The 230,686-nt window shown below is 63.3% G+C and carries 206 protein-coding genes, 1 tRNA gene and 3 pseudogenes (2 of these 210 only partly in view); 112 read left to right on the top strand and 98 right to left on the bottom strand.

Annotated features, from left to right (window positions below; genetic code table 11):
• Window positions 1–293: the final stretch of a HesA/MoeB/ThiF family protein gene (locus FA94_RS18135; protein ID WP_035553694.1), read on the top strand. 466 nt of this gene lie to the left of the window's left edge; 293 of the gene's 759 nt are visible here — the last part of the coding sequence; the start codon falls outside the window, past its left edge; the stop codon is at window positions 291–293.
• Between the two features lie 77 nt (window positions 294–370).
• Here FA94_RS18135 and ptsP read toward each other — a convergent pair whose 3' ends face one another.
• From ptsP to FA94_RS18170, 7 genes are all read right to left on the bottom strand, one after another.
• Complete coding sequence (gene ptsP / locus FA94_RS18140) at window positions 371–2,119, bottom strand: phosphoenolpyruvate--protein phosphotransferase (protein ID WP_035553697.1); 1,749 nt, start codon at window positions 2,117–2,119, stop codon at window positions 371–373.
• A 333-nt stretch (window positions 2,120–2,452) separates the two neighbouring features.
• Complete coding sequence (locus FA94_RS18145) at window positions 2,453–2,722, bottom strand: HPr family phosphocarrier protein (protein ID WP_012431596.1); 270 nt, start codon at window positions 2,720–2,722, stop codon at window positions 2,453–2,455.
• Window positions 2,723–2,818: 96 nt separating this feature from the next.
• Window positions 2,819–3,346, bottom strand: coding sequence for a PTS sugar transporter subunit IIA (locus FA94_RS18150; RefSeq protein WP_035553699.1), 528 nt, complete (start codon window positions 3,344–3,346; stop codon window positions 2,819–2,821).
• A 323-nt stretch (window positions 3,347–3,669) separates the two neighbouring features.
• Window positions 3,670–4,626 (bottom strand): glutathione synthase, encoded by a 957-nt coding sequence (gshB, locus tag FA94_RS18155; RefSeq protein ID WP_035553702.1) that lies wholly within the window; start codon window positions 4,624–4,626, stop codon window positions 3,670–3,672.
• A gap of 100 nt (window positions 4,627–4,726) precedes the next feature.
• Window positions 4,727–6,016 (bottom strand): glutamate--cysteine ligase, encoded by a 1,290-nt coding sequence (gene gshA, locus FA94_RS18160; protein WP_035553704.1) that lies wholly within the window; start codon window positions 6,014–6,016, stop codon window positions 4,727–4,729.
• A gap of 236 nt (window positions 6,017–6,252) precedes the next feature.
• Window positions 6,253–7,761: an ammonium transporter gene (locus tag FA94_RS18165; RefSeq protein WP_035553706.1), complete on the bottom strand. Its 1,509-nt coding sequence runs from the start codon at window positions 7,759–7,761 to the stop codon at window positions 6,253–6,255.
• Window positions 7,762–7,805: 44 nt separating this feature from the next.
• Window positions 7,806–8,144 (bottom strand): P-II family nitrogen regulator, encoded by a 339-nt coding sequence (locus FA94_RS18170; protein ID WP_006048089.1) that lies wholly within the window; start codon window positions 8,142–8,144, stop codon window positions 7,806–7,808.
• A gap of 397 nt (window positions 8,145–8,541) precedes the next feature.
• Here FA94_RS18170 and FA94_RS18175 point away from each other — a divergent pair, with 397 nt between their 5' ends.
• Together FA94_RS18175 and FA94_RS18180 are read left to right on the top strand one after the other, a co-directional pair.
• Entirely contained in the window at window positions 8,542–8,799 is a 258-nt protein-coding gene (locus FA94_RS18175) for an accessory factor UbiK family protein (protein WP_035553708.1), read from the top strand.
• 124 nt (window positions 8,800–8,923) lie between these two features.
• The gene (locus FA94_RS18180; protein WP_035553710.1) at window positions 8,924–10,525 is read left to right on the top strand and encodes a YifB family Mg chelatase-like AAA ATPase; all 1,602 of its coding nucleotides are present in this window, start codon (window positions 8,924–8,926) and stop codon (window positions 10,523–10,525) included.
• A 332-nt stretch (window positions 10,526–10,857) separates the two neighbouring features.
• On the opposite strand, the gene FA94_RS18185 is transcribed toward FA94_RS18180, so the two are convergent.
• Entirely contained in the window at window positions 10,858–11,547 is a 690-nt protein-coding gene (locus FA94_RS18185; RefSeq protein ID WP_035553713.1) for a hypothetical protein, read from the bottom strand.
• A gap of 173 nt (window positions 11,548–11,720) precedes the next feature.
• Between FA94_RS18185 and FA94_RS18190 the strand changes: the two genes are divergently transcribed.
• Complete coding sequence (locus FA94_RS18190) at window positions 11,721–12,251, top strand: TlpA disulfide reductase family protein (RefSeq protein ID WP_035553716.1); 531 nt, start codon at window positions 11,721–11,723, stop codon at window positions 12,249–12,251.
• Window positions 12,252–12,325: 74 nt separating this feature from the next.
• On the opposite strand, the gene FA94_RS18195 is transcribed toward FA94_RS18190, so the two are convergent.
• The 9 genes from FA94_RS18195 to FA94_RS38700 form a co-directional block, all read right to left on the bottom strand.
• Entirely contained in the window at window positions 12,326–13,678 is a 1,353-nt protein-coding gene (locus tag FA94_RS18195) for a sigma-54-dependent transcriptional regulator (protein ID WP_179707085.1), read from the bottom strand.
• 17 nt (window positions 13,679–13,695) lie between these two features.
• Entirely contained in the window at window positions 13,696–15,702 is a 2,007-nt protein-coding gene (locus FA94_RS18200; protein ID WP_035562464.1) for a sensor histidine kinase, read from the bottom strand.
• Between the two features lie 73 nt (window positions 15,703–15,775).
• Window positions 15,776–17,056 carry a dicarboxylate/amino acid:cation symporter gene (locus FA94_RS18205; RefSeq protein WP_035562467.1) on the bottom strand — a complete coding sequence of 427 codons (1,281 nt, stop codon included), beginning with the start codon at window positions 17,054–17,056 and terminating at the stop codon, window positions 15,776–15,778.
• Between the two features lie 416 nt (window positions 17,057–17,472).
• Window positions 17,473–18,543: an ABC transporter ATP-binding protein gene (locus FA94_RS18210; protein WP_035553718.1), complete on the bottom strand. Its 1,071-nt coding sequence runs from the start codon at window positions 18,541–18,543 to the stop codon at window positions 17,473–17,475.
• A 56-nt stretch (window positions 18,544–18,599) separates the two neighbouring features.
• Entirely contained in the window at window positions 18,600–19,391 is a 792-nt protein-coding gene (locus tag FA94_RS18215; protein ID WP_035553722.1) for an ABC transporter permease, read from the bottom strand.
• Window positions 19,388–20,335 carry an ABC transporter permease gene (locus tag FA94_RS18220; RefSeq protein WP_035553723.1) on the bottom strand — a complete coding sequence of 316 codons (948 nt, stop codon included), beginning with the start codon at window positions 20,333–20,335 and terminating at the stop codon, window positions 19,388–19,390. The genes FA94_RS18215 and FA94_RS18220 overlap by 4 nt, the downstream gene beginning before the upstream one ends.
• A 136-nt stretch (window positions 20,336–20,471) precedes the next feature.
• Window positions 20,472–21,584 (bottom strand): ABC transporter substrate-binding protein, encoded by a 1,113-nt coding sequence (locus FA94_RS18225; RefSeq protein WP_035553726.1) that lies wholly within the window; start codon window positions 21,582–21,584, stop codon window positions 20,472–20,474.
• Between the two features lie 103 nt (window positions 21,585–21,687).
• Window positions 21,688–22,479, bottom strand: a complete 792-nt coding sequence (gene ugpQ, locus FA94_RS18230; protein ID WP_035553728.1) for a glycerophosphodiester phosphodiesterase — start codon at window positions 22,477–22,479, stop codon at window positions 21,688–21,690.
• 211 nt (window positions 22,480–22,690) lie between these two features.
• Window positions 22,691–22,828 (bottom strand): hypothetical protein, encoded by a 138-nt coding sequence (locus FA94_RS38700; RefSeq protein ID WP_156126668.1) that lies wholly within the window; start codon window positions 22,826–22,828, stop codon window positions 22,691–22,693.
• Between the two features lie 217 nt (window positions 22,829–23,045).
• On the opposite strand from FA94_RS38700, the gene FA94_RS18235 reads away from it, so the two are divergent.
• Window positions 23,046–23,816, top strand: coding sequence for a DeoR/GlpR family DNA-binding transcription regulator (locus FA94_RS18235; protein WP_035553731.1), 771 nt, complete (start codon window positions 23,046–23,048; stop codon window positions 23,814–23,816).
• A 31-nt stretch (window positions 23,817–23,847) separates the two neighbouring features.
• Here the strand turns inward: FA94_RS18235 and FA94_RS18240 are convergent, their stop codons facing one another.
• Window positions 23,848–25,515, bottom strand: coding sequence for a Na/Pi cotransporter family protein (locus tag FA94_RS18240; protein ID WP_035553733.1), 1,668 nt, complete (start codon window positions 25,513–25,515; stop codon window positions 23,848–23,850).
• 214 nt (window positions 25,516–25,729) lie between these two features.
• On the opposite strand from FA94_RS18240, the gene FA94_RS18245 reads away from it, so the two are divergent.
• A complete protein-coding gene (locus tag FA94_RS18245; protein WP_035553736.1) occupies window positions 25,730–26,413 on the top strand; it encodes a histidinol-phosphatase in 684 nt (227 codons plus the stop codon).
• A 130-nt stretch (window positions 26,414–26,543) separates the two neighbouring features.
• Here FA94_RS18245 and FA94_RS18250 read toward each other — a convergent pair whose 3' ends face one another.
• The 4 genes from FA94_RS18250 to FA94_RS38705 all read right to left on the bottom strand — a co-directional run bounded on the left by FA94_RS18250 (window position 26,544) and on the right by FA94_RS38705 (window position 29,815).
• Window positions 26,544–27,377 carry an ABC transporter permease subunit gene (locus tag FA94_RS18250; protein ID WP_231584984.1) on the bottom strand — a complete coding sequence of 278 codons (834 nt, stop codon included), beginning with the start codon at window positions 27,375–27,377 and terminating at the stop codon, window positions 26,544–26,546.
• A gap of 32 nt (window positions 27,378–27,409) precedes the next feature.
• Entirely contained in the window at window positions 27,410–28,207 is a 798-nt protein-coding gene (locus FA94_RS18255) for a taurine ABC transporter ATP-binding protein (RefSeq protein WP_035553741.1), read from the bottom strand.
• 41 nt (window positions 28,208–28,248) lie between these two features.
• Window positions 28,249–29,271, bottom strand: a complete 1,023-nt coding sequence (gene tauA, locus FA94_RS18260; RefSeq protein ID WP_035553743.1) for a taurine ABC transporter substrate-binding protein — start codon at window positions 29,269–29,271, stop codon at window positions 28,249–28,251.
• 295 nt (window positions 29,272–29,566) lie between these two features.
• Window positions 29,567–29,815 (bottom strand): hypothetical protein, encoded by a 249-nt coding sequence (locus tag FA94_RS38705; protein ID WP_156126669.1) that lies wholly within the window; start codon window positions 29,813–29,815, stop codon window positions 29,567–29,569.
• A gap of 107 nt (window positions 29,816–29,922) precedes the next feature.
• Here FA94_RS38705 and FA94_RS39770 point away from each other — a divergent pair, with 107 nt between their 5' ends.
• On the top strand, window positions 29,923–30,057 hold the full coding sequence (locus FA94_RS39770; RefSeq protein ID WP_286166020.1) for a hypothetical protein: 135 nt from the start codon (window positions 29,923–29,925) through the stop codon (window positions 30,055–30,057).
• Between the two features lie 91 nt (window positions 30,058–30,148).
• Here FA94_RS39770 and lipA read toward each other — a convergent pair whose 3' ends face one another.
• From lipA to FA94_RS18280, 3 genes are all read right to left on the bottom strand, one after another.
• Window positions 30,149–31,156, bottom strand: a complete 1,008-nt coding sequence (gene lipA / locus FA94_RS18270; RefSeq protein WP_035553745.1) for a lipoyl synthase — start codon at window positions 31,154–31,156, stop codon at window positions 30,149–30,151.
• 13 nt (window positions 31,157–31,169) lie between these two features.
• Window positions 31,170–31,907: a lipoyl(octanoyl) transferase LipB gene (lipB, locus tag FA94_RS18275; RefSeq protein WP_035553749.1), complete on the bottom strand. Its 738-nt coding sequence runs from the start codon at window positions 31,905–31,907 to the stop codon at window positions 31,170–31,172.
• A 92-nt stretch (window positions 31,908–31,999) separates the two neighbouring features.
• Window positions 32,000–32,326, bottom strand: a complete 327-nt coding sequence (locus FA94_RS18280; RefSeq protein ID WP_035553752.1) for a DUF2917 domain-containing protein — start codon at window positions 32,324–32,326, stop codon at window positions 32,000–32,002.
• 98 nt (window positions 32,327–32,424) lie between these two features.
• Between FA94_RS18280 and FA94_RS18285 the strand changes: the two genes are divergently transcribed.
• Window positions 32,425–33,399: a transcriptional regulator GcvA gene (locus tag FA94_RS18285; RefSeq protein WP_035553754.1), complete on the top strand. Its 975-nt coding sequence runs from the start codon at window positions 32,425–32,427 to the stop codon at window positions 33,397–33,399.
• Window positions 33,400–33,453: 54 nt separating this feature from the next.
• On the opposite strand, the gene FA94_RS18290 is transcribed toward FA94_RS18285, so the two are convergent.
• The 10 genes from FA94_RS18290 to FA94_RS18335 all read right to left on the bottom strand — a co-directional run bounded on the left by FA94_RS18290 (window position 33,454) and on the right by FA94_RS18335 (window position 42,322).
• A complete protein-coding gene (locus tag FA94_RS18290) occupies window positions 33,454–33,723 on the bottom strand; it encodes a DUF493 family protein (RefSeq protein ID WP_035553756.1) in 270 nt (89 codons plus the stop codon).
• On the bottom strand, window positions 33,695–34,672 hold the full coding sequence (locus FA94_RS18295) for a D-amino acid aminotransferase (protein WP_035553759.1): 978 nt from the start codon (window positions 34,670–34,672) through the stop codon (window positions 33,695–33,697). The genes FA94_RS18290 and FA94_RS18295 overlap by 29 nt, the downstream gene beginning before the upstream one ends.
• A 13-nt stretch (window positions 34,673–34,685) precedes the next feature.
• The gene (locus tag FA94_RS18300) at window positions 34,686–35,915 is read right to left on the bottom strand and encodes a D-alanyl-D-alanine carboxypeptidase family protein (protein WP_035553761.1); all 1,230 of its coding nucleotides are present in this window, start codon (window positions 35,913–35,915) and stop codon (window positions 34,686–34,688) included.
• 346 nt (window positions 35,916–36,261) lie between these two features.
• Window positions 36,262–36,906 (bottom strand): alpha/beta hydrolase, encoded by a 645-nt coding sequence (locus tag FA94_RS18305; RefSeq protein ID WP_035553763.1) that lies wholly within the window; start codon window positions 36,904–36,906, stop codon window positions 36,262–36,264.
• Window positions 36,907–36,914: 8 nt separating this feature from the next.
• The gene (locus tag FA94_RS18310; RefSeq protein WP_035553765.1) at window positions 36,915–37,238 is read right to left on the bottom strand and encodes a (2Fe-2S) ferredoxin domain-containing protein; all 324 of its coding nucleotides are present in this window, start codon (window positions 37,236–37,238) and stop codon (window positions 36,915–36,917) included.
• A 215-nt stretch (window positions 37,239–37,453) separates the two neighbouring features.
• Window positions 37,454–38,611 carry a VanZ family protein gene (locus tag FA94_RS18315; protein WP_035553767.1) on the bottom strand — a complete coding sequence of 386 codons (1,158 nt, stop codon included), beginning with the start codon at window positions 38,609–38,611 and terminating at the stop codon, window positions 37,454–37,456.
• A gap of 31 nt (window positions 38,612–38,642) precedes the next feature.
• Complete coding sequence (locus FA94_RS18320) at window positions 38,643–39,269, bottom strand: ABC-type transport auxiliary lipoprotein family protein (RefSeq protein ID WP_035553770.1); 627 nt, start codon at window positions 39,267–39,269, stop codon at window positions 38,643–38,645.
• Window positions 39,270–39,307: 38 nt separating this feature from the next.
• Window positions 39,308–40,294 (bottom strand): MlaD family protein, encoded by a 987-nt coding sequence (locus tag FA94_RS18325; protein ID WP_035553774.1) that lies wholly within the window; start codon window positions 40,292–40,294, stop codon window positions 39,308–39,310.
• A 19-nt stretch (window positions 40,295–40,313) separates the two neighbouring features.
• Window positions 40,314–41,192, bottom strand: coding sequence for an ABC transporter ATP-binding protein (locus tag FA94_RS18330; RefSeq protein ID WP_035553776.1), 879 nt, complete (start codon window positions 41,190–41,192; stop codon window positions 40,314–40,316).
• Window positions 41,189–42,322 (bottom strand): MlaE family ABC transporter permease, encoded by a 1,134-nt coding sequence (locus FA94_RS18335; protein ID WP_035553779.1) that lies wholly within the window; start codon window positions 42,320–42,322, stop codon window positions 41,189–41,191. The genes FA94_RS18330 and FA94_RS18335 overlap by 4 nt, the downstream gene beginning before the upstream one ends.
• A 106-nt stretch (window positions 42,323–42,428) precedes the next feature.
• On the opposite strand from FA94_RS18335, the gene FA94_RS18340 reads away from it, so the two are divergent.
• From FA94_RS18340 to FA94_RS18350, 3 genes are all read left to right on the top strand, one after another.
• Window positions 42,429–43,331 carry a biotin--[acetyl-CoA-carboxylase] ligase gene (locus tag FA94_RS18340; RefSeq protein WP_035553782.1) on the top strand — a complete coding sequence of 301 codons (903 nt, stop codon included), beginning with the start codon at window positions 42,429–42,431 and terminating at the stop codon, window positions 43,329–43,331.
• Window positions 43,328–44,143 (top strand): type III pantothenate kinase, encoded by an 816-nt coding sequence (locus FA94_RS18345; protein ID WP_035553784.1) that lies wholly within the window; start codon window positions 43,328–43,330, stop codon window positions 44,141–44,143. The genes FA94_RS18340 and FA94_RS18345 overlap by 4 nt, the downstream gene beginning before the upstream one ends.
• A gap of 61 nt (window positions 44,144–44,204) precedes the next feature.
• Entirely contained in the window at window positions 44,205–44,444 is a 240-nt protein-coding gene (locus tag FA94_RS18350) for a hypothetical protein (protein ID WP_035553786.1), read from the top strand.
• Between the two features lie 3 nt (window positions 44,445–44,447).
• Here the strand turns inward: FA94_RS18350 and rfaE2 are convergent, their stop codons facing one another.
• From rfaE2 to FA94_RS18380, 6 genes are all read right to left on the bottom strand, one after another.
• Window positions 44,448–44,930, bottom strand: a complete 483-nt coding sequence (gene rfaE2, locus FA94_RS18355) for a D-glycero-beta-D-manno-heptose 1-phosphate adenylyltransferase (protein ID WP_035553788.1) — start codon at window positions 44,928–44,930, stop codon at window positions 44,448–44,450.
• 178 nt (window positions 44,931–45,108) lie between these two features.
• Window positions 45,109–45,981 (bottom strand): ferritin family protein, encoded by an 873-nt coding sequence (locus FA94_RS18360; protein WP_035553789.1) that lies wholly within the window; start codon window positions 45,979–45,981, stop codon window positions 45,109–45,111.
• Between the two features lie 577 nt (window positions 45,982–46,558).
• Window positions 46,559–47,341, bottom strand: a complete 783-nt coding sequence (locus FA94_RS18365) for a PhaM family polyhydroxyalkanoate granule multifunctional regulatory protein (protein ID WP_035553792.1) — start codon at window positions 47,339–47,341, stop codon at window positions 46,559–46,561.
• Between the two features lie 136 nt (window positions 47,342–47,477).
• Window positions 47,478–48,335 carry an enoyl-CoA hydratase/isomerase family protein gene (locus tag FA94_RS18370; RefSeq protein ID WP_035553794.1) on the bottom strand — a complete coding sequence of 286 codons (858 nt, stop codon included), beginning with the start codon at window positions 48,333–48,335 and terminating at the stop codon, window positions 47,478–47,480.
• Between the two features lie 146 nt (window positions 48,336–48,481).
• The gene (locus tag FA94_RS18375) at window positions 48,482–49,729 is read right to left on the bottom strand and encodes an ABC transporter substrate-binding protein (RefSeq protein ID WP_035553796.1); all 1,248 of its coding nucleotides are present in this window, start codon (window positions 49,727–49,729) and stop codon (window positions 48,482–48,484) included.
• 298 nt (window positions 49,730–50,027) lie between these two features.
• Window positions 50,028–51,011: a fumarylacetoacetate hydrolase family protein gene (locus FA94_RS18380; protein ID WP_035553800.1), complete on the bottom strand. Its 984-nt coding sequence runs from the start codon at window positions 51,009–51,011 to the stop codon at window positions 50,028–50,030.
• Between the two features lie 126 nt (window positions 51,012–51,137).
• Between FA94_RS18380 and FA94_RS18385 the strand changes: the two genes are divergently transcribed.
• The 7 genes from FA94_RS18385 (at window position 51,138) to FA94_RS18415 (ending at window position 59,365) form a co-directional block, all read left to right on the top strand.
• The gene (locus FA94_RS18385) at window positions 51,138–52,067 is read left to right on the top strand and encodes an IclR family transcriptional regulator (protein WP_035553802.1); all 930 of its coding nucleotides are present in this window, start codon (window positions 51,138–51,140) and stop codon (window positions 52,065–52,067) included.
• Window positions 52,068–52,181: 114 nt separating this feature from the next.
• Window positions 52,182–53,489, top strand: a complete 1,308-nt coding sequence (locus FA94_RS18390; RefSeq protein WP_035553803.1) for a DUF3108 domain-containing protein — start codon at window positions 52,182–52,184, stop codon at window positions 53,487–53,489.
• A 187-nt stretch (window positions 53,490–53,676) separates the two neighbouring features.
• Entirely contained in the window at window positions 53,677–54,465 is a 789-nt protein-coding gene (locus FA94_RS18395) for an alpha/beta fold hydrolase (protein WP_035553805.1), read from the top strand.
• 118 nt (window positions 54,466–54,583) lie between these two features.
• Window positions 54,584–54,841, top strand: a complete 258-nt coding sequence (locus FA94_RS18400; RefSeq protein WP_007179533.1) for a BTH_I0359 family protein — start codon at window positions 54,584–54,586, stop codon at window positions 54,839–54,841.
• A gap of 250 nt (window positions 54,842–55,091) precedes the next feature.
• Window positions 55,092–56,162, top strand: coding sequence for a homocysteine S-methyltransferase family protein (locus tag FA94_RS18405; RefSeq protein WP_035553807.1), 1,071 nt, complete (start codon window positions 55,092–55,094; stop codon window positions 56,160–56,162).
• Window positions 56,163–58,991 (top strand): methionine synthase, encoded by a 2,829-nt coding sequence (metH, locus tag FA94_RS18410; RefSeq protein WP_286166022.1) that lies wholly within the window; start codon window positions 56,163–56,165, stop codon window positions 58,989–58,991. It begins immediately after the preceding gene.
• A gap of 164 nt (window positions 58,992–59,155) precedes the next feature.
• Window positions 59,156–59,365: a hypothetical protein gene (locus FA94_RS18415; protein ID WP_035553812.1), complete on the top strand. Its 210-nt coding sequence runs from the start codon at window positions 59,156–59,158 to the stop codon at window positions 59,363–59,365.
• A gap of 191 nt (window positions 59,366–59,556) precedes the next feature.
• On the opposite strand, the gene FA94_RS18420 is transcribed toward FA94_RS18415, so the two are convergent.
• A complete protein-coding gene (locus FA94_RS18420) occupies window positions 59,557–59,883 on the bottom strand; it encodes a DUF1840 domain-containing protein (protein WP_035553813.1) in 327 nt (108 codons plus the stop codon).
• 454 nt (window positions 59,884–60,337) lie between these two features.
• Between FA94_RS18420 and argS the strand changes: the two genes are divergently transcribed.
• The 5 genes from argS to FA94_RS18445 all read left to right on the top strand — a co-directional run bounded on the left by argS (window position 60,338) and on the right by FA94_RS18445 (window position 66,523).
• On the top strand, window positions 60,338–62,128 hold the full coding sequence (gene argS, locus FA94_RS18425) for an arginine--tRNA ligase (protein WP_035553814.1): 1,791 nt from the start codon (window positions 60,338–60,340) through the stop codon (window positions 62,126–62,128).
• A 61-nt stretch (window positions 62,129–62,189) separates the two neighbouring features.
• A complete protein-coding gene (locus FA94_RS18430) occupies window positions 62,190–62,981 on the top strand; it encodes an SPOR domain-containing protein (RefSeq protein WP_035553815.1) in 792 nt (263 codons plus the stop codon).
• A gap of 175 nt (window positions 62,982–63,156) precedes the next feature.
• On the top strand, window positions 63,157–63,795 hold the full coding sequence (locus FA94_RS18435) for a thiol:disulfide interchange protein DsbA/DsbL (protein ID WP_035553817.1): 639 nt from the start codon (window positions 63,157–63,159) through the stop codon (window positions 63,793–63,795).
• 15 nt (window positions 63,796–63,810) lie between these two features.
• Complete coding sequence (locus FA94_RS18440) at window positions 63,811–64,584, top strand: SDR family oxidoreductase (protein WP_035553818.1); 774 nt, start codon at window positions 63,811–63,813, stop codon at window positions 64,582–64,584.
• Between the two features lie 352 nt (window positions 64,585–64,936).
• Entirely contained in the window at window positions 64,937–66,523 is a 1,587-nt protein-coding gene (locus FA94_RS18445) for an ABC transporter substrate-binding protein (protein WP_035553820.1), read from the top strand.
• A gap of 87 nt (window positions 66,524–66,610) precedes the next feature.
• On the opposite strand, the gene FA94_RS18450 is transcribed toward FA94_RS18445, so the two are convergent.
• Window positions 66,611–67,684, bottom strand: a complete 1,074-nt coding sequence (locus FA94_RS18450; protein WP_035553823.1) for an MBL fold metallo-hydrolase — start codon at window positions 67,682–67,684, stop codon at window positions 66,611–66,613.
• A gap of 231 nt (window positions 67,685–67,915) precedes the next feature.
• Between FA94_RS18450 and FA94_RS18455 the strand changes: the two genes are divergently transcribed.
• The 12 genes from FA94_RS18455 (at window position 67,916) to bioB (ending at window position 81,989) form a co-directional block, all read left to right on the top strand.
• Entirely contained in the window at window positions 67,916–68,320 is a 405-nt protein-coding gene (locus FA94_RS18455) for a MerR family transcriptional regulator (RefSeq protein ID WP_035553825.1), read from the top strand.
• 79 nt (window positions 68,321–68,399) lie between these two features.
• Window positions 68,400–70,238: a bifunctional isocitrate dehydrogenase kinase/phosphatase gene (gene aceK / locus FA94_RS18460; protein WP_035553827.1), complete on the top strand. Its 1,839-nt coding sequence runs from the start codon at window positions 68,400–68,402 to the stop codon at window positions 70,236–70,238.
• 106 nt (window positions 70,239–70,344) lie between these two features.
• Window positions 70,345–71,106, top strand: coding sequence for a carbonate dehydratase (can, locus tag FA94_RS18465; RefSeq protein ID WP_035562470.1), 762 nt, complete (start codon window positions 70,345–70,347; stop codon window positions 71,104–71,106).
• A gap of 7 nt (window positions 71,107–71,113) precedes the next feature.
• Entirely contained in the window at window positions 71,114–72,322 is a 1,209-nt protein-coding gene (locus FA94_RS18470; RefSeq protein WP_035562473.1) for an acetyl-CoA C-acetyltransferase, read from the top strand.
• A gap of 86 nt (window positions 72,323–72,408) precedes the next feature.
• The gene (locus tag FA94_RS18475) at window positions 72,409–73,086 is read left to right on the top strand and encodes an SDR family oxidoreductase (RefSeq protein WP_035553829.1); all 678 of its coding nucleotides are present in this window, start codon (window positions 72,409–72,411) and stop codon (window positions 73,084–73,086) included.
• A gap of 12 nt (window positions 73,087–73,098) precedes the next feature.
• Window positions 73,099–74,229 (top strand): acyl-CoA dehydrogenase family protein, encoded by a 1,131-nt coding sequence (locus tag FA94_RS18480; RefSeq protein WP_035553832.1) that lies wholly within the window; start codon window positions 73,099–73,101, stop codon window positions 74,227–74,229.
• Between the two features lie 7 nt (window positions 74,230–74,236).
• Window positions 74,237–74,695, top strand: a complete 459-nt coding sequence (locus FA94_RS18485; protein WP_035553835.1) for a YchJ family protein — start codon at window positions 74,237–74,239, stop codon at window positions 74,693–74,695.
• Between the two features lie 574 nt (window positions 74,696–75,269).
• On the top strand, window positions 75,270–76,556 hold the full coding sequence (locus tag FA94_RS18490; protein WP_035553836.1) for a dienelactone hydrolase family protein: 1,287 nt from the start codon (window positions 75,270–75,272) through the stop codon (window positions 76,554–76,556).
• A gap of 1,042 nt (window positions 76,557–77,598) precedes the next feature.
• On the top strand, window positions 77,599–78,963 hold the full coding sequence (gene bioA / locus FA94_RS18495) for an adenosylmethionine--8-amino-7-oxononanoate transaminase (protein ID WP_035553838.1): 1,365 nt from the start codon (window positions 77,599–77,601) through the stop codon (window positions 78,961–78,963).
• Complete coding sequence (gene bioF / locus FA94_RS18500; protein ID WP_035553841.1) at window positions 78,963–80,147, top strand: 8-amino-7-oxononanoate synthase; 1,185 nt, start codon at window positions 78,963–78,965, stop codon at window positions 80,145–80,147. The genes bioA and bioF overlap by 1 nt, the downstream gene beginning before the upstream one ends.
• The gene (gene bioD, locus FA94_RS18505; RefSeq protein WP_035553845.1) at window positions 80,144–80,875 is read left to right on the top strand and encodes a dethiobiotin synthase; all 732 of its coding nucleotides are present in this window, start codon (window positions 80,144–80,146) and stop codon (window positions 80,873–80,875) included. The genes bioF and bioD overlap by 4 nt, the downstream gene beginning before the upstream one ends.
• A gap of 34 nt (window positions 80,876–80,909) precedes the next feature.
• The gene (bioB, locus tag FA94_RS18510; RefSeq protein WP_035553847.1) at window positions 80,910–81,989 is read left to right on the top strand and encodes a biotin synthase BioB; all 1,080 of its coding nucleotides are present in this window, start codon (window positions 80,910–80,912) and stop codon (window positions 81,987–81,989) included.
• Window positions 81,990–82,097: 108 nt separating this feature from the next.
• On the opposite strand, the gene FA94_RS18515 is transcribed toward bioB, so the two are convergent.
• Both FA94_RS18515 and FA94_RS18520 read right to left on the bottom strand, forming a co-directional pair.
• Window positions 82,098–83,123, bottom strand: a complete 1,026-nt coding sequence (locus FA94_RS18515; RefSeq protein WP_035553851.1) for a sulfate ABC transporter substrate-binding protein — start codon at window positions 83,121–83,123, stop codon at window positions 82,098–82,100.
• 138 nt (window positions 83,124–83,261) lie between these two features.
• Entirely contained in the window at window positions 83,262–83,864 is a 603-nt protein-coding gene (locus tag FA94_RS18520) for an RBBP9/YdeN family alpha/beta hydrolase (protein WP_035553853.1), read from the bottom strand.
• A 315-nt stretch (window positions 83,865–84,179) separates the two neighbouring features.
• Here FA94_RS18520 and FA94_RS18525 point away from each other — a divergent pair, with 315 nt between their 5' ends.
• The 6 genes from FA94_RS18525 to FA94_RS18550 all read left to right on the top strand — a co-directional run bounded on the left by FA94_RS18525 (window position 84,180) and on the right by FA94_RS18550 (window position 88,385).
• Entirely contained in the window at window positions 84,180–85,121 is a 942-nt protein-coding gene (locus tag FA94_RS18525) for a 2-hydroxyacid dehydrogenase (protein WP_035553855.1), read from the top strand.
• A gap of 114 nt (window positions 85,122–85,235) precedes the next feature.
• Window positions 85,236–86,162, top strand: coding sequence for a hydroxymethylglutaryl-CoA lyase (locus FA94_RS18530; RefSeq protein WP_035553857.1), 927 nt, complete (start codon window positions 85,236–85,238; stop codon window positions 86,160–86,162).
• A gap of 55 nt (window positions 86,163–86,217) precedes the next feature.
• Window positions 86,218–86,739, top strand: a complete 522-nt coding sequence (locus tag FA94_RS18535; RefSeq protein ID WP_035553860.1) for a YbaK/EbsC family protein — start codon at window positions 86,218–86,220, stop codon at window positions 86,737–86,739.
• Between the two features lie 4 nt (window positions 86,740–86,743).
• Window positions 86,744–86,971: a DUF1289 domain-containing protein gene (locus FA94_RS18540; RefSeq protein ID WP_035553863.1), complete on the top strand. Its 228-nt coding sequence runs from the start codon at window positions 86,744–86,746 to the stop codon at window positions 86,969–86,971.
• Window positions 86,968–87,435, top strand: coding sequence for a MaoC family dehydratase (locus FA94_RS18545; RefSeq protein ID WP_035553865.1), 468 nt, complete (start codon window positions 86,968–86,970; stop codon window positions 87,433–87,435). The genes FA94_RS18540 and FA94_RS18545 overlap by 4 nt, the downstream gene beginning before the upstream one ends.
• The gene (locus FA94_RS18550) at window positions 87,432–88,385 is read left to right on the top strand and encodes an MBL fold metallo-hydrolase (protein WP_035553867.1); all 954 of its coding nucleotides are present in this window, start codon (window positions 87,432–87,434) and stop codon (window positions 88,383–88,385) included. The genes FA94_RS18545 and FA94_RS18550 overlap by 4 nt, the downstream gene beginning before the upstream one ends.
• 960 nt (window positions 88,386–89,345) lie before the next feature.
• On the opposite strand, the gene FA94_RS18555 is transcribed toward FA94_RS18550, so the two are convergent.
• On the bottom strand, window positions 89,346–90,236 hold the full coding sequence (locus FA94_RS18555; RefSeq protein ID WP_035553870.1) for an alpha/beta hydrolase: 891 nt from the start codon (window positions 90,234–90,236) through the stop codon (window positions 89,346–89,348).
• Between the two features lie 327 nt (window positions 90,237–90,563).
• Between FA94_RS18555 and FA94_RS18560 the strand changes: the two genes are divergently transcribed.
• The gene (locus FA94_RS18560; protein ID WP_035553873.1) at window positions 90,564–91,523 is read left to right on the top strand and encodes an NAD(P)H-dependent flavin oxidoreductase; all 960 of its coding nucleotides are present in this window, start codon (window positions 90,564–90,566) and stop codon (window positions 91,521–91,523) included.
• A gap of 32 nt (window positions 91,524–91,555) precedes the next feature.
• Here the strand turns inward: FA94_RS18560 and FA94_RS18565 are convergent, their stop codons facing one another.
• The 4 genes from FA94_RS18565 to FA94_RS39775 form a co-directional block, all read right to left on the bottom strand.
• Window positions 91,556–92,494, bottom strand: a complete 939-nt coding sequence (locus FA94_RS18565) for a LysR family transcriptional regulator (protein WP_035553875.1) — start codon at window positions 92,492–92,494, stop codon at window positions 91,556–91,558.
• A 213-nt stretch (window positions 92,495–92,707) separates the two neighbouring features.
• The gene (locus FA94_RS18570; RefSeq protein WP_035553877.1) at window positions 92,708–93,793 is read right to left on the bottom strand and encodes a porin; all 1,086 of its coding nucleotides are present in this window, start codon (window positions 93,791–93,793) and stop codon (window positions 92,708–92,710) included.
• A 582-nt stretch (window positions 93,794–94,375) separates the two neighbouring features.
• The gene (locus FA94_RS18575) at window positions 94,376–94,969 is read right to left on the bottom strand and encodes a hypothetical protein (protein WP_231584985.1); all 594 of its coding nucleotides are present in this window, start codon (window positions 94,967–94,969) and stop codon (window positions 94,376–94,378) included.
• 396 nt (window positions 94,970–95,365) lie between these two features.
• Complete coding sequence (locus tag FA94_RS39775; protein WP_286166023.1) at window positions 95,366–95,500, bottom strand: hypothetical protein; 135 nt, start codon at window positions 95,498–95,500, stop codon at window positions 95,366–95,368.
• Here FA94_RS39775 and FA94_RS18580 point away from each other — a divergent pair.
• The 8 genes from FA94_RS18580 to FA94_RS18615 all read left to right on the top strand — a co-directional run bounded on the left by FA94_RS18580 (window position 95,499) and on the right by FA94_RS18615 (window position 103,825).
• Window positions 95,499–96,524: a bile acid:sodium symporter family protein gene (locus FA94_RS18580; protein WP_035553881.1), complete on the top strand. Its 1,026-nt coding sequence runs from the start codon at window positions 95,499–95,501 to the stop codon at window positions 96,522–96,524. The two genes, FA94_RS39775 and FA94_RS18580, sit on opposite strands and share 2 nt — an antisense overlap.
• 275 nt (window positions 96,525–96,799) lie before the next feature.
• Window positions 96,800–98,650 carry an EAL domain-containing protein gene (locus tag FA94_RS18585; RefSeq protein ID WP_035553883.1) on the top strand — a complete coding sequence of 617 codons (1,851 nt, stop codon included), beginning with the start codon at window positions 96,800–96,802 and terminating at the stop codon, window positions 98,648–98,650.
• A gap of 220 nt (window positions 98,651–98,870) precedes the next feature.
• Complete coding sequence (locus FA94_RS18590) at window positions 98,871–99,857, top strand: LacI family DNA-binding transcriptional regulator (RefSeq protein ID WP_035553886.1); 987 nt, start codon at window positions 98,871–98,873, stop codon at window positions 99,855–99,857.
• The gene (locus tag FA94_RS18595; protein ID WP_035553889.1) at window positions 99,854–101,137 is read left to right on the top strand and encodes an AGE family epimerase/isomerase; all 1,284 of its coding nucleotides are present in this window, start codon (window positions 99,854–99,856) and stop codon (window positions 101,135–101,137) included. The genes FA94_RS18590 and FA94_RS18595 overlap by 4 nt, the downstream gene beginning before the upstream one ends.
• Window positions 101,134–102,051, top strand: a complete 918-nt coding sequence (locus FA94_RS18600) for a carbohydrate kinase family protein (protein WP_035553890.1) — start codon at window positions 101,134–101,136, stop codon at window positions 102,049–102,051. Before FA94_RS18595 ends, FA94_RS18600 begins: the two co-directional genes overlap by 4 nt.
• A 120-nt stretch (window positions 102,052–102,171) precedes the next feature.
• Complete coding sequence (locus FA94_RS18605; protein WP_035553892.1) at window positions 102,172–102,402, top strand: hypothetical protein; 231 nt, start codon at window positions 102,172–102,174, stop codon at window positions 102,400–102,402.
• Window positions 102,403–102,467: 65 nt separating this feature from the next.
• Window positions 102,468–102,713, top strand: coding sequence for a hypothetical protein (locus tag FA94_RS18610; protein WP_035553895.1), 246 nt, complete (start codon window positions 102,468–102,470; stop codon window positions 102,711–102,713).
• A 131-nt stretch (window positions 102,714–102,844) separates the two neighbouring features.
• Window positions 102,845–103,825 (top strand): ion channel, encoded by a 981-nt coding sequence (locus tag FA94_RS18615; RefSeq protein WP_035553898.1) that lies wholly within the window; start codon window positions 102,845–102,847, stop codon window positions 103,823–103,825.
• Between the two features lie 72 nt (window positions 103,826–103,897).
• Here FA94_RS18615 and FA94_RS18620 read toward each other — a convergent pair whose 3' ends face one another.
• Window positions 103,898–105,004, bottom strand: a complete 1,107-nt coding sequence (locus FA94_RS18620; protein ID WP_035553900.1) for a porin — start codon at window positions 105,002–105,004, stop codon at window positions 103,898–103,900.
• Window positions 105,005–105,404: 400 nt separating this feature from the next.
• On the opposite strand from FA94_RS18620, the gene FA94_RS18625 reads away from it, so the two are divergent.
• From FA94_RS18625 to FA94_RS18640, 4 genes are all read left to right on the top strand, one after another.
• The gene (locus tag FA94_RS18625; RefSeq protein ID WP_502690839.1) at window positions 105,405–106,313 is read left to right on the top strand and encodes an N-formylglutamate amidohydrolase; all 909 of its coding nucleotides are present in this window, start codon (window positions 105,405–105,407) and stop codon (window positions 106,311–106,313) included.
• Between the two features lie 10 nt (window positions 106,314–106,323).
• Entirely contained in the window at window positions 106,324–107,094 is a 771-nt protein-coding gene (locus FA94_RS18630; RefSeq protein ID WP_035562481.1) for an IclR family transcriptional regulator, read from the top strand.
• 17 nt (window positions 107,095–107,111) lie between these two features.
• On the top strand, window positions 107,112–108,599 hold the full coding sequence (locus tag FA94_RS18635; protein WP_035553904.1) for a YfcC family protein: 1,488 nt from the start codon (window positions 107,112–107,114) through the stop codon (window positions 108,597–108,599).
• Window positions 108,600–108,822: 223 nt separating this feature from the next.
• The gene (locus tag FA94_RS18640) at window positions 108,823–112,410 is read left to right on the top strand and encodes an indolepyruvate ferredoxin oxidoreductase family protein (RefSeq protein WP_035553906.1); all 3,588 of its coding nucleotides are present in this window, start codon (window positions 108,823–108,825) and stop codon (window positions 112,408–112,410) included.
• Between the two features lie 114 nt (window positions 112,411–112,524).
• On the opposite strand, the gene FA94_RS18645 is transcribed toward FA94_RS18640, so the two are convergent.
• Window positions 112,525–113,223: a copper homeostasis protein CutC gene (locus tag FA94_RS18645; protein ID WP_035553908.1), complete on the bottom strand. Its 699-nt coding sequence runs from the start codon at window positions 113,221–113,223 to the stop codon at window positions 112,525–112,527.
• Between the two features lie 57 nt (window positions 113,224–113,280).
• Window positions 113,281–114,549: a sensor domain-containing phosphodiesterase gene (locus tag FA94_RS18650; RefSeq protein WP_035553910.1), complete on the bottom strand. Its 1,269-nt coding sequence runs from the start codon at window positions 114,547–114,549 to the stop codon at window positions 113,281–113,283.
• Window positions 114,550–114,946: 397 nt separating this feature from the next.
• Here FA94_RS18650 and FA94_RS18655 point away from each other — a divergent pair, with 397 nt between their 5' ends.
• Window positions 114,947–116,602 carry a Na+/H+ antiporter gene (locus FA94_RS18655; RefSeq protein WP_035553913.1) on the top strand — a complete coding sequence of 552 codons (1,656 nt, stop codon included), beginning with the start codon at window positions 114,947–114,949 and terminating at the stop codon, window positions 116,600–116,602.
• A 94-nt stretch (window positions 116,603–116,696) separates the two neighbouring features.
• Here the strand turns inward: FA94_RS18655 and FA94_RS18660 are convergent, their stop codons facing one another.
• The 8 genes from FA94_RS18660 to FA94_RS18695 all read right to left on the bottom strand — a co-directional run bounded on the left by FA94_RS18660 (window position 116,697) and on the right by FA94_RS18695 (window position 125,958).
• On the bottom strand, window positions 116,697–118,004 hold the full coding sequence (locus FA94_RS18660) for a solute carrier family 23 protein (protein ID WP_035553915.1): 1,308 nt from the start codon (window positions 118,002–118,004) through the stop codon (window positions 116,697–116,699).
• 205 nt (window positions 118,005–118,209) lie between these two features.
• A complete protein-coding gene (locus FA94_RS18665; protein WP_035553919.1) occupies window positions 118,210–119,775 on the bottom strand; it encodes a methyl-accepting chemotaxis protein in 1,566 nt (521 codons plus the stop codon).
• A gap of 374 nt (window positions 119,776–120,149) precedes the next feature.
• On the bottom strand, window positions 120,150–120,803 hold the full coding sequence (locus FA94_RS18670) for a DUF2239 family protein (RefSeq protein WP_035553920.1): 654 nt from the start codon (window positions 120,801–120,803) through the stop codon (window positions 120,150–120,152).
• Window positions 120,804–120,955: 152 nt separating this feature from the next.
• A complete protein-coding gene (locus FA94_RS18675) occupies window positions 120,956–122,467 on the bottom strand; it encodes a sensor domain-containing diguanylate cyclase (protein ID WP_035553923.1) in 1,512 nt (503 codons plus the stop codon).
• Window positions 122,468–122,623: 156 nt separating this feature from the next.
• Window positions 122,624–123,325 carry an NAD(P)H-binding protein gene (locus FA94_RS18680; protein ID WP_035553925.1) on the bottom strand — a complete coding sequence of 234 codons (702 nt, stop codon included), beginning with the start codon at window positions 123,323–123,325 and terminating at the stop codon, window positions 122,624–122,626.
• Window positions 123,322–124,272 carry an SDR family oxidoreductase gene (locus FA94_RS18685; protein ID WP_035553928.1) on the bottom strand — a complete coding sequence of 317 codons (951 nt, stop codon included), beginning with the start codon at window positions 124,270–124,272 and terminating at the stop codon, window positions 123,322–123,324. The genes FA94_RS18680 and FA94_RS18685 overlap by 4 nt, the downstream gene beginning before the upstream one ends.
• 181 nt (window positions 124,273–124,453) lie before the next feature.
• Complete coding sequence (locus FA94_RS18690) at window positions 124,454–125,329, bottom strand: SDR family NAD(P)-dependent oxidoreductase (protein ID WP_035553930.1); 876 nt, start codon at window positions 125,327–125,329, stop codon at window positions 124,454–124,456.
• Between the two features lie 56 nt (window positions 125,330–125,385).
• The gene (locus FA94_RS18695; protein ID WP_035553933.1) at window positions 125,386–125,958 is read right to left on the bottom strand and encodes a TetR/AcrR family transcriptional regulator; all 573 of its coding nucleotides are present in this window, start codon (window positions 125,956–125,958) and stop codon (window positions 125,386–125,388) included.
• Between the two features lie 470 nt (window positions 125,959–126,428).
• Between FA94_RS18695 and FA94_RS18700 the strand changes: the two genes are divergently transcribed.
• The 3 genes and pseudogenes from FA94_RS18700 to FA94_RS18710 form a co-directional block, all read left to right on the top strand.
• Complete coding sequence (locus tag FA94_RS18700; protein WP_502690848.1) at window positions 126,429–128,099, top strand: methyl-accepting chemotaxis protein; 1,671 nt, start codon at window positions 126,429–126,431, stop codon at window positions 128,097–128,099.
• Between the two features lie 157 nt (window positions 128,100–128,256).
• Entirely contained in the window at window positions 128,257–128,913 is a 657-nt protein-coding gene (locus FA94_RS18705) for a TetR/AcrR family transcriptional regulator (protein ID WP_063771789.1), read from the top strand.
• Window positions 128,910–129,551, top strand: a pseudogene (locus tag FA94_RS18710) (glycosyltransferase family protein); the annotation flags it as partial. The gene FA94_RS18705 and the pseudogene FA94_RS18710, both read left to right, overlap by 4 nt.
• 47 nt (window positions 129,552–129,598) lie before the next feature.
• On the opposite strand, the gene istB reads toward FA94_RS18710, so the two are convergent.
• The 4 genes from istB to FA94_RS18730 all read right to left on the bottom strand — a co-directional run bounded on the left by istB (window position 129,599) and on the right by FA94_RS18730 (window position 137,727).
• Complete coding sequence (gene istB / locus FA94_RS18715; RefSeq protein WP_035546074.1) at window positions 129,599–130,375, bottom strand: IS21-like element helper ATPase IstB; 777 nt, start codon at window positions 130,373–130,375, stop codon at window positions 129,599–129,601.
• Window positions 130,365–131,882, bottom strand: coding sequence for an IS21 family transposase (gene istA / locus FA94_RS18720; RefSeq protein WP_156126484.1), 1,518 nt, complete (start codon window positions 131,880–131,882; stop codon window positions 130,365–130,367). The genes istB and istA overlap by 11 nt, the downstream gene beginning before the upstream one ends.
• Window positions 131,883–131,989: 107 nt before the next feature.
• On the bottom strand, window positions 131,990–132,679 hold the full coding sequence (locus tag FA94_RS18725) for a hypothetical protein (RefSeq protein WP_035553938.1): 690 nt from the start codon (window positions 132,677–132,679) through the stop codon (window positions 131,990–131,992).
• A gap of 23 nt (window positions 132,680–132,702) precedes the next feature.
• Window positions 132,703–137,727 carry a DEAD/DEAH box helicase gene (locus FA94_RS18730; protein ID WP_231584986.1) on the bottom strand — a complete coding sequence of 1,675 codons (5,025 nt, stop codon included), beginning with the start codon at window positions 137,725–137,727 and terminating at the stop codon, window positions 132,703–132,705.
• A gap of 345 nt (window positions 137,728–138,072) precedes the next feature.
• Between FA94_RS18730 and FA94_RS38070 the strand changes: the two genes are divergently transcribed.
• Entirely contained in the window at window positions 138,073–138,534 is a 462-nt protein-coding gene (locus FA94_RS38070; RefSeq protein ID WP_197070224.1) for a DUF4145 domain-containing protein, read from the top strand.
• Between the two features lie 194 nt (window positions 138,535–138,728).
• Here FA94_RS38070 and FA94_RS18740 read toward each other — a convergent pair.
• The 5 genes from FA94_RS18740 to FA94_RS18760 form a co-directional block, all read right to left on the bottom strand.
• A tRNA-Ala gene (locus FA94_RS18740) sits at window positions 138,729–138,804 on the bottom strand.
• Between the two features lie 64 nt (window positions 138,805–138,868).
• A complete protein-coding gene (locus FA94_RS18745) occupies window positions 138,869–139,216 on the bottom strand; it encodes a c-type cytochrome (RefSeq protein WP_035553943.1) in 348 nt (115 codons plus the stop codon).
• Window positions 139,213–140,010 carry a BON domain-containing protein gene (locus FA94_RS18750; protein ID WP_035553945.1) on the bottom strand — a complete coding sequence of 266 codons (798 nt, stop codon included), beginning with the start codon at window positions 140,008–140,010 and terminating at the stop codon, window positions 139,213–139,215. Before FA94_RS18750 ends, FA94_RS18745 begins: the two co-directional genes overlap by 4 nt.
• Before the next feature lie 26 nt (window positions 140,011–140,036).
• The gene (locus tag FA94_RS18755; RefSeq protein ID WP_035553948.1) at window positions 140,037–140,624 is read right to left on the bottom strand and encodes a phosphoheptose isomerase; all 588 of its coding nucleotides are present in this window, start codon (window positions 140,622–140,624) and stop codon (window positions 140,037–140,039) included.
• Between the two features lie 216 nt (window positions 140,625–140,840).
• A complete protein-coding gene (locus FA94_RS18760; RefSeq protein WP_502690840.1) occupies window positions 140,841–141,302 on the bottom strand; it encodes a YraN family protein in 462 nt (153 codons plus the stop codon).
• Window positions 141,303–141,339: 37 nt separating this feature from the next.
• Here FA94_RS18760 and rsmI point away from each other — a divergent pair, with 37 nt between their 5' ends.
• A complete protein-coding gene (rsmI, locus tag FA94_RS18765; RefSeq protein ID WP_035553952.1) occupies window positions 141,340–142,242 on the top strand; it encodes a 16S rRNA (cytidine(1402)-2'-O)-methyltransferase in 903 nt (300 codons plus the stop codon).
• A gap of 127 nt (window positions 142,243–142,369) precedes the next feature.
• Here the strand turns inward: rsmI and FA94_RS18770 are convergent, their stop codons facing one another.
• Window positions 142,370–142,972 carry a septal ring lytic transglycosylase RlpA family protein gene (locus tag FA94_RS18770; RefSeq protein WP_502690841.1) on the bottom strand — a complete coding sequence of 201 codons (603 nt, stop codon included), beginning with the start codon at window positions 142,970–142,972 and terminating at the stop codon, window positions 142,370–142,372.
• Window positions 142,973–143,608: 636 nt separating this feature from the next.
• Between FA94_RS18770 and FA94_RS18775 the strand changes: the two genes are divergently transcribed.
• From FA94_RS18775 to FA94_RS18785, 3 genes are all read left to right on the top strand, one after another.
• Window positions 143,609–144,253 carry an MBL fold metallo-hydrolase gene (locus FA94_RS18775; protein WP_035553957.1) on the top strand — a complete coding sequence of 215 codons (645 nt, stop codon included), beginning with the start codon at window positions 143,609–143,611 and terminating at the stop codon, window positions 144,251–144,253.
• Window positions 144,250–144,876 (top strand): 3'-5' exonuclease family protein, encoded by a 627-nt coding sequence (locus FA94_RS18780; RefSeq protein ID WP_035553959.1) that lies wholly within the window; start codon window positions 144,250–144,252, stop codon window positions 144,874–144,876. Before FA94_RS18775 ends, FA94_RS18780 begins: the two co-directional genes overlap by 4 nt.
• Before the next feature lie 89 nt (window positions 144,877–144,965).
• Complete coding sequence (locus FA94_RS18785) at window positions 144,966–145,424, top strand: Lrp/AsnC family transcriptional regulator (RefSeq protein WP_012431468.1); 459 nt, start codon at window positions 144,966–144,968, stop codon at window positions 145,422–145,424.
• 44 nt (window positions 145,425–145,468) lie between these two features.
• On the opposite strand, the gene FA94_RS18790 is transcribed toward FA94_RS18785, so the two are convergent.
• From FA94_RS18790 to FA94_RS18800, 3 genes are all read right to left on the bottom strand, one after another.
• Complete coding sequence (locus FA94_RS18790; RefSeq protein ID WP_035553960.1) at window positions 145,469–146,686, bottom strand: cation diffusion facilitator family transporter; 1,218 nt, start codon at window positions 146,684–146,686, stop codon at window positions 145,469–145,471.
• A 300-nt stretch (window positions 146,687–146,986) separates the two neighbouring features.
• Window positions 146,987–147,289, bottom strand: coding sequence for an H-NS histone family protein (locus tag FA94_RS18795; RefSeq protein ID WP_035553963.1), 303 nt, complete (start codon window positions 147,287–147,289; stop codon window positions 146,987–146,989).
• A gap of 394 nt (window positions 147,290–147,683) precedes the next feature.
• Window positions 147,684–148,346, bottom strand: coding sequence for a HugZ family pyridoxamine 5'-phosphate oxidase (locus tag FA94_RS18800; RefSeq protein WP_035553966.1), 663 nt, complete (start codon window positions 148,344–148,346; stop codon window positions 147,684–147,686).
• Between the two features lie 267 nt (window positions 148,347–148,613).
• On the opposite strand from FA94_RS18800, the gene FA94_RS18805 reads away from it, so the two are divergent.
• The 3 genes and pseudogenes from FA94_RS18805 to FA94_RS18810 form a co-directional block, all read left to right on the top strand.
• Window positions 148,614–149,831, top strand: a complete 1,218-nt coding sequence (locus FA94_RS18805) for an MFS transporter (RefSeq protein WP_081936000.1) — start codon at window positions 148,614–148,616, stop codon at window positions 149,829–149,831.
• Between the two features lie 237 nt (window positions 149,832–150,068).
• Window positions 150,069–150,250 (top strand): annotated as a pseudogene (locus FA94_RS39990) (hypothetical protein); the annotation flags it as partial.
• A 180-nt stretch (window positions 150,251–150,430) separates the two neighbouring features.
• A pseudogene (locus FA94_RS18810) lies at window positions 150,431–151,825 on the top strand (collagen-like triple helix repeat-containing protein); the annotation flags it as partial.
• Window positions 151,826–151,998: 173 nt separating this feature from the next.
• Here FA94_RS18810 and FA94_RS18815 read toward each other — a convergent pair.
• The 3 genes from FA94_RS18815 to FA94_RS18825 form a co-directional block, all read right to left on the bottom strand.
• Entirely contained in the window at window positions 151,999–153,015 is a 1,017-nt protein-coding gene (locus tag FA94_RS18815) for a cupin-like domain-containing protein (protein ID WP_035562500.1), read from the bottom strand.
• 102 nt (window positions 153,016–153,117) lie between these two features.
• On the bottom strand, window positions 153,118–154,263 hold the full coding sequence (locus tag FA94_RS18820) for a branched-chain amino acid ABC transporter substrate-binding protein (protein WP_035553968.1): 1,146 nt from the start codon (window positions 154,261–154,263) through the stop codon (window positions 153,118–153,120).
• Between the two features lie 434 nt (window positions 154,264–154,697).
• Window positions 154,698–155,801 carry an NAD(P)H-dependent flavin oxidoreductase gene (locus FA94_RS18825; RefSeq protein ID WP_035553970.1) on the bottom strand — a complete coding sequence of 368 codons (1,104 nt, stop codon included), beginning with the start codon at window positions 155,799–155,801 and terminating at the stop codon, window positions 154,698–154,700.
• A gap of 284 nt (window positions 155,802–156,085) precedes the next feature.
• Here FA94_RS18825 and FA94_RS18830 point away from each other — a divergent pair, with 284 nt between their 5' ends.
• Together FA94_RS18830 and FA94_RS18835 are read left to right on the top strand one after the other, a co-directional pair.
• Window positions 156,086–156,784 (top strand): dienelactone hydrolase family protein, encoded by a 699-nt coding sequence (locus FA94_RS18830; RefSeq protein WP_035553973.1) that lies wholly within the window; start codon window positions 156,086–156,088, stop codon window positions 156,782–156,784.
• Window positions 156,785–157,000: 216 nt separating this feature from the next.
• Window positions 157,001–158,518 carry an amidase gene (locus FA94_RS18835; RefSeq protein WP_035553975.1) on the top strand — a complete coding sequence of 506 codons (1,518 nt, stop codon included), beginning with the start codon at window positions 157,001–157,003 and terminating at the stop codon, window positions 158,516–158,518.
• A gap of 70 nt (window positions 158,519–158,588) precedes the next feature.
• Here the strand turns inward: FA94_RS18835 and FA94_RS18840 are convergent, their stop codons facing one another.
• From FA94_RS18840 to FA94_RS18860, 5 genes are all read right to left on the bottom strand, one after another.
• On the bottom strand, window positions 158,589–159,881 hold the full coding sequence (locus tag FA94_RS18840) for an MFS transporter (protein WP_035553978.1): 1,293 nt from the start codon (window positions 159,879–159,881) through the stop codon (window positions 158,589–158,591).
• Between the two features lie 288 nt (window positions 159,882–160,169).
• Entirely contained in the window at window positions 160,170–160,481 is a 312-nt protein-coding gene (locus FA94_RS18845; RefSeq protein WP_035553981.1) for a high-potential iron-sulfur protein, read from the bottom strand.
• Between the two features lie 254 nt (window positions 160,482–160,735).
• Window positions 160,736–161,842, bottom strand: a complete 1,107-nt coding sequence (locus tag FA94_RS18850) for an NAD(P)/FAD-dependent oxidoreductase (protein WP_035553983.1) — start codon at window positions 161,840–161,842, stop codon at window positions 160,736–160,738.
• A gap of 361 nt (window positions 161,843–162,203) precedes the next feature.
• A complete protein-coding gene (locus tag FA94_RS39995; RefSeq protein ID WP_051980640.1) occupies window positions 162,204–162,629 on the bottom strand; it encodes a DUF4148 domain-containing protein in 426 nt (141 codons plus the stop codon).
• Between the two features lie 256 nt (window positions 162,630–162,885).
• Window positions 162,886–163,863: an AAA family ATPase gene (locus FA94_RS18860; protein ID WP_035553985.1), complete on the bottom strand. Its 978-nt coding sequence runs from the start codon at window positions 163,861–163,863 to the stop codon at window positions 162,886–162,888.
• Between the two features lie 268 nt (window positions 163,864–164,131).
• Between FA94_RS18860 and FA94_RS18865 the strand changes: the two genes are divergently transcribed.
• On the top strand, window positions 164,132–164,635 hold the full coding sequence (locus FA94_RS18865) for a hypothetical protein (protein ID WP_035553987.1): 504 nt from the start codon (window positions 164,132–164,134) through the stop codon (window positions 164,633–164,635).
• A 136-nt stretch (window positions 164,636–164,771) separates the two neighbouring features.
• Complete coding sequence (locus FA94_RS18870; protein WP_035553991.1) at window positions 164,772–165,569, top strand: endonuclease/exonuclease/phosphatase family protein; 798 nt, start codon at window positions 164,772–164,774, stop codon at window positions 165,567–165,569.
• Window positions 165,570–165,702: 133 nt separating this feature from the next.
• Here the strand turns inward: FA94_RS18870 and FA94_RS18875 are convergent, their stop codons facing one another.
• Window positions 165,703–166,698, bottom strand: a complete 996-nt coding sequence (locus FA94_RS18875; protein ID WP_051980641.1) for an aldose 1-epimerase — start codon at window positions 166,696–166,698, stop codon at window positions 165,703–165,705.
• Window positions 166,699–167,036: 338 nt separating this feature from the next.
• On the opposite strand from FA94_RS18875, the gene FA94_RS18880 reads away from it, so the two are divergent.
• From FA94_RS18880 to FA94_RS18960, 17 genes are all read left to right on the top strand, one after another.
• On the top strand, window positions 167,037–168,089 hold the full coding sequence (locus FA94_RS18880) for a LacI family DNA-binding transcriptional regulator (protein ID WP_035553994.1): 1,053 nt from the start codon (window positions 167,037–167,039) through the stop codon (window positions 168,087–168,089).
• A gap of 117 nt (window positions 168,090–168,206) precedes the next feature.
• A complete protein-coding gene (locus FA94_RS18885) occupies window positions 168,207–169,226 on the top strand; it encodes an ABC transporter substrate-binding protein (protein WP_035553996.1) in 1,020 nt (339 codons plus the stop codon).
• 354 nt (window positions 169,227–169,580) lie between these two features.
• A complete protein-coding gene (locus tag FA94_RS18890; protein WP_156126810.1) occupies window positions 169,581–171,155 on the top strand; it encodes a sugar ABC transporter ATP-binding protein in 1,575 nt (524 codons plus the stop codon).
• Window positions 171,156–171,270: 115 nt separating this feature from the next.
• On the top strand, window positions 171,271–172,182 hold the full coding sequence (locus FA94_RS18895) for an ABC transporter permease (protein ID WP_373565327.1): 912 nt from the start codon (window positions 171,271–171,273) through the stop codon (window positions 172,180–172,182).
• 39 nt (window positions 172,183–172,221) lie between these two features.
• Window positions 172,222–173,181 (top strand): ABC transporter permease, encoded by a 960-nt coding sequence (locus FA94_RS18900; protein WP_035554001.1) that lies wholly within the window; start codon window positions 172,222–172,224, stop codon window positions 173,179–173,181.
• A gap of 573 nt (window positions 173,182–173,754) precedes the next feature.
• Window positions 173,755–174,525 carry a ferredoxin--NADP reductase gene (locus tag FA94_RS18905; RefSeq protein ID WP_035554005.1) on the top strand — a complete coding sequence of 257 codons (771 nt, stop codon included), beginning with the start codon at window positions 173,755–173,757 and terminating at the stop codon, window positions 174,523–174,525.
• A 454-nt stretch (window positions 174,526–174,979) separates the two neighbouring features.
• Window positions 174,980–175,864: a sensor histidine kinase gene (locus FA94_RS18910; RefSeq protein ID WP_035554007.1), complete on the top strand. Its 885-nt coding sequence runs from the start codon at window positions 174,980–174,982 to the stop codon at window positions 175,862–175,864.
• 10 nt (window positions 175,865–175,874) lie between these two features.
• Window positions 175,875–176,531 (top strand): response regulator transcription factor RqpR, encoded by a 657-nt coding sequence (gene rqpR / locus FA94_RS18915; protein WP_035554009.1) that lies wholly within the window; start codon window positions 175,875–175,877, stop codon window positions 176,529–176,531.
• A 298-nt stretch (window positions 176,532–176,829) separates the two neighbouring features.
• Entirely contained in the window at window positions 176,830–178,221 is a 1,392-nt protein-coding gene (gene bcaP / locus FA94_RS18920; protein WP_035554012.1) for a branched-chain amino acid transporter BcaP, read from the top strand.
• Window positions 178,222–178,655: 434 nt separating this feature from the next.
• Entirely contained in the window at window positions 178,656–179,213 is a 558-nt protein-coding gene (locus FA94_RS38710) for a hypothetical protein (protein WP_156126670.1), read from the top strand.
• A gap of 280 nt (window positions 179,214–179,493) precedes the next feature.
• Window positions 179,494–180,045, top strand: coding sequence for a (2Fe-2S)-binding protein (locus tag FA94_RS18930; protein ID WP_035554018.1), 552 nt, complete (start codon window positions 179,494–179,496; stop codon window positions 180,043–180,045).
• Window positions 180,046–180,055: 10 nt separating this feature from the next.
• On the top strand, window positions 180,056–182,434 hold the full coding sequence (locus FA94_RS18935; RefSeq protein WP_035554020.1) for a xanthine dehydrogenase family protein molybdopterin-binding subunit: 2,379 nt from the start codon (window positions 180,056–180,058) through the stop codon (window positions 182,432–182,434).
• A 34-nt stretch (window positions 182,435–182,468) separates the two neighbouring features.
• The gene (locus FA94_RS18940; protein WP_035554022.1) at window positions 182,469–183,266 is read left to right on the top strand and encodes an FAD binding domain-containing protein; all 798 of its coding nucleotides are present in this window, start codon (window positions 182,469–182,471) and stop codon (window positions 183,264–183,266) included.
• An 87-nt stretch (window positions 183,267–183,353) separates the two neighbouring features.
• A complete protein-coding gene (locus tag FA94_RS18945; RefSeq protein WP_035554025.1) occupies window positions 183,354–184,241 on the top strand; it encodes an AAA family ATPase in 888 nt (295 codons plus the stop codon).
• Window positions 184,242–184,246: 5 nt separating this feature from the next.
• The gene (locus FA94_RS18950; protein WP_035554028.1) at window positions 184,247–185,479 is read left to right on the top strand and encodes a vWA domain-containing protein; all 1,233 of its coding nucleotides are present in this window, start codon (window positions 184,247–184,249) and stop codon (window positions 185,477–185,479) included.
• Complete coding sequence (locus FA94_RS18955; RefSeq protein ID WP_035554030.1) at window positions 185,470–186,084, top strand: SRPBCC family protein; 615 nt, start codon at window positions 185,470–185,472, stop codon at window positions 186,082–186,084. Before FA94_RS18950 ends, FA94_RS18955 begins: the two co-directional genes overlap by 10 nt.
• Complete coding sequence (locus FA94_RS18960; RefSeq protein WP_035554033.1) at window positions 186,057–187,079, top strand: XdhC family protein; 1,023 nt, start codon at window positions 186,057–186,059, stop codon at window positions 187,077–187,079. The genes FA94_RS18955 and FA94_RS18960 overlap by 28 nt, the downstream gene beginning before the upstream one ends.
• A 136-nt stretch (window positions 187,080–187,215) precedes the next feature.
• Here FA94_RS18960 and FA94_RS18965 read toward each other — a convergent pair whose 3' ends face one another.
• Window positions 187,216–187,956 (bottom strand): PepSY-associated TM helix domain-containing protein, encoded by a 741-nt coding sequence (locus tag FA94_RS18965; RefSeq protein WP_035554035.1) that lies wholly within the window; start codon window positions 187,954–187,956, stop codon window positions 187,216–187,218.
• 339 nt (window positions 187,957–188,295) lie between these two features.
• Here FA94_RS18965 and FA94_RS18970 point away from each other — a divergent pair, with 339 nt between their 5' ends.
• Window positions 188,296–190,203, top strand: coding sequence for a DUF3857 domain-containing transglutaminase family protein (locus FA94_RS18970; RefSeq protein WP_035554038.1), 1,908 nt, complete (start codon window positions 188,296–188,298; stop codon window positions 190,201–190,203).
• Between the two features lie 33 nt (window positions 190,204–190,236).
• On the opposite strand, the gene FA94_RS18975 is transcribed toward FA94_RS18970, so the two are convergent.
• Window positions 190,237–191,265, bottom strand: coding sequence for a serine/threonine protein kinase (locus tag FA94_RS18975; protein ID WP_035554040.1), 1,029 nt, complete (start codon window positions 191,263–191,265; stop codon window positions 190,237–190,239).
• A 160-nt stretch (window positions 191,266–191,425) separates the two neighbouring features.
• On the bottom strand, window positions 191,426–191,638 hold the full coding sequence (locus tag FA94_RS18980; RefSeq protein ID WP_035554043.1) for a hypothetical protein: 213 nt from the start codon (window positions 191,636–191,638) through the stop codon (window positions 191,426–191,428).
• Window positions 191,639–192,077: 439 nt separating this feature from the next.
• Here FA94_RS18980 and FA94_RS18985 point away from each other — a divergent pair, with 439 nt between their 5' ends.
• From FA94_RS18985 to FA94_RS19000, 4 genes are all read left to right on the top strand, one after another.
• Window positions 192,078–195,260 carry an efflux RND transporter permease subunit gene (locus FA94_RS18985; protein ID WP_035554045.1) on the top strand — a complete coding sequence of 1,061 codons (3,183 nt, stop codon included), beginning with the start codon at window positions 192,078–192,080 and terminating at the stop codon, window positions 195,258–195,260.
• A gap of 82 nt (window positions 195,261–195,342) precedes the next feature.
• The gene (locus tag FA94_RS18990) at window positions 195,343–196,677 is read left to right on the top strand and encodes an efflux RND transporter periplasmic adaptor subunit (protein ID WP_051980643.1); all 1,335 of its coding nucleotides are present in this window, start codon (window positions 195,343–195,345) and stop codon (window positions 196,675–196,677) included.
• Window positions 196,674–198,218, top strand: coding sequence for an efflux transporter outer membrane subunit (locus FA94_RS18995; protein WP_156126671.1), 1,545 nt, complete (start codon window positions 196,674–196,676; stop codon window positions 198,216–198,218). Before FA94_RS18990 ends, FA94_RS18995 begins: the two co-directional genes overlap by 4 nt.
• A 175-nt stretch (window positions 198,219–198,393) precedes the next feature.
• A complete protein-coding gene (locus tag FA94_RS19000; RefSeq protein ID WP_231584988.1) occupies window positions 198,394–199,632 on the top strand; it encodes an MFS transporter in 1,239 nt (412 codons plus the stop codon).
• Here FA94_RS19000 and FA94_RS19005 read toward each other — a convergent pair.
• Entirely contained in the window at window positions 199,597–199,815 is a 219-nt protein-coding gene (locus FA94_RS19005) for a hypothetical protein (protein ID WP_035554048.1), read from the bottom strand. The genes FA94_RS19000 and FA94_RS19005 overlap by 36 nt on opposite strands.
• A gap of 90 nt (window positions 199,816–199,905) precedes the next feature.
• Between FA94_RS19005 and FA94_RS19010 the strand changes: the two genes are divergently transcribed.
• Window positions 199,906–200,091, top strand: coding sequence for a hypothetical protein (locus FA94_RS19010; RefSeq protein ID WP_035554051.1), 186 nt, complete (start codon window positions 199,906–199,908; stop codon window positions 200,089–200,091).
• 87 nt (window positions 200,092–200,178) lie between these two features.
• On the opposite strand, the gene mgrA is transcribed toward FA94_RS19010, so the two are convergent.
• On the bottom strand, window positions 200,179–201,222 hold the full coding sequence (gene mgrA, locus FA94_RS19015; RefSeq protein ID WP_035554053.1) for an L-glyceraldehyde 3-phosphate reductase: 1,044 nt from the start codon (window positions 201,220–201,222) through the stop codon (window positions 200,179–200,181).
• A gap of 235 nt (window positions 201,223–201,457) precedes the next feature.
• Here mgrA and FA94_RS19020 point away from each other — a divergent pair, with 235 nt between their 5' ends.
• Complete coding sequence (locus FA94_RS19020; RefSeq protein ID WP_035554055.1) at window positions 201,458–201,664, top strand: DUF3185 family protein; 207 nt, start codon at window positions 201,458–201,460, stop codon at window positions 201,662–201,664.
• A gap of 104 nt (window positions 201,665–201,768) precedes the next feature.
• Here FA94_RS19020 and FA94_RS19025 read toward each other — a convergent pair whose 3' ends face one another.
• Complete coding sequence (locus FA94_RS19025) at window positions 201,769–202,530, bottom strand: phytanoyl-CoA dioxygenase family protein (RefSeq protein ID WP_035554057.1); 762 nt, start codon at window positions 202,528–202,530, stop codon at window positions 201,769–201,771.
• Window positions 202,531–203,161: 631 nt separating this feature from the next.
• Between FA94_RS19025 and FA94_RS19030 the strand changes: the two genes are divergently transcribed.
• Window positions 203,162–203,530 carry a hypothetical protein gene (locus tag FA94_RS19030; protein WP_035554059.1) on the top strand — a complete coding sequence of 123 codons (369 nt, stop codon included), beginning with the start codon at window positions 203,162–203,164 and terminating at the stop codon, window positions 203,528–203,530.
• Between the two features lie 100 nt (window positions 203,531–203,630).
• On the opposite strand, the gene metK is transcribed toward FA94_RS19030, so the two are convergent.
• On the bottom strand, window positions 203,631–204,821 hold the full coding sequence (gene metK / locus FA94_RS19035; protein WP_035554061.1) for a methionine adenosyltransferase: 1,191 nt from the start codon (window positions 204,819–204,821) through the stop codon (window positions 203,631–203,633).
• A gap of 277 nt (window positions 204,822–205,098) precedes the next feature.
• On the opposite strand from metK, the gene FA94_RS19040 reads away from it, so the two are divergent.
• The 6 genes from FA94_RS19040 (at window position 205,099) to FA94_RS19070 (ending at window position 211,266) form a co-directional block, all read left to right on the top strand.
• Window positions 205,099–205,983 carry a lipid A biosynthesis lauroyl acyltransferase gene (locus FA94_RS19040; protein WP_035554064.1) on the top strand — a complete coding sequence of 295 codons (885 nt, stop codon included), beginning with the start codon at window positions 205,099–205,101 and terminating at the stop codon, window positions 205,981–205,983.
• Between the two features lie 34 nt (window positions 205,984–206,017).
• Window positions 206,018–206,881, top strand: a complete 864-nt coding sequence (gene dapF / locus FA94_RS19045; protein WP_035554066.1) for a diaminopimelate epimerase — start codon at window positions 206,018–206,020, stop codon at window positions 206,879–206,881.
• Window positions 206,882–206,950: 69 nt separating this feature from the next.
• Window positions 206,951–207,682: a DUF484 family protein gene (locus tag FA94_RS19050; protein ID WP_035554069.1), complete on the top strand. Its 732-nt coding sequence runs from the start codon at window positions 206,951–206,953 to the stop codon at window positions 207,680–207,682.
• Window positions 207,683–207,736: 54 nt separating this feature from the next.
• The gene (gene xerC / locus FA94_RS19055; protein WP_035554071.1) at window positions 207,737–208,660 is read left to right on the top strand and encodes a tyrosine recombinase XerC; all 924 of its coding nucleotides are present in this window, start codon (window positions 207,737–207,739) and stop codon (window positions 208,658–208,660) included.
• Window positions 208,661–208,751: 91 nt separating this feature from the next.
• Window positions 208,752–209,954 carry a class I SAM-dependent rRNA methyltransferase gene (locus FA94_RS19060; protein ID WP_035554074.1) on the top strand — a complete coding sequence of 401 codons (1,203 nt, stop codon included), beginning with the start codon at window positions 208,752–208,754 and terminating at the stop codon, window positions 209,952–209,954.
• A 211-nt stretch (window positions 209,955–210,165) separates the two neighbouring features.
• Entirely contained in the window at window positions 210,166–211,266 is a 1,101-nt protein-coding gene (locus tag FA94_RS19070) for a CobW family GTP-binding protein (RefSeq protein WP_035554079.1), read from the top strand.
• A gap of 253 nt (window positions 211,267–211,519) precedes the next feature.
• Here FA94_RS19070 and FA94_RS38715 read toward each other — a convergent pair whose 3' ends face one another.
• Window positions 211,520–211,882, bottom strand: coding sequence for a hypothetical protein (locus tag FA94_RS38715; protein ID WP_156126672.1), 363 nt, complete (start codon window positions 211,880–211,882; stop codon window positions 211,520–211,522).
• 73 nt (window positions 211,883–211,955) lie between these two features.
• On the opposite strand from FA94_RS38715, the gene dksA reads away from it, so the two are divergent.
• The 3 genes from dksA to hslU all read left to right on the top strand — a co-directional run bounded on the left by dksA (window position 211,956) and on the right by hslU (window position 214,591).
• The gene (gene dksA / locus FA94_RS19075) at window positions 211,956–212,375 is read left to right on the top strand and encodes an RNA polymerase-binding protein DksA (protein WP_035554081.1); all 420 of its coding nucleotides are present in this window, start codon (window positions 211,956–211,958) and stop codon (window positions 212,373–212,375) included.
• A 323-nt stretch (window positions 212,376–212,698) separates the two neighbouring features.
• Window positions 212,699–213,235, top strand: coding sequence for an ATP-dependent protease subunit HslV (gene hslV, locus FA94_RS19080; protein ID WP_035554083.1), 537 nt, complete (start codon window positions 212,699–212,701; stop codon window positions 213,233–213,235).
• A 9-nt stretch (window positions 213,236–213,244) separates the two neighbouring features.
• Complete coding sequence (hslU, locus tag FA94_RS19085) at window positions 213,245–214,591, top strand: ATP-dependent protease ATPase subunit HslU (protein ID WP_035554085.1); 1,347 nt, start codon at window positions 213,245–213,247, stop codon at window positions 214,589–214,591.
• Between the two features lie 141 nt (window positions 214,592–214,732).
• Here hslU and FA94_RS19090 read toward each other — a convergent pair whose 3' ends face one another.
• Together FA94_RS19090 and FA94_RS19095 are read right to left on the bottom strand one after the other, a co-directional pair.
• Complete coding sequence (locus FA94_RS19090) at window positions 214,733–215,275, bottom strand: response regulator transcription factor (protein ID WP_035554088.1); 543 nt, start codon at window positions 215,273–215,275, stop codon at window positions 214,733–214,735.
• Window positions 215,272–216,582 (bottom strand): ATP-binding protein, encoded by a 1,311-nt coding sequence (locus FA94_RS19095; RefSeq protein WP_035554089.1) that lies wholly within the window; start codon window positions 216,580–216,582, stop codon window positions 215,272–215,274. The genes FA94_RS19090 and FA94_RS19095 overlap by 4 nt, the downstream gene beginning before the upstream one ends.
• A 128-nt stretch (window positions 216,583–216,710) precedes the next feature.
• Here FA94_RS19095 and FA94_RS19100 point away from each other — a divergent pair, with 128 nt between their 5' ends.
• Window positions 216,711–218,348 carry a tetratricopeptide repeat protein gene (locus FA94_RS19100; protein WP_035554092.1) on the top strand — a complete coding sequence of 546 codons (1,638 nt, stop codon included), beginning with the start codon at window positions 216,711–216,713 and terminating at the stop codon, window positions 218,346–218,348.
• A 111-nt stretch (window positions 218,349–218,459) separates the two neighbouring features.
• On the opposite strand, the gene FA94_RS19105 is transcribed toward FA94_RS19100, so the two are convergent.
• Window positions 218,460–218,687 (bottom strand): cysteine-rich CWC family protein, encoded by a 228-nt coding sequence (locus FA94_RS19105; protein ID WP_035554094.1) that lies wholly within the window; start codon window positions 218,685–218,687, stop codon window positions 218,460–218,462.
• A gap of 271 nt (window positions 218,688–218,958) precedes the next feature.
• On the opposite strand from FA94_RS19105, the gene argB reads away from it, so the two are divergent.
• From argB to FA94_RS19145, 7 genes are all read left to right on the top strand, one after another.
• The gene (gene argB / locus FA94_RS19110; RefSeq protein WP_035554096.1) at window positions 218,959–219,858 is read left to right on the top strand and encodes an acetylglutamate kinase; all 900 of its coding nucleotides are present in this window, start codon (window positions 218,959–218,961) and stop codon (window positions 219,856–219,858) included.
• 268 nt (window positions 219,859–220,126) lie between these two features.
• Complete coding sequence (locus tag FA94_RS19115; protein WP_035554099.1) at window positions 220,127–220,930, top strand: pyrimidine 5'-nucleotidase; 804 nt, start codon at window positions 220,127–220,129, stop codon at window positions 220,928–220,930.
• On the top strand, window positions 220,897–221,634 hold the full coding sequence (gene slmA, locus FA94_RS19120) for a nucleoid occlusion factor SlmA (RefSeq protein WP_035554100.1): 738 nt from the start codon (window positions 220,897–220,899) through the stop codon (window positions 221,632–221,634). The genes FA94_RS19115 and slmA overlap by 34 nt, the downstream gene beginning before the upstream one ends.
• A gap of 332 nt (window positions 221,635–221,966) precedes the next feature.
• On the top strand, window positions 221,967–223,112 hold the full coding sequence (gene metX, locus FA94_RS19125; RefSeq protein WP_035554101.1) for a homoserine O-succinyltransferase MetX: 1,146 nt from the start codon (window positions 221,967–221,969) through the stop codon (window positions 223,110–223,112).
• A complete protein-coding gene (metW, locus tag FA94_RS19130; protein ID WP_035554102.1) occupies window positions 223,109–223,717 on the top strand; it encodes a methionine biosynthesis protein MetW in 609 nt (202 codons plus the stop codon). Before metX ends, metW begins: the two co-directional genes overlap by 4 nt.
• Window positions 223,718–223,732: 15 nt before the next feature.
• A complete protein-coding gene (locus FA94_RS19135) occupies window positions 223,733–225,127 on the top strand; it encodes an AmpG family muropeptide MFS transporter (RefSeq protein ID WP_035554103.1) in 1,395 nt (464 codons plus the stop codon).
• Window positions 225,128–225,147: 20 nt separating this feature from the next.
• Window positions 225,148–226,473, top strand: a complete 1,326-nt coding sequence (locus tag FA94_RS19145; RefSeq protein WP_502690849.1) for a M48 family metallopeptidase — start codon at window positions 225,148–225,150, stop codon at window positions 226,471–226,473.
• Between the two features lie 9 nt (window positions 226,474–226,482).
• Here the strand turns inward: FA94_RS19145 and FA94_RS19150 are convergent, their stop codons facing one another.
• From FA94_RS19150 to gatA, 4 genes are all read right to left on the bottom strand, one after another.
• Window positions 226,483–227,262: an exodeoxyribonuclease III gene (locus FA94_RS19150; RefSeq protein WP_035554106.1), complete on the bottom strand. Its 780-nt coding sequence runs from the start codon at window positions 227,260–227,262 to the stop codon at window positions 226,483–226,485.
• Window positions 227,263–227,323: 61 nt separating this feature from the next.
• A complete protein-coding gene (locus tag FA94_RS19155; protein ID WP_035554107.1) occupies window positions 227,324–228,163 on the bottom strand; it encodes a PPK2 family polyphosphate kinase in 840 nt (279 codons plus the stop codon).
• Between the two features lie 149 nt (window positions 228,164–228,312).
• The gene (gene gatB / locus FA94_RS19160) at window positions 228,313–229,788 is read right to left on the bottom strand and encodes an Asp-tRNA(Asn)/Glu-tRNA(Gln) amidotransferase subunit GatB (RefSeq protein ID WP_035554110.1); all 1,476 of its coding nucleotides are present in this window, start codon (window positions 229,786–229,788) and stop codon (window positions 228,313–228,315) included.
• A gap of 5 nt (window positions 229,789–229,793) precedes the next feature.
• Window positions 229,794–230,686: the 3' portion of an Asp-tRNA(Asn)/Glu-tRNA(Gln) amidotransferase subunit GatA gene (gatA, locus tag FA94_RS19165; protein ID WP_035554111.1), read on the bottom strand. It continues 595 nt past the right edge of the window; 893 of the gene's 1,488 nt are visible here — the last part of the coding sequence; its start codon lies beyond the right edge, outside the window — the gene reads right to left on this strand; its stop codon occupies window positions 229,794–229,796.

Below are 230,686 nucleotides of genomic sequence, written 5' to 3' on the forward strand. Positions count from 1 at the left end.
GCCAGATCAGCACGTTCGATTTCCGCGACGAAGCCTCGCCCTGCTATGCGTGCGTGTTCCCGGAAGACCAGCCGTTCGAGGAAGTCGCGTGTTCGACGATGGGCGTGTTCGCGCCAACCGTCGGCATTATCGGTTCGATGCAGGCCGCTGAAGCGCTGCGGGTCATCGGCGACATCGGCACACCGCTGGTAGGCCGTTTGATGATGCTCGATTCGTTGCGAATGGAATGGACCACGATGCGCATTGCACGGCAGCCCGATTGCCCGGTATGTGGACACGCGCATCCTGCCTGACGCGGCTGTGCTGCCGGGCCAAATAAAAAACGCCGCAACTTTTCAGTGCGGCGTTTTTCTTTAGCAGCGTCGAAACATCAAACCAGCGTCACCCGCTTGAGCGCCGCCTGCACTTCTTCCGGTTCGAACGAGGCCAGCACGTCGGCCACCGGCTTCTCCAGCGTCTTCAGATGCGAGCGCAGCACTTCCTGCTTCACCACCAGAATCTGACTCGGGTGCATCGAAAACTCGGTGAGGCCCATGCCGAGCAACAAGCGCGTCAACGCCGGATCGCCCGCCATTTCCCCGCACACCGACACCGGCACACCCGCCCGTTTCGCTTCGCGCAGCGTGAAGGCGATCAGATGCAGCACCGCCGGATGCAGCGGGTCGTACAGATGCGCGACCGAGTTGTCCGCCCGATCAATCGCCAGCGTGTACTGGATCAGATCGTTGGTGCCGATTGACAGGAAGTCGAGCCGCTTCAGGAACAACGGCAACGCAATCGCGGCGGCCGGAATTTCGATCATGGCGCCGACCTGCACGTTCGGATCGTAGGCAATGCCCGCGTCGTCCAACTGACGCTTGGCTTCGCGAATCAGGTCGAGCGTCTGGTCGATTTCCTGCGCGTGCGCGAGCATCGGAATCAGAATCTTCACCGTGCCGAACGCCGATGCACGCAGAATTGCACGCAACTGCGTGAGGAACATCTGCGGCTCGGACAGGCTCCAGCGAATCGCTCTGAGCCCCAGCGCGGGGTTCGCGGCGGTTTCGTAGCTGTCGGCACCGCTCATCGAGTCGAGCGGCTTGTCGGCGCCCACGTCGATTGTGCGAATCGTGACCGGCAGGCCGTTCATCAACTCGACCGCGCGACGGTATGCGCCGAACTGTTCTTCCTCTTCCGGCAGCCGGTCCTTGTGATTCATGAACAGGAACTCCGTGCGGAACAGCCCCACACCGGTCGCGCCCGAATCGACCGCCGCCTTCGCGTCGTCTGGCAACTCGATATTCGCGCACAGCTCGATCCGCGTGCCGCACAGCGTTTGCGTCGGCGAAAACTTCAGCCGCTGCAGCTTGCGCTGCTCGAGCGCTTTTTCGCTCTGACGGTACGAGTATTCCTCGAGCACGATCGGCGCCGGATCGACGATCACGATGCCATGATCGCCGTCGACAATGATCAGGTCGTCCTGGCGGATCAACGCGCTTGCGTGCTGCACCCCCACCGCGGCCGGAATGCCCAGACTACGCGCGACGATCGCCGTATGCGAGGTGCGGCCGCCGAGGTCCGTGACGAAGCCTTGAAACGTTTGCGTTTTGAATTGCATCATGTCGGCCGGCGCGATGTCATGCGCGACCACGATCATTTCGTCGCACGCGCCATGCACGCCATCCACCAGCGCCACCGACGCCCCCGCCAACGCTTTCAGCACCCGCTCCACCACCTGCTGGATATCGGCTTTGCGTTCGCGCAAATATTCGTCTTCGATATCGTCGAAGTGGCGCGACAGACGTTCGAGCTGTTCGGTCAGCGCCCATTCCACGTTGTAGCGGCGCGTGCGGATCAGATCGATGGTTTCCTGCACGAGCATCGCATCGTTCAGGATCATTGAATGAACGTTGATGAACGCGCCCATTTCGCTCGGCGCGTCTGCCGCGAGATCGGCGCGCAACGCGTCGAGCTCATGGTGCACCTGTTGCTGCGCCGCGCGAAAGCGCTCGACCTCGCCCTCGATCTGGGCGGGTTCGATCAGATAGTGGTCTACGTCAAGTGCGGCCGGGGCGATCAGATAAGCCCGCCCGATGGCGATACCGCGTGACACGGGAATTCCATGCAGCGTGAAGGACACGCGCACCTCCTCTAGTTGTGTGATGCCGCGGCAAACCGCTGCAATGCTCTCAGACTCTCGTCGTCATTATAAATTCCGCGCTCTTTGCACGTAGGCCAGGCCTGTGTGCAGCGCAGCACGAAAAATCGTAAGCGGCGCGACAATCCGCCTTCACCCAGCTTGCGTTCGGACTACGCAAACCTGAACCGAACCTGCCTGTCTCTTCGTTTCGCTTTCACCGGTCTCGCAAGCGCGCCTCTCATGCGCGCGTCTTCATCCAATCATTGTCGCGCGCTAAAAAAAACGCCGCGGATAGCCGCGGCGTTTTTGCCTATCGCAACCTGCACGCGCTACTTACTGACCTTCGCCGAATTTATCGGCAATCAGTTTCAACAATGCGTCCATGGCTTCTTTTTCGTCCGAGCCTTCGGTTTCGATCAGCACTGTGCTGCCGATGCCCGCGGCCAGCATCATGACGCCCATGATGCTCTTGGCATTGATACGGCGGCCGTTACGGCTCATCCAGATTTCCGCCTGGTAGTTGCCCGCGAGTTGCGTCAACTTGGCCGACGCACGCGCGTGCAGCCCCAGCTTGTTCACAATAGTCGTTTCCTGTTGCAGCATGTGATGGTCCGAAGCGCGGGTAAGTGTGGTGGTGAAGTGTGAAACTGCAAACCGCTTGCAATGCGTTTAAAGCGTGAGCCAAACCGACCGGTCTACCTAGATGCCGGCCGAATCGGTTTTCTGGGTCAGGTCGGCGCCGACCGGCAATGCGGGCAGACAATCGCCTGGCGCCGCGTCCGGCGGCAAGGCCGGCAGACAATCGCCCGAGGCCGCGCATGGCGCGACGGGCGCCGGCGTGGCGGGTCCGATCGCGTGCACGCCCTTGGTCGCACCGGAGAGTGCCTTGTCGACCAGCGTGTCGAGCGGCGTGGCGCGATAACAGACCGCGCGCACCAGCATCGGCAAATTGACGCCGCACAGCACGCGCACGTCCGGCAGCGAAGCGAGCCGCCCGGCGATATTCGCGGGCGTGGCGCCGAACATGTCGGTGAGCACGAGCGCGCCGTTTTCTTCCCGGAGACGCTCGATCTCGGCGTTCGCGAAAGCGACCCGTTCAACCGGATCGCAATCCGGCGACACGTCGATCACGCCGATACGCGCCGGCAAGCCACCATAGATGTGCGAAATACAGTCGCGCAACGCGGTGGCAAACGGAGCGTGCGCAATGATCAGAATGCCTGCCATATCAGCCTTACTGCAAAAGAACGGCCCCGAACCGTGGACCGGGACGAAGCCCTGGCCCCAAGCGCCCTCGACCGGCCGTGGGCCATGAGGACCGGAACGCATCATCTGACGAGCCCGGCGCCGCGCCGGACAGGACGCCGGCAGCGCTGAAAAACGGCTCGATCACAGTCCGCAACCTATGCCCCGGGCATCGCTCGGATGCCGTCGATTCGGCTTGGCGCGGGAGAGCGGGCATTGTAGCAGGCCCATTTTCGCGCCAAAGCCGGTGTTCTGCCTGATGCGGATTTACTACACAGTTTGGGGGCTGTGGCGGGCATTCAACGCTAGGCCGCCGCGCGCTCCAACGCGTCGATAAACATGGCGGCGACGTCGAAACCGGTCTGATCCATGATCTCGCGGAAACAGGTCGGGCTCGTGACGTTGACCTCGGTCAGCCAGTCGCCGATCGCATCCAGCCCGGCCAGCAGCAAACCGCGCGCAGCCAGCACCGGCGCGAGCGTGTCGGCGATCTTGCGGTCATGCTCGGTTAGCGGACGCGCCACGCCGAGGCCACCCGCCGCCAGATTGCCGCGCACTTCATTGCCCTGAGGAATCCGCGCGAGCGAATACGGCACCGCTTCGCCGCCGATCAGCAGAATGCGCTTGTCGCCGTCCTTGATTTCGGGGATGAACTTCTGCGCCATCACCGAACGCGCGCCGTCGTGGCTCAGCATTTCGATGATCGAACCCAGGTTCATGCCGTCCGCCTTCACGCGGAACACGCCCATGCCGCCCATGCCGTCGAGCGGTTTCAGGATCACGTCGCCATGCTGTTCGTGGAACGCGCGCAGACGGGCTGCGTCGCGCGTGACCAGCGTGGGCGTGACGAACTGCGCGAATTCGCCGATCGCGAGCTTTTCCGAATGGTCGCGAATCGCCTGCGGCTTGTTGAAGATGCGCGCGCCGCCGCGTTCGGCCATTTCGAGCAGCCACGTTGACGTAACGTATTCCATGTCAAACGGCGGGTCCTTGCGCATCACCACGGCGCTAAAGCTCTTGAGCGAGCGCGCGGCGGGCGCGTCGGCGGCGTACCACGTGTCGCGATGCAGATCGGTCACGTCGCCGACAATCGCGAAGCGCTGCACGTTCGCCTCGACGTCGCCGCCGGTCCATGCCAGATGCTTCGGTTCGCAGGCATACACCGTGTGACCACGGCGTGCCGCTTCGGCCATCATCGCGTAGGTCGAGTCTTTGTAGATCTTGAACTGCGTGAGCGGATCGGCGATGAAAAGAATGTCCATGAAGGTCCCGGTGCGCCCTGATGGGCTTGGCATTGAGCGTCAATCTACGCGTTAAAAATGACAATGGCGGCACGCGCCGCCATCGACCACCCTGGGTGGCTTAAACCTGAATGGCTTCCGGATCGGTCTTTTCCAGCTCGACCGAAGCGGCCAGCAATCCGAGCCGCGCCACCACGCCATACATATAGAAGCGGTTCGGCGGCGCCGCGCCGGGCTTGGCGTGTGCATCCGGCAGCGCCGTGTGTTCGAAGCCGAGCGGCACGAAGTGCATGCCGGGCGCATTCAGATTCTGATCGCGCTCGCGGCTGCCGTGCACGCGGTAAAAGCCGCCCACGACGTAACGGTCGATCATGTACACGACCGGTTCCGCGACTTCGTCGCCGAGCCGTTCGAAGGTGTACACGCCTTCCTGCACGATCACGTCGTGCACTTCGAGGCCGTCTTTGGTCGCCGCCATCTTGGCGCGTTCGCGCTTGGTGAGCGCGGCGACTTCAGAAGCGTCGTGCACCGTCATCACGCCCATGCCGTAAGTGCCGGCGTCCGACTTGATCACGACATACGGTTTCTCGGCGATGCCGTACTCGCGATACTTCTTGGCGATCTTCTTCAGCACGCCGTCGATCGCATCCGCCAGCGCTTCTTCGCCGGTGCGCTCCTGGAAGTCGACGCCTTCCACATGCGCGAAGTACGGATTGATCATCCACGGATCGATCTCGACCATCTTCGCGAACTTCTTCGCGACGTCGTCATAGCAGGAGAAATGCGTCGATTTACGACGCACGGCCCAGCCGGCATGCAACGGCGGCAGCAGATACTGCTCGTGCAGATTTTCCAGAATCGGCGGAATCCCGCCCGACAGATCATTGTTCAGCAGAATCGAACACGGATCGAAATTTTTCAGCCCCAGGCGCCGCGGCGTGCGTTCGAGCGGTTCGAGCACGAGCTTCTGGCCGTCGGACAGCGCGATCGTGACCGGCCCGTTGATGCTTTCGTCGAGCGTGCCGAAGCGCACGTTCAAACCGGCCTGACGCATGATCGCCGCCAGCCGGGCGACGTTCTCGAGATAAAACGCGTTGCGGGTATGGCGCTCGGGAATCACCAGCAGGTTCTTCGCGTCCGGGCAGATCTTTTCGATCGACGCCATCGCGGCCTGCACGGCGAGCGGCAACACTTCCTGCGGCAGATTGTTGAATGCGCCGGGGAACAGATTGGTGTCGACCGGCGCGAGCTTGAAGCCCGCGTTACGCAGGTCGACCGAACAGTAGAACGGCGGTGTGTGCTCCTGCCATTCGAGCCGGAACCAGCGTTCGATGGCGGGCGTGGCGTCGAGGATCTTCCGCTCGAGGTCGAGCAGCGGGCCGTTTAACGCCGTAACTAGGTGCGGAACCATTGATCACTCGCAGACTGGAGAAAAAAGATTGTATTGCAAATGCTTTGTCCATTTGGGGACGGTTTCTCCATTCGCAAGCGGACGCGAATGCATTCTCGCTATCGTGATGATAGGCGGGGAAAACTACTGTTTACAAGATAAGCGCCAAGAAAAAAGCCCGCCGTGAAAGGCGGGCCAAAATCGCTGCGCTTGTTGCTTTCGGGTCAGCGCCGCCGGGCGGCGCTGACTGCCGGAGTTTATTCGACGTGTTCGCCGTGCAGGCTCACGTCCAGACCTTCGCGTTCCTGTTCTTCCGTCACGCGGATGCCCATCACCATATCGATCACCTTCAGCAGGATGTAGCTCACCACGCCGCTGTAGACCAGCGTCGTCAGCACGCCCTTGGCTTGCAGAACAACGCTGCCGTCCGCGCCGCCGATGTCCTTGACCGCGAACACACCGGTCAGCAGCGCACCCACGATACCGCCGATGCAGTGCACGCCGAACGCGTCGAGCGAGTCGTCGTAACCGAGCTTGTGCTTGAGCCACGTGGCTGACCAGAAGCAGATCACGCCTGCCGCAATGCCGATCACCAGCGAGCCCGTCATACCGACGAAGCCCGAAGCCGGCGTAATGGCCACCAGACCTGCCACGGCGCCCGACACGATACCGAGTACCGACGGCTTACCCTTGGTCGCCCATTCGGCGAACATCCATGCGAGTGCTGCTGCAGCCGTTGCCACTTGCGTTGCGAACATCGCGAAACCGGCACGGCCGTCAGCCGCCACTGCCGAACCCGCGTTGAAGCCGAACCAGCCCACCCACAGCATCGCGCCACCAATCAGCGTGAGCGTCAGGTTGTGCGGCGCCATCGCTTCCTTGCCGTAACCGACACGCTTGCCGAGCACCAGCGCGCAGACCAGCGCCGCGATACCGGCGTTGATGTGCACCACCGTGCCGCCCGCGAAGTCGAGGATGCCGGCGCTAGCCAGCCAGCCGGTCGGTTCCCAGACCATGTGCGCGATCGGCGAGTAGACGATGATCGACCACAGCGTCATGAACACGAGCATCGCCGAGAACTTCATACGGTCGGCAAACGCGCCCGTGATCAGTGCCGGGGTGATGATCGCGAACGTCATCTGATAGACGACGTAGACCGTTTCGGGAATCGTCGGGGCCAGGTGGCTGACGGTCAGCGTCGTGGCCTTGTCGCCCTTGATGTAGTTCATACCCGCCATGAAGAAGCGCGAGAAACCGCCGATGAACGAGTTGCCCGGCGTGAAGGCGAGGCTGTAGCCCACCACCACCCAGATGATCGACACGAGGCAGGTGATCGCGAAGCTTTGCATCAGGATCGCGAGCACGCTTTTCTTGCGGACCATGCCGCCGTAGAACAGCGCCAGACCCGGGATCGTCATGAACAGCACGAGCGCGGTGGAGGTCAGCATCCAGGCGGTGTCGCCCGAATTGATCTTCGACGAGTCGACCGAGAACGGCGCGGTCGGGGCAGCCGGCGCAGCGTCCGATGCTGCTGGTGCGGCGGCAGCGGCGCTGGCAGCCGGCGCGGCGGACGCGTCAGCGGCCGGTGCCGAAGCCGCGGCGGCGGCAGGCGCCGCCGAAGCGTCCGGCGCCGGCGCACTCGCCGTCGTATCGGAAGCAGCGGCCGAAGCGGCTGCGGGGGCGGAAGCGTCGTCCGCGAGGGCGGCGCCGATACCGCCCGCGAGCAGCGAACCGGCCATCAGCAAGGACATCAATAGTTTGCGCATCTTCGTTTCCTCTTGTCGCTTATCTGTGTCGCTATCTTTTGTTGTTACAGAGCGTCCGCGCCGGTCTCCCCGGTGCGAATCCGGATGACCTGTTCGATCGGCGTGACGAAGATCTTGCCGTCGCCGATTTTGCCGGTGCGCGCAGCACGTTCGAGCGCCTCGATCGCCTGGTCGACGATGTCGTCCGAGACAGCGGCCTCGATCTTCACCTTCGGCAGGAAATCGACCACGTATTCGGCGCCGCGATACAGCTCCGTGTGGCCCTTCTGGCGGCCGAAGCCTTTGACTTCCGTCACCGTGATGCCCGAGACGCCGATGGCCGACAAGGCTTCGCGCGCCTCATCGAGCTTGAACGGCTTGATGATTGCGGTAATGAGTTTCATGAAATCCCTCGCTAAGTTGCGTAACCCGTTGCGTAACCCGTTTGCGTACTCGTAACCCGTTCGCGTGGTCTCGTTTCGCTGCCGGTAAAAAGCTCCCGACAGTGCGCGCGGGGCAGTAACAGCAACTCGCATGCCATGTTGTGTCAGACTGCGCAGCGGGCACGCCGGCAAAGGGGCGCAGGCGGCCCTGGCCGGATGGCCAACGTTGGCCGGGCGCGCTGGCGCGGCGTTTGGATCGTTGCTAGAGTGTTCGAAGGTTCTGAACGCACGGGCGCGCACCAAAGGGGCTCATGCGGCAACGGCACGCAACGGGCAATGCACCAAGACCGCCCATTCGCCGTAACAAAGCACAGACGTAACGAAACATGCACATTTTTTGTGCACCAAGGGGAACACGATGAAACAACCGAACGACGTTTTTAACGACTTCCAGGCGCGCATGAGCGAGCTGTTCAAGAACTCGCCGGCCAAAGATGTCGAACGCAATGTCAAAGCCATGCTGTCGCAGGGTTTTTCGAAGCTCGACCTGGTCACGCGTGAAGAATTCGATACGCAGACACAGGTCCTGGTGCGCACCCGCGCGCGCCTTGAAGAACTGGAGCGCCGCGTCGCCGAGCTCGAACAGAAGCTGCCGGTCGCGACCCAGACGCCGTAACGCCCTACTGCGCAGCGTCAACGCTGCCGCAGTGCTGCCCACTTCACAGGCAAGCGAGCCGTGACGTCATCAGCGTTTTAGGGGACTTGCGCGCGCCCCGGCGCGCCGTCCGACGGGAGAAAACATGTCGCTTGCCGTGGTGCGCAGTCGCGCGCCGGCCTCTGGCCGCGCGCCTGAAGTAACCGTCGAGGTCCACCTCGCGAACGGATTACCCTCTTTTTCGATCGTCGGCCTGCCTGATCTCGAAGTACGCGAAAGCCGCGAGCGCGTGCGCGCGGCGCTGCAGAACTGCAACTTCGATTTTCCTGTGCGACGTATCACCGTCAATCTGGCGCCCGCCGATTTGCCGAAGGAATCCGGCCGTTTCGATCTGCCGATCGCGCTGGGCATTCTCGCGGCGAGCGGGCAGATTCCCCCCGAATCGTTGTTGCATCGCGAGTTTGCCGGCGAGTTGTCGCTGACCGGTGCGCTGCGGCCCATGCGCGGCGCGTTTGCGATGGCGTGCGGGACAGCCCGTGGTGCAGGTGCTTTGCATGGCGGCGTGGCGACGACTGTCGACTCCACGGTCTCGGCCGCGCTAGCCGCGGGCGCGACCCATCCCACGCCGCAGCTCTACCTGCCCGCCGCGAGCGCAGCGGAAGCGGCGCTCGTACCCGGCGTCGATGTCTACGGCGCCGCCGACCTGCCCTCGCTCTGCGCCCACCTCGCGGGCGAACCGGACTCGCGGCTCGAGCCGGTTGCGGCTCTCAACCTCACCGATATCGCACCTGCCGCACTACCTCTAGACATGGCGGACATCATCGGCCAGCGCGGCGCGCGTCGTGCACTCGAAGTCGCCGCGGCCGGCGGACACCACGTGTTGCTGATCGGACCGCCCGGCGCGGGCAAGTCCATGCTCGCCGCGCGCTTGCCGAGCCTGCTGCCGCCCATGACCGACGACGAAGCGCTCAGCTCAGCCGCCCTGCTGTCCGCCAGCCGCACGGGCTTCGTGCCGTCGCAGTGGCGGCAGCGGCCGTTTCGCGCGCCGCATCATTCGTCGAGCGCGGCGGCGCTGGTCGGCGGACGCAATCCGCCGCAACCCGGCGAGATCACCTTGGCGCACCTCGGCGTGCTGTTCCTCGACGAACTGCCTGAATTCGACCGCCATGTCCTTGAGACGCTGCGCGAGCCGCTCGAAGCCGGCCGCATCACTATTTCGCGCGCCGCCTTGCAGGCGGATTTTCCGGCGGCCTGCCAGTTGATCGCCGCGATGAACCCGTGTCCGTGCGGCTGGCGCGGCGACCCGGGCGGACGTTGCCGCTGCACGCCGGAGATCGCGGCGCGCTATCTGCGCAAGCTGTCCGGGCCGCTGCTCGACAGAATCGATATCCAGATCGAGATTCCGGCGCTCACGTCGGCGGAACTGTCGGGTCGTTCGAGCGCAATCGGGGAAGCCAGCGCAGGCATCGCCCAGCGGGTGGCGGCGGCTCGCGAACGGCAGTTGCAACGGCAAGGCAAAACCAACCGCGAACTCTCAGGACGGGAAGTGGACGAAGTCTGTCGCCCGGACGCGGCGGGCGAAGCCCTGCTGCGCGAAGCCGGCGAGCGCTTCGGCTGGTCGGCGCGCGCTTATTACCGGGTTTTGAAGGTCGCGCGAACCATTGCGGACCTCGCCGGCGCGGCCATGCCGAGCGTCGCGCAAGTCGGCGAGGCGATTCAGTACCGCCGCGCTTTCGGATCGCTATGAGGCGAAAAATATGCTGTCAAGACTTGACTTATGCACATACGGGCGTTCCAAACAGATTTGGATACAACTGAAAGGTCCACCGACGCGCGCACGAGAAAAGCATTGATTTTATTGAGTTTTTTTAATCATGAAGCACGAGCCGAATCTGACAGAGTGCCCACCAGATGGGCATCCGCGACAATTTTCGCTGAGTTCTCAACAGAGTTATCCACAGGACCTGCGGGTAATGGAAAAACTTCAACGTAAACCGGGAATTAGCGCGCGATGCTACGAATGAACTTTCACTGTGTCCAACGATCTGGCGTGCGCCGAATCGGCCAAAAATACCTCTTTTAATACAGCTGGAACGACGAAAAAAATTGGTCGACCTGTTCCTGCTGCAGCGGTTTGGACGCGATGATGGCCGCCTGGTAGACGTGGCGACCGTGCGCCACCAACCGCGCGTAGACGGTGCGCGTTTCGTGCTGCGAGCCCGCTTCCCCGCTCAGCTTCATTTCCAGACCCAGCACCTGGCCGCCCGCGGCGAGCGGAATCTGGACCGCCCGCGCGTCCGGCGCGGCGCCCACGTTACGGGCGAGCCCCGTGCGCAGAAAGTCCAGCGCGGCGCGCTGGGTCGCTTCGTTGTCGTTCGGCAGCATAACCGTGCCGACGGCGAACACCGCGTCGCCGGCTTCGGCGGTTTGCATCGCCATCTGCATCGAGACGCCGCCGATCTGCACCGCCCGCTGATCGTTGCCCGGCTTGGCCGGCAGATCGACGGTGTAGCCGTTGTCGTTATTCATGATGGTGCGCCAGTCGAAAGTCGGCGAGCAGGCGCTCAGCGCGGCGCCCAGCGCCAGCAAGCACGCGGCGGTGCCGAAGAGCGTCCACGCGCGCGGCGCACGCCGGGCAGCGGCCGCGCCGGCAGTTGGGAGACTGCCGCGCGAACCCGCCGCGAACCGGCTGAAAAAGGAAGGACGACGCGGAATTCGAGCGAAGAAGAAACCGGCGCGATGCAAAACGTCAAAAGCAGTTCGGAACATGGGGACGGAAGATCGGACTGACGAGAACGTAAAACCCTATTATCCGCTGCCGGCCGGCGTCCTGCCCCGCCACCCGAATGGCGCTACAATAGCGGCACTAAACAGTCCCGGGCCCCAAGGCCCAAACCGGCGCACTGTCCCGCGCGTTCTGCGCGACTCTCGAGGTTCCGTTCATGAGCTCCACTCCGTCTACCGCCGCCAAGCGCGCGAATCCGCTTCGCTACGTGATCATTGCCGTTGTCGCGGTGGCGATCGCCGTCGCGGGTTATTTCGCGTTTGCCGGTCAGCAGCGCGTGCCGGATGCCACCTTCACGCTGTTGTCGGGCCAGAAAGTATCGACCGCCGACCTGAAGGGCAAGGTCTACCTGGTCAACTTCTGGGCAACCAGCTGCGACACCTGCATGAAGGAAATGCCGCAGATGGTCCAGACCTATAACCGCTTCAAGGGCAAGGGTCTCGAATTCGTCGCCGTCGCCATGAACTACGACGCGCCGATGTACGTAGCCAACTACTCGCAAACCCGCCAGTTGCCGTTCAAGGTCGCCATGGACGACGGTTCGGTCGCCAAGCAGTTCGGCAACGTGCAACTCACGCCGACCACGTTCCTCGTCGACAAAGACGGCAAGATTCTGAAGCGCTACGTCGGCGAGCCGCAGTTCGCGGAACTCGACAAGCTGCTGGAAAAGGCGCTGAACGCGGCTTAAGTTTTACCCCGCCCCGCAGAGCGAACCCGATTCAAACACGCCGGCCTCGTACTTCGAGGCCGGCGTTTTCATTTCTAGCGTTCCCCTTCGCCTTTGGCCGCCAGGCCATATCGCTTGATCTTCTCGTATAGCGTTGCCTTGCCTAGCTGCAGTCTGTCGGCCGCAACCGCCACGACGCCACCGGTCTGCTCCAGCGCTTCAGCAATCACCGCCCGCTCGAATTGCTCGACGCGTTCCTTCAACGGTTGCGCGGCCGCACTGTCGTCGGTGAACGACATCACCGGATCGTCGGCGACACCGAGCACGAAGCGGTCGGCGGCATTGCGCAGTTCCCGCACGTTGCCCGGCCAGTCGCGCTGCATCAGGCTGGCGCGCTGCCGGTCGGTGAGGATCGGCGCGGGCCGCTGATAACGCACTGCCGCGTCCAGCAGAAAATGCTCGAACAACGGCACGATGTCCTCGCGCCGCTCGCCCAACGGCGGCAGCGCGATCGTCACCACGTTCAACCGGTACAGCAGATCGCGCCGGAACGAACCGTCCGCGACATGTTCGGCCATGTCGCCCTTAGCGGCGGCGACGACCCGGCAATTCACGCGGATCGGCTGATTCGAGCCGAGCCGTTCCAGCACGCCGTCCTGCAACACGCGCAGCAGCTTGACCTGCAACGCGAGCGGCATGCTTTCGATTTCGTCGAGAAACAGCGTGCCGCCCGACGCGTGTTCGAGCTTGCCGATCCGGCGTTTCGCCGCGCCGGTGAAAGCGCCCGGCTCGTAGCCGAACATTTCCGACTCGAACATCGGCTCCGGCAACGCGCCGCAGTTCACCGCGATAAACGGCCGGTCACGTCGCGGCGACAACTCGTGCAGACTGCGCGCGATCAACTCCTTGCCCGCGCCGGTGTCGCCGTTGATCAGCACGGACGCATCGGTCGGCGCGACATTGGCGATCAGCCGACGCACCTGTTCGATTGCCGGACTGCGGCCGATGATTCGCGGTGCCACCGAATTCTGTTCCGCCAACTCACGACGCAGCGCGATATTCTCAAGCACCAGCTTGCGGCGCTCCAACGCGCGCCGTACGGTTTCGATCAGGCGCTCCGACGCGAACGGTTTTTCGATGAAGTCGTAGGCGCCGTCTCGCATGGCCTGCACGGCCATCGAGATATCGCCGTGCCCGGTGACCAGAATCACCGGCACGTCGGGCGCGCGCTCGTGCCATTGCGCGAGCAGATCGAGACCGCTCGCGCCGGGCAAGCGGATGTCGCTGACCACCACGCCGGAGAAATCCGCGCGGATCATCTTCGCTGCGGATTCCGCCGACGCATGGCCGATCACCTCGAAGCCCGCCAGTTGCAAACTCTGCACGCTTGCGCGCCGCACCAGTTCGTCGTCTTCGATATACAGCACTTGCAGGCCGTGGTTCAGCATGGCGTTTTCCGTCTGATTCATGAACCCGTGGTCAACGGGTCCGGGGTGTGGCTCGTCTGCACGCGCGCGCGGCGCAGCGTCAGGACGAAGAGTGCGCCGCCGTCGGCCGCGTTGCGTGCCACCAGCGTGCCGCCGCAATCGCGGGCAATCGACGACGAGATCGCCAGTCCGAGGCCCAGTCCCTGGCCCATTTCCTTGGTCGTGAAGAACGGCTCGAACAGACGCGGCAGGACGTCGTCGGGAACGCCGGGGCCGTTGTCGCTGACCGCGAACGAGAGGTTGCTAGCCGACACGTCGATCTCGATCGTGATGCGCGGCGGCTTCAGGCCGGCGGTGGCGTCGAGCGCGTTGCCGAGCAGGTTGATCAACACCTGTTCGAGCCGCAGGTCGTCGCAATGCGCGATCAGGTCGGGATGGTCATCGGCGAGACTGAGCGGCGTACGCGTGGCGCTGCCGGCGTCCGCGTCGACTAGCACGTACTCGACTTCCACGCCTTGCAAGCGCTTTTGCAGCAGCGCGACGACGTTGCGCAACGCCCGCACGATCGGCGCGCGTGCACTGCGTGGCCGCGCGCGTCCTACGAACAGCTTCAACTGATTGGTGATCTTGCCCATGCGCTCGGTGAGCGCGGCGATCGCTTCGAGGTTCTCGCGCGCCGACGCCTGGTCGCCGCGCTCAAGCAGCACGAGCGTGTTGTCCGAGAAACCGCGCAACGCAGCGAGCGGCTGATTCAATTCATGCGTGATACCCGCCGCCATCTGACCGAGCGCGGCGAGCTTGCTCGCCTGGATCAGCTCGTCGTGCGCGGCGCGCAATTCCTGTTCGGCGCGCGTGCGTTCGGCCACTTCCTTGTGCAATTGCTCGTTCGCTTCGGAGAGGTCGGCCGTGCGTTCGGCCACGCGCCGGTTCAATTCCGCGTACGCCTTTTGCAGCATCGCGCGGCTGCGCATCACCTCGCGCACGCGAGCGCGGCGCATGCGCCAGTAGAACGCGAACAACACGAGCGACACGTAGCCGAAAGCCGTGACGATGGTTGCATTGCGCGCGTCCGCATCGACCGGATCGACGGGCGACATCGTGATCAGATGCCAGTCCGGTTCGCCCATGCCGCGCCGCGACGCAAGGTAGCGCGGCGCATAGCGGCCGCCGCCAATGCGCACGATCTGCGCATTGCCCTCCAGCGTGCGCTCGATCGTGACGGGCAGCGGCGCGATGGGCTGTTGCGCGTATTGACGCGCCTGGTAGATCGAATCGGCGACCTGGCCGGACAGCGGCCGGATCGTGTGATATTTCCACGCGGGCATCGACGAGAGAAAGATCACGCCGTGGTCGTCGGCAACGACGAGCGGCTCGGACGCATCCGCACCCTGGAACCATTCGAGATCGAGTTTAACGACCGCCACACCGACGATCTTCCCGTCGCGTCGCACCGGCTGCGAGATGTAATAGCCGGGCGCCTGCGAGATCGTGCCGATGCCGAAGAAGCGACCCACGCCGCCCTTCACCGCGTCGAGGAAATACGGCCGGAATTGATAACCCGCGCCGATAAAGCTTTGCGGTCCGTGCCAGTTGCTCGCGGCCACGCAATAGCCGTCGAGCGGAATGATGTAGGTGACCGTAGCGCGCGCGTGGCGGTTGAGGTCTTCCAGATAGAGATTGGCGCGCTGCACGTTGGCCGGCGTCGGATCGACCAGCACGTCCTGCACGATGGGATGTTCAGCCAGCAGATAAGGCAACGATTCGTAGCGCTCGAGCGTGCTCTTCAGCGCGTTGGCGGTGCGATCCACGCGCACCGCAGCGTTGCGCCGCAAATTGTCGATGCCGCGTTGCCACGCAATGCTGTACGTGAGCCCGCACGCCGCCACGAGCCCGACGACGAGCGCGAAGAGGATCAGCAGGCGGCGCGTCACGTTGGCAATATCCGATCGGTGGGGATCGTTTATTGTGGCATAAGGCGAAGCGCCGCCGGCGCGAGTTTCGTCGGCCGGCGGCGCGGGGGTTGGGCGCACGGCCACCCGTTTCATATGCGGGCGGCCGTGGAGGTCGAGGTTGAAGTAAAAACCGCGCTGAACGTCGAAACCGGAGCCGAAGCCCGGCTTAAACGCCGGCCGGCTCTTTGACCGCCACTTCGCCGCGCAACGCGGCATTCAGCTTGTCGCGGTCCAGTTCCTTTTCCCATGCCGACACCACCACCGTCGCCACACCATTGCCGACGATGTTGGTCAGCGCACGGCACTCGCTCATGAAGCGGTCGATGCCGAGAATCAGCACCATGCCTGACAGCGGAATGGTCGGCACCACGGCCAGCGTCGCAGCCAGCGTGATGAAGCCCGCGCCCGTCACGCCGCTGGCGCCCTTCGAGGTCAGCATCGTCACCGCCAGCAGCGTGAGCTGCTGCGTCCACGTGAGGTCGATGTTGGTCGCCTGGGCGATGAACAGCACGGCCATCGTCATGTAGATGTTGGTGCCGTCGAGATTGAACGAGTAACCGGTCGGCACCACGAGGCCCACCACCGAGCGTGAGCAGCCGAGCTTTTCGAGCTTCAGCATCAGTTGCGGCAGCGCGGCTTCCGACGAGCTCGTGCCCAGCACGATCAGCATCTCTTCCTTGATGTACGCGACGAAGCGCAGGATATTGAAGCCCACCGCGCGCGCGATGATGCCGAGCACGACCACCACGAACACGATCGACGTCAGATAGAACGTGCCGATCAGCTTGAGCATGGGCAGCAGCGAGCCGATGCCGTACTTGCCGATCGTGAAGGCCATCGCGCCGAACGCGCCGATCGGCGCCAGCTTCGTGATGATGCGCACTACGCCGAACAGCACATGCGAAAGACCGTCGATGAAATTCGTCACGACCTTGCCCTTCTCGCCGGCCGTCGCGAGCACCGCGCCGAACAGCAGCGCGATCAGCAGGATCTGCAGGATTTCGCCTTGCGCGAAAGCCGACGTGAGCGTGTCCGGAATGATGTGCATCAGGAAGTCCACGGTCGTCTGGCCGTGTGCCTTCGCGGCGTACGACGCGACGGCTTTGCCGTCGAGCGTGGCCGGGTCGATGTTGAAGCCGACGCCCGGCTTGAGCACGTGCGTCGCGATCAGGCCGAGCACGAGCGCGAAGCTCGAGACGATTTCAAAGTACAGCAGCGCCTTGCCGCCCACGCGCCCGACCTTCTTCATATCTTCCATGCCGGCGATACCCGTCACCACCGTACAGAAGATGATCGGCCCGATCACCATCTTGATCAGCTTGATGAAACCGTCGCCGAGCGGCTTCATGTCGACGGCGAGATTCGGGTAGTAATGTCCGAGCGCGATGCCGATGATGATCGCCACGATCACCTGGACGTACAGCACTTTATGGATAGGTTTTTTCACGATGTTTCCTGCGATATGGATGAGCTCATGGCCTGCCACGCCGCGCATCATGCGAACGAATGCGAAAACTCGTCACGCTTGAGCACGGCATTAGGCCGCGACAAGACGACGAATTCAGAAATACCGGGAAGGGAAATCAGACATCGTTGTCTCCTTGCTTTAGTTGTCGGACCGTTGCGGCCGCGTGTTCTAAATTGCAAGGTCGATGCCAGCTTGATGCCGGACTCGGCGCGTTGATTTTTATGGTTTTTTTGAGACGCGACGCGATATGCCGTCCGGGATTCCGGAAATCCGGACGAAGGGTGTCGGGGAATCCAGAATGCATCGAGACGCGGGCCTCGGGAAAACCCCGAGGCTTTTTGGCGGCGCGCTTTTGCCTTACTCAGCGGAAGACGCGCCGCCTGAACCAGCGACGTTTAAACCGCGCCTTCTTCCAGCACAAGCAGATTCTCGTGCGAGAAACCCAGCGACACCGGCTGGCCCCGCTCAGGCAGACCGCGATTCGGGTCGTTGAACACATCGAGCGAAATCACTGCGTCTTTCACGCGCGTTCTGATACGCACCACGGCGCCGAGGAAATTCACTTCTTCGACGGTCGCGTTCAGCGTGTTGCGGCCCGGCGCGGCCGGCTCCAGCACGATCGCTTCAGGCCGCAGCGCGAGCAGGCGTTGCTTGCCGGCGTCGTCCGACGGCAGTGCCTGGGTGGTCGTCAACTCCTGACCATCCACCGCCATCCGGCCGGTAGCCGGATCGACCACGTGCCCCGCCAGAATATTCAGCGTGCCCACGAACGACGCCACGAAGCGCGTACGCGGATAGTTGTAGATCTCGGACGGCGTGCCGATCTGCTCCACACGCCCTTCGTTCATCACGACGATGCGGTCGGAAATGGACAGCGCCTCTTCCTGATCGTGCGTGACGAAAATCGACGTGATGCCCAGCTCGCGCTGCAACGCGCGAATGTCCTGGCGCAGCGAAATACGGATCTTCGCGTCGAGCGCGGAGAGCGGCTCGTCGAGCAACAGCACTTGCGGCTTGCCGGCCAACGCCCGCGCCAACGCGACACGCTGCTGCTGACCGCCCGACAGTTGCCACGGATAACGCTCGCCGAGATGCGGCAGCTTGATCAGTTGCAGCATCTCGTCGACGCGCTGCTTGATCTCCGCCTGCGGCCGATGATTAATCTTCAGCCCAAAGCCGATGTTGTCCGCCACCGTCATGTTCGGAAACAGCGCGTACGACTGGAACACCATGCCGACCTTGCGTTGCCGCGTGCGCAGATGCGTGACGTCTTTGTTGTCGAGCCGGATGATGCCGCGCGTCGGCGTTTCGAAGCCGGCGATCATGCGCAGCACGGTCGTTTTGCCGCAACCCGATGGCCCGAGGAAAGTAATGAACTCGCCGCGCTCGATCTTCATGTCGAAGTGATGCAACGCCGTGTTCGCCCCGAAGGACTTGTGCAGATTTTCGATCTCAAGGAATGCCATGATTCGCTGCCTCAGTGCGTCAAACTTATTAACGTCAACCTAACGTCAAACCGACGTCAAACTTTCTGGCCGCTCAACGCGCGGGCCGAACCGAATACCTGAATCAATCCCATCGACGCCCACGTGATCACGAATGCAATGATCGCGAGCGCCGAGGGCTCGTACGCGCGATTCGCGCCGATCAGTTGCAGATACGGACCGAATGCGGGCCGGTCGAGCAGGCTCGCGAAGGTGAACTCGCCGATCACCACGGCAAAGGTGAGAAACGCGCCGGACAGAATGCCCGAGCGGATATTCGGAAAGATCACCTTGAACAGAATGGTGGGCCAGCTCGCGCCGAGGCACTCAGCCGCTTCAGTAAGCGAGCGCACGTCGACGGCGCGCAGACCGGCGTCGACCGAGCGGTACATGTACGGCAGCGACAGCGTCACGTAGCCGCACACCAGCAGCAGATCCGTCGCGCGCTCGTTGCCGGTGAGCGGCAGAATCGAACTGCTGTTGTAGATGCGCAGATAGCCGAACACGATCACGATGGCCGGCACCACCAGCGGCAACAGCGTGATGAACTCGACGAGCGGACGCAGCTTCGGCAGCCGCAATTGCACCCAGTAAGCGGTTGGCACCACCAGCAGCACGCCGACGACGATCGTCAGTAACGCCATCAAAATCGAATAGCCGAACGAGGCCTGAAAGCGCGGATCGCTCAGCACGACGTGATACGCCTCGAAGCTGTACACGCCGCGCTTCATCCGCATGCTGAACTCGAAGGTCGCGATCAGCGGAATCAGAAAATACAGCGAGCCGACGATCATCGCCGTCCACGCCCCTACGCGCGATTGGCTTTTCATCGACGTCCCCTTTCAGCGCGCGAGCGCAGCCAGATGTAGCCGCCGTTCGACAGCCCGGTCACGAGCACCATGCCGAGCGCGAGCGCGTAGCCGAGGTTCTGGTTGTGCATCACGTCGCCGCGAATCTGCGCATACAGCAGGATCGTGACGATGTTCAGCGAGCTGCCCGTCAATGCATAAGCCGTGGCGACCGCGCCGAACGAATTGGCGAACAGCAGCAGCGCCGCGCCGAGCACGCTCGGCCACAGCACCGGCAGCGCGACGTAGCGCCAGTATTGATACGAGGTGCCGCCCAGGCAGTCGCAGGCTTCGCGCCATTCGCGCTTCAGGCCGTCGAGCGCGGGCGTGACGATCAGCACCATCAAGGGAATCTGGAAATACAGATAGGTCAGCGTCAGGCCGGAAAAGCTCAGAATGCTGAAGCCCGTGGAGTAAAGGTTGAAGCCGAGATACTTTTTCAGCAGCACGGTGACGAGGCCGACGCGCCCCAATGTGCAGATGAAAGCAAACGCGAGCGGCACGCCGGCAAAGTTCGACGCCACGCCGGAAAACGTCATCAGCGTAGGGCGAATCCAGCCGGGGAGTTTGCCCTGCACCGCGGCCCACGCGAGCAGTGAGCCGATCACGGCGCCGCCGAGCGACGACGCGGCGCTCACCTTGAAGCTGATCCAGTACGCGTCCAGCACGGTGGGCTGCAGCAGATCGCGGAAATTGCCGAGCGTGAAATGACCTTGCGCGTCCTGGAATGCGCCGATCATCAGAAAGCCGGTCGGCAAGATCAGGAACAACAGCGCGAAGGTAAAGAACGGCACCACGCCGATCCAGGCAAGAAACTGCGACGCGCGGCCCGGACCGTCGACGCGAGGCGTTGGCGTGGGCACAGGCGGAACCAGCGGAACCAGCAATTCCGGCTGCACCGCTCCAGCATCCGATGAAGCGCTCATAGCTCACCCTTGAGACTGTCTGGCAAAACGCCAGGCGTGCCGCTCAACTCGAGCAGCACGCCGACGGCAATACTTCGGATTACGGTTCGCCGCCACGGCGCGGAGCGTGCCCCGCCGCCGCGGCGACCCGCGTCGCTTACTTGACGTTCGCGCCGACCGCCTGGTCCCACTGCTTCGTGATGGTGTCTTTATAGGCGTCCTGTTGGGACAGCGTCGGGAACACCACGTTCTTATACGACGACGGCGGCGGCAGCTTGTCGAGCAGCGCTTGCGGCACCTTCTTGCCGGCCACCAGTTCGTTGTAGCGCATCGGGTGGCAGTAGCCCGTCAGCCAGCCGATCTGGCCTTCGTCCGAGTACAGGTATTCCATCCACAGCTTGGCGGCGTTCGGATGCGGCGCGTAAGCGCTGATCGCCTGAACGTACACACCGGCGACGACGCCCGTCTTCGGAATCACCACCTGGACCTTCGGGTTGCCCTTCAGCGTGTCGCGGTCGGCCAGCGCGTTGTAGTCCCAACGCACGACGATCGGCGTGGTGCCTTGCGCGAGCGAAGCGGCCTTGCCGATCACCGGCACGAAGTTGCCGTTCTTGTTCAGATCGGCGAAGTACTTCAGACCTGCTGCGCCGGCCTTGCTCGCGTCGCCTTTGCTTTGCGACAGACCGGCCGCGAACACGGCCTGGATAGCCTGGTTGGCGGTACGCGGATCGCCTGCGAGCGACACGGCGTTCTTGTAATCGGGCTTGAGCAGATCGCTCCAGTCGGTCGGCGCCTTGTCGATCATGTCGGCGTTCACTTCGAACGACAGCACGCCGTAATAGTCGCCGTACCAGTAGCCGTCAGCGTCTTTCGAGTCTTTCGGAATCGAGTTCCACGTCGCGACCTTGTACGGTTGCAGCAGGCCTTCGGCCTTCGCGGTCGGACCGAACGACAGACCCACGTCGATCACGTCCGGCGCTTGCGGGCCCTTGTTGCCCTTGTTCGCCTTGATCGCTTCGACTTCGTCGCCCGAACCCGCATCCGGATTCAGTTCGTTGATCTTGATGCCGTACTTCTTCTGAAAGCCGGCCACCAGCTGGCCGTAGTTGCACCAGTCGTGCGGCAACGCGATCACGGTGAGCTGGCCTTCCTGCCTGGCAGCGGCGATCAGTGTGTCGAGCGGCGCGGCGTAAGCCATGCTGCTGGCGCCGGCGGCGACGCCCGCCGCTGCCGACATGGAAAGTAAACGGACTAACGCGGTGCGGTTCATGGTCTTCCTCATCCTCTGCCGAAATTGCTACGTTTGGAAAATTTCTAGTTCGAGCTTCAGGGTGTGCGCCGATGTGCAGCAACGCGCGCGCCCTCCGACCTGTTCAGGCCGGCGTGGAGAACATGTCGTGATGCAGTGTATCGATGCGATCTGTACAAATCATGTCGACGCCCCATTGCGCGAGCAGTTGCGCACGCACCGGGTCGTTCACCGTGTAGGCCAGTACGCGCAGCCCGGCCGCGCGAATCTCGGCGACCAGCGGCTCGCTCAGATAGCGGTGGCTCGCATGCAGCGACACGCAGTCGAGCTCACGCACGATCCGCAACCAGTCCGCCGGCACTTCTTCGAACAGCATGCCGCGCTGTAGCGCAGGCGCCGCGTCGCGCGCCGCCGCCAACGCCTCGAACGAAAACGACGACAGCAACGGCGGCGTTTGGCCTTGCCACAAAGTCGATGCGCCGCTTGCCACCAGCGCGCCGGTGATTGCGTCGCGCCCCGGACACGGTTTGATCTCGATGTTCGCGGCGATGCCCTCACGCGCGCAGCGCTCGGCCGCCTCGGCGAGCGTGGGCAGATGGTTGCCTGCGAATTGCGCGCTGTCGCCGAACCAGGCGCCAGCATCCAGCGTGCTCAGTTGCGCCCACGTGTGATCGGCGGCGGCGCCGTGACCGTTCGTGGTGCGCTCGAGCGTGTCGTCGTGCAGTAGAAAGAGCTGATTGTCGGCGGAAAGCTTGGCGTCGAATTCGACCATGCGGTAGCCGTAACGCACGCAGGCGTCGAACCCGGCCAAGGTGTTTTCCGGCGCCAACGTGCCGCCGCAGCGATGCGCGACCAGCCGCGGATACGGCCAGTCTGCGCTCAAGGTGCGGCTCATCTCATGAATCCCGTTTGCCACGTCTCGTTACCTTCCCGATAGAGCGGGTTAAATATGCTCTCGACGCGTTACCGGCCGTGACGGCCACGACGGCATAGGCATGCTTCCGGCTGTCTTCACACGCGAGCTCCGCGCGTAGTATCGCGCCAAGCCAGGCGGCGCGATAGCTGGCCGAACGGCCTATGCAAGATCCCCGCGAATCGTATGAAGCGTTGCCGTATCATTGTCAGGATCACGAATCGTGCTGCATCCAGCCACGCCAGACACCGCCGGCAATTCGCTCAGCCAGCCGACCCCAAGCTTCATTATGGCGACGGCTTGGGTCAATCAGATTGCCAAAAAACGCCGCAAAATGCTCGAAATCGGACATTTCAATTCCTTTTCGAACATTTGATGTTCGAAACAGCCGTAACGCTTCGATTTGCGAAGGCTAAGGTGAAATACACAAACTTGCAAGCTGCCAAAAAAATACAACACAATCCGACTAAAGTACTACGCTTGACATAGTTTGGACACACATTCGTGTCCACGATATCGTTCTTAAAACCAGGCTGCGTGAACGCGCGTGGGCATTCAAGGAAAAATGCATGTGGCAGGAAGACCGTCATCAGAGAATTCGCGCGCTGCTGTCCACGCTGCAGCGCGTGTCGACCGAACGGATCATGGCGGACCTGGGTGTATCGCGCGAAACAGTGCGGCGCGATCTGCTCGACCTCGAAGCACTCGGTGAACTGCGGCGCGTGCATGGCGGCGCGATCAAACCCGCTGACGAAGCACCCATCGCCGAGCGCGCGCACATGCGCGTCAAATCCAAAACAGCCATCGCGAAAGCCGCAACCGGTTTGATCGCGAGCGGCCAGACGCTCTTCATCGACGCCGGCACCACGACTGCGGCGCTCGCCGAAGAACTGGCAAAGCTGGCGAACCTGACCATCGTCACCAACTCGATCGACGTCGCGCTGAAAATGCGTGGCGGCGTCGAGCAAACCGACGCCGCTAACGAAGTGATTCTGCTCGGCGGCTCGATCAGTGACCGGGCAATGGCAACCACCGGCGCCACCACCGTGCTCGATATTCAACGCTATCGCGCGGACCTGGCGCTGCTCTCGCCGGTCGGCGTCGATCACCGGCACGGCGCGACCAATTACGATCACGCCGAAACCGAAGTGGCGCGCGCGATGGTCGCCAACGCGGACCGCGTGGTGATCCTCGCCGACTACAGCAAGATCGGTCAGCGCAGCCGCATTTCATACTGCCCAGTGGAGCGGATCGATGTGCTCGTCACCAATAAAAAGGCGGCCGAAGCCGCCGATTTTGCCGCGCTGAAAAAGAAGCTGGAAGAGATTGTTCTGGCTTAGGTTTCGCGCTTCACCTCGTCAAAGGTGGGCGCTATTCCTTCACATGCATCGTATCGAGCGCGCGCTTGCGCAAGCGCGTGTCGTGCAGCGCGCCGGCCGCGTCGAGTACCGGATAGGCAGTCGAACAGAACAGCGAGTTGAGCCGCTTCATGTCGCTGATCAGATCCAGATGCAGCGCGCTGGTTTCGATGCTGCGCAGCGTTTGCCCGGCCAGCCGGTCCAGATGCTTGTACGAATACGCGCGCTCCAGATCGCGAAAGCGCTCTTTCTCCGCGAGCAGACGCTCGGCGCATCGCAGGTCGTTATTCAGAAACACCGACAAACCCAGTTGCAGGTTGCTGACGAGCCGCGCCTGCAGGTCGTCCAGCTCACCGAGTCCCTCTTCCGAAAACGACAGACGGTGCGCGATCTTCTTTTCCTCGATATCCCTGACGATTCGCTCGATGATGTCGCCCGCATGCTCCAGATTGATCGTCAATGAAATGATGTCGGTCCAGCGGCGGCTGTCCGCTTCGTCGAGCTGCTCGCGTGAGATCAGCGTCAGATACGTTTTGACCGCTGCGTAGAGTTCGTCGACGTCGTCGTCCATGCGGACCGTTTCGCGAGCTTTATCCAGACTGTTGTGATGAATCAGGTCCGCGACGTTGTCGAGCATGGTGCGCACGATGTCGCCGATCCGCAGCACCTCGCGCGCGGCATGGGCGAGCGCGAGCGTGGGGGTGGACAGCGCCGTGGCGTCCAGATGCAACGGCCGCAACTCGCCGTTCGGCAGCGGCCGGTCCGGCAGCACGCGCACGCAGATACCCGCGACCGGATCGATCAGCGACAGACACGCGCAACACCGCAGCGTGTTGTAGATCAGATGAAAACCCACTGTCGCTTCGCGCGGATTCGCGATCAAGACCGGCAAGCCGCGCGCCAGCAACGGCGCGAACGGCAGGATCAGCAGCGCGCCGGCCAGCTTGAACGCGAAGCTGCCCAACGCGAGCCGCCGCGCCGCCGCGTTCTGGGCGACGGTGCCGAGCAGCGCCAGCAAGCCGCTGCCGAGGTTCGCGCCGATCACCAGGCACAGCGCGACCTTCAGCGAAATCACCCCGGACGACGCTAGCGTCGCGGTCAACAACACCGCCGCGAGACTTGAGTACGACAGCATCGCGAATGCGGCGCCGACCAGCGCGTCGAGCATGGTGTCGCCGGTCAAGGCGCCGAACATTACGCGCACGCCGGCGCCTTGCATCATCGGCTGGGCGGCTTCGACGATCAGGTGCAGCGCGAGCAGGATCAGCCCGAGCCCGATCAGCGTGCGGCCGGCCTGGCCGATTCGGTTCTGCTTGCGCGACAGGAATAGCGGCACGCCGAGCAGAATCAGAATCGGCGAGAGCCACGACAGATCCAGCGTGAGGATTCGCGCCATCAATGCGGTGCCGACGTCGGCGCCGAGCATGATCGCGAGACCGCTGGTGAGCGGCAACAGTCCCTGCGCCGCGAACGACGTGACGATCACCGCGGTGGCATTGCTGCTTTGCACGAGACTCGTGACGCCGACGCCCGCGAGGAACGCCCGCCAGCGGCTGGCGGTGCTGCGGCCGAGCACGCTGCGCAGATCGGCGCCGAGGACCCGCAGGATGCCGGTACGAACAATGTGCGAGCCCCACACGAGGAGCGCCACGCCGGCCAGAAGGTTAAGGAGAATCAACATAAGGTGCTGCCCGTTTCTGCTGCCATGACCCGAACCGCATGCCGCGCTGACGCGTTATGCGAAGCGTATGTGACAGTAGTGTTGCACATTTTTGCCTTATTGTAATTTTGTGCTTTTGACTATAGGCTCGTGGCAAACTGTGGATTGCTGTGTGCCGGCTGATGCGCCTCAGCCACACGGCTGATTCGACCCATTAAATAGAAAAGGACTCTGGATGAGCCGCAATCTTGCGCTGTTCGACCTGGACCACACGCTGCTGCCGCTCGATAGCGATCAGGCGTGGGCCCACTTCATTGCTGGCTTGGGAATAGAAGGCGCGGCGCGGCACGCCGAAGAAATCGATGGTTACTACCGGCAGTACGTGGCCGGCACGCTCGATATGGCGGCCTACCTGAACTACACGCTGGCGCCGCTGGCTCGTCACTCGCGCGAGCAGCTCGATGCATGGCATGCGCAGTTCATGCGCGACGTGATCACGCCGGCCATCTTGCCGGCCGCACGCGAACTCGTGCAGCGTCATATCGAGGCGGGCGACCTGTGCTGCATCGTCACCGCCACCAACGTGTTCATCACGACACCGATCGGCAAGGCGCTCGGCTTCGATCATCTGCTGGGAATCGATCTGGGCACTGAGGGCGACGATCCCGCGGCGCGCTTCACCGGTAAGGCGGTCGGCGTGCCGACCTTCCGTGACGGCAAGATCACGCGTACCGAGCATTGGCTGGCGTCGCTCGGGCACCGTCTGCAGGACTTTCCGCAAAGCTGGTTCTATAGCGATTCGATCAACGACGTGCCGCTGCTGGAGCGCGTCACCGATCCCGTCGCGACGAACCCCGATCCGCGTTTGCGCAGTATCGCTAATGATCGTGGCTGGCGGGTGATCGAGTTATTTGCTTGAGAGGTGTCGGCGCTGGGTGGTTTGTGGTGGTGTGACTAGTTGCTGCATGAGTTTGCAGCGGCATCACTAGCCGCTGTGTCGGTTTGCAGCGGCGTGGTTTGCGTCGCTGCACGAGACCCGCAGCGACCTCTTACACCCGTCCTTTCCACGGCACCAGCCGCCGTTCCAGCGCGCGCATGCCGAGATCGAACAGCCACGCGATCAGGCCGATCAGCACGATGCCCATCACCACCACGTCGGTGCGCAGAAAGCTCGACGCATTGAGCACCATCTGGCCCAGCCCCGCACTGGCCGCGACCATTTCAGCGGCGACCAGCGTGGTCCAGCCGAAGCCGATCGCGATCCGCAACCCAGTCAAAATCTCCGGCAACGCAGCAGGCAGCACCACGTGCCGCACGACCTGCGAAAAACGGCCGCCCAGCGAATACGCCGCATGAATCTGCTCGACAGTCGCGCTGCGCGCGCCGGCGCGTGCCGCCATTGCGATCGGCGCAAAGCACGCGAGGTAGATCACGACGATCTTCGCGGTTTCGTCGATACCGAACCAGATCACCACGAGCGGCAAATAAGCGAGCGGCGGTAACGGTCGATAGAACTCGAGCGGCGGATCGAGCAGGCCGCGCGCGACCCGGCTCACGCCCATCAGAATGCCCACCGGCACCGCCGTGAGCGCCGCCAGCGCGAACGCGCCGAATACCCGCAGCGCGCTCCAGGCGAGATGCTCGGAAAGTGGCAAACCGCCCTGGATACGTCCATGCCACGCATCGAGGAAAGCTGCCCAGACGGCTTCCGGCGTCGGCAGAAATAACGGCGGCAGCCAATGCAAATGGGTGGCGAACCACCAGAGCGCTGCGAGCGTGGTGACCGAGACCGCGCTCAATGTCGCAGTCGGGCCTTCGCCCGGCAAACGCCAGCCTTTGGTGGGCCGCGTTTTGCCTGCGGCGGGTTCGTTTTTCCGGCTCACAGGCACCGTGCTCAATGATTCGCGTGAAGCCGTCACGACACCACCTCTTCCTGATTGCGCTCATGCAGGCGACGCACCAGGCGCTCCCGCCATTCGATGAAATCCGGCGACGACTTCACCGCGCGTGCGTCGCGCGTCTCGAGAAAACGCCGTGCGAACGGCAGATCGTAGCTCTCGGCGATGCGTCCCGGACCCGGCGTCATCACGACAAGACGCGTTGCGAGAAACAGCGCTTCTTCAACGCTATGCGTGATGAAAAACACCGTCTTGCGCGTGCGGCCCCACACGTCGAGCACGAGTTCCTGCATCGACTCGCGCGTCATCGAATCGAGCGCGCCCATCGGTTCGTCCATCAGTAGCACCTGCGGGTCGCTCGCCAGCGCGCGTGCAATACCCACGCGCTGCTGCATACCGCCCGAGAGCGCATAGACCCGCGAACGCGCATGCTTTTCGAGTCCCACCAGCGCCAGCATCTCGCGCGCGATGCGCTCGCGCTCCACCTTCGGCACGCGCTGAAACCGCAAGCCGAGCGCGACGTTGTCGAGCACGTCGAGCCACGGCATCAGCGCGTACTTCTGAAACACCACGCCGCGATCCGCGCCAGGGCCGCGCACGAGTTCGCCGTTCAGGCGCACTTCCCCCTCGGTCGGCGTGATGAAACCGGCAATGCAGTTGAGCAAGGTGGTCTTGCCGCAGCCCGACGCGCCCAACGCGACGACGAACTCGCCGGCGCCGATATGCAGATCGACATCCGCGAGCGCGACGTGAGGCGCCGCGCCGCGTGCGCCTTCATAGGCGACGTGCAATCGTCGAATTTCAAGACCGCTCATTGCTCGACCTCATACTGCGGATGTGAAACAACCTGCGTCGATCAATGCGCCGCGCGCTGCACGAACTGCGGATCGACGCCGCTCGAATAATCGGCGAGCACGTTCTGGATCGTGCCTTGCGTCTTCAGGAAAGTAGCGGTCGCAGCCAGCGATTTCGCCGCGCCCGATTGCGCGCCGCCACCCAGCCATGCATTCGACGCCTGCTGCGCGGGCGTCGGGAAGGCGTATAGCGCGAGGCTCGCCGGCACGTCTTGCGCGTTGGCGCCGGACTCCTTCGCGACGGCTTCCACCTGCGGCGACGCCGCGGTCCACGCGGACGTGTGATCGCGATAACTCGCGTCGGTCGCAGCCAGCACCTTCACGAAGCGCGCGACAAACTCGGCGTTCTGACTCGCGAACTTACGATCGACGACGAAGCCGTCGAAGGTCGCCTTGCCGGTTTGCTGCGCGACCTGACCCGACGTGATCAGCACCTTGCCGTTCTTTTTGACCTTGGCCAGCACCGGGTCCCAGATGTAAGTCGCGTCGATGTCGCCGCGCGCCCAGGCCGCTGCGACTTCAGGCGGCCGCAGGTTGACGATCTTCACGTCGGCCGGATTCACGCCCGCGCTCTGCAACGCGACCAGCGTATGAAAGTGCGAAGTCGACACGAACGGCACGCCGATCTTCTTGCCTTTCAATCCGGCTACGCTCGTCACGTTGGAGCCGTCGCGCGCGACCAGCGCTTCGGCGTCGTTGATATTGTCCAGAATCCAGAACAGCGAGATATCCACACCTTGCGACAACCCCGCCGCGATCGGGCTCGACCCGGCTTCGCCGAGCTGCACCGAACCGGAGGCGAGCGCGCGGATCACGTCGGCGCCGCTGCCGAGCTTGCGATACGTCACCTTGTAGCCGGTGGCTTTCTCGACTTCGCCGGTGACCTGCGCGTAACGCCACGGCACCACCATGTCCTGATACGCGATCACGACTTCTTTGGTGTCGGCGTGTGCCGCGGAAACAAACGTCGCGGACAGTGCGAGCAGCGTGGCGAACGCGGCCAGCGGACGGAGAAAGCGCTTCATTGGGAAACCTCGTGCGTGGATGGTGTCTGGGAGGCTTCCGACTATAGGGAGTTTGTTCACTGACGGTTCTATTTAATCCGCAATTGCTAATGATGCTGTTCAAGCATTGCTTTTCACGTTCGGTTGGTTACGAGCCGCTGCTGCGGCGAGCAGTGAGCCGGTTCCAGCGAATGATGAGGCCTGCCATGCTCGCACGCAAGCTGGCCGTTCGGCATATTGACCATGATCCGGCGACGGCGGGATCATCACCGGATCGTTTTCACCGTACGTTCCTATGTTCGATTTTCTTAACCGTCTAACCTGGCTGTTTTTCAATGTCGGCGTGCCGATACTCGCGCCGCTCGCGCTGCTGCCTTTGCTCGGCTTCTCGCGCTTCTACCGGCGGGCGTGCCTTGATGTTTGCCGGCTTGCTCTGGCATGGCATGTTCATCGTCACTTCGTCCATCATTGTGTCTTTTGGCACGGCCGATTCGATGCCGCGCCCCGCCGACGAAAATAGTGAGAAGGTGCCCGGGCGGTTGCTGATGTGGGCATCGCTGATCATCACAACACTCGTCGCGGCCTCCTATTCGACATCCCATTATTCGTCAACCTAATTAATTTAAGGTCGCTGAGTTACACTTTCGTGATCTCTACAAACAGGGAGGTCACATGCCCAATCTGATCGACTACGTCATCGAAAATCAAGCAATGCGCCACCGCTTTATTGCTGCCACGATTCCCTTCGCGATCGTAGGCACCACGATTTCATCGGTCTGCATGGTGCTTGCGCGCTACTATCGCTAGCGCTTGTGAATCGGCCTCGAAGGCCGACCCACCAAAAACAAAGCCCGCATCAAGTGCGGGCTTTTTTAATACGGACAGCGATCTAAAACGCTTAGACCACGCCGGCTCCATGCGCCTGCAAATCGGCGTGATAACTCGACCGAACCATGGCACCCACCGCAGCATGCGTGAAGCCCATCTTGTACGCTTCTTCCTCGTACATTTTGAACGTGTCCGGGTGCACGTACGAGCGCACCGGCAGGTGGTGTTCCGACGGTTGCAGATACTGGCCGATCGTCAGCATGTCCACGTTGTGTTCACGCAAGTCGCGCATCACCTGCAGAATTTCTTCTTCGGTTTCACCGAGGCCGACCATCAGGCCCGACTTGGTGGCAACCTCAGGATGCAACGCTTTGAAGTCTTTCAGCAGCTTCAGCGAATGCGCGTAATCCGAACCCGGGCGCGCTTCCTTGTACAAACGCGGCACCGTTTCGAGGTTGTGGTTCATCACGTCGGGCGGAGCCGCGTTCAGAATGCCGATCGCGCGATCCAGACGGCCGCGGAAGTCCGGCGTCAGAATTTCGATGCGCGTTTCCGGCGAGAGCTCGCGCGTCTGGCGAATACATTCCACGAAGTGAGCCGCGCCACCGTCGCGCAGGTCGTCGCGGTCCACGCTGGTGATCACCACGTACTTCAGCTTCAAAGCCGCGATGGTGCGCGCCAGATTGCCGGGTTCGTCGACATCGAGCGGATCCGGGCGGCCGTGGCCGACGTCGCAGAACGGGCAGCGGCGCGTGCACTTGTCGCCCATGATCATGAACGTGGCGGTGCCCTTGCCGAAGCATTCGCCGATATTCGGACAACTCGCTTCTTCGCACACCGTGTGCAGATTGTGCTCGCGCAGAATCTGCTTGATTTCGTAAAAGCGTGAATTGCCCGTTGCCGCTTTGACGCGGATCCAGTCAGGCTTCTTCAGCTTTTCGATCGGGATGATCTTGATCGGAATACGGGCGGTTTTGGCTTGCGCCTTCTGCTTCGCGGTCGCGTCGTAAGCAGCGGCGGAAGCCGGCACGGCGTCGGAAGCGGGAGGCGTTGCGAGGTTCGCGGTAACGTCAGTCATTCGTTCGGTCCAGTCAGGCGGTGAGCGCACCGGCCTGCGGTTGGGCGACGGCCGCGGGACTGCCGTCGAGGTTTGCGGTGAGGCGTTCTGCAAAGGTACGGGCTACGTGGTTCCAGTCGGCCGTGACGCCCAGCGTTGCCATGTCGACTGTTTCGAGCCCCGCGTAGCCGCACGGATTGATGGCCAGAAACGGCCGCAAGTCCATGTTCACATTCAGGCTCACGCCGTGATAGCTGCAGCCGTTGCGGATTTTCAGACCCAGTGCGGCGATCTTCGCGCCAGTGTGCAGCCTAGCGTCCGGTCCCGCATCTGACCCGGCGCCCACATAGATACCGGGGGCGCCCGCCTTGCGTTCTCCGGCGAGATTATACGCCGCAAGGGTGTCGATCACGGCCTGCTCGATTCTCGTGACCATCTCGCGCACCATCAGCTTGCGGCGCCGCAGGTCGAGCAGCAGGTAGGCCACCACCTGGCCGGGGCCGTGGTACGTGATCTGACCGCCGCGATCAACCTTGACCAGCGGAATGCCGCTGTCGGCGGCCAGCAGATGCGCCGGGTCGCCGGCCTGGCCGAGCGTGAAAACGGGAGGGTGTTCGACTAGCCAGATTTCGTCGGGAGTGTCGGCCGTGCGGGCGTCGGTGAACACACGCATGGCTTCGAAACTGGCTTCGTAGGGTTCGCTGCCCAGCCAGCGCAGCGTGAGCGGCGCCGTGGCGGGCAAGGGAGACGGGGAAACCGGGGTGGCGCACATAATCCCGCCAGTTTACCGAAATCTGGGAATCCCCGTTGAATAAGGAAACATGAACCGTGCCGGGCGCGACCGCGTGGCCGCTCCCAAATCGATCAAACGGTGCGCCAGCCGCCGCGCATACGGGCCGCGAGCCGTTCGCCGATCCGCGCGAACCAGTTCAGCGCGCGCTGATCGCAGCGCGTCGGCACGGAAAACGTCACCTTTGCCTGCACGCCGCCCTCGGCGCTCAGCCACAGCCGCTCGCCACAGCGCAGACGGAGCGTATGGCCGGGCTGCAGCCAGTAGTCTTCCGTATCGTCGCTACGTGTGACCCACACCGCGCCGCCGTGCACGACCAGCCGGGTGCTGCGTGCTACCTTCATGGGAATGGTTTCGCCGCTACGGATTTCAAACGCGATACTAGAGGAAATTTCTCGCATGATTCCCTCGCCAAAAATCGTTTCATGGCTACAATCGTAGCCGTAGCAAGGGTTTACGCAAAACGATCAATTTTCACCTCTATGTGAGAAATATTGCGATGGACCTCCGGCAACTCCCCGCACTGAACGCGATCAAGGCGTTCGAAGCCGCCGCCCGCCACGAGAGCTTCTCGCGCGCCGCCGACGAACTTTTCGTCACGCACGGCGCCGTCAGCCATCAGATCCGCGCGCTGGAGGCCGAGTTAGGCGTTTCGCTGTTCGCCCGCGACGGCAAACGCGTGCGGCTCACCGACACCGGACGGCGCTATGCCACGCACGTGCGCGGCGCGCTCATGGCGCTCGCCGACGCCACTCGCGAAATCCGCGCCGGCGACCGCGAGCGGCGGCTGGTCGTGTCGATGCTGTCGTCGTTCGCGGCGCGCTGGGTGACGCCGCGCATCGGCAGCTTTATCGAGGCGCATCCACAATGGGACCTCGAACTGCTGTCCACCAACGCCCTCACGGATTTCGCGCGCGACGATGTCGACGTGGCGATCCGTTTCGGCTTCGGCAAATATTCGGGGTTGCACGCGGAGCTGTTGCTGGAGGAGATTTTCTTTCCGGCCTGCTCGCCGGGCTTCAACGGCGGCAAGCTGCCGCAGACGCCGGCCGATCTCGCCAAAGTCCCGCTGCTGCGCTCGGACGACGAATTGTGGCGCCCGTGGTTCGACGCTGCCGGCCTCACCGACTGGCCGGAGCCGAAGCGCGGGGTGCTGTATCAGGATTCGTCGAATCTGCTGCAGGCGGCGATCGACGGTCAGGGCGTCGCGCTCACACGCCGCTCGCTCGCCATGCACGAAATCGCGGCTGGGCGCCTTGTGCGGCTATTCGATGTGGATGGGCCGAGCCCGTGGCAGTACTACTTCATCTGCCCGCCGCAGATGCTCGAGACCGCGCGGGTCAAGGCGTTTCGCGACTGGGTCTTCGCGGAGGTGGGACGCTTCAGGCAGCTTTTTGAGCAGGCTTGCGAAGTGGGGCCAGGCGGCGATAGCGACGCTGCTCAGCCGGCGGACGCGTTGCGCGTCACGCCGTAGTCAGGTCAAACGTACCGGGTGCGATAACGCAAGCAATACGAGCGGTGCAAAACCTCAAAGCACCACTTTGACCATCGGATGCCCGGTCAGCGCCCGATAGATATCGTCGAGCTGTTCCTGGCTGGTAGCGCGCACCGTGACCGTCAGGCCGGTGTAGTTGCCGCCGCTCGACGGCCGCGTTTCGAGGCGCGACGTGTCGACGTCGTTATCAAACTTCCGGACCACCTCGACGATCGTGTCGGTGAACTCCGGGTGCGTTTTTCCCATGATCTTGATCGGGAAATCGCAGGGAAACTCAAGCAGTGATGTTTTCTCGGGATTCATTCTCTACTCCTTGCTGCGCTTCTTGCGCGTGTTGCGCGTGTTGCGCTTCCTTGGCTTTGGCTCGCTGATAGCCCGCGTACAGTGCCGCAAAGACCGCACCCGGCCGGCCCTCGCCGATCGGCTGACCGTCGAGTTGCGTGACGGGCAGCACTTCCTTGGTGGCCGAGCTGACGATGATCTCGTCGGCGGCACGCAATTCGGCCTCGCTAATCTCACGTGCCTCGAAGCGAATACCGCATTCCTGCGCGAGCGTTTCGATCAGGCCGTAGCGAATCCCTTCGAGAATCTTGTGACTGCGCGGCGGCGCAGCCAGCACGCCGTCCTTCACCACCCACACATTCGACGACGACCCTTCGGTCAGCACGCCGTCACGAAACTGGATCGTCTCGAACGCGTCGTTCTCGGCGGCGTATTGCGCCATCAGCACGTTGCCGAGCAGCGATACCGACTTGATATCGCAATTCAACCACCGGCGATCTTCCGCCGTCACGCAACGCACACCTTGCGCACGCTGCGTTTCAGACGGCAGATTCAGCGCCGTGACCATCACGAACACGGTCGGCTGAATGCCGGCCGGAAATGCGTGACCGCGCTTCGCGACGCCGCGTGTCACCTGAATATAGGCAATCGCGTCCTGATCGGCGCGCAAACCGGCATGCGCCTCGTTGGCCGCGACCACGCGCGAAATCAGCGCGCGCCAGCCGGCGTCGTCGAACGGATTGGCGATACCGATCTTGCCCACCGAGCGGGCAAGCCGCGCCAGATGCTGCTCGAAACGAAACGGCATGCGACGGCCCGAATTGCCGGCGTAAAGCGGCGCGACTTCGTAAATGCCGTCGCCGAAAATAAAGCCGCGGTCGAGCACCGGCACGCGCGCTTCGGACAACGGCACCAACTCGCCGTTCAGATAAACGATCGGGTCGTGCGAGACATCGTCAACAACGGTCATTGCGTACAGGCTCTTACTTCTTCTTGTTGAACATCAGCATCAGCGAATCCCACACACGGCCGACCACGCCGGCTTGCGGCACAGCCTGCAACGCGACGATCGGGAATTGCGCCAACACCTTGCCGTCGGCGACCAGCTTGGCCGTGCCGACCTGCTGACCGTTCGCGATCGGCGCGATCAGCGGATCGATCTGCTCGATCTGCGGCTTCACCTTGTCGCCCATGCCCTTCGGCACGGTGATGTACTGATCGCCCTTCACGCCGATCTGCACCGTGTCCTGCGCACCCTTGTAGACGCGCGGCGTGCCGACCACCTGGTTCGCCTTGTACAGACGCACCGTGTCGTACGCGGTGTAGCCGTAGCTCAGCATCTTCAGGCTGTCCTGCACCCGGTCGTGCTCTTTGGTCTCGCCCATCATGACCGTGACGAGACGGCGCGAGCCGTCGGTCGTGCCCGGCAGCGGACGCTTCGCGCTCGCGATCAGGCAGTAGCCGGCCGCTTGCGTGTGGCCGGTCTTCAGACCGTCGACGGTCGGGTCGATCCACAGCAGACGGTTGCGGTTGGGCTGCTTGATCTTGTTGTACGTGAATTCCTTGACCGAGAAGATGTTGTAGTAGTCGGGGAAATCGCGAATCAGACGCGCCGACAGCACCGCGAGGTCGCCCGCCGTGGTGTAGTGCTGCGGATCGGGCATGCCGTTCACGTCGGCGAAATGCGTGTGCTTCATGCCGAGCTTTGCCGCTTCGTTGTTCATCATGTTGACGAACTGCGACTCGCTGCCGCCGACCAGTTCCGCCAGCGCGATCGCCGCGTCGTTACCCGACTGGATGATCATGCCGTACACCAGATCGTGCACGGTCACCGGCTTGTTCGCCTCGATGAACATGCGCGATTCGTCGGTTTTCACCCGGCGCACCGCTTCGCTCGGCATCACCGTCTGGTCCATCGTGATCTTTTTCGCCTGCAGTGCCTCGAACACGAGGTACGCGGTCATCAGCTTGGTCAGCGAGGCCGGTTCCACGCGCTCGTCGGCATTGCCCGACGCGAGCACCTGGTTGCTGGTGGCGTCGACCAGTACCCACGAACGCGCGTTCACCGCGGGCGGCGGCACTTGCGCGAACGCGGTGCTGGCCACAAGCGTGGCCGGCAGCACGACGCCGAGCGTCACGGCACGACTAAGCGAAGAAGGAACGAAGGAAGCAACTGACGGGAAGGACGTGCGGCCGGAAGTGGAGAAACGCATAGGGTCGATTCGTGCGGAAAAATACATCGCGCGCAGGGCGCACAGTTTGGAAGAGCCGGTCGGCGAGCGTCTGGCCGCAAAAACGGCGCGGCGCCCATTGGACTTCCGGCTACGCGATCGGTTCGCGCAGCACGCCCTGCATCCGGCACCGCTGCGCGCGCAACAACCAGGAAACCAACAAGAAACAACCAGGTTACGCGTCGCGCGAACTGCCGGATGGGCGGCGCTGCGCCCAAAAAAGAGCGCTCATTATACGCGCGCTAACCTGGTAACTTTGCGCAAACGGGGACGATTAATTTGCGTTTGTGCGTACCTGTACCCCGGAAAACGCGGCGCGACGCACTGCTTAACGCCACGCGTCGACAATGATCCGCTTGAGCACATGCAGCTTGCGATGCAGAAAGTGTTCCGCCCCCGGAATCACCACGACCGGTAATTCCTGCGGCCGCGCCCAGTCGTAAACCGATTGAATGGGCACCGTGTCGTCGGTCTCGCCGTGAATCACCAGCGTGTTCTCCGGCACGGGCGCCACCTCCCAACGGCTCGCCGCAGTACCGACAAAAACCATCCGCTCGATCGCCTGTTCTTCTTCGCGCAGCTTCGCGGCCACGTGCGAAAGCACGAACGTGCCGAACGAAAATCCCGCGAGCACGAGGGGCAGATCGGCCTGCCCTGCCTCGGCGCGCATGTGATCCAGCACGGCGCGCAGATCGTCGCGCTCGCCGATGCCCGCGTCGTGTTCACCTTGCGTCTCGCCGACGCCACGGAAATTCGAGCGGTACGTCACGTAGTTCAACTGCACGAGCGTGCGGGCGAGCGTCTGCGCGACCTTGTTGTCCATCGTGCCGCCGAACAGCGGATGCGGATGCGCGACCAGCGCAACGCCGCGCGGCGCGGCGCCGTTCTCGCGCATCTCGTCGGGCAGATCCAGCGCGACCTCGATCTTGCCGACCGGGCCGTCGATCAGATATTTTTTCGTGTGTACGTTCATGCCGATGCTTATTGATCGATTTTCAGACGCTCGACAACCTTGCCGTTCACCAGGTGCGAATCGACGATTTCGTCGATATCGCTCTCATCCACGTACGTGTACCAGATGCCTTCCGGATACACGACGAGCGCCGGTCCGAGTTCGCAACGCTCAAGGCAACCGGCCTTGTTGATACGCACCTGGCCGGGGCCCGCGAGACCGAGTTGCTTCACGCGTTTTTTTGCATGCTCCTGCATGGCTTGCGCATTGCAGTTCGCGCAGCTCGGACGCTCGGCGCCGGGATCGCGTTGATTGAGACAGAAGAAGACGTGGTACTTGTAGAAGGAGTCCATGATGTCCGGGGACGAAACTGTAAGAGTGGGGAATGGCGTTGTAAGCGCGGTAGCGCGCCGGTTTATGCGGACGATTATAGCGAGCGAGGCCGGTGGTCGCAGACGCTGACGGCGCGACGGCGGCGCCTCATTCGCGGCATGCGCGCGTGTCATCCCTAGCCTGCGCGTACTTCGTGCGTCGCTCATGCATGCGCCACGTGTACCTTACCGGTGCCTCAAACCCGCTTCACCCGCCGCTTGAGCCACGCCTGCTCGACGACAAACGCGATCCACACCAGCGCCGCATACGGCCAGCTCCACGCCAGCCAATGCGCCAGACCGTTGAAGTGCAGATAACGCCCTTGCCGCCAGTCCGCGAGCACGACGTCGAAATACGGATTCACCGGCAGCAGGTTGACGAGCACCAGCGAAACAACCAGCGCGCCAGCCGCGAGCGCCGCACGCGATCGGCGTCGCAGACGCAACGCCAGCAGGGCCAGCACCGCGCCACCCACGAGCCCCACGAGCGCCCCAGGCGTCGCCCAGTTGAACGCAAGCCCCGACTGCGATTGCAGAAACGTCGCGCCGACCTTCACGCACAACGTCGCGACGACAAACACCAGCAGCAGACGCACCAGCGGCGCATGCCGCCGCACCGGCAGCGATGCCAGCGCGAGCGCGGCAAACAGGTTGAGCGCGGCGATCAGCGCTTCCCAGGTATCGTCGGGCAACTTCGCCGCGAGCAACGCGGGCCATGCGCCGACGTGCCAGGCGGAAGGTGCCCACGCGAGCAACGCATCCTGCGTGGTCGAATCGAAACGCAGCCACAGCGTACGCGGCCAGTTGCCGAGACCGAACAGCCGCGGCGCGGGGTACATGGTCGCAAACGGCCACGTCGCGACAAGACAGACGAGCGCTGCGCTATCGCGCTCGAACCACAGCAGCCGCAAGCGCCTCAACAAGCCGCGATCGAGCAGCGCGCCGGTAGCCGGCGACATGATCGCCGCGCCGAGCAGCGCGCCGAGCGCATTGGCGGCCAAATCGAGATTGGACGCGACGCGCGTCGGCAGATAGGTCTGCACGGCTTCCATCGTGCCCGACAGCAAGCCGCCCAGCACGAAGGCCAACGCTACGGCCAGCGTGCCGCGCCAGCGCGGATAGACCGCCAGCACCACCAGCGCGCCGAACGGCATATAGCCGAGCACGTTCGTGACGACGTCGAACGCCGTCAGGTACTGCGGCATGGGATCGAACAGATAGGCAAACGGAGCGAGGCCGAGCGAACGCCAGCCGGAAAACGGATACCACGAACCGTACACGATCAGCGCGGCGTACAGCACCAACGCCTGCCGGGCGAGCGCCGACGGACGGCGCTGCCACGGTTTTACGCTCATGCAGCGCTCCGTTGCGCGCGCTGCATGCGGGTCACTGCGCGGCGACCAGCGCCTGCACGCCGAGCCACGCGCCGATCTGCGAGACCAGGTCGTCGCTGGCGACGGCAAGCGCTTGCGCGCCGCCGGCGGCGTCCGCCGAACTGGACGGCGCGCGGGCGATAAACGTGCGCTGGCCGATCACCTTGCCGCTTTGCGTCAACGTGACGCGCGCGGTCACGGCCGCGTGACTCTCGGATTGGCTGTCGAAGACCTGCTCGAACTCGCTCAGATCGACCTTCAGCACCGGCGCCGCCACGCCGTCGGCTCCCGTCAGCACGGTGCCGCGCGAACTGAGCGCGCCGCGCAGACGTTGCGTCAGCAATTGCGCGGGCGTCATGGTCCAGTGGCTGTTCGCGTAGGACGCGGTCTGCTGCGCGTCGGCGTAACTGAGGCGGTAGATCAGCTTGTTGGACTCGAGCATGTCGGGCGCGCTCACTTCGAGCACCTTCACGGCCGGCGACGTGCCAGCCGACGCCGCCGGATTCGGCGGCCCGAAGTCGTAGCGAATGTCGGCGAGCACGGCCGGATTTCCGGCGCAGCCCGCAGCTAGCACGCCGAACGCGAGCAACACCGCCAACGCGGCGCTCGAGGACAACAATCGGTGGGTCAAGCGTGACATGACAATCTTCCTTTCTTCAAACCTGCAAATTCGTTAATTCATTTCGCGGCCGCATTGGCGGGCGCAGCGGCATGCCCGGCGGGCCACGTGAAACCGGCCTCGCCCGGACCCGGCGCCGCACGCGGCGAGCCGCCGAACAGCAAACCGCTCGGATTGGTGCTGAACGTGTCGGCCGCGCGGTCCACCGAGCGGGCCGCGGAGCGCACGTCTTCGGCGAGCGAATTGACGCGCGGCAAGGTGTCGTAACCGACCCGCGACGACAGCTCCTGCAACGAGCCGTTCATCTGCGTCAGCGCGTCGCCGGCCTGCTGGGCCGCCGTGCCGACCTTGTTCAGATTGGTCTCGAACGGGCCGTCCACGCGGTTCAGGCTGGTGATCAACTGATTGGTCGACGCCAGCGTGCGATCCAACTGGTCGATCGTGCCGGGCAGCTTGCCGGCTGCCGGCGCGAATTGCTGGGTCAGCGTGGCGACGCCGTCGGCGGCTTTCTGGATGCTGGCCGCGGTGCCGTGCAACTGCGCGACCATCTCCGGCGACAGCAAATTGTCGACGTCGTCCGTGACTTTTTCGAGTTTGCGCAATAGCACGTCGCCGCGTTGCTGCAGTTGATCGAGCAGGCCCGGACGCATCGGCAACTGCGCAACCTCTTTCACCGACGACGGCAGCGGCGACGGATCGCGCCCGTTGTCATCGAGCTGGATGAAGGCGATGCCGGTCACGCCCTGAAAACCCAAACTGCCGAAGGTCGAGCGGGTAATCGGCGCGTGCGTGTCGACCAGGATGCGGATCAGGATTTGCCCCGGATGGTCGCGGTCGAATTTGATCGACTGCACCTTGCCGACGTCGAGCCCGCGATACCGCACCGCCGCGTCGGTATAGAGCCCCGTCACGTTGGTGCGCGCGATCAGATCGTACGGCACCCGCACCGAGCGGTCGACGTTGAACAAAAAAGCCGCGACGGCAACGGCCGCCAGCAAGGCTACCGTGAAGAGCCCCGCCCAGAAGGCATGTGATTTGTTTTCCATTCTCAGGTTCCCTGGTTCTTCACAGCGGCAATTCGGACGACGCCGGCTCGAGCGCCGCGCGCGGCAACTTCGCGCGCCGCTCGGGCGGCAGCGCCTGCAACGCGCGACGTCCGCGCAGGCCGAGGAAATATTCGCGGATGAACGGATGATCGACGCCCGCCGCCTCTTCGACCGGCGCGGCGACCAGCACCGTGCGGTCCGCCAGCACGGCGACGCGGGTGGACAGCGCGATCATCGTGTCGAGATCGTGCGTGACCATCACCACCGTCAGCCCCAGCGCGCGATGCAGCGCGGAAATTAGTTCGACGAATTCATCGGACGCCTGCGGATCGAGCCCGGCGGTCGGTTCGTCGAGAAACAGCAATTCGGGTTCGAGCGCGATCGCGCGGGCAATGCCGACCCGCTTGATCATGCCGCCCGACAACGCCGACGGCATTTTCGACGCATGCTTGCACGGCAGCCCGACCATCTCGAGCTTGAGCATCACGATGTCGCGCAGCAGGTCTTCCGGCACCTTGCCGAGTTCGCGCACCGGCTGCGCGATGTTGTCGAACACCGACAGCGACGAGAACAGCGCGCCGCGCTGGAACAGCATGCCGGAACGGCTGCGCATCAGCAGCGCGGTTTCCGGCGAGATCGTCGCGAGGTCCTCGCCGAACAGCTTGATGGTGCCGGACGAGGGCTTCTCCAACCCGAGAATCTGCCGCACCAGCGTGGTCTTGCCCGAACCCGAACCGCCGACGATCGACATGATCTCGCCGCGCTTCACATCCAGATTCAGATGCTGATGGACGATGTTGCGGCCATAGCGCTTGGTGATGTCGATCACCTCGATCACCGGTTCGGCGATCGACGGCGCAGGCTGGCCGCGCACGGCCTGGGAGAGTGGCGCGATCATCCGAGCCCCACGTTCTGGAAGAGGATCGCGAACACCGCGTCCGCGAGAATCACGATGGTGATCGAAGTCACCACCGAGGTCGTCGTACCTTCGCCGAGACTCTGCGAATTCGCCTTGATCCGGAAGCCGAAATGACAGCCGACGATCGCGATCAGCATGCCGAACGCGACGCCCTTACCGAGCCCGATCCACAGATTGGCGACCGGCACCACGCCCGGCAACGCGCGCGCGAAGTAACTCATGTCGATGCCGAGCACGATCTTGGCGGCCAGCGCGCCGCCGGTCAGCGCGATGATATTGGTCCACATGACGAGCAGCGGCATCGCCAGGCCGAGCGCGATCACCCTTGGCAGGATCAGCCGCAGCCCGTGCGGAATGCCCATCACGCGCATGGCGTCGAGTTCCTCGGTCACGCGCATCACGCCGATCTGCGCGGTAATCGCCGACCCCGAACGCCCCGCCACCAGAATCGCCGACAACACCGGCCCCAATTCGCGAATCACCGACAAGCCGAGAATGTTGACGATGTACTGGTTCGCGCCGAACAGCCGCAGTTGCTGCGCGGACAGATAGCTCAGCACGATGCCGATCAGGAACGCCACCAGCGCGGTGATCGGCAACGCCCTGGCGCCGGCGTTATAGACGTTCGCGGAAATTTCGGTCCACGGCGCGAGCTTCGGCTTGCGCAGGATCGCCAACAGATCGAGCACGACCCGCCCGAGCATGCCGACGCCGCCGTACAGATGTTCGAAGAACGAGAAAATCGACAGGCCCAGCCGCGTGAACGGATCGAGTTTGACCACCGGCTCGGCCGTGTCGCGCACCGTGTCGAGCAACGCAATGCGTTCGAAGATGTCGCGCTGCGTGTCGGTGAGCGTGGTGTCGGGCGGCATTTTGTGGCCCCACACGCGCCACAGTGCCTGGCCGCCGACGTGGTCCATCCGGTCAATGCGCGATAGATCCCACTCGCGGATGCCCTCGGCACCGAGCAGCGAGCGCAGAAGCGGAATCACATGGCCGGTAGCCCGGTCGCGGGCAAGCGCGAGCGCCGTCCACTGGCCCGAGAGCCGGACGATCTTGCCCTGGCTGCCGGCCGCGACTTCGAGGCCGGGCGGAGTGTCGTAGTTCAAGGATCGCGAGAATCTGGTTATCGGATTAGGGGCCATTGTAACGAAGGCGCGGCCGATGGGCCTTGCCGGCGGCCCCATTGGGTGCGCTATCGCTACAATATGAGACATGAACGCTTCCAAAACTCCACCCCAAGCCGCCGCGACCGATTGGCGCATCGACCGCGAACGCGCCGTCGCGCTGTTCGGGCCGCAGGCGCATGACTGGCCGATCGAAATCGTCGAGGAAACCGGCTCGACCAACGCCGACCTGATGACCCGCGTCAAAGCGCTGCCGCATAGAAGCAATGCGCTGCCGCGGCCGCTCGTGCGGGTCGCGTATCTGCAGACCGCCGGGCGCGGCCGGCGCGGCCGTCCGTGGTATGCGGAGCCGGGCAATGCGCTGCTGTTTTCGGTGGCGTGCGTGCTGCCGCGTCCGCTGGAAGAGCTGGCGGGCTTGAGCCTCGCGGTCGGCGTCGCGCTGGTCGACGGGCTGCGCTCGTTGCCGGTCGCCGGTCCCGGTCAGATCGCGCTGAAATGGCCGAACGATGTGCTGCTGGAAGGCGACAAGCTGGCCGGCATCCTGATCGAGACGGCGTGGAGCACCGACTACGCCAGCGCGGTGGTGATCGGTATCGGCACCAATGTGAAGGGCGCGGACGAACTCGCCGCCAAGGTCGGCGCGCTCAACGCCGACGTGCCGCCGCAGGCGCGCGGCACCGTGCCGACCGCGCTGCAGCGCGCGTTGCCCAACGCCAATCTCACCGACACACTGGCCGCTGAACTGAACGCGCTCGAACCTGCTTTGCAGCGCTTCGGCGCGGAAGGCTTCGCGCCGTTCCAGGCGCGCTGGAACGCGGTGCATGCGTACGCGGGACGCGAAGTCGTGCTGCTGGAACAAGGCCAGGAAATCACGCGCGGCGTGGCGGCGGGCGTCGACGAACGCGGCCAGTTGCTGCTCGACACGCCGACCGGCCGTCAAACGATTTCAACCGGCGACGTCTCGCTGCGTCTGGCCGACGGTGCGGCATGACGAGCGGTGCGCCTTCTCTGCTGATCGACGCGGGCAATAGCCGCATCAAGTGGACGCTGGTGGGACCGGACGGCGCGCCGATCGCAACTGGCGCATTGGCGCATGACGGCGTGGATCAGCCGTGCTGGTCGACTCTGCCGACGCCTGGCGGCGCATGGCTGTCGAATGTCGCGGGCGAAGCGGTGGCAGCGCGGCTCACCGCGTTGCTCGACGCCCATTGGCCGGGTCTGCCGCTCACGACGATCCGCGCCTGCGCCACGCAATGCGGCGTGACCAATAGCTACACCACGCCGCACGCGCTCGGCAGCGACCGCTGGGCCGGCATGATCGGCGCGCACGCGGCGTTTCCCGGCGAACATCTGCTGATCGCGACGTTCGGCACGGCGACCACGCTCGAAGCGTTGCGCGCGGACGGTCACTTTGTCGGCGGTCTGATCGCGCCGGGCTGGACACTGATGATGCGCTCGCTCGGCGAGCACACCGCGCAGTTACCGACGCTCGACGCCAACGCCGCACGCGGCCTGCTCGACGCCGCCGATAGCGCCGCAGCATCCCGCCGTGGCCCGTTCTTCGCGACGGACACGCCGCGCTCGCTGTCCGCCGGTTGCACGCTGGCGCAGGCCGGCCTGATCGAGCGGATGTGGCGTGATCTGCAGGATGAATGGCAGGTGCCGGTGCGCCTCGTGGTCAGCGGCGGCGCCGTGGACGAAGTGGCGAGCGCGCTCAAAGTGCCGCATACTCGCCACGATTCGCTCGTGCTGTCCGGCCTTGCGCTGATAGCCGCCGAGCGCGAAATGGCACGCGGCGTCTGACTGGCGGCCATCGGATCGGAATCACGACGGTTCAACACCTTCTGGACGGGGAAAACCAATAATGCTGCGCTGGCTGATCGCCATCTTGTTTCTTGCCAACCTGCTGGCATTCGTCGCGGTGCGCGGCGTATTCGGCCCGACGCCCACGGCCGGCGGGCGCGAACCTAATCATCTGAATCGCCAGATTCATCAGGAATGGTTGAGGGTGCAACCGGTGACGGCCGCCGAGGCCGCCGATCAGGCGGTGGTGGGCGGCCCGGCGCCGGTGGCGCCGATCGCGGCGTCGGCGTTGCCGCAGTAGCCGTCAGCCCTGCGCGCGGACCTTTTTCAACAGCGCCGTGGTCGAGCGGTCGTGTTCGAACGGAATCGCCAGCGCTTTCCCGCCCCACCCTCGTACGATGGCCGACTCCGGCAACGCGTCCATGTCGTAGTCACCGCCCTTGACGAGCACGTCCGGCCGCAGCGCCGAAATCAGCTCGACCGGCGTCTTCTCGCCGAAGCACACCACGTAATCGACACTCTCCAGCGCGGCCAGCAACGCCATGCGGTCCGACTCGTTGTTGATCGGCCGGTCGTCGCCCTTGCCGAGCATGCGGACCGACGCGTCGCTATTCACGCCGACGATCAGGCACGCGCCGAGCGCCTTCGCATCGGCCAGATAAGTCACATGCCCGCGATGCAGGATATCGAACACGCCGTTGGTAAACACCACCGGCGCGTTGAGCGTGGCGCGCAGCGTCACGAGAGCCTCGCGCGTCATCATCTTGCGTTCAAAAGTAGCAGCCATGACGGAATCGGAAAGAGAATAAAGAAGTGCCGTCACGATACACGCTGGACGGCATGAAACAAAACGGCCCGGCAAGCTCTCGCTTGTCGGGCCGTTCCTGAAACCGTAAAACCAGTTTGTGACGCAGGCTGTTAACCCGGCGTGAACCCGCTGACGCGGATCACACGCCTAAGCGCCATCAAGCCGGCTGTTCCGACGACTTCTGCTCTGCCTGCAGCCGCAGGACCACTTCCTTGCGGTAGCGGTTCAGTTCCTGCGCGGTGTTGAACGTGCGTTCGAACAGAATGGACAGGTTGTGCAGAATCCGCTCCACGACCTTCTTTTCCCAGCCGTCGTCGAAACGGATCTGTTCGTCGAGCCAGCGCTCAAGCCATTCCGGATCCGGCAGACGCGACTGAATCGTGTCGCGCGGGAACAGCGCCTGATTCACGTGCAGGTTGGTGGGATGCAGCGGCTTTTCGGTGCGACGCGCCGACGCCATCAGCACACCGATCTTGGCGAACGCAGCACGCGCGATGTCGCCCGTTTGCATCATCGCTTTCTTCATGTAGCGCAGATACGCGCCGCCATGGCGCGCTTCGTCGCGCGAAATGGTTTCGTAGATCTGCTTGATCACCGGCTCGGTGTGCCATTCGGCCGCACGGCGATACCAGTGGTTCAGGCGGATTTCGCCGCAGAAGTGCAGCATCAGCGTTTCGAGCGGCGGCGCCGGATCGAATTCGAAGCGCACCGCGTGCAGTTCTTCTTCGGTCGGGCACAGCTCCGGCTTGAAGCGGCGCAGATATTCCATCAGCACCAGCGAATGCTTCTGTTCTTCGAAGAACCACACGCTCATGAAGGCGGAGAAATCGCTGTCGTGATGGTTGTCACGCAGGAACATTTCCGTGGCGGGCAAGGCCGACCATTCGGTGATCGCGTTCATCTTGATCGTCGCGGCCTGCTCGTCGGTCAATAGCGATGCATCGAACTTGTCCCAGGGAATGTCTTTCTCCATGTCCCATCGAACGGATTCGAGCGATTTATAAAGTTCCGGATAAAGCATGGTGTTCATAGTCCCACCCCTGTTCTGCGCATACTGTGTGTGTCTGCTGCTACGTGTAGCACTCTCGCTGACGACGAACGGATCACGCCGTGCGTCGGCCAACATTCAATTTTACGCGGTAATCAGCCGCCTAGATGCACCGGGCAGCAAAGAAGTCGGACGTTTGCGCGGGCACGCCCCATCTAAGCTACGCGCTGCGCGGCCAACCGTGGGTGAGGGATACCCTATGCCTGAGGTCGAGCCAGTCTGCGGTGAAACCGCACCGTCCAGCCCTGCGCCGGTCTTACCGGCGGCAAATGAAGCAAGGGCGGCACGATTGGTTGTTTTTGCGCACGCCCAAAAATCAACTAAAAACCAACTAAAGCTTACACAATGATAGCACGCTGACTTTACGGAATTCCCACGTTAGCAGACGCCGCGCCGCCGTCCGCTTGACCTCTCTCAACAAAGCGCGCGATCCGCGGAGTGTGGCCGAGGATCGAGGTCAAAACCATGACAGACGGCGAACCGGCCTAGATCGCCGGCGCGCCGCGTGGTCTTTTTGCCGATGACGGGCGGGTCCGCTTCGTCATCCGTCATTCCCGTCTCAGGTCGACTTTTTCGCCGCGCGCGGCGTGGCGCTCGCGCTAGCCGTGCGTTTCGCGGCGGACGGCGCCCGTTTCGCAGCCGGTCGTTTGGCTGCGGGGTCCGCGTCTTGAGGCGACGTTTGCGACGCCTCGGCCGTGGCTTCCGCTGCGGCTCCGCCACCGGTTTCCGCCGATGCGGCTTGAGTAGAATCGCCCGTCGCGGCCGCCGGCTGCGTCATCGCGAACTGGGCGATCTGATTGAACTGCGACTGCAGCAGGTTCCACCATGCGGACGCGTCGAACGGAGGCGTCGACGGCGTTTCCTCGTCGTCGGTACCAGACGGTTCGGCGGCGGCGGACGCAGCCGCGCCACTGGCCGACGCCGTCTGCTGCGGATGCGGCCAGCCCGTCGCCGACGCGGGGCTCGGCGCTGCGGATGCCGCCGGCTGCGCCATCGACGATTGCGCGAACGCGCCGAACGCACGCAACGTCGCAAGCGTGGCGCGCTGCACTTCGAGCGCCTGAATCGCGGATTGCAGCATGCTCAGATTCAGCTTGAGCCATTGCTCGACGGCGCGCATGTCGGTGATGCGTTTGTCGAGTTCTTCCACGTTGGTGAGCGGCGCCATCATGTCGGACATCATCGACAGCGACGGTGCCATGCCCGCGCCCGGCTGCGCGCCGGAGAACGCCGAGCCGAACGGCGACAGCCGCATCATGCCCCACATGCGTTCGAGCATTTCAGCGGGCGGAAAGCCGGGGAAGCCGGGAAACGGCGGCGTGGAATCGGGTGTATCGGTCATGCTTGTCGCCTCGCTGCATAAGTGTAGGAGTGCGCGCCGGCCCGCACGCGTCGGAGTCGATCATACCGTGCGGGGGCGACGCGTCAGGAGCGTTTGGGGACGCGGGCTTGGGTCACCGCACCCCACATCCCCCGCCTTATTTCGCTTCACCGCGCCACGGATCCGCGCCGCCGAAATCCGGCGCGCGCCGCTCACGCAGCGAATTCACGCCTTCGCGCACGTCCGGCCCGGCAAAGCCCATGAATTCCAGCGCCAGCGAGGTATCGAACGCCGGTCCCGCCGACCGCAGCCAGTTGTTCAACGCATACTTGGTCCAGCGAATCGCAGTCTGCGATCCGCTGGCGAGTTTGCGCGCCACCTCGAATGCTTTGGGCAGCAGATCGGCTTCGTCGACGGCGAGCGAGACGAGGCCGATACGCTCCGCCTCTTCGCCGCTCACCGGCTCGCACAGCAGCAGGTAGTACTTGGCCTTCGCCATGCCGCACAGCAGCGGCCAGACGATCGCCGCGTGATCGCCCGCCGCGACGCCCAGCCGCGTATGACCGTCGATAATCCGCGCCGTCTTCGCCGCGATCGAGATATCCGCGAGCAGGCCCGCCACCAGGCCCGCACCGACCGCCGGACCATGCATCGCCGAGACGATCGGCTTGCTGCAATTGATCACGTTGTAGACGAGGTCGCGCGCCTCGCGCCACACCCGCGCGCGCACGTCGAAATCGGTTGCCATGTCTTCGACCAGTTGCAGATCGCCGCCGGCCGAAAAGCCCTTGCCCTCGCCGCGAATGATCACCACGCGCGTCTGCGGATCGCGGTCGATATCGCGCCAGATTTCGGCGAGTTCGTAATGCATCCGCGCGTTGGCGGTGGCGAGGCCGCTTTTGTTGGCGCCCTCGCCGCTCATCACGACTTCGAGCACGCCGTCGGGATGACGCGTCAACTGAAGCGACTGGTAGTGCGCGTAAAACGCGTCGTTGGTGTGTGAGGTCTGAGACATGGTGAGCAATCCGTGACTTGCGTGAGATGCATTCAAAACGTGTTCAACACTGTGTACAACGATTCGCGACGATCGGTTCGGCGCGCGTCCGGCAAGCAGCCGACGCGCGGCCTCTTCTCCTCAACGCGACCGATCAACGCGGCCGATCAACGCGGCTGATAAACCCACTTCCCATTCATGATCTCGACCATCACGCGAGCCCGCTGATCGAGCCCGAGGTGATCCGTCGCGCTCATGTTGACGACGCCATTGGTATCCGCCAGACCGCGTGTCGCTTCGAGCGCATCGCGCAGCGCGCGCCGGAATTCCGGCGTGCCGGGCGCGCCCGCTTTCAACGCGATCGGCACGGCGTGGTTGAGCAACATGCCGGCGTCCCAGGTGTACGAGCCGAACGCCGACACGCTACCGGGTCCGCGCAGCGCTTCGAAGCGCGCGATGTAATCCAGCGCGAGACGTTTGGCCGGATGATCCGCCGGCAATTGCGCAGCCACCAGCACCGGACTCGCCGGCAGGAACGTACCGTTGCAATCGGCGCCGCACACGCGCAGGAAGTCGTTATTGCCGACTCCATGATTGTGATAGATCAGCCCTTTGTAGCCGCGTTCCCTGAGCGTTTTCGGCGGCAGCGCGGCAGGTGTGCCGGCCGCGCCGACCACCACCGCATCGGGATGCGTCGCGAGGATTTTGAGGACCTGGCCGGTCACGCTCGGATCGGTGCGATTGAAGCGCTCGCTCGCCACCATGTCCATGTGATGCAGTTGCGCGAACTTCGCGACTTCGGCGTAGAAGGTCTCGCCGAGCGCGTCGGCCTGGCCAATGAACGCAATGGTTTTGACGCCGTGCGCGCTGGCGTGCTCCGTGATGGCCGACGCCATCATCGCATCGGTCTGCGGTGTCTTGAAGACCCAGTGGCGTTTCGCATCCACGGGTTCGATGATTTTCGCCGACGACGCCAGCGAGATCATTGGCGTTTCCCCTTCGGCGACCACGTCGATCATGGCGAGCGAATTCGGCGTGATCGACGAACCGATGATCGCGTCGACGTGATTCTCGGAGATCAGCTTCTTGGTGTCCTGCACGGCCTGGGTGGTGTCGGACGCGTCGTCGAGCACGATGTACTCGACCGACTGACCGCCGATCTGTTTCGGCAGCAACGTGGCCGTGTCGCGTGCGGGAATGCCGAGCGACGCGGCCGGTCCGGTCAGCGACAGCACGAGGCCGATCTTGACCTGCGCGAACGCTGCGCCGGGCAGCGCGCCCACGCAGGCAAGCGCGGCGCACAACGCGGTGGCGCGAACAACACGGCCGCCGCGCGACAGATTCACGCGCGCACCCGACGTTTCAATCGTTTCGCTACGCCGGCTTCCAAGTTTGATGGATGCGAATCGCGGCATGCTGTCTCCTCACGTTGGTTTTCGTTTTTGATGTGCTGCCGATGAACGACCGACTAACTGTCTGTTGACCGCTTACGGCTGCATCGCACGCGGCTGGATGGCCGCGAGGCGTCGCTGCGCGGCACCGGCAGCCCGCCACCCCGGGCGCGCCGCCGCGCCAGTCAGTGTAGCCGCGCGCCGGGGCGGCGGCATCGGGCGAAACCCTTTCGAAACCGCTTTGAAATCGGCCCGTGTCGCGCTGTCGCGGCACGCACACTGTGCACTCCACGCGCGCTACGCTACGCACAAACCCCGCGCATCAATCCAACGGCGCGATGCCCTGATCGATCGAACCGAAAATCGACTTGCCCGCTTCGTCGAACATTTCGATCTTCACGGTGTCGCCGTACTTCATGAACTCGGTTTGCGGCGCGCCGTGCTCGATCGTTTCCAGGCAGCGCTTTTCGGCGATACAGCAATAGCCGCGCTTCGCGTCCTTGTTCGACACCGTGCCCGAACCCACGATTGCGCCTGCGCGCAGGTTGCGGGTTTTCGCCGCGTGCGCGATCAACTGGCCGAAGTGAAACACCATGTCGGTGCCGGCGTCCGGCTGACCGACTTTCTTGCCGTTCCAATGGACGATCATCGGCCGATGCACGCGACCCTCGCGCCAATGTTCGCCGAGTTCGTCGGGCGTGACCGCGACCGGCGCGAACGAGGTGGCCGGCTTGCTCTGGAAAAAGCCGAAGCCCTTCGCGAGTTCGGCGGGAATCAGGTTGCGCAGCGAGACGTCGTTGACGAGCGTGATCAGGCGCACGCTTCTGAGCGCCTGATCGGGCGTGGCGCCCATCGGCACGTCGGTGGTAATCACGGCGACTTCCGCTTCGAAGTCGATGCCGAACGCTTCCGACGCGCACAGCACGTCGTCTTTCGGGCCAATGAAGTCGTCGCTGCCGCCTTGATACATCAACGGATCGGTCCAGAACTCCGGCGGCATCTCCGCGCCGCGCGCGCGCCTCACCAGCTCGACATGGTTCACATACGACGAACCGTCGGCCCACTGGAACGCGCGTGGCAGCGGCGCCATGCAGTCTTTGGCGTCGAACGCAAAGCTGTTGCGCGCGCGGCCCTGATTGAGCGCGTCGTACAGATCCTGCAGTTGCGGCGCGTAGAAGGTCCAGTCGTCGAGCACGCGCTGCATGGTGGGCGCGATCGCGTCGGCAATAGCCGCCGTGTGCAGGTCGCGGGACACGACGATCAGTTGACCGTCGCGCGTGCCGTCCTTCAGCGTGGCAAGTTTCATAGGGGAGTGAGCCGTATTAGTGACGATAGAAGGAATCTATTCTACGATGGTGAATCGGCGCGGCCCAAGTGGCCGCGACTTTCCTCCTTCTGAACCTCTTCTGAACGCGCTCGTGGCGCCCCGCTCATGCCTCCAACTGCCCGCTCCGGCGCGATCCGTACCGATCACGGCACTGCTGAACCGCTCGATGCCGCCTCCGACGCCACCGATACCGACGACGAAAGCGTCGAGAGTGGCGACAGCGGCGACAGCGGCGAAGAGAAACTGCGCTCGGGCATCCAGTCGATCGAAGTCGGCTTTCGCCTGCTCGACGTGCTGACCCACGAACCCCGCGCGATGATGCTGCGGGACCTCGCGCAGCGCGCCGGCATGAGTCCTGCGAAGGCGCACCGTTATCTGGTGAGTTTTCTGCGCCTGGGCGTCGTGTCGCAAGACCCGCTGTCGGGCCGCTACGAGTTGGGCGGCTTCGCGTTGCAACTCGGGCTCGCACGGCTTGCGCGGGTCGATGGCGTGAAGCTTGCGCGCATAGCGCTCGCCGAACTGCGCGACCGGCTCGATCTGACGGTCGGCATCGCCGTCTGGGGCAATCAGGGGCCGACCATGGTCCACTGGATGGAATCGAGCCATCCGGCGAAGGCGTCGCTGAAACTCGGCGATGTGATGCCACTACTCAGTTCGGCCACCGGCCTGCTGTTCGCCGCGTATCTGCCGGTTAGCAAGACCGCCGCGATGCTCGATCGCGAATTGGCCGACGCGCGCCGCGCCGCGCATCTCGGCGGACCGCGCACCCGCGATGAAGTCGAGCAGACGCTCGCGCAGGTGCGGCAACATCAGGCGGCGCGCGTGGAAGGCATGTTGTTGCCCACCATTCACGCGTTCTGCATGCCGGTGTTCGATTCGACGGGCGACCTCGCGCTTGGTCTGATCGCGTTGGGACATGAAGGCGTGTTCGATATCCGCTGGGGCGGCGAGATCGATCTGGCGCTGCGCGACTGCGCGCAAAAGCTGTCGTATGAGCTGGGTTATAGTGCGACGCCGCGCGACGCGCAGGATTGATGTGACGTGTGTCGCGGCGGCCTGAGCGCTTGCGTGGGCTCGCTTCGTACGCACTTTGAACGCGCTCATGCGCGTGAACTCAAACATTCCCTCATCGCACATCTTTAACCGCCGATGGCTTCATCCTCCGTCACACACCGTTCCGATCGCACCCCGCCTGGCGGACCGCGCGTCGCGTTGCGCGTGGGGCGATGGATCGCGGTGCTGCTGGTCGTGGCGGTGCTGCACTGGATCGCCGCGCAGTGGGTCGAGCGCAACCGCGCGACGCTGAATCCGGCGGACAGCGAGCGTGTCCCCGTGCAGGTCGCGTTGCTGACCCCTGAGCGTATCGAGCGCAATCCGGCCGCCGCCGCGCCGCATGCGCCGGCACCGGCGCCCGCGCAACGGGCCGCTGCGAGCAAGCCGCGCGAACATGTGCTGACCGCGTTGCAACCGGCGAAGCAGGCGCCATCGCCTGCGGCTGCATCGGAGACAGTCGCGAGCGCAACCGCCGCCGCAAGCGCTTCCACTGCAACTAGCGCGAACGCCACCGCTGGAAACCCCACCGGCACAGCCAGCGCCCCCACTGCCGCAAGCGCTCCGCAAGCGGCGCCAGGCGTGAAGTTTTCCGTCCCGCCTTCCGGCGAGTTGCAATACGACACGTTCTACAACGGCGTGCGCAACCAGCCCGGCACGATCCACTGGACCAGCAACGCGCAAAGCTACGAAATGGTGGTGTCGGTGCCGTTGCCTTTCGTCGGCACATTCGTGTATTCGAGCCACGGACGTATCGACGCATTCGGCCTCGCGCCGGATCAATACATCGAAAAGCGCGGCCGCCGCGCGGAAGACATCGCGATCTTCAATCGCAGCGACAAGAAAATCGCCTTCACCCGCACGCCGGCCAGCTTACCGCTGCCTGACGGCGCGCAGGACCGCTTCAGCATGGTGATGCAGCTCGCCAGCCTCGTGCGCGGCGACCCCACCGCTTATAAGCCCGGCGTGACGCGGCAGTTCTTCGTGGTTGACAACGACAGCGGCGAGAACTGGCCCATCGAGACGATCGGCGACGAGACCATCCGCACGGCGCAAGGCTTCATCGACGCGCGTCATTTCAAACGCCTGCCGCGCCACGACGGTGACCTGCGTCGGATCGACGTATGGCTCGCGCCGTCGCTCGGCTGGCTGCCGGCGCGGATCGTTCAGACGGAACCGAACGGCACGCAATTCGAGCTGGTGTGGCGCGGCAAGCTCAACCTCGACAATGCAGATGAAACCTCAAACGCTTCGCCCGGCAACATCGCCGATGGCAGCGTCGCTACGCCTGACAATTCAGCCAACCTGCAGCCTGCTGGCCCTTCGGCAGCAACGCCCGAAGCCGCGCCGTCCCAATCGTTAAATCCTACCGATCCCGGCAGTCCGCCCGGCATCATCAAACCCTGAAAACCCGGTCTCGAGTAAGGTCTCCAGGAATCGGCGAAACTTCTACGGCATCCCTGACTCGCAACACACTGCTGCAACCATTCGCGCGGATGCTGCGTATATTGTTGAGCCATCAGGTCGAAGCTCCTCGAGGCTGTGCAGCGCGCGTCAATGGATCCTTCCACTGCGATCCCTTCAAGGAGCCCGCATGCAAGTGAACATCAACGGAATCGAGACGCGCTATGTGCTGAGTAATGAGGGCGGCGGCCCCTGGCTGACGTTCATTCATCAGCTCGGTGGCGACCTCTCGGTGTGGGACCAGCTCGCCGGCTATTTCCGCGACGATTACACCGTGCTGCGCTACGACCTGCGCGGCCACGGCAAGACGGCGTTGTCACGTAAGGCTTTCAGCATGGCCGATCTGTCACACGATCTCGCCACTTTGCTCGATGCGCTCGGCGCGCCCACTACGCATGTGGTCGGCATGTCGATGGGCGGCATGATCGCGCAGCAATTCGCGCTCGACCACCCGTCGCGCGTCGATACGCTCACGCTCGCCAATACGTTCGGCGGCACACGTCCCGAAAGCCGCGCACTGTGGGAGCAACGCGCCGCGAGCGTCCGCGAAGGCGGCATGGCGTCGCTCGTACCGTCGACCATGGACCGCTGGCTGACACCTGACTTTCAACGTGAGCACCCCGAAGCTGTCGAACCGATTCGCGAGGTGTTCAGCCATACGTTGTCAGAAGGCTACGCTATGGCGTGCGAGGCGGTGCGCGATTTCGACGTACGCAGTAAGCTGGGAACCATCCGTTGCCCAACATTGACCGTGGCGGGCCGCCACGACACGGGCACGCCGCCTGCTGATACGCAGGCAATTGCAGACGCCATCGAAGGCGCACGTTTCGAACTGCTCGATGCCGCTCATCTCGCACCCATCGAACAATCTCACCGTTTTGCTGCACTGCTTGAAACGTTTCTTGAAAGGCCGGTCTAACCGGTAGGTTCGGAACTTTTACAAGCGTCAATCCGGACCCACCCCTTGAATTCCACCCTCACGCTCCAACCTATGGCGCAGGAATGGCCAGGAGCCAACGGAAATAAGGAGTGTCGCCATGCAAATGATCTACAACAGCCCCAACTATTGCGTCGTTGAGTTTCCGCCGCAGGAAGGTCCGCTGGCCATGAAGTCGGGTGGCTACGAGATCGTGGACAAAAACATGCAGCGGGAGATCTACATTGATGGCGCAATGGCGGCGCGGTTTCGCGAGCACGTGCAGAAGCTGATCGAAGAGGAACCGTCGCTGGACGAGGTCGACGAATTCCTCGGGCAGTTCGACAGTCTGATGCATCAACCGGTGATTCTTCACTAAGCGCAAGCTTCGATTCAACGTTTTTGGCGACCTATCTTCGACCGCGCCGTCCGGCTTAGCAGTCGGCCCACCCGGCGGCCCTTTCAAGGCGGTCAGCAGTTCATGAAGCGGTCCAGCAGGCTTTTGGCTTGTTGGGCCGTTTTCTTTTCCAATGGCGAGATCGCCTGTCCGGCCCGCGCCCGGCGTGTGCGCCCGGCAGCGGCTACAATGACAGGTTTCCCGCCAAACCCGGCGCAAGCCCTTGTCCGCCATGAACCAGCCTGCTCAAACCGCCACGCCAGTCCGCTCCGAAGCCGCCTATACACGCGGTGCGGCGCTGCCCGAGCTGCTCAAGTCGCGCATCCTGATCCTGGACGGCGCAATGGGCACGATGATCCAGCGCTCCAAGCTCGACGAAGCCCGTTATCGCGGCGAGCGCTTCAAGGACTACGGTCGCGACATCAAAGGCAACAACGAACTGTTGTCGATCACGCAGCCACAGATCATCGGCGAGATTCACGAGCAATACCTCGCGGCGGGCGCGGACATCATCGAGACCAACACGTTCGGTGCGACCACGGTGGCCCAGGCTGACTACGGCATGGAAGCGCTGGCCATCGAAATGAATCTCGAATCGGCCAGGCTGGCGCGCGCCGCCTGCAACAAGTATTCGACGCCTGACAAGCCGCGCTTCGTCGCCGGCGCGATCGGACCGACGCCGAAGACCGCGAGCATTTCGCCCGACGTGAACGATCCAGGTGCGCGCAACGTGACCTTCGACGAACTGCGCACGGCCTATTACGAGCAGGCCAAGGCGTTGCTCGACGGCGGCTGCGATCTTTTCCTCGTCGAGACGATCTTCGACACGCTCAACGCGAAGGCCGCGCTGTTCGCGCTGGACGAACTGTTCGAGGACACCGGCGAACGTCTGCCGATCATGATCTCGGGCACGGTCACCGACGCGTCGGGCCGCATTCTGTCGGGCCAAACCGTCGAGGCGTTCTGGAACTCGCTGCGTCACGCGAAGCCGCTCACCTTTGGTTTGAACTGCGCGCTGGGCGCGGCGCTGATGCGCCCGTACATCGCCGAACTGGCGAAGCTGTGCGACACCTATGTGTCGTGCTATCCGAACGCCGGCTTGCCGAATCCGATGAGCGATACGGGCTTCGACGAATTGCCGGCGGATACGTCGGGTTTGTTGAAGGAGTTCGCGCAGGCGGGGTTGGTGAATATCGCGGGCGGGTGCTGTGGGACGACGCCGGAGCATATTGCGGCGATCGCTCAGGCGCTGGCTGAAATCAAGCCGCGCAAATGGCCGACCCAATACCGCGACGCCGCCTGAGTGCGGCGGCCTGAGCTTCGGCCGCCGCTCTTCGCTATCGCAGTAGACGCACCTCGCACACACACCTCGCAGACGCATCTCAACCGCACGCAATCGACTCGCACACACGCCATGACCGATCACACCATGCGCCTTTCCGGCCTCGAGCCGTTCAACGTCACGTCCGGCACTCTCTTCATCAACGTCGGCGAGCGCACCAACGTGACCGGCTCGAAAGCCTTCGCGCGAATGATCCTGAACGATCAGTTCGACGACGCCGTCGCGGTCGCGCGCCAGCAGGTCGAAAACGGCGCGCAGGTCATTGACGTCAACATGGACGAAGCGATGCTCGATTCGAAAGCGGCCATGGTGCGCTTCATGAATCTGATCGCGTCGGAGCCGGACATTGCGCGCGTGCCGATCATGATCGACTCGTCGAAGTGGGAAGTGATCGAGGCGGGCCTGAAGTGCGTGCAAGGCAAAGCGATCGTCAACTCGATCTCGCTGAAGGAAGGCGAAGAGGCCTTCCGCCACCACGCGAACCTGATTCGCCGCTACGGTGCGGCCGCCGTCGTGATGGCCTTCGACGAACAGGGCCAGGCCGACACCTACGAGCGCAAGACGCAAATCTGCAAGCGCTCGTACGACTTCCTGGTGAACGAAGTCGGCTTCCCGCCGGAAGACATCGTCTTCGATCCGAACATCTTCGCGATCGCCACCGGTATCGAGGAGCACAACAACTACGCGGTCGACTTCATCAACGCGACGCGCTGGATCAAGGAAAACCTGCCGTACGCGAAGGTGAGCGGCGGCGTGTCGAACGTGTCGTTCTCGTTCCGCGGCAACGACCCGGTGCGCGAAGCGATCCACACCGTGTTCCTCTATCACGCGATTCAGGCCGGTATGGATATGGGCATCGTCAACGCGGGTCAGCTCGGCGTGTATGCCGACCTCGATCCGGAGTTGCGCGAACGCGTCGAAGACGTGGTGCTGAACCGCCGTGAAGACGGCACCGACCGGCTGCTCGAAATCGCCGACAAGTTCAAGACCGGCGCCGCGAAGAAAGAAGAGAACCTCGAATGGCGTAACCAGCCGGTCGAGAAGCGCCTCGCGCATGCGCTGGTACTCGGCATCAACAACTTCATCGTCGAAGACACCGAAGAAGTGCGCGCGAAGATCGCCGCCGCCGGCGGCCGCCCGATCAACGTGATCGAAGGTCCGCTGATGGACGGCATGAACATCGTCGGCGACCTGTTCGGCCAGGGCAAGATGTTCCTGCCGCAAGTCGTCAAGTCGGCGCGCGTGATGAAGCAGGCGGTCGCGCATCTGATCCCGTTCATCGAAGAAGAAAAGCGCCTGCTCGCGGAAGCCGGCGGCGACGTGCGCGCGAAAGGCAAGATCGTCATCGCCACGGTGAAGGGCGACGTGCACGACATCGGCAAGAACATCGTGTCCGTGGTGCTTCAGTGCAATAACTTCGAAGTGGTCAACATGGGCGTGATGGTCTCGTGCAACGACATTCTCGCCAAGGCGAAGGTCGAAGGCGCGGACATCATCGGGCTGTCGGGGCTGATCACGCCGAGCCTCGAAGAAATGGCTTATGTCGCGTCGGAAATGCAGCGCGACGACTACTTCCGCATCAAGAAAATTCCGCTGCTGATCGGCGGCGCGACCACCTCGCGCGTGCACACCGCGGTGAAGATCGCGCCGCATTACGAAGGGCCGGTGGTGTACGTGCCGGACGCGTCGCGCTCGGTGTCGGTGGCGTCGAGCCTGCTGTCCGACGAAGGCGCGGCCAAGTACCTCGAAGACCTGAAGACCGACTACGACCGCATCCGCGTGCAACACGCCAACCGCAAAGCCACGCCGATGGTCACGCTCGCCGAAGCCCGCGCGAACAAGACCAAGGTGGACTGGGCGAGCTACCAACCGGTCAAGCCGAAGTTCATCGGCCGCCGTGTGTTCAAGAACTTCGATCTGAGCGAACTCGCGAAGTACATCGACTGGGGTCCGTTCTTCCAGACCTGGGACCTGGCCGGCCCGTATCCCGCGATCCTGAACGACGAGATCGTCGGCGAATCGGCGCGGCGCGTGTTCTCGGACGGCAAGTCGATGCTCTCGCGTCTGATCCAGGGCCGCTGGCTGCAGGCCAACGGCGTGATCGCGCTGCTGCCCGCCAATACGGTGAACGACGACGACATCGAAATCTACACGGACGATTCGCGCTCGGAAGTCGCACTCACCTGGCGTAACCTGCGTCAGCAGAGCGTGCGCCCGGTGGTAGACGGCGTGATGCGGCCGAACCGTTCGCTCGCCGACTTCATCGCGCCGAAGGACTCGGGCGTGGCCGACTACATCGGCATGTTCGCGGTCACGGCGGGTCTGGGCGTCGACGTGAAGGAAAAGCAGTTCGAAAAGGATCACGACGACTACAGCGCGATCATGCTGAAGGCGCTCGCGGATCGTTTCGCCGAAGCCTTCGCCGAAGCAATGCATGCGCGCGTGCGGCGCGATCTGTGGGGCTATGCGAACACTGAAACGCTGTCTAACGACGACCTGATCGCCGAGAAGTATCACGGCATCCGTCCGGCGCCCGGCTATCCGGCCTGCCCGGACCATCTGGTCAAGCGCGACATGTTCGACGTGCTGCAAGCCACCGAAATCGGCATGAGCGTGACCGAATCGCTCGCCATGCTGCCGGCGGCGAGCGTCTCCGGTTTCTATCTCGCGCATCCCGACAGCACCTATTTCTCGGTCGGCAAGATCGGTCAGGACCAGCTGGAGGATTACGCAATTCGCATGGCGTTGTCGAAAACGGATGCGGAGCGCGCTCTGGCGCCTTTGCTGTAAGCCTTTTGCATAGCGTGGCGGGAAACCCACTATATCGGGTCTGAAAGGCTGAATATTTGCGGCAGTGTAATTTTCGGCTTTGTAGACTGAATTGGGTTTACCCAGCCAGACGCGGCCAAAACGCGTCGGCTTATCTAATTGCAATCGTCGACGGAGAGAATCGTATGAAGAAGCTGACGCTGTTGTTGACTGCTGTTTCACTCGCTGTGGGCGCCTCGGCGGCGCTGGCACAGCCCGCCGCTCCGGCGGGTTCGAGCGCGGTGAGCTCGTATTCGCCGCCCACCGTGAAGCACGTCAAGAAACCGAAGAAGAAGAAAATGAAGAAGGGTGCGTCGGCTCCCGCGGCCGCCCCGGCGGACGCTGCCAGCCAGTAAGCGCTACACGTCAAAGCCGGTTGACTCCGGCCTTGAATGACAAAGAGCCCGCTTCGAGCGGGCTCTTTTCATTGGTGCGTCGCAAGGATTCGCGCCGCCAACTGCGGCGCGGGATACGCGCCATGACTTCTGCAACGGCTGCGGCGCACATTTGGCCCACGGAGGAGCCGACCACGCCGCCGCGTGGAACTTCACAGACCCCAGACGATATCCGCGTTTTCCTTCTGCGCCGCGCGCAGCATGTCTAGGAACGGATACGCGCGTTGCGCGAGTCCCGGCGGAATCTCGTGATGCTCGTGACCGTCTTCGCCTTCGTGGAAATGGCCGTCGTGTTCGGCGCGTTCCTGCTTGTCGACGTTGATGGCGGCTTCGAGTTTGCCGATAGCCACACCGAGTTCGTCGTGCGTAATGACGCCGCGTTCACCCAGGCGTTTGCCGACGATACCGACCAGATACTGGGCAAGATTCTCCAGCATCATGACGTCTGGCGCGGCGCGGCATTTGAAAGTAATCAGCATGACTGTTCCCTTTTTTGGTTATGTTGGATTGGCGTGCCGACGGCTCGAAAGCGGCGGCGGCGCGCGTTACGTTGACTCGCCAATCCGGCGCGGCGGCCACGGCCCTTGCTGGGCATCTCATTGAACATATTAGCACCTGCTAAAATCCCTCTGAACGGAAAAGCGCGCCGCCTCTGGCCGCGCACGGCCGGGCACTGTGAATTGGCTCGATTGGTCACCAGGCAGCCGCGCGTTGCCGCTGCCAGCCGCGCCGGTCAACCGCCGCGAGCCGCTGCGCATCATGTCTGACTGCGTTGCAGGCAACGTGCCTGACCGCGCAGTCGTTGCGACCGAATTGCCGCAACGGGCGCCGCGCCGCTTTCCACGCTTCTGACGGACCGGCTGCGCCTGCTGCACGGGCACGGCCAACGCCGCTTCCGCATCACCGGATTGCCTCACTGGACTCGCAACAAGCATGCTGCCTGCACACAAACAGACCCTCGAAACCCTGCTCGCCGACACGGTAAAGCAGGTCGCTGAAGCCTCGCAAGGCGCGACCGAAGCCGCTTTCGTGTCGCCCACCATCACGCTGGAACGCCCCAAGGTCGCCGCGCACGGCGACGTCGCGTGCAACGTGGCCATGCAGCTCGCCAAGCCGCTGCGCGCGAATCCGCGCCAGCTCGCACAACAGATCGTCGACGCGCTGCTCGCGCAGCCGCTCGCCCAAGGTCTCGTCGAAGCCGCTGAAGTGGCCGGCCCCGGCTTCATCAACCTGCGTCTGGCCGCCGCCGCGAAGCAGGCGGTGATCGCCGCCGTGTTCGCCGAGCAGGCCGCGTTCGGCCAATCGCAGCGCGACGCCGGCAAGCACGTACTGATCGAATTCGTGTCGGCCAACCCGACCGGCCCGCTGCACGTCGGCCACGGCCGTCAGGCCGCGCTCGGCGACGCGCTCTCGAACGTGCTGGCCTCGCAAGGCTGGGACGTGCACCGCGAGTTCTACTACAACGACGCCGGCATGCAGATCCAGACGCTCGCGCTGTCCACCCAGGCACGCGCGCGCGGCATCGCCCCCGGCGACGCGGGCTGGCCGGCTTCGGCCTACAACGGCGAGTACATCGCCGAAATCGCCAAAGACTATCTGGCCGGCGCTACGGTGGCCGCGAGCGACGGCGAGCCGGTGACCGGCGCGCGCGACGTCGAAGATTTCGAAGCGATCCGCCGTTTCGCGGTGGCGTATCTGCGCCGCGAACAGGACATGGATTTGCTGGCGTTCGGCGTGAAGTTCGACCAGTACTATCTGGAGTCGTCGCTGTACACGGAAGGCCGGGTCGAAAAGACGGTCGAAGCGCTGGTCGCCGCCGGCAAGACCTACGAACAGGAAGGCGCGCTGTGGCTGCGCACCACCGACGACGGCGACGACAAAGACCGCGTGATGCGCAAGACCGACGGCACCTACACGTACTTCGTGCCGGACGTCGCCTATCACGTCGCCAAGTGGGAGCGCGGCTTCACCAAGGTCATCAACGTCCAGGGTTCGGACCACCACGGCACGATCGCGCGGGTGCGCGCCGGCTTGCAAGGGTTGGGCATCGGCATTCCGAAGGGCTATCCCGACTACATCCTGCACAAGATGGTCACGGTCATGCGCAACGGCGAAGAGGTGAAGATCTCCAAGCGCGCCGGGAGCTACGTGACGGTGCGCGACCTGATCGAATGGTCGGGCGGCGCGACGCCGGGCTCGGAAACCGCCGTCGACCTGATCGACGAGGAAACGATTCGCCGCGGCCGCGACGCCGTGCGCTTCTTCCTGATCTCGCGCAAGGCGGATACGGAATTCGTGTTCGACATCGACCTCGCGCTGAAGCAGAACGACGAAAACCCCGTGCATTACGTGCAGTACGCGCACGCGCGCATCTGCTCGGTGCTCGCCGAATGCAAGTCGCGCTACAACACGGACGAAACCACGCTCGCGTCGGTGGACGTTTCCCCGCTCACCAGCGAACGCGCCATGGCGCTGCTGAACAAGCTCGCCGAATTCCCGGACATGCTGCAGCACGCCGCCGACGAACTCGCACCGCACGCGGTCGCGTTCTATCTGCGCGACCTCGCCGGGGAATTCCACTCGTTCTACAATGACCGGGCCGAGCGCGTGCTGGTTGACGATGCGGCCGAGCGCAATGCCCGCGTCGCGCTGCTCGCGGCCACGCGTCAAGTGCTGGCCAACGGTCTCGCGACGATCGGCGTCTCCGCTCCCGTCAAGATGTAAGTCCTCCGCCGTAACATGCATGCGGCCGTCGTTATAATCGGCGGCCGTTCCAGGATTCTTTTTGCAGGTGATTCATACGATGGCAAAACCACGCCGCACAACAAAGCAATCGAAACAAACCGGGGGCACTTTTCTCGGCATCGTGCTGGGCCTGATCGTCGGCCTTGCGATCGCGGTCGTGGTGGCGCTGTATATCACCCGTGCGCCTACACCGTTCGTCTCGAAGGTGGCGCCGCCCGCGGCGTCCGACTCCAGCGCGAGCCAGGCGCAATACGATCCGAACCGTCCACTGCAAGGCAAGACGCCGGGCCAGCCGGTGCCGCAAGCCGCGCAGCCGGCGCCGCCGAATACCGCCCCGGGCCAGACCAATTCGCAGACGCAGTCGGGCATGCTGGAAGAGCCGCAGATCGTCGAAGTGCCACCCGCTAACGGCACGAACGCCAACCCGAACGGCACGGCAGTCGCACCGAAGCCCGCGCAGGACAACGGCAACGTCGCGCCCACCGCACCGGCCAAGAAGCCGCAGGCATCCAGCGCACCGGCGCCCAGCACGGCAACCGCCAACGCCAAGCCGGGTTCCGGCGCGACGTCGGCACCGACTCCGGGTGATGCGAACACCGGCTACTTCCTGCAAGTGGGCGCGTACAAAACCTCGGCCGACGCCGAACAGCAACGCGCGCGTCTCGCGTTCCAGGGCTTCGAATCGAAGGTCACGCAGCGCGATGCGGGCGGTGTGACGTACTATCGCGTGCGGATCGGACCGTTCTCGAAGTTCGAGGACATGAATTCGAGCCGTCAGCGTCTGTCCGACGCAGGCGTCGACACCGCGGTGATCCGTTTCACGAAGCAGTAAGCCAACCATAAACACACGGTGATTTACCGGAACGCGCCGCCGCCGAACCATCGGCGTGCGGCGCGTGTCACAAACACGACGGACGTTTGAAAACGTCCCAACGCCGACAATGAAAAGCGGTGGCGGGCATTTGCGTGGCGCCGCCGCTTTACCGCCTACTCTGGGTCAACACGACATGAAAAAACTGCTGAGCATTCTGTTCCTCTCGCTGGGCCTCGTTGCCGCCACAGCTCAAGCGGCGCCGGCCGCACCGGTGTCCGGCAAGGACTACACCGTGCTGGCCACGCCGCAACCGACCGACGAACCGGCCGGCAAGATCGAAGTCACCGAGTTCTTCTGGTACGGCTGCCCGCACTGCAACGAATTCAACCCGTACCTCGAAGCGTGGGTGAAGAAGCAAGGTCCGGACGTCGTGTTCAAGCGCGTGCCGGTCGCCTTCCGCGACGACTTCGTGCCGCATTCGAAGATGTATCACGCGCTCGACGCACTCGGCCTCGCGCAATCGCTCACGCCGAAGGTCTTCAACGAAATCCACGTCAACAAAGACTATCTGCTGACGCCGGAAGATCAGGCCAAATTCCTTGCGAAGAACGGCGTCGATCCGAAGAAGTACATGGAAGCGTACAACTCGTTCTCGACGCAAAGCGCGTTGCAGAAAGACACGAAGCTGATGAACGACTACAAGATCGACGGCGTGCCGACCTTGGCCATTCAAGGCAAGTATGAAACCGGCCCGGCTCAGACCAACAGCCTGCCGGGCACGATCCAGGTGCTGGATTACCTGGTCGCGCAAATCCGCGCCAAGAAGATGTAAAGACGAGGCGCCGGAATGAGTTCACCGCTGAAGGTTTTCATTACCGGCGCCTCGAGTGGCATCGGCCTCGCCCTCGCTGCCGAATATGCGCAGCGCGGCGCGATTCTCGGCCTGGTCGCCCGTCGCGGCGACGCTCTCGCCGCGTTCCAGCAGTCCCATCCGCAGAATTCGATCGCCGTCTATTCCGTCGACGTGCGCGACGCCGAAGCGCTCGCCGAAGCGGCCGCGCAATTCATCGCGCAATACGGCCTGCCGGATGTCGTCATCGCCAATGCCGGCATCAGCCGCGGTGCGGTCACCGGACACGGCGATCTGCGCACCTTCCGCGAAGTGATGGACATCAATTACTTCGGCATGGTCGCCACGTTCGAGCCGTTCGCCGCCGCCATGGTCGCCGCGAAGAAAGGCACCCTCGTCGGGATTGCCAGCGTCGCCAGCGTGCGGGGTTTGCCGGGCTCCGGCGCATATAGCGCGTCGAAGTCGGCGGCGCTCAAGTATCTGGAGGCGTTGCGCGTCGAGATGCGCCCGCAGGGCGTCGGCGTGGTCACCATCGCGCCCGGCTACATCCGCACGCCGATGACCGAGCACAATCCGTACACCATGCCGTTCCTGATGGACGCCGACCGTTTCGCGGTGAAGGTAGCGGACGCGGTTGAACGTCAAACGGCGTTTGCAGTGTTCCCGTGGCAAATGCGTATCGTCGCGATGCTGCTGCATGTCATGCCGCGCTGGCTCTACGACCGCGCGTTCGAACGCGCGCCGCGCAAGCCGCGCGCTGCCACCGAGTAAAACCGATCACCCCGTGCGGCCGATGCATCCGGCGCTGCACGCTTCCACTATCTTCGATAGCGCTTAAGGGCTTCAGCTCATAGGCGTCGTTCGTATCACGCTCTTCCGCACCACAAGCCGTAGCGCAGCGCCCGCCCCATATGGATATGCGGATTAAGTTGTTGTCGCCGCAACCACCCTTCGATAAGCTTTCGCGCAGGCTCACCCGCGCATGGGCGGCATTATCGGCGTCATGCGCCAGCGCCGGAAACGTATCACAATAAAGACGGCGGCCACGCCGGCCACCCTCGTCAACGGAACATAACCACACAACCAGACGCACTGCCTGACTGCGCTTGTTATGGGAGATCCTATGCGCTTCAAACTGCTCGCAGCCGCCGTATTGTTCACGGCGCCCGCGCTCGTGCTCGCCAAACCGCTGACCGTCTGTACCGAGTCGAGCCCTGACGGTTTCGACGTCGTGCAGTTCAATTCGCTCGTCACGACCAATGCGTCGGCCGACGTGATCTTCAACTCGCTGGTCACGTACGACGAGGCCGCGAAGAAAGTGGAGCCGTCGCTAGCCGACAAGTGGGACGTGAGCGCCGACGGCCTCACCTATACGTTCCATCTGCGCCCGAACGTGCAGTTCCAGACCACCGACTACTTCAAGCCTACCCGTGCGCTGAATGCCGACGACGTCGTCTTCACGTTCGACCGCATGCTCAACGACAGCAATCCGTGGCACAAGGTGACGGGCGCGAGCGGCTTCCCGCATGCGCAGTCGATGGGCCTGCCGAAGCTGATCAAGTCGGTCAGCAAGGTCGACGACAACACCGTCAAATTCGAGCTGAACGCGCCGGACGCGACCTTCGTGTCCATCCTGACAATGGGTTTCGCGTCGATCTATTCGGCTGAATACGCCGACCAGTTGCTCAAGGCAGGCAAGCAGGTCGACCTGAACGCAAAGCCGATCGGCACCGGTCCGTTCGAACTGAAGAGCTACACGAAAGACGCCGTGATCCGTTACGACGTGAACCCGACCTACTGGGGCCCGAAACCGAAGATCGACCGCCTGATCTACGCGATCACGCCGGACGCCACGGTGCGGGCGCAGAAGGTGAAAGCGGGCGAATGCCAGATCGCGCTGTCGCCGAAGCCGCAGGATCTCGCCGACGCGAAGACCGACAAGTCGCTCGCCATCGTGCAAACGCCCGCGTTCATGACGGCGTTCGTCGCATTGAACACGCAGAAGAAGCCGCTCGACAACCAGAAGGTGCGCGCCGCGCTGAACATGGCGTTCGACCGCACCACGTATCTGAAGACCGTGTTCGACAACACCGCGACGCCGGCCGTGAATCCGTATCCGCCGAACACGTGGAGCTACGACAAGGCGGTGAAACCGTGGCCGTACGACCCGGTGAAGGCGAAGAAGCTGCTCGCCGACGCGGGCTATCCGAACGGCTTCGAAACGACGATCTGGGTGCGTCCGAACGGCAGCGTGCTGAACCCGAATCCGAAGGCCGGCGCCGAACTGCTGCAGGCGGACTTCGCGAAGATCGGCGTGAAGGCGGAGGTGAAGGTGATCGAATGGGGCGAGCTGATCAAGCAGGCCAAACAAGGCCAGCACGATTCGCTGTTCATGGGCTGGGCCGGCGACAACGGCGACCCGGACAACTACCTGTCGCCGCTCTTTAGCTGCAATGCGGTGAAGTCGGGGATCAACTTCGCGCGCTTCTGCGATCAGGATCTGGACAAGCTGATCGCCGACGGCAAGTCGACGCCGGATCAGGCCAAGCGAGCGAAAGCGTATGAACAGGCGCAGCAGATCATTCACGATCAGGCGCTGTGGATTCCGCTCGGGTATCCGACCGCGTCGGCGATTACGCGCACGACTGTGAGCGGCTATCACGTGAGTCCGTTTGGACGGCAGAACTTTGGGACGGTGGCGGTGCAGTAAGGCTGCTGGTTTTCAGAGGCGAATAAAAGCAAAGCCCGGTTGCGTACGAAACGCACCGGGCTTTTTTTATCGACCCACTAACGCTCTTTAGACCGGCGAAAAACGGATCACCCCATCCTCACTCTGCTCACGCTTCAACTCTCCCGCAAGCCACAGCAGATGCAAATGCGCGAGCGCCTCGCCCATCGCAAACGTCATCTGATGGATATCGAGCTGGCGCTTGAACATGAGCGGCACGATATCCGCGGCGCTCTGCGGTTTCTCCGCGCAAGCCTCGCGCACTTCGGCCAGGCGCGCATCGTGATGCTCGCGCAGCTGCCGGATACGCGTGCGCACGCCGCGAAACGGTTTGCCATGCGACGGCAACACCAGCGTGTCTTCCGGCATCGTCTCGTAACGGCCGAGCGATTCCAGATACAACGCGAGCGGCGTGCCCTCCGGCTCCATATCGAACACCGACACATTGGTCGAAATTCGCGGCAACACCATGTCGCCGGAAATCAGCACGCCGGTCTCTTCGCAATACAGGGCGCAGTGTTCCGGCGAATGACCGAAACCCGTCACCACATGCCACGTCTTGCCGCCGATCTTCACGCCATCCGCTTCACGCAGACGCCGGTACTGCCCCGGAATCGCCGGCACCAGACTCGCGTAATAGCTCTTGCGATTGCGCAGTTTGTCGAGCGACTCTTCATCCGTCACGCCGTGCCGCGCGAAGTGTCGCGCCGCGCCCTCGCCGCCCGCGTTCGAGCCGTCGCCGGCCGCCATTACGCGTGCCTGCATGTATTCGCCAAGGGTCATCCACAGCCGCACGTCCCAGCGCTGTTTGTCGCCGCCCGTGCAAATCCAGTGCGCGAGACCAATGTGGTCCGGATGGCAATGCGTGACGATCACGCGCAACACCGGCAGACCGTCGAGCACCGTGTCGAACACTGTCTCCCAGTTCTCCTTGATCGTGTCCGACGTAATGCCGCAGTCCACCACCGTCCAGCCCTGCTGACCGTCGAACTCGTCGCGCAACAGCCAGAGGTTGATGTGGTCCAGCGCGAACGGCAGCGGCATGCGTAGCCAGAACACGCCGGGCGCGACTTCCAGCGCGTGGCCTGCGTCCGGCAACGTGTCGTTGAACGGGTAGTCGAGTTGATGTTCGAGTGCATTCATTGTGGGTGTCTTCCTCCGTCGGCCGTCCGGCATGGCGAGGTGTGCGATGCCGGGCGGCGTGGTTGCGGCACGCTCGTGCCGTAGTGCGCCGTGTCTGCTGCCGGTTACTGCCGGTTACTGCCGGGTTTCTACCAGGTTCCTGCGGGTGTTGCGTTCAGCTCAAGTTGACGATAACGTAAACGTCGATTCTATCGTCCAATCCGATTTTCTGCCCGGCCACGAGATGCCCCGATGAACACGCAATTCACGATCACCGAGCTCGCACGGGAATTCGACGTCACGCCGCGCGCGATCCGTTTCTACGAAGACCAGGGTTTACTCTCGCCGAGCCGCGAAGGATCGAGCGGTTTGCGGCGTGTCTACTCGGCCCGCGACCGCACGCGCCTGAAGCTCACGCTACGCGGCAAACGGCTCGGCTTCACGCTGTCGGAGATACGCGACCTGCTGGACGTGTACGAATCGCCGACCGACACCGTGCCGCAATTGCACGCGTTCCTCGCCACGGTGGCGCGGCATCGCGATGTGCTCGAACGTCAACTGGAAGATCTGAACGCGACGCTCGAAGACCTCGCGCAATATGAAGCTCAGGCGCGCGTGCTGCTGGAGAACGGCACACGCGAAACCAGGCACGCATAAGCGGCGCGATGCGTCGCGGGCCCACCCGGACGATACAATCGTGGGTGTCTTCACGACATGAGGCGAATGCACGGTCGACATGAATCACTTCCCTAAACTGCTGTCGTCGCAAATCGGCTTTGACGTCGCGCAGACCATGCTCGAAGGATTCGACCGGCACTATCGGATCTTTCGCGACGCCGCGATCCACGCCAAGACGCTGTTCGAGAAAGCCGACTGGCATGGCCTGCAAAAGCTCGCGCGCGAGCGCATTACCTCGTACGACGAGCGCGTCGAGGAATGCGTCGAACTGCTCGAAGACGAATACGACGCCGAGAATATCGACGACGAAGTGTGGCAGCAGATCAAGCTGCACTACATCGGCCTGCTGACCACGCACCGCCAGCCCGAGTGCGCGGAAACGTTCTTCAATTCCGTGTGCTGCAAGATCCTGCACCGCTCGTACTTCAACAACGACTTCATCTTCGTGCGCCCGGCGATTTCGACCGAGTACATCGAGAACGACGAACCGGCCGCGAAGCCGACATATCGCGCGTATTACCCCGGCAAGGACGGGCTGGCCGCCACGCTCGAACGCGTCGTCACGAATTTCCAGCTCGAGCCGCCGTTCGAGGATCTGACGCGCGACGTGAGTTGCGTCATGCAGACCATCCACGACGCGTTCGGCGCGTTCGACGAAGCGCCCAATTTCCAGATTCACGTGCTGTCGTCGCTGTTCTACCGGAACAAGTCGGCGTATATCGTCGGGCGGATCATCAACGGTGATCTGCTGCTGCCGTTCGCGGTGCCCTTGCGCCATGTGAAACCCGGCGTGCTCGCGCTCGACACGGTGCTGCTCAAGCGCGACCAGTTGCTGATCATCTTCGGCTTTTCGCATTCGTATTTTCTGGTCGATATGGAAGTGCCGTCCGCGTACGTGGAGTTTCTCGGCACGATCATGCCGGGCAAGCCGAAGGCGGAAATCTATACGTCGGTGGGTCTGCAAAAGCAGGGCAAGAATCTCTTCTATCGCGACCTGCTGCATCATCTGTCGCATTCGAGCGATCAGTTCATCATCGCGCCCGGTATCAAAGGGCTCGTGATGCTGGTGTTCACGCTGCCGTCGTTTCCGTATGTGTTCAAGCTGATCAAAGACCACTTCCCGCCGCCGAAGGAAACCACGCGCGCGCAGATCAAGGAGAAGTATCAGCTCGTCAAACGGCACGACCGTTTGGGCCGCATGGCCGACACGCTCGAATATTCGAGCGTCGCGCTGCCGCGTTCGCGGCTCGACGAAGCGCTCGTGCGCGAACTCGAAAAGGAAGTGCCGTCGCTGATCGAATACGACGGCGACAATCTGGTGATTCGCCACATGTATATCGAGCGCCGCATGGTGCCGCTCAACCTGTTCCTGCAGAACGGCACGGACCAGGACGTCGAACACGGCATCAAGGAATACGGCAATGCGATCAAGGAACTGATGCAGGCCAACATTTTCCCCGGCGACATGCTGTACAAGAACTTCGGCGTGACGCGTCACGGCCGGGTGGTGTTTTACGACTACGACGAAATCGAATATCTGACTGACTGCAACGTGCGCGCGGTGCCGGCGCCACGTAACGAAGAAGACGAAATGTCGGGCGAGCCGTGGTACTCAGTCGGCCCGCACGACATTTTCCCGGAGACGTACGGCACGTTCCTGCTCGGCGACCCACGCGTGCGCCGTTCCTTCATGCAGCATCACGCGGATTTCTTCGGTCCCGCGCTGTGGCAACGGCACAAGGATCATCTACTGAAAGGCGAACTGCCCGACTTTTTCCCGTACGACGACAGCGTGCGCTTCTGCGTCCGCTATCCGGAACGCTTCGCCGATGCGGCTTCGTCCGCGCCGGCCGCACCGGATGCTTCAGCCGACGAATCCAACGTGCGAGCCGCGTGAAACGCGCGCGCTGAGTGCTGCACGGAAAGCCGCGCTGAACGCCTCGTCCGAACTTTATGCAACGACACCGGCCGGTCCATCGGTCGAGCAAACGCCCAGACACGCCATGAACACGAAAGTCAATCCGTCCCCCCACCCGCTCGCGCATCTGTTCGACAACAACGACGCGTGGGTCACCCGCAAGCTGTCCGAAGACCCCGAGTATTTCTCGCGTCTCGCGCATCAGCAAACGCCTGAATACCTGTGGATCGGCTGCTCCGATTCACGTGTGCCGGCGAACCAGATCATCGGCCTGCCGCCGGGTGAAGTGTTCGTGCACAGAAACATCGCCAACGTGGTGGTGCATACCGATCTGAACTGTCTGTCGGTGATTCAGTTCGCCGTCGATCTGCTGAAGGTCAAGCACATCATGGTGGTCGGCCACTATGGCTGCTCGGGCGTCGGCGCGGCGCTGCACGGCCGGCGCGTGGGTCTCGCGGACAACTGGCTGCATCACGTGCAGGACGTGCGCAGCAAGCATGCCGCGCTGCTCGAAAACTGGCCGCTCGGCGAGGCGCGGCACCGTCGTCTGGTCGAACTGAACACGATCGAACAGGTGATGAACGTGTGCCGCACCACCATCGTCAACGACGCGTGGGCACGCGGTCAGGAACTCACCGTGCACGGCTGGGTGTATGGCGTGCACGACGGCAAGGTGCGCAACCTCGGCATGGCGATCAGCGACGCGGCCACGCTCGACGCGACCTACAAGGATTGCATCGCGGCCGTCGCGGCCGGCGGTGCGTACAAGGAAGACAACGACGCGGCCCGGCTCGGCGACGTGCCGGCGATCGTCGAAGGTGTGATCAAGGAGCTTAAACATGATTGAGGCAAGCATGAGTGAGACAAACATGAACCCGACGCAGAACGATCCGATCGTCATCGTGGGCGTAGCCCGCACGCCGATGGCGGCTTTCCAGGGCGACTTCGCGTCGCTGACCGCACCGCAACTCGGCTCGATCGCGATCGAAGCCGCGGTGCAACGCGCGGGCCTCAAGCCCGAGCAGATCGACGAAGTGGTGATGGGCTGCGTGTTGCCCGCCGGCCTCGGCCAGGCGCCGGCGCGGCAAGCCGCGTTGGGCGCCCACTTGCCGTTGAGCACCGGCAGCACGACCGTCAACAAGATGTGCGGCTCCGGCATGCGCGCGGCGATGTTCGCGCACGACATGCTGGCCGCCGGTTCCGTCGATGTGATCGTGGCGGGCGGCATGGAAAGCATGACGAACGCGCCGTATCTGTTGCCCAAGGCGCGCGGCGGCATGCGCATGGGTCACGGCCAGGTGATCGATCATATGTTCTACGACGGCCTCGAAGACGCCTACGAAAAAGGCCGTCTGATGGGCACCTTCGCCGAGGAATGCGCGGGCTCGTACGAGTTCACGCGCGAGGCGCAAGACGCGTTCGCGATCGAGTCGCTCAACCGCGCGAAGCGCGCGAACGAAGACGGTTCGTTCGACTGGGAAATCGCGCCGGTCAAGCTGGAAAGCCGCAAAGGCGAAGTGACCGTCGATCACGACGAGCAGCCGTTCAAAGCGAACCTCGACAAGATCCCGACGCTCAAGCCCGCGTTCAGCAAAACCGGCACGGTGACGGCGGCGAATTCGTCGTCGATTTCCGACGGCGCCGCCGCGCTCGTGATGATGCGCGAGTCGACCGCGAAGCGTCTCGGCGTCGAGCCGATCGCGCGCGTGGTCGGCCACTCGACCTTCGCGCAGGAACCGGCAAAGTTCACCACCGCACCGGTCGGCGCGATTCGCAAGCTGTTCGAGAAGAACGGCTGGCGCGCAGAAGAAGTCGATCTGTTTGAAGTCAACGAAGCGTTTGCCGTGGTGACGATGGCCGCGATGAAGGAACACCATCTGCCGCACGAGAAGGTCAACGTGAACGGCGGCGCCTGCGCGCTGGGGCATCCGATCGGCGCATCGGGCGCGCGGATTCTCGTCACGCTGATCGGCGCGTTGAAGAAGCGCGGCCTGAAGCGTGGCGTCGCGACGCTGTGCATTGGCGGCGGCGAAGCGACCGCGATGGGCGTTGAGCTGGTTTAACGCGTGGCTTGCCGCATTCGCTGCGGCGTTCATTGCGGCGTTCATTGCCGTACTCGTTACGGCATTCGAAGAATCGAGGTGAGTCGATGAAGTCAGTGTTGATTGTCGGTGCGTCGCGCGGCATCGGCCAGGAGTTTGTCCGGCAGTACAAAAAGAGCGGCTGGCGCGTGCTCGCCACCGCGCGCGACGGCGCCGCGCTCGACGCGTTGAACGCGCTCGGTGCCGAGACTTTTTCGGTCGACATCACCTCGGAAGAAGACATCGCCGAGCTCGGCTCGCAGCTCGATGGAGAACGACTCGATGCGGCAATCCTGGTGTCGGGCGTGTACGGCCCGAACACCGAAGGCATCGAAGCGATCTCCGCCGAAGACTTCGACCATGTGATGCGTACCAACGTGCGTGGTCCGATGCAATTGATGCCGCTCCTGCTGCCGCTCGTCGAAGACGCCGGCGGCGTGTTCGCGGTGATCTCCAGCAAGATGGGCAGCATCGGCGACGCGAGCGGTACGGCCGGCTGGCTGTATCGCGCGAGCAAGGCGGCCTTGAACGACGCGCTGAAACTCGCGTCGCTCGAAGCGCACCGCGCGACCTGCGTCTCGTTGCATCCGGGCTGGGTACGCACCGACATGGGCGGCGCTCAGGCCGCGATCGACCCGGCGCGCAGCGTCACTGGTATGCGCGAAGTGCTCGCGCAGGCCGCGGCCCTACACGAAGACTTCAACGGCCGTTTCTATCAATACGACGGCACACCGCTCGACTGGTGAGGAGACAGATTCATGGTGCTTGATCAGGATCATTCGATGGTCCGCGACGCGCTGCGCACCTTCGTGCGCGAAGCCGTCACCCCGCACGCGGCCGCGTGGGACCGCGAGCGGACCTTTCCGCGCGACGTGCACCGGCAGCTCGCCGAACTCGGCGCTTACGGCGTGCTCGTGCCCGAAGCGTACGGCGGCGCCGGCATGGACGCGCTGGCGCTCGCGCTGATCCTCGAAGAAATTGCTGCCGGCGACGGCGGGACGTCGACGGCGATCTCCGTCAATAACTGCCCCGTGTGCAGCATCCTGCTCACCTACGGCAACGACGCGCAGAAACGCGACTGGCTGACGCCGCTCGCGCGCGGCGAGATGCTCGGCGCGTTCTGTCTGACCGAACCGCAAGCGGGCTCCGACGCGTCGGCGCTACGCACCACGGCGACCCGCGACGGCGACGCGTACTTGCTGAACGGCGTCAAACAGTTCATCACGAGCGGCAAGAACGGCAACGTCGCGATCGTCATGGCCGTGACCGACAAGGCGGCGGGCAAGCGCGGCATCAGCGCGTTCATCGTGCCGACCGACACCCCAGGCTATGTCGTCGCGCGCGTCGAAGACAAGCTCGGCCAGCATTCGTCGGACACCGCGCAGATCGTTTTTGAAGAGTGCCGCGTGCCGGCCGCGAACCGGATCGGCGCGGAAGGCGAAGGCTATCGGATCGCGCTGTCGGGGCTCGAAGGGGGACGCATTGGTATCGCGGCGCAAAGCGTCGGCATGGCGCGCGCCGCCTTCGAGGCCGCGCTGGCCTATGCCAAAGAACGCGAGAGCTTCGGCGTGCCGCTGTTCTCGCACCAGGCCGTGCAATTCCGCCTCGCCGACATGGCGACGCAACTCGAAGCCGCACGCCAGTTGATCTGGCACGCGGCTTCGTTGAAGGATGCCGGTCAGCCGTGCCTTACCGAAGCGGCGATGGCCAAGCTGTTCGCCTCCGAAGCCGCCGAGCGCATCTGTTCGGCCGCGTTGCAGATTCACGGCGGCTACGGCTATCTGAGCGATTTCCCGGTGGAACGAATTTACCGCGACGTGCGCGTGTGCCAGATCTACGAAGGCACCAGCGATATCCAGAAGATCCTCATCGCGCGCGGGCTAGGTTGAAAGTCTGATGAATAAATCATTGTTGTCGACGCAACGACCTGTCGACTGCCCGTGCGGCGGCGCCGCTCCCGATCAACGCAGCGGCGCCAAAGCGCCCCGTTTCGCGCAATGCTGCGGCCGCTATATCGACGCCACTGACACCGGCGAAGCAGCGCCGCGCGCGCTCGAACTGATGCGCTCGCGCTATAGCGCGTATGTTGTGGGCGCAACGGATTACCTGCGCGCCACCTGGGCGCCGCAAACCTGTCCCGCCGACCTCGACGTCGACCCGGCCGCGCCCGACGCGCCGCGCTGGCTCGGACTGCAGATCAAGGCTTTCGCCGAGACCGACGACGGTCATGCCACCGTTGAATTCATCGCACGATACAAGGTGGGGGGACGCGCGCATCGGCTGCACGAACTGAGCCGCTTTGTCCGCGACGAGGATGGTCGTTGGCGTTATGTCGACGGCAACGTCAGCGAATAGTCCGTAACCTTTCAGCGCCTTACGCGGCGCAGCGGCGTGGTTTTCACCGTGTTCACATAGGGCCCTGTATAAGGGCCTTTTTTTTCGTGTTGGCTCAGCACGACAACACACGCGACGGATCGCATTGCTTCGCACAGCCAGACACCCGCGAGGCCTGCGTTTCGCGGCATTTGGCAGGCCGATTGGCGGGCGGCAATTTTTTCGTCGCGGGTTCTCCTTGATTGCACAAAACAAAATTGTCGTGCCAGGATGAGTCCGTAGCTTCATGACGTCACGTTGCGAGAGAGGGTCCATACCACTCCGCAAAATGCGCAGGGCGCTCTGCCGAGCACCAGATAGTGTGGGTTCGGCGGCAGTGTCGGGCAGCAACCGTGGCGCTCATCATCGGCGCGTGGGGTCGCGTCGGCCGTTTGGGTTCATCCCGTGCGATCTCGATTAGCGTGCGTGCGCCTGGCGCATAACGTACGCGAGTGTGTTTTTGTGTGTCGAAACAAGCTGAAAGGCAACTGTCAGCGACCAATTCGACAGACAAACACCACGGTGTTCAGGGCAGGATTTTGAGGCAGGTGCGTCAATGGTGTTCAGCAAGATTCTGACGAAGTGTGCGGTGATGTGTGCAACGGCCACGTGCGCGGTTGCACTCGCGCATGCCGACCCGCTCGCCGACACCCAGGCGGGCCCCTTGACCCGCGCGCACGTGCCGCGCATTGCCCTCGACGACGATGTCTATCTGCCCACCGCGGGCCTGAACGAACAGATCATTCGCGTACCGGTCGACGCTGCCGGCTCGGTCACGCTCGAAACGACGATTTACAAACCGGACGGCGCAGGTCCGTTTCCGATGATCGTCTTCAACCACGGCAAGATTCCCGGCGATCCGCGCACGCAGGAACGCAGCGACCCGCTGCCTTTCGCGCGCGAGTTCGTGCGTCGCGGCTACGTGGTGGTGGCACCGAACCGCCAGGGCTTTGGCCATTCGGACGGCGTGTATCAGCAGGACGGTTGCGACGTCGAGCGCAACGGCGTTGGCCAGGCTGGCGACGTCGCCGCGACGATCAATTTCATGTCGAAGCAGCCGTATGTGGACGCGTCGCATATCGTGGTGGCGGGCACGTCGCATGGCGGCTTGGCGACGATGGCTTACGGCCCTGAGGCCGCGCCGGGTGTGCGGGCGTTGATCAATTTCTCGGGTGGTTTGCGGCAGGATGCGTGCAAGGACTGGCAGGGCAATCTGACGCGGGCGTTCGGCACGTACGGTGAGAAGACCCGCGTGCCATCGCTGTGGATGTACGGCGATAACGATTCGGTGTGGAATACGCCGCTGGTGGCGGGCATGTATGCCGCGTATGGCGCGCATGGCGCGAGCGCGAAGATGGTGGATTTCGGCAACTACAAGAACGACGCGCATCGGCTGGTTGGCGATCGTGACGGCGTGCATGTGTGGTGGCCGGCGGTCGAGGCGTTCCTTGCGCAGGTTGGGATGCCGACGGGCGTGCAGTATCGGGTCGAGGATCCTTCTGCGCCTAAGGCGAGTGGGTTTGCTGCTGTCGACGCGGTCGATTCCGTGCCTTATGTCGATGAAGCCGGGCGGAATGGGTATCGGAATTTCTTGCATCAGTATCCGAGTCGGGCGTTTGCTGTTTCTGATTCTGGGGCGTGGTCGTGGGCTGAAGGTGGGGATGATCCTAATTCGGTTGCTGTGGCTAATTGCCAGAAGCAAAGCGTCGCGCCTTGCCGGTTGTATGCGGTGGATAACTCCGTTGTTTGGGGGGATGGGTCTTCGCAGACGGCTAGTGGGGGCGAGGGTTCTGGGGCTGCTTCTGGCACTGACGCGCGGCGGGCTATTGCTAGTCGGGAATAGAGCGCTGGCCGCGTAGCGCGGTTTTGGGGTCGTTGCTTTGGCCTTTCCTTGCTTTCTTAGTGGTCTATTAGCGTTGCCCCTGTGCGGGGCGGCACTCACTTTTCTTTGCCTGCCGCAAAGCAAAGTAAGCAAAAGAAAGCGGCTCAAACCGCTAACCATTAAGCGGGTCCCCCGCACAGTCACATTAGTGGCTCATCTGGAATCCGTGCCCTCGCACATTTGGCGGTAGCGGCACAGCAGTCATTCCTCCGGTGGCGCTCCGCGCCCCGTCCGGTCGTTCTTCAACCACCTGCAATTTTCAACGCTCACCATCTTCGAGTGCCCCACCTCTTCGCGTGCGCGGCGCTTCGAAATTGCGGCCATTCAGGGCGCCCGTAGCCTCTCAAATCTTCCACAGTTCATCGCCTCCCCAATGGCCCGGCTGCGCGACTTGCAGCCGCCAGTTACGAGCAAACCGTTTGGCAGCCCGAGCACCGTCAGCACGTATACGTGCTGACGGTGTGTGAACGGTCGTTGGGGCGCGCGCAGCGCCGCCGGAAGAATGACTGCTGTGCCGCTACCGCCAAATGCGCGAGGGCACGGATTCCAGATGCACCACTACCCATCGCGGACCACGGGCCCCGCTTAATGGTTAGCGGTTTGAGCCGCTTTCTTTTGCCTACTTTGCTTTGCGGCAGGCAAAGAAAAGTAGGTGCCGCCCCGCACAGGGGCAACGCTAATAGACCACTAAGACAGCAAGGAAAGGCCAAAGCAACGACCCCAAAACCGCCCCACGGGCCCAAAACCCGCACTTAGCCATCAGATTCCCGCCCACAAGGTCGAACTACTTTGCCGTCGTCAACTACGCCGATTAGCGACCTTTTCAAAGCAAACCACCCAACCTGCCGCAAACGTCGCCAAACCCCAGCGCCGCAGGCAAAAACACCCCCACACCCGCTAGTGCACAGCACGAAAGAAACAGCTAATCTCGACCCCGCGCGTCAGCCAAAAACCGCCACGCGCAGCGCAAAACCAGCAGCAAACCAGCACCCGGAGCACCGCATTGAACAAGCCCGCAGAACCCACCACCACAAACCCTGACGGCTGGGTCGCCCGCAGCCTGCGCGCCGTCTGGCACCCCTGCACCCAGATGAAGCACCACGAGCGCCTGCCGCTCGTCCCCGTCGCGCGTGGTCAAGGCGCGTGGCTCTACGACCGCGCCAACCATCGTTATCTGGACGCGATCAGCTCCTGGTGGGTCAACCTGTTCGGCCACGCCAATCCCCACATCAATGCGGCCCTGAAAGACCAGCTCGACACCCTCGAACACGCCATGCTCGCCGGCTGCACGCACGAACCGGCCATCGAACTCGCGGAACGCCTCAGCGCCCTCACCGACAACACGCTCGGTCACGCGTTCTTCGCGTCGGACGGCGCATCCGCCGTCGAAATCGCGCTGAAAATGAGCTTCCACTCGTGGCGTAATCGCGGCTTCGCCGACAAGCAGGAATTCGTCTGCGTCGCCAACAGCTATCACGGCGAAACCATCGGCGCGCTCGGCGTCACCGACGTCGCGCTCTTCAAGGACGCCTACGATCCGCTGATCCGTCACGCCCACGTCGTGGCATCGCCCGACGCGCGTCTCGCGCAACCCGGCGAAACCGCCGCCGACGTCGCACGTCGCGCACTCGACAACGTACGCTCGCTGCTCGAAACACGCGCCACGAAAATCGCCGCGCTGATCGTCGAGCCGCTCGTGCAATGCGCGGCCGGCATGGCCATGCACGACGCGTCGTATCTCGCGGGCTTGCGCGCCCTGTGCGACCAGTACGGCGTGCATCTGATCGCCGATGAAATCGCCGTCGGTTGCGGACGCACCGGTACGTTCTTCGCGTGCGAACAGGCCGGCATGTGGCCGGACTTTCTGTGCCTGTCGAAAGGCATCAGCGGCGGCTATCTGCCGCTCTCGATCGTGCTGTCGCGCGACGAAATCTACGCGGCCTTCTATCACGACGACACCGCGCGCGGCTTCCTGCACTCGCACTCGTACACCGGCAATCCGCTCGCGTGCCGCGCAGCGCTCGCCACGCTCGACCTGTTCGTCAGCGACAACGTGCTCGCCGTCAACGCGCAAAAATCCGCGACGCTGAAGGCCGCGCTCGCGCCGCTCGCCGATCACAAACAGGTGCGCAATCTGCGCCAGTGCGGCACGATCTTCGCGTTCGACGCCGTGATCGACGATCCGCAGCAAGCCCGCACCTTCTCACGCCGTTTCTTCGACAACGCGTTGCAGCGCGAACTCCTGCTGCGCCCGATCTCGACCACGGTGTATCTGATGCCCCCTTACATCCTCGACGACGAAGAACTCGCGCTGCTCGCCTCGCGCACGCGCGAAACCTTCGAAGCCACGCTCACGGAGGCCCGTTAATGCATCTGCTCGACACACTCAAAGCAGGCCTGAAGGACATCGACGACCACGGCCTGCGCCGCCGCCGCCGCATCGCGGATACCGCATGCGCGGCGCACATGACCGTCGACGGCCGCGCGATCATCGGCTTCGCCAGTAACGACTATCTCGGCCTCGCCGCGCATCCGCAGTTGATCGCGGCCATCGCCGAAGGCGCGCAGCGCTATGGCGCGGGCAGCGGCGGTTCGCATCTGCTCGGCGGCCACTCGCGCGCGCATGCGCAACTCGAAGACGACCTCGCGGCATTCGTCGGCGGCTTCGTCGACAATGCGCGCGCGCTCTACTTCAGCACCGGCTACATGGCGAACCTCGCGACGCTCACCGCACTCGCGGGCCGCGGCACGACGCTGTTCTCGGATGAGCTGAACCACGCGTCGCTGATCGATGGCGCGCGGCTGTCGCGCGCCGACGTGCAGATCTATCCGCACTGCGATATGGACGCGTTGGGCGCGCTGCTCGAAGCGTCGGACGTCGCCGTCAAGGTGATCGTGTCGGACACCGTCTTCAGCATGGACGGCGACGTCGCGCCGCTGACGCGTCTGCTCGCGCTCGCGGAACAGCACGGCGCGTGGCTGATCGTCGACGACGCGCACGGCTTCGGCGTGCTCGGTCCGCAAGGCCGCGGCGCGGTCGCGGAAGCGGCGCTGCGCTCGCCGAATCTGATTTCGATCGGCACGCTCGGTAAAGCGGCAGGCGTCTCGGGCGCGTTCGTCGTCGCGCATGAGACCGTGATCGAATGGCTCGTGCAACGCGCGCGTCCGTACATCTTCACCACGGCGTCGGTGCCGGCGGCCGCGCATGCGGTGTCGGCGAGCCTGCGCATTATCGGCGGCGAAGAAGGCGACGCGCGACGCGCGCATCTCCAGCACCTGATCAAACGCACGCGCGCAATGCTGAAAGCAACGCCGTGGCTTCCCGTCGATTCGCACACTGCCGTGCAACCGCTGATCATCGGTGAGAACGACGCGACGCTCGATATCGCGGCCACGCTCGACCGCGCCGGTCTATGGGTGCCGGCAATCCGTCCGCCGACCGTGCCGGCCGGCACGTCGCGCCTGCGCATTTCGCTGTCGGCCGCGCATTCGATGGCGGATCTGGATCGGCTCGACGCGGGCTTGCAACAGCTCGGAGCGAAAGCGGCATGAGTAACCTGAATCACAACGCGCTGTCCGTGTTCGTCACCGGCACCGATACGGAAATCGGCAAGACCTTCGTTTCGTCGGCCCTGTTGCGCGGTTTCGTGCGCGCGGGCCTGCAAGCCGCCGCGATGAAGCCGATCGCCGCCGGCGCATTCGAAGTGAACGGCACGTTGCACAACGAAGACGCGGATCAACTCGATGCCGCGTCGAACGTGCTGCTGCCGCCCGACATGCGCACGCCGTATCTGCTGAAGGAACCGGCCGCGCCGCACATCGCAGCCGCGCTGGAAAACGTCACGTTCGATCTCGGCCACATCGTCGCGTGTCATGCGCAAGCGTTGCAGCGCGCGGAGATCGTCGTCGTGGAAGGCGTCGGCGGTTTTCGTGTGCCGCTGACCGCCACCAAAGACACCGCCGATCTCGCCGTCGCGCTGAAGCTGCCGGTCGTGCTGGTGGTCGGCATGCGCCTCGGCTGCATCAGCCATGCGCTGCTCACCGCCGAAGCGATCGCCGCACGCGGACTCACGCTCGCGGGCTGGGTCGCGAATCGCATCGATCCGGACATGACGTTCCCCGACGAAAACATCGCCTCGATCCGCGAGCAGCTTGCTCGCGCGTACGACGCCCCCTTGCTCGGCATCGTGCCGCATCTGAGCCCGGCTTCGCCCGAACTCGCGGCGGACCAGCTCGATATCGACCGACTTTTGCAGACGCTGCGTCACACGCAGCGCTGATCCCCACACACATCTATCCACGAGGATTGACGATATGACGCAACTGAACATCGCTTCGACGCCAGCCGACACGGCCGCCGCCAACAACAACGCCGTCGAAGGCGCCAAACAACTCGCGCGCTGGCGCGTCGCCGACATCGTCGCGCTGTACGAACTGCCGTTCAACGACCTGATGTTCCGCGCGCAGCAAACGCATCGCGAGCATTTCGACGCGAACACGGTGCAACTGTCAACGCTGCTGTCGATCAAGACCGGCGGCTGCGAAGAAGATTGCGCGTACTGTCCGCAGTCGGTGCATCACGACACGGGCCTGCAGGCCGACAAGCTGATGCCGGTCGACGAAGTGCTCGCCGCCGCGAAAGTCGCCAAGGACAACGGCGCGACACGTTTCTGCATGGGCGCGGCGTGGCGTAACCCGAAGGACCGTCACCTCGAACCGATCAAGGACATGATCCGCGGCGTGAAGGCAATGGGCCTCGAAACCTGCGTGACGCTCGGCATGCTCGAAACGCACCAGGCGCAAGCGCTGCGCGACGCGGGCCTCGACTACTACAACCACAACCTCGATACGTCGCCGGAGTTCTACGGCCAGATCATTTCGACGCGCACGTATCAGGACCGTCTCGACACGCTCGAACGCGTGCGCGATGCGGGCATCAACGTGTGTTGCGGCGGGATCGTCGGGCTGGGCGAATCGCGTCGCGAACGCGCCGGGCTGATCACGCAACTGGCGAACATGGAGCCGTATCCGGAATCGGTGCCGATCAACAATCTGGTGCAGGTGGAAGGCACGCCGCTGAGCGGCACCGAACCGATCGATCCGTTCGAATTCGTGCGCACGATCGCGGTGGCGCGTATCACGATGCCGAAGGCGATGGTGCGTTTGTCGGCCGGACGTGAGCAGATGGATGAGGCGTTGCAGGCGCTGTGCTTCCTCGCGGGCGCGAACTCGATTTTCTACGGCGATCAATTGCTGACCACGAGCAATCCGCAAGCCGAAGCCGACCGCAAGCTGCTAGCGCGTCTGGGCATTAGCGCCGAGGCCTCGCAGCAAATGCCGGTGGATCAGAGCGGCTGCGAGCTTGGTTGCGACAAGCATGCCGCGCCGAACTGAGCTGCGTTGAATGTGGTGAGTTGATGCAACTCGCGCGATAAACCGCGTGCAATAAAAAGGGCGCCTCGATTGATATCGAGGCGCCCTTTGCATTTTCAGAACCGCCGATTACTTCTTGTCGACGATGATCTGATCGAACGTGCCGCCATCCGAGAAGTGGGTTTGCTGTGCTTTCTGCCAGCTACCGAACATCTCTTCGACGGTGAAGGTTTTGATCGGCTTGAACTCGGCGGCGTGCTTGGCCAGCACGTCCTTGTCACGCGGACGCAGATGATGCTGCGCGATGATTTCCTGCGCGGCCGGCGACCACAGGTAGTCGAGATACGCCTGAGCTTCCTTGCGTGTGCCGCGCTTGTCGACCACCTTGTCGACGATCGACACCGGCGGCGCCGCCAGCAGGCTCACCGACGGATACACCGCTTCGAAATTGCCCGCCCCCACGCCGGTGTCGATCAGCGACACTTCGTTTTCGAACGTCACCAGCACGTCGCCGATGCCGCGTTGCGTGAAGGTAGTCGTCGCGCCCCGTCCGCCTGTATCGAGCACCGGCACGTTCTTGAAGATCGCCTTTTCGAAATCGAGCGCCTGCGCATCGGTGCCGCCGTGCTGCTTGCGATAACCCCATGCGGCGAGATACGAATAGCGTCCGTTGCCCGAGGTCTTCGGATTGGCGATCACCACCTGCACACCGGGCTTCGCGAGATCGTCCCAGTCCTTGATGTGCTTCGGGTTGCCCTTACGCACGAGGAACACCATCGTGGTGGTGTACGGCGCGCTGTCGTTCGGCAGACGCGCGCGCCAGTTGGCCGGCACCAGTTGGCCCTTCTCGGCGAGCAGGTCGATATCGTTCGGCTGGTTCATCGTCACCACGTCGGCCTGCAGGCCTTGCAGTACCGACAGCGCCTGCGCGCTCGACGCGCCATGCGACTGGCGCACCGACACGGTCTCGCCGCTCTTCTGCTTGTACGCCGCGATAAAGCCGGCGTTGATGTCCTTGTACAACTCGCGCGTCACGTCGTACGACACGTTGAGCAGCGACGTGTCGGCATGCGCCGTCGAGATGCCGCCCATCGCGAGCGTGATTGCCGTCATGCCGGCTGCGAACCAGCGCGATGTCCCCGTGTTGCCTGCCATCTTGTCCCCGCCTATCGATGATGAAAACCTGTGGCCGCACGAGTGCGCGGCGTGAAGCGGGATTCTAACGAATTGCTTACCGGTTCGTTCGGACCGAAGTCGGACATAACGCGGCGACGCTGAACGCCATCGCCGTGCTCAGACGAACGCGTGCGGCGCGGCCTCGAACGTCTCCTCGCGAAAGCGCAGCGGCGCCGCGCAATGCACCAGCGTGTCGACGAAATACTTGGCGCGCGGCCACGGGCCGAAGCCGGCCGCGGTATTGATATGCCCGACGTCGCCGAGATTGACGAATGCGCTGCCAAGACGCTGCGCGAGTTCGCGCGAACCGGCGAGCGACATCCACGGATCGGTTTCGCTGCCGATCAGAATGGACGGCACGCCGAGACGTCGCGCGTCGAACGGGCCCGCGAAGGCGAATTTCTCGGGGCTGGCGGGCGCAACGAACAGCACGCCGATCACATCGTTCGCGTACGACGCCTGCTGCAACGCGTGCGCAGTGGCGAGGCAACCAAAGCTGTGCGCGGCCAGCACGAACGGCCCACGCTCGCGCGCCAGCAGATCGCGTAACGACTGCGCCCAGCGGGCGACGTTCGGGGCTTCCCAGTCGGCCTGCTCGACACGCAACGAGCGCGCGAACTGCCGCTCGAGCCAGGTTTGCCAGTGCGCGCCCTCGCTGCCGTGCAGGCCGGGAACGGTCACGAGCCGCGGCGGCCACGTCGATTTGATGCATGGAAGCATGTCTGTCCCTCGCAGCGGGAATCCGGGAAAGTATTGTCCCGCCCGGCCCGGCGTGGGTGAACCAAGTTTTTGTGCTTTGGTTATGCGGTAAATGCAGGGGCAAGTGCGGTGGCAAATGCCGGAACAAATGCAGACAAACCGCACGCCCGTACGCAAACGCGCGCGGTTCGCGTCGAAAAAGTAGAATGAAGCCTATCCATAAAAGGAGGAGGCCCCCATGCCGCAAGCGTCGACCGATGCACCGCGCGTAGTGCTGCCGCGCGGCCGGGCCTTCCCCGTCAATCGATCCGACTACGCAGGGACCTGCCCGACCGTATGAAAGTCCTCTTCTACATGACGCATGCCGACGCCGCCGAGTGGCTGCACGACTTCGCCCGTGCGCTGCCCGAAGCGGATTTACGCGAATGGCAGCCGGACGACACTGCGCCGGCCGACTTCGCGGTCGTGTGGCGGCCGCCGCGCGAAATGCTGGCCGGTCGCGACGATTTGCGCGCGATTTTCAATCTCGGCGCGGGCGTCGACGCGATCCTCGGGCTCGAACACGCGCAACCCGGCACGCTGCCGCGCAATGCGCAGTTGATCCGGCTCGAAGATTCCGGCATGGCGCTGCAAATGACCGAGTACGTGACGCATTCGGTGCTGCGCTATCTGCGTCGTTTCGACGACTATCAGACGCTGCAAGGCGAACGCCGCTGGCAAGTGCTGGAGCCGCATCCGCGTGAGACGTTTACGGTCGGCGTGCTGGGGCTCGGTGTGCTCGGCTCGCATGTCGCGCAAACGCTCGCGGGCTTCGGTTTGCCGGTGCGTGGGTATAGCCGCAGTGCGCGACAGATCGACGGCATCACGACCTTCGCCGGCGATGCGCAATTCGACGCGTTTCTCGATGGCGTCAAAGTGCTGGTGAATCTGCTGCCTCACACACCGGAAACCGGCGACGTGCTGAACGCGCGCACCTTCTCGAAGCTCGCGCGCGGCGCGTATCTGATCAACGTCGCACGCGGCGGGCATCTGGTCGAACAGGATCTGCTCGACGCTCTAGCTAGCGGTCAACTTACCGCCGCGACGCTCGACGTGTTCCGCGACGAACCGCTGCCGACCGATCATCTGTTCTGGCGCGAACCGCGTATCACGATCACGCCGCACGTGTCCGCGCTGACGCTGCGCTCGGAAAGCGTCGAGCAGGTCGCGCGCAAGATTAAAGCGCTGGCGCGTGGTGATACGGTCGGCGGGGTGGTGAATCTCGAACGCGGATATTGAACACGGACATCATCGAATCCAATTTTAGGGGCGCCGCCTCGCGCGGCTTGCAACTCAATTGCATGGGACCCGAGTAAGCGCTAAGCCGCTAGCTCGGGTCGAAAGGAGACAATCATGGCCTTACCCCAGCAAGTCAAAATCGTCGAAGTCGGTCCGCGTGACGGACTGCAGAACGAAAAAGAATTCGTCGCCACCGCAACCAAGATTGAGCTGATCAACCGGTTGTCGGCGGCAGGCTTCCGCAACGTCGAAGCGGCCTCGTTCGTGTCGCCGAAATGGGTCCCGCAAATGGCCGACGGCGCCGACGTGATGGCCGGCATCGCACGCCATCCGGGCACGATCTACTCGGTGCTCACACCGAACCTGCGCGGCTTCGAAGGCGCGCTCGCGGCACAAGCCGACGAGATCGTGATCTTCGGCGCCGCCAGCGAAGCGTTCTCGCAGAAGAATATCAATTGCAGCATCGCGGAAAGCATCGACCGCTTCGCGCCGGTCGCGCAGGCGGCTAAAGAACATGGCCTGCGGATTCGCGGCAGCGTGTCGTGCGCGCTTGGCTGCCCGTATCAGGGCGACGTGCCGGTAGCGTCCGTGGTCGATGTGGTCGAACGCTTCGCGGCGCTCGGCTGCGACGAGATCGATATCGCCGACACGATCGGCGTCGGCACGCCCAAACGCACACGCGAAGTGTTCGAAGCCGTGACCCGCGTGTTTCCGCGCGAACGTCTGTCCGGCCACTTCCACGACACCTACGGCCAGGCGCTTGCGAATATCTACGCCGCGCTGCAGGAAGGTATCGAGATCTATCACGCGTCGGTGGCGGGGCTCGGCGGTTGTCCGTACGCGAAGGGCGCAACCGGCAACGTCGCGACCGAAGACGTGCTGTACCTGATGAACGGCCTCGGCATCGAGACCGGTATCGACCTCGCGCAGGTCGTGGCGATCGGCGATTTCATCTCGACGTCGATCGGCAAGCCGAACGTGTCGCGCGCCGGTAAAGCGCTGCTCGCCAAGGCGCGCAGCGAAGCGGGCAATTGCGTCTGATTCCCGCCGCTACTATTCGTCACTCACGCTTGCCCCTCTATCAGGACCCGAAACGATGACGGACCACGCTTCCTTCGACTCCGACGACCTCGCCTCGCTGCCGGAATCGGCACGCCGGGTTGCACTGCTGTTGCGCGAACGCGGCCACGCGGGCCGGATCGTGATGCTGCCCGAAACCGGCAAGACTTCCGCCGAAGCCGCCGCGGGACTCGGCTGCTCGGTTGCGCAGATCGCCAAGTCGATCCTGTTTCGCCGCCGTAAAGACGACGCGCCGGTGCTGGTGGTCGCCAGCGGCGCGAATCGCGTCGACGAACAGAAAGTCGCTGCGCAAGTCGGCGAGATCGGCCGCGCGGACGCGAAGTTCGTCCGCGAACAAACCGGCTATGCGATCGGCGGCGTCTGCCCGATCGGCCACGCCGTCAAACCGGTCACGCTGATCGACGCCGATCTGCTCGCACTCGACAGCCTGTGGGCCGCGGCCGGCCATCCGCATGCGGTGTTCAATCTGACCGCGCAGGAGTTGGTCGCGCTGACGGGCGCGCCGGTGGTCGACGTGGCGCTGCGCGAGACCGCGTGACGCGATGACGGCCGGCAACGATATCGAAGATGAGGATGGCAGCGTAATGTCGCCTTGCATCAGCGTGTGCAGAATGGACGAGTCGACCGGCTGGTGTGAGGGCTGCCTGCGCACCATCGACGAAATCGCCAGTTGGTCTCTGTTCGACGACGACGCCAAACGCGCGGTCTGGAGTGCGATCGAAGTACGGCACACGGAATTTATGGGGAAGCACGCGAAGGAGCGGCGATGAAGCCCGCACCGCGTGTCGTCACGATCGGCGAGACGTTCAGCGCGACGCTCGAACTGTCGGCGCAATCGGTGAAATCGTTCGCCGCGCTCGTCAACGATTTGAACCCGCTGCATCACGACGACGCGTATGCCGCGCAGAGCCGCTTCGGCGGATTGATCGCGTCCGGCACGCAACCGACCGCGCATTTCATGGCGTTGCTGGCGACGCATTTTTCGCGCTACGCACAGCCGCTCGGGCTTGAGTTCGATATCAAGCTGAAGAAGGCCGTCCACGCGACCGACACGCTCACGATCAACTGGCGCGTGCGCGACGCCTATTGGAAAGCGAGTCTGAATGGCGATCTGACGCATCTCGACGGCACGGTCGTGAATCAGCGCGGCGACGTCATGTTGATCGGCACATCGACCATTCTCGTGATGCCGAAGCCCGAAGCGGACGGATCAACCAATGCGGGCACATCATGATCGCGCTGCCGGAATCGATACGGGTTTTCGAACGCGGCTGGCTGTCGTCGAATAACGTGCTGCTGGTCGACGACGCGTGCGCCGCGCTCGTCGATACCGGCTATGCGAGCCACGCGCCGCAGACGATCGCGCTGGTGCGGCAAGCGCTCGGCGCCCGGCCGCTGGATCTGATCGTCAACACGCACTTGCACTCGGACCACTGCGGCGGCAATGCGCAGTTGCAGGCGGCGTGGCCGTGCCGCACTGTTATTCCGGCTTCCGAGGCCGATGTCGTGCGCGACTGGGACGAAAGCCGTCTGACGTTTCGCGCCACCGGTCAGACCTGCGAGCGCTTCGATTTCACCGGCACGATGACGGCCGGTACGCGGTTGCGGCTCGGTGCGCTTGACTGGGAGGTGCTCGGCGCGCCCGGTCACGACCCGCATTCGTTGATGCTGTATTGCGCGGACGAACGCATCCTGATCAGCGCGGACGCGTTGTGGGAAAACGGCTTCGGCGTGATCTTTCCGGAGCTGGAAGGCGAAAGCGGATTCGCTGAAGAACAGGCGGTGCTCGAAGCGATTGCGAAACTCGATGTGCGTGTCGTGATTCCGGGCCACGGCGCGCCGTTCACGAATGTCGAGCAGGCGCTTGAACGCGCGTTCTCGCGTGTTGCCTGGTTGCGTGCAGACCCCACGCGCAACGCGAAGAATGCGCTGAAGGTGTTGATCGTGTTCAAGCTGCTTGAAATCCGTGCGATGAGTTTTGATGCGCTGGTGCGAATGGTGGATAGCGCTGAGGTGATGCGCGCGGCGGCGGCGATGCTCGCGCCGAGTGACGAGTGGCCTGCGCTGCTGCGGGGAATCGTCGAGGAACTTGCGGCGAAGAATGGGCCGTTGGAGCTGGAAGGCGAGCTGATCTTTGCGCGGGATTCAAAACCGTTGGTACAAAAAGAAAACCGCTCGACCTGAAGAACAAGGCGAGCGGCGGAAATTCTGTCGGACGTGATCAGCGTCTAGTTCAATGATACGCGTGGCGGATTTTTGACCGCATTGGTGATTTCCCTACAGAAGGTTGACGGGTCGTTTTAAAGCGGCATACGCATGGCGGTATGGAGCGTCGTAGTCGCTGGCTTTTGCTCGTATTAGGCTGGTGGGGTGAATAATCGGGTTTGTGGTTATTCTGGAATCCGTAGGGTTGGCCTTTCCTTGCTGTCTTAGTGGTCTGCTAGCGTTGCCCCTGTGCGGGGCGGCACCTACTTTTCTTTGCCTGCCGCAAAGCAAAGTAGGCAAAAGAAAGCGGCTCACACCGCTAACCATTAAGCGGAGCCCGTGGTCCGCGATGGGTAGTGGTGCATCTGGAATCCGTGCCCTCGCGCATTTGGCGGTAGCGGCACAGCAGTCATTCTTCCGGCGGCGCTGCGCGCGCCCCAACGACCGTTCACATACCGTCAGCACGTATGCGTGTCCCTCGCGGTGCACATGCTGCCGAACGGTTTGCTTGTAAGCGGCGGCTGCGGGTCGCGCAGTCGGGCCAATCGGGAGGCGATGAACTGTGGAAGATTTGGGAGGCTACGGGCGCGCTGAATGGCCGCAATTTCGAAGCGCCGCGCACGCGAAGAGGTGGGGCAATCGAAGACCGTGAGCGTTGGAAATTGCAGGTGGTTTGAAGACCGACCGCACGGCGCGCGAAGCGCCACCGGAAGAATGACTGCTGTGCCACGAGCGCGCAGTATGCGAGAGCACAGATTCCAGATGAGCCACTACCCATCGCAGACCACGGGACCCACTTCAGAATTAGCGGTGTGAGCCGCTTTCTTTTGCTTACTTTGCTTTGCGGCAGGCAAAGAAAAGTGAGTGCCGCCCCGCACAGGGGCAACGCTAATAGACCACTAAGAAAGCAAGGAAAGGCCAAAGTAAAAGCCAACCACGCTACTGCTCAACAGCCTCAAAAAACGCCAACATCTCAGCAAAAAGCTCTCCCGATGCCTCCTCAGGAATATAGTGCCCACAAGAAAGCGCCCTGCCGCTAACATCCCGCGCCACATGCCGCCACTCCCCGAGCGCATCGAAGCACTTCTCAATCACGCCCTTATCCCCCCAAAGCACGCGCAGCGGACACCCAATCTTATGTCCGCGTTCAACATCAGCACGATCGTGCTCCAGATCGACACTAGCCGACGCCCGATAATCCTCGCACATAGCATGCACAGCACCAGGCTGCGCGAGCGCCGACCGATAAGCATCAAGTGAAGCAGGATCAAACACCGCCAGCCCGGCATGACGGCTCCCCATCACCGCATCGACATAAGCAGCGGGATCGGCACCGATCAGCGTCTCAGGCAACGGCTCCGGCTGAATCAGAAAAAACCAGTGGAAATAAAGCGTCGCAAACGTGCGATCGGTCGCCTCATACATCGCAAGCGTCGGCGCAATATCGAGCAGCATCAAACGCTCGACCGCATCGGCATGATCCAGCGCCATCCGATGCGCGACCCGCGCGCCGCGATCATGCGCGCACACCAGAAAACGTTCGAAGCCGAAATGCCGCATCACGGCAACCTGATCGGCCGCCATCGTGCGTTTGGAATACGGTGTGTGAGCGGCGTCGCTCGGCGGCTTGCCCGATGCGCCGTAGCCACGCAGATCGGTGGCGATCACGGTGAAGTGCTCAGCCAGTTGCTCAGCGCAACGCGCCCAGATCAGATGCGACTGCGGATGGCCGTGCAGCAACAGAAGCGGCGGCCCCGCTCCGCCCTTCACTCCGAAAATATCGACATCGCCCACGGCGACGCGAAAGGGCGTGAAATTCTCGAAGGCCATGGCGTCTCTCTTGTCATTACGAGTCAACGCATTGTAGGAGCCCAATGTGTCCTCGCGAGGTGGGTTAGCCCACGCAAGCGTAGAACCTGAACTCTCCTTCCACCTGTTCTAAACAGACCTGCGTTACTCGAGCGACAGGCATCGCCTATAATCGAACGATCGTTCTTTAATTGTCGGGCGGAACGTGTCGTATCGCGCATGCGTGGTGAGGCGGCGGCAAGATCGCGCCGCCCCGCCTCGGCGCAATGCACGCCATGTGCCGCTAAACTCGTACACGCCGGACGCGCCAACGCCGTACCGGTCCGATCAAAACTGGAGACTCGCATCATGGCATTGCCCGCCGTTCTGCAAAAACTCGCGCTGCCCGTCGTTGCCTCGCCGATGTTTATCGTCAGCTATCCCGAACTGGTATTGGCTCAATGTAAGGCCGGTATCGTCGGTTCGTTTCCCGCGTTGAACGCGCGCCCGGCCGAATTGCTCGACGAATGGCTCACGCAGATTCAGACGCAACTCGCCGAGCACAAGGCCGCCAATCCGGATGCGATCATCGGGCCGATCGCCGTCAACCAGATCGTTCATCAATCGAATACGCGGCTTGAGCACGACGTGCGCGTGTGCGTCAACCACAAGATCCCGATCTTCATCACGAGCCTGCGTGCGCCGTCGCGTGAAATCGTCGACGCCGTGCATAGCTACGGCGGCATCGTGCTGCATGACGTGATCAATCTGCGTCACGCGCAGAAGGCGCTCGAAGCGGGCGTCGACGGTCTGATCCTGGTGGCCTCCGGCGCCGGTGGCCACGCGGGCACGACCTCGCCGTTCGCGCTGGTCGGCGAAGTGCGGCGCATGTTCGACGGCCCGATCATTCTGTCGGGCTCGATCGCCAACGGCGGCTCGATCCTCGCCGCCCAGGCCATGGGCGCGGACCTCGCGTATATGGGCACGCGCTTCATCGCGACCAAAGAGGCGCACGCGGTCGAGAGCTACAAGCAGGCCATCGTCAGCTCCACCGCGTCGGACATCATCTACACGAACCTGTTCACCGGCGTGCACGGTAACTACATTCGCGAAAGCATCGTCAACGCGGGGCTCGACCCGGACGCGCTGCCGGAGTCGGACAAGACCGCGATGAACTTCGCCAGCGACAAGGCGAAGGCGTGGAAAGACATCTGGGGCGCAGGCCAGGGCGTCGGCTTGATGGACGACGTGCCGAGCGTCGGCGAGCTGGTGCAGCGCCTGTCGAAGGAATACGACGACGCGAAGGCGCGGCTGGGAATCGCACGCTAATCGTTTCATCTGCCGCCGGGCGTCACCGCGAATCAGCGCACGGCCATCGCCTTGATCTGCCCCAGCGACGGCCACAACGACTCGTTCGCGAACCGCTCGGCCAGAAAGTCGACGAACGATCGCACCTTGGCCGACAGATGCCGCCGGCTCGCGTAGACCACGTGGATCGGCAGTTCGCGCGGCGGCACTTCGTCCACCAGCAGCGGCACCAGCCGACCGGCGGCCAGATCGTCGCCGATCACCTCGGTGCCGAGCATCGCGATACCCGCCCCTTGCAGCACGATCACGCGCTGCGCCTCCAGATGGTTGACGATCAGATTGCCCGACAGGCGCACGCGCGGCGATGCGTCGCCGGATGCGGTTGCGAGTTCGAGCGTCGAGACGCCCGCGTATTGCAGATAGTTGTGGCGCGCCAGCTCGGCAGCCGTCTTCGGCGTGCCGTGCCGCTTCAGATAGGCCGGCGACGCGCATAGCACAAGATGCGCGGTCGCAATCTGCCGCGCGATCAGCGACGACGACTTCAACCCGCTCGGCGAGGCGCGGATCGCGACGTCGAAGCCTTCGTCGATCAGTTCGACCACGCGGTCGGACAAGGTGATGTCGACGGTGACCTGCGGATAGTGCGCGGCATAGTCGGCCACGGCGGCCATCACGTGGCTCAAGCCAAACGCCGATAGCGACGACACCCGCAAGCGCCCTTGCGGCACGACACTCGCCGCGCCGACCACCTGCTCGGCTTCCTCCAGTTCGGTGAGCACCTGACTCAGGCGCTCGTAGTATTCGCGGCCGGCCTCGGTGGGCGCGACGCGGCGCGTGGTGCGGTTCAGCAGACGCGCGCCGAGCTGCTGCTCGAGGTGCATGACATGCTTGCTGGCCATCGCCGCCGACATCTCCATCCGTTCCGCCGCGCCGACAAAGCTGCCGACTTCCACCACATGGCGGAACACTTTCATGCTGACGAGGGTATCCATCTCAATCGCTCGCTTGAGGAATCAATCGACGCCATTCTGCCGGGTTTATAAAAAACTGGTTAGCAAAGACGTCGCCGACAGCAAGCTTGCCTGGCTGGAAATGAAAAAGCCCGCCTTCCGAAGAAAGCGGGCTTTGCGAATGCCACCGGTTTGGGACGTCGCGCGGCGGCCTGAGTTGCGTAGGCGCGCCGCGCGGGTCGTGCGGTAAAGCGCTTAGAACTTCGCGCGCAGACCGACGCCGTACGTGTTGCCGCTCGACTGGTTGGTGATGTGGTCGTACATGTACGCGGCGTACACGTCCGTACGCTTGGACAGCGGGTAGTCGTAGCCGAGCGCAGCCGTCTGACGGGTCTGGTCGAGACCGCCGCCGTCGCGCGAGTATGCGTACGACGCCATCACCGTGCCCGGACCGACCGGCACCGAAGCGCCGCCCTGCGCCGTGTTCACGTGCCAGCTCGTGATTTGCTGATCGTTGTACGTGTACATGTACTGGCCGAAGAATTTCACGAACTTGAGGTCGTACGAAGCGCCGACTTGCGCGACGCTCTGGCTCTTCAGGCCGGGAACGCCCGACGCCGCGAAGCTGCCGAGGTCGCTCGGCACGTTGTTGAAGTTCACGTACTGGTACACCGCCGTCGCCGCGAACGGGCCGTGGAAATACAGCACCTGGCCGCTCCACTTCTTCGCGCCGTTCTCGGTCGTGTTGCCGAGCGCGTACATAGCCGTCGCGCTCAGGCCGTTGAAGTTCGGCGACGAGTACGACACCGCGTTGCTCCAGCCGGAATCGCCGGTCACGCCCTGGTCGGTGTTGTAAGTCGGGAACGTGCCGAGGCCGAGGTACGTGTGCCACACCATCGGCGAGAATTCGTACGAGTCGACGAACGGGTTGAACAGAATCGTCGAAATGAACAGCGGCGTCGTCAGACGGCCGGCCGTGATCGTGCCGTACGGCGATTCGATACCCACATACGCGTTACGCGAAAACATCGTGTCGCCGGTGAAGCGGCCGTACTGGCCGTTCTGCGCGAGGAAGAAGCCTTCGATCGTGAAGATCGCCTTGTAGCCGTTGCCCAGATCTTCCGCCCCCTTCAAGCCCCAGTACGACGTCGACATACCGCCGCCGGACACTTCCGCGGCGCTCTTGCCATTCGGGAATTTCTGCGAGCCGACCCATTCGTCGACCTGACCGTAAAGCTGCACGCTCGATTGCGCAAAGGCAGCCGATGCGCTGGCCAGCAGAGCGGCGCACGCAGTGGCCTTGAGGGTGGTCTTCAGCGCACTGCTGATGCTTGTATTCATGGGTTCTCCTGTCTTTGTCAAAAGGGTGTGGCTGTGCGAAAGGGGGAGCTCGCGCGAACCATTTGTTGTTGTCCGTTCGATCGTCGAGCCAATCTGGGCGGGACCATCTTTGCGGACCATTTTTATGGACAAAAATATCGCTGGTTATTGCCGGTATATCGGTCTGGTTAGTTTTGTCGAATATCGGTCTGATAAAGCTCCGCCGATTAACCCGTGAGCCCTGCCCCGGCCGTTTATGCTGCAATGCGCAAAACACCGCCAACGCTACGTCCGAAGCGGTGATAACGCATCAAATGACATGCGGATGACGCAGTGCCGCAGAAACGATGAAATTTGACGACAACAGGAGGATTACCGCCGGGTGTTTTCAAAAAAGTGTGGCGTCGAAACGTCACATTGACGGCGGCTGAATGGCCGGAGGCGGTGCGCGGAGATAAAGCAGGCGACTTGAAAGCCGGGAGAAACGATCGGGCCGAATGCGAAAGCGCATTAGCCGATGGGCACTGAAGGTGTTGAGAGTGTTGAACGGCGTTGGCGCGCCGTGCGTAGTCGAACCGAACCCGAAGCTAACGCGACTCGCGACTAGTTGCGGTAAGGCGAACCTTCCGGTTGACGCGGATCCTCGCCTTGGCGCGGCATGCCGCGTCCCGAACCACGCTCTTCGTTATAGCGGGCGACGTCGGCGCGAATCGAGCCCGCGCGAACCGGCGCATTGGCCGGCGGCCGAGGCACGCCACGCGACTCGGCGCTGACCGGCGTAATGGCGCCGGCGTACTGCATGCCGCCGCGGCCTTCGCCGGGATAACCAACCGGACCCGCGACGCGGCGCATGCCCGGGTTATAGACGCCAAAACCGTTGTTGCCGCCATTCCTGCCCGCGAAGTTCGCGCCGCCGCGTGGCAAGCCCGCATTGCGGTCAACCGCAAGGTTACGGGCGGAAGTCGGCCTTTCGGCCGGCATACCGTCGTAGCGGCCGCCGCCCCGCGTCTCACCCCGCATGGCGTGGTTCGCGGCGACATGCGAATACCCACCGCCGCCGAAGTGCGGCGCGCCCGGCGCTTTCGCATAGGCGAACGAGCACAGCGCGGCGATAACCGCGCCCAACGCCCAGTGCTTCGTTCTCGACAACCCGTCCACCTGATGACTCACATGCCCGAAGACTTGCCTGGAGTCCATCGTTCGAGCTGCGATGGACTGATTTGGGGACTGGCGCGAGCGCTGCGTTTCTATCGCAGCACGACGCATCCCGACGGCCTTTGAACCGTAATTTATGGGTGGCGGCAGAGGGTGTCGAGCCAAAAAGTGTTAGGCCTCCGCCGCGGATGTAACACCTTGTTACTGCGACGTTTTTCTACGACACAACCCTTGCGCCGCCGCCCTGAAACCGCTTGCTCACAAGGCTTTGCCGAAGACCCGGAACGGCCTTGCGTATGACGAATCCGAGCGGTTTTTTCGGCCTGATTGTCAAAACCGCATGGACCGAACCGGGTAAGTCGCCAATACTGAAAACGTGAAGACCAACGCCGGCCCAGCGCTCACCGCTCCGTCCTGTTGATGCGCCTTTCTCATTAATCAATTCGGCAAATGAATTTGCATTTTTAATCGATATAAAATAACAATAGCCTTTTGCCACAGCCAGAGGCGGGCCTTCGCGCGCGCTTCCGGCGCAGTGTCCGCATCCGCATCACCGAATTGAGATTCCGCCATGGCCCGCCCGAAACTGCTCCCCGACAACTTCACCTTATGCCTCGTCGGCACGGTGATCCTTGCCAGCTTGCTGCCGGTTCACGGGCAGGCCGCCGTCGGCTTCAACTGGCTGACGAACGTAGCGGTCGGCCTGCTGTTCTTCCTGCACGGCGCGAAACTCTCACGCGAAGCGATTGTTGCGGGTGCGACGCATTGGCGGCTTCACCTGGTCGTGCTGCTCAGTACCTTCGCGCTGTTTCCGCTGCTCGGCCTCGCGCTGAAGCCGCTGCTTTCGCCACTTGTCACGCCGGCGCTCTATGCGGGGGTCCTCTTCCTCTGCACGCTGCCTTCTACAGTTCAGTCGTCGATCGCGTTCACCTCCATCGCCAAGGGCAATGTGCCGGCTGCTGTGTGTAGCGCGTCGGCCTCGAGTCTCCTCGGCATCTTCATCACGCCCGCGCTCGTCAGTGTCGTCGTCACCAATCAGGCGGCGGGCGGCAGTTCGCCGTGGCATACGGTGGGCGATATCGTGCTGCAACTGCTGGTGCCGTTCGTGGCCGGGCAGTTGCTGCGCCCGCTGATCGGCAAGTGGATCGAGCGTCATCGCGGCGTGCTGAAGTTCGTCGACCAGGGTTCGATCCTGCTGGTGGTGTATGGCGCGTTCAGCGAGGCGGTGAACGAAGGCCTGTGGCATCAGATTCCGCTGTCCGCGCTCGGCGGCCTGCTGCTGATCAACGTGGTGCTGCTCGCGCTGGCGCTGGCCGTGACGATCTTCGTCAGCAAGCGGCTCGGCTTCAATCGCGCCGACCAGATCACCATCATCTTCTGCGGCTCGAAGAAAAGCCTCGCCGCCGGCGTGCCGATGGCCAAGGTGATCTTCTCCTCGCATGCGGTGGGCGCCGTGGTGTTGCCGCTGATGCTGTTCCACCAGATCCAGTTGATGGTGTGCGCCGCGCTCGCGCAGCGCTGGGGCGCTCGCGACACCAGCGGCGAAACCCGCGCCGCCGCGAGCAAAGGATCCGCCGCCGCCATGGCCCGGCGGTAAATACGCGCGCAATGCAAACAGGACATTCATAAGCGCCCTCCCTGAGCGTGATTCGAAGAAAGCCGCCTCGTGCGGCTTTTTTGTTATTTCACGCGCAAACGCCCTCGCTGTCGCCTCAGCCGGATGGCATAAGCCGAGTCCTGGCCGGGCCTAAAGCCCGGCTCGTCCTGGCATCCAGGACACGCACCACGCCAGTGCGTCGCGTCACTAAAAATTCACTTAACTCTGCGCCGGCCGCGCCGATAAGCCGAACGTCTCTTGCTACGCCTACTGCCATGCAACTTCGCTCGCCCTCCCGATCCGCCGCGCCGCGCATCGAGGAGTTGATCGCCCGGCGTGATCTGTTCGCTGTATTCCAGCCGATCATCGATTTCGACGACGGCGCGATCCTCGGCTACGAAGGTTTGATTCGCGGTCCGGCGGGCACGCCACTCGAAACGCCCTTCGCCCTGTTCTCGCAAGCGCTCGCCGAAGGCTGCGCGATTGCGCTCGAACAGGCCGCCGCGCGCACCTGCATCGAAGCCTTCGCGAAGCTTGATTACGACGGCAAGCTGTTCCTCAATTTCAGCGCGGGCGCGATGCGTCAACTCGCCGAAGCGCGCGACGACACACTCGCTTTGCTGCGGCACCGCGGCGTCGATCCACAGCGGCTCGTGATCGAGCTGACCGAACAGAGCTCGATTCCGGACGTAGCCAGCTTCCTGCCGGTGATATCGACGCTGCGCGCGGCAGGCGCGCAATTCGCGCTCGACGATTACGGCACGGCCAACGCCAGCATGAATCTGTGGGTGCGTCTGCAACCGGACGTGGTGAAGATCGACCGCTTCTTCATCCACGACATTGCGAGCGATCCGCTCAAGTTCGAGGCCGTGCGCGCGATGCAGCATTTCGCCAACGCGAGCGGCGCGCAACTGGTGGCCGAGGGCATCGAGAACGAGGCGGATCTGATCGTCGTGCGCGACATGGGGATCGGCTGTGGGCAGGGCTATTTCTTCGGCCGTCCGCATGCGCACCCGGCGCGCAAGCTGAGCGACGACGCGCGCGATGCCTTGCGCGCCAATCACATCGCCGTGTTCCCCGAGACCACGCGCGCGGTGAGCAGCGCGTCGCCGTCGGGCGGCATGGCGTCGGCGAAAATGCTGGTGCATGCGCCCGCGTTGCCGCGTCACGCCACCAACAACGACGTGCTCGAACTGTTCAACCGCCTGCCCGATCTGCACGCGGTCGCCGTGGTCGAGAACGACCAGCCGGTCGCGCTGATCAACCGCCGCAGCTTCATGGACCGTTACGCGCTGCCGTATCACCGCGAGCTATTCGGCAAGCGCCCTTGCCTGCAGTTCGCCAACGCGTCGCCGGTGATTATCGAAAAGTCGATGACCGTCGAGCAGATGGCCCAGCTCCTCGCGAGCGACGACCAGCGCTATCTCGCCGACGGCTTCGTCATCACCGAAAACGGTCAGTACGCGGGTCTCGGCACCGGCGAGAAGCTGGTGCGCGCAGTGACCGAGGTACGCATCGAAGCAGCCCGCTACGCGAACCCGCTGACGTTCCTGCCGGGCAACATACCGATCAGCTCGCACATTGCCCGCCTGCTGGGCAACGACGCGGCCTTTCACGCGTGCTACGTCGATCTGAACCACTTCAAGCCGTTCAACGACCAGTACGGTTACTGGCAAGGCGACGAGGTGCTGAAATTCGCCGCGGCCGTGCTCGCCGAGGTGTGCGACCCGACCCGCGATTTTCTCGGGCACGTGGGCGGCGACGATTTCATGATCCTGTTCCAGAGCGACGACTGGCAGGAGCGCGTGCTGCGCGCGATCCACGTCTTCAACGAAGGCGCGCAGCGTTTCTACGCGCCGGCCGACCGGCTCGCGGGCGGCATTCACGGCGAAGACCGACGCGGCAATCCGAGCTTCTTCGCGTTCGTGACGATGGCGATCGGCTGCGTGCGCGTCGAACCGGCCAGCGGCCCGTCTCTGTACAACAGCGAGGAAATCGCGTCGGTCGCGGCGGTGGCCAAGCGTCGCGCGAAACACGACGCGAGCGGCTTCGTGCTGATCGACGCGGACGAAAGCCTGGTCTTGCTACGCGGCCAGGCCGAAGCCGCGCACGCGCATATCGACTGAAGGACCCAGACGGCGGCAGAGGGAGCAAACGGGGCTGAAGCGCCCTTTCACGCCATTGTTTAGCTTGTTTTACTAAACAGCATATTTCGGGCCAACCTCAACACCCAGGGGTATCTCCGGGTGTCATGCGAGTGTTTTTCCGGCGGTCGAAGGCACGTTTTACTATACAATCGCCGGACTCAAACACCGTGCGGTCGCCGTCTCGCGGCCGCTTCATTCGATGGCCACAACCATCCGCGACGTCGCCCGTGCGGCCAGCGTGTCGATCGGCACCGTCTCACGCGCCTTGAAAAACCAGCCGGGGTTGTCCGAGGCGACCCGCGAACGGGTCGTCGAAGCAGCGCGGCAGCTTGGTTATGACGCCGCGCAATTGCGGCCGCGCATCCGCCGGCTCACCTTTCTGTTGCACCGTCAACACAACAACTTCGCCGTCAGCCCGTTCTTTTCGCACGTGCTGCACGGTGTCGAAGACGCCTGTCGCGAACGCGGCATCGTGCCGTCGGTGCTGACCGCCGGTCCTACCGAAGACGTGATCCAGCAGCTCCGCCTGCACGCGCCCGACGCGGTGGCGATTGCCGGTTTCGTCGAGCCCGAAACGCTCACCACGCTGGTCGCGATGCAGCGCCCGCTCGTGCTGATCGATCTGTGGGCGCCGGGCTTGCGCTCGGTGAATCTCGACAACGCCGCCGGCGCCACCCTCGCCATGCGGCATCTGTTCGCGCAGCAGCGCAAGCGCGTCGCGTTTATCGGCGGCTCGCTCGCGCACTTCAGCATCGCGCAACGCGCGCTCGGTTACCGGCGCGCGTTTTTCGAAGCGGGGCTGCTGTTCGATCCGTCGCTGGAACTCACGATCGACGCCGGCCTCGACCCCGACAGCGGCGCCGCGCGCGCCATGCATCAGTTGCTCGACGCGCGAGGCCCGCACCCCGACGCGGTGTTTGCGTACAACGACGCCGCCGCGCTCGCCGCGCTGCGCGCGTGCCTCGCGCGCGGCCTGCGCGTACCCGAGGACATTGCCATCATCGGCTTCGACGACATTCCCGCCGCCGCGCATGCTACCCCGCCGCTGTCGACCATCTCGGTCGACAAGGAAGCGCTCGGCCGGCGCGGCGTCGAGTTGCTGCTCGAAGACGCCCCTGCCGAACTCGAAGTCCGTTTGCCCGTCCATCTCATTGCCCGAGCCAGTACTTTGGTGAAAACGCCATGACGCAATCCGATTCGCTTCATCCCGCCAACGGCGTTGCCGCGCCGTCCGTCGACGATTTCCGCAGCCGCGAGTTTCTGCTCGCGCACGTAGAGGACACGCTGCGTTTTTACGCGCCGAACGTGTTCGATCCGAGCGGCGGCTTCTTCCATTTTTTCCGCGACGACGGGTCGATCTACGACAGGACCACGCGGCATCTGGTGAGCAGTTGCCGCTACGTGTTCAACTACGCAATGGCGTATCGCCAGTTCGGCGACCCGCAGCATCTCGAGTACGCGCGCCACGGTCTGCGTTTTCTGCGTGAGGCGCATTGGGACGCCCAGCACGAAGGCTACGACTGGGAACTCGAATGGCGCGACGGCCACAAGCGCACGCTCGACGCCACGCGCCACTGTTACGGCCTCGCGTTCGTGCTGCTCGCGTATTCGCATGCGGCGATGGCCGGTGTCGAAGAAGCGAAGCCGATGATCGGCGCGACCTTCGAATTGATGGAGCACCGCTTCTGGGACGCCGCGGCCGGCCTCTACGCCGACGAAGCGTCGCCCGAATGGCGCGTCAGTTCGTACCGTGGCCAGAACGCGAACATGCACACCACCGAGGCGTTGCTCGCCGCGCATGAAGCGACCGGCCATCTGGTCTATCTGGATCGCGCCGAACGGGTCGCGTCGAATATCACGCTGCGTCAGGCGAAGCTTTCGCAAGGCCTGGTGTGGGAGCACTTTCACGCGGACTGGTCGGTCGACTGGCACTACAACGAGGAAGACAGTTCGAACATCTTCCGTCCGTGGGGCTTCCAGCCGGGGCATCAAACCGAGTGGGCCAAGCTGCTGCTGATTCTCGAACGCTTCCGTCCGTTGCCGTGGCTGTTGCCGCGCGCGGTCGAACTGTTCGACGCCGCCATGACGCACGCCTGGGACGAAGACCATGGCGGCCTCTACTACGGCTTCGGCCCGGACGGCACCGTGTGCGACCACGACAAGTATTTCTGGGTCCAGGCCGAAACCTTCGCGACCGCCGCGCTGCTCGGCAAGCGCACCGGTAACGAGCGTTTCTGGGACTGGTACGACGAGATCTGGCGCTATAGCTGGGCGCATTTCGTCGATCACAAGTACGGTGCGTGGTATCGCATCCTCACCTGCGACAACCGCAAATACAGCGACGAAAAGAGTCCGGCCGGCAAGACCGACTACCACACCATGGGCGCGTGCTACGAAGTGCTCGCGCACGCCCTGTCCGACGGCGCGGCCGCCGCTGCAGCCGAATCCGCGGAGCACACGAAATGAGCCAAGCCAACGCAAACGCCGAATTCCCGCTGTTCGTCTCGGCCGGCGACATCCTCACCGATCTCGTGCGCACCGGCACCTCGCAATGGCTGTCGCGGCCGGGCGGCGCCGGCTGGAACGTGGCGCGCTGCGTCGCGCGGCTCGGTTTGCCGACCGCCTGCGCCGGCTCGCTCGGCGTCGACAATTTCTCCGACGAACTGTGGAACGCGAGCGTCGCCGCCGGGCTCGACATGCGTTTCATGCAGCGCGTCACGCGGCCGCCGTTGCTGGCGATCGTGCATCAGACGCATCCGCCCGCATACTTTTTCATGGGCGAAAACGGCGCCGATCTGGCCTTCGATCCGGCGCACTTGCCGGCCGGCTGGAGCGAGCAGGTGAAGTGGGCGCACTTCGGCTGCATCAGCCTCGTGCGTCAGCCGCTCGGCGACACGCTCGCGGCGCTCGCGGCGCAGTTGCGTTCGCAAGGCGTGAAGATCAGCTTCGATCCGAACTACCGCAATCTGATGGAACACGGCTACGAGCCGACCTTGCGCAAGATGGCCGCGCTCGCCGATCTGATCAAGGTCTCCGACGAAGATTTGCGTCTGCTGTTCAAGACCAACGACGAAGCCGCCGCGCTCGCGCAACTGCAAGCCATGAATCCGGCCGCCACCGTGCTGGTCACGCGCGGACCGGAAACGGCCCTGTTGATTGACGGCGCGATGCTGGTCGAAGCGCGGCCACCGCGCGTCGAAGTGGTCGACACGGTCGGTGCGGGCGACGCGTCGATCGGCGGCCTGCTGTTCAGCCTGATGACGGCGCCGCAGCGTGCGTGGCCCGAGCATCTGGCGTTCGCGCTGGCAGCCGGCGCGGCGGCCTGCCGCCATGCCGGCGCGCACGCGCCCACGCTCGATGAAGTCGTCGCGCTGCTGTAATTCTGCTGCCTTGTGCGGCGTGCATTGTCACTGACAAGGCGCGCCGCCAGCGCGAAAGCCGGCGCTCCGTCATCGTGCTACGATGAAAAATCCGTAACCTTTGGAACCAGGAGCGTCGTCATGGAAGACATCACCTACACCAAAGGCATCTACACGGCCACGGCGTCGATAAAAGAAGTACAAAGCGACACCTGGCAGGGCGTGGTCACACTCTCCCGCGACGAAGGCGACGTCACCGCCGATCAGGAAACCACGGTCTACGAAGTGGACGCCACCTCGTCGACGCCGGAAGAAGCGCTCGAAGAAGCCAAGGCGCTCGCTCACCGCATTCTCGGCAGCATCGAACTCTAGGCAGTCCGGCGCCGCGCGCGCCGAAGCGCGCCGCGCCACCTTGATCCAACCGGCTGGAGGCGATCATGGCGGAACAGCTCTTCCTCTACGGCGTGTACTCGATACACGTCCGCCCTCTCGAACTCAACGGCGCACGCTGGGACGCGGAATACGAAATCCGCCATCGCGACAACGCGGTGAAATCGTGGACGACCGTGGGTGGCGATAACGGCTACGGCGACGCGACCGAAGCGATCGCCGCAGCGCATCAGCAAGCCGTCGACGATATCGAACACGGCGCGGGCATTCCGAAGCCGCGGGCGTTTCCGTAAGCTGCCGGCAAACACGTTCCGACCGCCCCAAGCGGTGCGCGGAACGTGGATCAAGAGTTGCGGCATCGCGGCATTGCACTCGCGAAACGGCGTGCTACGCTTTGCGCGTTTTCATATCCCACGAGCAGGTGATGGCTACCGAACCGTCAGACCGAATGGCCGGCCTTGGCGACGCCAAGGAGAGCGCGCCGAAGCGCCGCGCGCGCGGCAGCCGCGAATTACGTCTCGACGATCGCGTGATCATTGCGCACGGCATGCCAACGCCGCTCTGGCAGGATCTCTACCATCGCGCGGTGGTGGCGCGCTGGCCGATGTTCTTCGCCTCGCTCGCGGTGCTGTTCCTGCTGCTCAACACGGCGTTCGCCGGCCTGTACATGCTCGGCAAAGCGCCGATCGCCAATCAGTATCCGCAGGGTTTCGGCGGCGCTTTCTTTTTTAGCGTCGAGACGCTGGCGACTGTCGGCTATGGTGACATGCATCCGCAAACCGTCTACGCGCACTGGATCGCGACGCTCGAAATTTTCTTCGGCATGTCCAGCGTCGCGTTGGCGACCGGGCTGATCTTCGCGCGCTTTTCGCGGCCGCACGCCAAGATCATGTTTGCCCGCTACGCGATCATCCGGCCGCTCGACGGCCATATGACGCTGATGGTGCGCTCGGCCAACGGGCGTCAAAACGTGATCGCAGAGGCCCACGCGAGGCTGCGCATTTTGCGCAAGGAAACCACTGTCGAAGGTTTTGTGCTGCGCAAGCTCTACGACCTGACGCTAGTGCGCGATCAGCATCCGGTTTTCAAACTCGGCTGGAGCCTGATGCATATCATCCACGAAAGCAGCCCGCTATTCGGTGAGACCGCTGAGTCGCTCAAGGGCAGCGATACGTCGCTGGTGCTGACGCTCGAAGGCGTTGACGAATCGACCTCGCAAACCATGCAGGCGCGCCACATGTGGAGCTGCGATCAGATTCGCTGGCACTACCGTTTCGTCGACATCATGAGCGAGCGTGACGGCGTGAGCCACATCGACTATGCGCACTTCGACGAGATCGTGCCGCTCGACGCGGCGCCGCTCGCGGTTAATGTCGTTAATGTGGCCAAAACCAAAGGGCAATAAACCGCGCAACGCGCTCGGATTACGCCGATCACGTTGCGCCGATGAGATGCCACGCGTTACGCGGCCCCGCCCTCAGAACTTCTGGCGAATCCCCACCACGCCCACCACCTGCGTGCGCGCACTCGACGGATTGCTGATCCCCTCTATCGCCGCCACCGCATTCGCAGACGACCGCTGATAGATCGCGTTCACATACAGATCGGTCCGCTTGGACAGGTAGTACTGCACGCCCGCGCTGGTCTGCAGATAATGCACGCTCGGCGTGGCGCCTTGCGTCGTATGAACCTGCGTGTAGGTTTCGCCGAGCGCGAACAGCACCGACGGCGTGAACCGATAGCGGAAGCTGCCTTCGTAGTTGTTGAAGCGCTGCGACCCGCCCGTTTGCAGATTGAACAGCGAGCTCGTGTACAACAGGCCGAAGGTCGCGTTACCGAAATCGTAGGTGCTCGCGGCGCCCCAGATCTGCTGCTTCGTGATGCCCTTCAGGAAGGTGAAGTAGTTGTCCGACGGAATCGCGCCGGTCGTGTCGAGCGCCGGGTTGTCGAGCACCACATACGCCACGCCCACCCGCAACGGACCTTGTGCATACGTGCCGCCCACGCTCCAGCTCCGGTTCGCCGCAAAGTTCGTCGAGTTGGAAAAGCCGTACATTGCGTTGCCCTGGAAGCCGGCCAGCGTCGGCGTCACGTATTTCACCGAGTTGTCGGTGCGAAACGAGTTGTTCAGGTCGTCGGTATCGAACGGATGCAGCGCGTACTGCGTCAGCGAGGTACTCGCACCGATCTGCAACGGCGCCAGCGAATCCTGCGCGGCGTTGTACTGCCGACCCATCGTGAACGTCCCCCAGCGCGGATTCGACAAACCGACCCACGCCTGCCGACCGAACATGCGGCCGTTCGCGCTGGCCGTGCCGGTTTCGATGTTGAAGCCGTTCTCCAGTTTGAAGATCGCCGTGTTGCCGCCGCCCAGGTCTTCCGTGCCCACCATGCCCCAGCGCGTGCCCTGTTCGTTGCCGCCGGTCGCCTGATACGTCGCACTGCCTTTCTGGTTGCTCGTGTAGGTGAAGCCCGCGTCGACGATGCCGTACAACGTCACGCTCGACTGCGCCATCGCGTTACCGCATAGCGCCGCACCGATCCCCGCGCCCGCGAGCGTCATCGCCAAACCTTTGCTGTTCATCTGCGTTCCTTTGTTGTGAGTGTGTGAGCTCGCACGCCGAAGCCGGTATTCATCGGATAAATCGCCCTGGCTTCTATGTTTTATTGAATAAAACAACGTATCGTTTATTATTCGAAAAGCAAAATTGCCCGGTCAAGGTTCGATAAAAATACTGGTTTGCCCGCATTGACGCTAATGGCTGGTGCTGGGGGTTTTAATAGCCAATACGGCGCAAAGTCTTACCCATAAAGGCGCTGATATTCAAGGACCCGGATAGCAAGGCTTTTAACGACTCACTTGACCAACAATAAGGTTCGTCGTTAAATATTGATATGCTGTTTTATTTAATAAAACACGACTCACACTTATCCCGGTCAAGACGGCCTTTTACAGCGCGTCGGCCACCCGAAAGGAATTTGCTTTGACGTCCGCCAGCAACACTTTTGCCGCGCCTGCTTCCGTGCCTGCTTCTGCGCCGTACTTCGTCGCCGAACCTGCCGGCGCGCGGCTGCCGATCCTGTTCGATTCGCCGCATAGCGGCATCGCGCTGCCGGCCAACTTCGGCGCCTGCGCGCCGCTGTCCGCGATCCACAGTTCGTGGGACGCCTTCGTCGACGAGTTGTGGAGCGCCGTGCCCGAGCAGGGCGGCGTGCTGATCGGCGCGCATTTCCCGCGCGCCTACATCGACCCGAACCGCGCGATCGGCGACATCGACGCGCAGTTGCTCGACGAGCCGTGGCCCGAACCGCTCGCGCCGGAGAAGTACACGTTGCGCGGCATGGGTCTGATCCGCCGCGACGCGCTGCCGAACCTGCCGATGTACGACCGCAAGCTCTCCGTGGCCGAGGTGCGGCATCGAATCGACGCGTACTACCGGCCGTATCGCGCGGCGCTCGCCGCCGCCGCCGAACGCGCGGTCGCGGAACACGGCGCGTTGTGGCACGTCGACTGTCATTCGATGAAATCGCGCGGCAACGAAATGAACGTCGACGCGGGCGCGGCGCGCCCCGACTTCGTGATCAGCGACCGCCTCGGCAGCACCGCCGACCCGGCGTTCACGCAATGGGTCGCCGACTACTTCAGCCACGCCGGTTATCGCGTGCAGGTGAACGAGCCGTATCAGGGCGGCGATTTGCTCACCGCCGTCAGCGATCCGGCACGGCGGCGCCACAGCATCCAGATCGAACTGAATCGCGGGCTGTATATGGACGAAGCCGCGTTCGTCAAACACGCCGGCTTCGACACGCTCAAACGCGCGCTCGACGCCTTCGTCGCCGCGCTCGCCGATTACGTGCGCGCGCAACTAGCCGCGCCGCGCGCGGCGCAATGAAGGAATGACCGTGAACTACATCGTCGATTCCGTCGACAGTGCGCTGAAGCTGCTCAGCCATGTCGCCGAACATCCGGGTCTGGGCGTCACCGAACTCGCCAATCAACTCGGCATCAACAAATCGCGCGCGTACCGGATGCTGTGTACGCTCGAACTGCATCGCTTCGTCGTGCAGGACACGCGCGCGTCGACCTACTCGCTCGGGCCGCAGGCTTTCGTGATCGGCGTCGCCGCCGCGCAGCAGAACACGCTGGTGCGCTCGGCGCAGAAGCACATGCTCGTGCTCAACCAGGCCATCAACGAAAACGTCGTGCTGCGTGTGCGCGAAGGGTTGGAGACGGTGTGCGTCGCGCGTTGCGAAACCACGCATGAAATGCGCACCATCGGCGCGGTCGGCAATCGTCGCTCGCTCAATAGCGGCGCGTCGGGCCGGATTCTGCTGGCGTTCGCGCCGGACGCGGTCAAGACCGAATACCTCGCGCGTCTTAAGAAGCTGCCGCAGCCGCCCGATCTGATGAAGCTGGTCGACGAACTGGATGCGATCGCGCGTAAAGGCTACGCGGTGAGCGTTGGCGAAGTGACGGCGGGCGCCGTCGCGATTTCGGTGCCGGTGCGTGATATGAGCGGCGAGGCCGTGGCAGCGATCAGCGTCTCGGGGCCGGAAATGCGCATCAGCCGGATCGAGATTCCCGATTACCTCGAACGTTTGCAGGCCTGCAGCCGCACGATTTCCGCCGAACTCGGCTACACCGCGCCGCAAGCGGCGGCGCAACCGGCGTGAGCGCACAGGATCCCCACATGACCACGCTCGCCCCCTCCGTGCCCGCCACCGCCGACGACGATCATCCGCACGACCGGCACGCCGGCAACGGCGCCGGTGGAGAAGAAAAGAAACCGCACGGCAAGATGCTGCACCCGGTCGTGATGATGATCTGGGTGCTGCTCGCCGCCGTGGCACTGACGTATCTGATCGACGCCGGCCGCTTCGAGCGCCACGACAAACTGGTCGTGCCGGGCACCTATCGCGTCGTGCCGAAAAGCCACAGCCTCGCCACGCTGGTCGCGCCGTCCGTCAGCAAAAGTACGGCGGATCAGGCCGCGCCGGCCAGTCTGGTGTCCGCCTTCGTCGCGGTGCCGAATGGCTTGATCAAGAACGCGCCGCTGATCTTCATGGTGATGTTCGTCGGCGGCATGTTCGGCGTGATGCGCAAAACCGGCGTGGTGGACGCGGGCATCGACCGGCTGTTGCAGCTCACCGCCGGCAACGTCTACGTGCTCGCGCCGCTGCTGATGCTGCTGATCGGGCTCGGCAGCACACTGCTCGGCTTCATCTCCGAATACCTCGTGATCATTCCGATGGTGATGGTGCTGACGCGCCGCCTCGGGCTATCGAATCTGTTCGCGGTCGCGCTCGTGGCGATCGCGGCGAAGATCGGCTATATCGCGTCGGTGACCAACCCGCTCTCGCTCGCGGTCGCGCAGCCGATCGTCGGCGTGCCGCTGTTTAGCGGCATCGGCATGCGGATCGGCGTGTTCGTCGTGTTCATGACGCTCGGCATTCTGTATCTGCTCGCGCATGTGCGGTTGAGCGGGTACCGGCTGGCCGCTGCGCGCGCGAGCCTTGAAGCACATCCGCACGCGCGGCTTTCGCGTCGCCATAAAGCGACGCTGCTGGTCCTGAGCGTCGCCGCCGCGATGCTGGTGATCGGCACGCGCGAACTGCATTGGGGCAACGTGGAGTTGTCCGCGTTCTACGTGTTTATCAGCATCGTCACGGCGGTGGTGGGCCGGCTCGATTCGCGCAGCGCGGCCGACGCGTTCGTCGACGGGATGAAGAGCATGATTCTCGCGGGACTGCTGATCGGACTCGCGGCATCGGTCGAACTGATTCTGCAGAACAGTCTCGTGCTCGACACGCTGATCGATCACTTCACGCGGCTTGCGCGCGGCCAATCCGCCGTGTGGGTCGCCAACGGCTTGATGGCCGTGCAGATGGTGCTCGACGTCTTCATTCCTTCCGTATCGGGCAAGGCCGCCGTCAGCATGCCGATCATCGGGCCGATCGCGCAGTTGTCCGGTGTGAGCGGACAAACCTCCGTGCTCGCGTTCGTGCTCGGCGGCGGTTTGACCAACATGGTGACGCCCACCTCGGGCATGCTGCTCGCCTATCTCGCCACCGCGCGCGTGGGCTTCGGCCAGTGGCTGCGCTTCATCCTGCCGTTGTTCGTCGTGCTGTTGCTGCTGTCGGGCGGCGCGCTGGCATTGGCCGTCTGGACCGGGTATTGAGCAGCGCTCAAACGCACCAGGGCATACCCGAATCCGCTTGCCGCGTGGAAGATCCACCTCAAAACTTCATTAAAACGCGCGGCTCTTCTCGCCCATTCGTTGCATGCTCATCAAACTAGAAAAAATTCACTCTAATCGGCGCTAAAAAATAGAGTCTCTTTCGCTGCGTCACCTCCGTGGTCCCCACCACCGCGCGCGGATGCAAAATATTGGAGACTCACCCATGACCGCTCGCCTGCCCATCGACGGCACGCCCGCTCTCGCCGACTACAAGCTGTCCGACAACCTCACCGCGACGCGCGGCCGGATCTTCCTGACCGGCACGCAGGCTCTGGTGCGGCTGGTGTTGATGCAGCGCGCCGCCGACAAGGCGCGCGACATGAACACCGCCGGCTTTATCAGCGGCTATCGCGGCTCGCCGCTCGGCATGGTCGACCAGCAGTTGTGGAAAGCGAAAAAACTGCTCGCGGCGAGTGATATTCGCTTTTTGCCCGCGATCAACGAAGAACTCGGCGGCACCGCCGTGCTCGGCACGCAGCGGGTGGAATCGGACCCGGAGCGCACCGTCGAAGGCGTGTTCGCGATGTGGTACGGCAAGGGCCCGGGCGTGGACCGCGCGGGCGACGCGCTCAAGCACGGCAACGCGTACGGCTCGTCGCCGCACGGCGGCGTGCTGGTGGTGGCGGGCGACGACCACGGCTGCGTGTCGTCGTCCATGCCGCATCAGAGCGACTTCGCGCTGATGGCATGGCATATGCCGGTGGTGAATCCGTCGAATATCGCCGACATGCTCGAATTCGGCCTGTACGGCTGGGCGATGTCGCGCTTCTCGGGCGCCTGGGTCGGCTACAAGGCGATCTCCGAAACGGTCGAATCGGGCTCGACGGTCGATCTCGACGCGCTGCAAACCGAGTGGGCTGTCCCGCAAGATTTCGTCACGCCCGCCGGCGGCCTGCATAACCGCTGGCCGGATCTGCCGAGCCTGACCATCGAATCGCGGATGCACGCGAAGCTCGACGCGGTGCGTCACTTCGCGCGCGTGAACAGCATCGACAAATGGATCGCACCGAGCCCGCTCGCGAACGTGGGGATCGTGACCTGCGGCAAGGCGCATCTGGACCTGATGGAAACGCTGCGGCGTCTCGATCTGACGGTCGCGGACCTGGAAGCGGCCGGCGTGCGGATCTACAAGGTCGGCCTGTCGTTTCCGCTGGAGATGACGCGGATCGACGCGTTCGTCTCCGGTTTGTCCGAAGTGCTGGTGATCGAGGAGAAAGGCCCGGTCATCGAACAGCAGATCAAAGACTATCTGTACAACCGCACGCAAGGCACGCGGCCAATCGTCGTCGGCAAGAACGCCGAAGACGGCACGCTGCTGCTGTCGTCGCTCGGCGAATTGCGGCCCTCGCGCATTCTGCCGGTGTTCGCGGACTGGCTCGCGAAGCACAAGCCGGCGCTGGACCGTCGCGACCGCGTGGTCGAGCTGGTCGCGCCGCATATTCTTTCGAACGCCGCGGACAGCGTGAAGCGCACGCCGTACTTCTGCTCGGGCTGCCCGCACAACACGTCGACGAAAGTGCCGGAAGGCTCGATCGCGCACGCGGGCATCGGCTGTCACTTCATGGCGTCGTGGATGGAGCGCGACACCACCGGTCTGATCCAGATGGGCGGCGAAGGCGTGGACTGGGCCTCGCATTCGATGTTCACGAAAACGCGCCACGTGTTCCAGAATCTCGGCGACGGCACGTACTTCCATTCGGGCATTCTCGCGATCCGCCAGGCCGTGGCCGCGAAAACCACCATCACGTACAAGATTCTCTATAACGACGCGGTCGCGATGACCGGCGGCCAGCCCGTGGACGGCAGCATCTCGGTGCCGCAGATCGCGCGTCAGGTGGAAGCCGAAGGCGTGTCGCGCTTCGTCGTGGTAAGCGACGAGCCGGAGAAATACGACGGCCATCACGATCTGTTTCCGAAGGGCACGACGTTCCACCATCGCAGCGAAATGGACACCGTGCAGCGCGACTTGCGCGACACCGACGGCGTGACCGTGCTGATCTACGACCAGACCTGTGCCGCGGAAAAACGCCGTCGCCGGAAAAAAGGTGAGTTTCCCGACCCGGACAAACGCCTCTTCATCAACGAGGAAGTTTGCGAAGGCTGCGGCGATTGCGGCGTGCAGTCGAATTGCCTGTCGGTCGAGCCGGTCGAAACGGCGTTGGGACGCAAGCGCCGGATCGATCAATCGTCGTGCAACAAAGACTTTTCGTGCGTGAACGGTTTTTGCCCGAGCTTCGTCACCGTGGAAGGCGGCAAGCTGAAAAAGGCCGCAGGCGCCGCGTTCGATCCGCAAGCGCTGGCCGCGCGCATCGACACGTTGCCGATTCCCGCGACGCATCTGGACGCCGCGCCCTACGACATTCTCGTGACCGGTGTGGGCGGCACGGGCGTCGTGACGGTCGGCGCGTTGATCAGCATGGCCGCGCATCTGGAAGGCAAAAGCGCGTCGGTGCTCGACTTCATGGGCTTCGCGCAGAAGGGTGGCTCGGTGCTGTCGTTCGTACGCTTCGCCGCACGTGACGAATGGTTGAACCAGGTGCGTATCGACACGCAGCAGGCCGACGTGCTGCTCGCCTGCGACATGGTGGTCGGCGCGAGCGCCGATGCGCTGCAAACGGTGCGTCACGGCCGCACGCGCATCGTCGTGAACACGCATGCAATTCCGAACGCGACCTTCGTGACGAACCCGGACGCGACGCTGCACGCCGACGCGCTGATCGACAAGATGCGTCACGCGGCCGGTGCGGAACGCATGTCGACCTGCGACGCTCAGGCACTCGCTACGCGTTTTCTCGGCGACACGATCGGCGCGAACATTCTGATGCTCGGCTACGCATGGCAACTCGGTCTGGTGCCGGTGTCGTTCGCCGCGATGATGCGCGCGATCGAATTGAACAACGTCGCGGTGCAGATGAATCAACTGGCGTTTTCGATCGGCCGTCTGGCCGCGGAAGATCCGGCCGCGCTCGACGCGTTGTGGCAAGCGCGGCATCTGGCGAAACAGGCCGTCAAGGTCGATACGCTCGATGAACTGATCGCGCATCGCGAAGGCCGTTTGCAGATTTACGGCGGCGCCAGCTACGTGAAGCGTTATCGCACGCTGGTCGATGCGGCACGCCGCGCCGAAACCGCCGTCGATGCAAAAAGCGAGCGCGTGACGCGTGCGGTCGCGACGACGTTCTACCGTCTGCTCGCGGTGAAGGACGAATACGAAGTCGCGCGTCTGCATACCGACACGGCGTTCCGCGAAGCGCTCGAAGCGCAATTCGAAGGCGTGGCCGGCAAGGACTTCGGCATCAAGTTCAACCTCGCGCCGCCGACCATCGCGCGTCCGCAGCACGGCAAGAATCCGACCAAGAAAGTTTTCGGTCAATGGATGTGGCCGGTACTCGGCATGATGGCGAAATGGCGTGGCCTGCGCGGCACGATGCTCGATCCGTTCGGCCGTACGCTGGAACGCAAGATGGAACGCGACCTGGCCGGCGATTACGAAACCACGCTGCAACGTGCGTTCGCGAAGCTCGATACGACTACGCTGGAAGACGTCGCGAAGCTCGCCGATCTGCATGCGCGTGTGCGCGGTTACGGTCATGTGAAGCTGGCGAATCTGGCGGGTGTGAAGCGCGGCGAGCGTGATCTGGCGGCTCGCTTGCAGATCGATCCGGCGACCAGCGCGGCGGTGCGTCAGTCGTTGGATGAGGTGAAGGGCGCTGGGCAGTTGCGCGGGATTCCAGTGGTTGTCGCGAAGTAGGTTTCGCGTGCAGTGATTGGAACGTAGGAAAAACAATGCCGCTTCGAGTTCTGGACTCGAAGCGGCATTTTTGTTTGGGTTTGGATTGAGTGGCCGAACGTTACGCGTTCATCCTCATGCGTTCGCGTTTAACGACGCCCGGACCTTCGCGACTCGATCCGCGTCGACCGGCGCGAGGCCGTTGCCGCTCACCCGAACGCCCGAACCGAAATGCACCGCCTCGACTCGCGTTCGGCTCGCAAAGCCGCCGATAGCATCGACGGTTAACCCCGCGCCCGCCAGCACGGTGCAATGCGATCCCGACGCTTGCTGTATCAACTCGCGGATCGTGGCTTCCGCATTCAATACCGACGCCTGTCCGCCCGACGTCAAAACGTTAGTCACCTCAGGAAAGCCAAGCAGCACATCCAACGCCTTGCGTAAATCGCGCGTTTCATCGAACGCCCGGTGGAAGGTGATGGCCAATCCGTCGGCCGCGCTGATCGCTCGCGCAAGCGCTTCGCGGTCGATCTCCCCCGCTTCGTTCAGCATGCCGATCACCACGCCGTTCGCACCCGCCGCTTTGACCGCGCGCACGTCGCGCCACATCACCGCATAGTCGTCCGCGTCATAGACGAACGAGCGGCTATGCGGCCGCACGATCACGTTCACGGGAATCTCAACGGCCGCCACCACCGCTTCGATCAAACCAACGCTCGGCGTCAGACCGCCCTCGCCCATCGCGGTGATGAGTTCGAGACGGTCGGCGCCCGCTTGCGCGGCGAGGCGCGCATCGGCAACGGTCGTGGCAATCACTTCGAGTAGAACGGACATAGGCGCGTCTGAGAGTCGTCGTTGAAAACGACATCATCTCAGACTGGCGTATCTGGCTTATTCCTCGACCCAATCGATATCGCCGCATAGCACGCAGGTCTGCTCACCCACGCGCGTCGCCACTGAAAGCGTCACGCACGGCAACGCCTCGTTGATCGACAGATACGGTCGCGTCACATGTACGCGTTCCGGCGCATTGATCGCGTCGCGGAAATACGGACGACGCAACCAGTTCGCCCCTTGCGCGTCCGCCAGCGGCAGAAAGCGCGTTTCATGCGCCGCGCGATCCGCGCGCAACACGACATTGCGGCCGGCCTGCTTGCCTTTGGCGTCAAGCAGGAAACAGCGCGCGGCGTGATCGAGCGCGAGAAAATTCCAGCACACTTCTTCCAGCGGTTCGCCGGCCGCAAGCCGCTCGGCCGCGCGCTCGAACGCCCGCAGATACGGCACGAGACGGCTCGCGCTGCGCCGCTCGTGGGCTTCGGTCTGATCGCGATACCGTTCGGTGAGTTCGCTGATGCACTCGGCGGCATGCGCCGCATCGGCCGCGGCCGGATTCGGCCGGCCGAAGAAAAAGCCCTGCACGAAGTCCGCGTTGCAGGCGAGCGCCATCTGCGCTTCGTGTTCGGTTTCCACGCCTTCGATCAGCACGAGCTTGCCCGCCTCGTGCAGCAACGCGACGAGCCCAGGCAGAATCGTCGCCATATCCGCGCGATGCGCCGCATGCGACAGCATGATGCGGTCGAGCTTCACGATATCGGGATTCAATTGCCAGATCCGTTCGACGTTCGAGTGTCCCGCGCCGAAATCGTCGAGCGCGATCAGGAAGCCACGCTCGCGGAATTGACGCACGGCATCGGCGAGACGTTCGAGATCTTCCGCGCGATGTTCGAGCACTTCGAGCACGATGCGGCGCGGCGGCAGATCGAGGCGCTTGAGCGTGGCCAGCAACGCCGCCGACAGATACGGATCGGTGAGCGCGCCGGGATGCACGTTGAGGAACAGCCATTCGCGCTCGGCGCCGAGCACCTTGAAGTTCTCCAGATGCAGGGTCTGCGCCAGCCGGTCCACTTGCAGCACGTCGCCCAGACGGGCGGCCTCGCCGAAGACGTCGAGCGGCGACACGGGACGGTCGAGCGCGTCGTGCGCGCGCAGCAGTCCCTCGTAGCCGACCGCCCGCATATGCGACAGGCTGAAAATCGGTTGAAACACGCTGGTCAGCGTCAGTTCGCCATGCTGAACCGAATAACGTTCGAGCCCTGACGTCACTTCGACGTCGAAGCCATGCGGCACGCTGGCCGTTCTTTCCTGTTGCGCAATCGTCATGCAATCCTCTCACGCGAGAGCCGGGCCGGTCCGAACGCGGAAGCGAACAACGGCGGCGCCGTCTCTCAAAATGTGCGTCATCGATATCTCTTAAGCAAGCTCCATGCGCACGCTGGCGCACATTCGAATGAAGTTTGCATCGGAGATTGCACGGCGCAAGGGCCAATGCGCCGCACGTGGGCGCAGCGCGCACCGTTACGGTGCGTGGCGCGATTGCGGTGGATCGGGGCGCGGGTGACCGCACGCCTCGTCGCGTTGCCGGGCTCGCAAGAGGGCGCGACCTCATCGGGCTAAACTTCGCGGGCTACACTTCGACGTCGCGTCGTCGCAAAGCCCAGGCGGCGGCGGCGTCAAGCATCGCTAAAGTCACTCCCGTCATAGCCCCAGAAACAGACCGATGGATATTGTTTTTACCGTATTGATTCTTCTGCTGGCCGTCTCCGCGTCGGGCATCGTTATCCGTTTGCTGCCGTTCACGTTGCCGCTGCCGCTCGTGCAGATCGCGATCGGCGCGATGCTCGCGTGGCCGAAGCTCGGACTGCACGTCACGTTCGATCCGGACATCTTCATGATGCTGTTCATCCCGCCGCTGCTGTTCGCGGACGGCTGGCGCATTCCAAAGCGCGAGCTGTTCATGGCGCGCCGCTCGATCCTGATGCTCGCGCTCGGCCTCGTCTTCATGACAGTGCTCGTGGTCGGCTATTTCGTGCACGCCCTGGTGCCGGCGATTTCGCTGCCGGTCGCGTTCGCGCTGGCCGCCGTGTTGTCGCCGACCGATGCGGTGGCGCTGTCCGGGATTGTCGGCAAGGGCAAGATTCCTGGCCGGCTGATGCATATCCTCGAAGGCGAAGCGTTAATGAACGACGCGTCCGGCCTCGTCGCGCTGAAGTTCGCGATCGCCGCCGCGCTGACCGGCGTGTTCTCGCTGCGCGACGCGTCGATCAGCTTCGTGATCATCGCCGCAGGTGGGCTCGCGACGGGCGCGGCGGTGAGCTGGCTGTTCAGCTTCGTGTCGGCGCATTTTCTGAGCCTCAACGAAGAAGGCGATCCGGCGCCCGGCGTCGTGATGACCTTGCTGATTCCGTTCGCCGCGTACCTGATCGCCGAGCGCTTCGAGTTGTCCGGCATTCTGTCCGCGGTCGCCGCCGGCATGATGATGAACTACGCGAGCATTGCGAACGCGGGGCCTGTGTCGTCGCGGGTGCGCTCGAACAGCACCTGGACCATGATCGAGTTCGTCTTCAACGGCATGGTGTTTATTCTGCTGGGGCTGCAGTTTCCGCACATTCTCGGCCGCGCGCTGCTCGACGCGCACGAAACCAGCGACGCCCAGGTCGGGCTGCTGGTCGGTTACATCGCGGCGGTCGCGCTCGCGCTCTACGCGATGCGCTTCGTGTGGGTGTGGTTGCTGCGCTGGTTCGCGAGCCGAGGCGCGACGAAACGCGGCATGGTGAACGCGGTGCCGGGTTTGCGCACGGTCACGGTGACGACCGTCGCTGGCGTGCGCGGCGCGGTGACGCTGGCGGGCGTGTTGTCGTTGCCGGAAATGTTGCCGGGCGGCGCGCCGCTGCCGGGCCGCGATCTGGCGATTTTCATCGCCTCGGGCGTGATTCTGGTGTCGCTGCTGGTGGCGGTCGTGGCGTTGCCGTTGCTGCTGCGCGGCTGGCGCAAGGGTCGCGATCCGCATGCGGCCGAAGAAGCGCTCGCCCGCACGATGGCGGCGCAAGCCGCGATTCGCGCGATCGACGTGATGCACGATAAAGAGTGCGCCGGTCTGGAAGAATCGGCTTCGGCCTACGCGGCAGATGTCACCGCACGCGTGATGGATCTGTACCGGCGCCGCCTCGCCACGCTCGACGACGAACAGGAACCGCGCGAACTGGCGCGCCTCGCCGATGCGTTGGAGTTCCGAATGAAACTGGCTGCGATGCGCGCCGAACGCAAGACCTTGCTGGCGCTACGCAACAGTCAGCAGATCAACGACGAGACGTTGAACAAGCTGATGCGCGAGGTGGATCTGTCGGAGACGGCGCTGACCGCGCGCAAGAAGTAAAGCCTGGTTTGCAATCGCGGCGGCGTTGGTTTGAAGACTGCCTTTCAACCAACACCGCCGGCAGGACTGCGCATAGCGCCGGTCTAAAACTCGATCACGCGACCGGCCCTTGCGCCGGTTTTCTACGCAGCAGCGCATACAGAATGATCGCACCGAACGTCGCGGTCCCGATGCCACCGAGCCCGAATCCGCCGAGCTTCAACGAGAAATCGCCCGCGCCCAGCACGAGCGTTACCGCGGCCACGATCAGGTTGCGGTTGTCGGAGAAGTCCACCTTGTTGACGACCCAGATACGCGCGCCGGTCACGGCGATCAGCCCGAACACGACGATCGACACGCCGCCCAGCACCGGCCCCGGAATAGTCTGAATCACCGCGCCGAACTTCGGCGAGAAACCCAGCACCAACGCGATCAAGGCCGCGATCACGAACACCAGCGTCGAATAGATTTTGGTGACAGCCATTACGCCGATGTTCTCGGCGTACGTCGTCACGCCGGTGCCGCCGGCAAAGCCCGACACGATGGTCGCGAGGCCGTCGCCGAGAAACGCGCGGCCGACATAGCCGTCGAGGTTCTGTCCGGTCATCGCGCTGACTGCCTTGATGTGGCCGAGATTTTCCGCGACGAGAATCACCGCGATCGGCGCAAGCAAGGTCATGGCCTGCAAATTGAAGACGGGTGCCGTGAAATGCGGCATGCCGAACCACGCGGCGTTCGCGACGATCGCGAAGTCGATCGGCTTGCCCATGCCGAGACCGTTCGTGACGATCGCGTAAATCACATACGCCATCAGCAAGCCGACCAGAATCAGCAGACGCTGCAGCATGCCACGCGCGAACACGGCGACTGCGCCGACGCACAGCACGGTGACCAGCGCCATCCACGATTCGAAGTTGCTGCCGCTCACGCCGTGTACCGCGATCGGCGCGAGATTCAGACCGATCACGCAGACGATCGCGCCCGTCACAACCGGCGGCATCAGCGTTTCGATCCAGCGCGTGCCGACCGCCGACACGATCAGCCCGATGATCGCGTACACCACACCGCACGCGATGATCCCGCCCAGCGCCACCGGAATATTCAGATTCGGACCATGACCGCCGTAGCCCGTCACCGCGATCACCAGACCGATGAACGCGAAGCTCGAACCGAGATAGCTCGGCACGCGGCCGCCCACCAGCACGAAGAACAGCAGCGTGCCGACGCCCGACATGAAGATGCAGAGGTTCGGATCGAAGCCCATCAGCAGCGGCGCGAGCACGGTCGAACCGAACATGGCGACGACGTGCTGCACGCCCATCGCGACCATTTGCGGCCACGCGAGCCGTTCGTCGGTGCTGACGATGCGGCCTTCGACGCCGGCAGACTGGCGGCGCCAGCGGGGGAAATAGGAATCGGCCATGGCGGGGGTTCTCCTCTGTTCGGCGTGTTTTATCGTGGACGACGCCGGAACGAGGCGCCGCCGCTCAAGAATCAGGCGCGAGTGTACGGAGTGCCAATGGGCCTGGCAAGGGAGGTTAAACGCGTGGCTTTCACTGGTGTGCGAGCGCGCTGCGAGCCGTAATGCGCACGGCTCAAGCGACTCGGGCGACTCGCACGAATGCCCCTCAAGCGGCGCGCGCTTCGAGCGAAAACACCGTCACGGCCGTTTGCAGTTGCCGCGCCTGATCCGCCATCGACGCCGCCGCGGCCGCCGCCTGCTCGACCAGCGCGGCGTTCTGCTGGGTCACGTCGTCCATCTGCGCGACCGCGCGGTTCACTTCCTCGATGCCGGTGCTCTGCTCCTGCGACGCCGACGAAATCTCGCCCATGATGTCGGTCACGCGCTTCACCGCGTGTGTGACTTCGGCCATGGTCTGGCCGGCGCGCTCGGCGAGTTCGGCGCCGCTGCCCACGCGGGCCGTCGAGCTTTCGATCAATTCCTTGATCTCCTTGGCCGACACCGCGCTGCGTTGCGCGAGCGAGCGCACTTCGCCGGCCACGACCGCGAAGCCGCGCCCTTGCTCGCCGGCACGCGCCGCTTCGACGGCCGCGTTCAACGCGAGAATGTTGGTCTGGAACGCAATCCCTTCGATCACCGCGATGATGTCGGTCATGCGCTTCGAACCGGCCGCCAGCTCGCGCATGGTCTCGACCACATCGCCCACCAGGCTGCTGCCGCGCGCCGCGACTTCCGACGCGCCATGCGCCACGCCGCCCGCCTGCTGCGCGTTCTCGGCGTTCATCTTCACCGTCGACGTGAGTTCCTGCATGCTCGACGCGGTTTCCTGCAACGCGGCGGCCTGTTCTTCGGTGCGTTGCGACAGATCGGTGTTGCCCTGCGCGATCTCGCCCGACGCCATCAGGATCGACTCGCTCGATTCGCTGATGCCCGACACGATGCCCGCCAGCCGCTCGCGCATGTTGCGCAGCGCGAACAGCATGCTGTCGGTGTCGCCGGCGCGCGTGTCGACGCGCACGCTCAGGTCGCCATCGGCGATCCGGTTGGCGATCTGCATCGCGTAGTCCGGCTCGCCGCCGAGTTGACGCGCCAGACGGCGCGCGATCAGCGTGGCGAGCAACATGCCCACGACGATCGCGCCCAGCACCAGCACGCTCATCACGATCCGCATGTGCTGGTAGTCGGTGCTCGCTTCCTGCTGCGCCTCGTTGGCTTGCTCGCGGCGATAGTCGATCAGCGCCGTGATGCGGTCGCGCAGCGCTTCGCTGGCGGCAATCGCGCGACGCACGAGTTCGTTGTTGTCGACGCCGGCCGGAATCGGCTCGAGCCCGATCTGTTGATGCACGATGCCTTCCCACACCGCCGATTCACGCAGCACGCCGTCGAACATCTCCTGGCCCTTGCCGGCGCCGGCGGTCTTGCGATACTCGTCGTAGGCGCTGTGCATGGTCTTCAGCGACGCGACGATGCCGTCCTTCAACTTTTGACGGCCGGCGTCGTCGGTGGCATAGCCGAGATTCGCGGCGGCCAGATCGGAATCGATCTTGTGGCGATTGGCCTCTTCCATCCAGTAGAGGCCGTTCATGTGTTTGTCGCCGATCACGGTCGTAATGTCATGCATCGACGACAGCGTGCTTAACGCCGTCGCGCCGATCACGACGCAAAAGCCGATCACCACGGCGAACGCCAGCAACAGTTTGCGGAATACGGTCATGCGGTCGAACCACTTCATCTCATCATCCCTTCACAAGGTCTCGACAGGCTGTTTCGCCATCGCGCCGTAGCGACCCCGTTCGAGATCAGTTGGGTACGTAGCGACGCTCCTTCTCTTTTACGGCTGTCAGGGCGGAGTCTTGATCAGACAAATGGCAGGAATAACCGGGAAAGGATGATGTAAGCAACGCGCGTTGAGCGGGGCCGGATCGCGGCGCCACGCCTGTGCGGCCGCTCGCCGCAGGGGTGTTTGGGATTCGTCCGATGTATTGAGGTAAACCGGTCTCTTAGACTGCGTTTGCTGCGTTCACCCCATGAACTGCATGCGATGTTGTAACTCTCCGACTTGCCGCTCACGCTTCCCCGGCGTGAGCGGTTTTTTTTCGTCTGGCGTTATACGCTCGCGGCGAAGGCGCTTTCGGCGAGTCGTAACGCGTGAGCGCCGACGTCGTCCGGCCATGCCGCGACGATCGCCGCAAAACGCGGCTGGTCGTTCGCATAGAGCGCGCGCGTGGCGTCTTCGTAGTCCGGCAGATTGCCGGCCAGCGCGGTCATGAAGCGATAGACGGCTTCCTGCGCCGCGCGTCGGCGATCCTTCTCCTCACCCGCGACGCGCGCCGCCTCGACCAGCTTGCGCAGCGCCACCGACGCGCCGCCCGATTGTCCGTTCAGCCAATCCCAGTGACGCGGCAGCAAAGTGACCTCGCGGGCCACGACGCCGAGCTTGGGCCGGCCACGGCTGCGCGGTGTGCCGTCCTCGGTCGCGGTGGTCGGTTCGGCGGCGGGTTCGGCGGCGGGTTCGGCGGTCGGTTCGGCGGCCGCTTCACCGTCTCGCGGCTGGCTGGCCAGCCGCGCCACGATTTCCTCCGACGTGCCGCGCAAATCGAATTCGATCGGCTGGCTCGTGATGTCGTCGAAGATCAGCACGGGCGCCTGTTCGCCGCGCGCAAGCACCGCTTTGACCGCTAGCGCGACGTCCGACAGTGAACCCGACGCGATGCGGCGATGGCCTTCAAAGGCGGTGCAAGTGGAGATGGGCGAGGTCACGACAAACTCCTGAAAGAGGATTTGCCGAATTATACCCGGGTGAAATTTGGACGCAACATATTATCCGGGTGAAATTCAAGAACACCTTTGCGGTCTGCGATTGACCGCGCGCGCTTCAGGTCGCCTTAGTTGCTTCTAGTCGCTTAATCGCTTTAGTGCCCCGGCGTCACCGCCGCATGGCGAGCATGCGTGTGAACCGTCGCGCGATAACCCATCACGCGATTGCGGCCCGCGTCTTTGGCTTCGTAGAGCGCCTCGTCGGCGGCGTTGATCAGCGCGCGGCTCGTTGCGAAGGCGTGGCCGTGGGTCGTGGCGACGCCCACGCTCACCGTCAGCACATGATGCGAACTCGCCACATGGCGCAGTTCGCGGGCGTGAATCGCCGCGCGAATCTTCTCGGCGATGTGCGCCGCGCCGGCCGCGTCGGTATCCGGCAGCAGCACCGCGAACTCTTCGCCGCCGTAGCGCGCCGCCGTGTCGCCTGGACGCCGCACGTTCTGCGAGATGCTGCGGGCCACCGTGACGAGCGCATCGTCGCCCGCCGAATGGCCGTACAGATCGTTGAAACCCTTGAAATTGTCGACGTCGATCAGCAGCATCGACAGCGCCCAGCCATTGCGTTGCGCGCGGCGCCATTCCGCGTCGACCTCCTCTTCGAAGGTGCGGCGGTTGTTCAGGCCGGTGAGCCCGTCGGTGCGCGCCAGCATGCGCAACTCTTCCTCGGCGGCGCGGCGATGCCGCAACTGCTGCGAAAACAGCAAAGCCAGCGCGATGATCGTCAGATCGAGCGCGGCGATCAGCGAACCGATGATCCACGCGCGGTGCCGCCATTCCACGTAGATGTCTCGCGTGGACAGCGCGACGTCGAGGATCAGCGGATACATGTCGATATGGCGGAACGCGTACCAGCGCTCGACGCCGTCGATCGCCGCCGTGCCGAAGAAGTCGCCGCTCGGCTGGGTGAGAAAGCGCGAATAGTTGGCGGTGCCGGCGAGGCCGATACCGATGATCTTCGGATCGTAAGGACGCCGCATCAGCATCGTGCCGTCGCTCAGCATCAGCGCCATGGAGCCGCCGGTGCCGAGGTTCATGCCGGCGAACAGGCTGCGGAAGTAAGTGAGGCGCATCGTGCCGACCACCACGCCGCCGAAGCTGCCGTCCGGCTTGGAAATGCGCCGGCTCAACGCGATGCTGACTTCCTTGCCGGTCACCTTCGGGATGAACGGGTGACTGAGATACAGGCCGACGTTGGGAGAATCGCGTTGCACCTTGAAGTAGTCGCGATCGGCGACATTGATCTTGCGCGGCGGATCGGCTTGCGAATCGAAGCGGATGTTGCCCGCTTCGTCGACGACGAGGAGCGAGCCGAGGTCTTTGGCACTGGCCGAGCCGTCGAACAGCACCATTTGGCGCATGGCGGGATCAAGGTTCAGCACGCCGGGCTGCTTCAGACCGTCGATCACCGCGCGCAGCGACAGATCGTAGATCTCCAGATTGCGCGACACGTCGCGCTCGATCAGCAGGGAAACGTTGAAGACGGAGTCCTGGGCGCGCCGCAGCGCGTCATCGCGCATCTGGGCCAGCACCCACACGGCGATCGCGAGTATCGCGCTGGCCAGCACGATACTGATCGCAATCACGATGTTCGGTCGGCGCGTCACCATGGCAGGTTCGTTCAAGCATGCGCTGAGTCACGCGCGTGAAGAAGGAGGCCGCGTCCGCAATAGCGCGTCCCGTTTGCCCGTAGCGTACCAGACACGGCAATGCGTCAAACGATTGAATAGGCGGCTTTTTCCGGGCTTGAACGAAAACCGGAGCGCTTAGCCGGCGTGCAGATCGAGCGCGGGGGCGGACGCCGGGCAACTGAGCGCGCGAATGTCGACGGTTTCGAGCACGGCCTTGGCGGCGCCGTGGCGCGCGACGGTCAGCATGGCGAGGCCGATGTCTTCGGTGCTCAGCACGTAGTTCGGCAGCAGCGCGCGCAGCATCGGCAGGAAGGGTTTGGCTAGCGTGTAGAACAGCCGGTATGAACGTGTTTTCGAGCGGACGCCGTGCAGCGGTTCGATCACGCCCGGGCGGAACAGGTAGACGGCTTTGAACGGCAGTTGCCGTAGCGCGTTCTCAGTGCGGCCTTTGACGCGCGCCCACATGCTGCGGCCGCGCTCGGTGCTGTCGGTGCTCGCGCCGGATACGTAGACGAAGGTCATGCGCGGGTTGAGACGCGCGAGCGTGCGCGCCGCCGCCATCGTCAGGTCATAGGTGAGGCGCGTATAGTCCGCCTCCTTCATGCCCGCCGACGAAACGCCGAGGCAGAAGAAGCACGCGTCGAAACCGGTGAGCTGCGCTTCCAGCGCGCTGTAGTCCATCAGGTCCGGCTGGATTACTTCGATGAGACGCGGATCGAGCTGGCCACTGCGCGTGCGGCCGACCGTCTGGACCACCTCGACGTCCGGTGCGCGCAGGCATTCGCGCAAGACGCCTTGTCCGACCATGCCGGTCGCGCCAAAAATCAGAACCTTCATGATGCGTGCTCCATGGTCGCGCGAGGCCAGCGCGCGTTGGTGAGTGCTTCGGAAACCGCCCACAGGCGCGCGGCGATCGCCTTGTCTTGCGCGAGACGGGAAATCTGCGCGGCGCCCGGCGGCCCTTTCAGTTCGAACAAGCCGGTCGGTCCGTAATAGCCGGCGGGTTCGGCGTTGGGCGAAGTCGCGGCGAACAGCGTCGGCAATGCGCCGTCCGCGGCCGATTGGCTCGCGAGCGGCTCGAATGTCATGCGGTTGATCGCCTGCAGCAGCGTGTCGGCGCCCGGGCCGTTGGCGATCAGATCGGTGCGCGCGTAGCCGGGATGCGCCGCGTTGCTCAGCAGTCCCCAGCCGTTCGCATCGCTGCGGCGTTGCAGTTCGAGCGCGAACATCAGCATCGCCAGCTTCGACTGCGCGTACGCGGGCCAGGGCTTGTAGCCGGGCTGCCATTGCAGATCGTCGAAATGAATCGCGGCACCGATCTTGTGCGCGCCGCTGCTCAGATTGACCACGCGCGGCTCGCGTCCTGCACGCAGCAACGGCAGCAAGCGTTCGGTCAGCGCGAAGTGACCGAGGTAGTTGGTGCCGAATTGCAGTTCGAAACCGTCCGAGGTGGTTTGCCGCGTGGGCGGCGTCATCACGCCTGCGTTGTTGATCAACAGATCGAGCGCCGCGTGTCCGGAGGCGAATTGATCGGCGAACTGGCGCACAGACGCGAGGCTCGCCAGATCGAGATGCGTGTAGCGGATCGACGCGGCGGGATGCCGCGCGCGAATCGCGTCGAGCGCGGCTTGGCCTTTTTGCTCGTTGCGTCCGGTGAGCACGACCTCGGCGCCCGCGCCGGCCAGTGCCAGCGCCGTTTCGAAACCGAGCCCGCCGGTCGCGCCGGTGATCACCGCGAGGCGGCCGGTCTGACGGGGAATGTCCGCAGTGGTCCAGTTAGGCATGGAGTGTGTCCTCATTGGTGCGGCGTCGATTCGACGCCGCCGTGCCGATTGCCGCGATGAATGCGCTGACCTGTGTCGTTGCGCCAGGCGCCACGCCAGCCGCCAAGGCCTGTGTCGTTGCATCAGGTGCCGCGCCGGCCGCCGAGGCCTGCGCGCTGGTCACGCTCATCACGATAGACGCTCAGGCTTTCGCCGGCGCGACAGGAAACGCGGGCAGTTGCGCCGGCGCGGAGAAATCCGTCGACAGACTGACGGCGTGCCACGCTTCAGCGTTCGCCGCGCGCGCCTTCTCGCCTTCGCCGCAATAGTGCAACGCATCGCTGCCCAGCAACAGATGCGCCGGCAGCGCGTCGTGATAGGCGAGCTTCAGCACGACTTGCGCCACCTTCGCCGGATCGCTGGCTTCGCGACCGATGTACTGCTTCAGCATCCCGACGATCGCGCCAACCGACGGCTCATAGTCCGGCAGCAATTCAGGCGTCGCGCCGGACGCCTCGTTACCCCATTCCGTTTTCATGCCACCCGGCTCGAGTGCGGTGACGTGGACGCCGAATGGCGCGAGCTCCTGGCTCAGCACTTCGGTGAAACCGCCGACCGCCCACTTCGCCGCCTGATACGCACCCAGCCCCGCGATCCCGACGCGTCCGCCGACCGACGAAATCTGGATGATGTGCCCGGCGCGCTGCTGCCTCAGCACCGGCAACGCGGCGCGCGTCACGTTGACCACGCCGTAGAAGTTCGTATCGATTTGCGCGCGGAAATCGTCCTCGCTGGTTTGCTCGAACGGCACCAGATGGCCGAAGCCCGCGTTGTTGACCACCACGTCGAGGCGGCCGAAGGCGTCGACGGCGCTCTGCACCGCGTCGCGCGCCGCCGCCGGATCGGTGACGTCCAGCGCGACCGCGCGAACCTGCTCGCCGTAGCGCGCCACCAGATCCTGCAGGCGGCCCGGATCGCGCGCGGTGGCGACGACCCGCTCGCCCGCTTGCAACGCGGCTTCGACGATCTCGCGCCCTAGGCCGCGAGCACTTCCAGTAACCAGCCAGACTTTCGACATGATGCGCTCCTTCGAGTTAAATGAGCAAGCAATCACTCATTAATTAGACAAAAAATTTAGTGCCTGGCGATCGCGTTCCAGAACGCGTCAAAACCAGCCGCACGATAGCGCGCGGCCTGGTCCGGTTCGCGTGCAATGAAATCCATGGTGGTTTCCGCGAGCGCGCTCATGATCGCCGACAGAAACGCCGGCGGATGGTCGCGCAACGCACCACTCGCCACGCTCGCCTGAATCATTCCGTTGATGTCGGCGAACGACTGCATGCCGGTTGCCCGCGTATGGTCGGTGAGCCGCTCGGAGACCGCCAGTTGCGCCATGGCGCGGCGTTTTTGCGGCTGCGCGACGCCCCAGTCGACGAACTGGTTCCACACGTGCTGCGCACGCTCTTTCACGCTCGCGTGTTGCGGATACGTGGTCATCATCACTTCGCGCAGTTCAGCCTTGATGTCGAGGTATAAGGCATTCAGCAAGTCGTCTTTACTGTCAAAGTACGTGAACAGCGTGCCTTCCGCCACGCCCGCCAGCTTGGCAATGCGCGCGGTCGGCGCGCCCAGCCCCTGCTCGGCGATCACCGCAGCGGCGGCGGCAAGGATGGCGTTACGTTTGTCTTCGCTTTTGGGACGGGCCATGCTGAGTCGATCCGGCTAACGGCAATAAATGAGTGATTGCTCAATCATAACGACGAAGCGACGCCCGTTCAAGCCGTTTTTTTCGCTTCGCGTTTCTCGAACAGACGGTTGCGCCCCGCCGCCCATTTCAGCAGGCAAGAAACCTCGTGCCAATGCTGTCACCGAGTGCTTAAATTTACTCATCTCCTGAGGAAATTACGTCTTCTTCGCTCATCGCGTGCAAGCTTATAGAGACATACCCGATACCCCTTAAGTCCTCGAGCCTCCAGTCCGATATCCGGTAAATGGGATACCCATTTTGGGGAAATCAACCGCGCAGGGCCGCTTTGCAGTTGAAGCGGTCACATAGACGCTCCCATGCCCGGACCTGAGAGTCCATTGCGAACGCTTTCTAACGTTTCGTTTTTGGAGAAACAACCGTGACACTTCAGCACCTGTCTATCAAAGCCAAACTGATTGCCGGTTTCGGCATGCTTTCCGTTATCGTCGTCGCCGTTTCCGGCCTGTCTCTGAAGGCGCTGAGCGATTCGACCGATGGTTTTTCCGACTTTGTCCACGGCATTAACGCGCGCGCCGACATGGCCGTGCAGGTACGCACCGCGGTCGACCGGCGCGCAATTGCCGCGCGCAACCTGGTGCTCGTCACCAAACCTCAGGACCTCGAAATAGAAAAGGCCGACGTGATGCGCGCGCATGAAGACGTGCAGAGCGACCTGAAGAAACTCAACGACATGACCGCGTCCGCGTCCGATACCTCGGACAAAGCGCGCAGCCTCGTCGCCGAGATCAACCGCGTGGAGGCCCTGTACGGCCCGGTCGCCACCGACATCGTCAACCTCGCGCTGACCAGCAAGCGCGACGACGCCATCGTCAAGATGGACGACCAATGCCGGCCGCTGCTAGCCGCGCTGATCCGCTCGACCGATGCGTACGCCGAGTACACACGTAGCCGTCAGGAACAGATGATCAACGACTACGCGGCGCACTACGTGAGCCAGCGCAATCTGTTGATCGCGATCTGCCTGATCGCTGTGGCGCTCGCGATCGGCGCCTGCGTGATGATCACGCGCGCGGTGACCGGCCCGCTGCGTTTTGCGATCGACGTGGCGCGCACCGTGTCGCAAGGCGATCTGCGCACGCGTATCGCCGTCGAAGGTAGCGACGAAACCAGCAAGCTGCTCGGCGCGCTGCGCGAGATGAACGAACGCTTGACGGCGATCGTCGGGCGCGTGCGCGACAGCAGCGCCAGCATCGCCGGCGCGGCGCGGCAAATCGCGGCGGGCAATATGGATCTGAGCCAGCGCACCGAGCAGCAGGCCGCGTCGCTTCAGGAAACGGCGTCCAGCATGGAAGAGCTGACCTCGACGGTGAAACAGAACGCCGACAACGCGCAGCAGGGCAGCACGTTGGCCGCGAATGCTTCGTCGGTGGCGCACAAGGGCAGCACGGTGGTCGGCCAGGTGGTGAGCACGATGCACGACATCAGCGATAGCTCGACGAAGATCGCGGAGATCACCGGCATCATCGAAGGGATTGCGTTTCAGACCAATATTCTGGCGCTGAACGCGGCGGTTGAAGCGGCGCGTGCTGGTGAGCAGGGGCGTGGTTTCGCGGTGGTGGCGAGCGAAGTCAGAAGTCTGGCGCAACGTTCGTCGAGTGCGGCGAAGGAGATCAAGGATCTGATCGCCAACTCGGTGGAGAAGATTCGCGATGGCTCCGCGCTGGCGGGTGAAGCGGGTAAGACGATGACCGAAGTCACGCAGGCGGTCGCGCAGGTGACGGACATCATGGCGGAGATCGCGGCGGCTTCGACGGAGCAAAGCCGTGGGATTGAGCAGGTCAATCTGGCGATTACGCAGATGGACAATGTTACGCAGCAGAATGCGGCGCTGGTGGAAGAAGCGGCGGCGGCTTCAAAGTCGATGGAAGATCAGGGGAAGCAGTTGAATGAGGTGGTGGCGTTTTTTCAGATTTTGAGTGGGGAGGGGGGCGGGGGTTCGGTTTCGTCTTCGCATAGAGAAGCGCCGCGGCGCGCGGTGATGGCGCCTCCGGCGCGTCGGGTCGCGCATGCAAGCGCTGCTCCGGTGGTCGCGCTGGCCGGTGGTGGCGCAAGCGGTGAGGATGGTTGGGATAAGTTCTGATCGCGCGCGTTGGCATAGACCCCGCGGCTTTCCAGTCCTGACTCGTGGATGAACCCGGCCGGCAAACAGCCGGTCGGTTGACGTCGCGCGTAACAACGTGGCATGATAAATTTGAACGACGTTCAATTTTAAACGTCGTTTATTTTTATAGAACATCATGCCCGATCCCAATCCTTCCAGCCGACGCGCGCGCAAGCAGAGCCAGACACAAGCGCTGCTGGCTGAAACCGCCGTACATCTATTCGAAACGCACGGCTTCGACGCTGTGACGATGGAACAGATCGCAGCCGGCGCGGATGTCGCGAAGGGCACGCTCTACAACCATTTCGCGACCAAGGAAGCGGTTCTGGCGCATTGGATTCACGCGCAACTGGAGGCGGACCTGATCCGTCTGCAGCCGCGCATAGCCCGTCAAACCAGTTTCGTGCCGGCGTTGTCCCTGCTGCTGGACGCGTCCGCGGCCTGGTGCGAAAAGCATGGTTCGTTGCTGTTGCCGTATATCCGGTTTCGCTTTCTCAGCCTTGCGCCGTCGCCGGGGCGCGATGACGCAGCCTCGAAGGCCGATATGACCGACGGTTTTGCGCTGCTGATCGCCAAAGCTCAGGCTGCGGGCGAGTTGCGTGACGACCTCCCCGCAGCGCACCTGGCCGCGCTCTTCCATCACCTGTATCTCGGCGCGCTGATGCGCTGGCTGACGCTGCCGGGACTCAAACTGAAACGGGAGTTCGCGGCCGTCGTCGACCTGTTCGTCAATGGTGCGAGGACATCGACTACGTCCACCAAGTCGACAGGCAGGAGGGCCGGGAAGTCATGAAATTCGTCGTCGTCACGTATGGCACCCAAGGCGATACGCGACCGCTGGCCGCGTTGTGTGCGGCGCTCGCCGCCGCAGGGCACGAGGCGCACTTGCTCGGAGACCGGGCAACGCTCGAGTCGGGACGGGCATTGGGCATTCCGGTGACCGCGTTGGCCGGCGACATCAAGGCCACGTTGCAACCGGCTCTGAGCGGCGCCGGTGCCGTGGCGGGAAGAAGCCGCTTCAACAACACGGCGAACGCGCTGGCGGGCATCGCGAACGACCATGCGGAGGCCTGGCTTCGCGAAACGGTGACGGCGGGGGAAGGATGCGACGCCATGATCGTCTCCGGTCTCGCGGCGTTCGTGGGATTGTCGGCTGCCGAATACCTCGGCGTAAAAGCGATCGGCGCCGGCCTGATTCCCATCACCCCGACGCGTGCTTTTGCCTCGCCGTTCTTTCCGCCCACGCGGGTCCCATCGTTTCTGAACCGCGCCAGCCACGCGCTCGTGAACGGCGTTCTGTGGCGTGCGTTTCGCAAGAAGCTCAACGCGGCGCGAGCGGCAGTATGCAAGCTTCCTCCGCGGCAGGGGCTGTGGACCGAGCATCCGATGCTCTATGGCGTGTCGCTGTTGATTTGCACTGAATCCGGACCCAGGATTTGCATCGAATACTGACCCACCCTTTGATCCAGTTTTGGGGTTCAGGTTGGGTGTTTCGGGGTTCGTTTTCTCTCCTTTTCAGGCTGTGTCGTGCTGTTCCTGAAACGATAGCTATCGTTGCCGGTTTCTACAATGTGGCAGTGGTGTGTGAGCCGGTCGAGCAGCGCCGTGGTCATCTTCGCGTCGCCGAAGACGTTGGCCCACTCAGAGAAGCTCAGATTGGTTGTGATGACGACGCTCGTGCGCTCGTAGAGTTTGCTCAGTAGATGGAAGAGCAAGGCGCCCCCGGTCTGGCTGAACGGCAGATAACCCAGTTCGTCGAGGATGACGAGGTCGGCGTACATTAGACGCACAGCCAGTTGCCCAGGCTTTCCAGTCAGCTTCTCCTGCTCAAGCGCATTGACGAGTTCAATGGTGGAGAAGAAACGCACGCGGCTTCGATCATGTTCGATCGCCTGCACGCCAATCGCCGTCGCCAGATGCGTTTTGCCCGTGCCCGGTCCGCCGACCAGCACGACGTTGTGTGCCGATGTCATGAACTCACACCGATGCAACTGACGCACGGTTGCTTCGTTGACATCGCTGCAACCGAAGTCAAAGCCGTTGAGATCCCGATACGCCGGGAAGCGGGCGACCTTCATCTGATAGGCCAGTGAACGTACCTCACGGGCCGCCATCTCCGCCTTGAGCAGACCTGCCAGAACTAGCGATGCCGACTTGTACGCGGGGGAATCCTGCGCGGCCAGCTCGCCAAGCGCCTGGGCCATGCCGTGCAGCTTCAGTGACTTGAGCATTTCCATCATGGCGTCAGGCTGCATGATGATCCTCCCGGCCTCTCAGGTCGTCATAACGGCCGACGTTGGCTTGCGGCTCGACGCGCAGGGCGAAGGCCTGGGGCGTCTGCAGCGGAGGCACGGGAGCCCCGTCAAGCAGCCGGCTCAGGACGTTCATCACCGTTTGCTTTGAGGGCGCACCGGCCTCAAGTGCCAGCTCGACGGCGGTGAGTACGGCCTGTTCGTCGTGCAGCAGCACCAGCGCCAGTATCTCGACCATCTCCCGGTCGCCACCGGCGTGCTTCAGCAGGATTGTCTGCAGCCGCTTGAAGGCGGCAGGAAACTCTGCGAACGGCGCGCCGTTGCGCAATGCTCCAGGCTTGCGCTGCAGGACTGCGAGGTAATGACGCCAGTCGTAGATGGTTTCTCCGCGATCATGGCTGCGGTTGATACGCCGGACGTGCTCCGCGATGACCTGCCCTTCGGCGACGAAGACGAGCTGGGCCGCGTAGACGTGCAGGCTGATGGGCCGGTTCGCAAATGCCGCCGGCACGCTATACCGGTTGCGGTCGAAACTCACCAGACACGTGGGCGAGACGAGTTTGGTGTGCTCGACAAAGCCGTCGAATGCCTGGCCGACCGGCATCAGATGGGGTCGCTCGACCGACCACGCGTCCCAGATCGTTGTGTCCTGCTCAGGGTGCTGCGTCTGCTGCCAGAGCAGGACACACTGGTCGGCCAGCCAGTCGTTTAATGCAGAGAGCGAACCGAACGCCGGCACGCGTTGCCACAGCCGGTGACGGCTGTCCTGAACGTTCTTCTCGATCTGCCCCTTCTCCCAGCCTGAGGCCGGATTGCAGAATTCGGCGTCAAACAGATAGTGACTGACCATGGCGCTGAAGCGCGCGTTGACGTCCCGCAGCTTGCCACGACGAACCTTGTCGACAGCGGTCTTCATGTTGTCATATATGCCACGGCGCGGAATGCCGCCCCACGCCACGAACGCGTGGTAGTGAGCGTCGAACAGCATCTCGTGGGTTTGCAGCAGATAGGCCCTCAGGAAGAACGCCCGGCTGTGACTGAGCTTGAACTGCGCAACCTGCAACTTGGTGCGCTCGCCGTTGATCACGGCCCAGTCCTCGCTCCAGTCGAACTGGAATGCTTCTCCGGGTGCAAAGGTCAGCGGCACAAAGGTGCCACGTGCTGCGCTCCTTGCCTGCTCCTGCTGCTCCTGTCGCCAGCGGCGCGCAAAGGCGGCGACCCGGTCGTAGGACCCTGTGAATCCCAACACGGTGAGGTCAGCGTAAATCTGCTTGAGGGTTCTGCGCTGTTTGCGCGGCCGGTTTGCTTCCGTCTTTAACCAGCCGGCGAGCTTGGCCGCAAATCCGTCGAGCTTGCTCGGGCTCTGCCGTTCCGGATAGGTGGGCACTACGGTGCCGGCACGTATATAGCGCCTGACGGTGTTTCTTGAAACGCCAAGCCGTTTGGCGATCTCGCGTAGCGAGACATGATCGCGATAATGCCAGCGTCGGATGATGCTCAATATTGCCATGTCGATCACTCCGTTCTCCCGCTAGCTGCACAGCGGGCCAGTGTGTTCCACGTGGGTCAATATTCGATGCAAATCACCGTGTCAGGTGGGTCAGAATTCAGTGCAAATCAACACGCAGCCTTCAATCTTCGTTCACTCCCGTCAATCCACACACGACAGCAAACATCCTTGCTATCTAAGTCCTGCGGGTGAATGCGAACGCGGAGAATCGCTGGACCCGTAACCCTGCACACGTTACCGCCGAAACATGCGTCAACCGGACCGGTCAACCCAATGTCCTTGTCATCAGGGTTAGGCGGTTGTCGCGAAAACCAGTAGGCAATGAACACCGTTCTCTTCGACTTCGGCGGCAGGTCGAATTTCTCGACGAAGCGTGGGCCGGTCGATCCATCGTACAGCGGGGCATTCATCACATAGGCGCTACAGTCTTTCAGAAAAACGTCTGACCGGTTCTGCACGATGGTCGCCACACTGTAGCCACGGAACTGAGCGTTGAACGTGAAGTCCGGCGACCGCACCTCGTCCGTGATCGACAATGCAAGCGGCTGCATGTAACGTCGGGTCTTGAAGACACCCACTATCGCATAGAAGACCACGCCAACAACAAAGCCGCCAACAGCGCCGACAACGTTGCTGGTCAATTGATCGCTGGACACGCGAACACCGATCTTCGCTAGGATGTACCCGCCAGACGAACTGCCGAACAGCGTCAACCATCCGAATGTCTGCGCGAACGCATCGTGAATCGTGTACCAAAGCCACCGGCGCGTGAACAGCCGCGTTCGCTTCCAGTTCATCCAGCATCCCCGACATCAGTAAATCAAACAGGAAGTGTGTCCTGCGTGTCCTTCGATTCGATCAACTGTCCTACACTCGGTCCCGGCGTCTGAACATCGAGAGGCGGCAACGACTTCACGATCGTCATCGTTTCCAGACTGACCGTCACGACCCGCTGGAACAGTTCAAGCGGATAGCGCGGGTTGTTCATCGTCTCGATAGCGTAGTCGTTCGCGTCGTTGACGATGCCACTATCCTTGTCGGTTTTGACGCACTGGCGTTCAACGACCCAATCCAGAGCGGGCTTGCCGTTGACTACATATTCATACGCTTCCAGCGGGATACCCTTCACCGTGATCTTGTCGTTGTAGATCAAGGTAGTCAGGTCTTTGTCCTTGCCGTACCGCATCTTCTCGACACGGTAATCCGCGTCAGTCAGCAGCAGGCCGCCACCGTCGATCTGCAACGGGTACTTTTCGACCGCCTCATAGTTCACGTGCAGATCGGCCAGCTTGCGGCCAGCCTTCGAGAACGCCCAGAAGTCGGAACCTGTCTTCACGCACGGAATGCGCGGCAGTTCCTTGCTGAGATTGTCGGCATAACGTTCGCGATAGTCCGGCGAATGCAGCAATCCGTAGACGTAGTAAAACACGTCTTCCTTGCTGATCTGCTCCCCCGGATAAGCTGACTGGAAGTGCGAAAGCCCTTCGTCGGTCAACGCATCGCGCCGCTTAACGTGTGACCTCGCGGGGTGCGGTGCCTCAAAGAGGCCGACCTGCGGCGAAACCTTATCGCCTTCTTCTGCATCGCCGTACAGGTACATAGGAAAGCATTGGCCGTTTGAAAAAACTTGAACGTCCGGCAATACACCAGCCATCAAACAAGAGAATTCTTTGTTTCCACCGATGCCAGTTAGACAGATCGCTCGGTTCTCTGCTGCCGCCTCGGGAAACATACGAGGCATCTGGTTCACATATTCGTTAAGTCCTCGGTCGAAGTACAACCACTGCTTGGTGAAGGGGCGGTACAGGCTTGTGGCGAGACACGCTGCGTCAAAGCCATACTCTCTCCCCCTTACCAGTTCCTGCTTTAGTCCGCGCGTCCAACTTATCCGAGTCGGATCGGTATCGATGAATCCATCAATCTTGGCCTCGCGCGTTTTCCTGTCCAGTCCGGGGTGAGCCTTCCCAAAGCGTCGGACCTCGCTGTTGTATGCGTCGATCGTGCGGCCCACGTTGGTCACAACGCCAGCTTTAGACGAGTTGTAACACCATACATCTCGATTTGTCTGGATACCCGATGAGTAGTTTGCAAACAACTTGTCTACGACTGCGCCAGTCTTGTCACCCATCACGACGTAGTCACGGAATCGATCATCGCGCTGCTTCAGCCAGTCCCCGTGTTGGTCAGGTGTAATAGATCGCCAACCGCCGTCTTTGATAATTCCAGCCACGCTGGCAAACTCACGGACCTTGTCCAGCTTCTCTTGGCGGGTCAGGTAATCACCAATGTCGTGAAAATATATTTGGCCGTGCTGCCCGGCGTCCGGGTTCTTCACAAGAATCGAAATGGAAACCGGGGCGCGACTGCCCGTCCCGAACACGTTGTCTTTCTCTTTGCGGCGCAACTCACCTGAAGTACGTGCGTTGCCGCGCAGGTGGAACACATAGATGCTGCTAAACTCATCGACGAGACATTTGCGCAAGCCATCGGCTGTATTGGCTTCAAGGAACCCTGCGTTGGTCACAAATCCGATGACACCGTTCTTACCGATCCGGTCACTGGCCCACCGGATCGCTCGAATGTAGCTGTCGTACAGTGCATTCTTGTTCGTGGCGCTCGACCGCTCTGCATATGTGTCTCGAATGCGAGTATCGAGATGAGGGTAAGCGACGTTCTGATTGTTGTCATTCACGCTGTCCTGACCGACTGAATACGGCGGATTGCCGAAGATGACTCGGATGTCCAGCTTTTTCTGGCGTTTGCGACGGGCACTGTTCTGCGCCAGCAACGCATCCACCATGTCTTCCTTCTCATACATCTGAAAGGTGTCCGCAAGACAAATACCTTCAAACGGTTGGTATTCGCCGCCGACAATGCCGTGATACACCGCCTCTATGTTGATGGCAGCTATGTAGTAAGCCAGCAGGACGATCTCGTTGGCGTGGATTTCGTGCTTGTACTTGTGCGGCAGTTCCTCGGGCTTGATGAGACCGCTTTGCAGCAGACGTGTAACGAACGTGCCCGTTCCAACGAAGGGATCGATGATGTGAACGCCCTTGCTACCTAAGGTTTGACCGAATTCAGTCTGCAACACATGGCCGACGCTATGAATGATGAAGTCCACGACTTCGACAGGCGTATAGACGATACCCAGCCGCTCAGTCATCTTCGGGAAGGCGTTGCGGAAGAACTTGTCGTATAGCTCAACGACGATCTTCTGCTTGCCTGCCGCATTGTCGATGCCTTCGGCACGAAGTTTCACGCTCTCATAGAACCGTTCCAGCGTATCGGCTTCCTTGTCCAGTCGGTGTTCTTGCAACACGTCCAGAACGTTCTGCATCGCAAGCGACATCGGGTTGTGCTTTGCGAAGCTGTAATCTTCAAACAGGGCATCGAACACCGGCTTCGTGATGAGATGCTGCGCCAGCATCTCAATGATCTCGGCATCGGTGATACTGCCGTTAAGGTCGTCACGCAGTTCGTGGGCGAAGGCGTGGAAGGCTGCACGCTCCTTCGTGTTCTCGGGGTTCTCGATGATTCCGGTGATCCGGTCGATGTGAGTCCGGGCGATCTTGGCGATGTCATTGGCCCAATCCTCCCAATGGTGTCGGTTGCCGACCTTCTGGACCAGCTTGGCGTAGATGGCCTTCTCGATTTCGCCGATCTCGAATTGCAGTTCATGCTGGTCAGGTTCTGTGCGCTTCTTGACCGCTTCGCCGATGGTGAATCCGCCTTTACCGGCGTCCTTGTTCTTCGGCCCTTTGGCCTTCTCCTGCTTCTTCTGAATTTTATCCGTGATCGCGATGACTTCCATCTTGCTGGTGTCCTTGCCGATCAGGTCCAGCTTGTTCACCATCGCGTCAAAGCGGTCATCATGCGAACGCAGTGCCTGCAAAACCTGCCATACGACGGCATAGGTCTTGTTGTCGTTCAGGGCTTCGTGTGGTTCAACGTCAACTGGGATCACCACCGGCAGAACCACATAACCGCGCTTCTTACCCGGTGCATTGCGCATCACGCGACCGACCGACTGCACCACGTCAACCTGCGAGTTACGCGGTGTCAGGAACAGCACGGCATCTAGTGCGGGAACATCCACACCTTCGGACAGGCATCGGACGTTGCTGAGAATGCGACAGGTGTTCTCGGGCGTTTCGGCTTTCAGCCATGCCAGCTTCGCTTCCTTCTCACTGGCGTTCATGCCGCCATCAACGTGTTCGGCTTCGCAGTGAAGTCGCGCCGCCTGTTCGAATTCTTCCGTCTCTTCAGACTCCTGATACGCTTCAACGACCGCTTGGAACATGTTCTTGATCTGCTTGGAGCTAACCTTGTGCGTCTTCGCTCCCTTCGAGACTTCGATGACCTGACAGAAGGCCACTGCACGTTTCATGGGATCACCATCGCCAACCAAGTCTTCGGTCAACCCCTGCTTTGAAAGGGCTTTCCAGCAGCCGACGATCTTGGCAGCGTCGTCCACCTTTAGCTGGTTGTTGTCATCCCGCAGCAGGCCTTGCAGGCGTCGATTGACGTGCTTTTCCTCGACCGCCAGCACAATCACCTTGTAATCGACCAACAGGCCACGCTTGACGGCTTCCGAGAACGTGATGACGAACAGTTCATCGCCGTACAGCGCCTTGTCGTCCATCGAACATAAGGCCACGTCGTCACGTATAGCCGTGGCCTTCGCGGAGTCGCCATAGATACGTGGCGTCGCCGTCATGTAAATGCGCTTGGCGGCGCGGATGTAATCCGCATCGTGGACCCGGACGAAGGTGCTTTCGTCGTCATTGCCGAACGTAGCGCCGGTCGTTCGGTGGGCTTCGTCGCAAACGATCAGGTCGAAGTCGCCCAACCCGAACTGCTTCTGGGCGCGACTAATCACGTCGATAGAGTGATAGGTGCTGAACACGACACTCATATGCGACGCGTCGTGCCGCTTCGTCATCTCTGCCGCCAGTCGGGCCGGTTCGGTCGTGGCTGGATAGCGCAGTTCATGGACGAAGGTCTGAACCATATCGTCCTCTTTCTTGCGCTTCTTACCCACGTCACTATCTGAGCAGACAGCGAAGCTATGAAGCGGCGTCTCGCTTTCTTGCGTCCATTCCGTCAAGGTCTGGGAGAGTAGCGACAGGCTTGGAACAAGGAACAGCACCCGCTTGCCCGCACCGGCCAACGTCTCCGCGATCTTCAAGCTAGTGAACGTCTTCCCGGTCCCACACGCCATGATTAGTTTGCCACGGTCGGCTTCTGCCAAACCGTGAACGACCGCATTCAAGGCACTGGTCTGGTGCGGACGCAACTGCTTCTTGGACTTGATGACCGGTGTGGCCTTTGCCTGATACTGGCCCCAATCGATCTGGCTCTCTTCGAGCGCCGTCAGGTCGATCTTGCTAACGGGCGGCTGCTGGTCTAGCAAGGCGTCTTCGGCGTGTTCGCTCCAATGATTCGTCGTTGCGACGATGATCCGGCGCGTGAACGGCTTCTTGCCCGATGCCGTGAAGAAGCTGTCAATATCGCCCTTCTGGACCTTATAGTCCGGCGCGTACATCTTGCACTGTATCGCGTGGTACTCATCCGTGCCACGCGTCTTCGCCACAAGGTCGATACCGGCATCGCGTTTGTCCAGCCCCTGCAAGTTGGCCCATTCCGCATAGGTCCACACATCGCTGTACCGGTCGCGATAGTCCGCTTCGTTCCGCAAATAACAAACGATCAACTCTTCGAAGTAGGTTCCCTTCTCCCGTTCCGTGACGGCGGCGTGGCGGAAGGTATCAAGTAGTGTTTCGAGGGCGGTCATATTTGCTTGTCGTTTGAAGGTGGGGCCAGCAGGCAGCAAGGATGACATTATGCCTTCCGGTACCCCGCGTCGGCTGCCTGCGACACTCCTGCCTTGTCCACAGCGCAGTAAATATCCAGCAGAATGCTATGCAGACTAATCCGGACAAAAGGTACGACCATGGCGACAATGAACGAGCACGGACACGTCGTCGCGAATTGCCCTACTTGCAGCGGTGCGCTGACCTCTTTTCTTATCGGAGACCCACAGCGCGGGCCATACGGGCAGATATATCGTCAAGTGGATGCAGGCGAGACCGAGATATACAGGCTGGCCCGGTGCACAGGCTGTGGTGCGGGGGCACTCATCACGCTTTTGGCGTCGAATCTACGCAATGGCCTAACGGAAACTCAGATGACCGACTTCTATCCCGAAGCTGAGATTCGCCAAGTTTTGCCTGATGACGTTCCAGAGGGCATAGTGAAAGAGTTCAGGGAAGGTGAGGAGTGCGCCGAGGCGGGGTGCTATCGCGCTGCTGCCGCCCTATTTCGCTCTGTACTGGATAAAACGCTCCGCGCAAACGGCTACAAGCTGAAGAAGGGCACACCACTCGAACAGCAGATTGACCTCGCCGCCGCCGACGGAGTCATTACGGCGTCACGCCGCAAACGTGCACACGACGAGATTCGTACCTTGGGAAACTATGTGCTGCACGAAGAATGGCGACAAGTCACACCTTCGGAAGTGAAGGTAGCCAAGGAATACGCGGCATACCTACTGCACGACTTCTACGATGATCGGGATACTGTGCTGGCTTTGCTTCGAGAGAAGAGCCGCATCGCTGAAGAAGACCGCACGTCCGACGATGAGGGATGAGCGTCAAGTTCTGACGCAAGCGGGAGCCCCCGTCGCGGCTGTTGACCCGGTATTGGAGCGTATGCCATCCTTCTACCAGACGGGTAACTGTCCCGTCACCCTGATGTCACCCTGCGGGGTGTCAAACCAGACGACACCGGTAAGTAGCGCAAAAAGAAAAACCAGTCTAAGTGACTGGTTTTAAAGGAAGAATTTGGTGGAGAGGAGGAGGATCGAACTCCCGACCTTCGCATTGCGAACGCGACGCTCTCCCAGCTGAGCTACCCCCCCAACGTGCGAACAATTCTAGCACAGGCATTTTCCCTTTTGCCTAGCCCCAACCCCCACCAAACCATCACTTCGACGGCGCCCCTTTCAGCACCCAATCGACCACCGTCCGAATATCCGCATCGCTCATCGACTGATGCGCGGGCATCGGAATCATCCCCCACACGCCAGACCCACCGTTCTTCACCTTACTCGCCAACTTAGCCGGCGCTTGCGCGTCACCCTTGTACTTCGCGGCGATCTGCTGGAACGACGGACCAACCAGTTTACGGTCCACCGCATGACATCCCATACAAGCATTCGAATTAGCGATACTCTGCCCACCCGGCGCATCCGCAGCATGCGCGCTGGACACAAACAGTCCCACCACCGCCCCAACCAATACCGACCCAACAACGATCACACCCCGCTTCATGGCGCAGTCGCCTTCGGATTACCCGGATGCACCGCGTTCGAATTGGTGACCGGCGCCGGCGCCTGCTGATCGAGCGGCCGCGAGCTCACCGACGAATCCGGAATCGCGCCGACCGTCGGCGCATTCGCGTCCGGCTGCGACGCGCCCGTCGCCGGCGCAGTCGCTGCTGCCGCAGCCGCCGCTGCAGCTTCCTGCGGCTGGATGTACTGGAACAGCTTCACGACCTGCACCACGCCCGGCACGCGACTCGCGACGTCGGCGCCGCGATTGCCTTCGTCCATTGTGACGAGACCCATCAGATACACCGAGCCACGCTCGGCCACCACCTTGAAGTTGTTCGCCGAAATATTCTTCTCGGCGATCAGCGCGGTCTTCACGCGCGTTTCCAGATAGGTATCGTTGGTGCGCGACGAGAACGAACTGGCCGGCATGATCGCCAGTTCGTTGACGATCGTGTTGACGTTGTTCAAGCCACGCACAATCGTCTCGGCGCGCTGCTTCGACACGTCGCCGGCGACTTCGCCGGTCAGCAGCACCCGACGATTGAACACCGCGACGTTGACGTGCGCGTTGTCCGGCAGATTCTGGCTGATCTGCGAGAGCGCCTTCACCTGCAACTCGCGATCTTCGGTCTGCGCGCCCAGCGTGCGCCGGTCGGTCGCCACCAGCGCGCCGCCGCCCGCCGCGCCGGCAACGGCGAGAAAGCAACCCTGCAACGTCGCGGACAGGCCCGCCGCGAACCCAACCACCAGCACGGTTCTCACCAGTGTCTTCTTGACGCGGAATACGCTCATCAACTAGCTCTCCTTCGGAATCAATCTCAGTCTTCGCCCAGCAACATGGCATCAATGCCGTCGCACAGACAATGGATGGTCAGCAAATGCACTTCCTGAATACGCGCGGTGCGATCCGACGGCACGCAAACGTGAATGTCGGTATCGCTCAACCCGTCCTGCACGCGGCCGCCGCCCTTGCCGGTCAGCGCGACTACGATCATCTCGCGCTCGTGCGCGGCGTCGATCGCGGCCAGCACGTTGGCGGAATTGCCGGACGTGGTGATGGCCAGCAGCACGTCCCCCGGCTGGCCGAGCGCCCAGACCTGCTTCGAGAAAATCTGCTCGAACGAATAGTCGTTGGCGATGGCGGTCAGCACGGAGGTATCCGTGCTCAGCGCGATCGCCGGCAAGCCCGGCCGTTCACGCTCGAAGCGGCCGATCAGCTCGGCGGCGAAGTGTTGCGCGTCGGCAGCCGAGCCGCCGTTGCCGCACGCCAGAATACGGTTGCCGTTGGCGAGCGCGCCGAACATCGTGTCGATCGCTGCGGCGATCGGCATCGACAGGGTTTCGAGGGCTTCGAGTTTGACTGCCGCGCTGTCGCGGAAGTGCTGTTGAATGCGTTCGACTGACATCGAGTCTCTATCTTCTACCGCGAATGGGCCGCACTGCGCGGCCGTGTTGTGAAGTCGTATTGCGAGTCGTGTTGCGCCGTTGAAGCTGGCCGGTAACGTGGTGCGGTAGCGTCGATGCATCGCAAAGTACCCTACGTGTCGCGTAATCCGCGTCGCCCCTTGGCCCGGACGCGAGCGCAAGTTTATCGTACTCACGCGGGTTCTCCGCGCGCGACCTCAGACTTCGTCGGCGCGAAACGCGTCACGCAACCATACGAGCCGGCCGGCTTCGAACGCGATCACGTCGAAACGGCACGCGGGTTGATCGCGCGAACAGCGGCCGCGAGTGGCCAGATAATGCTGCGCCGCACGCACGATGCGCTGCCGCTTGCGCCAGTCGATGCTCTCCGCCGCGCCGCCATATTGACCTTGCGCCCGCGCGCGGACTTCGACGAACACCAGCGCGCCGTCACGGTCGCTCATCACCAGATCGATCTCGCCGCCGCGGCACGACACGTTACGCGCGACGAACCGCAAACGCTGCCGCTGCAAAAACTCCTGCGCGCGCAACTCGAAAGCCGCGCCGACGAGTTTGGACCCCGCCGGTCTTGAAAAGTTGTGCGGGGTGGCGGACGGCGATGCCCTCGCCCGCCGCTCACCATCCGCAGCGTCCAGAACGCCCGGCGCTGCGTGGCACAATGGCGGCCTCTTTCCGTCTGTTTGTGTCTTCTGCCTCATGACTCCTCTCTCCGAACTCGCGCAAGGGCAGCAGTACCCCACCGCCGCGCTGTATGTGGTGGCCACGCCGATCGGCAACGTCGCCGACGTCACGCTGCGCGCGTTGCATGTGCTCGGACTGGTGGACCGTATCGCTGCCGAAGACACCCGCAACACCGGCCAACTGCTCGCGCGCTATGGCATCTCGAAGCCGCTCGTCGCGGTGCATCAGCACAACGAGCGGGCCGCGGCGCAGCGCCTGATCGAACACCTGCAAGCAGGCGAACGCGTGGCCTACGTATCCGACGCGGGCACGCCCGGCATCTCGGACCCCGGCGCAAAACTGGTCGACGCCGTGCGCGAAGCGGGCTTCCCCGTGATTCCGCTGCCCGGCGCGAGCGCCCTCGCCACGGCGTTGAGCGCAGCCGGCGACTGGGTCGCGACGTTCTCGTTCCTCGGCTTCCTGCCGCCCAAACCGAAGGCCCGCGCCGCCGCATTGCAGGAGCTCGCGCGCCATCCTTACGCGATGGTGTTCTACGAAGCCCCGCACCGGATCGTCGAAACGGTGCAGGCGCTGGCCGACGCGTTCGGCGGCGAACGTAAACTGCTGATCGCGCGAGAGCTGACAAAGTTACACGAAGCGCTGCACCAAGGCACCCTGGCCGAAGGGCCAACGTGGCTCGCCGCGGATCCGAACCGGCAGCGCGGCGAATTCGTACTGGTGGTGGAAGGCGCGCAGCCGGAAGCCACCGGCGAACACGATCACGACGCGTTGCTGAGCATCCTGCTGGAAGAGTTGACGGTGAGCAGCGCGGCGAAGGTCGCGGCGTCGATCACCGGGGTGTCGCGCAACGCGCTGTACGCGCGCGCGTTGGCATTGAAGAAAGACAACGAAGCCGAAGACGACCCCGAAGAAGAATAAGCAGTCGGACAAAAAGAAAAGGGCCTCGCGGCCCTTTTCTTTTTTGACAGAGATGGCATGGACTGCCGCCGCCGTCATGCTACGAGCGCGTCCATCTCGCACCCGTAGCCTCACCATGAATTTTCGATCACTTATCGCTGCTCGAACCCGAGTTCGACGCCAGCGTTTCGTTCATCTCGGCGCGTGCTTCCTGCTGCGTCAGACCTTCAATCTTGACGCGCGCCGTGCCGGCATGACGCATATCGAGGACGCTCGCCGCGGCCATCGACAGATCGATCACACGGCCGCGCGCATACGGGCCACGATCGTTGATCCGCACGACGACCGAGCGCGACGTGGCCGGGTTGGTCACGCGTACATACGAGCCGAGCGGCAACGTGCGATGCGCGGCGGTCAGCGCATGCATGTCGTAGCGTTCGCCGTTGGCGGTGCGACGACCGTGGAAGCCGCGGCCGTACCACGAAGCGCGACCGGTTTGATGAAAGTCCGAAATGTCCGAACCATCGTCCGTTAGCGGCTTGGCGTCGGCCAGCGACGAGCCCGCAGCGCTTGCGCCGGAGGCCGGCGCGCTACCGAAGGCTTGCGGCCCGAAGGAACCTGCCTGCGCCGCTTTGGTGCTCAGCGGCGTGTCGTTGGCGGACGTGTTCGCGGTGCCCGGAGGCGTGGCGCAACCAGCCAGCACAAAAAAGGCAAAAAGAGTCCCCAGACCACGGGATAACCGAGTTTTCATAAGACGTGCAATCACAATGTCGAGCCGCATCACGCGAAGTTGAGCGTGTTGCCTGCGACTCCGGCGGCAATGGACGACAACGCGCCGCGCAAGTCTGCGCAGAACGTCAAAGCCCGGATGCGGCCCAATCGGCCGCTACCGCACGGTTAATTTTCACGTCTGGCGCAACCTGTCCCCGGCAGCCTGACCAGACCCCACATGCCGCCATCGAACGTGGCAAACACGTTCTTGCGCGCGGAACTCAGCGCACAGGAACGGCGGCGTAGGCCCCACCCAGCGTCACGGCAGTTAAGTCCGTAGCAGGCGCGTGGCACCTGGCTGGGCAAGACGTGTGCATCGAAAGCTCGATACTTGATGGCTGTCCAGCAGTGCGACAGCCCAAACTTGAGTGGCGATCCGCGTGCCCATTTTTGATGGGGACGCATCGCCTTGTGGCATGCCCAGTTCCCTAGGCATGGGGTGCATTATACCCAAAAGAAATTTTTGAGATGACAAGCGCTTGAAAACCTTGATGAATTTTCACGCTTGCTGCAAAAATAGGCGCACCAAAGCCCGCTGGGCCGGGCGTTTCAGGCCCTGGGCGGGCGTAGCGCGCAGGCCGGTACAATCAACGTTTTTCCAGCGGCGCCCCCATCCATGAAAGTCACTTTGATCCCCGTCACGCCGTTTCAGCAGAACAGCTCGCTGCTCGTTTGCGAGGCAACCGGACGCGCGGCCGTCGTCGATCCGGGCGGCGATCTCGACGTCATCCAGGGCGAAATCGCGCGTCAGAACGTGACGGTCGAAAAAGTGTTCCTGACGCACGGCCACATCGATCACTGCGCCGGCGCGAAGACGCTGGCCACGCATTACGGCGTGCCGATCGAAGGCCCGCATCCGGACGAAAGTTTCTGGCTCGACAAGCTGCCGGACCAAAGCACGCGCTTCGGCTTTCCCGCGGCCGAGGCTTTCGAGCCGGACCGCTGGCTGCAGAACGGCGAGACCGTGCTGTTCGGCGACGAAACCCTCGAGGTCTATCACTGCCCCGGGCACACGCCCGGTCACGTGGTGTTCTTCAGCCGCGCGCACCGGCTCGCGCTGGTCGGCGACGTGCTGTTCGCCGGCTCGATCGGCCGCACGGATTTTCCGCGCGGCAATCACGCGGATCTGGTGCGCTCGATCCGCGAGAAACTTTGGCCGCTCGGCGACGACGTCACCTTCGTGCCGGGCCACGGACCCACGTCGACGTTCGGCGCCGAACGCCGCAGCAATCCCTACGTCGCCGACGGAGTCGAGGCATGAGCAGCGAAATCTATGTGAGCACCGACGTCGAAGCGGACGGCCCAATTCCCGGTCCCCATTCCATGCTGAGTTTCGCCTCGGCCGCCTATACCGAAGACAAGCAACTGATCGCCACCTTCTCGGCGAACCTGGCGTTGCTCGACGGCGCGAAACCGCATCCGGTGCAGGAAGCGTGGTGGAAGACGCAGCCCGAAGCGTGGATCGCCTGTCGTAAGGACCTGCAAGATCCCGCCGCCGCGCTGACTGCCTATGTGGATTGGGTTGAAGCGCTGCCGGGCAAGCCGGTGTTCGTCGCGATGCCGGCCGGCTTCGACTTCACTTATATGTTCTGGTACATGATGCGTTTTGTCGGCCGTTGCCCGTTTTCGTGGTCGGCGCTCGACATCAAGACGCTCGCGTTCGCGATGACCGGCCTGCCGTATCGCAAGAACATCAAGCCGCGCTTCCCGAGACACTGGTTCGACGAGCATCCGCACACGCACGTCGCGCTCGACGACGCGATCGAACAGGGCGCGCTCTTCTGCAACATGCTCAAGGACCTGCGGGCCGGTCAGGCTTTGTTGGCCGCCGCCAAAGATGGGGACGGCTCAGGACAAAACGCCGCTGAGAAACCGGCAAATTAGGTAATCTCCCTCGACCAGGCCGTTTTACATTGCGTTTCGTTTTCGAGCCCTCTACCATGCGTTGATAGGCGACGCTAACGGAGGCGCAGTTGACACTCGATACGTTCTCACAAAAAATCCTGCGCCTGCTGCAGCTCGACGCACGCCGCTCCGTGCAAGAAATTTCCGACCAGGTCGGGCTGTCGAGCACGCCGTGCTGGCGGCGAATCAAGGACATGGAGCAGTCGGGGGTGATCCAGCGCTACACGGCGCTGCTCGATCGGGAGAAGCTGGGATTGCATGTGTGCGCGTTGGCGCATATTCACCTGACGCGCCACACCGAGGGCGGCGTCGAGCAGTTCGAGCGGGAAATCGCCACCTGTCCGGAAGTCACCGAGTGCTACAGCACGACCGGCGAATCCGATTACATCCTCAAGATCGTCGCGCCGGACATCAAGGCGTACGACAGCTTTCTGCACGAACGCATCTTCAAGATTCCGGCGGTCGCGCAGGTGCGTACGAGCGTCGTGCTGCGCGAGATCAAGTTCGATACGCAATTGCCGCTTTGAGCGGCGGCCGCCGGTTGAGCGGTGAGTTACCCGGCGCTATGCGCTTAATGATTTTTGACGAGATCGGCGGACGGATCAGCACCGGCCGCTCTCGCAGGATCGTTTTCATCCAGCCTCACATCCCATTCCTGTAGCACGTTCAGCTTGCGGGCGCCCAGGCGGCTCTTAAGTGCCGCCAGATCGACGCTCGCGAGATCGGGCGCGCTACCGCTCAATGTGCGCGAAGGCAGCACCAGATCGACATCAAGCCCCGTGCTCAGGTAGTGAATGTCGACTGCGGCGGCCTTCAGGCCGGCCCCAGCCAGCGCCGCATCGACCTCACTCGTCACTTGCTCCCGGTTCGGCAGATCGACCGGCGGACGCGCCAACGCATCGTTCTCCGGATCGACATGGATCAGCGCGTCGAGCACGCGGCTGTCGCTCAACACGCGCATGCGCGCCGACTCGGCAATGTAATGCCCCTCCGACACCGAGATCAGCGGATCGACCAGGATATGCGCATCGACCAGCGCGAAATCGCCCATCTTGCGCGTGCGCAACTCATGCACATCGCGTACACCCGGCGTGGACAGCAAAAGCGTGCGCATGTCGGCGGTGGCGGCGTCGTCGAGCGCGCGGTCGGACAGATCTTGCAGCGCGTCCCAACCGAAGGTCCAACCCATGCGCGCCACCATAAAACCGACGATGGCCGCGGCAATCGGATCGAGCAAACGCACGCCGGCAAGACTGCCGATAATGCCGATCGCGACCACCAACGAAGATGCCGCGTCGGAACGCGCATGCCATGCATTGGCAATCAACATAGCGGAACGCACACGTTGCGCTTCACGCAGCATGTAGCGAAACAGTCCTTCTTTCGAAACCAGGACGAGCACCGCGACCGCGAGCGCACTCATATGCACGGCCGGGATACTCTGCAAATCGGCGAGGCGCGTTCCGGCACGCCACAACATCCCGACGCCGACCGCAATCAGCAGCGTGCCGAGAAATAATGACGCCACCGTTTCATAGCGGCTATGTCCGTAATTGTGATCCGCGTCGGGCTTCACGCCGCTATGCCGATTGGCAATCAGCACGACAAAATCGGAAATCAGATCGGCAAGGGAATGAAACCCGTCGGCGACCAGCGCCTGCGAATGCGCAACGATCCCGACGACGATTTGCAGCGTCATCAACCCTGTATTGAGCGCAATACTGACGAAGGTACTTTTGCGCGCAACGCGATGTTTTTCGGCGGACTGGCCGGCGGCGAGGGAAGGCATCGAAGAAGCCGTAGCAGAAACTCAATCCGCGCATTCTACCCGGCGCATCTCGCAAAGCATCGGAATAACCTTAAAAAATCCTTTTAAATCAGCCGCTTATCAAAATGAAAAGCATTCGCGTTCCGGTTCCTTGAAGTGCTTGTGACAAAACCCCCGCAGCGTTTTCAAGCGCAATAAAAAAACCGCGCCCTGACAGGTACGCGGTTTTCTGGTTCGTCACCGTTGCGCGCTATTGGCGCAACTGAGTGACGTGATTCGTAATACCTATAGACCAGCGGAATTAGCCGCCAGCCCAGAGCATTACTTCTGGATCAGAAACTTCTCACGATCCAGACCTGCGATCCAACGCGGCGGTTTGCCACGGCCGGACCACGTGCTGCCGCTATCCGGGTCGCGATACTTCGGTGCGACGCCTGCGCGCGGACGACCGGCTTTAGCGCCCTTTGCGGCACGGCCACCGCCGAGTTCAGTCAGCGAAATGCCGTAGTCGGCCATTTTCTGCTTGATCTCATTCAACACTTCCGCGTATTCACGCGACTTCGCTTCTTCGATCTGCTTTTCAAGCTTCTCGCGCTGAGCGAGTAGTTCCTTGTAGGAAGACATAGGTTCCCTTGTGGTATGGATAAATGACTGCCAGTCTTAAGCCAGCTTGCCCTTTGAAGGTGATCATGCCTCGGAATTTGATGGCGAGATTAACACAAAATAGAAAGACTACAAAAGCGTTCGCGTAAAATTAATCCAGAAACGTTTCAAAAAATTTCCAAGACATGCGGCTGTTACATGTTCCCTTTCAATTAGCCCATTCCGTATTTCGCTAAAGTTCCTAGTCCGCGTCCTTAATTATGGGATTAACTAGCAAAACATGAAAATTACGATGGCGATCCAGCATCAACATTTCATGGCATGAGAGCTTCAACATGAAATGTCGGAACATATTGCGGCCCGCGCGCCGCGCCGTTATTGCCGCATGAGTGTTTTCCCCGAATCGCAATAAAACCTAATTCGCGTAGCGCTGGATGCAATCTTCTAGCGCCCCATGCAAGGATTCAGTATTCAGTTTGGCATCGTCGAAGACGAACCGGCTGCGCGCGCCATCGCGTTTCAGATCGGCGCCATATCGATCGACACCGAGCAATTCCAATCCGTCGACGTGTCCTGCATGCCGGGTGAAGTGTTCGATTAGCGCGTTCTCTTCATCGAAAGTGAGCGGGGGCAGCGGATCGAGTTCTGCGCCGCCCAGCCAGCCCATCGCGCCGAAGCCGCCGATATAACGCAAACGCTCGAGCCGCATGACCCAGAACGTGAAATCGCCGAGCACCAGATAGCGCTCCGCGTCGGGGTGATAGCGCAGGTAGCGGCGCACGATTTCAGGGCTCGAATCGATCGCTTCGAAGGTGCCCAGCAGGGTGACGCGCTGGCCGCTCAGTACATCGCCGTCGGGTGCGTCGACCGCCAGAAAGCCGGCGCGCGGATCGGCGTGCAGGTTGTGGGTATGCTCGGCGAGCCGGCTCACCAGAATCGTCGGCCGATGCTGCAAGTCAGGCGCGAACGGCAACACCGACGGATAAGGAAAACCTTCCGGCTGGCGAGCGTGAGTGGCCAGCGTGCCGACAGCGGCCGTGTGCAACAGATGGAGCGGAGCGTGAGCGGGGATATTCAAGTGCGCGTTCCTCGATAGATAGGCGGCGGATATCGGTGAGACCGACGGGTCGTCGAGACAGAAGGCTGACGGCTGACGGCTCTTTTAATGTCGTAGTCACGGCAACTCAGGACAACTCAAGCGGAGTCGAATCGCCTTGATTCGAAACGCATCGAGCCGCCCTCTTGTCAGTGTCCGATCATCCGGTTCCAAGCATAAGACAGCACGCTTCGTTAGAATCGAAAATTCGCTTTCAAAGCGCTTTCTCCCGCTTCAACCCTCCAAGAGATGTCCGTGTCCGACCGTTCCGCCGAATTCGCCGCCCTCCCCGCCGCTCACCGCGAGCTCACCGACACCGCTCGCCAACGCGCGCGCGTCGCCACGATGGCGGTGTTCTTCATCGCCGGCATGATGTACGCGTCGTGGGGGGTGCATGTGCCGACGGTGCGCGACCGCTTCCATCTGAACGCGGCGCTGCTGTCGTTCGCTTTGCTGGCCGTGGCGGGCGGCTCGATCGGCGCGATGGCGGCCAATGCTTCGTGGATCGCGCGGGTCGGCACACGGCGCGCGTGCCTGACCGGCGGGCTGGTGATGGCGGTCTGCGCAGCGCTGATTCTGGTTGTGCCGGCCTACTGGATGCTGCTGATCGTGCTGGCGATTTTCGGCGCGGGCATGGCCACGCTCGACGTCGCGATGAACGCCGAAGCCAGCGCCGTCGAGAAAGCGCTCGGCAAGCCGATCATGTCGTCGCTGCACGGCATGTTCAGCGTCGGCGGGATGGTCGGCGCGGCGGTCGGCGGTGCCTTGCTGGCGCACGGCATGGCGCCCGCGGCGCATCTCGCGCTGGCCGCGACGGTTAGCGCGCTGGTGCTGGTCGCCGCCTGCCCGTCGGTGTTGCCGCACGTGCCGCACGAGGATCATCCCGATGCCGCGACGCCGCGCGCCAACCGCTGGCGCTCGCCGGCGCTGTGGGCGCTCGGCGCGATGGCGCTGGTCGCGTTGATCGCCGAAGGCGCCATGTACGACTGGGCGACCGTCTATATGCGCGACGTCGTGCTTGCCACGCCCGCGCTTGCCAGTGCGGCCTACGCGGCGTTTTCCGGCGGCATGGCGGCCGCGCGTTTTGCCGGCGACGTGGTTCGCGCCCGCTTCGGCGCGCCGCAACTGGTGATGGCCAGCGCGACGCTCGCCTGCGCCGGCATGGTCGGCGCGCTCCTGCTGCCGAATTCGGTGGCCGCGCTGATCGGCTTCACGTTGATGGGACTCGGCCTCGCGAACATGATGCCGGTGCTGTTCGCGGCGGCGGCGAGCGTCAAGGGCATCCACGCGGCCGAAGGGCTCGCGCACGTCGCGGGGTTGGCGTACTTCGGGCTGATGCTTGGGCCGGTGATTATCGGCGCGGTGACGCAGGCGACCAGTTTGCCGATTGGGTTGTCGGTGGTGGCGGTGTGTTCCGCGTTGATCGCGATTGCCGGGCCGAAGGTGCTGCGGCGTTTGAAGATCTGAGGCGCGGGCGTGCGACAGGCATGCGAAAACGCGCGCCTTACGTTACGTTACGCACCGCCGACGGCCTGAGTTGTTCCGCGACACATCGCGGATATCGGGCTACTGCGTATTCTGGCGGCGCTTCTACACGTCGTTGATTTATATGAATTTATTTGGCCACGCAACGGCGAAAATGAAAATGGCATAGGCCTTGCAGTTAGCTTCCCCAACAGTCTTCAAACTACGGGGGAGCCAATCATGAATCGCAATTTCAAACTGTCGGCGATCGCTATGTGCGTGTCGTCGATGATCATCCTCACAGGATGCGGCAGCACGTTGACCGGCGCGGGGATGACCGGCGCCGGGCGGCTGGCGGTGGCGGTGGCGCTGGTGCGGGTGCTGGAACTGGCGGAGGTGCTGGCGGCGGATCGGGTGGTGGCACGCCGACACCCACACCTACGCCCACTCCGACGCCGACGCCTACCCCAACACCCACGCCGACTCCGACTCCGACTCCGACTCCGACTCCGACTCCGACGCCTACTCCAACACCGACGCCTACCCCAACACCGACGCCTACCCCAACACCGACGCCTACCCCAACACCGACGCCAACACCGACGCCAACACCGACGCCAACACCAACACCAACACCAACACCGACGCCAACACCAACACCAACACCGACGCCGACACCAACACCCACCAGCGCCAACCCCATCGGCGTAGTCGTCCAGAACACCGGCAACGTGATCACCGCCACCGGCCAAACCGTCGCCGCGGTCGGCAGCCAGATCGGCCTCACGCCGATTCCCGGCACGAATCCGGCCACCACCACTGCGCTCGGCAACGTCGTGTCGAATCTCGGCAACGGCGTCACCGCGGTCGGCACGGGCGCGGCGAACGGCCTCGGCCAGCTCGGCAATTCGACCGATCCGCTCGGCACCACGCTCGCGAGCAGCGGCAATCTGGTTGTCGATACCGGTCAGGCCGTCAACAGCGCCGGCCAGCTCGTGACGAGTCTCGGCAGCGGCCCCACCGCGCCGCTCAGCCCGCTGACCACGCCGCTCGGCAGCACGGTCTCGACGGTCGGCAACGCGGTTAGCGGTCTCGGCACGCAGCTCGGTTCGCAACTGACGAACGGCCCGATCCAGCAGGTCACGCAGACCCTCAGCACCACGATCACGCCGATCACGAGCACGCTCGCGCAGACCACGCAAACCGTCGGCGATACGACCGGTCTCGGGGCGCCGCTGAACGGTCTGCTGTCGACCATCGGTCACGGCCTCGACAGTGCCGGCGGCCAGATCAGCGGTGCGACCAGCAATCCGATCGGCCAGAACCTCGGCAACGTCGTGACCAAACTCGGCGACACGGTCACGTCGGCGGGCGGTCTGCTGACGGCCGGCGGCACCAGCGGCAGTAATCCGCTCGGCGGCCTCACCGGCATTCTGAATCCCGGCAGCGGCGGCTCGGGCAATCCGCTGAGCGGCACGCCGCTCGCGCCGTTGACCAGCATCCTCACCGCGTTGCCCGGCACACTGAGCGGCGGCCTGACGGGCGGCAGCGGTAGCGGCCCGCTCGCGCCGCTGACCAACGTCATCAGCACCTTGACCGGCAGCGCCGGCGGGACGGGCAGTCCGCTTGCACCATTGACCGGCGTCGTCAGTTCGGTGACCGGCGCGTTGAGCGGCGCAGCAGGCAGCGGCAGTCCGCTTGCGCCGCTGACCGGCGTGGTGAGTTCGGTCACCAGCGCACTGAGCGGCGCGGCCGGCGCCGGCAATCTGCTTGCACCTGTGACGTCGGCAGTGTCATCGCTGACGGGCGCGCTCGGCTCGGCGGCGGGCTCGGGCGGTAGTAGCGGCAGCGGTGGCAGTGGCAGCAACCCGCTCGCGCCGGTCACCGGTCTGTTGAACAGCGTCACCGGCACCTTGACCGGCGCGGCGACTTCGGCCGGCGGCGCCACGGGCGGTGGATTGCTCGGCGGTCTCGGCGGCCTCGGAACCAAGAAGTAACGAAGACGAATAACGGCAGCAAATAACGACGCGAAAGAAACAGCGTCGAAGGGGGGCGGCGAACCGGGCAACCGGTTCGCCGTTTTTTTATCGGCGCGTGCCAGCGCGAGTGGTCAAGTCACGTGGCTTAAGAGCCCATCACGCGCAGTCGGCACCGTGAGCACCGAGTCGCATCACAGCTCGTGATACGTAGCGTAATGACGGGACAAATCGTTACCACGCAGAAAATTGGTGAACGTCATCGTCACCGACGCATCGAGTCCTTCGACGTAATGCCACCAGCCGATCGGCAAAAACAGTAACTCGCCGGGCGCGAGCGTGCAGTCGAGTAACTGCGTGTTTTGCATCGACGGGAAACGCTCGTAGTCGATCGCGGCGCCGTCCACCTGCGAATAACAATGCAGATGGTTCGCCATATGCGGCGTATCGGACAACGGCGCCAACCTGATCCGCTTACGGCCGATCACCTGCGCCATGAAGTTATTGGTCAGGTCATGATGAAACGGCGTCCGCGTCCCGGCCGGTCCCATCCAGAAGAATCCGGTATCGGCCGACGCGGGATCGAGATACTCGTCAATCACCGGCACATCGGACCATAAGGCGGCGAGCGCCGCGCGATTATGCGAGGTGTTATTCGCGGTCATGTAGAAATCGTTGGTCGGGCCGCTGCGCTCGACCAGATCGACATAATCGGCGAACCGCATCATGCGCTTGAGCTTCGGCTGATTGATTTCGTAGTTCGCATCCGACTCGCGGCCGAACTGCACTTCCACTTCGCAATCGCCGCAACGCTCGCGGAAATAATCGAACCGCCATTGCGTGCGCGCGGGCCAGAAATCGAATGCACCGGTCATGATCACCGGCCGGTTCTGACAGTAGTACTGCTCGAAGAACACATCGCGCGGCAAACGCTCGCGCCGCTCGATTTCGCCGCTACCCGAACGCATGCGATTGAGCGTGCCGTACACCGACAAAATCCAGTCGCGCTTACGCAAACGATTGCGCAAACGCGCGGCCCCGTGAAAATAAGGACTCGCGAGTACCGCATCGATTTCCCGAGCCGATTCCTCCGCGTCGAAACCATGTTCGAGTAGCGCGCCATGCAATGCATCCGGCTGGGCGTCGAGCATCAGATTCTCGGCGATCCAGCGGCGCCAGTCGTCGTCGAATGAACGGGTCACGGTCGTCACGGCGCTCTCCCTCAAAAGAAAAGGCACGCGAACCTTGCGGCGCGCGTGCCTTTTAATCAGCGGACCGAAGACAGGCACAAAGCCGTCTTCGGTCACGCGAATTTACATCTTCACTACGTCGAGCAGCGTCTTCTTGCCGGCCTTGTAGTTGTACAGCGAGATCACGCCGTGTTGAAGGTCACCCTTCGAGTCGAACGTGGTTTCGCCGATCACACCCTTGTAATCCGTTGCCGGCATTGCTGCCAGGATCTTCGCCGGATCGGTCGAGTTAGCACGCTTCATAGCGTCGACGATGATGTACACAGCGTCATACGTGAACGGTGCGTAGATCTGGATCGGCTGACCGAAACGCTTCTGATACTTGGCGAGGAACGCCGGGCCGCCAGCCATCTTCTCGAGCGCCATACCGGCTTCCGAGCAGACGATGTTGTCGGTTGCGTCACCCGCCAGGTCAGCCAGCTTGTCAGTACACACGCCGTCGCCAGCCAGCACCTTCGCACGCAGGCCGAGCTGCTTGGCTTGCTTCGCGAACGGGCCGCCGGTTGCGTCCATACCGCCGTACATGATCGCGTCCGGGTTTTCGCCCTTGATCTTCGTCAGAATCGCGCGGAAGTCGACAGCCTTGTCGTTCGTCGCGTCATGCGACATCACGTTCAGGCCCAGCGACTTGGCGGTCTTTTCGAATTCGTTGGCGAGACCCTGGCCGTAAGCGGTCGAGTCGTCGACGATGGCGACGCTCTTCACTTTCAGGCCCTTGGCTGCGTAGTTAGCCAGTGCCGGACCTTGTTGCGCATCGGTCGCGACAACGCGGTACGTCGTCTTGAAACCTTGTTGCGTGTAAGCCGGGTTCGTTGCCGACGGCGAGATCTGAACGATGCCTGCATCGCTATAGATCTTCGAAGCCGGAATCGACGTACCCGAGTTCAAGTGACCAACCACGGCGACGACCTTATCGTCGACCAGCTTCTGCGCGACTTGCGTAGCAGTACGCGGGTCGGCTGCGTCGTCTTGTGCGTCGAGTTGCAGCGTGATTTTCTGGCCACCGATCGTGAGGCCCTTGGCGTTGATTTCTTCAACCGCCAGGCGCGCGCCGTTTTCGTTGTCTTTACCCAGGTGAGCGATACCGCCGGTCAGCGGTGCAACGTGGCCGATCTTGACGACCTGGTCAGCTGCCGCGGAAGTTGCCAACGTTGCGAACAGCATCGCCGCAGCGCTGATCGGCAACAGCTTTTGAATCTTGATGTTCATGTAAGTCTCCAGTTTCGGTCCCAAAAACAACGTAATCGCCCTGTGCCCCCGCTTCCCCTACACGTGTCGCTCAGTCCCGTGGACGACCACGCCGGTTGCATCGTTCATGCACTTGGCCAGCACGCCCGCCAACCTGTTTGTGGCAGGCGGCAAACCGTACTTGCGCGCAAGTGTAGGCCATCAAATTAAATTGTGGGACTTTTTTGAGGAAGTGGGATCAACACTAATAGCGTTTATCCAACAGGCGCCGATTCCGTCTGGAGAGACTCGCTGGAGAGCACCAGCCCATGCGGGTTTCCGCTATGTCGGGCTTTCGTCTAACCGCGCGGCCTAAAGCTTTTCGCGACTTAAACCGTTAGTGTTTCAAATAGGCTTTGTGCTTAAAAATAAGGCGCGCCGCCGGGCATCGCGGGGCGCGCCTGAGGTATGCCGAATCAGCGTTGTTGCGCGGCGATCCGCGACGTCGCCGCATGCCATTCCTGTTCGAGTTGCGCCATCAGTTCGGCGGCACTGATCCCCTCCGGGCGCGCGCGGCCGAGCGGTGCGCCCTGCCCCGACCAAAGCGACAGATAATCGGCGTTCTGCGCGCGACCCGCACTCTGCCGCAACTCCTGCGTCAATGCGTTTTGCACCGGATACGGCGCGACCTTTTGCGCCGTATCGCTCAAACGCTGCATCAACGGATTGCGTATGCCGCGCGCATGTCGACCGGTGATGGCGCGCGTCACCGAGGTCGATGTATCCGACATGTCGCGCACGCGGGTTTTCCAGGCCTGGGGAATTGCGCTCTCGCGACAGGTGAGAAACGCGGTGCCCATGGCCGCGGCTTGCGCGCCGAGCGCGAGCGCGGCGACGATGCCACGGCCGTCCATGATGCCGCCCGCCGCGAGCACCGGCAGCCCGCTCGCGTCGACCAGTTGCGGCACGAGCGCGAGGGTGCCGACCAGCGCATCTTCGAACGCGCCGATGAAGGTGCCGCGATGCGCGCCCGCCTCCGCGCCTTGTGCCGCGATCGCATCCGCGCCCACGTCGCGCCAGGCGACGCCTTCGGCGGTATGCGTTGCCGTGCCTATTACATATAGACCGGCGTCATGCAAACGCGCGATGTCGTGCGCCGGCAGCAAGCCGAACGTGAAGCTCGCCACCGGCACGCGCAACTCGATAAGCATCTCCAGTTGCGCGCGGAAATCCGGCGCGTAGCGTTCGAGCGGCTGGCCGGGCGGCAGGTCGAACTCGGCGCGCAACGGGTCGATGGCTTCGAGCGCGCGCCGCACGGTGGCGTCGTCCGGCGCGGCCGGATCGAGCACGAACAGATTCACGCCGAACGGTCGATCCGTCAGCGCGCGAATCGCCGCGACTTCGCTCGCGATCTTCTCCGGCTGCAATGCGGCGCCCGCCAGAAAACCGAGGCCGCCGGCATTCGAGACTGCGGCGACCAGCGCGGGCGTAGTCGCGCCGCCGGCCATGGGCGCCTGAACGACCGGCACGCGCAACGCGAAACGTTCAGCAAATGGTGTCACAAAACGGACTTCACTCATGATCGGTTCCTTTGGGTCATGCGCTCGCGGCAACCGCAAGCCGATAGCTTCGACTGTATAGAGAGGGTCTGCGGACGGAAAATGAATAATCGAGAACGTTTCAATCGTCTTACGAGATTCATGCCGCGCGCGCGTTGTCAGCGTGCTTTCTCAGCGCGCGTCGGGGCTCGCTGCAGCGCATTTCTTTTTTTGGCAAACTGACCGCCCGCTTCAGGCATTCAGGCCTCCGGCATTCATTCAGACCGACCTCGTGCGAAAACGCACGCGGGTCTATGGAGAGCACCATGAGCATCACGTCCCGCTGGATCGACATTCCCGCCGGCAACGACAGTTTCGGCGGATACCTCGCGCTGCCCCAGGGCGGCAAGGGACCGGCCGTCATCATCATTCAGGAAATCTTCGGCGTGAACGGACATATCCGCTCGGTCGCGGATCAGTACGCGCAGGACGGCTATGTGGCGCTCGCGCCTGACGTGTTCTGGCGAGTGCAGCCGCGCGTCGAATTGACGTACGAAGGCGCGGATCGCGCGAAAGGCGTCGAACTGATGCAGAAGCTCAACGTCGACGAAGCCGTGTCCGACATCGGCGCAGCCGCCGCCGCATTGCGCGCGATGCCCGAAGTGACCGGCAAGCTTGCAGCGATCGGTTACTGCTTCGGCGGCCGGCTGGCTTATCTGGCAGCGGCGCAAGGCACGCTCGACGGCGCGGTCGCTTACTACGGCGGCGGCATCCAGAATCAGCTCGACGAAGCCGCGAAGATCAAGGTGCCGATGCAATTCCATTACGGCGAACTCGACGCGCACATTCCGTTGTCCGCCGTCGGAGAGATTCAGGAGCGTTTCGCCGGCCGCGCCGACGCCGAGTTTCACATCTATCCGAATGCGGATCACGGCTTCAACTGCTCGGAGCGCGCGTCGTATAACCAGCGCGCGTCGGCGCTCGCGCATGGGCGCACGCTGACGTTTCTTGGCGAGCGGCTTTGATGTGCGCTTGAATCGCGCTTGATTGGCGCTTGATTGGCGTTTGATTCGCCTTTAACTCAGTTACTCTTCTGAAGACGGCGCGTCCGCGACTCGCCGTCTTTTTTCATGTGCGGCGATTAGCCTGAAACCCGAACGACGCAACATCCAGTCGAACGGGTTGATCGGGCGCATGAAAAACCACCCGGTTCACCCTTCGAAAGCGAGGACTTCTCCGTCGTGCTATCAGACTATCTCGCCCATGACGCCATCGGCCTCGCCGAACTCGTGAGAACTCGCCAGGCGAGCGCTCGCGAGTTGCTCGACATCGCGATCTCGCGAACCGAGGCCGTCAATCCCGCGATCAACGCCATCGTCCTGAAAGACTACGACGCGGCCCGTCACCGTGCATCGCGCGACGACGCGAGCCGGGCCAACGGCGCGGACCCCGCGGATAGCACGAGCGCGCAAGCAGCGTTGGCCGGCGTGCCGTATCTGATCAAAGACCTGGGCGCGCCGGTTGCCGGCTTGCGCATGGCGATGGGCAGCCGCCACTATCGCCATTTCATTCCCACGGAAGACGCGCCCGTCGTCGCGCTCTCGAAAGCGGCCGGCCTCAACATCTTCGCCAAGACCAGTACCTCCGAACTCGGTCAGATGCCTTATACGGAGCCCGAACTGTTCGGCGCGTGCCGCAATCCGTGGAGTCTCGACCACACACCGGGCGGTTCCAGCGGCGGCTCGGCGGCGGCGGTGGCTGCGGGCATCGTGCCGCTTGCGCATGCGTCGGACGGTGGCGGGTCGATCCGCATTCCCGCTTCGTGCTGCGGACTGTTCGGTCTCAAACCTTCGCGGGCTCGCGTGCCGCGCGTCGCGCCGCCGGGTGCCGGCGATCTCGGCGTCGATCACGCGGTCTCGCGCAGCGTGCGCGATAGCGCGTTGCTGCTCGATCTGCTGTCGGGTAATGCGCAGCGGCCACTCGGCGCGCCCGGCACTTTTCTCGGTGCGAGTCGCGAGCCGTGCAAGCCGCTGAATATCGCGTACGTTACCGAGCCGATGCTGGCGCCCGTGCTCTCCGCCGACTCGCGCGCCGCGCTCGACGACGCCGCGCAGCTCGCCATCTCGCTCGGTCACAACATCGAACCGGTTTCGCTCGGCATCGACTTCGCGACGGTTCGTCACGCGTTTCTTATGCTGTGGTCGGTGACAGCGGAAGAGCTGGTGCTGAACGCAGATCGCATTACGGGCCGCAAACCGTCACGCAGCGAATTCGAAATTTCGACGTGGGCCATGGCGCACATGGGCCGCAAGCTCGGCGAGCGCGGCTTACCTTCCGCGCTCGAAGAACAACGCCGCATCACCGCACGCCTCACCGATCTGCTGAACCGCTACGACGTGGTGTTGTGCGCCACGCTGGCCGCGCCGCCGATCAAAATCGGCGAGATGCATCCCACCTCGGCCGAGCGGATCCAGATGCGCGCGGTCAGCGCGTTGCCGATCGAGGCGCTCATGAAAAAGCTGCTGACCGAGGCGTCGAACAAAGCATTCGCGTGGGCGGGCTGCACGGAGCTGTTCAATCTGACGGGTCAACCGGCGATGTCGGTGCCGTTGTACTGGAATGCGCGGGGTTTGCCGGTTGGCGTGCAATTCGCCGCGCGTGAAGGCGGCGAAGCGACGCTGTTACGTCTGGCCGCGCAACTCGAAACGGCGCGGCCGTGGTTCGACAAGCGACCGCCGTTGATGCAGGCTCGGAGTTAGACCGTTAGATAGTTTGACAGTCGGATTGCACAGATCAGGCCTCAACGCCTGATTCGAATCGGACCACACGTCACGCCGGTTTTCGCCGCGCGTCGAGATCCGCGTGACGCTTGCCGGGAATGCACGCCACCGCGACGATCGACAGCGCCAATCCGCTCATCACGTAGTAGGTCGGCGCGAGCGGCGAGCCGGTCGTGTCGATCAGCCACGTCACGAGAAGTGGTCCGAAACCGCCAAACACCATCACCGCGACGTTATAGGCGAGCGATAAACCGATCGAGCGCACGTTCGCCGGAAACAGTTCGGCGATCAACGCGCCGAACGGCCCGTAGTAGCCCGACAGCGTGATCGACAGAAGCGCCTGCACAAGGATCAGTTTCGACACGCTCGGCTCAGCCGCGAGCCACGCGAACAGCGGATAGATGATCGCGAGCGTGATTCCCAGCGACCACAGCGACAAACCCTTGCGCCCGATCCGATCCGACCATGCGCCGGCCAGCGGCGAAAGCACCATCAACAGCAGATTGCCGACGATCACCGCATAGAAAGATTGCGCGTAAGGCAGCTTGAGTTGCTTCACGGCAAAGGTCGGCAGATAACTGATCAGTACATAGACCGTTACTGTGAGCGCGATCACGGACCCGAGCCCGCACAGCACGTCGCGGCTATGGCTTTTGAAGACCTCACTGAGCGTCGCGCGTCGTGCGGTTTTTTGCGCGTGGAGAAAGGCCTCGGAGTCGGCCAGATTCCGGCGAATATAAAAACCGACCGGGCCGATAATCAGGCCAATCACGAACGGCACACGCCAGCCCCAGGACTTCAACGCATCGGGCGATAAACCGTGCGAGATCGCCGCGCCCACCAACGCACCAAGCAGCAGCGCCGCCGCCTGGCTCGACATCTGCCAGCTACCGTAGAATCCACGTTTCGAGAACGGCGCCGCTTCGATCAGCAGCGCCGTCGAACTGCCGAATTCACCGCCCGCGGAAAAGCCTTGCAGCAGACGCCCGAGCACGATCATCAACGGAGCGCCGATGCCGATCGCCGAATACGGCGGCGCAATCGCCAGCAGCAGAATGCCGAGCGTCATCAGCGCGATGACGAGCGACAACGCCGCCTTGCGTCCCGCGCGATCCGCGTAGAGTCCGAGCACGATGGCGCCGATCGGCCGCATCACAAACGCGACGCCGAAGGTCGCGGTGGTCAGGAGCAACGACGTGTAGTCGCTGCCCGCCGGAAAGAACAACTGCGCGATCACCACGGTTAGAAAACCGAACACGGTGAAGTCGTACCATTCGAGCGCGTTGCCGATTACCGCCGCGACGACGGCGCGCGTATTGAAGCTCTTTGACGCGGGTGCCATGCGAATCTCCAGCCGGCGAAATGGGTCCCGTGGTACGCCGTGTTCGCGCGAAGTGCGCGAGCGCGAACGTAGAAGAGCTACGTCAGTCGCAAGAATCGACTTGGAGTGTAAAGAGCGCACCCGCTGTTTTCAAGCAGCAATGCGCGCGGCGAAGCGGATAACGGCGGACAGCAAAAAGGCGTCTGTCGCAGGGAGCGGCAGACGCCTCAATGATCGAAGCTCGATCTCGCGCCGCGATGTTGCGGCGCACTTCGCGCGTCACTGAATGCGCGCGCGGTTCAAACGTAATCAGGCCTTCTTGTTATATGCACTGCACCAACCCTTGCTGGCGACCTGCTTGCCCGCGAACATCGGGCAGCCGCCCCATGCGTCGGTGGGCTTGGCTTGATAGAAGCTGCAGTTGCCGCAGTCCTGGCCCGCTGCGTATTTCGCGAACTTGGCTTTGTCGACTTTGCTGGCGTCGGCCTTGTAGCCGAGTGCTTGTGCGGTCGGATCGGTTTCGGCAACTTTCGGTGCATCGGCAAAAGCCGAGCGCGACAGCGCGAACGTGGACGCCACACCAATGCTGGTGATCAAAAACGTACGACGGGAAGATTTCATGGGGGACTCACTCCATTTATATAGAACTGATCGCCGTTCTAGTGACAGCGGTCCCCAAGGATAGCAACGAAGCCGTCGCGCGTGACGGCCCAAATGATAGAGATAACCGAATCGGTACGCCCCTGCGCCAGAATGTCGCGCGGGAGCTTGAGCAGAGATTGCGCGCGATGAGAATGACTCGCAAAGAGAGCGGTGCGTGGTCTCTTTGCGGCCGATTTGCTGCCTGTTAAAGCAAGCGATGAATCCCGCTCGAACTACGCGCGCCCACTCAACTCGCAGACCCGCTGCGCGATCGCCAGCGACGCCGTCAATCCCGGCGACTCGATCCCGAACAGATTGACGAGCCCACGCACGCCATGCGCGGCCGGACCTTGAATCAGAAAGTCCGCAGCCGGTTCGCCCGGGCCGGAAAGCTTCGGACGAATCCCCGCATAGGCGGGTTGCAGCGCGTCGTCGGGTAGCGCGGGCCAATACGCGCGAATCGCCGCGTAAAACGATTCCGCGCGATGGGGATCGACGTCGTAATTGATCGCGTCGACCCATTCGACGTCGGGCCCGAAACGCGTCTGACCGCCGAGATCGATTGTCAGATGCACGCCGAGGCCGGCTTCGTTCGGCATCGGATAGATCAGACGGCTGAATGGCGCGCGCCCCGAAATGCTGAAGTAATTGCCGCGCGCGAGATAAAGCGGCGGCACGTGACGCGCGTCGAGTCCGCGAATCTGCCGCGCTAACGCATTTGCTTGCAGACCCGCGCTGTTGATCACGCACGCGGCGCTGATCGTGGTCGGCGCGCTGCCGCCGACCTTGATGATGAAGCGGCCGTTGCTCGCTTCGATCGCTTCGACCGGCGCGTGAAATGCGCACACCGCGCCGTCGCGTTCGGCATCGCCCTGAATCGCCAGCATCAGTTGATGACTATCGACGATACCCGTCTGCGGCGAGAACACCGCCTCGACACATTCGAGCGCCGGTTCGAGCGCTTGCGCCTGATCGCCGTCCATCCGCAACAGGTCGAGCACGCCGTTCTCGCGACCCTTGGCCATGATGCTTTCGAGCTGGGGAATCTGGTTGCGCGAGGTGGCGACCAGCAGTTTGCCGCAGCGTGAATGCGGCACGTTGTGCTCTGCGCAGAAGTCGTAAAGCATCTCGCGGCCGCGCACGCAGAGCGCCGCCTTCTGCGAGCCGCGTGGATAGTAGATACCCGCGTGAATCACTTCGCTGTTGCGTGAGCTGGTGCCCACACCGATCGCTTCGGCGGCCTCCAGCACGATCACTTCACGCCCGCGCGCGGCCAGCGCGCGCGCCACTGCCAGACCGACCACACCCGCGCCGATCACTACACATTCGATTTGGTCCATGTCCCTTGACGCGGCTGACATCACCGCGCGCTGCCTCGTTCACCCGATAGTGATGAAGACAGGATGCGGCTATCGAGTGCCGCCCACCGCTCGCTGTCGAACGTTCCTGCCGTTTCTGCAACCGTTACGCAAATTGTACGACGCCGCACAGACGCAAATGCCCGCCGTCGGGAACGACGGCGGGCATTTGAATTCGGTCTTCAGCGGGTCAAACGTAGCGGCCAGACAAATCAGTGTACGCCGTCGAAGCGTGTGGCGCTCACTTCTTCGCGGGGTCTCGCGACAGCCTGCGCGGCGCGTGCCGTGCGCCGACGCAGAGACATCGCAGCTTCAGCGCAGAGACAGCAAACCGCGCAAACGTTTAGTTCTGCGTGCTCACCGTACGGCGCGATGCTTCGACCACCGAACTCGTCGCTTGCGCGCGCGGCGGCGTGTAACCACCCAGCGCGAGTTGCTGCTGATAAGCAGGCGCGTTCGGGTTCACATTCAGTTCACCGTTGGCGCGAGCCTCGGCCAGTTCGGCTTTCACCTGAGCGCGCGTCTTCGGGCCGTTATCCGGCGTGGCGCGGACGCTGTCGGCGGAAACCGGCGCGTACGGATTCTGATTCAGTTCGCCGTCGGCGCGGGCCTGCACCACGTCGGCTTTAACCTGCGCGCGGCTCACACCGCTCGACTGCGTGTACGTAGCGACTTCGGGACGATACGAGGTTGCCGGACCATAGCCGCTCGCGAAAGCAGGGGCCGCGACAGCAACGGAGAAAAGCAGAGCGAGGGAAGCGGTTCTCATGATGGTTTCCAATAGTCGTTGAATTCGGGTTCTGTGCCTGGCGAGTGACGTCTGGCGCGGTGGCTTAGACGTCATGTCGATGGAGCTCAGTGTATTCCCTGACTATCGAAAAATTGGACCGATTGAAAGCAACTTAAAGTCTCATAATCAGCAACAATTGCTGCGGCAATCTCCGCATTTACGGCAGGGATTCCCGCTTTGGCCGATAAAAAAGCCGCTCGGAGGCGGCTTTTCTACGAAAAACGGGCAAAAAACCTCAGAAACCAATAGGTTTTCGCCGATTTCCGTAGTCGAGGCGAATGTCGCCGGCTTCGATCCGATCGCGCCCGTCGATGCGCGCCGAGCCGAAGCCATTGAGAATCGCCCGGCGCATTTCGCGCGGCGACGCCGGCCTCAGCGCATCGAGCGCGCCGTCGCCGATCTGCTCGGGAAAGCGCTGCCCCCAGTTGTGCGCCGAGCGGATCTCGTCGTAGATCGATTGGGCGATGCGGCGCGCGCCCGCGTGATCCGGCGGCGGAATCTCATACACGTTCATCCGGTTCAAGATCGGCTCGGGGATCGAGCGTTCGTCGTTCGCGGTCGCGATCCAGATCACGTGCCCCGCGTTGATCGGAATCTCGGCGAATTCGTCGATGAAGGTCTGTGCCGTGTCGTGCTCCAGCAGCGCGTACAACGCGCCGAGCGGATCGTATTGTGAATCGCCGGTGGCCTTGTCGATTTCATCCACAGCAATCACGGGGTTCGCGTAGCTGCCGTTCACGAGCGCATCGAACACCTTGCCCGGCTTCGCGTTCTTCCATTGCGACGAGGCGCCCGACAGAATCCAGCCCGCCGTCAACGAACTCATCGCCACATATTGATAGGCGGTGCCGAGCAGGCGCGCCAACTGCTTCGCAAAGTGGGTCTTGCCGATGCCGGGGTCGCCGAGCAGCAGGATCGGCATCAGTTCGAGCCGGTCTTCGGTCTCGAGGCACAACGCGACCTGCTTGCGGATGTCGTCGAGCGGCGCTGAAAAGTTGGGCAGCGCGCCGATCAGATCGTCGATCGACGGCATCCGGTTCGGCTTGACGCAGAAACGCAGATTGCCGGTTTTCAGCATCTTTTCGTACATGGCGCGCAGTGCCTCGTTCGCGCCTTCGCCGAGATCGTTCAGCGCGGTCTCGACCTGATCGAGGTCGTACACCTGACTGAAAGATGCCACGGCGATTTCCTGTTTGACCATTGCTGTTGTCATCGCTCACCCCGTCTGGCTGGTCTTGCTGCAGCGGCTACCGTTCGGCGCCGTTTCAAGTCCAGTGTAACGACGACATATTCGTGTGCAAGCCAGCAGTCGTGCGGCTCTGCTGCTAACAACCGGTTGTTTTCAGGGACTCAAGCCCTCAACTGAAATGCATTGTTGCTGAACCTGGCCCCGTCTGGCGTGTCAGAAAAACGTTCTGCCCATCAGGCGTAAGATGACCGTCTGTCCATGCGGGCAGGTGCAGTGACCGGAGAATGCTTCTATGTGGAAAACCAGTATCCTGGCCGTGCTGCTCGGCACTTCGTTGCTCGCGAACGCGCAGCAACGTCCGGCGCAACAGGTCGTGCAGTGGCAGTTGCAGGTCATGCGCGACGGCCAGCAGATCGACTCGTTCGACGGCACCACCACGGTCGGCCAGGCACGCACGGATACCCATCACAAGGTGGTGCAACATAACGTCGGCTGTAAAGATCAGCCCGGCGGCAGTCTCGATCTGACGCGCACGCTGACCGTCTCGCCACTGCAGGCGGACGCGAACGAGGTCACGCTGTCGATCGAAGCGCAGGAAACGTTCGAGGAAGACGGCGCGCAGCAGACCGACACCGGCTGCAAGCTGCCGCCGCAACCGCGTCAGGTGAGCGCGAGCCATCCGGGACTGAAAGTGGCGGCGGGCCAGTGGGCGAGCTGGACGATCGTCGACAAGAATCCGAACCTGGTCTACCGCGTGAAGGCCAGCCTCGCGAATACGGCGACCAGTGCGAACTAGCCGAGCCTCTGCGAATGAGCGTGCAAACCACTACGCGCCCACCCGAACCCATCGATACGAGCCAGGCGCGAGCAACCCGCTGGCGACACGGGCCACATTAATGAAGCCCTCAAACAGAACACGTGGATAACGCGGCATGCGAAACCCCGAAGAATTGATCCGCGAAAGCATTGCGCCGAAGGACTTCATTGCGGTGAGCTGGAACCTGCACAAGGGCCGCACACCGCTCGGCTTTCAGGCGTGGCAGGCCATGCAGCGCTGGGTGCAATCCACTCACGCGGACGCGTATTTTTTGCAGGAAGCGATGGCGCGGCGCATGCCGTCGCCGGTGCTGGCGAGCAGTTTCGGCGCACCGGTCGCCGATCCGTTGAACGACGTGTGGCATTGCCAGGCCACCGAAATCGCGCGTGCGCTGGAGCTCGAAATTGCGCTCGGGCCGAACGTGTTCAAGCCGTCGTGGCGGCACGGCAACGCGATTCTGTCGCCGCATCCGCTCGATCTCGGCGGACGTTGGGACATCTCCGCGCATCGCTTTGAAAAGCGCGGGTTGCTGGTGGCGCGAGCCACGTTCGGCGGTCATTCGGTCACGCTGCTGTGTGCGCATCTCGCGCTGACGCGCTCGGCGCGATTGCGGCAGATGAACTGGATCGCGCATTGGATCGCGAAGGAAGCGCCCGAGGGTCCGCTGGTGCTGGCCGGCGATTTCAACGATTGGCGTAACGACTCGGTGCCGCTGTTCGGCGAGCACGGTTTGCAGGAAGTGGCGACGTTGCTCGGTGAATCGGGGCGCACGTTTCCGGCATTTTCACCGGCGCTCGCGCTGGACAAGATGTTCGTGCGCGGCATGAAGCCGATCGAATGGATTCAGCCGACGCAGGAGACGGCGTGGCTGTCGGATCATTTGCCGTATATGGCGCGCTTGCGGGTGGAGTGACGCGCGGTGGTGTGAAACAAAGACGGGCGACCTTATTAGGTCGCCCGTTTTTTTTGGCTTTGGCCACGAGCGCGTGGCGTGGTGCGTGGTGTGATGCATGGCGCGGCGTGATGCGTGGACTTGCGCCGCTCGCCTAGCCGCGTTGCGGCGTCCACTTCACCGTTGCAACCAGTTCCTCTCCCGCTAGCAACACACAGCCGCCCACCTGCTCACGCGGGCCGGCCGCATTGAAACAGTCCGTGGTATTCGTCACCGGTTCCACGCACAACTGCGGATCGTTGGCCGGCGCGTACACCACCATGTGATCGAACGGCGCGTCGGCGGTCATGGTCAGTTGACGGTGTTCGTCGGGCCACGCAATCGTTGCCTTGTGCGACCAGTTCGCAAAGTTATTGTCGAGATCGAACGCATCCGGCGACATACCTTCACGCAAGGCATCCACGGCGGGATGCGGGCCGAGATGCGTCGGCAGCACGTCGGCGTCGGCGTGCCACATGGCCCGCACGTCGGCCTGCACGCGAGTCGCCGCCGTGCGCGGATAGTACGGGTGATGCCCCATGCCGAACGGCATCGGCCGGTTGTCCAGGTTCTGCGCGGACAACGTGATGACCAACGCGCCGCCGCTCAGCGCAATGCGCTGCTGCGCGCGATAGCGAAACGGCCAGTCGCCGGGAATCCGCGCATCCGGTTCGTGTTCGAAATGCAAGTCCACCGAGCTTTCCGTGCGCGCGCCGACTCGCCACGGATGCCGCCACGCATTCCCGTGCAGCGCATGCGCAAAGCGCGTGTCGTTGCCGGCGAGATCGATCGTGACACCGTCGAACTCGAAGCGCGCGTCGCGAATCCGGTTGCAATAGGGGAGCAGCGGAAAGCTCGCCATCCGCAGCGGATCGCGTTCGGTGAACGCCGCCGATGTCGCCGGCCGCAGCCAATGCAATGGACCATCGGGCGTGACTTCGTAAAACGCGGCGAGCGCGCCGCCCACTTTGGGCGCAAGCACCGCGCGCAAGGACCCGGCTTGCAACGTCACAAGCGTGGGCGCAATGGCAGGATCGTCGAGCCACGCAAGCTCGTTAGGCGCCGCCGCCGTCGCGAGCGGCCGGTTCGAGTTCAGGGAAACGTCGCGCATGATCAGAAAAGGCGGGGCCTCGGACGAAGGCCGGCAGCAACGCGCATCGCTTGTCTCCTGTAGCGTGCCGCGCACTGCGCGCGGCCGGCGGACCCTGGAAGTCCGCGCGACCGAGAATCGCACGCCAAAGCGGATCGGTCAATATTATTAGTAATAAATTCACCAAAACACTGCCCTCATACGCGCATCACGCATTCCCAAATGGCGGGTTAGCGTGCGTTGCCGCGCACATATTATTAGTGGTACCGTCAGCACCACAATGCCTCGGCATGCTCCCGCTTTAGCGCCGCTGCAGTGCGGCCCGCACAATGAAAAAATCGACTCAACGCCGTCCCACCATGACCGACATCGCCAAGCTCACCGGCGTGTCGCAATCCACTGTCTCGCTGGTGCTGAACAACGCCACCGGCGCGAAGTTTTCCGAGGCCACCCGCACCAAGGTGCTGAAGGCCGCGCATGACCTCGGCTACCGCTTGTCGCTGCGCGAGGCGGTGCCGGCCTCGGCCGACGACCGCAATCTGATCGTCTATCTCGCCGACGAGATTTCCACCAGCCCGCATCCGGTCGTCAACGTCGACGGCGCGCGCGACGCGGCCTACGCAGCCGGCAAGATGCTGGCAGTCTATTCGACGCACGGCAACGCGGACATCGAAAAGCAGGTGCTCGACACGACGCTGTCCAACCCGCATGTGTTCGGCGTGATCTACGCGACCGTCTACACGCGCAAGGTGACGCTGCCGGCCGCGCTGTCGCAGGTGCCGACCGTGCTGCTGAACTGCTATACGAGCGAAGGCGGCGTGTCGTCGGTCGTGCCGGCCGAAGTCGCCGGCGGTCATCTGGCGACCGACTATCTGCTGCAGTCCGGGCACCGGCGCATCGGCTATATCAACGGCGAACCGTGGCAGGACGCGTCGAAAGACCGTCTCAAAGGCTATCGCACGGCGCTCGCCACCGCCGACCTGCCGTACGCACCGGAACTGGTGCGCGACGGCGACTGGAGCTCGGGCCTCGGCTTCGAACTGGCGCTCTCGCTGATGCGCGAAACCAATCCGCCCACCGCGATTTTCTGCGCCAACGACCTGACCGCGCTCGGCGCGATCGAAGCCTTGAAGCAACTCGGCCTGCGCGTGCCCGAAGACGTCTCGGTGCTCGGCTACGACGACCAGGAAATCGCCCGCCACACGCACCCGCCGCTCTCGACCGTCGTGCTGCCGAACTACGAGCTAGGCCGCTGGGCGGTCGAAACCCTGCTGCAGGAAGAACAGAACCGCGCGGCCGGCGCGCCGGTGCGGCATCGCATGGTGAAGCTCGATGGACCACTCGTCGAACGTGCGTCGGTCAGGGTAATTACCGAGGCAAAAAGGCCAGCAATTAATATTATTAGTGATTGACCGATAATAATTCCGAGTGGAATAATCGGCACGTCCGGTTGTGGCGGAACAGCGTCGGCCGGCAGGAGAAACACAAAAAGCAAATACAACCTACCTCACCAGGTACTGGAGGAAGACATGGCGTCGCTCAACACGCAGTCGCGCGCTCACGTGCGCAAGCAGCAGATTCGTCCGCTGGCGGGTTCGCTGCTGGCTCTGGCAATCGGTTTCGGCGTCGCCACCGCGCACGCCGACGACGCGTTGCCGAAGTTGCCCACCAAGACTCCGCTAAAGGTCGGCTTCGCGCAGACCGAAAGCAACAATCCGTGGCGTCTCGCGGAAACCAAGAGCTTCAAGGACATCGCGGCAAAGTGCGGCTGGCAGATGGTCATGACCGACGCCAACGGCTCCAACTCCAAACAGGTTTCCGACATTCAAAGCATGATCGCGCAGCACGTCGATCTGCTGGTGTTCCCGCCGCGTGAGGAAAAGCCGCTCGCACCGATCGTGCTGCAGGCTAAAAAGGCCGGCATTCCGGTGATTCTGGTCGACCGCGACGTCGATCAATCGGTTGCCAAGGCGGGCCGCGACTACATCACGTTCATCGGTTCGGACTTCATCGATCAGGGGCATCGCGCCGCTGACTGGCTGGTCAAGGCGACCGGCGGCAAGGCGAAGATCATCGAACTCGAAGGCACCACCGGCGCGTCTGCCGCGAACGATCGCAAGAAGGGTTTCGACGAAGTCATCGCGAAGAATCCGGGCATGACGATCATCGCGTCGCAAAGCGGCGACTTCGCGCGCGACAAGGGTCGTCAGGTGATGGAAACGCTGTTGCAGGCGCATCCGGACGTCACGGCGGTCTACGCGCATAACGACGAAATGGCGCTCGGCGCAATCGCCGCGATCAAGGCGGCCGGCAAGCAGCCGGGCAAGGATATCCAGATCGTCACGATCGACGGCACCAAGGGCGGCATGGATGCGATCGCCGCCGGCGAACTCGGCGCGAGCGTGCAGTCGAGCCCGTTCTTCGGCCCGCTCGCCTGCGACGTCGCGCAGCGTTACGCGAAGGGTGAAAAGGTGCCGACGTGGGTGAAGGTATCCGACCGTTTCTACGACAAGAGCAACGTGCAGCAGAACATGCAGTACGGCTATTGATTGATGGTTGACGGTGAAGCCTCCTGCAGCCTGGGAGGCTTCCTCGAAACAGCGTTGCAGCAGGACGTCATCCGCCTTTGAAAACCGTCTCCTCGGCGGGCGGTTGACGGGAAGGGTTCGAAGCGACGCGCCCGTGCCCGCACGGACCGTCGCTTCGCTTTTATGCGGCGTAGCATGATTCGGCGAGGTCGCTGCAAAGCGCTTCCGCCTGCAGCGCGCGTCAACTGCCGTGCAGTCCGCGCGGATCGTCGCAGACCGTGCAGCACTCGCAGCACATGCATCAGGAGGACACCCGTGACGCCATCCGCCACGCAGCCGCCAGACTCTCCCCTCAACGTTTCGCCGCTGCTCGAGATGCAGGACATCGGCATCAGCTTCGGCGGCGTGCCTGCCTTGCGCGGCGCCAACCTGAGCGTCGCGGCCGGTGAAGTGCACGCGCTGATCGGCCAGAACGGCGCCGGCAAATCGACCATGATCAAGATCCTGACCGGCGCCTATCGGCGCGGCTCGGGCAGCGTGCGCTTCGAAGGCCGCGAGGTCGATTTCCGCACGCCGAAACTGGCGCGCGAAGCCGGCATCAGCACGATCTATCAGGAGATCAATCTGGTGCCGTTCCGCTCGGTAGCGGAAAACATTTTCCTCGGCCGCGAACCGCGCCGGTTCGGTCTGATCGATTGGCGCGCGGTGCAGCACCGCGCCGCCGCGCTGCTCGAATCGTTCGGCTTGCAGATCGACGTGAAGAAACCGGTGGCCAGCTATTCGACCGCGATCCAGCAGATGGTGGCGCTGGCGCGCGCGGTATCGGCGGACGCCCGGATGGTCATCATGGACGAGTCCACCTCGTCGCTCGATGAACGCGAAGTGGAGCTGCTGTTCACGGTGGTGCGCAAACTGCGCGACGACGGCCGCGCGGTGATTTTCGTGTCGCACCGGCTCGACGAACTCTATGCGCTGTGCGACCGCGTCACCGTGATGCGCGACGGCCAGACGGTCGCGCAAAGCACGATGGCCGATATGGACAAACTGCAGCTCGTCACGACGATGCTCGGCCGCACGCTCGCCGCCGTCGTGCAGGACGACACCTCGGCCCGCGAAGCGAACCTCGCGCGCCGCGGCAAGCAGGCGCTGGCCGCCATCAATCTGAGCGCACCGCCGAAAGTGAGCGACGTCTCGCTGCAGGTGCATGCGGGCGAAGCGGTCGGCCTCGCGGGCCTGCTCGGTTCGGGCCGCACCGAAACCATGCGGCTGATGTTCGGCGCCGATCCGCTGGAGCAAGGCTCGCTGTCGCTCAACGGCGAAACCGTCACGCTGAAGTCGCCGCAAGACGCGATCGCGCGTGGGCTCGCGTATCTCACCGAAGACCGCAAGGCCGAAGGCATCGTCCCCGAACTGTCGGTACGCGACAACCTCACCCTGGTCTGTCTGCGCACGCTCACCCGAAACGGCATCGTCGACGTGAAGAAGCAGCAGGCGATCGTCGACCGTTTCATCGCGTCGCTCGGCATCAAACTGCGCTCCGCCGATCAACCGATCCGCGAACTGTCCGGCGGCAATCAGCAGAAGGTGCTGCTCGCGCGCTGGCTCGCCGCCGAGCCGTCGCTGCTGCTGCTCGACGAACCGACGCGCGGCATCGATGTCGGCGCTAAAGCGGACGTCGCGAAGATCGTGCGCGAGTTGCGCGACGCGGGACTCGGCGTGCTGCTGTCGGCCTCGGAACTGGAAGAGCTGACCGCCGTTGCCGATCGCGCGGTGGTGATCCGCGACGGCCGCACCGTCGCCGAACTGAACGGCGCCGACATGAGCGAGACCGCGATCATGGACGCCATCGCCTACGGCAGCGAAGGCCATTCGCAACTGGCCGACGCCGCGCAAACGGCGAACGCCGCCCATATCGAAGACGCGTTGGAGGGCGACCGTCATGGCGCTTAAGCTGCACACCGAATCGTTGCATACCGAACCGCGCCACGGCGAAAGCGCCGCGCAAATCAGCGCCGCGCCGCGCGTCAAAGCGGCCAGCACCGTGCAGAAATGGCGGCGCCTCGCGATGCAGCGCGAAGTCATCGTGCTGCTCGCCATGGTGCTGTTCAATCTGATCTTCACCCCGCACTTCTGGTCGCTGCAAACCTTCAACGTCAACATGACGCAGGTCGTAACGATCGTGATCGTCGGCATCGGCATGACGCTGGTGGTGGCGACGGGCGGCATCGATCTGTCGGTGGGCGCGTCGATGGCGATTTCCGGCGCGCTCGCGCCGATGCTGTTCCTGAACATCGCCGGACCCGCCGGCATTGCGCTCGCGTTCGTGCTGCCGGTGCTGGCCGCCGCGTTGTGCGGCGTGTTCAACGGCTGGCTCGTGACGCGGCTCGCTGTGCAGCCGATTGTCGCGACACTGGTGCTGTTCATCGCCGGACGCGGCATTGCGCAGGTCGTCACCGACGGCAGCCTGCAAGCGTTCAACACGCCCGCGTTCCAGTGGATCGCGCTCGGCAAGGTGGCGGGCGTGCCGTTCCAGGTGCTGCTGATGCTGGCGCTGGTCGCCGTGTTCGTGTGGGTCGTGCGTAAAACGCTGTTCGGCCAGTATCTGCTGATCACCGGCGGCAACGAAAAGGCCGCGTATCTGTGCGGCGTGCCGACCGCCACCGTCAAGTTGATCGCCTACACGCTGTGTGCGGCGCTCGCAGGCCTCGCGGGGCTGATTTCGATCTCGGTGAATTCGTCTTCCGATGCGAACGTGGTCGGGCTCGGTGTCGAACTCGATGCGATCGCGGCGGTGGCCGTCGGCGGTACGGCGTTGACGGGCGGCAAGGCGTATATCGGCGGCACGCTGATCGGCGCGCTGATCATCCAGTTGCTGCGCTACACGCTGCTCGCGCACGGCATTCCCGATGCGGCGGCGCTGGTGGTGAAGGCCGGCATCATCGTCGCGGCGGTGTATGTGCAGCGGCGTTCGCGCTGAACCGCAAGACAAGGCAAGGACTCTCCCGGACTCGATGCGATGAAAAAGAATCTCCCTATCCTGCTCGCGCTGGTCGGCCTCGTCGTATTCGGCCTCGTGCGCTACGACCATTTCGGCTCGGCGTACAACATCACGTCTTTCTGGCGCTACAACTCGATGTTCGCGCTGATCTCGGTCGGCATGGCGTTCGTGATCATCACCGGCGGCATCGATCTGTCGGTCGGCACGGTGGCGGCGCTGGCGAGTGTGGTCGCGGCGCTGACCAGCGTGTACGGCAGTTGGGTCGCCGTGCTGGCGGGATGCGCCGCAGGACTCGTGGTCGGCGTGCTGAACGGCCTGATCATCACGCGTCTGAAAATCCTGCCGTTTATCGTGACGCTCGCGACCAGTCTCGGCGCGCACGGCGTCGCGCTGCTGCTCGGCAAGAACGACGCGGTGTCGATCGCCGCCGATTCGAACTTCGGCAACTTCGGTCAAGGCGATCTGTTCGGGCTGCCGATTCCGGGGCTCGTGGCGGTGGCCGCCGCGCTGGCCGGCTGGCTGGCGCTGCGCAGCACGCGCTTCGGACGGCATTCGCTGGCCGTCGGCGGCAGCGAGGAAGCCGCGCGGCTGATGGGCCTGAACGTCGACCGCACACTCGTGATGGCCTATGCGGTGAGCGGCTTGCTGGCCGGCATGGCCGGCGTGATTCTCGCGGCGCAGTTCGGCGCGGGACAACCGAACGAAGGCGTCGGCTGGGAGCTGTTCGCGATTTCGGCGGTGGTGCTCGGCGGCACGTTGCTGAGCGGCGGCGAAGGTTCGATCGCGATGACGATTGCCGGCGTGCTGCTGCTCGGTCTCGTGTTCAATCTGCTGAACTTCGAGAATGGGCTGGGGTTCATCAGCTTGTCGGCGTACTGGCAGTCGGTGATTCGCGGCGTGTTCCTGCTGCTGGTGATCGTGCTGCAGGCGCGGGTGTTGAAGCAGCGCGGGAAGAAGCGCGTAGCGGCGCCGGCGTGATCAATCCTTGAAACTCACTTAGCGCCACCGGGCCTGGCTTTACGGAGGCGAATACGGCTTTCAGGCTATGCCTGTGTACCAATAAGATCCGCCCCAGATCTTATTGACGGAAGACCGCCGCGCTCACGCCAGGCCTGTCGCGGCCATCCCTCTCGCCACGCTGCGACCGCGCTTTTGCCAGTTTTATCAGCAGGGTCAATGCTGCAGCGCCCGGCGGCTTTCGGTATCATCGCGAACAAGTTGCCCGCGCGGCGCGCCTACCCGGCGCATGCCGGACAGCCGATGGCAGCCGCCCTGCGCGGCGTTCGCCCATCGCCGTTCCCTTGCTGAAGCGCGGCGGCTGCCACGCCAACGTACTTCGCGGCGCCCGACTGTATCAACGGCCGGCACCGCCGCTTCCTGGTCCGGCACCCGCTTCACCACGCTCAACCGCCGCGTCGCCGCCCTCGGGCAGCCGGCGCGGTAAAATAGCGGATTGCGCGTGATTCCCGACTCCGGGTGAACGCAGCATCGCCCTTGCCGTGCCGGCCGGCTCCAACGACTGGCCGCCTTTTTCGCACTATCCAAGAAGCCATGAGCAACCTGAACACACAGACCGTCCTGAGCGTCCATCACTGGACCGATACGCTTTTCAGCTTCACCTGCACGCGCGACCCGGCGTTCCGTTTCGAGAACGGCCAGTTCACGATGGTGGGCCTCGAAGTCGACGGCAAGCCGCTGATCCGCGCCTACAGCCTGGCGAGCGCGAACTACGAAGAGCACCTCGAGTTCCTGAGCATCAAGGTGCAGGACGGCCCGCTCACGTCGCGTCTGCAGCATCTGAAGGTCGGCGACGAAGTCCTGATCGGCAAGAAGCCGGTCGGCACGCTGATGGCCGACAACCTGCTGCCGGGCAAGACGCTGTGGCTGTTGTCCACCGGTACGGGCCTCGCGCCGTTCATGTCCATCATCAAAGATCCGGACATTTACGACCGCTACGAGCGCGTCGTGCTGACGCACACCTGCCGCTTCGTCGACGAACTCGCGTACAAGGAATACATCACCGACCACCTGCCGGCGCATGAACACCTCGGCGAACTGGTGCAGGAAAAGCTGCTGTATTACCCCACGGTCACGCGCGAGGCATTCCAGAACCGCGGCCGTATCACCGAACTGATCGAAACCGAAAAGCTGTTCGCCGACCTCGGCGTGCCGGGCTTCTCGCTCGAAAACGACCGCGTCATGCTGTGCGGCAGCCCGCACATGCTGCGCGACACGCGCAAGCTGCTCGACGACCTCGGGTTCGAGGAAGGCAGCAACAACGCGCCGGGTCACTACGTGGTCGAAAAGGCGTTCGTCGGTTAAACCACGCGTCTCGCCCCCGATCACGCGGCGCCGCGCCGCGGATCAAGCAAAAAAGGAGCCTTCGGGCTCCTTTTTTGTTGTCCGTTACAAAATGACGCCGTCTGTTTGACATTTGGCGTCGGTATTATTCCTACAAAATTCGCCGCTTTGTCATGTTGCAATACATCAACCATTGCGTGAAATGTAGGCGCTAACCCTTGGTGTGACTGCATTTTTTCTACTTTTGAGATATCATCGCCGCGCGTGATCAGACGAATAGATCACTCCTTTCGAAGTCCGCAGTTCATGTTACTGAATGTAAATTTCGTTACGTCGCACCGTAGCAATTTGTCCGTCGCACGCTGCGCGTCACGGTTCACCCCTGGAGGCTAGAGACCCGCATGCGTTCTTTCGTCTTCGCGCCCTGGATGCGCATCCGCTTCGCTGTCCACACCGCTTCCTGAGAGGGAAAGTCATGGATACGTCGACTGTCGTCCCTTTTTCCGCGCATCTTCCTTCGTCACCGGCTCGTGAGGGCTTCGACACGTCCGCTGCGGCCGCCGTTGCCGTCGTCAACGCTGTCGTGCCGCTGTCCGCTGCCGAGCGCGAGCTCGCCCAGTTGCGTGCGCGGGTCCGCGAACTGTCGGCGGAACTCGTGCAGGCGCAGGAGGCGGCTTGCCGGCATGTGGCGCGCGAGTTGCACGACGGCGTGGGCGCCGAGCTGACCGCGACGCGCTTCGCGCTTGCCGGCGTCGAAACCTGGCTGCCCGCCGACGCGCCGCCGCAATGCGCGGCCGCGCTCGCCGTCGCGAACCGTTCGCTCGACGCCGTGTGCGCCGCCAGCCGCCAGGCCGTCGCGGAGCTGCATGCGCCGTCGCTGGAAAGCGGCATTGTCGGCGCGCTGGCGCACTGGACCGGCGACTTCGCCGCGCGCACGCAATTGCGCACGAGCTTCGTCTGCGCCGCCGACGTGCGCCTCACCCGCCTGCCGGCCGACGCCGCGCTCGCCGTATTCCGCGTCGCGCAGGAAGCGCTGAACAACATTGCCAAGCACGCCCGCGCCGAATCGGCGGACGTGCGGATCGAAACCAGCCGGCGTCATCTCACGCTGATCGTCGCCGACAACGGCATCGGCCTGACGCGCAAAGCCCGCAGCCGCCGTGGCCACTTCGGCCTGAGCGGCATGCAGGCGCGCTGCGCCGCTTTCGACGGCACGTTGCGCGTAAGCGCCCGGCGCGTCGCCGCGAAGCGTGGCGAGGGCGCCGATGCGTCGCGCGGCACGCTGTTGCGCGCGCGCTTCGCGTGGGACGCGATGCTGGCCGACGCACCGTGCGCCGAGCGGCGCGCGTTGCAATCGTGAGCGTGCCGACATGAGTCTGCGCATCCTGCTCGCCGACGATCACGCCGTGGTCCGCCAGGGCGTACGTCAATTGCTGCTCGACCGCGGCGTCGCGCGCGAAGTCACCGAAGCGCAAAGCGGTGCCGAAGCGCTCGAGGCTGTCGTCCAGCACAGTTACGACGTAGTGCTGCTCGACATTTCGCTGCCCGACATGAACGGCGTCGAAGTGCTGAAGCGCCTCAAACGCAAGGTGCCGCGCGTGGCCGTGCTGATGTTCTCGATGTATCGCGAGGACCAGTACGCCGTGCGCGCGCTGAAAGCCGGCGCGGCGGGTTATCTGTCGAAAACCGTCGACGCCGCGCAGATGATCGGCGCGATCCAGCAGGTCGCCGCGGGCCGCAAATACGTGAGCCCGGCGATGGCTGAAGCGCTGGCCGACTACGTCTCCTTCGACGGCGAACAATTGCCGCACGAAAAGCTCTCGGATCGCGAATATCAGACGCTATGCATGCTCGCCTCGGGCAAACGGCTGACGGATATTGCCGCCACGCTGTCGCTGTCGGTGAAAACGGTCAGTGTGTACCGCACGCGGCTGCTCGAGAAAATGAAGCTGCGCAACAACGCCGAGCTCACTTTCTACGTGATGAGCAACCGGCTCGTCGATCTCAATCCGGCGATGGCCGGCTAAAGCGCCTTTTTCTCCCGCCCTGCTCTGCGCGCGCTGAATAGCGCGCCGTTCGGCGTGGCGAGTCGGTAAGAGAGCGATTCCCTCCCGCTTGCCCTGCATCGCGCGAAAGCTTTTTCGCGATAGATCGCACGACGAATGAACGTGTCGTGCGAATCCTATGCGAAGGGGATTTTTCGCCTGTTCACCGTACCCTAAAAACTACGTTCCAAAATGGTGCAGCGGCGTGCATCCGTTAAAATCGAGGGTTTCCCCCGACATTCGGCGCGCAACAACGCGTGCACTACTGGAGACCCCGCCAATGTCCTTGTTCCGCAAAAAGAGCGTCGAGCAGATGATCGCCGCGAGCGCTCAGAACGCCGGCCTGAAGAAAGCGCTCGGCGCGCTCGATCTGACTTTCCTCGGTGTCGGCGCCATTATCGGCACCGGCATTTTCGTGCTGACCGGCACGGGCGCCGTTCAGGCCGGCCCGGCGCTGATGGTCTCGTTCCTGATCGCAGCAGTCGCCTGCGGTTTCGCCGCGCTCGCCTACGCCGAGTTCGCTTCGACGATTCCGGTGGCCGGGTCCATCTACTCGTATTCGTATGCAACGCTCGGCGAGTTGGCCGCGTGGATCATCGGCTGGGATTTGATGCTGGAGTATGGGTTGGCAACGTCGGCGGTCTCGGTGGGCTGGTCGGGGTATCTGCAGTCGCTGCTGGCGGGGTTTGGTGTGTCGTTGCCGGTGGCGCTGACGGCCGCGCCGGGCGCGTTGCCGGGGCATGACACGCTGTTCAATCTGCCCGCGTTTCTCGTCATGATGGCGATCACCGCGCTGTTGTCGGTCGACATTCGCGAATCCGCTCGGATCAACAACGTGATGGTCGCGATCAAGGTGACCGTGGTGCTGCTGGTGATCGGCGTGGGGGTGTTCCATGTGACGCCGGCTAACTGGCATCCGTTTATGCCGAACGGCTGGAATGGGGTTTTTGGCGCGGCTGCCGTTATGTTCTTCGCCTTTATCGGGTTCGATTCGGTGTCGTCCGCGGCAGAAGAAGTGAAGAATCCGGCGCGGGATCTGCCGATTGGGATTATTGCTTCGCTCGGCGTTTGTGCGGTCTTGTATGTGGCCGTGGCGGCGGTGGTCACCGGGATCGTGCCGTCGGCGCAGTTTGCGAATATCTCGCACCCGGTGTCGTATGCGTTGCAGGTCGCAGGGGAGAAGTGGGTCGCCGGGTTTATCGACCTCGGTGCCGTGCTCGGCATGCTGACCGTCATTCTGGTTATGGCCTACGGGCAAACGCGCGTTATTTTTGCCATGTCGCGGGATGGGCTGCTGCCGGCGCGGTTGTCGAAAGTGCATCCGCGGTTTGCTACGCCGTTCTTTACTACGTGGCTCGTTGGGATCTTCTTCGGGTTGATCGGGGCGTTGGTGCCGCTGAATGTGCTCGCTGAGCTGATTAATATCGGCACGTTGGCGGCTTTCTCGATGGTGTCGATTGCGGTCCTCGTTTTGCGGAAGACGCATCCTGAGCTGCCGCGCGCGTTTCGGTGTCCTGGGGTGCCGGTTGTGCCGGTTCTGGCTGTCGCCTCCTGTCTGTTTTTGATGGTTAATCTGCAGGCGGTCACCTGGGTCGCTTTTGTGGTTTGGCTACTCATCGGGATGGTTATTTATTTCGGCTACTCGCGGCGGAATTCCAAGCTCGCGAAGTGAAGGGTTAGGGCCGTGCGGCGCTTTGGTTTGGTTCGGTTTGCCGCACCCGCTGGGTTGGCCTCTCCTTGATTTCTTTGTGGTCTGCCAGCGTTGCCCCTGTGCGGGGCGACACCTACTTTTCTTTGCCTGCCCTGCCGCAAAAGCAAGTGGGCAAAAGAAAGCGGCTCAAACCGCTAGCTCATAAGCGGGGCTCCCGCACAGTCACGGTAGTGGCTCATCTGGAATCCGTGCTCTCGCACATTCCGCTCTCGTGGCACAGCAGTCATGCTTCCGGCGGCGCTTCGCGCGCCGCCGCGATCTTTCGTCGCGCGAATTGCCTTCAATATATGTACGACCCCGTGATGGGTCCGCCCTGTTGAAATGGACTCGCGCCTCCCTCTCGGGGGCGCTCGGCGAAGCCGATTTCGACCTTCCATCCAGTTAGGGAGAGGGAAATGAAAGTCCAGTCAGCCAGCAGTCAAGCGAACGAACCCACTCATGCACCGGCAGCAGCCAGCGGCGGCCCGGGCGCCGCGCAGGTTGCGGTGCCCGCCGTGTTCGACATGTCAGGGCGCCGCCCATCTCACGTGGATATCCGGGCGGGCAACCCGGTGCGCGGAGAACCGGGTTCGCCGGGAAACGGGGGGGCGGCTGCCCTTCGGCTGCGGGGAGGCGGAAAAGGAATTCCGTGGGGCGAGCCTTCTACAAGCAGCGGCGCGTCCGGGTCAAACAACAGCGCGCGTCAGGCTCTGCAGATGCGGCGGTCGCAGTTGGACAATCAACGGCAGCAACTGGAGTCGGAGTTGTATAACGCGAGCCGTGAGATGCCTCTCATGCCAACGGTCGAGCGGACTTCATCCTCCGGCATGCGGACCATCGAAATCGGCACCGCCTACGGGCCGATGGGCAACCCCCAGCAACAAGCCGCAGTAGCCGCCCGCATGTCCGCATTGACACGTCAGATCAACGACGTAAAAAGGCAAATAGCCGACGTGGACCGAGAGCTCAGTTAGGCGCGACCAGGAGGCCCGGAGCGCAGCCACTGCTCCGGGCCTCCCCCGCACTTTTATCGGCATGTCGAGGTGGCGCCGGTGTGTGGGACGGCGCCGCCCCTCCTTGCCTGAAACCGCATCCCAGGCGCCCGCCTAAAAAACCCCTCATAGCGCCCCCGCCCGATTTGTGCTTTACTTTTCGGCATCCCAATAAAAACCGCAGTCCCACAATCGGACCCCGCGAGTAAAACCAAAACAAAGCAGAAAAACGGTCCGGTCTCACCTCACAGGAGACAGCTTCATGACGATCAGCATCAGTCTGACGGTGAACGGCGCCGCGATCAGCGCCTCAATCGACCCCGGTACCCTGCTTGTCCAGTTCCTGCGTGAGCAGCTCCGCCTGACCGGCACCCACGTCGGCTGCGACACCGCCCAGTGCGGCGCCTGCACGGTCCACCTGAACGGCCGCGCGATCAAGTCCTGCAACATCCTCGCGGTACAGGCCGACGGCGCAACCGTCACCACCATCGAAGGACTCGCCCAGAACGGCGCGCTCCACCCGATGCAAGCCGCCTTCAAACACTGTCACGGCCTGCAATGCGGCTTCTGTACACCCGGCATGGTCATGAGCGCGGTGTCGTTGGTCGAACGCCAGCCCGATCTCACCGGCGACGAGGTCCGCGCCCAGCTCGATGGCAATCTGTGCCGCTGTACGGGCTATCACAACATCGTCAAAGCCGTGCTCGAAGGCGCCGTGGGCATGAAGTCCGCCAGCTCGGCCAACGCAGCCGCCAGCAGCGCCGGCAACAGCGCAACCGCCAACTCAGCGGCCACCGCGCCCGCCACCGCCTGAGGAGCCGACGATGAACGCACCCGACACCCATCTGATCGGCGCTTCGGTCGAACGTAAGGAAGACTACCGTTTCCTCACCGGCAACGGTCAGTACACCGACGACATCGTCCTGCCGCAGCAAACCTACGCCGTGTTCCTGCGCTCGCCGCACGCGCATGCCAAGCTCACCAGTATCGACACCACAACGGCCCGGCAATCGCCCGGCGTGATCGCGATCTTCACCGGCGCGGACATGGCGGCGGACAACGTCGGCGGCCTGCCGTGCGGCTGGCTGATCCACAGCACCGACGGCAAGCCGATGAACGAGCCGCCGCATCCGATCATCGCGCATACGAAAGTGCGGCACGTCGGCGATCAGGTCGCGCTGGTGATTGCCGATTCAATCAAGGCCGCGAAAGACGCCGCCGAACTGATCGAAGTCGATTACGACGTGCTGCCCGCCGTGGTCGACACTGCGCACGCGTCCGATCCAGGCCAGGCCGCCGTGCACGACGAAGTGCCCGACAACATCTGCTACAACTGGGGCCACGGCGACAAAGCCGCGACCGACGCCGCGTTCGCCAAAGCCACGCACGTCACCACGCTCGACATCGTCAACAACCGCCTGATCCCGAACGCGATCGAACCGCGCGCGGTCAACGCGAGCTACTCGGTGCAGGACGACAGCTACACGCTGTACGTCGCGAATCAGAACCCGCACGTGGAGCGTTTGCTGATGGCGGCGTTCGTCCTGTCGCTGCCGGAATCGAAACTGCGCGTGATCGCGCCGGACGTGGGCGGCGGCTTCGGCTCGAAGATTTTCCTGTACGCCGAAGACGTCGCGCTGACGTGGGCGTCGAAGAAAATCCGCCGTCCGGTGAAGTGGACCGCCGAGCGCTCGGAAGCGTTCGTCTCCGACGCGCACGGCCGCGACCACTTGACCCACGCCGAACTCGCGATGGACGCCGACGGCAAGTTCCTCGCCATGCGCATCCACACGACCGCCAACATGGGCGCGTATCTGTCGACGTTTGCGTCGAGCGTGCCGACCATCCTGTACGCGACGCTACTCGCCGGCCAGTACGCCACGCCCGCGATCTATGCGGAGGTCAAAGCGGTCTTCACCAACACGGTTCCCGTGGATGCCTATCGCGGCGCCGGCCGTCCTGAGGCGACCTACGTGGTCGAGCGGCTGGTCGAAACCGCCGCGCGCGACATGAAGCTCGATCCGGCAGAGATCCGCCGCCGCAACTTCATCCGCCAGTTTCCGTACGCGACGCCGGTCGGCCTCACCTACGACACCGGCGACTACGACACCCTGCTCGCGCGCTCGCTCGAACTCGCGGACGTCAAAGGTTTCGCCGCGCGCAAGCAGCAATCCGAACAGAACGGCAAGCTGCGCGGCCTCGGCTACTCGTGCTACATCGAAGCCTGCGGTCTCGCGCCGTCGAACATCGCGGGCGCGTTGGGCGCGCGGGCGGGTCTGTTCGAAGTCGGGCAGATTCGCGTGCATCCAACCGGTTCGGTCACCGTCTTCACCGGTTCGCATAGTCACGGCCAGGGGCACGAAACGACCTTCGCGCAAGTGGTCGCGGACCGGCTCGGTATTGGGCTGGAAAGCGTCGAGATCGTGCACGGCGACACCGGCCGGATTCCGTTCGGCATGGGCACATATGGCTCGCGCTCGATCGCGGTGGGCGGCTCGGCGATCATGAAGGCGCTCGACAAGATCGAAACCAAGGCGAAGAAAATCGCCGCGCATCTGCTCGAAGCCGCGGTGGAAGACATCGAGTTCAAGGACGGCGTGTTCCGCGTCGCGGGCACTGATCGCACCAAGGCCTTCGCCGAGATTTCGCTGGCGGCCTACGTGCCGCACAACTATCCGCTCGACGTGCTCGAACCAGGCCTTGAGGAAAGCGCGTTCTACGATCCGACCAACTTCACCTATCCGGCTGGCGCGTACATCTGCGAGATCGAGGTCGATCCTGACACGGGTGTGTGCCGGATCCAGCAGTTCACCGCTGTGGACGATTTCGGCAACGTGATCAACCCGATGATCGTCACGGGCCAGGTGCATGGCGGGCTCGCGCAAGGCATCGGCCAGGCGATGCTGGAGCGCTGCGTGTACGACAACGAGAGCGGCCAGTTGCTGTCCGGCTCGTACATGGATTACGCAATGCCGCATGCGTCCGATCTGCCGGACTTCACCGTCGAAACCGCGAAGGGCACGCCGTGTACGCACAATCCGCTCGGCGTGAAAGGTTGCGGTGAAGCTGGCGCGATCGGCTCGCCGCCGGCCGTGATCAATGCGATTCTCGACGCGCTCGCGCCGCTTGGCGTGACGGACCTGCAAATGCCGGCGACGCCGCATCGCGTGTGGTCCGCGATTCGCGCGGCGAAGCAACCGTAAGCAGCCCATTGAAATCCTGAGCGGAGCATTCGACATGTATTCATTCGAGTATCAACGCGCGACGGATCCCAAAGCGGCCGTCGCCGCCCTTGCCGCCGACAGCAACGCGAAGTTCCTGGCCGGCGGTCAGAGCCTGTTGCCTACCATGCGCCTGCGTCTCGCGCAGCCGTCGCAACTGATCGACGTGACGCGGATTCCCGCGCTGAAATCGATCAGCGTCGACGCGCAAAAGGTGACGATCGGCGCAGCCGTCTGTCACGCCGACGTCGCGGATCACGCGGAGCTACGGCGCGTATCGCCGGGACTTGCGGAGCTTGCGGCGCACATCGGCGACCGGCAGGTGCGCGCGCTTGGCACGATCGGCGGATCGCTCGCGAACAACGATCCCGCCGCGTGCTATCCGGCCGCCGCGATGGCATTGGACGCGACCATCGTCACCGAGCGGCGACGCATTGCCGCGAGCGATTTTTTCGTCGGCATGTATGAGACCGCGCTCGCGCCTGACGAGCTGATCGTCGCCGTCGAGTTTCCCGTGCCCGAGTGCGCCGCCTACGAGAAATTCCGCAATCCGGCGTCGCACTTCGCGCTGGTCGGCGTGTTCGTCGCGAAGTTCGCGAGCGGCGTGCGGGTCGCGGTGACGGGCGCGGCGTCGTCGGTGTTTCGCGTGCCGGAGCTGGAAAGCGCGTTGTCGGCGAATTTCACGCCCGAGGCGGCTCGCGCGGTGACGGTGTCGGCGGCCGATCTGAACACCGACATGCACGCGAGCGCCGACTACCGCGCGCATCTGATTCCGGTGCTCGCCGCGCGCGCGGTGACGAAGGCGATCGGTTAGCGACTATCGCCATGGGCGGCTGACGAGACGTGCGGCTCCTGCACGCCGGCGTCAGCCGCCCATTCGTTCGCTCAATTCAGGACCACCATGCAGCCCGCTTCAATCGACGACACCCTCGCGCAACTCGCGAGCCAACGCTATTTCGCCAGCCGCGAACTCGCGACCGCGTTGTACCTTGCGCTGCGCATGGAGCGGCCGTTGTTCGTCGAAGGCGAGCCGGGCGTCGGCAAGACCGAACTCGCCAAAGCCGCCGCCGGCATGCTCGGTACGACGATGCTGCGGCTGCAATGCTACGAAGGGCTCGACACGGCCAGCGCGCTGTACGAGTGGGACTACCCGCGTCAGATCATGGCGCTGCGTCTCGCCGAAGCCGCCGGCGAACGCCCCGACAACGACACGCTGTATCGCGGCGAATTCCTGCTGAAGCGTCCGCTGCTGCAAGCGCTGATGCCCGACGAGCATCATCCGGGCGCGCGGCGGGTGCTGCTGATCGACGAGATCGATCGCGCCGACGAACCGTTCGAAGCGTTTCTGCTGGAACTGCTGTCGGATTTTCAGGTATCGATTCCCGAATACGGCACGGTGCGCGCGGCGCAGCCGCCGCTGGTCGTGATGACCTCGAACCGCACGCGCGAAGTGCACGACGCACTGAAGCGCCGTTGCCTGTACCAGTGGATCGGCTATCCGGAGCGCGATCGTGAGCTGGAGATCGTCGCCGCGCGGGCGCCGCAAACCTCGGCGGAATTGCAGCGACGCGCGGTCGATTTCGTGCATCGGCTGCGCGGCATGGATCTGTTCAAGGCGCCCGGGATTGCCGAAACGATCGACTGGTGCCGCGCATTGGAAGCACTGTCGGTGACGGAGCTTGATCCGCAGTCGGTGCAGAACACGTTGGGCGTGCTGCTGAAGTATCAGGACGATCTGGCGCGCGTCGATGCCGCGCAAATCGCGCAGTGTCTCGCCGCGCCGGGATAGTCAGCATGACGACGCCCGACGATACGCCCACCCTCGCCCGCAACGTCGTCCATTTCGTGCGCGTGTTGCGCGGTGCGGGTTTGCCGATGTCGCCGGCGCATGCCGTCGACGCGCTCGCCGCGCTGCACTGGATCGATCTCGACCGCCGCGACGACGTGCGCGCCGCGCTGGCCGCGTCGCTGGTCTCCGCGCCCGACGAGCGCGACCTGTTCAACGCCGCCTTCGACCTGTTCTGGCGCGATCCCGACTGGGAAGGCAAGCTGCGCGCGCTGCTGCTGCCGAAAGTGCGCGACGGCCTGCCGCCGCCCAAACGCAATAATCGTCTCGCCGACGCGCTCGCCGTGCGCGCGCCGCCCTCGCCGCATCGCAAGACCCCGCAGGAAACCGAGCAGCACGAACTGCGCGCGCACGCCACCTTCAGCGCGGAAGAACGGCTGCGCCACCGCGATTTCGATACCCTCACCGCCGATGAATGGCGCACTTTGCGTCACCTGATCCGCGGCCAGCGCCTGCCGCTCGCCACCGAACCGACGCGCCGCCTGAAGGCCGCCTCGCACGGCACACATGCGGACTTGCGCGCGAGCGCGCGACACGCCGTGCGCTCGGGCGGCGACTGGACCGTGTGGAAGTATCGCGCGGTGGTCGAGCGCAAACCGCCGCTCGTGTTGCTGCTCGACATCTCCGGTTCGATGAGCAGTTATTCGCGCGCGGTGCTGTATTTCTGTCACGCGTTATTGCAGTCGCGCGAACGGCTGCAGGTGTTTCTGTTCGGCACGCGACTCACCAACGCGACGCGCGCGCTGCGCGAGCGCGACCCCGACGTCGCGATCGCCGCGCTCACCGATCAGGTGGTCGACTGGTCGGGCGGCACGCGGATCGGCGCGGCGCTCGCGGAATTCAACCGTCGCTGGGCGCGGCGCGTGCTGACCGGCCGGGCCACGGTGCTGCTCGTGACGGACGGCCTCGATCACGAAGCGATCGACGTGCTCGATACCGAAATGGCGCGCCTGCACCGCTTCGCGCATCGGATCGTCTGGCTCAATCCGCTGCTGCGTTTCAGCGGCTTTTCCCCGAAAGCGCGCGGCGTGCAGGCGATCCTGCCGTATGTCGACGCGCATCGTCCGGTTCATAATCTCGACAGCCTGACCGCGTTCGGCCACGACCTCGCGCAACTCACGCGCGCGCCGCGTCCCGCCGTCGCCGCCAGGACCACCGCAGGAGCGCCGTCATGGAACTGACCGACACCCACACACTGCCGGTTTCGCAGCAACGAACGTGGGACGCGTTGAACGACACGGAAATTTTGCGCGCCTGCATTCCGGGCTGCGAAAGCATCGATCCCGACGGTGAGAACGCGTATCTGGTCGCGCTGAGCGCTGCGGTCGGCCCCGTCAAGGCGCGTTTCAAAGGACGCATGCAACTGACCGACATCGACGCGCCGAACGGCTACAGCATCGTGTTCGAAGGCCAGGGCGGCGCCGCGGGTTTCGCCAAGGGCAATGCGCGCGTCACGCTCGAAGCCGACGGCGACGCCGCCACGAAACTCGCCTACACGGCGAGCGCGCAGGTGGGCGGCAAGCTCGCGCAGATCGGTTCCAGACTGGTGGATGGCGCGGCGCGTAAAATCGCGGGCGAATTCTTCAAGCGCTTCGACGAGCTGGTGAGTGGCGAGGGTGGCGACAGCGCTGAAAGCTTGGACGCAGCCGCCCCGGAAGGCACCGAGCCAGCAGCCGATCCAACGGCGCAGGACAATACAGCACAGAATGAGGCCGCGGACGCCGAGTCCGGCGGCGACGCAACGAAAAGGAAGAAATCATGGACAGCGTGGATCTCGAAGTCCTGAAGTCCAGCGCACGTTGGCTGGAAGAGGGACATCGCGCGCTACTGGTAACGGTGGTGAAGACGTGGGGCTCGTCGCCGCGTCCCGAGGGCGCGATGCTCGCGGTACGCGACGATGGACTCGTGGTCGGCTCGGTCTCGGGCGGCTGCATCGAAGACGATCTGATCGATCGGGTACGGCAAAAGGGTATCGAGCAGACGCAACCGGAAGCGGTGAAATACGGCATCACGGCGGAAGAAGCGCATCGTTTCGGCCTGCCCTGCGGCGGCACGATCCAGCTCGTGCTTGAACCGCTGGCGCCGCAAAGCGGCATCGCGGAACTGTGCAATGCGGTGGAAGACGGCCGCCTTGTCGCGCGCGAACTCGACATGGCGACCGGCGCGGTGCGACTCGGCGATGCGCAAGCCACGGACGGCGTGCTGTTTGACGGTGAGCGTCTGTTGACGATTCACGGCCCGCGTTACCGGATGCTGGTAATCGGCGCGGGGCAGTTGTCGCGCTATCTGTGTCAGATCGCGGTCGGGCTCGACTATCAGGTGACGGTGTGCGATCCGCGCGAAGAGTACACCGAGGAATGGGACATCCCCGGCACGAAGATCGTGCGCACCATGCCGGACGATACCGTGACCGACATGAAGCTCGACGAGCGTTGCGCGGTGATCGCGCTCACGCACGATCCGAAGCTCGACGACCTCGCGCTGATGGAAGCGTTGAAGACGCCGGCGTTTTACGTCGGCGCATTGGGCTCGCGGCGCAATAACCAGGCGCGGCGCGAACGGCTGAAGGAGTTCGATCTGAACGATACCGAACTGGCCCGCTTGCATGGGCCGGTGGGCATTTATATCGGCAGCCGCACGCCGCCGGAGATCGCGGTTTCGATTCTCGCCGAAGTGACGGCGGCCAAGAACGGCGTTTCGTTACCGACGCTGCTGAAGGTTGAAGGCGCGAAGGCCGCGCGGGAAATTGCGGCGTCCGGTGACGCGACATGCAGCGTGTAGCGTTTGATGGCGCGTTAGCTTAAGCGCTCGATTGCCTCGTGCGGCGTGTGGCGTGCGGCGTGCGGCGTGCGGGGCAAGTCTTGCCATAACCGTTGCCACAACCGCCGCCGCCGCGCGAAGCAAGCTGAAACGCGGATTACATCAATCCGCACACCACGGCGGCAATCACTGAGCCACTCACCAGAATCACGCCCACCAGGCGGCGTTTGTTCAACTCGGTCCACAGCAGCACGCCGGTCAGCGACAGCAGAATCATCCCGCCGGCAATCGTATCGATCAGCAACACCCAGCCGACGCTCAAACCCACGCCGCGATGCAGATTGTTCATCGTCGTGAGAAACGAGTTGTGGGTGCGCTTCACCGCGACAAAGCCGTTGCCGACCCAGTACTCGGCCTGCACGTTCTGCGCGGTGCCGAAGATGCCGACCTGCCAGAACTCCGGCTGCATCGTGCTGCGGTCGCCCCACGCCACCGGATGCGCCGGCTCGCGCTTCGCCTTGCCCGGCTTGCCGTCGATCTTCAATTCGCCTTGTAGCCACTTCGCCATGTCTATCGGCGAACGCAGCGGTTTCTGCGGCACCGGAATCTGCATTTCCTCGACCTGCGGCTCGCCCGACGACACCTTCAGCGGCCCGCCCCGGTGATTCAGCAGGAAGCCGGTCGCACCGAACATCAGGCCCAGCACGGCGCCCCACAACCCGACCCAGCCGTGCACCTTGCGCAGCCACTTGATGAAGTTCGCGCGCCGTGAACGCTGGCGCCGTGCGGCCTGCTCGGCGTCATCCATCAGATGATGACCTCGCTGCGGCGTGTGCGCGGTGTATTGCGAGCCGCCGGCAGCAGCAGATTTCATATCGATCGAATCAGGCGCATTCACATCCAGGCTCCAGCTACGGCAAATTGATCGCCACCGGGCACGGCAACATCGCGCGCTCTGGGCAGCAGTAAAGGGGATTACGTACGAGTATCGAGAGGAGGTGCCGGACGACCCGGCTTGCGGTCCAGGGCGTCCGGCTGAAAAGCTGGCTGGCTGACAGTCACAGAGGAGGAGAAATGTGACGGTACGCTGGCGATGCCTTTCAATTGAGAATGGCTATCATTACACAAATAGGGCATTTCCTCAATCGCAGCGAGCGGCTACCGCTTGACATCTACGCGGCGCAAACCGACTCTAGCTGGCGATCCCGTCAACATTGCCGCCGGAACCTTATCCGCCATGCGCCCTTCTTCCGTGGTTTGTTTCGCCCTGGCGTTGTCCGGCTGGTTGGCCGGCGTTCCTTCGGCGAGCGCGAGCGTGCCAACCAAACTGGACGATCCCTACACGAACGAAGGCGAGACGCAGACCTTCACCGTGAACGCCGACGGCTCCTTCTCCAAGCTCGACACGATGACGCTGCGCGTGAACAACGAAGCCGGCGTTGCGCGTGTGGCGCAGCAATACGTCTGGTTCAATCGCAACATGGCGGACGTGCAGATCCTCGAGGCCTACACGACGACCGCCGACGGTGTGCGTCACGACGTGCAGCCCGAGCAGATCCGCGACGTGCAGGAAGCCCGTTCGTTCGACGCGCCGATGTTCCAGGACATTCAGGAAAAGGTAATCGTGTTCCCCGCGGTCGAGCCGGGCGCCCGCGTGCATCTCACCTACCGCAAGACGCAGAAGCAGCCCATCGTGCCGGGCCAGTTCAGCGACTTCACGCCGCCCGACCTCGCGCCGACGCACAACTTCCATCTGATCTACGACCTGCCCGCCGACAAACCGCTCTATGCCGACGCGCGCGGCTTCACCGCCTTGCAACCGGTCACGCGCGACGGCCGCACGCGCTACGAGTATCGCTACGACAAGTCGCACTTCAGCCGGCTGGAGCGCGGCTCGATTGCGTACGTGTCGTATGGCGATCGGCTGATGGTCTCGACTTTCCCCGACTACGCCGCGTTCGCCGCGACCTACCGCGAATCCGCGGCGGACCCGAGCGCGCACGACGCCGCCGTCACGCGTCTCGCGCAACAGCTCACCGCTCACGACCACACACCGCGCGACAAAGCCAAAACGCTGTACGACTGGGTTCGCCGCAACGTCCGCTATGTGGCGATCAATGTAGGGCGCGGCGCGGTGGTGCCGCATAGCGCGAGCGAGATCCTCGCGAACCGCTACGGCGACTGCAAGGACCACGTCGCGTTATACGGCGCGTTGCTCGACGCGGCCGGCGTGCGTAACGAGCCGGCGCTGATCAGCAGCGGCTCGATCTATACGCTGCCGAGCGTGCCGGGCTACGGCGTCATCAATCACATCATTACGTGGCTGCCGGATTTGCAGCAGTACGCCGATTCGACCGCGTCGAATGTCGAATTCGGTTTTCTGCCTTCGTCGGATATGAACCGGCCGACCGTGCTGGTCGGCCAGGGCGTACTGGCGAGCACCCCCGCCACCGCGCTCATGACGCGTAGCAGCGACCTGTCGATGAAGGTCGAACCGGATGGTTCGGCGAGCTTCACCTACCGGCTGGAAGCGGCCGGCGCGTCCGCCGAACAGGCCCGCGCGATGTTGCGCATGCAGACGCCCGCGCAACGCGAGGAATCGATTCAGGCCGAGTTGCGCAGCGCGAATCTGCGCGGCACGGCGACGCTCAGCACCAGCGACCTGAGCGCTGTCGACGGTCCGTTGACGATCACGATGAAAGGCACGCTGGAAAGTCTCGTCGTGCCGGGCGCGGCGGCATCGATTCCGGCGCTGACGAGTCTGGCCGGCGGCTTCGAAGCGGACACGCGCTATTGGCTGGGCGAACGTCAGCGCACGCAACCGTTCGTTTGCCACAACCTCACCTTGCACGAACACGCGCGTATCGAACTGCCCGCGAATTTCCGCGTGCTCGACATGCCGGAGGCGAAACGCACGCAAGACCGCTTCGTCGATTTTCAGTCGCAGTACACGTTCGATCCGCTCAGCAACGTCGTCACGATGACGCGCGAAGGCGCCACGCATTTCGACAGCGACGTCTGCACGCCCGACGACTTCGCGCAGATGCGTCCCGCGATGGAAGCGATCGGCCGCGACGTGCGCGCCGAGGTGATTGTTAAATCGACGCTGGTGGAATCGTCGAGCGTGGCGTCGCAGGCGCCGTGAAGCGCCGGCGGTCTCACACATCAATGCGCGCGCTCAAACCGGCCAGAGCGGTCCTTCCTGCATCGCGCCGATCTGCTCGCGCAATTCGAGAATGCGGTCTTCCCAATAGCGCTGTGTGTTGAACCACGGAAACGCCGCCGGAAACGCCGGGTCGTCCCAACGGCGCGCGAGCCACGCCTGATAGTGAATCAGGCGCAGCGTGCGCAACGCTTCGACCAGATAGAGTTCACGTGGCTCGAAGTCGCAGAAGTCTTCGTAACCGGCGAGCAGATCCGTCAGCGCGCGCGACGCCTCGCCGCGTTCGCCCGGCAGCAGCAGCCACAAATCCTGAATCGCCGGCCCCATGCGGCTATCGTCGAAGTCGACGAAATGCGGGCCCGCGTCGGTCCACAGCACATTGCTCGGATGACAATCGCCGTGCATGCGCAGCAGGCGAATCTCACCGGCGCGCTCGAATGCACGCTCGACGCCTTCAAGCGCGAGATTCACTACGGTTTCCCACGCGGTGCGCACGTCGTCCGGCACGAAGCGTTGTGCCAGCAGGAAATCGCGCGGCTCGTAGCCGAAGGTCTGGATATCGAGCGTGGGACGCTCGGTGTAGTTTTGCGTCTGCCCCACCGCGTGAATACGGCCGATGAAACGCCCCAGCCATTCGAGCGTATCGCGCCGGTCGAGATCGGGCGCACGACCGCCGCGACGCTCGAAGATCGAAAAGCGGAAGCCCTCGAAGCTGTGCAGCGTGCGGCCTTCGAACGCGCGCGCGGGCACCGCCGGAATCTCGCGTGCGGCAAGATCGGCGACGAATGCGTGTTCTTCGAGAATGGCGGCGTCGCTCCAGCGCTCGGGACGATAGAACTTCGCGACTACCGGCGGGCCGTCTTCCACGCCCACCTGGTACACGCGGTTCTCGTAGCTGTTGAGCGGCAGCATGCGGCCGTCGGTTCGTACACCGACGGTAGCGAGCACGCTGTCGAGCGCGTCGAGCACGATTTCCGGCTGGAGCCGGGCGAAGGGCGCAGCGCTATTCGCGCCGGCCTGGGAATCGGAAGTGTCGTCGTTCATGCCCGCATTGTGCGCCGCGCCGCCGTCAAAGACGAGGGCAACGGCTCACGATGCGGTGGACGGCGCCTGAGCGCAGGGTCGCCGCGCGATGGGCGCGCGGCTTACAGACAGCAAACGCGCAGACGGGCCAACGAGCCAACGGGTCGAACTCGAACCAGCGTCAATGAACCTGCGCACTCGACGGACGGACCTGCTCGCCCGTATCGATCAGATCTTCCAGGAAAAAGGGTTCAGTATTCAGGTGCTCGGACGTGCCGGGCTCGCCGGCATACCACGCCACCATGGCCATGTCGCCGAGAATGCGCATGACGATTCCGCGCGCGCCCTGCGGCACGGCGATATGCACCGATCGGACAATAGAACCGATTTGCATGATGTTTCCCCGTTCTCCCATAGCCGGCTTTATGATTTCACGCCGGTCAAGGTAAATAAAAACGCCGCCACGCCGATAACGTTGCGTACGCACCCAATCTTCTGCGCGTTTGACGCGTGAGAGGTTCGAGTCATTGTTCCCGTTTTGCGGGGCCGTGAAAAGCGCGAACTCGGGGCACTTGACCCGTCGTTTCGCCCTATTCCCATTACGCCGCGCCGGACCGATGATTCTTGGCGTAACGCGTCGTAACGAGCCCATCATAAACCCAGCTGGGGGGATATATCAAAAACGTGCATCGACACAATGATCCGTTGAATCGGCCCGGCGCGACTGCCGGCTCGCATCGCGGCCGTCACTGGGGTCGGGGTCGGGTTCAGGCTCGCCGTGGCTGCGGCGTCGCGGGCGCCGTCCTCGTCGGCTTAGACCGTCGCGACTAGCCATGTGGATCGTTCGCCTCGCGCTGCGGCGCCCCTATACCTTTGTCGTGCTGGCCCTGCTCCTGCTGATCGTTGGACCGCTAACGATCCTGCGCACGCCGACCGATATCTTCCCCAACATCGACATTCCAGTGCTCTCGGTGATCTGGTCGTATAACGGCCTGCCCGCGGACGAGATGGAAAAGCGCATCGTGCTCAACTACGAGCGCGGTTTGTCGGTCGCGGTCAACGATATCGAGCACACGGAATCGACCTCGCTGAACGGTATCGCGGTCATCAAGATCTTTTTCCAGCCGCACGCGAATATCGATGAAGCGCTCGCCGAAGTCACCGCGCTGTCACAGACGCAATTGCGCTCGCTGCCGCCCGGCATCACACCGCCGAACATCTTGCGCTACAACGCGTCGACGGTGCCGATTCTGCGGCTCGCGCTGTCGTCGGCCTCGCTCACCGAGCAGGAGCTGTACGACTTCGGCAATAACTTTCTGAAGACGCAGCTCGCCACGGTGCCGGGCGCGTCGGCGCCGTTGCCGTACGGCGGCAAGCAGCGGCAGATCATGGTCGATATCGACTCGCGCAAGCTGCAGGAGCGCAATCTGTCGCCCATGGACGTGGTCAACGCGGTCACCGCGCAGAACCTGATCCTGCCCTCGGGCACCGCGAAAATCGGCTCGACCGAGTACTCGGTGGAAATGAACGGCAGCCCCGATTCGCTCGCCGGGCTCAACAATATTCCGATCAAGTCCACCGCCAACGGCACCGTTTATATCCGCGACGTCGCGCACGTACGCGACGGTTTCCAGCCGCAGACCAATATCGTGCGGGTGAACGGCCAGCGCGCCGCCTTGCTGACCATCAACAAAAGCGGCAACACGTCCACGCTCGAAATCGTCGACCGCATCAAGACGATGATGCCGACGCTGCGCAATCTCGTGCCCGCGTCGCTGAACATCGATCCGGTGGCCGATCAATCGCTATTCGTGCGCGCGTCGGTGCAGGGCGTGCTGCGCGAGGCGTTGATCGCCGCCTGCCTCACCGGTCTGATGATTCTGCTGTTCCTCGGTAACTGGCGCGCGACGCTGATCATCGCCGTGTCGATTCCGCTGTCGATGATCACGTCGATCATCGCGCTCTCCATGCTCGGCGAAACCATCAACATCATGACGCTCGGCGGGCTCGCGCTCGCGGTCGGGATTCTGGTGGACGATGCGACGGTCGCGATCGAAAACATCAGTCATCAACTGGAGCAAGGCAAGACGCTTGAGCAGGCGATTCTCGACGGCGCGCATCAGATCGCGATTCCGACGCTGGTGTCGACTTTGTCGATCTGCATTGTCTTCGTGCCGATGTTTCTGCTGACGGGCGTCGCGCACTACCTGTTCATTCCGCTAGCCGAAGCGGTGGTGTTCGCAATGCTGGCCTCGTATTTCTTCTCGCGAACGTTAGTACCGACGCTCGCGAAATATCTGCTGCGTCATCACCATAAGGCAGTGGACGCGCATCACGCGCCGGCGCAAACGCGCAACCCGTTCATGCGCGTGCACTATGCATTCGAAGGCGGCTTCGAGCGGTTGCGCGAGCGCTATCGCGTGTTTCTCGAAGCGCGCGTCGCACGACCGGGTCTGTTCGTGATGCTGTTCCTGGTGTGCTGCGGCGTGTCGATGTTCCTGATGCCGTTCCTCGGCCGCGACTTCTTCCCCGCGGTCGACGCCGGCACCATCGCGCTGCATCTGCGCGCGAAAACGGGTATGCGAGTGGAAGAAACCGCCGTGGTTACCGATCGCGTCGATACGCGCATTCGCCAGTTGATTCCGAAAGAAGAGCTGCATTCGATCATCGACAACATCGGCTTGCCGGTGTCGGGCATCAACCTGTCGTACAGCAACACCGGCACGATCGGCACCTCGGACGCCGACGTGCTGATCACGCTCAATCCCGATCATCACCCGAGCGCCGACTACGTGCGCACGCTGCGCCGCACGCTCACCGACGAATTCCCCGGCGTGCAGTTCGCGTTTCTGCCGGCGGATATTGTCAGTCAGACGCTCAACTTCGGGATGCCGTCGCCGATCGATATCCAGATCGTGGGCCGCGACGTAGCGGGCAATCGCGTGTTCGCGGCCAATCTGCTGAACCGTCTGCGCAAAGTGCCCGGTCTCGCCGATGCGCGCATCCAGCAGCCCGCCGATTTGCCGCGTATTTTCATCGACGTGGATCGCACGCGCGCGCAGCAAGCCGGTTTCACGCAACGCGATATCGCGAGCAATCTGCTGATCACCCTGTCCGGCAGCCAGCAGACCACGCCGACGTTCTGGCTCAATCCGCGCAACGGCGTCAGCTACAACGTGATCACGGAAGCGCCGCAATACACGATCGATTCACTGCAATCGCTCGCCAATATTCCGCTGAACGCGAACGGCCGCAGCAATATTCTCGGCTCGTTCGCCACGATGACGCGCGAAGCCGGCAACGCGACACTGAACCACTACAACGCGCAGACCACCATCGACATTTACGGCACCGCGGACGGCCGCGATCTCGGCGGCGTGTCCGACGATATCCGCAAGATCATCGACGACGCAAAGGCCGAGTTGCCCAAAACGTCGAGCATCGAAGTGCGCGGCCAGGTGCAGACCATGAACGATTCGTTCTCGGGTTTGTTTGCCGGTCTCGTGTTCGCGATCCTGCTGGTTTATCTGCTGATCGTGGTGAATTTCCAGTCGTGGCTCGATCCGTTCATCATCATCACGGCGCTGCCCGGCGCGCTCGCGGGCATTGTCTGGATGCTGTTTCTCACGCACACCACGCTGTCCATTCCGGCGCTCACCGGCGCGATCATGTGTATCGGCATCGCGACCGCGAACTCGATTCTGGTGATCAGCTTCGCGCGTGAACGCCTGCTCGAACACGGCGACGCGACACGCGCGGCGATCGAAGCGGGCTTCACGCGTTTCCGTCCGGTGCTGATGACGGCGCTCGCGATGGTGATCGGCATGGTGCCGATGGCGATCGGTCTCGGCGAAGGCGGCGAGCAGAATGCGCCGCTGGGGCGCGCGGTGATCGGCGGTTTGACGATCGGCACGCTGGCCACACTGATCTTCGTGCCAGTGGTGTTCTCGATGATCTACCGTCGACTCGCGGCGCGGCGTTTGCGCGCGGCGGAACATGTGGTGCAGAAGCCATGACGTGCATCGCGGCGGCAATCGCAACGGCAAACATGACGAGAGGCAGCGCTGACTGCCCACGCATCTTCACAGGGGAAGTTTGATGGAAGCACATCGTCCGGACGGTTCCGGCACCTCGCACGAACCGGCGAAAAGCAAACGCAGACGATTGATCGCCGTCGCCGTGGCCGTGGTGGTGATCGCCCTCGCCGCGCAAGGCATCTGGTCGCGCCACGACGCGCACGCCGCGCTCGAACGCGATGCCGAACACGCGAGCCAGACCAGCGTGGAAGTCGTGCGGCCGCAGAAGTCGACGGCCGGGCTCGATCTCGTGCTGCCGGGCAACGTGCAGGCCTTTCTCGACACGCCGATCTACGCGCGCACCAACGGCTATCTGAAGAAGTGGTACGCGGACATCGGCGCGCACGTCAAAAACGGCCAGCTGCTCGCCGAAATCGACACGCCGGAAGTGGACGATCAACTGCGCGCCGCGCGCGCCGATCTCGCGAATGCCGACGCCAATTACGCGCTCGCGAAAAGCACCGCCGACCGCTGGACCGACATGTTGAAAAGCAAGTCGGTATCGAAGCAGGAAACCGATGAGAAAGTCGGCGACATGCTCGCGAAGAAAGGCACGCTCGACGCGGCGCGCTTCAATGTTGCGCGTCTGGAGAAGACGCAGTCGTTCCAGAAGGTCTACGCGCCGTTCGACGGTATCGTCACGGCGCGCAACGTGGATGTCGGCGCGCTGATCGACGCGGGCAGTTCGGGCGGCCCGGCGAAGGAACTGTTCCACGTCGCGCAGGCCGACCGCTTGCGGGTGTATGTGAACGTGCCGCAGGCTTACGCACAACAGGTGCGCGCGCAACAATCGGCGTTTCTGACACTGACCGAGACGCCGTCGAAACACTATCCGGGGACGGTGGCGCGCACCGCGGGCGCCGTCGATCCGCAACAGCGCACCATGCTGGTCGAAGTGGACGTCGACAATCGCAATGGTGATTTGCTGCCCGGCGCGTACGCGCAGGTGCATTTCGCGTTGGGCACGGGCGCGGCGCCGTTCACGCTGCCGGGCAATGCGTTTCTGTTCCGGCCGGATGGCGTGAAGGTCGCGACCGTGGACGCGCAGCACAAGGTGAAGCTGATCACGGTGTCGCTGGGGACGGACTTCGGTACGCGAGTGGCGGTCGCGTCGGGTTTAACGGGCAACGAGCAGGTGATTCTGAATCCGCAGGATTCGATCGTCGACGGAGCGCCGGTGCGGATCGTGCCGCGGCAGGGCGCGGCGGGTGCTTCGGGTGCTTCGGGTGCTTCGGGTCCAGCAGCGAACGGTGAAGGTGCGGCCGGTGCGGCCGACACGTCCGGTGCTTCCGGTGCGGCTGGAAACACACCGGCGGCGCACCCTGTCGCGAGTCCATCCGCGAGCGCATCGTCATGAATGCACCAACGCCATCCTCGCGCAGCGATCGCGCGCCTCAACGCAAGCGCGTCGCCTTGCGCACGTCGGCGTGGGTGTCGGCCTTGGCGCTCGCTTCAGCCTGCCTGCTCGCCGCCTGCACCGTGGGCCCCGACTACGTCAAACCACCCACCGCGACCGCCGCCACCTACAAGGAACTCGAAGCCACCGGCTGGATGCCCGCGCAACCCGCCGACACGCTCACGCGCGGCGCCTGGTGGAACGTCTACGCCGATCCCTCGCTCGACGCGCTCGAACAGCAGGTTGCCACCGCGAACCAGACCGTCCAGGCCGCCGAAGCGCGCTTTCGCGCCGCGCGCGCAACCGTCGCGCAATATCGCTCGACCTACTTCCCCGTGATCAGCGCGAACGGCGACTATTCGCGCGCACGGGGTTCGAGCAACGTGCTGCACAAGTCGACCGCCGGCCTCACGCTGAACGACTACCTCGTGCAAGCCGACGCATCGTGGGAGCCGGACTTGTGGGGCCGCGTGTCGCGCAGCGTCGAAGGCGCGAAGGCCGAAGCGCAGGCAAGTGCCGCCGACGTCGACGCCGCGCTGCTGTCCATGCAAGCCGAACTCGCGACCGACTACTTCGAATTGCGCGGCCTCGATCAGGAACGCCAGCTTCTCGACGACACCATCAAGGCCTACACGGAAGCGCTCGATCTGACGCAGCACCGCTACGCCGGCGGCATCGCTACCGACGCCGACGTCGCTCAGGCACAAACGCAACTGAAGACCACCCAGACGCAAGCACTCGATCTCGGCGTGCAGCGCGCGCAACTCGAACACGCGATCGCGATCCTGACTGGCCAGCCGCCTTCGACGTTTTCACTGCCGGTCGCACCGCTCGTCGCGGTGCCGGTCGTGGCCGCTGCGGGCGTGCCGTCGGCGTTGCTGGAACGACGCCCCGACATCGCGGCAGCCGAACGCCATATTGCCGACATGAACGCGCAGATCGGCGTGGCGACCGCGGCGTTTTTCCCCAGCCTGATTCTGTCGGTGACGGGCGGCCTCGAAGCGACCAACTACAGCCAATGGCTGGTGGCCCCGAGCCGGCTGTGGTCGCTCGGACCGGCGCTTGCCGGCACGCTGCTCGACTTCGGCGGACGCGCCGCCGTGAAGGAACAGGCGCGCGCGCACTACGACGAGAGCGTCGCGCAATACCGGCAGACCGTGCTGAGCGCGTTCGGCGAAGTCGAGGACAACCTCGCCGCGTTGCGCGTGCTCGAACAGGAAGCGGCCGCGCAGGACGACGCCGTCGCCGCCGCGCAGCGTTCGCTGGCGGTCGTCTCGAACCGCTACAAGAACGGCGCGATCACGTATCTCGACGTCGTCGTCGCGCAGACCACCGCGCTGACCAACGAGCGCAACGCGGTGTCGATCGCGCGCCGCCGGATGGCTGCGAGCGTGGCGTTGATCAAGGCGTTGGGCGGCGGCTGGGACGCGTCCGCGTTGCCCACCGACGAGCAGATCGTGCATCCGGCAACGGCGGCGAGCGAAGCGGCGGCGCACGGTTAGCGCACGGCGAGTGCCCGGCTCGCCGATCCACGCGGATTTTTCAGCGTATCCTTAACACCTTCGACTCACCCGCGCTCGCCAAGGAGATTGTTTCGTGACCGCGTCGCCGGAATCCCACCGGACTGCTACTTCGGCTGTTCCCTCTTCGTCTGACTCGTCCGCCTCGCCCGCCTCGTTGAGCGCGTCCACGTCCGACGCGCCCGACATCGCCAACCTCACCTACCTCGAACGCGGCACACGAGCCTACTGGCGCGCCAGCATCGCGCTGCTGTTCGCCGGCTACGCCACGTTCTCGCTGATGTACTGTGTGCAGCCTCTGCTGCCGTCCTTTTCCGCGGCGTTCAACGTGACGCCCGCGCAAAGCAGCCTGTCGCTGTCGGTGACCACGGCGGCGCTTGCGCTGGCTATCTTCGTCGCCGGTTTCGTCTCGGAAGGCTGGAGCCGTCACAAGCTGATGACGATGTCGCTCACGGTGTCGGCGCTGCTGACGATCGGCGTGTCGATCGCGCCGCAGTGGCATCAGTTGCTCGTATTGCGCGCGCTCGAAGGGCTCGCGCTCGGCGGCGTGCCGGCCGTCGCAATGGCCTACCTCGCCGAGGAAGTCCATCCCGACGGGCTCGGTCTCGCGATGGGCCTCTACGTCGGCGGCACGGCGATCGGCGGCATGGCGGGGCGCGTGATCACCGGCGTCGTCGCGGATCTGTTTTCATGGCGTGTGGCGATCGGCACGATCGGCGTGCTCGGCATTCTGTCGATGCTCGCCTTTCGCGCGCTGCTGCCGCCGTCGCGCCATTTCGTGCCGCGGCGTGGACTCGGTTTCGGCCATCACCGCAATGCATTGCTGAAGCAGTTCACGCGGCCTGGTTTGCCGTTGCTGTTTCTGCTCGGCTTCGTGCTGATGGGCAGTTTCGTGACGCTGTACAACTACATCGGCTACCGGCTGCTCGCGCCGCCTTACCGGTTGAACCAGACGGAGATCGGTGCGATCTTCATCGTCTATCTGACGGGCGTGGTCGCGTCGCCATGGTCGGGCCGCATGGCCGATACCTTTGGCCGAGCACGCGTGCTGACGGCGAGCCTGCTGTTGATGGCGCTCGGTCTCGCCCTCACGCTGTTGCACCCGCTCGCGGCAATCGCGCTCGGCATTGCCTGCGTGACGTTCGGTTTCTTCGCCGGGCACTCGGTGGCAAGCGGCTGGGTCGGACGCCTCGCGAAAGAGGCCAAGGGCCAGGCCGCCGCGCTGTATCTGCTCGCGTATTACATCGGCTCGAGCGTGGTCGGCTCGTATGGCGGCCACATCTGGGCCGACTATGGATGGAACGGTGTCGCGGGACTCGTCGGTCTGCTGCTCGTGATCGGCATGCTGGCGGCGCTGCGCTTACGCGGACGTGAACGCGAACACGCCACCGGCTGACGGCTGACGCTTCGATCCGCTCTGCATGGAATACCCGTAAAAAGAAAGGCCAGTGTAAACAAACGCTTCACTGTTTTCGTCCCATTTGCTGCGCCGCGCCAATCGCGGCAAGCCTTGGCGCGCCGGGTTCAGCGGCTTGCGAATAGCCGCTGCAGCGCCGCACAGCGCAGCGATGACGGTCAAACCGTCTCCTATACTCGAATCGAGCCGGGCAGTTGCATGACGCCAACATGGCGCCGCTGCCTAAGCCAGTATCAGGTTACGGAGACGACTATGACGACCTACTTCACGATCGGCGATTTCATCCTGGTGATTCCGATGGCGCTGGCCGGCGCCCTGTTTGTCGGCGCGCTTCCCTGCAAGACGGAGTTTCGGCACAACGTGCTACGGGTACTCGGCGCACTGATCGGCGTGATGTTCGCGGTCGTGCTGGTCGAAGGTCTGCCGGCGCTGGTCTAGCGAAACCGGCGCAAAAAAGCCGCCTCACGGGCGGCTTTTTCTGTTGCTGCTGCGGCGGCAACGACTTCGGCCTGCAAGCGCCGGGAATCAGATCGCCTGATCCGTCGACGGCTTTTCCCACAGGTTGATGCCACCTTCGGTCGCGTAGCGGTCGATCTCCGCGAGTTCGTCTTTCGAGAACGCGAGGTTCTTCAACGCGCCGACGTTCTCACGCACCTGCTCCGCCCGGCTCGCGCCGATCAGCACGGAGGTCACGCGCGGGTCGCGCAACGCCCAGGCGAGCGCCATTTGCGCGAGGCTCTGGCCGCGACGCTGCGCGATGTCGTTGAGCTTGCGCACGTGCTCGATGTTCTGCTCGCTCAAATGCTCCTGCTTCAACGAACCGCCGCCCGGCTTATTGACGCGCGCGTCTTGCGGCACGCCGTTCAGATACTTGCCGGTCAGCAGACCTTGCGCGAGCGGCGTGAACGCGATCGACCCCGCGCCGACCTGCTCCAGCGTATCCAGCAACTCGTGTTCGATCCAGCGGTTGAGCATGTTGTACGCGGGCTGATGGATCAGCAGCGGCACTTTGTATTCGGCGAGCAGCTTCGCCATTTCAAGCGTCTTGCTGGCCGAGTACGACGAAATCCCGATGTACAGCGCCTTGCCTTGCTGCACGGCAGTGGCCAACGCGCCGGCGGTTTCTTCGAGCGGCGTATCGGCATCGAAACGATGCGAATAGAAAATGTCGACGTAGTCGAGGCCCATGCGCTGCAGGCTCTGGTCGAGACTCGCAAGCACGTACTTGCGCGAGCCGCCGCCCTGCCCGTACGGGCCCGGCCACATGTCCCAACCGGCCTTCGACGAAATCAGCAGCTCGTCGCGATATGGCTTGAAGTCGTCCTTGAACAGACGGCCGAAGTTGGTTTCGGCACTGCCGTACGGCGGGCCGTAATTGTTCGCTAGGTCGAAGTGCGTGATGCCGAGGTCGAAGGCCGTGCGCAGAATGTCGCGCTGCGTGGAGATCGGCGTGGTGTCGCCGAAGTTGTGCCACAGGCCGATCGACAGCGCCGGCAGTTTGAGACCCGACTTGCCGCAGACGCGGTACTGCATGTCCGAATAGCGTTCTGAAGCTGCTTCGTAAGCCATTGCTTGTGTCCTTGAAGTTGAGGTTGCCCAACCAGTGCGGGCGTGAGGCAATCGCATGCTGCGGGAGGCGTACTTCGCGATGTGTCGCTCGACGTGTTGTCGACGCGTTGTTATAGACGGCTGGTCCGCTATGGTAGCCAATCGACGTGAACCCTGCAGAGGCCCAGTATGCGGGATGGACGATTGCTTGCACGTCCCCTACACTTTGCGCGGACCGAACTGATGGGAGAAGTAGATGGTGAAGGCGATTTCAATCGCGCTGATTGTCGGCGGTATCGTGCTGCTGTATTTCGGCGGTCAGGCGTTCAACTCGGTGAGCAGCGAGGTTTCGCGTGTCTTCACGGGTTCGCCGACGAATAAGGCGATCATGCTGATCGTCGCCGGCGTGGCGGCCACGATCGCCGGCCTGACCGGCGTCGCGTTGTCGGGGCGCAAACGGTAAGCGGCGATTAGCTGCCGGTGCGCGGCGCCTGGCTTCAGGCGCCGAGGCACCCGACGATGGCGCGAGCCGCGCCACGTGCTGGATCAACCACCCGGCTCAAACAATCAGAACGCCACCTCGGGCTTGGCCGCCGACCGGCTGCCCGGCAACGGCACGTTGCTCGCGCCGTGATAGGTGTAGACCAGCGAAAACTTCACCTGGTCGCTGAGGTTCTTGCCGGCCGAATGCAGCGTATTGCAGTGGAAGAACACCACGTCGCCGCCCTTGAGTTCGGGCGATACCGCGGTGCGAATCCATGCCTCGTTGTCCGGCAGATCGGAGCGGAAAAACTTGGCCTCGTCGAAGCGTTCGGAGGTGAACGACGCGTTGTGCGACTTCGGCACCAGCCAAAGCGCGCCGTTGTCGACCGTTTCGGAGCCGAGCGCCACCCACACCGACACCAGATCGTCGCGCTCGAACGACCAGTAACGCACGTCGCGATGCCAGCCGGTCAAGCTGCCGTACGCCGGATGCTTGGTCATCACGCAGTTGTGATGCGCGCGCGACAGGCGCGGTTCCTCACCGAAATACAGCTCCATCCAGCCGCGAATTTCCGGCGCGGTGGCCCATTGCGCAAAGGCCGGCGCGCGGCCATAGGCGTCCAGCAAGCGGCGCACCGTCTGGCCGCCCGGCGCATGCCTGGAATCGGGCGCGCCGGGGTATTTCAGATCCGCCTCGAACTCGATCGGCGCCGCCGCTTCGTGCAACTGGCGCAGTGCAATCTGCTTCAACTCATCGCAACGCTCGGGCGACACCAATCCGGGCACCACGACAAAACCCTGCTCCCGCAACGTCTGAATCTGCTCTTTCTTCGAATGAAGTGACATGGTGTTCCGTTACCGTCGACTAGCTGATCCCTCGATTGTAAAGCGGGCGCGATCGGACAGTGCGCAGTTTCGCGGTGCGGGAAGACGTAGCGCAAATCAGTGAATAGCCCGCTCGCCACGAGCGTTAGAGTGAAATCGAATTACTTCGCGGACGTAATGAACCGTGATCGGGTATTCCAGAATCAATCTGAAAATGCCTGAAGATTAATCATTCAATGCGAATGGATTAAGAATCCGCGATTTCTCGCAACCAATCCTAGATGCGCACCGGGTCACTCGCGACGCGGCAAAATGCCCGCACGTCAAACGGGCAAACACGCACGATAATCGGTCGCAAAGGGCGCGACCCCGTCGACGCGCACCATCGCTTTACTCCGTAAAAACCCCGATTCGCAGGGTAAAAACCGACTTTCTGACGTCATGAATCACGTGTAGCCTGCATACATGTTTAACGCCATTCCCGCACTAGCGCGCCGCATACTGGCCGCTAAGGCCAATATCATCGGCCTCCGTGCCTTTTCCGATCGAATCCCGGGCATTCGCGCCGTTCCTTGCGATCCTGTCATTGGCACATTTGCTGCTCTGACTGACGCACCTTCCGACACGCGACGCGTTGCCCACCTGTGAAGCCATGCATACTCTTCTCAATACCCGCCTTACCCGCGCCGCGCTGAAAGCGGCACGTCCGGCGCGCCGCCATGTCGTGCGCGCGCTGCGCCACCATGCCACGCGCACCCGCGCAATGGGCGAACAATGGCGCGATGCCAAAGCGGTCGACGGCATTCGCACCTGGTTCCACACGTTCTTCTCCGCGCTGCGTCTGCAAGGCAGTTCGCGGCGCTTTTCGCTGCGCACGCTGCTGCGCAAGCCGACGCCGCTACGCCTCGCCGCCCCGCAACTCGTGCCGGTTGCCGCGCCACAAAACACGAGCCGCCGTCCGCGCCGCATGTCGACGAACGGCAGCACCGGCTGGTTCGCGTTCGCGTTTGCGAGCCGTTAAGCGCGTAGCAAAACAGCTCGCCCCAACCAGCGCACCAGCAATAAAAAAACCCCGCCGGGCTCACGCCCGGCGGGGTTTTTCTTAAGCGGACAGCCCGCGCTTATTCAACCAGCGCAGCGACCGGTTCCGTACCGGCAGCTTCAGCGAGCGCCAAAGCCTTGTCCGTGGATTCCCACGTGAATTCCGGCTCTTCACGGCCGAAGTGACCGTAAGCCGCGCTCTTCTCGTAGATCGGGCGCAGCAGGTCGAGCATCTGGATGATGCCCTTCGGACGCAGGTCGAAATGCTCCTGCACGAGGCGCGTGATCGTTGCATCCGACACGCGGCCCGTGCCGAACGTGTTGACCATCACCGAAGTCGGCTCAGCGACGCCGATCGCGTACGACACCTGAATCAGGCAGCGCGAAGCCAGACCGGCAGCCACGATGTTCTTCGCGACATAACGACCGGCGTAAGCCGCCGAACGGTCGACCTTCGACGGATCCTTGCCCGAGAACGCGCCGCCGCCGTGCGGCGCCGCGCCGCCGTACGTGTCGACGATGATCTTGCGGCCCGTCAGGCCGCAATCGCCTTGCGGACCGCCAATCACGAAGCGGCCGGTCGGGTTCACGAGGAACTTGATGTCGCCCTTGATCAGTTCGGCCGGCAGCGTCGGCTTGATGACTTCTTCGATCACGGCTTCGCGCAGCGTGGCCAGTTCGATATCCGGCGAATGCTGCGTGGACAGCACGACGGTGTCGATCGAATGCGGCTTGCCGTCGACGTAGCGCACGGTGACCTGCGACTTCGCGTCCGGACGCAGCCACGGCAGACGGCCGTCGCGGCGCAGATTCGCCTGACGTTCCACCAGACGGTGCGACAGGTGGATCGGCAGCGGCATCAGTTCCGGCGTTTCTTCACACGCGTAACCGAACATCAGGCCCTGGTCGCCGGCGCCTTGATCAAGGTTGTTGTCGTGCGCGCGGTCCACGCCTTGGGCGATGTCCGGCGATTGCTTGTCGTAAGCGACGAGCACCGCGCAGCCGCGGTAGTCGATGCCGTATTCGGTGTTGTCGTAGCCGATGCGCTTGATCGTATTGCGCGCGACCTGGATGTAATCGACGTTCGCGGTGGTGGTGATTTCACCGGCCAGCACGACCAGACCCGTGTTGCACAGCGTTTCCGCTGCGACACGCGAGTACTTGTCTTGCGTCAGGATAGCGTCGAGGATCGCGTCAGAGATCTGATCCGCGACTTTGTCGGGATGGCCTTCGGAGACGGATTCGGAAGTGAAGAGATAGTCGTTTGCCACGTTTCAGACTCCAATTGTGTGGTTACGGTTGAGTTTCACGTAGCCAGCTTCGGGAGCCTTGAAGCGGCGACGCTTTAGCGGAATACCTTACTGGCTGGGGCCTATCACGTGGATCGGACCCGCCAGCTTCGCCCCGCAAGTTGTCTATTAACTCGGCGAAGCCCTTATTATAGCGGCTTCCTTTGTTTGTCACAGAGTGTCCACCCGTGTTGCATTTCGACCCGATCCAGAATTTCTTGAGTAAACCGTCGCTCGACGCCCTGAGCGGAGGACCGACATGCTGAGTCGTCTTGGCGCCCATCTGGCGATCGGCCTGCTCAAATTTCTGGCACTGCTGCCCTACGGTTTCGTGGCAAGACTGGGCGACGGACTAGGCTGGCTGCTTTATCAGATTCCCAGCAAGCGCAAACGCGTCGTCCACGTCAACCTGAGCCTGTGTTTCCCGGAGTGGAGCGCGGAGCATCGCGAAGAGATCGCGCAGAAACATTTCCGCCACGCGATCCGCAGCTACGTGGAGCGCAGCGTCCAGTGGTTCGGCTCGGCGGAAAAATTGAAGAAACTCATTCAGGTGGACAGCGAGGTCGACCTGCTGGATCCGGACATGCCGCCCACGCTGTTGCTAGGCGCGCATTTCGTCGGCATCGAGGCCGGCTCCGTGTTCATCAATTACTCGCTGCACCGGCAGTGCGGCGCGCTCTACCAGCCGATGTCCAACAAGGTGCTCGACGACGTGGCGAAGGCCGCACGCGGCCGCTTCGGCTCCGACATGGCGAGCCGCGCCGACAGCGCTCGCATCGTGCTGCGCTGGCTGCGCGACCGCAAACCGGTCATGCTGGGCGCCGACATGGACTACGGCACGCGCAACTCCACCTTCGTGCCGTTCTTTGGCGTGCCCGCCTGCACGCTCACTGCGGTAGGCCGTCTGGCGGAAGTCGGGCACGCGCAGGTCGTGCCGTTCATCGGCGAGGTGCTGCCGAACTACAAGGGTTACCGGCTGAAGGTATTCAAGCCGTGGGAGAACTACCCCACTGGCGACGACGACGCGGACGCCCGTCGCATGAACGCCTTCCTGGAAGAACAGATTCAGCTGATACCCGAGCAGTACTACTGGGTGCACAAGCGCTTCAAAACCCGCCCGCCCGGCGAACCCAGCGTGTATTGAACGCAGGCGTGGGCGCGTCACTTACAATAGCGTGATGAAACTGAAATTCACCAAAATGCACGGCGCGGGCAACGACTTCGTCGTGCTCGACGGCTACACCCAACCGGTCAACCTGACGCCGGCGCAGGTGCGCGCGCTCGCGGACCGGCATTTCGGCGTCGGCGCCGACCAGTTGCTGCTGGTGGAAAAGCCCACCATCGCAGGCGTCGATTTCAGATATCGCATCTTCAATTGCGACGGCGGTGAAGTCGAACATTGCGGCAACGGCTCGCGCTGTTTCGTGAAGTTCGTGCGCGACAAGGGTCTGACCGACCAGCGCACGGTGCGCGTGCAGGTGCAGAACGGCACCCTCACGCTGACCCTGCAGGAAAACGGCGAGGTGCTCGTCGACATGGGCGCGCCGGTGTTCGACCCGGAACGCGTGCCGTTTGCCACCAAGGGCCTCGAAGGCCGTCGCGAAGGCGCGGACACGCTGTGGCCGCTCGACGTGAACGGCACGACGCGCTGGATTTCAGTGGTGTCCATGGGCAATCCGCACGCGGTGCAAGTGGTCGACGACGTCGAAGCGTTTCCAGTGCTGGTCGAAGGCCCGGTGATCGAGCGTCACGCGCGCTTTCCGCAGCGCGTGAACGCGGGCTTCATGCAGATCGTCGGCCGTAGCGAGATCAAGTTGCGTGTGTTCGAGCGCGGCGCCGGCGAAACGCTGGCATGCGGCACGGGCGCGTGCGCGGCAGTCGCGGCCGGAATCCGGCGCGGTTTGCTCGAGGCGCCGGTGCTCGTGCATACGCATGGCGGCAAGCTGACCATCACGTGGGACAGTGCAAAAGCCGACGAGCCGTTGCTGATGGCCGGCCCTGCGGCGACCGTCTTCGAAGGCGAGATTGAGCTGGCCGATTAGTTAGCTGCCTGAATCCATTGACCGAAGCGCCGCCCCAGGGCGTCGCCCCGTAGTCCTTTAGCCGAAACCATGAACGATCGCGAAGTCGCCGAATATTTGCTCGCCAACCCCGAATTCTTCGCCGACCACGCGGAGACACTCGCGACCATCCGGCTCGCGAACCCGCACGGCAAAGCCGCGGTGTCGCTGCAGGAACGGCAGATGGAAATGCTGCGCGACAAGAACAAGCATCTCGAACGCCGCCTCGCCGAGCTGCTGCGCTACGGCCACGAGAACGACAGCATCGCGTCGAAATTCAATCGCTGGACCATCCGCGTGATGGCCGAGCGCGATCCGTACGCGTTGCCGCGCACGATCGCCAGCGGTTTGCGCGATATCTTCGACGTGCCGCAAGCCGCGCTGCGCGTGTGGGACGTGGCCGAGCCTTATGCGCAAGCCGATTTCGCGCGCCACGTCGGTGAAGAAGTGCGGATTTTCGCCAATAGCCTGACCACGCCGTATTGCGGCGCGAACACCGGCTTCGAAGCGGCGCAGTGGCTGGTGCCGTCCGCGAATGCGACGGCTGCCGCGCCTGAAGAAAGCGCGTCCGGCGCAGCGCCGTCCGAAGCCGCGCACGTCACCGAATCGATCGCACTGCTCGCGCTGCGCGACCCCGAGGGCAAGGAAGAAGCACCGACCTTCGGCCTGCTGGTGATGGGTTCCGCCGACGCGCGCCGCTTCCACGACGGCATGGCGACCGATTTCCTGACGCAGATCGGCGCGCTGGCCAGCGCCGCGCTGAGCCGTTTGCTGCCGCGCTGAGCGCCGATCGTGCAACCGATCCGCTACCGCCGCCCTCGCCGCTAAAAGCCCATCGTGACCGAAGCCGACCCGATCGCCGCCTATCTGTCGAATCTCGAACATGAGCGGCGGCTGTCGGCGCATACGCTGCGCGGCTATACCCACGAACTCGACGAACTCCGGTTGCTGGCCAAGGGCCGGCCGCTGCAAAGCCTGACCGCGGTGGATATTCGCGGCGCCGTATCCCGCGCGCATGCGGGCGGCCTGACGGCGCGATCAATCAGCCACCGCTTGTCGGCATGGCGCGCGTTTTACCGCTGGCTCGCCGGCCGCGTCGATCTGCCGGCCAACCCGGTCGCGACCGTGCGCGCGCCGAAGCAGCCGAAAACGCTGCCCAAAGCGCTGTCCGTCGACGACGCCACGCGGCTGATGGAAAGCCCGCCGCCCGCATCGCTCGAAGGCTTGCGCGATCATGCAATGCTCGAACTGTTCTACTCGTCGGGTCTGCGGCTGTCGGAACTGGTGGGCCTCGACGCCCGTTTCGCCGATGCCGACGGCTACCGCTCCGCCGGCTGGCTCAAGCTCGATGCGGCCGAAGTCGAAGTGCTCGGCAAGGGCAACCGGCGCCGCATCGTGCCGGTCGGCCGCAAGGCGCTGGAGGCATTGAATGCGTGGCTGGCGGTGCGCGACCAGATGGTGAAGCACGATCCGCATCCGCTGTTTCTGTCGGCGCGCGGCAACCGGTTGTCGCCGAACGTGACGCGCGAGCGCGTGAAACGCGCGGCGCTCGTCGCCGGCATTCCCGCCAACGTGCATCCGCACGTGTTGCGGCACTCGTTCGCCACGCATGTGCTGCAGTCGAGCGGCGATCTGCGCGCGGTGCAGGAACTGCTCGGCCATGCCAGCATCACCGCCACGCAGGTCTATACCGCGCTCGATTTCCAGCATCTCGCGCACGTCTACGACAAGGCGCATCCACGCGCCAAAAAACGCGACTGATTCCGCTCGTTGAAGCGGTTCGCAGTCTCCGGTTTCGCTTCACCCGCCGCGTGCGCCTTGCCGCGCGGCTTAATGCTCTGCTGACACCCTGATGAATATCGTTACGCTCAAACCGTCGAAAGAAAAGTCGCTGCTGCGCCGCCATCCGTGGGTCTATGCCAACGCGATCGATCGCGTCGACGGCAATCCCGCGCCCGGCGTCACCGTGCTGGTGCGCGCGCACGACGGCCGTTTCCTCGCCCGCGCTGCCTACAGCCCGCATTCGCAGATCCGCGCGCGGGTGTGGAGCTTCGACGAAAGCGAGCCGATCGATCACGCATTCTTCAAGCGCCGCGTGCAACGCGCGCTCGCGCATCGGCGGACGATGGTGCACGACACCGGCGCGGTGCGGCTGATTTTCGGTGAAGCGGACGGCCTGCCCGGCCTGATCGTCGATCACTACGTCGCCGAAGACGAAGGCCAGCGCAGCCAGTTGGTCTGCCAGTTCATGGCCGCGGGCGTCGAGGCGTGGAAGGACGCGATCGTCGCCGCACTGGCCGACGCGACCGGCTGCCCGAACGTCTACGAGCGCTCGGACGTGTCGATCCGCCAGAAAGAAGGACTCGAACAGATCACCGGCGTGCTGGCGGGCGAAGCGCCGTCGGACGCGTTGATCGCGAGCGAAAACGGCGTGCGTTACCACGTCGACGTGCGCAACGGTCATAAAACCGGCTTCTACGTCGATCAACGCGATAACCGCCTGCTCGTGCAGCAGCTCGCGCAGGGTCGCGAAGTGCTGAACTGCTTCTGCTACACCGGCGGCTTCTCGCTGGCGGCGTTGAAGGGCGGCGCCAAACGAGTGGTGTCGATCGATTCGTCCGGCGACGCGCTGGCGATCGCGCAGCAGAACGTCACGGCCAACGGCTTCGACGCCGAACGCGCAACGTGGCTCGACGCCGACGCGTTCAAGACGCTGCGCCGTCTCTACGATGAAGGCGAGCGCTTCGACCTGGTCGTGCTCGATCCGCCGAAATTCGCGCCGTCGAAAGAACACGTGGACCGCGCGTCGCGTGCTTACAAGGACATCAATCTGACTGGGCTGAAGCTGCTGCGCCCGGGCGGCCTGCTGTTCACCTACTCGTGTTCCGGCGCGATCGACTCCGAGCTGTTCCAGAAGATCGTCTCCAGCGCGGCCGCCGACGCGCGCGTCGACGCGCGGATTCTCAAGCGGCTCGGCGCGGGCGTGGATCATCCGCTGCTCACCGCGTTCCCGGAAGGCGAATACCTGAAGGGCCTGCTGTTGCAAATCGCCTGATCGCCCATAGCTTCAGGGTTATTTCGCGCGCCGGCGGTGCGGCGGTTGAAGCACCAGCCTGAAGCCGCCCGCCTGCACCGGCTTGACAGATATGTTCCAATAACCGGTCAGGCAGGGCTGCGCGCCACCGGCTGCCGCGCCCCGCTTCACGGCCCACGGCTCACGCTCAGATTCCGCAAGTTTCACGAACAACCAGATACAGGCGACCCTCATGATCCCAGTCACCATCCTCACCGGCTTTCTCGGCAGCGGCAAAACCACCCTGCTCAAGCGCATCCTGAACGAAAAGCACGGCTTGAAGATCGCCGTGATCGAAAACGAGTTCGGCGAAGAGAACATCGACAACGAAATTCTCGTGCAGGACACGACCGAGCAGATCATCCAGATGAGCAACGGCTGCATCTGCTGCACGATCCGCGGCGACCTCGCGCGCGTGCTGGGCGATCTGGCCGCGAAGAAGCAGGCCGGCGAAGTGGATTTCGACCGCATCGTGATCGAAACCACCGGTCTCGCGAATCCGGGTCCGGTCGCGCAAACCTTCTTCATGGATAACCAGATCGCCGACGAATTCCTGCTCGACGCGATCATCACGCTGGTCGACGCGAAGCACGCGAACCACCAGTTGGACGAGCACGAAGTGGTGCAGCGCCAGGTCGGTTTCGCCGATCGCCTGTTCATCACCAAGGCCGACCTCGTCGACGAAAAGCATGTGGACGCGCTGCGTCACCGCCTGCTGCACATGAACCCGAAAGCGGCGATCAAGGTCGTCAATTTCGGTGAAGCGGACATCAAGGAAATCTTCGACCTGCGTGGCTTCAACCTGAATTCGAAGCTCGAGATCGACCCGGACTTCCTCGCCGAAGACGAACACGCGCACAGTCATGCTCACGCGCACGACGAGCACGGTCATACGCATGCCCACGACGAGCACGATCACGCCGACTGCGATCATGACCACGGCAAGTGCGATCACGAAGGCCACGATCACGCGCATCACCACCACGCGCACCACGACGACAAGATCAAGTCGTTCGTCTACCGCAACGATCGCCCGTTCGATCCGAACAAGCTGGAAGACTTCCTCGGCGGCATCCTGCAGATCTACGGCGAACGCCTGCTGCGCTACAAGGGCGTGCTGTATATGAAGGGCGTCGACCGTAAAGTCGTGTTCCAGGGCGTGCATCAGATGATGGGCAGCGATCTGGCCGCGAAATGGCAGCCGATCGAGAAAAAGACCAACAAGATGGTGTTTATCGGCATCGAACTGCCGCAAGACCTGATCACCGACGGTCTGGACGCCTGCCTCGCATAACGCCCGGCCGAGGGCGCCGGCAAACGCCCGCGCCCCGACGGCGCTGCCGCGCGCACGACAGTGTGGACGCGGCACGCGCCGTGCTATCAGGCTCTCAAATACGCGTGCTGCATGACGCGCGGCGCGGCAATCCTCTGCGGAATACGAGCAGTCGGTAACCGAAAGCCCGCTGAAATGTCGCGCGTGTGAAAAGCGCGTGAAAACCCTGCTGTATTAAAGCGTGCACGACCATCGCTTTTTGGTCTGGCGCGCGTTATATTTTCGGGATATCGGCGCGCCGCCGGGGATTTTCGCGAGATGCGGTGCCGGATTGTGATTCAGTTACAATACGTGCCCACTGGAGAATGACAACGAATTGCCCGGTCAGCGCGTATCCCGCGCCGGGCCTGAAACGGCGCCGGAAAATCTTGTCCGGAAATACGCCGACAATGCCGGCTGGCAGCGCCTGAACAGGCGCGCTGCCGGTAAGCAATGCCTCAGGAGCATTTGAGAATCGGTTTCCAGAGGAGTTCGGTCCCGCATAGGCGCTGCGACGCCACGGCGTGTGGGCGCCAGGCGCTTCGGCGTCACGACAGTCCATCGTCGTCCGTGCCTGCCCTGCGCTCAGCGTCTTCAAGGCGCCTTTGCGGGCAATACGAAAGTGCGGGCACTATGTAAGAGTTTTGCCTCACATTGAAGAAGTAAGCCAGATGACGACGAAACGACTCTTGACCGAAGCCGAAATCCTGAAGATGAGCGACAAGGATTACATGAATGCGGATCAGCTCGCTTTCTTCAAGAACAAGCTCGAACAGCTGCAAGCGGACATTCTCCGCAATGCCGGCCAGACGACCGAGAACCTGCGCGAAACGGTAATCGTGCCGGACCCGGCCGACCGCGCAACGATCGAAGAAGAGCATGCGCTCGAACTGCGCACGCGCGACCGCGAACGCAAGCTGCTGAAGAAGGTGCAGCAATCGATCGCGCGCATCGATTCGGGCGACTACGGCTGGTGCGAAGAAACCGGCGAGCCGATCGGCATTCCGCGTCTGCTCGCACGGCCCACGGCTACCCTGTCGCTCGAAGCGCAGGAACGCCGCGAACTGCGCCAGAAGCTGTTCGGCGACTGAACGCCTGCGGCGCGGCTTCGGCTCCGCGCCCTCAAACGCTGCTTCGTCGAGAGGCGCACGGTGATCCGTGCGCCTTTTTTCTTTTGTGCGACGCTTTCATGCGTTCACTGCCAGCCCGGCGCCGCGCCGAAACACCGTTTTTTGGCCTATGCCTTTTGCCGGCTCTTGATATGACCGCGTACGCCCTAAAATAAACCGGACATGCGCTGCACGAGCGCGCGCCAGGCCGGTTGATCCCAGCGCCGCGCGCCGTCCGCTTTCAGGATTCATGCGGTGGCGCATTGTGCTGCCGCGTCCTACCCGTTTTGCAAAGAGGAACGCATATGGAGCAATTTCACGGCACGACGATCGTCTCCGTGCGGCGCGGCGACAAGGTCGCGCTCGGCGGCGACGGCCAGGTGACGCTGGGCAACATCGTCATGAAAGGCGGTGCGAAGAAGGTCCGGCGCATCTACAACGGCAAGGTGCTGGTCGGCTTCGCCGGCGGCACGGCAGACGCCTTCTCGCTGCTCGACCGCTTCGAAGCGAAGCTGGAAAAACATCAGGGCAACCTCACGCGCGCGGCCGTCGAACTCGCGAAAGACTGGCGCACCGACCGCATGCTGCGCCGGCTCGAAGCCATGCTGATCACTGCAGACGCAACCACCACGCTCGTCATCACCGGTAACGGCGACGTGCTCGATCCGGAAGGCGGTATCTGCGCAATCGGTTCGGGCGGCGCGTACGCACAAGCCGCCGCGATCGCGCTGGCTCAGAACACCGAGATGTCGCCCCGCGAAATCGTGGAGAAGTCGTTGGCAATTGCTGGCGACATGTGCATCTACACGAACCATAACCGCGTCATCGAGACGATCGAGTAAGGACCCACGATGAGCACCATGACCCCTGCCGAGATCGTCTCGGAACTCGACAAACACATCATCGGCCAAGGCCGCGCGAAAAAAGCAGTGGCCGTGGCGCTGCGCAATCGCTGGCGGCGTCAGCAGGTTGAAGATCCGCTGCGCCAGGAAATCACGCCCAAGAACATTCTGATGATCGGACCGACCGGCGTCGGCAAAACCGAGATCGCGCGGCGGCTGGCGAAACTCGCCGACGCGCCGTTCATCAAGATCGAAGCGACCAAGTTTACCGAAGTCGGTTACGTGGGCCGCGACGTCGACAGCATCGTGCGCGATCTGATCGAAATCTCCGTCAAGCAAACGCGCGAAACGGAAATGCGCAAAGTGCGCACCAAGGCTGAAGACCAGGCCGAAGACCGCATTCTCGACATTCTGTTGCCGAGCGCGCGCCCGGTCGGCTTCGGTGCGAGTTCGAGCGTCATCGACACCGCGGACGAAAGCAGCACCACGCGCCACACCTTCCGCAAGCGTCTGCGCGAAGGCCTGCTCGACGACAAGGAAATCGAGCTCGACGTCGAGCAGCCGCAAGCGGGCATGGACATCATGGGGCCGCCGGGCATGGAAGACATGACCGAACAGATCCGCTCCATGTTCGCGAACATCGGCGGCGGCAAGAAAACGCGTCGCAAGCTGAAGGTGAAGGAAGCGCTGAAGGTTCTTACCGACGAAGAAGCCGGCAAGATGCTGAACGAGGAAGAGGTGAAAGCGAAGGCGGTGCAGAACGTCGAGCAGAACGGCATTGTGTTCCTCGACGAGATCGACAAGATCGCGTCGCGCGCCGAAGCCGGCGGCGGTGAAGTGTCCCGTCAGGGCGTGCAGCGCGATCTGCTGCCGCTGGTGGAAGGCACCACGATCAACACCAAGTACGGCATGGTGAAGACCGACCACATTCTGTTCATCGCGAGCGGTGCGTTCCATCTGGCCAAGCCGAGCGATCTGATTCCGGAACTGCAGGGCCGTTTCCCGATTCGCGTCGAACTGGACTCGCTGTCGGTGAACGACTTCGAATCGATCCTGGTGTCTACGGACGCGAGCCTCGTCAAGCAATACCAGGCGCTGCTCGCCACGGAAGACGTGCACCTCGAATTCGCCGACGACGGTATTCGTCGTCTCGCCGAGATCGCTTATTCGGTGAACGAGAAGACCGAGAACATCGGCGCGCGCCGCTTGTACACGGTGATCGAAAAGCTGCTCGAAGAAGTCTCGTTCGCGGCCGGCAATCACTCGGGCAAGACGGTGCAGATCGACGCGGCGTATGTGGATCGCGCGCTGAACGAAGTGGCGGAAGACGAAGATCTGTCGCGTTACGTGCTGTGATATTGACGCCGATATCGCACCGTTGATTCGCGTGCGGATTGCTTGATGTAGATCAGACGCGAATCGCAAAAAAACGGGCTGCCCTTAACCAGGCAGCCCGTTTTTTTCGCCCCGCCGAAACGCCAGCGAAGCTATGACGGCTTACTGTTTGACCGGCCGCTTGGCCAGCTTGCGCTGCAAGGTCCGACGATGCATGTTCAACGCCCGCGCGGTCGCCGAAATATTGCCGCCGTGTTCGGCGAGCACGCGTTGAATATGCTCCCACTCCAGACGCGCAACCGAAAGCGGCGTGGGATGTTCGATCGCCTCTTCCGCCTGCAGCGCGCTCGCTTCGCTTTGCAGCGCCGACAGAATCGTCTCGACGTTAGCGGGCTTGGCGAGGTAGTTGTCCGCGCCGTCTTTCACCGCCTGCACCGCCGTGGCGATACTGGCGTAGCCGGTCAGCACCAGCATGCGCGCGTCGGGCTGCAGATCACGTAAAGGCGCGACGAGCGTCAGACCGGAGTCGCTGCCGAGATGCAAATCCACCGTGATCTGGCTGAACTTCTGCTGATTCGCCAGCTTGATCGCCTCGTCCGCGTTGTGCGCTTCGCTCACCGTATAACCGCGCCGCGTCAGACCGCGAGCGAGGATGCCGGAGAACACCTCATCGTCGTCGATCACCAGAAAATTCATTTCGCTCATGCCTGTTTCTCCGTGTTGGATGGCGCGCTGCCTTGACGGCCCACGCCTGATAATTTGCGCCCGGCGAGCGGCAGCTTCAGAAGCGCTCGCGTGCCACGCGGCTTGATCGGGCTGACGTCGGTCAGTTCGATCGACCCTCTCAAACGCGCCGCCGCCGAAAAAGCCAGATAGAGACCCACGCCGTGTCCGCCTTGCGTGCTCTCCACCGGCATCGCGCCGAGCGAGCCACGCAGCGCGGCGGGAATGCCGGGGCCCGCGTCGCAGACTTCAAACACGATCTGGTCGCCGCGCGCCGCCAGCGTGCAGGCCAGTGTCACGTGATCGCGGCTTGCACGCGCGGCGTTGTCGAGCAGAATCGTGAGAATCTGACTCACGGCTACCGTATCGTCAAGACTGACCTCGGGCGGCGGCACACCGATCCGCTCGAATTTCACATGCGGATGACGCAAGCGCCACTGCTCGCCGAACGATTCGAGCCATTCGCCGACCGGCTGCCGGCTCGTGGTCGTCGAGGCACGGCTGCGCAATCTGGCCAGCGCCGACGTGCACAGCGACATCTGCTGCTCGAGCAACTCGATGTCGGCGCTGTAGGGCGCGAGCCCTTTGTCGGTACGTGCCGCGTCACGCAATTCTTCGGACAACATTGCAATTGTAGACAGTGGCGTGCCGATTTCGTGCGCGACGGTGGCCGCCTGCACACCCAGTGCGACCGCGCGCTCGTCATGAAGCAAGCGCTGCTGCGCATCTCCGAGCGCTGCGTCACGTAGTCGCAGCGCGCGCGACATACGTGCAACGAACCATGCAATCAGCCCCACGCTGACCATGAAGTTCACCCACATGCCGGCGCGGTAGTAGTCGAACAGGTTCGCGGGGTTGTCGAGATTGAGCGGCACGGAATCGAAACCGAGTACCGCGTAGCAGGCCACGGCGAATGCCGCGAGCCACGCCATCAGATGCCATGGCAGCACCGCCGCGGCAATGGCCAGCGAAGGCAGATAGAGCGATACAAACGGATTGGTGGTGCCGCCCGAGAGGAACAGCAGCGCGGACAACGCGCCCAGATCGACCCAGATCTGGCCGAACAGCTCCATGTTGGATTCGGGCCGTTGCTGCGAAACCCGCCACCACGTGAGTCCGTTGAAGATCACTTCGAGCGCGATCACGAGCAGCATGGCGGGCAACGGCAGGTGCACGCCGATAAAGATCTGCACGACCGCGATGGTCACTAGCTGTCCGATGATGGCCAGACTACGCAGCCAGAACAGATGACCCAGATTGACGCGACCGGTGTTGGTTATTCGATGCATGACTTGAGTGTACCTGTTCAGACTAGTCCGACTTACTGCGCAGCCTCGCGTCGGTACCATGGATTTTTTGCGATAGCGACGCTCGGACCGATCCTTCGGCATCGGCTCTTCCGGCGCACCACTCTTCCATGCTACCTACCTCCGACTGCGAGGCTGATGTCTCATCAGCTTTCCTGAATTTTCTGCGGCATGCTGCCGCAGCGCGCCAAAACGGCACGGCCCATACCGAAGCCCAATGGCTCGACGCCGCGGGCCAGTTGCATCCGCTCGACGACGAATCGCTTGAAACGCTCACCGCCACGTTGCTTGCGCAGGCCCGTCACGGCGAGGCGATCGAACTCGCCGCCATTATTGCCCAACTCGATTCGCGTCGCGCTTTAACGCATTTCCGTCTCGGCTACGTTTTGCAAATGGCGAACCGGCATGGCGAGGCGATTGCCGCTTACCGCCGCGCACTTGCCATCGATCCGACTTTGCCCCGGCTGCGCAGCAATCTCGCCGGTGCATTGATGCTGACCGGTGGCAACCCGAGCGAACAGCTCGCGCTGCTGGAAAGCGCGGTGCGAGACGAACCCGACGAGGGCGATGCGTGGACGAATCTCACGCATGCGTGTCGCACCGGCATGAACCTGCCGCGTGCGCTTGAAGCCGGCGCGAGAGCCGTGCAATGTGCGCCGCTCAGCCCGCTGGCGCTCAACAACTATGCGCTGGCTCTACGCGAAGCGCAACGCTGGGCAGAGGCCGAACAGGCCACCCAAACCGCCTGCGCGATCGCCCCCTCGAATGCGACGATGCGCTCGAATCTCGCGATGCTGCAATTGATGCGCGGCGATTGCCCAAACGGCTGGCAGTCGCACGAGGCTCGCTGGGACGGCTCGGCGGAACTCGGCGGCAACCGGCCCGCGATACCGGCGCCGACTTGGCGCGGCGAACCGCTCGCCGGAAAAACGCTGCTGGTGTGGGGCGAACAAGGCATGGGCGACGTGCTGCAGTTCAGCCGCTATATCCCGATGCTGGCCGACCGCGTGCATCGCGAAGGCGGGCGCGTGATCTGGAATTCGTTTCCGCAGATGGGCGCACTGCTCGCGCGCAGCCTCGGTCGGCACGCGGACGGTTACTCAACCGGCGTCGATCTGGAATCGCTGCGGCCGTTCGACTATGAGATTCCGTTGCTCAGCCTGCCGTTGATCTTCGGCACGCGTGCCGAGACGATTCCGGCTGCCGCTCGATATCTGCATGCGGACGCCGCGGCCAGCCAGTCGTGGCGTCATAGGCTGGCTGGCGAAACGCGGTTGAAAGTCGGACTGACATGGACCGGCAGCCTCGGCCATCAGCGCAATCCATTCCGGCGGGTTGGCTGGGAACGCTGCGCGGCTCATTTCGGCGGAATGCAAAACGTGGCGTTCTATTCGTTGCAGCCGGGTGCTGAGGCCGACGTGGCGGCAGCTCGAAACGCCGGTTTGCCCATGACCGACTACACCGCTGAATTTGCCACCTTCGACGACACCGCCGCCTTCGTGAGCGCGCTCGACCTCGTCATCACCGTGTGCACGTCGACGGCGCATTTGAGCGGCGCGCTCGGCCAGCGCACCTGGGTGCTGCTCGACGTCAATCCGCACTGGGTCTGGCTGCTCGATCGCCGCGACAGCCCCTGGTATCCGAGCGCCACGCTGTACCGGCAACCGCAGTTTGGTCTGTGGGAACCGCCGCTGGAGGCCGTCGCCCGCGACCTGAGCGCGCTCGCGGCGGGGTATCGCGCGTTATAAGTGCGTTATGGGCAGGCCGCAAGCGGGCCAAAAGCGCTTCGTAAGCGGGCTATCGACGAATCGTCCGCGAATCCTGGGCTCTGTCGTCAACCCGCCGCCGTTCCCACAACCTCACGTCAAAGCACCACCGGGCGGCCGCGCCTGAGTCGCTCGCGCAATCTCCGCCGCGAGGCACTCCGGACACAAGCATCCGCCGGCCGGATCCAGCCGCTCCGCCGGCAACGACGGCATCTCGCGGCACCAGCAGTCGAACGGCTGCGCATGCCTCGAACAATCGAACGCGTTACCGCAGCGCGGACAGCGCGCGCTGCTTTCGTTGCGGGAGGCGGACGGTTTCATGGCAGGGTCGGATAAACGCGCTGAATCGGGCATCGATCCGTAGATGATGCCACTACCGGCGAAGCGCTGTTAGTCGTCCATTCGGCTAATACACAAACGCCTTCGAACCGCGTTAGGCTTGATGGTCGGCCGGCATTCGCGGGCCGTCATGGCGCAGTGCGCAAAAAGCCGCGCCGCCCGCCACCGGCGCCGCTGTCGAAAACCCTGTTGCAGCGCGCCAGTCCTGTACAATTCGCCGTGTTTTAACTGTTCCGTGCCTGAGCCTGCCGCCATGTCCGAGCTTCCCGACCTTTCGCAGATCGCGCCCACCCTGAAGGCTGAAATCCTGGCCGAGGCGCTGCCTTACATTCGTCAATATCACGGTAAGACCGTGGTGATCAAATACGGCGGCAACGCCATGACCGAGGAGCGTCTCAAGCAGGGCTTCGCGCGCGACGTGATTCTGCTGAAGCTGGTCGGTATCAATCCGGTTATCGTCCACGGCGGCGGTCCGCAAATCGACACGGCGCTGAAGAAGATCGGCAAACAGGGCACGTTCATCCAGGGCATGCGCGTCACCGACGAAGAGACGATGGAAGTCGTCGAATGGGTACTCGGCGGCGAAGTGCAGCAAGACATCGTCACGCTGATCAACCATTTCGGCGGCCACGCGGTCGGCCTCACCGGCAAAGACGGCGGCCTGATCCACGCGCGCAAGATGCTGATGCCGGATCGCGACAACCCGGGCCAGTACGTCGACATCGGCCAGGTCGGCGAGGTCGAGGCGATCAATCCGGCGGTGGTGAAGGCGCTGCAAGACGACGCGTTCATCCCGGTCATCTCGCCGATCGGCTTCGGCGAAGACGGCCTGTCGTACAACATCAACGCGGATCTGGTCGCGGGCAAACTGGCGGTCGTCCTGAACGCCGAAAAGCTCGTGATGATGACCAACATTCCCGGCGTGATGGATAAAGAAGGCAACTTGCTGACCGATCTGTCCGCGCGCGAAATCGACGGTCTGTTCGCCGACGGCACGATCTCCGGCGGCATGCTGCCGAAAATTTCGTCGGCGCTGGACGCGGCCAAGAGCGGCGTGCGTTCGGTGCACATTATCGACGGTCGCATCGAGCACTCGGTGCTGCTGGAAATTCTCACCGAACAGCCGTTCGGCACGATGATCCGTTCGCATTGATTCCTGCCTCAATCCCGGCACATAGCGCACGTCTTAACGGCGTGCACTATGTGCCGTGCAGTCGTTCCGCAGTCGCGCGCTTTACAGCCGCACTCACAGCCGCACCCGCATTCGTCTTCACAGCCAGCCGCCTTCACAACGACGGCGACCCGCAACGCGCCAGCAAGGCGCGCCAGCACACTCCCATTCTTATCTCGCCGCCGGCGCCACGAACCGCAAACGTTCGTTGCCTGACGCGACACTTCGCGCCTGAACGGCGCCGCACCTCATGCGCACTCCCACTTCGCGGCGCCGCCGTCCGCATATCGCCGGTGGCAAACCGGTCTGGTTGTTCGATCTCGACAACACCCTGCACCACGCCTCGCACGCCATCTTTCCGGCGATCAATCAGGGCATGAATCGGTACATCATCGACACGCTAAAGGTGGATGTCGATGAAGCGAACCGCATGCGCCGCGTCTACACGCAGCGCTACGGCGCGGCGCTGCTGGGCCTCACGCGGCACCATCCGCTGGATCCGCATGATTTCCTGAAGTTCGTGCACACGTTCCCGGATCTCGGCTCGATGATCCGCTACGAACGCGGCGTGGCGCGCCTCGTGGCGGCGCTGCCGGGCCGCAAGATCGTGCTGACTAACGCGCCCGAAGCGTATGCGCGCGCGGTGCTGGCGGAACTGCGCATCGAGCGTCTGTTCGAGCAGGTGATCGCGATCGAACATATGGCCGATCGCCGCCGCTGGCGCGCCAAGCCCGACCACGCCATGCTGCGCAAGGCCATGCGCGAAGCCCACGTCGCGCTGAAAGACGTGATACTCGTCGAAGACACGCGCTCGCATCTGAAGAACTATCGGCGTCTGGGCATCCGCACCGTGTGGATCACCGGCCATCTGCCGCGCAAGCCGCACGTGGACGGCGTGCCGACGCGCCTGCCGGGCACCGGTCGGCCGCACTATGTCGATCAGAGCATTCGTTCGTTAAAATCGCTACGACTGGGCACCCGCTCGGTTCGATTGAAGGGACAGCAGACGGGACGACAGCCATGCAGCCGATCGACAAGCCTGACGAAGCCTTAGCCGAACACGAACCTGAACACGAGCCCGTCGCGGCAGCCGCGGCCCCGCGCGCGCAGCGCCTGAAGCCAGGCGAGCGCCGCGTGCATATCCTGCAGACGCTCGCCGCGATGCTGGAAGCGCCAAAATGCGAAAAGATCACCACGGCGGCGCTCGCCGCCCGGCTGGGCGTCTCGGAAGCCGCGCTGTACCGCCATTTCGCCAGCAAGGCGCAAATGTTCGAAGGGCTCATCGAGTTCATCGAACAGACCATCTTTGGGCTGATCAACCAGATCGCCGGCAAAGAAAGCAACGGCGTGCTGCAGGCCCGCGCGATCGCGTTGATGCTGCTCAATTTCCCCGCGAAGAATCCCGGCATGACACGCGTGCTCACCTGCGAGGCGCTGGTCGGCGAGCATGAACGGCTGACCGAACGCGTCAATCAGATGCTGGAACGGGTGGAGGCGTCGCTGAAACAATGTCTGCGGCTCGCGCAAATCGAGGCCGCCAGCGACGAGAGCGCGACCCCGGACAAAACCGCGCGCGAAAACCACCCGCAAGCGCCGGCACAAAACCCCGCCGCGCTACCCGCCGGCTACGATCCCGCGATTCGCGCGAGCCTGCTGCTGAGCTACATCATCGGCCGCTGGCACCGCTATGTGCGCAGCGGATTTGTGCGCCTGCCCGCCGAACACGCCGACGCGCAAATCCTGCTGATTCTTCAGTAGTCCACGCGGCCCGCCGCGCGTGGCGGGCCGCGCCGGCGACGCTGCCGCTCCGGATTTTCCGCTATACTTTGCGCCTGACTGCGGCCACCGGATGCCTACCAAGTGCCTCCCACGCCGCTTTCCGCAGCACCCAGAACACCTTGAAATATCGCTTGAATATTTATTACGCGCCGATTTGCTGACTCGATTGCGGGCGCGCGAACTGCCGGGAATTTCTCCCGCGGTTCACTACAAATGCGGCTAAAGAGGTCGTCAGCCGCGCACACAGCCGTTCTCCTCCGTGCCTCGCCGACGCCATCTAGCCGCCCTGTATTTGTTAAACGGCGGAATGAATGGAATCGATCGGTATCGTCGCTCCCCAAAAAATGCATTTCAGCGAGCCTCTGCAACTGCAGAACGGCACGACGCTGGCCGGTTACGACCTGATGGTCGAGACCTACGGCACGCTCAACGCCGCGCGCAGCAATGCGGTGCTGGTGTGTCACGCGCTCAACGCGTCGCACCATGTGGCGGGCGTGTACGAAGACAATCCGAAAGACGTCGGCTGGTGGGACAACATGGTCGGCCCGGGCAAACCGCTCGATACCGACAGGTTCTTCGTGATCGGCGTGAATAACCTCGGGTCGTGCTTCGGCTCGACCGGCCCGATGAGCCTCGATCCCGCGACCGGCCATCCCTACGGCGCGGCATTCCCGGTCGTGACGGTGGAAGACTGGGTCAACGCCCAGGCGCGCGTGGCCGATGAGTTCGGCATTACGCGTTTCGCCGCGATCATGGGCGGCAGCCTCGGCGGCATGCAGGCGCTGGCGTGGAGCGTGATGTATCCGGAGCGCGTGGCGCATTGCATCGTGGTCGCGTCCACGCCTAAGCTGTCGGCGCAGAACATCGCATTCAACGAGGTCGCCCGCTCGGCGATCCTGTCGGACCCCGACTTCCACGGCGGCAACTACTACGCGCATAACGTGAAGCCGAAGCGCGGCTTGCGCGTCGCGCGAATGATCGGCCACATCACGTATCTGTCCGATGACGACATGGCCGAGAAATTCGGCCGCTCGTTGCGCCGCGCGGAAGGCGCGGTGGACGCGTACAACTTCAACTTCGACGTGGAGTTCGAAGTGGAGTCGTACCTGCGCTATCAGGGCGACAAATTCGCCGACTACTTCGACGCGAACACCTATCTGCTGATCACACGCGCGCTCGACTATTTCGATCCGGCCAAAGCCTTCGACGGCGACCTGACGGCCGCGGTCGCGCACACCACGGCGAAATACCTGATCGCCAGTTTCAAGACCGACTGGCGTTTCGCGCCGGCCCGCTCGCGCGAACTGGTGAAGGCGCTGCTCGACCACAAGCGCACCGTCACCTACGCGGAAATCGACGCGCCGCATGGCCACGACGCCTTCCTGCTCGACGACGCGCGCTATCACAACGTGATGCGCGCCTATTACGAACGTATCGCGAAAGAGGTGAACGCATGAACCAGCGAGCACTAGATTATCTGGCGTTGCGCCCGGACTTCCGCGCGATCGCCCGCTGGGTCGAGCCGCGCGCGTCCGTGCTGGATCTCGGCTGCGGCGACGGTTCGCTGCTGTCGCTGCTGACCGAGGAACTGGACGTGCAGGGCTACGGCATCGAGATCAACGACGCCGGCGTGCTGGCGTCGACGCAAAACGGCGTCAACGTGATCCAGCAGAATCTGGAAGACGGCCTGCGCCTGTTCGAAGACCGCAGCTTCGATTTCGCGATCCTGTCGCAGACGCTGCAGACCATCCATCAGACCGCGGCGATCTTGCGCGAGACCGTACGGGTCGGCAAGGAATGCATCGTGTCGTTTCCGAATTTCGGTTACTGGGCCCACCGGCTGTCGGTGTTGAAGGGGCGCATGCCGGTGTCGAAGTCGCTGCCTTATCAATGGCACAACACGCCGAACGTGCGGGTGCTGACCATCGAGGATTTCGAAGCGCTGGCGCCGGAAGTCGGCATTGAAATTCTGGATCGCGTCGTGCTCCATGACGGCCAGGTGGTGCGTTGGGGGGTGAACTGGCGTGGTAGTCTTGCGGTCTATCGCGTCAAGAAAAGCTAACACCAAGTTATCCACATGTCGAACCCGCCGCATGAGGCGCCTGCACTTACCGCTCACGAAGAACATCCCGGCTGGCGCGCGTTTCTGAATACGCGCATGCTGATCTGCGTCTTTCTCGGCTTTACGTCGGGATTGCCGCTGTTCACGCTCGTCTATCTGGTGCAGGCGTGGTTACGCTCCGAAGGCGTCAATCTGAAGGAAATCGGCCTGTTTGCGCTGATCCAGTTCCCGTACACCTGGAAATTCGTCTGGGCGCCGCTGATGGACCGCTACGTGCCGCGTTTTCCCGGCTGGCGGCCGGGCAGACGGCGCGGCTGGATGCTGGTCACGCAGATTCTGGTCGCCGGCGCGATTGCGTGTTTAGGGTTTGTGTCGCCGCGCGATTCGATCTGGACGGTGGCCGCGCTGACGGCACTGGTCGCGTTTTTCGGCGCGAGCCAGGACATCGTGATCGACGCCTACCGGCGTGAATTGCTGAGCGACACGCAACAAGGTCTCGGCAACGCGGTGCACGTGAACGCGTACAAGATCGCCGCGCTGGTGCCCGGTTCGCTTGCATTGATCCTGTCCGACCATCTGCCGTGGACCACCGTGTTCATGGTGACTGCGGCGTTCATGCTGCCGGGCATGGTCATGACGCTGGTGGTTCGCGAGCCTGAAGTGCACGGCACGCCGCCCAGGAATCTGCGCGAAGCGATCGTGCAGCCGTTCCGCGAATTCATTCAGCGCGACGGCTGGCGCGGCGCGCTGTTCGTGCTCGGCTTCATCTTTCTGTACAAGCTCGGCGACACGATGGCGACCACGCTGTCCACGTCGTTCTTCCTCGATATCGGCTTTTCGCGCACGCAGATCGGCGTGATCGCGAAGACCACCGCATTCGGCGCGAGTCTCGCGGGCGGGATCGTCGGCGGGATCTGGCTGATGAAGATCGGCATTGGCCGCGGCCTGTGGATCTTCGGCATTCTGCAGATGGTGTCGACGCTCGGCTTTGCGTGGCTTGCGCATCTCGGGCCGGCTTCGCCCGGTCTCACCGCGATTTACGACATCGCCGTGTGGGTGAGTCAAGGGACGACGAAACTACTGGCGCTGGTGGGCATCGACTGGGCCGTGCAGCTCGAGCCGCGCTCGGTCGCGCTGGCGCTCGTCTACGGCCTCGAAACCTTTGCCACCGGACTGACGATGGCGGCATTCACCGCCTATATCGCCAGCACCACCGACCCGCGCTACACCGCTACGCAGTTCGCGCTGTTCACGAGTCTCGCTTCGGTGCCGCGCACGCTGGCGTCGGCGGCGAGCGGTTATGTGGTCGCGAAGATCGGCTGGTTCGATTATTTCCTCGTCTGTACCGTGCTCGCACTGCCCGGCATGCTGCTGCTGTTGCGCATCGCGCCGTGGAGAACCAAGTCGTGACGGCGCGTTTTTCGAGGCGGGTGATCGGCCTCAGTTCAGCTAACGGCCGCGCGCCTCGCACGCCTGCGCGCAGGGTCCGCGGCGCAGTGTTGCGTGCATCGTTGACGTTCATCTGTGCAAGCATGGCGACAACGGCGATGCCGCTGAGTGCCTACGCGACAGCCATGCCGGCGGTCGCCAATAGCGCGCCCAGCGCAACGGCAACGTCGTCAACGCCAACGCCTGCAGCGGCCGCCACTGCCGCACCGACAGGCAAGTCTGCTGCGGGCGCGATCAGTCCTGAAAGCGCGACATCCGCAGCGCCGAGCGCAAATAGCGCGACTAGCGCTGCCAACGCGGGCAGCGCAGCCGCTGCCGCCACACCGAACCCGTCGGCGCAGTCATCGCCCCAGTCCGCGCCGCCCGTCACCGCGCGCACACCCGCAGCCACGTCGACACCAGCACCGGCCGCAGCCGCCGCGAAAGCGCCCGCCGTCGCCGCTATGCCCGCCACCACCGCCACCGGCTCGTACAGTTCGAGCCCGCAGTTGCGTTACGGCGGCTACATGGTGTTCCGCAACCTGATCCCGTCGCCGGTACTCGAGGCGCAAGCCGCCGAAGAATTCAGCCAGATCGCCTACGGCGCGGAGCACGCGAACCGTCTGTACGGCGACACTGACGCGCACGTCGTACGCGTGCGCTCGATCGTCGACAAGCTGATTCCCTATTCGCTCAAATGGAACGAGCGGGCGAAGAACTGGAAGTGGGAAGTGGCGGTGGTGCGTTCGCCCGATATCCGCATGTACTGTCTGCCGGGCGGCAAGATCGTCGTGTACGGTGGACTGCTCGACCGCGCTCACCTGAACGACAACGAACTCGGCATGCTGATCGGCCACGAGATCGCGCATGCGTTGCGCGAACATGCCCGCGAGCGTCTCGGCCAGTTGCAGGCCAGCCAGCTCGATTCGTCGGGCACGATTTCGCAGCTATTCGGCCTCGCCGATCTCGGTGCCGCGCCGCTCGGCATCGGCTCGCGCCTGCTGGAAATGAAGTACGCGAACACCGACGAAACCGAAGCCGACGTGATTGGCAGCGATATCGCCTCACGCGCCGGTTACGATCCACGCGCGGCGGTCACGCTATGGGACAAGCTGGCGCAAGTGACGCAAAGCAACCGCAACCAGGGCTTCATCTACGTGCATCCGTACACGCCGGCGCGCCGCCAGGACATCATCAAACGCTTGCCGGATATGCTGCCGCTGTACGCGAAGGCGATCGGCAAGACTGTCGATGCGCTGCCGGACTACGCCGGCATGGGCCGCCCACGGCGCAAAATGCCGCGCGACGGAGTTGATTCGACCAAGTGACGCGCTGCGTTACTTCTTGACCTTGTGGTCGTAGTCGACCGTCAGCGGCGCGTGGTCGCTGAACTTGATATCGCGGAACACGTCGGTGCGTTTCGCCTTGCTCGCAATGCCTTGCGTCGCGATCTGATAATCGATCCGCCACCCCACGTTCTTTGCGTACGCCTGACCGCGATTGCTCCACCACGTGTACTGCTCGGGCCGCTGATCGAGCGTGCGGAACACGTCGACGTAACCCACTTCGTCGAACAGCTTGTCGAGCCACGCGCGCTCTTCCGGCAGGCAGCCCGAGTTCTTCTGGTTGCTCTTCCAGTTCTTGATGTCGATTTCCTTGTGGACGATGTTCACGTCGCCGCACACGATCACTTCGCGCTCTTTCGCCAGTTCCGCGAGATGCGGCATGAACTCGGCCATGAAGCGGAACTTGGCCTGCTGACGCTCCTCACCGCTCGAACCCGACGGCACATACACCGAGATCACCGAGAGCGTGCCGAAACGCAGTTCGACATAGCGCCCTTCCGGATCGAATTCCTCGCTGCCGAAACCGATAATCACTTCGTCCGGTTCCTGCCGCGTGTACACGCCCGCACCGCTATAACCCTTCTTCACCGCATGCTGGAAATAGCCGGTGAAATTGTGCGGGGCCATGAATTCCGGCGTCATGTCGTCCTGCGAGCATTTGATTTCCTGCACGCACAGCACGTCGGCTTTCTGTTCGCCGAACCAGTCGAAAAAGCCCTTCTTCGCCGCTGAGCGGATGCCGTTCAGGTTGGCGGTAATCACACGCAACATGTCGTTCCTTTTTGTGTTCGATTCGTTTGAGATGCCTTCAGGCGCCAGCCAACGCGCAAGGTCACTCGACCTTGACGCCCTTCAGCGATTCCTTGGGCGGCGGATAGTCGAGCTGCAGCGTTTCGAAGGTACGCAATAGCAACTCCGCGACCATCACATTGCGATGCGTCTTCGAGTCGGCCGGAATCACATACCACGGCGCGTAATCCGTCGAGGTCGCGGCCAATGCGTCGCGATACGCGGACTGATAAGCGTCCCACTGCTTGCGCGCTTCGAGGTCGGACACGTCGAATTTCCAGTGCTTGCTCGGATCGTCGATACGCGCCTGCAGACGCGTGCGCTGCTCGTCTTTCGAAATGTGCAGCATGCACTTGATGATCGTCGTGCCGCTATCCGCCAGCAACGCTTCGAACTGGCGAATGTGGAGGCAACGCGTCTCGAACGCTTTCGCGTCGAGCGTGCCGAGCACAGTCGGCACCAGCAGGTCTTCGTAGTGACTACGGTTGAAGATGGTCAGCTCGCCGGCGGCAGGCGCTTGCGAATGCACGCGCCAGAGAAAATCGTGCGCGAGTTCCACAGGCGTCGGCGCCTTGAACGGCACGATGCGCAGCCCAAGCGGATCGACTTCGTGAAACACCGCGCGGATCGTACCGTCCTTGCCGCTCGTGTCCATGCCTTGCAAAACCAGCAGCACGCGACGCTTCTGTTGCGAGTGCAGACGCTCCTGCTGCTGGTCGAGCTTCTCGCCGATCTCCGACAAACGCGCCTTGTCCGAGTCTTTCGAGCCGGTCGAAAACGGCTTGGATGCCGGGTCGAAAGCGTCGAGCGAGAACTTGCTGTTCTTCTTGCCGTCTTCGAAAAACGGCACGCGGAAATCGTCGAGTTCGGGTTGCTTCGCCATCCACACACTCCGTGATCTGCGTTCAGCGGGCTGGCAAAAACGGCGCCCGCAAAAATGAAACGGGCCGTTGCCCCACTTTCGTTTCCGGCAACGGCCCGCGGTGGCTCAAGCGCGAAGCCCAAGCCGATTCTGGTCAACTGAAATTCAACTCAGGACAGCTTCTTCTTCAGCAGTTCATTCACCTGCGCCGGATTGGCCTTGCCCTTGGTCGCTTTCATCGCCTGGCCGATCAGCGCGTTGAACGCCTTTTCCTTGCCGGCGCGAAATTCTTCGACCGACTTCGGATTCGCGGCGAGCACTTCGTCGAGAATCGCTTCCAGCGCGCCGCTGTCCGAAATCTGCTTCAAGCCTTTCGACTCGATGATGCGGTCGGCGGCGATTTCGTCAGTCGCTTTCTCTTCCCAGATCGCGACGAAAATTTCCTTGGCGATCTTGTTCGAGATCGTGCCGTCGGCAATGCGTTGCAGCAGCAGCGCGAGTTGCGCGGCCGACACCGGGCTCGACGCGATATCCAGCGCTTCGCGATTCAGTTGCGACGACACTTCGCCCATCAGCCAGTTCGCCGCGACCTTCGCGTGCGCCGGGCCGAGCTTGACGACCACCGCCTCGTAATACGCGGCCATCGCCTTGCTCGACGTCAGCACGTTCGCGTCGTACGGCGTCAAACCGTATTGCGACACGAAGCGCTGTTGAATTGCTTCCGGCAGCTCCGTCATCTCACTCTTCACGCGCTCGATCCATGCGGCGTCGATCATGAGCGGCATCAGATCCGGATCGGGGAAATAGCGGTAGTCGTGCGCGTCTTCCTTGCTGCGCATGGAGCGCGTTTCGCGCTTGTCCGAGTCATACAGACGCGTTTCCTGCACCACCGTGCCGCCGTCTTCGATCAGTTCGATCTGACGGCGCACTTCGTACTGGATCGCTTCTTCGAGGAAGCGGAACGAGTTCAGGTTCTTGATCTCGGCACGCGTGCCGAATTCCACCTGACCGACCGGGCGCACCGACACGTTCGCGTCGCAACGGAACGAACCTTCCTGCATGTTGCCGTCGCAGATACCGAGCCACGTGACGAGCGTGTGCAGCGTCTTGGCGTACGCGACCGCTTCAGCCGCGCTGCGCATTTCCGGCTCGGTGACGATTTCGAGCAGCGGCGTGCCCGCGCGATTCAGATCGATGCCGGTCATGCCCGCGAAGTCTTCGTGCAACGACTTGCCCGCGTCTTCCTCGAGGTGAGCGCGCGTCAGGTTGACGACCTTCTCGTACGCTTCCTTGCCGGTCTTTTCGTTGGCCGGAACCTGAATCGTCACCTGACCACCCTGCACGACGGGGATTTCGTACTGGCTGATCTGATAGCCCTTCGGCAGATCGGGGTAGAAATAATTCTTACGCGCGAAGATGCTGCGCGGCGCCACCGTCGCGCCGATCGCGAGACCGAATTGAATCGCACGCTCCACTGCGCCGCGGTTCATTACCGGCAACGTGCCCGGCAACGCCAGATCGACAGGGCTGGCTTGCGTGTTCGGCTCGGCGCCGAACTGCGTGGGCGAGCCGGAGAAAATCTTCGATTGCGTCGACAGTTGCGTGTGGGTCTCCAGACCGATCACGACTTCCCATTGCTTGGTCATGCTGCTCACACTCCTGCCGGTGCTTGACGATGCCAGTCGGTCGCGCGTTGGAACGCGTCGGCCACCTGCAGCATCCGGGCTTCATTGAAATAGTTGCCGATGATCTGCAAACCCACCGGACGCTGCGCATTCGCGCCCGCGCCGAAACCGCACGGCACGCTCATGCCCGGCAAACCGGCGAGGCTCACCGACAGCGTGTAGATGTCGGCCAGATACATCTGCACCGGATCGTCGCCCTTCGCGCCGAGGTCCCATGCCACCGACGGCGCGACCGGTCCCATGATCACATCGCACTGCTTGAACGCTTCCTGGAAGTCTTGCGCGATGATGCGGCGAATCTTTTGCGCCTGCAGGTAGTACGCGTCGTAATAACCATGCGACAGCACGTACGCGCCGACCAGAATGCGGCGCTTCACTTCCGGGCCGAAACCTTCGGCACGCGACTTCTTGTACATGTCTTGCAGATCGCGATACTCCGCGGCGCGATGGCCGAAGCGCACGCCGTCGAAACGCGACAGGTTCGACGAAGCTTCTGCCGGCGCGATCACGTAGTAGACCGGGATCGACAACTCGGTTTTCGGCAGCGACACTTCAACCAGCGTGGCGCCGAGCGCTTCGTATTGCTTCAACGCGGCGTCGATCGAGGCGCGTACGTCGTCGGCCAGACCCGCGCCGAAGTATTCCTTCGGCAGGCCGATGCGCAAACCGGCGAGCGGCTTGCCGGCGCTGCCTTCTTGCCACGACTGGCCGAGGTAGCGCGTGTAGTCTTCGTCGTCGCGCACGAGGCTGGTCGAATCGCGCTCGTCGAAGCCGGCCATGGCGTTGAGCAACGTCGCGCAATCCGCGGCGCTACGCGCCATCGGGCCGCCCTGATCCAGCGACGACGCGAACGCGATCA

Origin of the sequence: Burkholderia sp. 9120, from assembly GCF_000745015.1 — a bacterium.
GTDB lineage: Bacteria > Pseudomonadota > Gammaproteobacteria > Burkholderiales > Burkholderiaceae > Paraburkholderia.

Bases quoted from the DNA above. Each gene is read 5' to 3' on its own strand.
- FA94_RS18145 (WP_012431596.1), bottom strand. From the start codon at position 2,722: ATGCTGCAACAGGAAACGACTATTGTGAACAAGCTGGGGCTGCACGCG.
- FA94_RS18150 (WP_035553699.1), bottom strand. From the start codon at position 3,346: ATGGCAGGCATTCTGATCATTGCGCACGCTCCGTTTGCCACCGCGTTG.
- gshB (WP_035553702.1), bottom strand. From the start codon at position 4,626: ATGGACATTCTTTTCATCGCCGATCCGCTCACGCAGTTCAAGATCTAC.
- gshA (WP_035553704.1), bottom strand. From the start codon at position 6,016: ATGGTTCCGCACCTAGTTACGGCGTTAAACGGCCCGCTGCTCGACCTC.
- FA94_RS18165 (WP_035553706.1), bottom strand. From the start codon at position 7,761: ATGCGCAAACTATTGATGTCCTTGCTGATGGCCGGTTCGCTGCTCGCG.
- FA94_RS18170 (WP_006048089.1), bottom strand. From the start codon at position 8,144: ATGAAACTCATTACCGCAATCATCAAGCCGTTCAAGCTCGATGAGGCG.
- FA94_RS18175 (WP_035553708.1), top strand. From the start codon at position 8,542: ATGAAACAACCGAACGACGTTTTTAACGACTTCCAGGCGCGCATGAGC.
- FA94_RS18180 (WP_035553710.1), top strand. From the start codon at position 8,924: ATGTCGCTTGCCGTGGTGCGCAGTCGCGCGCCGGCCTCTGGCCGCGCG.
- FA94_RS18185 (WP_035553713.1), bottom strand. From the start codon at position 11,547: ATGTTCCGAACTGCTTTTGACGTTTTGCATCGCGCCGGTTTCTTCTTC.
- FA94_RS18190 (WP_035553716.1), top strand. From the start codon at position 11,721: ATGAGCTCCACTCCGTCTACCGCCGCCAAGCGCGCGAATCCGCTTCGC.
- FA94_RS18195 (WP_179707085.1), bottom strand. From the start codon at position 13,678: ATGCTGAACCACGGCCTGCAAGTGCTGTATATCGAAGACGACGAACTG.
- FA94_RS18200 (WP_035562464.1), bottom strand. From the start codon at position 15,702: ATGAAACGGGTGGCCGTGCGCCCAACCCCCGCGCCGCCGGCCGACGAA.
- FA94_RS18210 (WP_035553718.1), bottom strand. From the start codon at position 18,543: ATGGCATTCCTTGAGATCGAAAATCTGCACAAGTCCTTCGGGGCGAAC.
- FA94_RS18215 (WP_035553722.1), bottom strand. From the start codon at position 19,391: ATGAAAAGCCAATCGCGCGTAGGGGCGTGGACGGCGATGATCGTCGGC.
- FA94_RS18220 (WP_035553723.1), bottom strand. From the start codon at position 20,335: ATGAGCGCTTCATCGGATGCTGGAGCGGTGCAGCCGGAATTGCTGGTT.
- FA94_RS18225 (WP_035553726.1), bottom strand. From the start codon at position 21,584: ATGAACCGCACCGCGTTAGTCCGTTTACTTTCCATGTCGGCAGCGGCG.
- FA94_RS38700 (WP_156126668.1), bottom strand. From the start codon at position 22,828: ATGTCCGATTTCGAGCATTTTGCGGCGTTTTTTGGCAATCTGATTGAC.
- FA94_RS18235 (WP_035553731.1), top strand. From the start codon at position 23,046: ATGTGGCAGGAAGACCGTCATCAGAGAATTCGCGCGCTGCTGTCCACG.
- FA94_RS18240 (WP_035553733.1), bottom strand. From the start codon at position 25,515: ATGTTGATTCTCCTTAACCTTCTGGCCGGCGTGGCGCTCCTCGTGTGG.
- FA94_RS18245 (WP_035553736.1), top strand. From the start codon at position 25,730: ATGAGCCGCAATCTTGCGCTGTTCGACCTGGACCACACGCTGCTGCCG.
- FA94_RS18255 (WP_035553741.1), bottom strand. From the start codon at position 28,207: ATGAGCGGTCTTGAAATTCGACGATTGCACGTCGCCTATGAAGGCGCA.
- tauA (WP_035553743.1), bottom strand. From the start codon at position 29,271: ATGAAGCGCTTTCTCCGTCCGCTGGCCGCGTTCGCCACGCTGCTCGCA.
- FA94_RS38705 (WP_156126669.1), bottom strand. From the start codon at position 29,815: ATGATCAGCGATGCCCACATCAGCAACCGCCCGGGCACCTTCTCACTA.
- FA94_RS39770 (WP_286166020.1), top strand. From the start codon at position 29,923: ATGCCCAATCTGATCGACTACGTCATCGAAAATCAAGCAATGCGCCAC.
- lipA (WP_035553745.1), bottom strand. From the start codon at position 31,156: ATGACTGACGTTACCGCGAACCTCGCAACGCCTCCCGCTTCCGACGCC.
- lipB (WP_035553749.1), bottom strand. From the start codon at position 31,907: ATGTGCGCCACCCCGGTTTCCCCGTCTCCCTTGCCCGCCACGGCGCCG.
- FA94_RS18280 (WP_035553752.1), bottom strand. From the start codon at position 32,326: ATGCGAGAAATTTCCTCTAGTATCGCGTTTGAAATCCGTAGCGGCGAA.
- FA94_RS18285 (WP_035553754.1), top strand. From the start codon at position 32,425: ATGGACCTCCGGCAACTCCCCGCACTGAACGCGATCAAGGCGTTCGAA.
- FA94_RS18290 (WP_035553756.1), bottom strand. From the start codon at position 33,723: ATGAATCCCGAGAAAACATCACTGCTTGAGTTTCCCTGCGATTTCCCG.
- FA94_RS18295 (WP_035553759.1), bottom strand. From the start codon at position 34,672: ATGACCGTTGTTGACGATGTCTCGCACGACCCGATCGTTTATCTGAAC.
- FA94_RS18300 (WP_035553761.1), bottom strand. From the start codon at position 35,915: ATGCGTTTCTCCACTTCCGGCCGCACGTCCTTCCCGTCAGTTGCTTCC.
- FA94_RS18305 (WP_035553763.1), bottom strand. From the start codon at position 36,906: ATGAACGTACACACGAAAAAATATCTGATCGACGGCCCGGTCGGCAAG.
- FA94_RS18310 (WP_035553765.1), bottom strand. From the start codon at position 37,238: ATGGACTCCTTCTACAAGTACCACGTCTTCTTCTGTCTCAATCAACGC.
- FA94_RS18315 (WP_035553767.1), bottom strand. From the start codon at position 38,611: ATGAGCGTAAAACCGTGGCAGCGCCGTCCGTCGGCGCTCGCCCGGCAG.
- FA94_RS18320 (WP_035553770.1), bottom strand. From the start codon at position 39,269: ATGTCACGCTTGACCCACCGATTGTTGTCCTCGAGCGCCGCGTTGGCG.
- FA94_RS18325 (WP_035553774.1), bottom strand. From the start codon at position 40,294: ATGGAAAACAAATCACATGCCTTCTGGGCGGGGCTCTTCACGGTAGCC.
- FA94_RS18330 (WP_035553776.1), bottom strand. From the start codon at position 41,192: ATGATCGCGCCACTCTCCCAGGCCGTGCGCGGCCAGCCTGCGCCGTCG.
- FA94_RS18340 (WP_035553782.1), top strand. From the start codon at position 42,429: ATGAACGCTTCCAAAACTCCACCCCAAGCCGCCGCGACCGATTGGCGC.
- FA94_RS18345 (WP_035553784.1), top strand. From the start codon at position 43,328: ATGACGAGCGGTGCGCCTTCTCTGCTGATCGACGCGGGCAATAGCCGC.
- FA94_RS18350 (WP_035553786.1), top strand. From the start codon at position 44,205: ATGCTGCGCTGGCTGATCGCCATCTTGTTTCTTGCCAACCTGCTGGCA.
- rfaE2 (WP_035553788.1), bottom strand. From the start codon at position 44,930: ATGGCTGCTACTTTTGAACGCAAGATGATGACGCGCGAGGCTCTCGTG.
- FA94_RS18360 (WP_035553789.1), bottom strand. From the start codon at position 45,981: ATGAACACCATGCTTTATCCGGAACTTTATAAATCGCTCGAATCCGTT.
- FA94_RS18365 (WP_035553792.1), bottom strand. From the start codon at position 47,341: ATGACCGATACACCCGATTCCACGCCGCCGTTTCCCGGCTTCCCCGGC.
- FA94_RS18370 (WP_035553794.1), bottom strand. From the start codon at position 48,335: ATGTCTCAGACCTCACACACCAACGACGCGTTTTACGCGCACTACCAG.
- FA94_RS18375 (WP_035553796.1), bottom strand. From the start codon at position 49,729: ATGCCGCGATTCGCATCCATCAAACTTGGAAGCCGGCGTAGCGAAACG.
- FA94_RS18380 (WP_035553800.1), bottom strand. From the start codon at position 51,011: ATGAAACTTGCCACGCTGAAGGACGGCACGCGCGACGGTCAACTGATC.
- FA94_RS18385 (WP_035553802.1), top strand. From the start codon at position 51,138: ATGCCTCCAACTGCCCGCTCCGGCGCGATCCGTACCGATCACGGCACT.
- FA94_RS18390 (WP_035553803.1), top strand. From the start codon at position 52,182: ATGGCTTCATCCTCCGTCACACACCGTTCCGATCGCACCCCGCCTGGC.
- FA94_RS18395 (WP_035553805.1), top strand. From the start codon at position 53,677: ATGCAAGTGAACATCAACGGAATCGAGACGCGCTATGTGCTGAGTAAT.
- FA94_RS18400 (WP_007179533.1), top strand. From the start codon at position 54,584: ATGCAAATGATCTACAACAGCCCCAACTATTGCGTCGTTGAGTTTCCG.
- FA94_RS18405 (WP_035553807.1), top strand. From the start codon at position 55,092: ATGAACCAGCCTGCTCAAACCGCCACGCCAGTCCGCTCCGAAGCCGCC.
- FA94_RS18415 (WP_035553812.1), top strand. From the start codon at position 59,156: ATGAAGAAGCTGACGCTGTTGTTGACTGCTGTTTCACTCGCTGTGGGC.
- FA94_RS18420 (WP_035553813.1), bottom strand. From the start codon at position 59,883: ATGCTGATTACTTTCAAATGCCGCGCCGCGCCAGACGTCATGATGCTG.
- argS (WP_035553814.1), top strand. From the start codon at position 60,338: ATGCTGCCTGCACACAAACAGACCCTCGAAACCCTGCTCGCCGACACG.
- FA94_RS18435 (WP_035553817.1), top strand. From the start codon at position 63,157: ATGAAAAAACTGCTGAGCATTCTGTTCCTCTCGCTGGGCCTCGTTGCC.
- FA94_RS18440 (WP_035553818.1), top strand. From the start codon at position 63,811: ATGAGTTCACCGCTGAAGGTTTTCATTACCGGCGCCTCGAGTGGCATC.
- FA94_RS18445 (WP_035553820.1), top strand. From the start codon at position 64,937: ATGCGCTTCAAACTGCTCGCAGCCGCCGTATTGTTCACGGCGCCCGCG.
- FA94_RS18450 (WP_035553823.1), bottom strand. From the start codon at position 67,684: ATGAATGCACTCGAACATCAACTCGACTACCCGTTCAACGACACGTTG.
- FA94_RS18455 (WP_035553825.1), top strand. From the start codon at position 67,916: ATGAACACGCAATTCACGATCACCGAGCTCGCACGGGAATTCGACGTC.
- aceK (WP_035553827.1), top strand. From the start codon at position 68,400: ATGAATCACTTCCCTAAACTGCTGTCGTCGCAAATCGGCTTTGACGTC.
- can (WP_035562470.1), top strand. From the start codon at position 70,345: ATGAACACGAAAGTCAATCCGTCCCCCCACCCGCTCGCGCATCTGTTC.
- FA94_RS18470 (WP_035562473.1), top strand. From the start codon at position 71,114: ATGAGTGAGACAAACATGAACCCGACGCAGAACGATCCGATCGTCATC.
- FA94_RS18475 (WP_035553829.1), top strand. From the start codon at position 72,409: ATGAAGTCAGTGTTGATTGTCGGTGCGTCGCGCGGCATCGGCCAGGAG.
- FA94_RS18480 (WP_035553832.1), top strand. From the start codon at position 73,099: ATGGTGCTTGATCAGGATCATTCGATGGTCCGCGACGCGCTGCGCACC.
- FA94_RS18485 (WP_035553835.1), top strand. From the start codon at position 74,237: ATGAATAAATCATTGTTGTCGACGCAACGACCTGTCGACTGCCCGTGC.
- FA94_RS18490 (WP_035553836.1), top strand. From the start codon at position 75,270: ATGGTGTTCAGCAAGATTCTGACGAAGTGTGCGGTGATGTGTGCAACG.
- bioF (WP_035553841.1), top strand. From the start codon at position 78,963: ATGCATCTGCTCGACACACTCAAAGCAGGCCTGAAGGACATCGACGAC.
- bioD (WP_035553845.1), top strand. From the start codon at position 80,144: ATGAGTAACCTGAATCACAACGCGCTGTCCGTGTTCGTCACCGGCACC.
- bioB (WP_035553847.1), top strand. From the start codon at position 80,910: ATGACGCAACTGAACATCGCTTCGACGCCAGCCGACACGGCCGCCGCC.
- FA94_RS18515 (WP_035553851.1), bottom strand. From the start codon at position 83,123: ATGGCAGGCAACACGGGGACATCGCGCTGGTTCGCAGCCGGCATGACG.
- FA94_RS18520 (WP_035553853.1), bottom strand. From the start codon at position 83,864: ATGCTTCCATGCATCAAATCGACGTGGCCGCCGCGGCTCGTGACCGTT.
- FA94_RS18525 (WP_035553855.1), top strand. From the start codon at position 84,180: ATGAAAGTCCTCTTCTACATGACGCATGCCGACGCCGCCGAGTGGCTG.
- FA94_RS18530 (WP_035553857.1), top strand. From the start codon at position 85,236: ATGGCCTTACCCCAGCAAGTCAAAATCGTCGAAGTCGGTCCGCGTGAC.
- FA94_RS18535 (WP_035553860.1), top strand. From the start codon at position 86,218: ATGACGGACCACGCTTCCTTCGACTCCGACGACCTCGCCTCGCTGCCG.
- FA94_RS18540 (WP_035553863.1), top strand. From the start codon at position 86,744: ATGACGGCCGGCAACGATATCGAAGATGAGGATGGCAGCGTAATGTCG.
- FA94_RS18545 (WP_035553865.1), top strand. From the start codon at position 86,968: ATGAAGCCCGCACCGCGTGTCGTCACGATCGGCGAGACGTTCAGCGCG.
- FA94_RS18550 (WP_035553867.1), top strand. From the start codon at position 87,432: ATGATCGCGCTGCCGGAATCGATACGGGTTTTCGAACGCGGCTGGCTG.
- FA94_RS18555 (WP_035553870.1), bottom strand. From the start codon at position 90,236: ATGGCCTTCGAGAATTTCACGCCCTTTCGCGTCGCCGTGGGCGATGTC.
- FA94_RS18560 (WP_035553873.1), top strand. From the start codon at position 90,564: ATGGCATTGCCCGCCGTTCTGCAAAAACTCGCGCTGCCCGTCGTTGCC.
- FA94_RS18565 (WP_035553875.1), bottom strand. From the start codon at position 92,494: ATGGATACCCTCGTCAGCATGAAAGTGTTCCGCCATGTGGTGGAAGTC.
- FA94_RS18570 (WP_035553877.1), bottom strand. From the start codon at position 93,793: ATGAATACAAGCATCAGCAGTGCGCTGAAGACCACCCTCAAGGCCACT.
- FA94_RS18575 (WP_231584985.1), bottom strand. From the start codon at position 94,969: ATGGACTCCAGGCAAGTCTTCGGGCATGTGAGTCATCAGGTGGACGGG.
- FA94_RS18580 (WP_035553881.1), top strand. From the start codon at position 95,499: ATGGCCCGCCCGAAACTGCTCCCCGACAACTTCACCTTATGCCTCGTC.
- FA94_RS39775 (WP_286166023.1), bottom strand. From the start codon at position 95,500: ATGGCGGAATCTCAATTCGGTGATGCGGATGCGGACACTGCGCCGGAA.
- FA94_RS18585 (WP_035553883.1), top strand. From the start codon at position 96,800: ATGCAACTTCGCTCGCCCTCCCGATCCGCCGCGCCGCGCATCGAGGAG.
- FA94_RS18590 (WP_035553886.1), top strand. From the start codon at position 98,871: ATGGCCACAACCATCCGCGACGTCGCCCGTGCGGCCAGCGTGTCGATC.
- FA94_RS18595 (WP_035553889.1), top strand. From the start codon at position 99,854: ATGACGCAATCCGATTCGCTTCATCCCGCCAACGGCGTTGCCGCGCCG.
- FA94_RS18600 (WP_035553890.1), top strand. From the start codon at position 101,134: ATGAGCCAAGCCAACGCAAACGCCGAATTCCCGCTGTTCGTCTCGGCC.
- FA94_RS18605 (WP_035553892.1), top strand. From the start codon at position 102,172: ATGGAAGACATCACCTACACCAAAGGCATCTACACGGCCACGGCGTCG.
- FA94_RS18610 (WP_035553895.1), top strand. From the start codon at position 102,468: ATGGCGGAACAGCTCTTCCTCTACGGCGTGTACTCGATACACGTCCGC.
- FA94_RS18615 (WP_035553898.1), top strand. From the start codon at position 102,845: ATGGCTACCGAACCGTCAGACCGAATGGCCGGCCTTGGCGACGCCAAG.
- FA94_RS18620 (WP_035553900.1), bottom strand. From the start codon at position 105,004: ATGAACAGCAAAGGTTTGGCGATGACGCTCGCGGGCGCGGGGATCGGT.
- FA94_RS18635 (WP_035553904.1), top strand. From the start codon at position 107,112: ATGACCACGCTCGCCCCCTCCGTGCCCGCCACCGCCGACGACGATCAT.
- FA94_RS18640 (WP_035553906.1), top strand. From the start codon at position 108,823: ATGACCGCTCGCCTGCCCATCGACGGCACGCCCGCTCTCGCCGACTAC.
- FA94_RS18645 (WP_035553908.1), bottom strand. From the start codon at position 113,223: ATGTCCGTTCTACTCGAAGTGATTGCCACGACCGTTGCCGATGCGCGC.
- FA94_RS18650 (WP_035553910.1), bottom strand. From the start codon at position 114,549: ATGACGATTGCGCAACAGGAAAGAACGGCCAGCGTGCCGCATGGCTTC.
- FA94_RS18655 (WP_035553913.1), top strand. From the start codon at position 114,947: ATGGATATTGTTTTTACCGTATTGATTCTTCTGCTGGCCGTCTCCGCG.
- FA94_RS18660 (WP_035553915.1), bottom strand. From the start codon at position 118,004: ATGGCCGATTCCTATTTCCCCCGCTGGCGCCGCCAGTCTGCCGGCGTC.
- FA94_RS18665 (WP_035553919.1), bottom strand. From the start codon at position 119,775: ATGAAGTGGTTCGACCGCATGACCGTATTCCGCAAACTGTTGCTGGCG.
- FA94_RS18675 (WP_035553923.1), bottom strand. From the start codon at position 122,467: ATGGTGACGCGCCGACCGAACATCGTGATTGCGATCAGTATCGTGCTG.
- FA94_RS18680 (WP_035553925.1), bottom strand. From the start codon at position 123,325: ATGAAGGTTCTGATTTTTGGCGCGACCGGCATGGTCGGACAAGGCGTC.
- FA94_RS18685 (WP_035553928.1), bottom strand. From the start codon at position 124,272: ATGCCTAACTGGACCACTGCGGACATTCCCCGTCAGACCGGCCGCCTC.
- FA94_RS18690 (WP_035553930.1), bottom strand. From the start codon at position 125,329: ATGTCGAAAGTCTGGCTGGTTACTGGAAGTGCTCGCGGCCTAGGGCGC.
- FA94_RS18695 (WP_035553933.1), bottom strand. From the start codon at position 125,958: ATGGCCCGTCCCAAAAGCGAAGACAAACGTAACGCCATCCTTGCCGCC.
- FA94_RS18700 (WP_502690848.1), top strand. From the start codon at position 126,429: ATGCTTTCCGTTATCGTCGTCGCCGTTTCCGGCCTGTCTCTGAAGGCG.
- FA94_RS18705 (WP_063771789.1), top strand. From the start codon at position 128,257: ATGCCCGATCCCAATCCTTCCAGCCGACGCGCGCGCAAGCAGAGCCAG.
- istB (WP_035546074.1), bottom strand. From the start codon at position 130,375: ATGCAGCCTGACGCCATGATGGAAATGCTCAAGTCACTGAAGCTGCAC.
- istA (WP_156126484.1), bottom strand. From the start codon at position 131,882: ATGGCAATATTGAGCATCATCCGACGCTGGCATTATCGCGATCATGTC.
- FA94_RS18725 (WP_035553938.1), bottom strand. From the start codon at position 132,679: ATGAACTGGAAGCGAACGCGGCTGTTCACGCGCCGGTGGCTTTGGTAC.
- FA94_RS18730 (WP_231584986.1), bottom strand. From the start codon at position 137,727: ATGTCATCCTTGCTGCCTGCTGGCCCCACCTTCAAACGACAAGCAAAT.
- FA94_RS38070 (WP_197070224.1), top strand. From the start codon at position 138,073: ATGACCGACTTCTATCCCGAAGCTGAGATTCGCCAAGTTTTGCCTGAT.
- FA94_RS18745 (WP_035553943.1), bottom strand. From the start codon at position 139,216: ATGAAGCGGGGTGTGATCGTTGTTGGGTCGGTATTGGTTGGGGCGGTG.
- FA94_RS18750 (WP_035553945.1), bottom strand. From the start codon at position 140,010: ATGAGCGTATTCCGCGTCAAGAAGACACTGGTGAGAACCGTGCTGGTG.
- FA94_RS18755 (WP_035553948.1), bottom strand. From the start codon at position 140,624: ATGTCAGTCGAACGCATTCAACAGCACTTCCGCGACAGCGCGGCAGTC.
- rsmI (WP_035553952.1), top strand. From the start codon at position 141,340: ATGACTCCTCTCTCCGAACTCGCGCAAGGGCAGCAGTACCCCACCGCC.
- FA94_RS18770 (WP_502690841.1), bottom strand. From the start codon at position 142,972: ATGAAAACTCGGTTATCCCGTGGTCTGGGGACTCTTTTTGCCTTTTTT.
- FA94_RS18775 (WP_035553957.1), top strand. From the start codon at position 143,609: ATGAAAGTCACTTTGATCCCCGTCACGCCGTTTCAGCAGAACAGCTCG.
- FA94_RS18780 (WP_035553959.1), top strand. From the start codon at position 144,250: ATGAGCAGCGAAATCTATGTGAGCACCGACGTCGAAGCGGACGGCCCA.
- FA94_RS18790 (WP_035553960.1), bottom strand. From the start codon at position 146,686: ATGCCTTCCCTCGCCGCCGGCCAGTCCGCCGAAAAACATCGCGTTGCG.
- FA94_RS18795 (WP_035553963.1), bottom strand. From the start codon at position 147,289: ATGTCTTCCTACAAGGAACTACTCGCTCAGCGCGAGAAGCTTGAAAAG.
- FA94_RS18805 (WP_081936000.1), top strand. From the start codon at position 148,614: ATGTCCGTGTCCGACCGTTCCGCCGAATTCGCCGCCCTCCCCGCCGCT.
- FA94_RS18820 (WP_035553968.1), bottom strand. From the start codon at position 154,263: ATGAACATCAAGATTCAAAAGCTGTTGCCGATCAGCGCTGCGGCGATG.
- FA94_RS18825 (WP_035553970.1), bottom strand. From the start codon at position 155,801: ATGAGTGAAGTCCGTTTTGTGACACCATTTGCTGAACGTTTCGCGTTG.
- FA94_RS18830 (WP_035553973.1), top strand. From the start codon at position 156,086: ATGAGCATCACGTCCCGCTGGATCGACATTCCCGCCGGCAACGACAGT.
- FA94_RS18840 (WP_035553978.1), bottom strand. From the start codon at position 159,881: ATGGCACCCGCGTCAAAGAGCTTCAATACGCGCGCCGTCGTCGCGGCG.
- FA94_RS18845 (WP_035553981.1), bottom strand. From the start codon at position 160,481: ATGAAATCTTCCCGTCGTACGTTTTTGATCACCAGCATTGGTGTGGCG.
- FA94_RS18850 (WP_035553983.1), bottom strand. From the start codon at position 161,842: ATGGACCAAATCGAATGTGTAGTGATCGGCGCGGGTGTGGTCGGTCTG.
- FA94_RS39995 (WP_051980640.1), bottom strand. From the start codon at position 162,629: ATGAGAACCGCTTCCCTCGCTCTGCTTTTCTCCGTTGCTGTCGCGGCC.
- FA94_RS18860 (WP_035553985.1), bottom strand. From the start codon at position 163,863: ATGACAACAGCAATGGTCAAACAGGAAATCGCCGTGGCATCTTTCAGT.
- FA94_RS18865 (WP_035553987.1), top strand. From the start codon at position 164,132: ATGTGGAAAACCAGTATCCTGGCCGTGCTGCTCGGCACTTCGTTGCTC.
- FA94_RS18870 (WP_035553991.1), top strand. From the start codon at position 164,772: ATGCGAAACCCCGAAGAATTGATCCGCGAAAGCATTGCGCCGAAGGAC.
- FA94_RS18875 (WP_051980641.1), bottom strand. From the start codon at position 166,698: ATGCGCGACGTTTCCCTGAACTCGAACCGGCCGCTCGCGACGGCGGCG.
- FA94_RS18880 (WP_035553994.1), top strand. From the start codon at position 167,037: ATGACCGACATCGCCAAGCTCACCGGCGTGTCGCAATCCACTGTCTCG.
- FA94_RS18885 (WP_035553996.1), top strand. From the start codon at position 168,207: ATGGCGTCGCTCAACACGCAGTCGCGCGCTCACGTGCGCAAGCAGCAG.
- FA94_RS18890 (WP_156126810.1), top strand. From the start codon at position 169,581: ATGCAGGACATCGGCATCAGCTTCGGCGGCGTGCCTGCCTTGCGCGGC.
- FA94_RS18895 (WP_373565327.1), top strand. From the start codon at position 171,271: ATGCAGCGCGAAGTCATCGTGCTGCTCGCCATGGTGCTGTTCAATCTG.
- FA94_RS18900 (WP_035554001.1), top strand. From the start codon at position 172,222: ATGAAAAAGAATCTCCCTATCCTGCTCGCGCTGGTCGGCCTCGTCGTA.
- FA94_RS18905 (WP_035554005.1), top strand. From the start codon at position 173,755: ATGAGCAACCTGAACACACAGACCGTCCTGAGCGTCCATCACTGGACC.
- FA94_RS18910 (WP_035554007.1), top strand. From the start codon at position 174,980: ATGGATACGTCGACTGTCGTCCCTTTTTCCGCGCATCTTCCTTCGTCA.
- rqpR (WP_035554009.1), top strand. From the start codon at position 175,875: ATGAGTCTGCGCATCCTGCTCGCCGACGATCACGCCGTGGTCCGCCAG.
- bcaP (WP_035554012.1), top strand. From the start codon at position 176,830: ATGTCCTTGTTCCGCAAAAAGAGCGTCGAGCAGATGATCGCCGCGAGC.
- FA94_RS38710 (WP_156126670.1), top strand. From the start codon at position 178,656: ATGAAAGTCCAGTCAGCCAGCAGTCAAGCGAACGAACCCACTCATGCA.
- FA94_RS18930 (WP_035554018.1), top strand. From the start codon at position 179,494: ATGACGATCAGCATCAGTCTGACGGTGAACGGCGCCGCGATCAGCGCC.
- FA94_RS18935 (WP_035554020.1), top strand. From the start codon at position 180,056: ATGAACGCACCCGACACCCATCTGATCGGCGCTTCGGTCGAACGTAAG.
- FA94_RS18940 (WP_035554022.1), top strand. From the start codon at position 182,469: ATGTATTCATTCGAGTATCAACGCGCGACGGATCCCAAAGCGGCCGTC.
- FA94_RS18945 (WP_035554025.1), top strand. From the start codon at position 183,354: ATGCAGCCCGCTTCAATCGACGACACCCTCGCGCAACTCGCGAGCCAA.
- FA94_RS18950 (WP_035554028.1), top strand. From the start codon at position 184,247: ATGACGACGCCCGACGATACGCCCACCCTCGCCCGCAACGTCGTCCAT.
- FA94_RS18955 (WP_035554030.1), top strand. From the start codon at position 185,470: ATGGAACTGACCGACACCCACACACTGCCGGTTTCGCAGCAACGAACG.
- FA94_RS18960 (WP_035554033.1), top strand. From the start codon at position 186,057: ATGGACAGCGTGGATCTCGAAGTCCTGAAGTCCAGCGCACGTTGGCTG.
- FA94_RS18970 (WP_035554038.1), top strand. From the start codon at position 188,296: ATGCGCCCTTCTTCCGTGGTTTGTTTCGCCCTGGCGTTGTCCGGCTGG.
- FA94_RS18975 (WP_035554040.1), bottom strand. From the start codon at position 191,265: ATGAACGACGACACTTCCGATTCCCAGGCCGGCGCGAATAGCGCTGCG.
- FA94_RS18980 (WP_035554043.1), bottom strand. From the start codon at position 191,638: ATGCAAATCGGTTCTATTGTCCGATCGGTGCATATCGCCGTGCCGCAG.
- FA94_RS18985 (WP_035554045.1), top strand. From the start codon at position 192,078: ATGTGGATCGTTCGCCTCGCGCTGCGGCGCCCCTATACCTTTGTCGTG.
- FA94_RS18990 (WP_051980643.1), top strand. From the start codon at position 195,343: ATGGAAGCACATCGTCCGGACGGTTCCGGCACCTCGCACGAACCGGCG.
- FA94_RS18995 (WP_156126671.1), top strand. From the start codon at position 196,674: ATGAATGCACCAACGCCATCCTCGCGCAGCGATCGCGCGCCTCAACGC.
- FA94_RS19010 (WP_035554051.1), top strand. From the start codon at position 199,906: ATGACGACCTACTTCACGATCGGCGATTTCATCCTGGTGATTCCGATG.
- mgrA (WP_035554053.1), bottom strand. From the start codon at position 201,222: ATGGCTTACGAAGCAGCTTCAGAACGCTATTCGGACATGCAGTACCGC.
- FA94_RS19020 (WP_035554055.1), top strand. From the start codon at position 201,458: ATGGTGAAGGCGATTTCAATCGCGCTGATTGTCGGCGGTATCGTGCTG.
- FA94_RS19025 (WP_035554057.1), bottom strand. From the start codon at position 202,530: ATGTCACTTCATTCGAAGAAAGAGCAGATTCAGACGTTGCGGGAGCAG.
- FA94_RS19030 (WP_035554059.1), top strand. From the start codon at position 203,162: ATGCATACTCTTCTCAATACCCGCCTTACCCGCGCCGCGCTGAAAGCG.
- FA94_RS19040 (WP_035554064.1), top strand. From the start codon at position 205,099: ATGCTGAGTCGTCTTGGCGCCCATCTGGCGATCGGCCTGCTCAAATTT.
- dapF (WP_035554066.1), top strand. From the start codon at position 206,018: ATGAAACTGAAATTCACCAAAATGCACGGCGCGGGCAACGACTTCGTC.
- FA94_RS19050 (WP_035554069.1), top strand. From the start codon at position 206,951: ATGAACGATCGCGAAGTCGCCGAATATTTGCTCGCCAACCCCGAATTC.
- FA94_RS19060 (WP_035554074.1), top strand. From the start codon at position 208,752: ATGAATATCGTTACGCTCAAACCGTCGAAAGAAAAGTCGCTGCTGCGC.
- FA94_RS19070 (WP_035554079.1), top strand. From the start codon at position 210,166: ATGATCCCAGTCACCATCCTCACCGGCTTTCTCGGCAGCGGCAAAACC.
- dksA (WP_035554081.1), top strand. From the start codon at position 211,956: ATGACGACGAAACGACTCTTGACCGAAGCCGAAATCCTGAAGATGAGC.
- hslV (WP_035554083.1), top strand. From the start codon at position 212,699: ATGGAGCAATTTCACGGCACGACGATCGTCTCCGTGCGGCGCGGCGAC.
- hslU (WP_035554085.1), top strand. From the start codon at position 213,245: ATGAGCACCATGACCCCTGCCGAGATCGTCTCGGAACTCGACAAACAC.
- FA94_RS19090 (WP_035554088.1), bottom strand. From the start codon at position 215,275: ATGAGCGAAATGAATTTTCTGGTGATCGACGACGATGAGGTGTTCTCC.
- FA94_RS19095 (WP_035554089.1), bottom strand. From the start codon at position 216,582: ATGCATCGAATAACCAACACCGGTCGCGTCAATCTGGGTCATCTGTTC.
- FA94_RS19100 (WP_035554092.1), top strand. From the start codon at position 216,711: ATGCTACCTACCTCCGACTGCGAGGCTGATGTCTCATCAGCTTTCCTG.
- FA94_RS19105 (WP_035554094.1), bottom strand. From the start codon at position 218,687: ATGAAACCGTCCGCCTCCCGCAACGAAAGCAGCGCGCGCTGTCCGCGC.
- argB (WP_035554096.1), top strand. From the start codon at position 218,959: ATGTCCGAGCTTCCCGACCTTTCGCAGATCGCGCCCACCCTGAAGGCT.
- FA94_RS19115 (WP_035554099.1), top strand. From the start codon at position 220,127: ATGCGCACTCCCACTTCGCGGCGCCGCCGTCCGCATATCGCCGGTGGC.
- slmA (WP_035554100.1), top strand. From the start codon at position 220,897: ATGCAGCCGATCGACAAGCCTGACGAAGCCTTAGCCGAACACGAACCT.
- metX (WP_035554101.1), top strand. From the start codon at position 221,967: ATGGAATCGATCGGTATCGTCGCTCCCCAAAAAATGCATTTCAGCGAG.
- metW (WP_035554102.1), top strand. From the start codon at position 223,109: ATGAACCAGCGAGCACTAGATTATCTGGCGTTGCGCCCGGACTTCCGC.
- FA94_RS19135 (WP_035554103.1), top strand. From the start codon at position 223,733: ATGTCGAACCCGCCGCATGAGGCGCCTGCACTTACCGCTCACGAAGAA.
- FA94_RS19150 (WP_035554106.1), bottom strand. From the start codon at position 227,262: ATGTTGCGTGTGATTACCGCCAACCTGAACGGCATCCGCTCAGCGGCG.
- FA94_RS19155 (WP_035554107.1), bottom strand. From the start codon at position 228,163: ATGGCGAAGCAACCCGAACTCGACGATTTCCGCGTGCCGTTTTTCGAA.
- gatB (WP_035554110.1), bottom strand. From the start codon at position 229,788: ATGACCAAGCAATGGGAAGTCGTGATCGGTCTGGAGACCCACACGCAA.